A 230,686-nucleotide genomic window follows, 5' to 3' on the forward strand; every position below is an offset into this window, starting at 1 on the left:
GGTGGGGCTCTCGACGATGAAGGTGATGCCCTCCGGGGCCTCGACGACGATGGGGTGGCTGTATCCCAGCGCGAACTCCAGCGAGGAGCCCTTCGCCGCGACACGGTAACCGACACCGCTGATCTCAAGCTTCTTGCTGTATCCCTGGGTCACACCGGTGATCATGTTCGCCACCAGCGTCCGGGACAGCCCGTGCAGGGCCTTCGAGAGGCGCTCGTCGTTGGGGCGGGTCACCGCGAGGGTGCCGTCCTCCAGAGCGATCTCGATCGGAGCGGCGAGGTTGTGCGACAGGGTGCCCTTGGGGCCCTTCACGACGACCTCGCGGCCATTGATGGTGACGTCCACGCCGGTGGGAACCGGGATGGGCAGCCGTCCGATTCGCGACATTGCCTATCCTCCTTTCCCGTTACCAGACGAAGGCGAGGACTTCCCCGCCCACGCCCTTCTTGGCGGCCTGACGGTCGGTCAGGAGTCCCTGCGACGTCGAGATGATCGCGACGCCGAGCCCTCCCAGCACCTTCGGCAGGTTCGTGGACTTTGCGTACACCCGCAGACCGGGCTTGGACACGCGGCGGATGCCGGCGACCGAGCGCTCGCGGTTCGGGCCGTACTTCAGGTCGATGACGAGGCTCTTGCCGACCTCGGCGTCCTCGACGCGCCAGCCCTGGATGTAACCCTCCTGCTGGAGGATCTCCGCGATGTGCGACTTGATCTTGCTGAACGGCATCACGACGTCGTCGTGGTATGCCGAGTTGGCATTCCGCAGACGCGTGAGCATGTCTGCGATGGGGTCGGTCATGGTCATGACGGCCTCAGGGCCTTTCTCGCCGCGGTTTCCCGAAATGCGATCTGTCCCGGGGACGCCCCTCCCGAAGGAGGGGCGGCACACAGGGCGACTGCGGGACGGGACCTACAGCGTTTGTATCGGACACCCCGCGCGGACGCGGGGTGGTCGCCGGCAGGCGGGGTTCGCCTACCAGCTGCTCTTGGTGACGCCGGGCAGCTCGCCGGCGTGCGCCATAACGCGCAGGCACACACGGCACAGACCGAACTTGCGGTACACCGAGTGCGGGCGACCGCACCGCTGGCAGCGCGTGTAACCGCGCACCGCGAACTTCGGCTTGCGAGCGGCCTTGGCAATCAGGGCCTTCTTCGCCACGTCAGTTCTCCTTGAACGGGAATCCGAGGTGACGCAGCAGCGCGCGGCCCTCGTCGTTGTTCTGGGCGGACGTCACGACGGTGATGTCCATACCGCGAACACGGTCGATCTTGTCCTGGTCGATCTCGTGGAACATCGACTGCTCGGTCAGACCGAAGGTGTAGTTGCCCTTGCCGTCGAACTGCTTCGGCGAGAGTCCGCGGAAGTCGCGGATACGCGGCAGCGCGATGGAGACCAGGCGGTCCAGGAACTCCCACATGCGGTCGCCGCGCAGCGTGACGTGCGCGCCGATCGGCTGGCCCTCGCGCAGCTTGAACTGCGCGATGGACTTGCGGGCCTTGGTGACCTGCGGCTTCTGGCCGGTGATGGCCATCAGGTCCTTGATCGCACCGTCGATGAGCTTGGAGTCGCGGGCGGCGTCGCCCACACCCATGTTCACGACGACCTTGACGACGCCGGGGATCTGCATGACGTTCTCGAAGGAGAACTCCTCACGCAGCTTGCCCTGGATCTCTTCGCGGTAGCGCTGCTTGAGACGCGGCAGCGTCTTCACAGCGGTCTCTTCAGCGGTGACAGTCATCAGATGTCCTCACCGGTCCGCTTGGCGATCCGGATCTTGTTGCCCTCGTCGTCGAAACGGTAGCCGACGCGCGTGGGAACCTTCTTGCCGTCCTGCTCCACGACCAGCATCACGTTGCTGATGTGCACAGGGGCTTCCTGCGTGATGATGCCGCCGGTCTTGGCACCCTTGGCGGACTGGCCGACCTTGGTGTGCTTCTTGATCCGGTTGACACCCTCGACGAGGACGCGCTCGAGCGCGGGGTAGGCCGCAATGACCTTGCCCTGCTTTCCGCGGTCCTTACCGGTGATGACCTGAACCAGGTCACCCTTCTTGATCTTCATGCTCTTCGCCATGGCTTACAGCACCTCCGGCGCGAGCGAGATGATCTTCATGAACTTCTTCTCGCGCAGCTCACGGCCGACCGGGCCGAAAATGCGGGTGCCACGGGGCTCACCGTCGTTCTTGAGGATGACGGCGGCGTTCTCGTCGAAACGGATGTAGGAACCGTCGACACGACGGCGCTCCTTGACAGTCCGCACGACGACAGCCTTGACCACGTCGCCCTTCTTCACGTTGCCACCAGGGATCGCGTCCTTGACGGTGGCCACAATGACGTCCCCGATGCCCGCGTAGCGCCGGCCGGACCCGCCGAGCACACGGATGCAAAGGATCTCCTTGGCACCCGTGTTGTCGGCGACTCGCAGTCGCGACTCCTGCTGGATCACGTCTAACTCCTGATCGTCACGTCGCGGCGCAGGCCCACCTCACAGTGGGCCTGCCCGGCGCTCGCTACTTGGCCTTCTCGAGGATCTCGACGATGCGCCACCGCTTGCTGGCGGACAGCGGCCGGGTCTCCATGAGGAGGACGCGGTCGCCGACGCCGCAGGCGTTCTGCTCGTCGTGAGCCTTCAGCTTGCTCGTGCGGCGGATGACCTTGCCGTAGAGCGGGTGCTTCACGCGGTCCTCGACGGCGACGACGACGGTCTTGTCCATCTTGTCGCTGACGACGAGGCCCTCACGGGTCTTGCGGAATCCCCGGGTCGTCTCAGTCATCTCAGTCTTCTCGCTCACGCCGCGCCTCCGGTCTCCTCCACGCTGACGATCCCGAGCTCGCGCTCGCGCATCAGCGTGTAGATGCGGGCGATGTCCTTGCGGACCGCCTTGAGCCGCCCGTGGTTTTCGAGCTGCCCGGTCGCCGCCTGGAAACGGAGGTTGAACAGCTCCTCCTTGGCCTCACGCAGCTTGGCGACGAGTTCCTCGTCGGCCAGGTCGCGCAGCTCGGACGCCTTGGTCCCGGCCGCCATCACGCCTCACCTGCCTCGCGCCGGACAATCCGGCACTTCATCGGCAGCTTGTGCGTGGCGCGCAGAAGCGCCTCGCGAGCCACCTTCTCGTTCGGGTACGACAGCTCGAACATCACCCGACCGGGCTTGACGTTCGCGACCCACCACTCGGGCGAGCCCTTGCCGGAACCCATGCGGGTCTCGGCCGGCTTCTTGGTCAGCGGACGGTCCGGGTAGATGTTGATCCACACCTTGCCACCACGGCGGATGTGCCGGGTGATGGCGATACGGGCGGACTCGATCTGCCGGTTGGTCACGTACGCCTGGCCGAGGGCCTGGATGCCGTACTCGCCGAACGCGAGTTCCGTACCGCCCTTGGCGCGGCCACCGCGCTTGGGGTGGTGCTGCTTGCGGTGCTTGACCCTGCGGGGGATCAGCATCGGGGTCAGGCCTCCGTTCCGGTCTCGGGCGCCGGGGTCGAGACCTCGGCAGCCGGCGCGGCGGAGTCGGTCGACTCGGTCGCCGGCGCCTCGTTCTGCGGACGTCCGCCGCGGCCTCCGCCACGACGCTCGCCACCGCGGCCACCGCCACGCGGACGGTCGCTGCCGCCCGGGCCACGCGACGGGCGGTTGCCCGCACGCGCGGCGGCGTTGTCGGCGCGGACCTCGGCGATGTTCTTGACGTCGCCCTTGTAGATCCACACCTTGACGCCGATGCGGCCGAAGGTCGTGCGGGCCTCGAAGAAGCCGTACTCGACGTTCGCGCGCAGCGTGTGCAGCGGGACGCGGCCCTCGCGGTAGAACTCGGAGCGGGACATCTCGGCGCCGCCGAGGCGGCCGCCGCACTGGATCTTGATGCCCTTCGCGCCGGCCTTCATCGCGGTCTGCATCGCCTTGCGCATGGCACGGCGGAACGAGACACGCGACGAGAGCTGCTCGGCCACGCCCTGCGCGACGAGCTGGGCGTCGATCTCCGGGTTCTTGACCTCGAGGATGTTCAGCTGGACCTGCTTGCCGGTCAGCTTCTCGAGGTCGCCGCGGATTCGGTCGGCCTCCGCGCCGCGGCGGCCGATGACGATGCCCGGCCGGGCGGTGTGGATGTCGACGCGGACGCGGTCACGGGTGCGCTCGATCTCCACCTTGGAGATGCCGGCCCGCTCCATGCCCTGCGTCATCATCCGGCGGATGGCGACGTCTTCCTTGACGTAGTCCTTGTACAGCTTGTCGGCGTACCAGCGCGACTTGAAGTCCGTGGTGATACCGAGGCGGAACCCGTGCGGGTTAACCTTCTGGCCCACTAGCGGGTCCTCTCCTTCTCGGCGACAACCACGGTGATGTGGCTGGTGCGCTTGCGGATGCGGTACGCCCGGCCCTGGGCACGCGGACGGAACCGCTTCAGGGTCGGCCCCTCGTCCACGTACGCCTCGGACACGTACAGGTTGTTCGTGTCCAGGTTGTGGTTGTGCCCGGCGTTGGCGATGGCGCTGTCGAGCACCTTGCCGACCGGCTCGCTCGCGGCCTGCTGCGCGAAGCGCAGGATCGCCTGCGCCTCGGCGGCGTCGACGCCGCGGATCAGGTCGACAACCCGGCGAGCCTTCATGGGCGTGACGCGGATGTACCGCGCCTGGGCCCTGGCTTCCATTGGAGTCTCCGTGTTCATCTCAGTTCGGTTTCCTTAGGCCGTCGGTCAGCGACGACGCGACTTGCGGTCGTCCTTCTCGTGGCCACGGAAGGTCCGGGTCGGGGCGAACTCGCCGAGCTTGTGGCCGACCATCGCCTCGGTGACGAACACCGGGACGTGCTTGCGGCCGTCGTGCACCGCGATGGTGTGGCCCAGCATCGCCGGGACGATCATCGAGCGGCGGGACCAGGTCTTGATGACGTTCTTGGTTCCCTTTTCGTTCTGAACGTCCACCTTCTTGATGAGGTGGCCGTCGACGAAGGGTCCCTTCTTCAGACTGCGCGGCATCGAGACTGCTCCTAGCGCTTCTTGTTCGTCTTGCGGCGGCGGATGATCAGCTTGTCGCTGGCCTTCTTCGGCCGGCGGGTGCGACCTTCCTTCTGGCCCCACGGCGACACCGGGTGGCGTCCACCGGAGGTCTTGCCTTCACCACCACCGTGCGGGTGGTCGATCGGGTTCATCGCCACACCGCGGACGGTCGGGCGCTTGCCCTTCCAGCGCATGCGGCCGGCCTTGCCCCAGTTGATGTTCGACTGCTCGGCGTTGCCGACCTCGCCGATGGTGGCGCGGCAGCGGACGTCGACCATGCGAATCTCACCCGACGGCATACGGAGGGTCGCGAACGCGCCTTCCTTCGCCAGCAGCTGGACGCTCGCACCCGCCGAGCGGGCCATCTTGGCGCCGCCGCCCGGACGCAGCTCGATCGCGTGCACGACCGTACCGACCGGGATGTTGCGGAGCGCGAGGTTGTTGCCCGGCTTGATGTCGGCGCCCGGACCGTTCTCGATCCGGTCGCCCTGACGCAGCTTGTTCGGGCACAGGATGTAGCGCTTCTCGCCGTCTGCGTAGTGCAGGAGCGCGATGCGCGCGGTGCGGTTGGGGTCGTACTCGATGTGAGCGACCTTGGCCGGCACGCCGTCCTTGTCGTTGCGACGGAAGTCGATGACACGGTACGCGCGCTTGTGACCGCCACCCTGGTGGCGGGTCGTCACACGACCGTGGTTGTTACGACCACCCTTGCTGTGCAGCGGGCGGACCAGCGACTTCTCCGGCGTGGACCGCGTGATCTCGACGAAGTCGGCGACGCTGGCGCCACGACGGCCCGGAGTCGTCGGCTTGTACTTGCGGATGCCCATGGCTTCTCTTAGTCCTCGTCCGTATCAGCGGCCGTCAGCCGACGGGTCCACCGAAGATGTCGATCCGCTCGCCCTCAGCCAGGGTGACGATCGCTCGCTTCGTGTCCTTGCGCTTGCCGAAACCGGTCTTGGAACGCTTGCGCTTTCCCTGCCGGTTGATCGTGTTCACGTTCGCGACCTTGACCCCGAAGATCGCGGCGACAGCCTGCTTGATCTGGGTCTTGTTCGCGTCCGGCGCCACGATGAACGTGTACTTGTTCTCGTCGAGCAGCCCGTAGGACTTCTCCGAGATCACCGGCTTCAGCAGCACATCGCGCGGGTCGGTGAAGGTCTTGCTGGTGACCTGCGTGCTCTCGCTCACGCGTCGCTCCCTTCGAGCTCGCTCGAAGTGGCAACGGCGGTCGCGGACTTGCCCTGCGGCGAGCCTGCGATGAACCGTTCCAGAGCGGCCTTGGTGAAGACCACGTCGTCGGAGACGAGCACGTCGTAGGTGTTCAGCTGCCCGGGGTCGAGCACGTGCACCTGCGGGAGGTTGCGGGCGCTCAGCCAGGCGGCGGTGTCGTCCTTCTCGGCGACCAGGAGCACGTGCTTGCGCTCGGAGATCTTGCCGATCAGGGTACGGACGGCCTTCGTCGACGGCGCGTCGCCCTCGATCACGGCGGTCACGCAGTGGATGCGCGAGTGGACGGCCCGGTCGGTGAGGGCACCGCGGAGCGCGGCGGCCTTCATCTTCTTGGGGGTCCGCTGCGCGTAGTCACGCGGCTGGGGTCCGTGGACCACGCCGCCGCCGGCGAACTGCGGCGCACGGGTCGAGCCCTGGCGCGCGCGGCCGGTGCCCTTCTGGCGGTACGGCTTGCGGCCACCGCCGCGCACCTCGCCACGGGTCTTGGTCTTGTGCGTGCCCTGGCGGGCCGCGGCCAGCTGGGCCACGACGACCTGGTGGATCGTCGGGATGCTGACCTGGACGCCGAAGATCTCCGCGGGGAGTTCGACGGTCCCGGTCTTCTCGCCGGCCGGCGAGAGAACGTCGATGCTGGTCATGTGGTTCACGCCCCCTTGGCCGCGGTGCGGACCAGGACGAGGCCGCCGTTCGGACCCGGGATCGCACCCTTCACGAGGATGAGACCCTTCTCGGCGTCGACGGCGTGGACGGTCAGGTTCTGGGTGGAGACGCGCACGTTGCCCATGCGGCCCGCCATGCGCACGCCCTTGAACACGCGGCCCGGGGTGGCACAGCCACCGATGGAGCCGGGCGAGCGGTGCTTGCGCTGCGTACCGTGCGAGGCGCCGAGGCCCTTGAAGCCGTGGCGCTTCATGACACCGGCGGTGCCCTTGCCCTTGCTGGTGCCCGCGACGTCGACCTTCTGGCCGGCCTCGAAGACGTCCGCGGTGATGGTGTCGCCGAGGGTGTACTCGGCGGCGTCCGAGGTGCGGAGCTCGACCAGGTGGCGGCGCGGCGTGACGCCGGCCTTCTCGAAGTGCCCGGCCAGGGGCTTGTTGACCTTGCGCGGGTCGATCTGGCCGAACGCGATCTGGACGGCGCTGTAGCCGTCGGTCTCGGCGCTGCGGACCTGGGTCACGACACACGGGCCGGCCTGGACAACGGTCACCGGAACGACGCGGTTGTTCTCGTCCCAGACCTGGGTCATGCCGAGCTTGGTGCCCAGAATGCCCTTCATCTGCTTCGTCATCGTCGGTGCGTCCCTCAGAGCTTGATCTCGATGTCGACGCCGGCCGGCAGGTCGAGACGCATGAGCGAGTCAACCGTCTTCGGGGTCGGGTCGAGGATGTCGATGAGCCGCTTGTGAGTGCGCATCTCGAAGTGCTCGCGCGAGTCCTTGTACTTGTGCGGCGAGCGGATGACGCAGTACACGTTCTTCTCGGTCGGCAGCGGCACCGGGCCTGCAACCTGCGCACCGGTACGGGTCACCGTCTCGACGATCTTGCGCGCCGAGGAGTCGATGACCTCGTGGTCGTAGGCCTTGAGCCGGATGCGGATCTTCTGTCCCGCCATGGCTGCTTGGATTTCCTTCTCTCGTACCGCTGCGGATCACCCCCGCTGGCGCGGGAGGAAGTCTTGCGTCCGACCCCCGCGGTCGGGCGTGTCGCCTTGCCACTCAGACGACACCCTTGAAAACCCCTTGCGGGGCCGGGGTGCCGAGTAGCGGGTCGCACTGTCCTTGCTGCTGCGGCAAGCAGCCGGACATCGATGCGGCCACCAGACGTCCACACACACAAACTGCGGTGGGCGGCGGGGAGGCAAATCCTCATGTCACCCGAGCCTTGCGGATCCGGCACCGTGATAGGCGCACAAAAATCCCTTGGCCGAACGGGCAACTTGACCAGTATGCAGTACGGGGTACCGGCTTGGCCAATCGAGGTTTATTCCCCGCCTTACGGGGGTGCGATCTTCCTGGGAACAAGGCCCCGCCCGCCGATCCGGGGGATCGGCGGGCGGGACATTGATCACTTGAGGATCTTGACGACCTGGCCGGCGCCGACGGTGCGGCCGCCCTCGCGGATGGCGAAGCGCAGGCCCTCCTCCATGGCGATCGGCTGGATCAGGGCGACGGTCATGCCGGTGTTGTCACCGGGCATCACCATCTCGGTGCCCTCGGGAAGGGTAACCACGCCGGTCACGTCCGTGGTACGGAAGTAGAACTGCGGGCGGTAGTTGTTGAAGAACGGCGTGTGACGGCCGCCCTCGTCCTTCGAGAGGATGTAGACCTGGGCCTCGAAGTCGGTGTGCGGCGTGACCGAACCCGGCTTGATGATGACCTGGCCGCGCTCGACGTCCTCGCGCTTGATGCCACGGAGGAGCAGACCGACGTTCTCGCCCGCCTGGCCCTCGTCGAGCAGCTTGCGGAACATCTCGATGCCGGTGACCGTGGTGGTGGTCTTCTCGGTCTTGATGCCCACGATGTCGACGGTCTCGTTGACCTTGACGATGCCGCGCTCGATGCGGCCGGTGACGACGGTGCCACGACCGGTGATCGTGAACACGTCCTCGACGGGCATGAGGAACGGCTTGTCGACGTCGCGCTCGGGGGTCGGGATCGACTCGTCGACCGCGGCCATGAGCTCGAGGAGCTTGGCGCCCCACTCGGCGTCGCCCTCGAGGGCCTTGAGCGCCGACACGCGCACGACCGGCAGGTCGTCGCCCGGGAACTCGTACTCCGAGAGCAGCTCACGGACCTCGAGCTCGACGAGCTCCAGGATCTCCTCGTCGTCCACCATGTCGGCCTTGTTCAGCGCGACGACGATGTACGGAACGCCGACCTGGCGGGCCAGGAGCACGTGCTCCTTGGTCTGCGGCATCGGGCCGTCGGTGGCGGCGACCACGAGGATGGCGCCGTCCATCTGGGCGGCACCCGTGATCATGTTCTTGATGTAGTCAGCGTGACCCGGGCAGTCAACGTGGGCGTAGTGACGGTTCTCCGTCTGGTACTCCACGTGCGCGATCGAGATCGTGATGCCGCGCTGACGCTCCTCCGGCGCCTTGTCGATCTGGTCGAACGGCGTGAAGGGGTTCAGGTCCGGGTACGCGTCGTGCAGCACACGGGTGATCGCCGCGGTAAGGGTCGTCTTACCGTGGTCGATGTGACCGATGGTGCCGATGTTGACGTGCGGCTTAGTCCGCTCGAACTTCGCCTTCGCCACTGGGGTCCTCCTGTGGACTGGTTCTTATACGCCGTACGACGTCGGGTTGGTCAGATGGGGCGGGCCGACGGCCCGGGATCCTGACGAATCCCGGGCCCCCAGGTTCCCGGTGAGCGTGTTACTCGCCGCGAACCTTGGCAATGATCTCGTCCGCGACGTTCCGGGGAACCTCGGCGTACGAGTCGAACTGCATGCTGTAGCTGGCCCGACCCGAGGTCTTGCTCCGGAGGTCGCCGACGTAGCCGAACATCTCCGACAGCGGGACCAGCGCCTTGACGACACGGGCGCCACTGCGCTCTTCCATGGCCTGGATCTGGCCACGGCGCGAGTTGAGGTCGCCGATGACATCGCCCATGTAGTCCTCGGGCGTGGTGACCTCGACGGCCATCATCGGCTCAAGAATCGCCGGGCTCGCCTTGCGGGCCGCCTCCTTGAACGCCATGGATCCGGCGATCTTGAAGGCGAGTTCCGAGGAGTCGACGTCGTGCGCGGCACCGTCGAGCAGGTAGACGCGCACGCCCACCAGCGGGTAGCCGGCGAGCACGCCGAACTCCATGGCCTCCTGGCAGCCGGCGTCCACCGAGGGGATGTACTCCCGGGGGATGCGGCCACCGGTGACCTTGTTCACGAACTCGTAGTTGTCGTCGCCACCGGCGTCGAGCGGCTCGATGCCGATCTGCACCTTGGCGAACTGACCCGAGCCACCGGTCTGCTTCTTGTGCGTGTAGTCCACGCGCTCGACAGCCTGGCGGATCGTCTCGCGGTAGGCCACCTGCGGCTTACCGACGTTGGCCTCGACCTTGAACTCGCGCTTCATGCGGTCGACCAGCACCTCGAGGTGCAGTTCGCCCATGCCGCCGATGATGGTCTGGCCGGTCTCCTCGTCGGTGTGCACCTGGAACGAGGGGTCCTCTTCGGCGAGCCGCTGGATCGCGACGCCGAGCTTCTCCTGGTCGCCCTTCGACTTGGGCTCGATGGCGACCTGGATGACCGGGGCCGGGAAGGTCATCGACTCGAGGATGACCGGGTTCGAGGAGTCCGACAGGGTCTCACCGGTGGTGGTGTCCTTCAGACCCATGACGGCGACGATGTCGCCGGCACCGGTGCTGGGGATCTCCTCACGCTTGTTGGCGTGCATCCGGTAGATCTTGCCGATGCGCTCCTTCTTGCCCTTCACGGAGTTGAGCACCGCGGAGCCCGACTCCAGGCGACCGGAGTAGATCCGGACGAAGGTGAGCTTGCCCAGGTGCGGGTCGCTCATGATCTTGAACGCCAGGGCGGCCAGCGGCTCGCTGTCCGAGGGCTTGCGCTGGACGGAGACGGACTCGTCGCCGACCTTGTGGCCCTCGATGACCTCGCGGTCCAGCGGCGACGGCAGGTAGCGCACGACCGCGTCGAGCAGGGGCTGCACGCCCTTGTTCTTGAACGCGGTGCCGCAGAACACCGGCGTGAAGGTGCCTTCGCTGGCCTTCTCCGGGCTGGTGGAGGCGATGGTGGCGCGGCGGATGGCCGCGTACAGCTGCTCCTCGGTGGGCTCGACGCCCTCCAGGAACAGCTCCATCATCTCCTCGTCGTGCTCGGAGATGGTCTCGACCAGCTTCTCGCGCCAGGTCTGGGCGATCTCGGTGTGCGTGGCCGGGATGTCGACGACGTCGTACATCTCGCCCTTCGCCGCCTCGGCGGACCAGACCAGGGCCTTCATGCGGACCAGGTCCACGACGCCCTGGAAGTCCATCTCGGCACCGATCGGCACCTGCATGACCAGCGGGGTCGCGCCCAGGCGGTCGACGATCATGTCGACACAGCGGAAGAACTCCGCGCCGGTGCGGTCCAGCTTGTTCACGAAGCAGATGCGCGGGACGCCGTAACGGTCGGCCTGACGCCACACCGTCTCGGACTGCGGCTCGACACCCGCGACACCGTCGAACACGGTGACCGCACCGTCGAGGACGCGGAGCGAACGCTCCACCTCGACCGTGAAGTCCACGTGGCCCGGGGTGTCGATGATGTTGATGGTGTTCTCTACACCTTCGAGGGACCAGTGGCAGGTCGTCGCAGCGGACGTGATCGTGATGCCACGCTCCTGCTCCTGCTCCATCCAGTCCATCGTGGCGGCGCCCTCGTGGACCTCGCCGATCTTGTAGTTCACACCGGTGTAGAACAGGATCCGCTCAGTCGTCGTGGTCTTGCCCGCGTCGATGTGAGCCATGATCCCGATGTTGCGGACCTTGGCCAGGTCAAGAGCAGTGGTAGCCATGTGGCTTTCTCTCTCGTATCTCGTTCGACGGGGTGACGACTACCAGCGGTAGTGCGCGAAGGCCTTGTTGGACTCGGCCATCTTGTGCGTGTCCTCGCGCTTCTTGACGGAAGCGCCCAGGCCGTTGCTGGCGTCCAGCAGCTCGTTCATCAGACGCTCGGTCATCGTCTTCTCGCGACGGGCGCGGGAGTAGCCGACGAGCCAGCGGAGGGCGAGCGTGGTGGAGCGGCCGGGGCGGACCTCGACCGGGACCTGGTAGGTCGCGCCGCCGACGCGGCGGCTGCGGACCTCGAGGGTCGGCTTCACGTTCTCGAGCGCGCGCTTGAGGGTGATGACCGGGTCGGTGCCGGTCTTCTCACGGCAGCCTTCGAGGGCGCCGTACACGATCCGCTCGGCGGTGGAGCGCTTGCCGTTCAGCAGGACCTTGTTCACCAGCGAGGTGACAAGCGGCGAGTTGTAGACCGGGTCGATGATGACCGGTCGCTTGGGGGCCGGGCCCTTGCGAGGCATTAGCTCTTCTCCTTCTTCGCGCCGTAGCGGCTGCGCGCCTGCTTGCGGTTCTTGACGCCCTGGGTGTCGAGCGAACCGCGGATGATCTTGTAGCGAACACCCGGGAGGTCCTTCACACGACCGCCGCGAACGAGCACGATCGAGTGCTCCTGCAGGTTGTGGCCCTCACCCGGGATGTACGCCGTGACCTCAATGCCACTCGTCAGGCGAACACGCGCCACCTTGCGAAGCGCGGAGTTCGGCTTCTTGGGAGTCGTCGTGTAAACACGGGTGCACACGCCGCGTCGCTGCGGGCTCCCCTTGAGCGCCGGAGTCTTGGCCTTGTCGACCTTGTCCTGGCGGCCCTTTCGGACCAGCTGCTGGATCGTGGGCACCGCGTCTCCGTCTTCTTCGTGCCAAGCGGTCTGATTACGACTGCATCTTCAATGTGCTGCTGGATGGCCTGTCATCCCTGGGTGTAATGGCCATCGCCTACCTCGCTATCCGACCCCCGCGGTCGGGCGTGTCGCCCAGTCTTCAGCGCGGAACGGAATCGGGAGGTATGTGTTTCGGTCTCCTGCACCCTCTCATGGACGCATCCGAATCGGATTGCGGTGAGCGCAGGCACAAGAACCCGGGGACACCCCAGGCACAAGGAAAGAGAGTACCTACCACACGACCGGAGGTCAAAGCGAAAGCCGCGGCCCCCGTCGCCACCTTGGATTCGCGCCCCGATACGCGCCTCGACCACCGGAATCCTCGGCTGCGACCCTCTTCGACCCCAGCGAGCCCGGTCCCGCCGCGATCTCGGTCCCGCCTCGGCTCAGTTCCTGCCCAGCTCCACCAGCAGGGCCAGGGCCAGCTGGATCCAGCCGAGTGTGAGCCCGGCGACGGCGATGCCGCTCCCCCCGTTGTACGGGTACGGGCGCGTCCGCGACTGGTGCAGCCCGACGTGGCCGGTGACCACCGCGACGCCGGCGAAGACGAACGGGTACGGGTTCACCGCGTACCCGATGGTCAGCAGCGCGGTCGCCGGCCACACCGCGACCAGCGTGACGATGCCGAGCACGAGCGCGGTGACCGCGAGCCCGTTGGTCTGCGGCGGCATCGGGCGCGGAGTCATCGGCGGCAGGTACGCGTGCGGGGCGACGAACGTGTACGGGTGCACCGGCGCCGCCGCGACGGGCCGCGCCGCGGACGGCACCGGCCCCACCGGCAGGTCGTGGACGAGCACCGTGAGCTGGCCGTACGTCTCCGCGGACAGCGCCAGCCCCAGGCGGTGCCGGTACTCGTCGTCCTTGAGTCTGCCCTCGGCCCACGCCGCCTTGAGCACGTCGGCGCAACGGTCCCGGTCCGCCTGCGCGCACCGCATGGTGTCCTGTTGGCCGCCCCAACCGCCGTCCATGTGTCCCCCTCGCGTCGCTTGCTCCCCTTATGGTGCACGGCGGGCCGCGTCGGCGCTGCCCGTCCTCGTACTCAGATGCGGAGGGTGAAGGACCCCAGGAATGCGGCAAGCATCTGGCCGTCCCAGTCGTCGGCGAACGCCGCGGCGAACACGATCACGAAGACGAGCAGCGCGATCCAGACGTATCCGAGCACCAAGCCCGCGATGGCCATGCCGCGCCCGGCCTGGCCGGTCAGGTTGATCTGGGCGAGCGCGATGTGTCCGAAGACGACGGCGAGCACCGAGGTGATCCAGTAGACCCAGACGATGCCGAGCACGAGCGAGGCGATCGCGAGGCCGTTCGTGCCGGGCGACACGTACCCGTACGGCACCGGCTGCTGGTGCGGGAACGGGGGCGGGTACGGCCCCGGGTGGTGCGGCGGGTAGTGCCCGGCGTGCGTCCCCGGGTCGGGGTAGGGGCCGGGATAGAGCCCGGGGTACGGGCCCGGGTACGCGTCGTGGCCCGCTGCGCCCGGCGGAGGCCCCTGGTGGTCGTCCGGGCCGCCGTGCGGGCCCTGCGGGGCGTCGCCCCATCCGTCGCTCATCGTCGTCCCCCTGGTCCCCCTGGAACGGCGGCGGGGCCGCCACCATGTACCCATGGTGGCGGCCCCGCCGGCCTGCCGAGCGACTTCCGGTGCACAGGCCCCCGGATCAGCCCTGGTAACCGCCGAAGTCGTACTCCTCCAGCGGGACGGCCTGGCCGGAGCCGGTGCCGAACGCCGAGTAGTCCGCCTCGTCGTACCCGGACATCGAGTACATCGCGGCCTTCGCCTCCTCGGTGGGCTCCACCCGGATGTTGCGGTAGCGGGGCATGCCCGTACCGGCCGGGATCAGCTTGCCGATGATGACGTTCTCCTTCAGGCCCAGCAGCGGGTCCGACTTGGCGTGGATCGCCGCGTCGGTGAGCACCCGGGTGGTCTCCTGGAAGGAGGCCGCCGACAGCCACGACTCGGTGGCCAGCGACGCCTTGGTGATGCCCATGAGCTGCGGACGGCCGGAGGCCGGCGAACCGCCCTCGGACACCACGCGCCGGTTCTCGCTCTCGAACCGGCCGCGCTCGACCAGCTCACCCGGCAGCAGCTCGGCGTCGCCCGACTCGATGATCGTCACGCGGCGCAGCATCTGCCGGATGATGATCTCGATGTGCTTGTCGTGGATCGACACGCCCTGCGAGTTGTAGACCTTCTGGACCTCGGCGACCAGGTGGACCTGGACCGCGCGCTGCCCGAGGATGCGCAGGACGTCGTGCGGGTTGACGGCGCCCAGCGTCAGCTTCTGGCCGACCGCGACGCGGTCGCCTTCCTCGACGGTGAGCTTGACGCGCTTGGAGACCGCGTACGCCAGCTCCTCCGAGCCGTCGTCCGGGACCACGACGACCTTGCGGGTCTTGTCGGTGTCCTCGATGCGGACCCGGCCGGCCGCCTCGCTGATCGGGGCCACACCCTTGGGGGTACGGGCCTCGAAGAGCTCGACGACACGCGGCAGACCCTGCGTGATGTCGTCACCCGCCACACCACCGGTGTGGAAGGTACGCATCGTCAGCTGGGTGCCGGGCTCACCGATCGACTGGGCGGCGATGATGCCGACCGCCTCGCCGATGTCGACGAGCTTGCCGGTGGCCAGCGAACGGCCGTAGCACATCGCGCAGGTGCCGACCTTGGACTCGCAGGTCAGGACCGAGCGGGTCTTCACCTGCTCGACGCCGGCGGCGACGAGCTGGTTGATGATGACGTCGCCCAGGTCGACGCCCGCGGGGGCGACGACCTTGCCGTCGACCGTGACGTCCTCGGCGAGGCTGCGCGCGTACACGCTGGTCTCGACGTCGTTGGTCTTGCGCAGCGAGCCGTCGGCCGCGCGGACCGCGATGTCCAGCGTGAGGCCGCGGTCGGTGCCGCAGTCCTCCTCGCGGATGATCACGTCCTGCGACACGTCCACCAGACGACGGGTCAGGTAACCCGAGTCGGCGGTACGCAGCGCGGTGTCCGCGAGACCCTTGCGGGCGCCGTGCGTGGAGATGAAGTACTCCAGCACGGAGAGACCCTCACGGAACGACGCCTTGATGGGCCGCGGGATGGTCTCGTTCTTCGCGTTGGACACCAGGCCACGCATACCGGCGATCTGACGCATCTGCATCATGTTTCCGCGAGCACCCGAGTCGACCATCATGAAGATGGGGTTCGTCTTCGGGAAGTTCGCGTTCATCGCCTCGGCGACCTCGTTGGTCGCCTTGGTCCAGATCTGGATCTGCTCCTGCGCGCGCTCGGTCTTGGTGATCAGACCGCGCTCGTACTGCTTCTGGATCTTGTCGGCCTGCGCCTCGTAACCCTCGAGGATCTGGGCCTTGTTCGGCGGCACGACGACGTCGGAGATCGACACCGTGACACCCGAGCGGGTGGCCCAGTGGAAGCCCGCGGCCTTGAGGTTGTCCAGCGTCGCGGCGACCTCGACCTTGGGGTAGCGCTCCGCGAGGTCGTTGACGATCGCGGAGAGCTGCTTCTTGCCCACCTCGGTGTCGATGAACGGGTAGTCCGAGGGCAGCAGCTCGTTGAAGAGCGCGCGGCCCAGGGTGGTGTTCAGCCGCAGCGGCTGACCCGGCTCCCAGTTCACGCCCTCCGGGCCGTTGTCCGGCGCGACCCAGCCGCGCGGCGGGACGGTGCCCGCCGGCAGGCGCAGGTCGATCTTCGCCTGGAGGTCCAGCTCGCGGGCGTCGAACGCCATGATCGCCTCGGCGACCGAGGAGAACTGCCGGCCCACGCCCTTCATGTCCTCGCGGTCCGAGGTCAGGAAGAACAGGCCCAGCACCATGTCCTGGGTGGGCATGGTGACCGGGCGGCCGTCCGCCGGCTTGAGGATGTTGTTCGAGGACAGCATCAGGATGCGGGCCTCGGCCTGCGCCTCCGCGGACAGCGGGAGGTGCACGGCCATCTGGTCGCCGTCGAAGTCCGCGTTGAACGCGGTGCAGACGAGCGGGTGGATCTGGATGGCCTTGCCCTCGACGAGCTGCGGCTCGAAGGCCTGGATGCCGAGGCGGTGCAGCGTCGGCGCACGGTTCAGCAGAACCGGGTGCTCGGCGATGACCTCTTCCAGCACGTCCCACACGACCGGGCGGGCACGCTCGACCATGCGCTTGGCCGACTTGATGTTCTGCGCGTGGTTCAGGTCGACCAGGCGCTTCATCACGAACGGCTTGAAGAGCTCCAGCGCCATCTGCTTGGGCAGACCGCACTGGTGCAGCTTGAGCTGCGGGCCGACGACGATGACCGAACGGCCCGAGTAGTCGACGCGCTTGCCGAGCAGGTTCTGACGGAACCGGCCCTGCTTGCCCTTGAGCATGTCGGACAGCGACTTGAGCGGACGGTTGCCCGGCCCGGTGACCGGACGGCCGCGGCGGCCGTTGTCGAACAGCGCGTCGACGGCCTCCTGGAGCATGCGCTTCTCGTTGTTCACGATGATCTCGGGGGCACCGAGGTCGAGAAGGCGCTTCAGGCGGTTGTTGCGGTTGATGACGCGGCGGTACAGGTCGTTCAGGTCGGAGGTCGCGAAGCGGCCGCCGTCCAGCTGCACCATCGGACGCAGGTCCGGCGGGATGACCGGCACGCAGTCCAGCACCATGCCGGTGGGGCTGTTGCGGGTCTGCAGGAACGCCGAGACGACCTTGAGGCGCTTGAGCGCACGGGTCTTCTTCTGGCCCTTGCCGGTGCGGATGATCTCGCGGAGCTTCTCGGCCTCGGCCTCGAGGTCGAACGACTCCAGGCGCTTCTGCAGCGCCTGCGCGCCCATGCTTCCGAGGAAGTAGGTGCCGAACCGGTCCCGCATCTCGCGGAACAGGATCTCGTCACCCTCCAGGTCCTGGACCTTGAGGTTCTTGAACCGGGTCCAGACCTCCTCCAGGCGGTCCAGCTCGCGCTGGTTGCGGTCGCGCAGCTGCTTCATCTCGCGCTCGGCGCCCTCGCGCACCTTGCGGCGCACATCGGACTTGGCGCCCTCGGCCTCCAGCTCGGCGAGGTCGGCCTCGAGCTTCTTCTGGCGCTCCTCGACCATCGAGTCGCGGCGCTGCTCGATCTGCTGGCGCTCGACCGAGATCTTGGCCTCGAGCGAGGGCAGGTCGCGCTGGCGGCGCTCGTCGTCGACGTACGTGATCATGTACGCCGCGAAGTAGATGACCTTCTCCAGGTCCTTCGGGGCGAGGTCGAGCAGGTAGCCGAGGCGGCTCGGCACGCCCTTGAAGTACCAGATGTGGGTGACGGGAGCGGCCAGTTCGATGTGGCCCATCCGCTCACGCCGCACCTTGGCGCGAGTGACCTCGACGCCGCAGCGCTCGCAGATGATGCCCTTGAAGCGGACACGCTTGTACTTGCCGCAGTAGCACTCCCAGTCCCGGGTCGGACCGAAGATCTTCTCGCAGAAGAGCCCGTCCTTTTCCGGCTTCAGGGTGCGGTAGTTGATGGTCTCGGGCTTCTTGACCTCGCCATGGGACCAGGTGCGGATGTCGTCGGCGGTGGCGAGGCCGATACGCAGCTCGTCGAAGAAGTTGACGTCGAGCACTGTTTCGTCAATCCCTCTTTCGGGGTTTGGTCCCGGCGGTGGCGGCTGGGGTAGGCCGCCGTGCCGGGGGTGTCTTCATCAGGTCTGTGGTCCGGGGTCCCCGGCACCTGGCCGCCGTCTTCTCGCGGCGACCAGGTGCCGGGCCGGACATCAGACCTCTTCGACGCTGCTCGGCTCGCGCCGGGACAGGTCGATACCGAGCTCCTCCGCCGCGCGGAAGACGTCCTCGTCGGTGTCGCGCATCTCGATCGACATACCGTCGCTCGAGAGGACCTCCACGTTGAGGCAGAGCGACTGCATCTCCTTGATGAGCACCTTGAAGGACTCGGGGATGCCGGGCTCCGGGATGTTCTCGCCCTTGACGATGGCCTCGTACACCTTCACGCGGCCGAGGACGTCGTCGGACTTGATCGTCAGGAGCTCCTGGAGGGCGTAGGCGGCGCCGTACGCCTCGAGCGCCCACACCTCCATCTCACCGAAGCGCTGGCCACCGAACTGCGCCTTACCACCCAGCGGCTGCTGCGTGATCATCGAGTACGGACCGGTCGAACGGGCGTGCAGCTTGTCGTCGACCAGGTGGTGCAGCTTCAGGATGTACATGTAGCCGACCGAGATCGGGTGCGGGAACGGCTCGCCGGAGCGACCGTCGAACAGCCGCGCCTTGCCGGACCCGTCGATCATGCGGACGCCGTCGCGGTTCGGGATCGTCGAGTCCAGCAGACCCGTGATCTCCTCCTCGCGCGCACCGTCGAAGACCGGGGTGGCGACGTTGGTGCCGGCCTCGGCCGCGTCGGCGCCGATGGCGCGCAGACGGCCCTTCCAGTCCTCGTCGTCGCCCTCGACCTGCCAGCCGCGGCTGGCGACCCACCCGAGGTGGGTCTCCAGGACCTGGCCCGGGTTCATGCGGGACGGGACGCCCAGCGGGTTGAGGATGATGTCGACCGCGGTGCCGTCCTCCAGGAACGGCATGTCCTCGACCGGCAGGATCTTCGCGATGACGCCCTTGTTGCCGTGTCGGCCCGCGAGCTTGTCACCGTCGGTGATCTTGCGCTTCTGCGCGACGTACACGCGCACCAGCTGGTTGACGCCGGGCGGCAGCTCGTCGCCGGCCTCGCGGTCGAAGACGCGCACGCCGATGACCTTGCCCTGCTCGCCGTGCGGCACCTTCAGCGAGGTGTCGCGCACCTCGCGCGCCTTCTCACCGAAGATCGCACGGAGCAGGCGCTCCTCCGGGGTCAGCTCGGTCTCGCCCTTGGGCGTGACCTTGCCGACCAGGATGTCGCCGGGCACGACGTCGGCGCCGATGCGGATGATGCCGCGCTCGTCGAGGTCGGCCAGCACCTCTTCGGAGACGTTCGGGATGTCCCGGGTGATCTCCTCGGGGCCCAGCTTGGTGTCCCGGGCGTCGACCTCGTGCTCCTCGATGTGGATCGAGGAGAGGACGTCGTCCTGCACGAGGCGCTGCGACAGGATGATCGCGTCCTCGTAGTTGTGGCCCTCCCACGGCATGAACGCCACCAGGAGGTTCTTGCCGAGGGCCATCTCGCCCTCTTCGGTGCACGGGCCGTCCGCGAGGACCTGCCCGGCCTCGACGCGCGAGCCCTCGTCGACGATGACCTTCTGGTTGAAGCTCGTGCCCTGGTTGGAGCGCATGAACTTCTGCACGCGGTACGTGGTGTACGTGCCGTCGTCGTTCATGACCGTGACGTAGTCCGCCGACACGTCGGTGACGACGCCGTCCTTCTCGGCCGAGATGACGTCCGCCGCGTCGACCGCCGCGCGGTACTCCATGCCGGTGCCGACGAGCGGCGACTCGGCCTTCAGGAGCGGCACGGCCTGGCGCATCATGTTCGAGCCCATGAGCGCGCGGTTGGCGTCGTCGTGCTCGAGGAACGGGATCATCGCCGTCGCGACCGACACCATCTGGCGCGGCGAGACGTCCATGTAGTCGATCTCGTCGCCCGGCAGGTAGTCGATCTCGCCGCCGCGGCGGCGGACGAGCGCGCGCGCCTCGGCGAACGTGTTGTCGTCGTTGAGCGGCGCGTTCGCCTGCGCGATGACGAAGCGGTCCTCTTCGTCGGCGGTCAGGTAGTCGACCTCGTCGGTGACGATGCCGTTGGTGACCCGGCGGTACGGCGTCTCGACGAAGCCGAACGCGTTGACCCGGCCGTACGACGCCAGCGAGCCGATCAGACCGATGTTCGGGCCTTCCGGGGTCTCGATGGGGCACATACGGCCGTAGTGCGACGGGTGCACGTCGCGGACCTCGAAGCCGGCCCGCTCACGGGACAGACCGCCGGGGCCCAGCGCGGACAGCCGGCGCTTGTGGGTCAGGCCCGACAGCGGGTTCGTCTGGTCCATGAACTGCGACAGCTGGCTGGTGCCGAAGAACTCCTTGATGGAGGCGACGACCGGCCGGATGTTGATCAGCGTCTGCGGCGTGATCGCCTCGACGTCCTGCGTGGTCATGCGCTCGCGGACGACCCGCTCCATACGCGCCAGACCGGTGCGGACCTGGTTCTGGATCAGCTCGCCGACGTTTCGCAGACGGCGGTTGCCGAAGTGGTCGATGTCGTCGGCCTCGACGACGAGCTCCTGGCCGCCCAGGCCGGTCATCTCGGCCTCGCCGGCGTGCAGCTTGACCAGGTACTTGATCGTCGCGATGACGTCCTCGACCGTGAGGGTCCCGGCGTCCAGCGGGCGCTCGACGCCCAGCTTCTTGTTGATCTTGTACCGGCCGACCTTCGCCAGGTCGTACCGCTTCGGGTTGAAGTAGAGGTTCTCGAGCAGCGTCTGCGCGGCCTCACGGGTCGGCGGCTCGCCCGGACGCAGCTTGCGGTAGATGTCGAGCAGCGCGTCGTCCTGGCCCTGGGTGTGGTCCTTCTCCAGGGTCTGGCGCATGGACTCGTACTCGCCGAACTCCTCGAGGATCTGCGAGTCGGTCCAGCCGAGCGCCTTCAGCAGCACCGTGACGGACTGCTTGCGCTTGCGGTCGATACGGACACCGACGGTGTCGCGCTTGTCGATCTCCAGCTCCAGCCAGGCACCGCGGGACGGGATGACCTTGGCGCTGAAGATGTCCTTGTCGGACGTCTTGTCGATCTGCTTGTCGAAGTAGACGCCGGGCGAGCGCACGAGCTGCGACACCACGACACGCTCGGTGCCGTTGATGATGAACGTGCCCTTGTTGGTCATGAGCGGGAAGTCGCCCATGAAGACCGTCTGGCTCTTGATCTCGCCGGTCTCGTTGTTCGTGAACTCCGCGGTGACGAAGAGCGGCGCGGAGTACGTGAAGTCGCGCTCCTTGCACTCCTCGATCGAGTTCTTGGGGGGCTCGAAACGGTGGTCGCGGAACGTGAGCGACATCGACCCGGAGAAGTCCTCGATCGGGGAGATCTCCTCGAAGATCTCTTCGAGGCCGGACTTGGTGGGGACGTCTGCTCCCGACGCGAGCGCGTCCTCGACCCGAGCCTTCCAAACGCTGTTGCCGAGCAGCCAGTCGAAGCTCTCGGTTTGCAGCGCGAGAAGGTTCGGTACCTCGAGAGGCTCGCGGATCTTTGCGAAGGAGATGCGGAGCGGGGCGGTACTGGCGGCGCCGGGGTTTGTAGCGTTCGTGGCGTTGCGCGAGGCGGCCAAGAGGGGTCCTTCCGAGGGCTCGGACTCACTATGCGCATGCCGGACGGCCTGGGTGGCAAATACCGCGGACGGGTCAACAGGCAGCGCAAAGGGTCAGTGTAGCCACACGGCACACCGCTGTCCAGCGCCTGGAACGGGCGCTCGCCATCTCGGGGGCTTCTGCCACCCGGCAAGTGCTCTTCGGGACGCGTCCGAAGAATTGCGCGCCGCGTTCGGTTCGTCAAGAGGCAGGCAGCCCGACGAGGCATGGGCATCACTCTTGCACAGCCGACCGACGGTGACGCGCATCGCGGGCGGCGCGTTGCGGATCTTCCCGGATCCGTTACGCAGCAGCAGGTCAGAGCGTTCGCGGGCGGCCGACACGCGGTCCACGGGGGTGGCTGGAACCGCCAGAACAGGCGGTTGCCGGACACTCGGCCGGGTGCCGCCGCACGGGTGTGCGGGAGGCGCCGGGAGAGGGCGTACGTCACCGCGCGTGATGCTGCGGAGTGTCGCCAGAATCACTCTCACGGGCGAAGCCGAACAGGTGAAACCGGAGTGTCGCGCGCTGCCGCGGGGTCCGTACGCGCGCCCGGAGTGCGCCCGGTGAGCCCTCCGGAAAAGCCGTCAGGCGGCCGCCCCGGAGGGCAGCCGCCTGACGCGGTGAAGCGGTGGAGCAAGGTGCAGGTAAGTCGGGGACTTACTTGACCGAGACGGTGGCGCCGGCACCCTCGAGGGCGGCCTTCGCCTTGTCCGCGGCCTCCTGGTTGACACCCTCGAGCAGCGGCTTCGGGGCGCCGTCGACCAGGTCCTTGGCTTCCTTCAGGCCCAGGTTCGTGAGCGCCCGAACCTCCTTGATGACCTGGATCTTCTTGTCGCCCGCGGCCTCGAGGATCACGTCGAACGTGTCCTTGACCTCGGCCTCGGGGGCGTCGCCGCCGCTGGACGGGCCCGCGACGATCTGGGCGGCCGGGGCGGCAGCCTTGACGTCGAAGGTCTCCTCGAAGAGCTTCACGAAGTCCGAGAGCTCGATGAGGGTCATTTCCTTGAACGACTCGAGCAGCTCTTCGGTGCTGAGCTTCGCCATGAGAGGCGGTCCTTCCTAATCGGTTCGGCAGGTGCCGGGTGGTGTGAGTGGCGGGGGCAGGGCCCCCGGCGACCGGGTCGCGAGTACGCGGGCCGAATTACTCGGCGGGAGCGTCCTCGGCGGCCTCGGCGGCGGGAGCCGGCTCGCCGGCACCGCCCTGCTCGACCTTCGCGCGCAGCGCTTCCGCGGTGCGGACGAACTGCGTGAGCGGGGCCTGGAACGTCGCGGCAGCCTTCGCCATCGACGCCTGCATGGCACCCGCCAGCTTGGCGAGCAGCACCTCGCGGGACTCGAGGTCCGCGAGCTTCTTGATCTCGTCAGCGCTGAGGGCCTTGCCCTCGAGGACACCGCCCTTGATGACGAGAAGGGGGTTCGCCTTGGCGAAGTCACGCAGGCTCTTGGCGGCCTCGACCGGGTCGCCCGAGACGAACGCGATGGCGGACGGACCCTCGAGAAGGTCGTCCAGCTCGCTGATGCCCGCCTCGTTGGCCGCAATCTTGGTCAGCGTGTTCTTCACCACGGCGTATTCCGCGTTCTCACCGAGAGAACGGCGCAGCTCCTTGAGCTTCGCCACGGTGAGTCCGCGGTACTCGGTCAGCACGGCGGCGTTCGAGCCGCGGAACTGGTCCGCGAGCTCGGCAACCGCGGCTGCCTTGTCGGGCCTCGCCATAGGACAGGGCCTCCTTCCGCGATGCGATCAGTCGGCCGGTCGTGGGACCGACCGGATGCCGGGAGACCGCCGACGGACAAAGGGGCCCGGACAAACAGAAACGCCCCGGCGCAAGCGCACGGGGCGTACACAGTCACTCCGGGGACCGGAAGGACGGGGAACGTCTCACAGGCACCTGCGCAGGTCGTCCGCTGACGCGGAGCCTTCGGTCACGGGACCCTTCGGAGAAGGGCACGCCAGTGACGACCGGCGGTCTTTGGCTTCGGTCCAAGGTACGGGAGAGCCCGTACGAAAGGCAAATCGCCTGCCACGAGAAACGGGTCGTGGCCCGTACGCCCCTTTGAAGGGGCGTACGGGCCACGGGAGTTCGCGCCTGGCGGGCGGTCGATCCGGGACGGATCAGACGGCCGCCGGGTCCTCCTCGGTGAGGAGGTTGCGGGTGCGGTTCGGGTCGACCGGGATGCCCGGGCCCATCGTGGTGGTGATGGCGACCTTCTTGACGTACCGGCCCTTGGCGGCGGACGGCTTGACACGCAGGACCTCGTCCAGCGCGGCACCGTAGTTCTCGATCAGCTGCTCGTCGGTGAACGAGGTCTTGCCGATGATGAAGTGCAGGTTCGAGTGCTTGTCGACGCGGAACTCGATCTTGCCGCCCTTGATCTCGTTCACGGCCTTGGCCACGTCCGGGGTCACGGTGCCGGTCTTCGGGTTCGGCATCAGGCCACGCGGACCGAGCACGCGGCCGAGGCGGCCGACCTTGCCCATGAGGTCCGGGGTGGCGACGACCGAGTCGATCTCGTTGAGCAGGTTGCCCTTGAGGATCTCGTCGATCAGTTCGTCGGAGCCGACGATGTCGGCGCCCGCAGCCTTCGCTGCCTCGGCACGGTCACCGGTCGCGAAGACCAGGACCCGGGCGGTCTTGCCGGTGCCGTGCGGGAGGATGACGGTGCTGCGGACCATCTGGTCGGCCTTGCGCGGGTCGACGCCCAGGCGCAGGGCGACCTCGACGGTCGCGTCGAACTTGGTCTTGCTGGTGGCCTTCGCCAGGCGGACGGCCTCGAGCGGGGCGTACAGCCGCTCGCGGTCCACCTGGGCGGCGCCTTCGCGGTAGGTCTTGCTGCGCTGCGTCACTTCAGCTCCTGAGTTACGGAAGGAGTCGTGGTGTGCTCGGGCCGACGCACGGCCCTGCCACGGGATTGCGGGGCGGTCCGGACGGAGTTCGCCGCGGACCGGGTGAGCGGGCTCAGCCCTCGACCGTGATGCCCATCGAGCGGGCGGTGCCGGCGATGATCTTCTCGGCGGCGTCCAGGTCGTTCGCGTTCAGGTCCTGCATCTTCGTCTCGGCGATGCCGCGGACCTGGTCGCGCGTGATCTTGGCGACCTTGGTCTTGTGGGGCTCGCCCGAGCCCTTCTCGACACCGGCGGCCTTGAGGATCAGGCGCGCGGCCGGCGGGGTCTTCGTCACGAAGGTGAAGGAGCGGTCCTCGTAGACCGAGATCTCCACCGGGACGATGTCGCCGCGCTGCGACTCGGTCGCCGCGTTGTACGCCTTGCAGAACTCCATGATGTTGACGCCGTGCTGGCCCAACGCCGGACCGACCGGCGGGGCCGGAGTCGCGGCACCGGCCTTGATCTGCAGCTTGATGACGGCTGCAAGCTTCTTCTTGGGAGGCATGTTTCCGGGTCCTTCGACGATGTGTTTCCCTGTCGCCGCACGGTACGCATGGCTCCGCCAAGGAGGCCATTCGTGCGACGTGCGCCACGCTGGGCCGCTCCCTCGGGGAACGGCGGACGCGGCGTGGCGCCCCCACAACGATAACCACCGTTGCGGAGGCGCCCTAATCCGCGGTCCGGGAGGGCTTGCGCCGCCCCGGACTCCGGAAGCTCTGCGGTGCCGTCAGTCCGACCTGATCAGTTCTTCTGGATCTGGTTGAACGACAGCTCGACCGGGGTCTCGCGGCCGAAGATCTCGACCAGGCCCTTGACCTTCTGCGAGTCCGGGTTGATCTCGTTGATCGTGGCCTGGAGGGTCGCGAAGGGGCCGTCGATGACGGTGACCGAGTCGCCGACCTCGAAGTCGAGGACCTTGACCTCGGCGGGGGCCTTCGTCGACGTGCCGCCGCCGGCCGCGGCCTGCTCCTCCTCGGGGGCGAGGATCTTGGCGACCTCGTCGAGGGTGAGCGGGAAGGGCTCGTGGGCGTTGCCGACGAAGCCGGTGACGCCCGGGGTGTTGCGGACGGCGCCCCACGACTCGTTCGTGAGGTCCATGCGGACCAGCACGTAGCCGGGGAACTTGTTGCGCTTGACGGTCTTGCGCTGACCGTTCTTGATCTCGACGACCTCTTCCATCGGCACCTCGACCTGGAAGATGTACTCCTCCATGTTGAGGGAGGTCGTGCGGGACTCGAGGTTGGCCTTCACGCGGTTCTCGTAGCCGGCGTACGAGTGGATGACGTACCACTCACCGGGCGCCCGGCGCAGCGCGTCGCGGAACTCCTCGAGGGCGTCCACCTGCGGCTCGGCATCGACGGATGCCGCCTCCGCGTCGTCCTCGGCAGCGACCTCGTCCGCTTCGTCGTCGTCCTCGGCGGCTTCCTCGGCGTCGACCTCGTCGGTCTCGGCCTCGGTGTCGCCTTCGAAGGCGGACTCGGCGACGTCAACGCCGGTGGAGGCGTCCTCCGCCTGCTCCGACAGGGACCCCGTCTCCTCGACGGTCTCGTCGGGGAACAGGTTCGGGTCTGACACGGTGGCTGCTTCTTCCTGGGTGGGGATCAATCGGTGGGGCCCGGCGGTCCGCTGGGAGGCCGCGACCCGGCTGGGCCCAGGGCATGGAGCCCTGGACACCACAGTAACCGGCGGGACGGCCGGATCAGCCGAAGATTTCGAGCGCCGCCCGGGCGAACCCGAGGTCGAGCGAGTACACGATGCCGATGATGATCAGGCAGAACACGATCACAACGGTCGTGTACGTGATGAGCTCGTTGCGGGTGGGCCAGACGACCTTGCGCAGCTCGGCGACGATCTGCCGGTAGAAGAGTGCGAGGCGCGCGAAAAGACCCTGCTTCTTGGGCTCGGGCTTTTCGGCGTCGGCACGGCGTCCCCTGCGGTTCCTACCGCCGGGGGGAGTCTCGTCCACGCCGAGTTCGTCCGAGCTCTCGTCCTCGGGCGTGGCAGTGGAGCCGCGGGCCTCCGTCACTCGTCCTCACCTGGATCCGGTCTGACTGGATCACCGACGGTGTCGTCGGCGCTGATTGACTGGCGCTGACTGCATGCGCATCCCGGGAAAATGTGTCGGGATGGCACATCGCAGGGCACGAGGGACTTGAACCCCCAACCCCCGGTTTTGGAGACCGGTGCTCTGCCAATTGAGCTAGTGCCCTTCGGTGGTCCCAACCTAGCCGAGAGTCGTGCCTGATAACCACGGGTTTCCGGGCGCGACGGCAGCAGGTTCGATCCGCCAGTGGATGAGTGTACGGGTTGCGGTCGCCCAGGTCGAACCCGTCACCCGGTCGTCGCTCCGGCGGGGCCGCAGGTCGTGCCCCGAATCGGTGCGGTATCGGCAGCGGACGGGCAGAGGTCGGCTCCTTCCGACCGCGGTCCCGGGCGCCCGGCCCCACTCTTCCGCGTTCATATCGCGAAACCTGCGTGCCCGGCCCCGAGCGGCAGTGGGACGATTGGCCCCATGACCGCAGCTTCCTCCAGCCCCCAGTCCAGCTCGCCCACCGAACGCCGGGTGTCCGCACGTATCGGCGCGATCGCCGAGTCCGCGACTCTCGCGGTCGACGCCAAGGCCAAGGCGCTCAAGGCCGCCGGCCGGCCGGTGATCGGCTTCGGCGCCGGCGAGCCCGACTTCCCGACGCCGGACTACATCGTGGACGCCGCCGTGGCCGCGTGCCGCGCGCCCAAGTTCCACCGCTACACGCCGGCCGGGGGGCTGCCGGAGCTGAAGCAGGCCATCGCCGACAAGACGCTGCGCGACTCCGGCCTGACCGTCGACCCCGCGCAGGTGCTGATCACCAACGGCGGCAAGCAGGCGATCTACGAGGCGTTCGCGGCGATCCTCGACCCGGGCGACGAGGTCATCGTCCCGGCGCCGTACTGGACGACGTACCCCGAGTCGATCAAGCTCGCGGGCGGCGTGCCGGTGGAGGTGGTGGCCGACGAGACCACCGGTTACCTGGTGTCGGTGGAGCAGCTGGAGGCGGCGCGCACGGCCAACACGAAGGTGCTGCTCTTCGTGTCGCCGTCGAACCCGACGGGTGCGGTCTACTCGCGCGCCCAGGTTGAGGAGATCGGCCGCTGGGCCGCGTCCCACGGGCTGTGGGTGCTGACCGACGAGATCTACGAGCACCTCGTGTACGACGACGCCGAGTTCGTGTCGATGCCGACCGTGGTGCCGGAACTGCTGGACCGCACGATCATCGTCAACGGTGTCGCGAAGACGTACGCGATGACCGGCTGGCGCGTCGGGTGGGTCATCGGGCCGAAGGACGTCGTCAAGGCGGCCACGAACCTCCAGTCGCACGCGACCTCCAACGTCTGCAACGTGGCCCAGGCCGCCGCGCTGGCGGCGGTGTCCGGCGACCTCACCGCGGTCGACGAGATGAAGGTGGCGTTCGACCGCCGCCGCCGCACGATCGTGCGCATGCTCAACGAGATCCCGGGCGTCGAGTGCCCCGAGCCGAAGGGCGCGTTCTACGTGTACCCGTCGGTCAAGGGCGTCATCGGCAAGGAGATCCGGGGCAAGGTGCCGAAGGACTCGGCGGAGCTGGCCGGGCTGATCCTGGACGAGGTCGAGGTCGCGGTGGTGCCGGGCGAGGCCTTCGGTACGCCGGGCTACCTGCGGCTGTCGTACGCGCTCGGCGACGAGGACCTGGCCGAGGGCGTGTCGCGGATCGCGAAGCTGCTGGGCGAGGCCAAGTAGTCGGCCACGCGTTCTGACGCTCGTCGGCGGGTGCCGCCTACCGGACCGGTAGGCGGCACCCGCCCACGTTTGGGCTGCCTCGGGTGTGCCAGCAGCACGGTATGGGGTCGCCGAGTTGTCATCCGGTCGGGGCAACCTGCGCGGTCTGGGCCCGCGCGGGCCCGCGGTCGGCCATGATCGGGGAGATGGATCACCCAGTCCGCGATGTGCGCGCGCTCCCGAAGGCCCATCTGCATCTGCACTTCACCGGTTCGATGCGGACCCAGACCCTGCTGGAACTCGCCGACCGGTACCGCGTGCACCTGCCGTCCGCCCTGACCTCCGGCACTCCGCCGCGCCTGCGCGCGACCGACGAGCGGGGCTGGTTCCGCTTCCAGCGGCTGTACGACATCGCCCGCTCGTGTGTGCGCGACGCCGACGACGTGCGCCGCTTGGTCCGCGAGGCGGCCGAGGACGATCTCGCGGAGGGGTCGGGGTGGCTGGAGATCCAGGTGGACCCGACGTCGTACGCCCCCCGGCTCGGCGGCCTGACGCCCGCGGTCGAGGTGATCCTCGAGGCCGTGGAGGAGGCCGAGCGGTCGACGGGCGTCGGCATCGCGGTGGTGATCGCGGCGAACCGGACCAAGCACCAGTTGGAGGCGCGCACTCTGGCCCGCCTCGCGGCCCGGTACGCGGACCGGGGGCGGGTCGTCGGCTTCGGCCTGTCCAACGACGAACGCCGGGGCCGCGCCCTGGAGTTCGAGCGCGCCTTCGACATCGCACGGCGCTCCGGGCTGTTCGCGAACCCGCACGGCGGCGAGCTGGACGGGCCGCGCAGCGTGCGCGAGTGCGTGGACGTGCTCGGCGCGCGGCGGCTGGGGCACGGCGTACGCGCGGCGGAGGACCCGCGGCTGATGGCCGAGCTGGCCCGCCGCGGGGTGGTGTGCGAGGTGTGCCCGGCGTCGAACGTCGCGCTGGGGGTCTACGACGATCCGGCGGATGTACCGCTGCGGCGGCTGTTCGAGGCGGGGGTGCCCATCGCGCTGGGTGCCGACGATCCGCTGCTGTTCGGTTCGCGGCTGGCGGCGCAGTACGAGATCGCGCGTACGTCGCAGGGCTTCACCGACGAGGAACTGGCGGAGCTGGCCCGGCAGTCGATCCGCGGCTCCGTCGCGCCGGAGGGGGTACAGGACAAGTTGCTCGCGGGCGTGGACGCTTGGCTGGCCGCCTGACGGACGGACGGCTGTGGCTCTGGGTGTCGGTGGCCCGGTGGTCACGGGCGGGGGGCGGACACGGCTGGCGCCCGGTTGTGGCCGGGTCGCGGCCGGATTGCAGCGGGGGCGGTGGCCGGGGTTACGGCCCGGGCCGGCGCTGATTCATATGGCTGTTTGTCCTGAATCCTTCATGTTTGCCCGCGTGGCGGGTCGGGGAGGCTCTGCCGCACGCTCCCGACCGCGCAAGGCAGGCGGAAGGCAAGGACATGACGACTCGGCCCCCGGCGACCGGATGTTCCGACGACGGCGAATTGGCGCGAGTGGCGCGTTCCTTTGCGGCCTCGTCGTCCTCCGGGTTGCTGGTCCTGGACACCGACCTGCGCTACGTCCACGTCAACGAGGCGCTGGCGCGGATGAACGGGGTGTCCGCCGAGGACCACCGCGGGCGGCCGGCGCGCGACGTCATGCCGCTCTCCGAGCACGCCGAGCCGGTGCTGCGCGCGGTGCTCTCCGACGGCCGTACGCGCGAGGTGGTGTCATCGCGCAAGACGCAGGACGCGCACATGTCGGCGCGGCGGTACTGGCTCGGCGTGTACGACCGCTGGGAGGTCGACGGCGAGGTCCGTGGCCTGGTGGGCGTCGTGGTGGAGGTCTCCGAGGCGTACCGCGGCTGGTTGGACGGCGGGCGGGAGGAGCATCACCTCGGGCTGTTCGACGCGGCTCGGCAGCGCATCGGCACGACCCTGGACCGCGACACCACGTGTGGGGAACTGGCGGCCTTCGCGGTGCCGCTGCTGGCCGACGGGGCGACGGTTGACCTGCTGCCCGAGTTCACCACGCCGGGCGGCGGCCACCGTGATCGGCCGGCGGCTGCGGACCCGGGCGGGCGCGGTCCGGTGTCGCTGCGCCGTGAGGCGCTGGCCGGGGTGCCGCAGCTGCGCAGGGTCACCGAGGAGATGGGCGGCGTCGGGGAGCTGGTGGACTACGAGGCGGATTCGGCGGTCGCGCGGGTGCTCAGAGAGGGGCGGCCGGCGCGCGAGGACTTCGGCGCCGCGACGTGGCGGGGGCCCGCGGCCGCGCGGGTGGCCGCATACCGGGCCGCCGGGGCTCATTCGGGGATGGCGGTCCCGCTGGTCTCGCGCGGCCGGCCGCTCGGTGTGCTGACGATGATGCGTGCGGGTGCGTCCCCGGCCTTCACCGAGCAGGACGAGTTCACCGCCCGCGAGATCGCCACCCGGGCCGCCGTCAGCCTGGACCATGCGCTGCACTACGAACACGAGCACGCGGTGGCCAGGGAGCTGCAGGAGTCGCTGCTCGGCGAGCCGCGCGATCCGCGCCCGGACATCGACATCGCCACCCGGTACCTGCCCTCGGGCAGTGAGGCCCTGGTCGGCGGCGACTGGTTCGACGTGGTCGCGCTGAGCGGCGGCCGGACGCTCAAGGTCATGGGCGACGTCATGGGCCACGGCCTCAACGCGGCGGTGGCCATGAGTCACTACCGCATGCTGGTGCGGGCCTTGGCCGCGACGGACGCGGCACCGCACGAGATGCTGGCGCGGATGGACGACATGGTCGCGGCGGCGGGATTCGACCGGGTCGCCACGTGCCTGCTGGAGGTGGTGGACCCGGGGGCGGGGACCGCCCAGATCGCCAGCGCGGGCCATCTGCCGCCGGCGCTCGTGGACCGGAGCGGCATCCGGCTGCTGGACGTACCGACGGGTCCGCCGCTGGGCACCGGGGCGGGCGGCTACACGTCGACGGCGTTCCCGCGTACGCCCGGACCGGTGATGCTGCTCTACACGGACGGGCTGGTGGAGCGGCGTGGCGAGGACATCGATGTGTCCCTGCGCCGACTGACCGACCTGCGCCCGCCGCCGGTGGGTGCCGATCTGGGGGACCTGGTCGACTACGTGGTGGACCAGCTCGGGCCGGATGCCGAGGACGACATCGCGGTGATGGCGTCGCGGTTGCGGCCGCGCGGCTGAGGTACGCCGGTCGAAGCGGTTGAGGTACGGCCGGTCGAAGCCCCGGCCGGAAACGCCGCGACGCCCGGTGGGCGTGGCCTCGGGGTTGAGGTCACGCCCACCGGGCGTCGCGCTGTGCGGACGATTCTCGGGCACGGTGCGGGGTGTGCGTACGCCCCGGGCAGGTACGGGTCGGGCGGTCAGGCGGCGACGGGGACCTTGCGGTTGTCCACGTCGGTGCCGGCGCCGGGCTCGCCGGAAGACGTCCGGATCCGGTCCGCGCTGCGCCGCGGGATCAGCGCGGCGGTCAGCGAGCCGACGCCGGCGAGCGCAACGCCCACCCACAGGGCGGGGACGAGGCCGTCGACGAAGGCCTGCGGCGAGACGAACCCGCCCTGCGACGAGAACACCGAGGCGAGGACCGCGACACCGAGGACGCCGCCGAGTTCGCGCATCGCGTTGTTGGCACCGGACGCGACGCCCTGCTGCTCGGTGCGGACCGAGGCCATCAGCAGGCTGGCGGTGGGGATGAAGTACAGCGACATGCCCACGCCGGAGAGGATCAGGGCCGGGATCTGCTCGGCGTACGTCACGTCGGGCGACGCGGTGACGGCGAACCAGGCGAGTCCGGCCGCGCTCAGCGCGAGTCCGAGGATGACCAGCGGGCGTCCGCCGATGCGGCCCGCGAGCGGTCCGGCCAGCGGCGCGATCAGGACGGGCATCGCGGTCCAGGGCAGGATGCGCAGGCCGGCGCCGAGCGCGGAGTAGCCCTGGACACCCTGGAAGTACTGGGTCAGCAGGAAGATCGAGCCGAACACGCCCGCGAACATGAGCAGCCCGGACACGGTCAAGGCGGCGAAGGCGCGGTTGCGGAACATCGTCATCGGCAGCATCGGCTGCGGGGTGCGGCGCTCGTGGGCGATGAAGGCGGCGAGGAACAGGACGCCGGCCGCGATCGGGCCGAGCACGGTCGCGCTGGTCCAGCCGTGGCCCTCGCCGCGGACCAGGCCGAAGACGACGCCGAGCATGCCGAGGCTGACGAGGACGGTGCCGATCAGGTCGAGGCGTCCGCCCGGGCCGTGGCTCTCCTCGACCTTGCGGAAGATGAGCGGGATGAGCACGAGGCCGATCGGCACGTTGATCCAGAAGATCCACTGCCACGAGCCGCCTTCGACGATGGCGCCGCCGACCAGCGGGCCGAGGGCGACCGCGAGGCCGTTGATGCCGCCCCAGAGGCCGAGGGCCATCGGGCGCTTCTCGGGGGCCACGGCCCGGGTCAGGATGGTGAGGCTCAGCGGGAGGATCGCGGCGGCTCCGGCGCCCTGGATGGCGCGGGCGGCGATCAGCATGTCGGTGTTCGGTGCCAGCGCGGCAAGGGCGGAGGCGAAGGTGAAGACGCCGATGCCGGCGGCGAAGACGCGGCGGCGGCCGAAGCGGTCGCCCAGTGCGGCGCCGAGCATGAGCAGGACGGCGAAGCTGAGGGTGTAGCCGTTCACCGTCCATTCGAGTTCGGAGATCCCGGCGTCCAGGTCGTCGCGGATCGACGGTATTGCGGTGGTGACCACGAGGTTGTCCAGGCTGGCCATGAACAGGGCGAAGCTGGAGGCCAGGAAGGTCCACACCACGGTGCGGGACTTGGCGGCGGGCGGCGCCTGCGTCGAACTCATGTCGTCCCCCTGAAGGGTTGTCGGCCGGGGACGGCCGGAATTGATAGTTATTAATTACTAACTTTTGACGCGAAGCTGAGTTATTGATGACTAACTTTGCTGGGCATGGCGCTGCCCCGCGGGGGCGAGGAGAGGGGGGCGGGCGCGACTCAGTCGGTCGCACCCGGGGCAACCGGGTCTTCTGGTGCGGCGGTCGAGCCCGCGACGGTCCCGCCTGGGCCGATCTGGCGGGCCGCCTCGCAGATCTCGCATTCCACCAGGCGGCCGTCCTCGGAGAGGAAGTCGCCGAAGTAGCGCTCACGGGGCAGGTCGATGGCGGCGATCACGTTGCAGAGCATGCCGCGCGCGAAGAAGGTGGTCATCACCTCGGGGTCGGAGCCCGTGATGCCGCGGACGAGCGAGTCGAGGCTGTCCCAGAACTTCCGGATGTGCGGCTTCAGTTCCGGGTCGTGCGCGGCGACGTACGCCTGAAGCTGGATCCGCAGCAGGTCGGAGTCCTCGTCCAGCAGGTCCTGGTACGCGTGGGCCATCGCGTGGATGGCCTCGTGCCCCTGGAGCCCCTTCGTGACGGTCGAGAAGGTCTGCTCGACGCGCTGGAAGCCGTACTCCACGGTCGCGAGGAAGAGGGCCTTCTTGTCGTCGAAGAGGCGGAACAGGTACGGCTGCGAGACGCCGACCAGGCCGGCGATCGTGGCCGTCGAAGTGCCGTTGAAGCCCCCTTTGGCGAACTCCGCGACCGCCGCGCGGATGACCGCGGTGCGGCGCTCGTCGGCGCTCATCCGGACGGTGCCGGCTCGGGTGCTGGTGGGGGCTGCCATGTGAAGTAAGTTATTACTCAATAACTAGGGTTGTCAACCGTCGGCGCGGGACGGTTTCTCCCCGCCTCGCGCCGCCCGCGGTCGGCGGGACGGCGCACCGGGCCCCTACCCCGAGGGGCAAGGGCCCGTGACGGCCGACCACTACAGGACCGCGCCGACGAAGATCGGTTCGTTGACCAGTTCGACACCGAAGAACTCGCGTACGCCGTCCCGCACTTCGCGGGCCAGTGACAGCAGGTCCTCGGTCTTGGCCCCGCCGCGGTTCGTCAGCGCGAGCGTGTGCTTGGTCGAGATGCGCGCCGGCCCGGTCCCGTAGCCCTTGGGGAACCCCGCGCGCTCGATGAGCCACGCGGCCGACGTCTTCGCCAGCCCCTCCCCCGCCGGATAGCGCGGCGGCTCGGCCTCGGCGCCCAGGCGCTCGGCGGCGCGGCGGACCAGGTCGGCGAACTGCGCCTCGGTCAGGATCGGGTTGGTGAAGAACGACCCGGCGCTCCACGTGTCGTGGTCCGCCTCGTCCAGCACCATGCCCTTGGCCCGCCGCAGGCCCAGCACCGTGTCACGGGCGGTGGCGAGCGGCACGCACGCGCCCTGCTCGACGCCGAGGGCGCGGGCCACCTCGGCATACTTCACCGGGGCGGACGCGCCGCCCTCGGCACGGAGCTGGAAGTGCACGCGCAGCACGACGTACCGGTCGGCGTTCTCCGGCGCCTTGAAGACGCTGTCGCGGTACGCGAAGCCGCACTCGGACGGGTCGAGCAGTTCCATGCGCCCGGACCGTCGGTCGTACACCTCGACCATGGCGACGGTCTCGGCGACCTCCTGGCCGTACGCCCCGACGTTCTGGATCGGTGTGGCCCCGGCGCTGCCGGGGATGCCGGACAGGAACTCCACACCCGCCCAGCCCGCGTCGACCGCGGTCTCGACCAGGTGGTCCCAGCGGACGCCGGCGTCCGCGCTGAGCAGGCCGTTGGCGCCCAGCGAATGGCCCTTGGTGGCGATCCGCACGACGATGCCGTCGAATCCCTGGTCGCCGACGACCAGGTTGCTGCCGCCGCCGATCAGCAGCAGCGGTGTGCCGTGGTCGTCGGCATCCTTGACGACGGCGACCAGTTCGGCGGTCGTGGTCGCCTCGTACAGGCGACGGGCCGGTCCGCCGAGGCGGAGCGTGGTCAACGGGGCGAGGGGGGAATCGGCGAGATGCTGCACCCGAACAGCGTACGGTCAGGCGAGCTGCACGACGGCGCGCGGGACACCGAGGACCTTGCCCGCGTCGCCGCACGTGACGTGCAGGTCGACCCGTACGCGGCGGTCGTCGAGCTTCTGGGCGACCTTGCCGGTCACCTCGACCACCGCGCCCTCGGGGTCGGGGACGACCACCGGACGGGTGAACTTCACGGAGTACTCGACCACCGCGCCGGGGTCGCCCACCCAGTCGGTGACGACGCGCACCGCCTCGGCCATGGTGAACATGCCGTGCGCGATGACGTCGGGCAGGCCGACCTCGACCGCGAAGCGCGGGTTCCAGTGGATGGGGTTGAAGTCGCCCGAGGCGCCCGCGTACCGGACCAGGTCGCCGCGCCCGACGGGGAACGACTGCGGCGGGAGTTCGGTGCCGACCTCGACGTCGTCGTAGCTGATGCCCGCGGCCACGTCAGTTCTCCCCGGTCTTGGTGTCGGTGCCGGCGTTGGCGCCGGTCTTGCTGTCGGCCTTGGTGTCGGCCTTGGTGTCGGCGGCGGCGTGGGTGTCGGCGGCGGCGTGGGTGTCGGCGGCGGACTTGGTGTCGGTGTCGCCGGTGCCGCGCGCGGCGAGGGTGGAGCGGGCGGTCACCACGTGCTCGCCGTCCACCGTCGCGATGTCCGCGCGGGTGGTGATGATGTCGTTCCCCGCCATCGTCTTGATGTTCTCGACCGTGACCACGGCCACGAGGCGGTCGCCGGCGCGCACCGGGCGTGCGTACGAGAAGCGCTGGTCGGCGTGCACGACGCGCGAGTAGTCGAGCCCCAGTTCGGGGTCCATCACGATCTGCTCGGCGGCCCCCAGCGAGATCACGATGGGGAAGGTCACCGGCGCGATGACGTCCGGGTGGCCGTACTTGGCGGCGGCCTCCGGGTCGCGGTACACGGGATTCGCGTCGCCGATCGCGTCGGCGAACTCGCGGATCTTCTCGCGGCCCACCTCGTACGGGGCGGTGGGCGGGTACGTGCGCCCGATGAACTTGGGATCCAGCGCCATCCGAGGGTCGCCTCCAACGCAGCCGATGTGTGTGCCGATATGAGTGCGGTCGAGTGCCGGCGTGGGTGGCAGATGCCGCCGGAGCAGTATCCCGGATCGCGCTGGGCGCACGCTGGAACGACGAACGAGGCCACCCCGGTGCGGGGTGGCCTCGTCGAAACGCCTTGGTGCGCGGTGCCGCGTGAGCGGACCGGCGTCAGCGGGTCTCGCGGTGCGCGGTGTGGGAGTTGCAGCGCGGGCAGTGCTTCTTCATCTCGAGACGGTCCGGGTCGTTACGCCGGTTCTTCTTCGTGATGTAGTTCCGCTCCTTGCACTCCACGCAGGCAAGCGTGATCTTCGGGCGGACATCTGTGGCAGCCACGGGAGCGCCTTCCTGACAGTCGTGGATGTGATTTCAGCAGAAGCAGCCGACCTGGGGTATCCCCCACATCGGCTCCTTGGGTAGCGGCGACCGGACTTGAACCGGTGACACAGCGATTATGAGCCGCTTGCTCTACCGACTGAGCTACGCCGCCTCGACGAAGGCCCCCGCCCATTGCCTGGACGGGGTCTTCCTCGTCAGAGCCCCAATACGGAATCGAACCGTAGACCTTCTCCTTACCATGGAGACGCTCTGCCGACTGAGCTATTGGGGCGAGCAGGTGAAACCATACACGGCCTGTGCCCCGCATCGGAAATCGGTTACCCGGGCGCCCCGGCCCGGTTGTTCGGGCGCAGGTCAGAGCTCCCCTGGCGGACCCCAGGCGTGTGCGGTGAGTGCCGCATCCACCGCGCGCGCGTAGGCAGCGGTCGCGAGCCACGCGCGCGCGAGCCGTTCGGTGTCGGCGGGCAGGAGCCGTCCGAACACGTCGCGGCCCCGGTCCGCTGCCGAGGCGGCGAGGTGTTCCAGCAGGTCGGCGCCGGTGGTGAGGCCGTCGCGGCGCAGTCGCGCGGTGTCGCGCGCGAGGGTCCCGGCGAGTGCGACCGCGGGACGGCCGCCGGCGACCGCCCGTTCCACTTGGCGGTGTACGAGGTACGCGGGTGCCTCGTCGACGTGCGGCGGCGCGACGGTGGCGGCCGGTGGCGCGACGGGGCGTACGCCGGAGTGATCGCCGGGGCCGGCGTGCTCCGTCCGGGCGGGAGCCGGGTCGGCGGAGATGTCTCCGGAGCCGTCGGCGGACCCGGAATCGGCCCTGGCCGCGGCTGCGGCTGTGGTGACTGCGGCGGGACGGGCGGTCGTGAAGTCGGCCCGTTGGAGGCGGTCGAGCCCCAGGTTGACGCGGCCCTTGAGTGCGGGGGCCAAGGTGAGGACGGGCACCGGATGCCCTTCGGGTGCGGGGGTCCCTTCGCGCGTGAGGACGGCTGCGGGCCCGTGGGTCGTGGGGGCGGGAGCGACGGCGAAGGCGCGTACGGCCGGCTCCGTCCCCGATTCGAGGCGGCCGACCAGCCGAAGGGCCAAGCCGCGGTGGCTCGCGATCAGCCGCAGGTTGTCGCGGAACGCCAGCGCGGGGTGGTCGTCGGCCACCAGGAGCTGGACCGGCGTCCCCGTACGCAGGCATCGCGCGGCCACCCGGTCCCCGCGCCCCGATGCGAGCGACGCGGCGACGGGGCCGAGGATCTCGACGTCCAGGAAGAGGAGTTCCGCCCCGGCGCGCCGGGCGTCGGCCGGCAGCTCGCGGGCGCGGAGCACCCGGGCGACCTGTGCGGACGGCGGTTCGGCCCACAGGGCGGCGAGCGGGTCGGCGTCCCAGGCGGCGCCGGATGCGCTGACGGCGCGTACCGACGCCCCCGCGCCCAGACGGCCGGTCGGCGACTCCGTCGCCCCGGAGACCATCAGGCCCGCGCGCGTCAGGGCGTGGTGGTCGAGCGCGGTGTCGCCCATGCGTACGGCGCGTGCCGCGGCGCCCGCGATGCGCTCGGGGGTACCGGGCATGACGTCGGAGACGGTACGGAGGGCCCCGTCCGGACCGACGGTGTACGTGACGACGCCCGCGTGCCCGGAGGCGGTGCGCAGGGGCTCGCTGAACAGCCCGTACAGGCGCAGTGATCCGGAGTGGGTGTACGCCTGCCGCGCGGTGCCCAGGAGTTCGGCGGCAGCCGAGGGCGAAGCCAACTGGTCTGCGGTGTCGAGGAGTTCGCGGAGGGCTTCGGCGAGGTCCGGGAGCCGGTGGGCGGGGTCGTCGGCGCGGGCGGCGCGCAGGGCTGTGGTGACGGACACGGCCGCGGCGGCGCCGCGATGGAGGCCGGCGAGCTTCGCGGAGTGGGCGGCGCGGAGGAGTTCGGCCTGTTGGACGGCGCCCGCGCCGGGGATGCCGGCGTCGAGGACGAGGGCGGCGGCCTTCCACAGGGTGTGGGCGGCGGCGTGTTGGGCGGGGGTGATCTCGGTGGCGGTGCCGTTGCCGGTGGCGGTGCCGGTGCCGGTACCAACGCGGGTGCCGGTGTCGGTGCCCGGGGCGGAGGCCGTGGCGACGGCGGTTGCGGTGGGCATGCCCGGAGCGGCGCGGGCGCCGGTGTGATCATCCGACTTTGCGCGCGGCCCCCCACGACGGGGGTTTAGTGGAGAGGGCTCGTCGCGTGCGTCCGGCCGTCCACCGGCCGTGTGCGATTGTCGGACTTCCCCGGACTCGGCGGAGCCGTCGCCTTCATCCGGTGACGCGCCGTCGGGCTCGGCCGCGCCGCCCGCGGACGCCGCCCCGGCATTCGCCGCGGCAACGGTGTCCTCGTCAGCCTCGAGATTGAGATCGTCGTCCAGCTCCACCGTAAGCGCCGACACCGCGGCGGCGCGGTGCAGGCAGCTGGGAGCCAACAGGCAGGCGCAAACGACGTCTTCGGCGGTCCGCACCACCCCGCCCGGGGCGTTCAGCGTGAGATCGGCGTCGTCGTCGACGGCGATCCGGACCGTGTCCCCGTCGCGGGTGACCGGCCGCGCCAGGAGCTTTTCCACAGCCCCGTCCAGCCGCTTGCGCAGCCGGGGCGGGAGCGCCTCGACGATGTCGGCCACGGCGCCGGGGCGTACCGCGACCGACGTGAGCGCCGCGTCTGGTGTGCTCATCGGACCTTCTCTCCTACCCAGCGGGCCAGTTCGGTCGGGCTGAGGGCCGCGACGGGCATCCCGGCCGCGACCAGCTGCGATGCGACGGCGGTCGAGTAGCGCGGCTTGCCCCGGTCGTCGAGGCTCGCGCAGCCGAGGACGTGGCAGCCGGAGCCGACCAGCGTGCGGACCTCGCCCAGCAGCCCGCCGAGCGGCCAGCCCTCTTCGAAGTCGCTGACCACGGCGATGAGCGTGCGGGACGGAACGGTGACCAGGTCGCGGGCGTACCGCAGGCCGGCCGCTATGTGCGTGCCGCCGCCGACCCGCACGTCGAGGAGCAGGCCGAGCGGGTCGTGCACCCGGTCGGTGAAGTCGACGACCTCCGTCGAGAACGCCACGAAGTGCGTGGTGAGGGCGGGGACTCCGGCGAGGATCGACGCGGTGAGCGCGGACCAGATGGTCGACGCCTCCATCGAGCCGGATACGTCGACGACCAGGATCAGCCGCCAGTCGGCGCTGCGCCGGGCCTTCGTGCGGAAGACGGGCTTTTCCGGGACCACCGTGACGCGGCCGTCGGGGCCGGGATCGCGGCGCGCGGTCGCGAGGTTGGCGCGGAGCGTACGCGGCAGGTCGAGGCCCCCGCCGGGGCGGAGGCTCGGTCGCGGGATGGTCAGCCCGGCGAGGGCCGGGCGCATACGGGTCGCGAGTTCCCGCGTCAGCTCCGCCACGATCCGGTTCACCAGCGGGCGCAGTGCCGCGATACGGGACTCCGGAAGGCCGCCCGCGTGTTCGAGTACGGCACGGAGCAGGTCGACGGAGGGCCGTGCGGCGGCGGGGTCGAGTTCGGTGATGGCGTCGCGGCGTCCGGCCGCGACGGCGGCCGCGAGGACCTCCTCGCGTACGGAAGGGCCGAACAGCGCGGCGAGGTCCTCGGACCAGTCGCGCGCGGACGGGTAGGCGGCTTGGCGGCCGCCGCCGTTCGCGGGCAGGCCCAGGTCGCCGCGGGAGCCTTCGCCGCGGCCGGTGCCGTAGAGCTCGTCGAGCGCGGCCCCGATCCGGCCGGCGCGGGAGTCGCGGGGGTCGGCGCGGCGGCCGAGCACGAGCCGCCAACGTGCTTGCGGCGTAAGGGTCGTGGCGTCGCCCGCGGCCGTCTCGCCGTCGGCCGGTTCGGCGGTGTGATCATCCGACTTTGCCTGCGGGCCCCCACCTTGGGGGTTTAGCAGGGTGATGTCTTGCGATGCGTCGGCTTGTCCCCAGGCAGGGTCCGATTGTCCGACTACCTTGGCGTGTTCGCCCACGGCGGCTTGCTCGGGTACCTCGGCTGGCCTGGATACCTCCGCTTGCCTGGACACCTCGGCAGGCTTTGATACCTCGGCAGGCTTTGATACCTCGGTCGGCTTCGATACCTCGGCCGGCCTGGATACCTCGGCTTGCCGGGATGCCCCGGCGTGTACGACCGCCTCCGGCTGCCCGACCGCCTCCAGTTTCCCGAGCGCCTCGGCTCGTCCGACCACGTCGGCCTGCTCGGTTGCCTCAGCCCGGCCCGGCGGGAGGCCCGTCTCGGCCTGCGGCCACAGGCCCCGGCCCGCCAGCGCTTCCCGCGCCGCCAGGTCCGCCGACGCCCACGCGGCCAACGACTCCGGCGCCACCGCGGTCTCGGTCTCGATCCGGTCGTCGAGGCGCTCCTCGACCACCGCCAGCACCCGCCCCCGGGCGGCCGGCGAGAGCGCGTCGAACCCGCCCCGCAGCGCCGGGAGTCGCGCCAGGAAGTCCCGGTCCGGCAGTTGGACCACCCGTGCCAGCAACGGGTCCAGCGCCGCGCCGCCCGCCTCCAGCAGCGGCCCCGCCGCGGTCAGCACGCCGGTGAGGCGCCGCACCAGGTCGGTCCGCCGCTCGCCCGTCGTCGCGTCGTCCAGCCACGAGGCCACGCGCACCCCGAAGCCGGCGGCCTCTTCCTGCCCCAGCAGCACGCGTACCGCACCCGCCGCCGCGGCCATCAACGGCGCCCCGTCGGCGGCCAGCCGGGCCAGCGCGTCCGCCAGGCGTACGCCTCCGAACGCGTCGGCGCGCCCGGCGAGTTCGACCAGCGCCCGGGCGTCGTCGACCTCCTCCGATCCGGTCAGGCCGTCGATCTGCCGGACCGCCGCCGCGGTGAGGTCCGCGGCGATCGCCGGGACCTCCTCCGGCACCCGCGCGAGCCCCGGTATGTGTCCGGCCCGCAACCGGTCCAATAGCGCCAGTCCGGCCAGCAGTTCGGGCAGCGCCGCGCACGCGGGAAGCACCGAGCCCATCTCGCGCACGCGTTCGGCGGCGAGTGCGTCGAGCCCGCACTCGGCGGCCTGTTCGAGCCCGGCCAGCACCTGCGCGGCCGTCGGCCCTTCCTCCTCCACCTCGCGGCGGTGCCGGTCCCGCAGCACCCCTTCGGCGGCCTGCGCCGGGGTCACGCCGCGAATTCCGGCGACGTCGAGCATCGCGGCCGTGGACGGCGACCAGCGGATCCGCCACCGGGTCGTCAACGCGTCCGCCCCGCCCGCGCCGACCACCTCGTCGGCTTCTGCGTACGGGATCCGGCACACCGCAAGCTGCTTGAGCAGCAGTTCGCGGCGGCGGTCGAGGGGGGTGCGCAGCGGGTCGAGGCGCATGTCCCGCTCCTCCCCCGGGTTCGCCGCATGCGGGCCGGGCAGCCCGAGTTCGGCAAGCGCCGCCTCGACCGCGGGGCCGAGGCCGCTCCGCGGCGTGCCGGGGGCACGGCGCCCGGCGCGGGTGCCGACGAGCACGCGTTCGAGGGCACGGGCCACCGCCTTCCCCCGGCCGAGTGATTCGCCGTGTGTGAGGACCGTCTGCGCCGCCTCGACGAGTTCGCCGCGCCCGGCCGCGGGCAGGCCGCGCAGGCGGGCGAGGTCCCCCGCGACCCGTACGACCTCGCGGGCGTCCGCCGGGCCGGACGGGTGGCCCTGGGTGCGCAGTTCGACGCTGAGCCGGGTCGCGGCGCGGGTCAGCACGCCGTACAGCTCGTCGAGGTCCCCGGCCGCCTCGTACACCTCGTGCTGCCATTCGGGGTCGCGGATCCCGGCGGGGTAGCCGGAGCGTTCGTCGAGCAGCGCGTACGTGTACGGCACGAACGACGTCACCACCTCCGCGCCGTCCGCCTCGCCGGGGAACACGACGCCGTCGTCGGCCCCTTCGTCGAGGAGCCCCGGTGTGTGGAACGCGCCCACCACCGCGACCGCCCGCTTCCCGTCGGCCGTCGCCTCGCGCAGAGCCCGCCGCATCCAGGCTTCGCGGCGCAGGTCGAGGAGGTCCACGCCGCGCGTCTCCACGGCGTCCTGGCGCAGCGCCCAGCCCACCGCGAGCGCCGCACGGCGTACGGCTTCCGCCGACGAACCGGGCGCGGCGGCCTCGACGAGCCGGTCCCACAGGTCGTCACCGGGACGACCGGTGAGGTTCCGGGTGAGCGCCTGGTGGAGGCCCGGACCGGCCGCCGGGGCGGGGGCCGCGGCCCCCGACCCGGCGGTCTCCGATCCGCCAGGCCGCGAGCCAGTGGGCTCCGACCCGGCAGGCCGCGAGCCAGTGGGCTCCGACCCGGTCACCTCACCCGGAGCCGGTCCGCCCGCATCCGCCCATGCCCGGTGCGCCAGCGGCAAGTCGCATGCCACCACCGGGATGTCGTGCCGTGCCGCCCACCGCACGGCGGCCAGCTCGGGCGAGAACTCCGCGAACGGGTAGAAGCCCAGCCCGTGCGGCCCCGCCCCCGCGAGGGCGACCGGGGCCCGGGTCTCCGGGTGGGCGAGCCACGGCATCCATTCCTGGAGGTCGGCCGGGAGTTCGACCAGCACGACGTTCGGGCGCGCGGCGTCGAGCAGGGCGGGCACGGCGGCGGCCAGCGACGGCGCGTGGTGCCGTACGCCGATCAGGACCGGCCGGTCCGCGTCCGCGAGCCACTCCACCGCGTCTCCGGGCGCCATCCGCTCACTCATGCTCCGTGCCCCGCCTTCCCCGACTCGACCGTCCGCGACGTGCTTGTGCGCGTGTGTGCATCAGCCTTCGAGCACATGCCGCAGGTCCCAGAGGGTGCGCCAGGTCGCGGCGCCCTGTTCGGCCCGGCGCCGCACCGCCGCGTCCCAGTAGCCGAGCAGCCGGGCCGCGTCCGTCGGGTCGTCCTTGCGGACCACGCCGAGGAGATGGCCGGGCAGCAGGCTGAGAACGTCGCGGTCGCCGGGGAAGTACGCGGAGGCCAGCCCGAGCGCGCCGGCCACCGACACGGCCTCCGCGGTGCTCATGACCGTCGAAGGCCGCTCGACCTCCCAGCCCTCCGCGCTCCGCCCGGTGCGCAGGTCGCGGAACGCGGTGACGAGTGCCTCGAGCACCGCGTCGTCGACCGCGAAGGCCGCCCCGGCGCGTTCGACCGCGCCGCGGGCCTGGCGGCGGACGAGGGCGGTCTCGGCGTCGAGGTCCGTGATCGGGCCGACCGTCTCGAAGTTGAAGCGGCGCTTGAGCGCCGCGGACATCTCGGATACGCCCCGGTCGCGGAGGTTCGCGGTGGCGATCAGGGTGAAGCCGGGCGCGGAGTGCAGTTGTCCGTCCGGGGTCCCGGCGAGTTCGGGCACCGCGATGCGGCGTTCCGACAGCAGGGAGACGAGCGCGTCCTGCACCTCCGGCAGGCAGCGCGTCACCTCCTCGACGCGGGCCACGGCGCCCCGGGTCATCGCGGTCAGGACCGGCGACGGTACGAGCGCGTCCCGGCTCGGCCCCGAAGCCAGCAGCATCGCGTAGTTCCAGCCGTACTTGAGCTGGTCCTCGGTGGTGCCCGCGGTGCCCTGCACGGTGAGGCCGCTGGTGCCGCAGACGGCCGCCGCGAGGAGTTCGGACAGCATCGATTTGGCGGTGCCCGGCTCGCCGACGAGGAGAAGCCCTCGTTCACCGGCGAGCGTGACCACGCAGCGCTCCACGAGCGCGCGTTCTCCCACGAATTTCTGACTGATCGTCAGCGAGCGGGAGCCGTCGGCGAGTTTGAGCGCTTCGCCGTTGCTGCCCACGACGAACGTGACGACGGCGCGCGGCGTGAGGCGCCACGCCGGCGGGCGCGGCCCGGTGTCGTACGCGGCCAGGAACTCCAGTTCGTCGGCGAAGGCGTCCTCGGGCGGCTGCACCTGCCGCCCCGCCGGGTCCGCGGTCACCTCTTCAGGACCTTGGTTCTCGCGGGTGTTCGTGCGCGTGTTCGTGCTCATCGGTGGCGCCCCCTCCGGGCCTTGCGGGTCTCCAGTTGCTCGAAGCCGGGCGCGTCGCCCTCGCGGACACGCTGCCATGCGGCCTCGAACAGCTCGGTCACGGGGCTGTCCGGGATGAGCGCCCCCCTGTCGTGCACCGGGTAGAGGCGGTCCTTCCAGGTCTCCAGCGGCAGCGAGCGGCGCAGTTCGTGCCAGCCGCCCGGCAGGAACAGGCTCCGCGACGCGCGCGTGCGCTTGGCGGTGACCACCAGGTCGGTGGCGGCCAACGCGGCCCGGGCCGCCTTCAGTCGCGCGGGCTTCCAGCCGGTCCAGCGCGCCACGTTGCGGTCGGTCGGGTCGGGCAGCGCGAGGAGTTGGAGGTAGAGCGTCGCCACGTCCGCGTCGATGCCGTGCGTCTTGGCGACCTCCTCGACGAGGTCCGGCAGCGACCAGGAGGGGTCCTGCGCGAATCCGACGGCGGGTTCCGCGCCGTCGTCCGCGGCCCTGCCCGCGAGGCCGACGTTCGCGAGGCGCTCCAGCGCGTCGCCGAGGATGACGGCGATTGCCCCGGCGCCCTGTCGGTCGGCGTCACCGCGGAGCGCGAACAACCGCAGCAGGTCCGGGTCTTCGGGGCCGTCCAGGGCACCGACCCGGACCCAGACGTGCTCGCCCGACGCATACCACGGGGTCAGCACGATCTTTTCGCCGACCCGCACCAGGCCGTCCGCGTCGGCGCCGCCCTCCTCGGGCATGCCCTCGGCCAGGCGCAGCGCCTTCGAGGTGAACTCGCCGCGCTCGGTCCACGAGACGCCGAGGTCGAGCAGGAGCCCGGGGTCGGCGAGGCGGTTGCGCAGCGCGGCGAGCGCGCGGGGCAGCGCGGCACGCAGCGGGTGGCCGTACGGCAGCCGGTACGCGAGCCACGAGATCGCCCGCACGCTGCCGGTCAGCAGGTGCGTGCCCGGCAGCGCGGCCGGGTCGTCGGCGACGAGGTTCCGGTCCTTGTCGAGGCGCTGGGTCGTCGTGCGGGTCAGCGCCGCGTACGACTCCGGGTTGAGGACGATCTCCAGGGAGGATTCGTCGAGCTTCGCGGCGACGGCCTCGACGGCGATGTCCTCGGGCAGGCGTACGGCGTCGCCGAACTGGCGCCGCCACTGCGCCGCGGCGGCTTCCGTGTCGAACCCGGTGCTCCACACCGCGGCGGGGTCGGTCGGGATGAGGGCGGCGAGCAGCCGCAGGCGCTCCTGGGTGTCCAGGATGCGCAGCCGATCGCGCGCAACACCGATCTCGGTGGACTTCAGGCCCAGGATCTGGCGCTGGGCGGGTTCGAGTCCCACCCGTCCGTACCCGTTGATGGCCGGAAGGCCGGCGAGGAGCAGGACGGCTTCGGCGCGGCGGGCGCCGGTGGCGTCGGCGATCGCGTCGGCCGACTCGGGGCGCCACTGCGGTGCGCCCGACTCGCGGAGCAGGCGCAGGAACTCGTCGGTGCGCGCGGGGTCGTCTACGGGCTCGACGACCTGCTCGTCGTGCGTGGTGACGTCGGCGATCGCGCCGAAGCGGCCGGACGGGTCGTAGTCGAGCGCCGTCCAGTGCTGCCGCCGGTCCGCGCCCCAGCCGGACGCACTGGTGACCATGACGACGCGGTCGCCGTGCCGCAGGACGGCGCCGACGTTGAACGCCCCGCGCTCCTCGGCGCAGATGGTGACGCGGCGCAGGCACCCGGGCCGTCGGAACACCTCCGCGGACAGTTCCTCGGTGAGGAGGAGCAGTCCTTCGCGGTGCTCGGCCGAGGTGAGCGGCGACGCGGCGCGCACCAGCAGCGGGCCGACGCGGCCGAGGGCGCTCGTCCAGTCGAAGGCGCCCGACGGGATCTTCAGGTAGCCGACCGTCCAGCCGTCCGCGCGGGGGGCGGGGACGGTCGCGGAGGCCGCGGTTCCGGCGGCGTCCCCCGTGGCAGGCGCGTCGTCGGTGTCGGTGTCGGTGCCGCTGTCGGAATCCGCGCTGTCGTCGGGGTTTCCGGCCTCGAGGAGTGCGGCCACGGCCCGGATCTGGTTGAGCACGGCCCAGGAGGACGCCGAGCTGCCGTAGTGGTAGCCGCGGCGTTCCACGAGGCCGGCCGAAGCCTCGTTCAGGATCTCGTCGTTGCCGTGGTCCGGGCGGTACTCCTCGGGTTCGGCCGCCGCTTCCGCCGGAGGTTCGCCGAAGCGTGCGAGGCGCCGTGCCAGGTCGCCGGCGGACCGGGTGATGCCCGCGACGCCCGCCGCCATGTGCGGATGCGCGACGCCCGGGAGCACGGTGCCGACGGTGGCGAGCGGCACCGGTTCCCGGGCGACCGCCACCTGGTCGGGGCCGGCCTCGGCGAGGGCGGCCCGGAAGGCCTCGTGCTCGGCCGTGGCACCCGCGATGAGCGCTTCCGCGTCGGTGTCGGTGAGACCGCGCAGGACCGCCGACGCGGCCTCGTCCCGCGGGCGCAGGGCGTGCCAGAAGGCCAGGCCGGGGGCGTAGACCGTACCCGCCGCGTGCGAGCCGCCGCGTGCCCACGTGGGGACCTGGCCGAGTCGGATGCCGTCCGCCATCAGGTCGATGCCGTCGTTGGCGGCCACGACGGTCGGTCGGGCGCCGCCAGGCAGGCGCAGTGCGCCCAGGGGCGTGACCTTCGGGTGGCCGTTCCAGCCCCGTTCGGTGACGGGCAGGGTGACCGTGTGGCCGTCCGGGGACCCGGTGGTGACGGCGTGCCGGTCGATGCGGATCCACCGGCCGAGGAGCTTGCCGTCGGTGCCGAAGGGGGTGCCTTCGAGTCCGGGCAGCAGCGGCAGCAGTTCGCACTGGTTGGCGGCGAGTGTGCCGGCCTCACCGGTGCCGTCGCCCTCGACGGCGGCGGCGAAGAGCGCGGGCAGCGAGGCGCGGCCGCGGGTGCCGGTGGCGGGGTCGTACTCGAACCAGCGGGCGGGGTGCTGCTCCCAGTTGAGTACCCAGTGGCCGACACCGTCGGTGAGGACCGGGCGGCGTACGGGCAGTTCGGTGTCGCCGGCGTGCAGGACGCGGCCGCCGGTGACACGCCCGCCGTCCGGGTGCGGCAGCGAGACGACCGCGGACTCGTTGCCCCAGCGTCCGGGCACCTCGCCGGTCGGCTCGAAGACCTCGCCCGGGCGCGACGACCAGTAGGCCTTCGAGCCGTCCTCGTGCCACCAGACGACCAGCAGATCGCCGTCCACGTAGCGGTACTTCGGCTTGTTCCAGTCGTCGAGCTTTTCCGGTATGCGCAGGTCGTGGTCGAGCAGGATGCCCTCCGGACCGACCACGACGGCCTTGGTGGCGGTGGACAGCACCAGTGCGGGCCATGCCTCGGAGACCTCGAAGGCCACCGGCTGGTTGCCGCTGCCGTTGTCCGGGGCGGTCAGGCCCGGGGTGGGGCCCTCCGGCACCGCGCCGATCAGGGCGAGTGCCTCTTCCAGTGCGGGCCAGGCGAGTTCGTCGAAGATGCCGCTGCGGAGCGTACGGGCCAGCATGGGCGCGACGCGGAAGTCCCGCACCCGCGCGACGACGCCCGGGTTGACGTCGAGCGCCACGCGGTGGAACACCGTGAGCCGGCCGAGCGCCGTGGCGGCGCCGGGGAGTCCGGACTCCTTCTCCAGTTCGTCGGCGCGGGCGTCGAGCCACTGGTGCAGCAGCACACGCAGCACGGGGTGCGCGGCCGCGGCGGTCTGGTGGCGCCCGCCGTCCTCGGTGCCGAGGTTGCCGACCGCGTTGCGCAGGACGGCGGCGTAGCGCTCGTCGTTTACGGCGGCCACCAGGTCGCGGCGGCCGGGCGCGGTGTCCGCGAACCACGAGCCGAGGCTGATGGAGTTCCCCTGCTCCGGGTCGGTCAGGGGAACGCCGTTGGCGAGGCAGATGTCGACGAGGTCCGGCGACGCCTCGCCCCGCCAGGAGCCGGCGAACAGGTTGACCGCGACGCCTTCCGCGGCCAGGACCGGCGCCATGCGCTCGGCGAGGGCGAGCGTGGCGGCGTCGCGCGAACGACCGCGCCAGCTGCGGGCGATGTGCTTGGCCCACCGGGTGAGCCACGCGGCGGCCCTGCCGTGTTCGAGGGCGCCGGGCGTGGTCAGGAGCGTGTCGCAGCCGGCGGACAGGAGCAGCGAGAGCCAGTACGCGTCGACGTCGGCGGCTTCGCCGGACCCCGGGGTCGGGAAGATCTCCAGGAGCCGTTCCCGGACGTCATCGCGCTCCTCGGCCAGCGCGGTCAGGGACTTCGCGAACGTCTTCCAGAACGACAGCGGCGCGCGCACGATCGCGGGGCTCGGCAGCAGGTCGGCGAGCAGTGCGCGCTCGGCGGCGCCCTGTGCGTCGGCACCGCCGCCGATGGCCTTGATCATCGCGCGGGCGTCCTCGGCGAGGCCGGCGTACGGCGGCATGCCGGCGGCGCAGCGCTCGACGCAGAGCTGGCGGAACTCCGCCCAGGCGGCCGCGGGTTCGAGACGCCTGGAGAGGTCCTTGGCGTACTCCTTGAGGGCCTTGGCGGTGAGTGCCCCGGCGAAGGCGAACTCCAGGAAGACGGCACGCAGGCGGGCTTCTTCGACGGCGAGGTTGTGCACGCGCTCGGCCTCGCGGGCCTTGCCGAAGAAGGTCGCGGCGTAGGTGTTGTTCTCGTGGCTCAGGAAGATGCGTGCGGCCTGCTCGTAGAACGTGGGCAGGAAGTGCGGTACGGCGCGGCCCAGCGTGGTGCCGAGCTGGTCGAAGCCCTCCTTGGCGGCGCCGGGCTTGTTGCGGGCCTGGCGGTCGAGCCGTTCGATGTCGCGGACGAGCGCGAGCGCGTGGTGGCCGTTGGCGGGGTCGTTGACCAGGGCCCATGCGGGGAAGCCGAGCGTCTCGCGGCGCACCTGGCCGACCTCGGGGGCGTCGCCGTCGCGGGCGAGGCCGAGGAAGTCGAGGGCGAGGTCCTCGGCCGGGCCGAGCGTGCCGGGCACCAGCCGCACGATGGCGCGGTCGCCGAGCGCGGGGTGGAGGTAGGTGCGGGCGGTGAGCGTGTCGACGTCGTCGCCGGAGGCGGTGCCGGTGGAGAGCACGGCCCCGGCGTCCAGGAGTGCGGCGGCACGGGCGGCGTCCGCGGCGGTCGTACCGGTCGTGCCGGTCGCGGCGGCGCCTTCGGGGGTGCCGGCCGTCTGGGGTGCGGTGGTCACGCGGCCTCCTCCTGCTTCTCGGTCGAGCGTCCTGCGTACAGTGCGGCGGCCATGCGCATGCCCTCGGACCACGCGACGGGGCCGACCTCGCCGGCGCGCAGCGTGCTCCCGGAGGCGTCGGTCCAGCTCAGCGGGCCGGTCTCGGTGCTCTCGTAGGGGTCGAAATCGCCGAGCCAGACGCGGGCCTCGACGGCGCGGGCGTCCTCCAGGACGGGGCACACCGCCTGTCCGCCGCGTACCTGGTAGCCGAGCGAGGTCGTACGACCGAACAGGAAGCGGAGTTGGTCGAAGCGGCCTCCCGCGTAGTCGTCGACCGAGGTGCGCTCGGCGTCCAGGTCGTCGGGCTTGTGCCACACCTCGCGGTAGAGCTGGCCTATCTGCTGTTCGACGCCGAGTTCGGCGGCGAACTCGCGCAGGTCGTCGAGGTCGTCGAGGAGGACCGGGTGCGGGAAGCGCACTTCGTGGGCGGCGACGCGCACGGTGTCGCCGTCGAGGTCGACCATGCCGATGCCGCGCTCGGGGTCGGCGTCGCGTAGGAACCCGGTCCCGCCGCCGTCCGTCTCTACGACGAGGTCGCGCAGGACGCGCTGCCACGCGGGGTCCGGCCACACGCGGGCGACGAGGGGCGCGGGGACGGCGAGCGACCGGACCATCCAGCGCTCGACGTCGGCGACGCACTCGCGCTCGTGGCGTTCCAGCCATTCCACGAGTTGGCGCAGTCCGACGACCGCCGGGTCGTCGGAGAGCTTCGGCGGTACGGATTTCAGCCGCCTGCCCGCCGCGTTGCGGCACACGACGGTGCCTTCCTCGAGAGCGACTTCGTAGTCGCCGGCCTGGACCCAACTCATGAATGAACCACCCGCCGAGTGTGTTGTTCGCGATGTGACCCGTGTTGGCGACCGCCGGTGGTCTCGACCGAGCCGACCGGTCCCGGGTGATCGCGTGTGATCCGGTGTGATCCGGCGTGATCCCGTTGATCGCCATGCCTGTCCGGGGTCCTGATCGCGGCCGTTCGCGGCCGGAACCGCCGGGGGCAAGGGGATGGTGGCACCGGTGCGGCGGCGACCGCGATCAGGATGGCGGGAACGTTAGCGGTATCCGGCGACAACGACCGGCGAACCCCCGGGGAACGAGCCGCGTCCCTCGGTGTGGGGCGTAGACGCGGCGGACCCGCCGCGCCACGCTTGATTCGTGGTGCCGACGCCAGTCGGCACCGCCCGAGGGTTCGGGGGTGAGGATCGCGATGCGGGTCCTGGGCGCGTTGATCGGCGCGGCGGTCGTGGTCGGGCTGCTCGTGCTCGCCGCCTGGCGGTTGCGCGGCAAACTCCGGCGCGACGAGGACCTGTTCGACGGTTCGCCGCGGGTCGTCGTCCCCGAGCACGGTGGCGACGTACGCGTCGACATGCTGGTCCGACTGGCCGTCAGCAAGGGCTATTCGCTGGCCGCGAAGCAGGCGTCGGACGACCCGCCGGGCACCGAACTGGTGTTCGTACTCGACGAGTCCTGAGGCGGCGCGAAGGCGTCCGGGCCGTCGGCGACCTCGTTTTCGGAGCGTCGGCGGGTCGGCGCAAGCCGTTGGGACACGTGCCCCTTTCGGCCTACCGGACAACCCATTTGCCTCATTAATCCCACAAGAAATTGCGTGCGGCTGTGCGTCGGGTGACGTTTTGCTCATGTATGTCGGCCCGATGGAGGAAACCCTCGTGCGTAGCAAGAAGCTTGTGGCGGTCTTGATGGGGACCGCTCTTTTGGGAGCCACCAGCCTGGGCGGCGTAGCCGCCGCGAACGCGGCGGACGGGGCCGACGCGGCGAAGCCCGCGGTGCCGCCGGCCGCGACCGGAACCGGGGCCGAGGCAGGGGCCGATGCCGGAAAGAACTCCGGAACCAAGGCAGCGCCCGATACGGCCGGGGCGGACGCACGGGCGGCCCGGGCGCTGGGCGAAATGCGGACCCTGATCCGGAACGGCGTGCCCGGTGCCGACCCGCGGCTGGACGCCCGCCTCAAGCAGGCCATGGTCACCGCGGAAAAGGCGGTGGCCTCCGTCCGAGCCCACTCCACCGCGCAGAAGTACACACAGTCCTGGACGCTCGCGGTGCGGCCCGCGTTCCCGTGGAACACGAAGAGCGATGCCGCGCCCGAGGCCCGGGCGGACGTACCGCCGCTGCCCGACCTCGGCTTGGACGCCCTCCTGGAGGCCGTCAAGAGCCTCGATCTCGGCAAGGTGCTGGAGTCGCTGACCACGCTGCTGGACGGCGCGCTGTCGTCGCTGACGAGTAGCGTCTCCGGCATCACGGGCTCGCTGTCGGGCATCACCGCTGGTGCGGGGACGCTGCCGGACATGCCCGAGGTGCAGGTGCCGGACGTGCGGATCCCGGACATCCAGCTCCCGCCGATGCCGGAGTTCACGATGCCGGAGTTCACGTTCCCGGACATCACGATGCCGACGTTCCAGACGCCGACCTTCCAGATGCCGAGCATGCCGAAGAAGTCGGCGATCAAGCGGCAGCACGCGTTCCGCGGACTGCCGGGGTTCACCGGCGCCCGGTGACCCCCGGCCGGGTCACTCGGCCGGAACCGCGCAGCCGGTACGCACCTTGGACGTCGCCGAGGCACACCGCCGGCCGTCGACCGCGACGCAGATGCCGTAGACACGCGCCGCCGCGGTCCAGCCGTTCACCCGGCCGCGGTTGTTGCTGATCTGCACGCGCCCGCGCGCTCGGTCGAGCGCCGAGACCAGGTGCAGGTACGTGGTGCCGGCGACCCGCGCCAGCACGATGTCGCCGATCTCCAGCTTCGCCGGATCGACCGGTGCGACGGAGACGAGCTGGCGACTGTGGATGAGCGGTGCCATCGACGTGCCGCTCGGACGGAACTCGACGGTTGCCCCACCCGCGACGCGCGTGGCCATGGAATCCAGCAAGCCCATGCTCCGCAGACTGCCGCATGGAATTCGGCGGCTGCCACTGGTTTTTCGGAACCCCGCCCGGGCGCCACGGGTCGCCCTTCCGGGCACGGGCCGGACGCCGGGCACGACCTGGGCCCGGCTCCGCCGCCCACCCCGGGTGTTGTCACCCCGGCGTTGTCACCCGTACGTCGTAGTCCCCGGCATCCGCCGCCGCGAACGCCAGCAGGTCGCGGCCCTCCCGCTCCACCTCGCCGCGGTCCTCGGCGGACAGCGGGACGAACGGATCCACGCGCAGCACCGCCGTGCCGCCCTCGCGCACGATCTTCCAGACGCCCTGGAAGAACCCGTCCACGAGCACCGTGCCCGCCGACCCGCCGTGTCCGGGCGGCAGCGGCACCGTGCGGCGCCCGACGATCACCCGGGAGCGGTCGGCGTGCGACAGCAGGAGGTTGTCGTACTCGGGCAGGAAGCGGACCGGCGCGGGGGTGTCGGGGCCGGGGCGCGGGGCGTCCGGCAGGTCGTACAGCTCCTTGCCCTCCGGATCGCGGAAGACGGCCAGGCGCGGGCGCAGGCGGTCGAAGACCTCACGCAGGCGCGTCAGGCCGGACCACGTCTGGGCGTCCTTGACCGACGCGGGGCCGAACGCGCCGAGGAACCGCAGCACGAGGTCGTCGACCGAGGTGCCGCCGGCGTCGCACTCGCGACCGAGCCACGTCTCGACCGGTGTCCAGGTGGGCGGACCGACCTCGTCCCACAGCCCGCGCGGCGGGATCTGCACGCAGCGCACGAGGTCCGTCGCGAGGTAGCCCAGCGCCTGCGGGTCCCGGCCGGGCCACCGCTCGCCCAGGCGTTCGGCGATCTCCTTGCGGGTCATCGGCTCGGCCGCCAGCAGCTCCCTCGCGCGGGCCGCGATCTCCGCGAGGTCGTCGCCGTCCAGCGCCTTCGCGAACGTCGAGTAGGAGAAAGCGCGTTCCAGCATCGGGCGGAACAGCGGGGTGAGGGCCGCCGCGTCGCGGGCGGTGAGCAGGTGCACGGTGCCGCGCATCAACACCGTGCGAACGGCGGCCCGTTCCGCGACGAGGCCGGCCAGCTCGGCCGGGTCGAAGGCGGCCAGGCGCGACCACAGGCCGACGTACGCCGCCCGCGGCGCCTGCGCCTGCATGCCGACCAGGTGTTCGACCGTGTCCGCCGAGGTCCGCGCCTCGCGGCGCAGCAGCAGCTGCCGGTCGAGGGTGGCCCGGTTGAGGTCGCGTATCCCGAGTTGCGCGGCCGGGGCCACGGTCACTCCCCCGCCCCGGCGGCGAAGCGGTCGGTCGCGGTGACGAGCGCGTCGAGGATGCCGGGTTCGTCGTACGCGTGCCCGGCGTCGTCGACGATCACGAACTCCGCCTCGGGCCAGGCCCGGTGCAGGTCCCACGCGGTGCGGGCGGGCGTGCACACGTCGTAGCGCCCCTGCACGATCACCCCGGGAATGCCGCGCAGCTTGCCGGCGTCGGCGATGAGCCGGCCCTCGTCCATGAAGCCCTTGTGCACGAAGTAGTGGTTCTCGATGCGCGCGAACGCGAGCGCGTACTCCCGCCCGCCGTGCACCGCGATCACCTCGGGCCGCGGGCGCAGCGAGATGGTCGAGCCCTCCCACACGCTCCACGCGACGGCCGCCTCGGCGCGCACCTCGGGGTCCTCGTGGTTGAGACGGCGGTGGTACGCCGCCATGAGGTCGCCGCGCTCGGCCTCCGGAATCGGCGCGAGGAACGCCTCCCACAGGTCCGGGAACAGCTGCGATGCGCCCTCCTGGTAGAACCAGTGCAGTTCGCTCGCGCGCAGCGTGAAGATGCCGCGCACGACCAGTTCGGTGACGCGGTCGGGGTGCATCTCCGCGTACGCCAGCGCAAGCGTGCTCCCCCACGAGCCGCCGAAGACCATCCACCGCTCCACGCCTACGAGTTCGCGCAGGCGCTCGATGTCGGCGACGAGGTTCCAGGTGGTGTTCGGGGCGAGGTCGGTGTCCTGGCCGCTGACGTGCGGCGTGCTGCGGCCGCAGCCGCGCTGGTCGAAGAGCAGGACGCGGTACTTGGCGGGGTCGAACAGCCGCCGGTGGTTCGCCGCGCACCCGCCGCCGGGCCCGCCGTGCAGGAAGACCGCGGGCTTGCCGTCGGGGTTGCCGCACAACTCCCAGTAGATGCTCTGGCCGTCGCCGACGTCGAGCATGCCGTGCTCGTAGGGCTCGATCTCCGGATAGAACGACCTCACAGGACCACCTTCCCGACATCCGACCGGCCCCGTCGACCCTACCCAGCGCGTGGGCCGCCGCCCGCCCGACGCGCGTCGTGGCGGGCGGTTCGGCTACCGGTCGACGTCCCGGGCGGACTTTCGGGCCTCGTGTCGGGCGTGGACCGCGGCCCACAGCTCGTGGCGCTGTTCGTCGCCGATGTCGAAGAGGGTGAGGCCGAACACGTCGGCCACGGCGGTGTACCAGTCGTGCTCGGTCTCCAGTTCGACGACGACCTCACCGGAGGCGTCGACGCGCTTGAGGACGCAGCCGACGAGGGAGTCCACGCCCTTGGCGTCGCGGCGCAGGAGGACGCACGTGCGGACGAAGGACGACTCGGGCGACGTCGACAGCCACTCGTGCTTCTCGGCGAAGACGTCGAGGGCCACCGGTTCGCGGGCGAAGTCCATGCGCGGGAAGGAGCCGCGCGGGTCGTGGGTGAAGCGCCAGCCGCCCGGGACGACGTCCGAGGGGGTGAGGGCGTACGAGAACGGCCCCTGGTCGTAGACGCCCGCCCGCAGCGGCAGCGGCTCGTGGAAGCCGTCGCCGAGGCCCACGTCGACGAGCCAGTCGCGGTTCTCCGAACGTACGGTCAGCGCGCAGTGGTTGCCGAGCACGCCGGGCGGGTCCTCGAAACGCACCTGCACGCCGGCCAGGTGCCGGGCGACCGCGAAGCCGAGGCGTTCCAGCAGCGCCGCGAAAGCGCCGTTGAGGTGGTAGCAGTAGCCGCCCCGGCCGCCCGCGATGCGGGCCGCCGACTCGGCGGGGTCGAGTCCCGTGGTCTGGCCAAGCTGCGCGTGCAGGCCCTCGTAGGCCACCCGCTCGACGTGTGCGCGGTGCAGCGCGAACAGCAGCTCGGTCGACGGCGGCCCGGATATGTCCTCCAGTCCGAGCCGGGTCAGGTAGCCGCGCACGTCCATGGTCGTCATGATCCGGACTTTATGCGAAGCGGGTGACGGGAGCCGACGATTTCGGGAGCGATGCGACGTCCCAGGGCGTGGCGCGCGGGCGGTCAGGCGCGGACGACCTGGGCCCGGAACTCCTTGGGGCTCATGCCGCGCACCCGCTTGAACGCGGTGCTGAGGGCGAACGGGCTGCCGTACCCGACCTGTTGGGCGACCGAGCCGATCGTGGCCTCGGGCTCGCGCAGCAGGTCGGCGGCGAGCGAGAGCCGCCAGGTGGTGAGATACGTCATCGGCGGCTCGCCCAGCAAGTCCGCGAACCGGCGGGCGAGGGCGGCGCGCGAGACCCCGACCGCGCGGGCCAGGTTGGCGACCGTCCACTGGTGTGCCGGGTCGCCGTGCAGCATGCGCAGGGCGCGGCCCACCACCGGGTCGCTGTTGGCGCGGTACCAGGCCGGCGCCTCCGCCTCGGGCCGCGCGAACCAGGCCCGCAGCACGGCGATGAGCAGCAGGTCGAGCAGCCGGTCCAGGACCGCTTCCTGGCCCGGCTCGTCCTTGACGATCTCGTCGGCGAGCAGCGGGACGATCGGGCTGTTCCACTCGGTGGCGCGGACCACCACGAGCATCGGGAGCGCGGCGAGCAGGCGCCCGCTGATCTCGCCCTCCATGTTGTACGTGCCGGTCAGCAGGATCGTGCCGCCGTCCGGGTCGTTGCCGAACGTCCGCACGCCCAGGTGCATGAGCTCGGCGACGTCGACGCCCTCCGGCGTCGTGCAGCGCTGCCCGGGGTGGATGACGATCTGCGGCGGGGTGTCCGGGCGGTCGGCGACCAGGTACGAGTCCGGTCCGCGCACGATGGCGACGTCCCCCGGCTCCAGTTCGACCGGCCGGCCGCCGTCCGGCACGATGTACGCGCCGCCGCGCACCATCGACACCAGGGTCAGTGGCGCCTCGTCCTGGATCCGCATCGACCACGGCGGGGCCAGGAGCGAGCGGAGCAGGAAGGCGCCCTGCGCGCGAGGGCCGTCGAGCAGTCCGGCGAGTGCATCCATGCCGCGGATTCTAGACGCGCGAATATGAATAAGTTCAGAGAATTCATAGGCGGTCTCAGCCCGCGCACGGTCCCGATGCAACGTCTCAGTGGAGACGTCAGTGCAGGGTCTCGACGCGGATCTCGGCGCAGGCTCTCGGGCTCACTCCTCGTCGGGCACCGCGACGGTGATGCTGCACCAGCCGTACTCCGGGTTGTCGCTGTTGCGGACCACGTCGCGGGCCTCGACCAGGACCTCCATCGCACGGAGCCGCGCGACGATGTGCGCCATTGCGGAGGCCGGACCCACCAGGTCGACGTCAATATGCTGCATGCCGCCTCCAACGATCCGGTAGCGACAACGCAACGGCTTCCGGCCGAAGGAACACCCGGCCCCCTGATCAGCGCAGGACCACGAACCCAGGCCCGCGGGCCACGGGTTCGGCGGCCGGCTCCTCGGTCACCGCGACAGCGTCGACGCGCGCCTCGGGCGGCCCGTGGCGCATCCACGCGACCATCTGCGCCACCGCGGCGGGACGCCCCTCGAAGACGGCCTCGACCCGGCCGTCCGCCCTGTTGCGCACCCAGCCGGACACGCCGGCGTCGTCCGCCTCGGTGGCGCAGGTCGCCCGGAAGAAGACCCCTTGCACCCGCCCCGAGACGACGACGCGGACCCGCCGCGTGCCGTCGTCGCGGATGGGCCCGTCCTGGTGAAGTGCCGCGTCGTCCACCCCGTGCGACTCCCCTTTTCCCTGTCCTGCCACGCACGATCACCCACGATCGCGTGATCACGTACCGCCGCGCCCGACGCGGCGGCGAACACCGGGTGCCGTGCGACGCGAAGCACCCCCACCCGCCGACACGGGTGAGGGGTGCACGGGCCGCACCGCGGGCGTCCGTCATGCCACCGCGGTGATCGCGGGGGTGCGGATCGTGCGGCGCGCGGCCGCATACCCGGTGGCGACGGTCAGCACCGCGGCGACCGCGACGATCGCCAGGTAGATCCCGGCCCCGGTGCCCGGTACGACGTCACCGGTACGGGCGTAGCTGTACGGAAGGATCGTCGGCAGTGCGGCGGCCGTGCCGAGCGCCACGCCGACCGCGGTGAGGATCGCGCCTTCGAGGGCGACCACCTTCAGCACCTGGCGGGGCGTCGCCCCGGCGAGCCGGATCTGCGCGAACTCCCGGCGCCGCGCGGCCGTGGCGGCGACCAGGGTGTTGATCAGCATGATGGCGGCGAAGGCCACGATCATGCCGATGACCACGAAGTTGAGGGTCTCGATGTTCTTCTGCTCGTTGCTCTTGAGCAGTCCCGAGGCGGCCATCGCGTCGTTCTCGACCGCCTGCATGACCAGCGTGCCGGCGCCGATCGCGGTGAAGAGCACCACCGGCATCACGACGGACGCGAGGCGACCGGTGTGGCGGCGCAGGTTCTGCGCGGTCAGGTAGCCGGTCAGACCGCGGCGCTCCAGCGGGCCGGCGACAACCGCCGCGACCTTGCGGATGATCGCCGGGGCGAGGACCGCGAGTCCGATGGCGGCCCAGATCGAGGTCTGGCCCGCGGTCTGCATGGCGTCCGAGCCTTTGCCCTTCATCACGGTCGCGGTGACGACCGCCAGGTCGAGCGCGAGCAACAGGAACACGACGCCGACGGCGATGCGCTTCTTCGACAGCCGGCTGTCGTCGGCGACCGCCGCGGCGCCGAGGGCTTCCGCGGCGCTGGTACGCGCAGCCCGGCGTGCGGTGATCAGAGCCGCGAGCGTGGCCGCCGCAAAGGTGATCGTGATGCCCATGCCGAGCGCGATCGGACCGAAGACGTACGCGACGTCGGCGTCGACCTGCCCGGTCGAGCCGAGCAGGTCCAGCAGCAGACGCCCGCCGAGCACGGCCGGGGCGATCGCGAGGACGGCGGCCGCGGCGGCGAGCACCGCGCTCTCGCCGACGATCATGCGGGTCACCTGGCGGGGTGTCGCGCCGATGCTGCGCAGCAGAGCCATCTCGGCGGAGCGCTGGCGCACCGAGAGGGTCAGCGTCGACGAGACCGCGAACACGACCAGGAGCAGACCCCAGCCGCCGACCACGGTGCCCATGGTGGTCAGGGTCTCCTTGCTGGTGGCGTCGACGCCCGTGCCGCCGGCGGTGTCGAGCATGGCGGCGAAGGACATGAGGATCGTCGCGCCGAGGAACATCGCGAGGAAGCTCGCCGCGAATCCGGCGATGCGGTGCCGCAGGGAGCGGAGGGCCAGAGCGAACACGGTCTTACTCCTTCGGGTGGGTGGAGCCGAGCACGGGGCAACGAGGCAGGGCGGCAGGCAGGGCGAGCGGTCGTACGCGTGGACGTGCACACAGCGCGGACGTGGCGCGGGCGTACGCGGTCGGTCGGGACCGCGGCCGGCTCACAACCCGGCGGCCACCGGCCGGCCGCCGTCGGCCAGGTCCCCGAGGTGCGTCATGCGCTCGGCGACCGCGTCCGGGGTGGGGGCGGGCAAATCGCCGACGATGCGGCCGTCGGCGAGGAAGACCACGGAGTCCGCGTACGCCGCGGCGACCGGGTCGTGCGTGACCATCACGACGGTCTGCCCGTGCAGCCGCACGGCCTCGGCTAGCAGGCCCAGCACCTCGCGGGCGCTGCGGCTGTCGAGCGCGCCGGTCGGCTCGTCCGCGAACACGACCTTGGGCTCCGCGACCAGGGCCCGGGCGATCGCGACGCGCTGCTGCTGGCCGCCGGACAACTCCGAGGGGAGGTGACCGAGTCGGTCGCCGAGGCCCATGCGCTCCAGGACGGCGGCGGCACGCGCGTCGTCGGGCCGGCGGCCGGCGAGGCGTTGCGGAAGCGTGGTGTTCTGCAAGACCGTCAGCGTCGGCATCAGGTTGAACTGCTGGAAGACGAACCCGATCCGGTCGCGGCGGAACACGGTCAGCGCGGTCTCGTCGGCGCCGTCGATCGGGCTGCCGTCCACGAACACCCGTCCGTTGGTGGGCCGGTCGAGGCCGGCCGCGCACTGGAGCAGCGTGCTCTTGCCGGAGCCGGACGGGCCCATGATCGCGGTGAAGGTGCCCGGGCGCAGCGTCAGGGATACGTCGTCCAGGGCCACGACGCGGTTGCCCTCGGTGCCGTGGACCTTGCCGACGCGGTCGAGGCGCAGCGCCTCACCCGGGCCTTCGGCGGTCGCCGGTACGCGGGCATCGGTGACGGGCGCGGTGCGGCGGCGGTTGCTGGTGCGAGTCCACATGGCGGTCTCCTCGACTCGGCCCGGGGCTGCGTCCCGCGGGCGTTCCCCGGGCTTTCCCGGGGTGTTCCGACGAGGAGAGGTTCGCCCGGCCCGCTGACCGTCCGCGCACCAAACGCCGACCGCCCGGTCCAGGCGACGGTCAGCGGGTCGGTCGGCGGCCGCCGACGGCCATCGGGGCAGATACTAGCCATGTATTTAATAGCCATGTACATTATCTCGCGAGGGCCATGCGGCACCGGCGCCGCACCGACACCGGAGGACACCGTGACCACGATCGACCCGACCGCCGTCAACCCGACCGCCGTCAACCCGACCAAAACCGACCCGACTGTGACCGACCCGACCGCCATCGAGCCGTTCCGCATCGACATCCCGCAGGCCGACCTCGACTACCTGCACGCGCGCCTCGACCACGCCCGGTGGCCGCACGAACTGCCGGACGCCGGCTGGGACTACGGACTACCCCTGGAGCGCGTGCGGCAGCTCGCGCGCTACTGGCGGCACGGCTACGACTGGCGCAAGCACGAGGCCGAGTTCAACAGCCACCCGCAGTTCACCACCGAAATCGACGGCCAGCGTGTGCACTTCCTGCACGTACGCGCCGCGAAGCCGGACGCCCTCCCGCTGCTCCTCACGCACGGATGGCCCGGCTCGGTCGTCGAGTTCCTGGACGTCATCGAGCCCCTCTCGCAGGACTTCCACCTCGTCATACCGTCCATCCCCGGCTGGGGCTTCTCCGGCCCGACCAACGAACGCGGCTGGGACGTCGACCGCGTGGCCCGCGCATGGGCGGAGCTGATGCGCCGGCTCGGCTACGACCGGTACGGCGCGCAGGGCGGCGACTTCGGCGCCGCGATCTCCCGGGCGCTCTCCGACCACGACGCCGAACACGTCGTCGCCGTCCACCTCAACTACCTCCCCACGCCCCCGCCGCCCGGCGAGGCCTTCGAGCTGTCCGAGTCCGACCAGGAGCGCCTCGACCAGCTCAAGCGCTACATGGCCAACCAGCCCGGCGCGCGCGTGCTCAACTCGACCAAGCCGCAGACGATCGCGTACGCGCTGACCGACTCGCCGATCGGCCAACTCGCCTGGATCGTCGACATGATGACCGAGTGGGCGGGCGACGACTTCGCGATCAGCGACGACCGCGTGCTGACCAACGTGATGCTCTACTGGCTCACCGGCACAGCCGGCTCGGCGCCGCGGCTGCACCACGACAGCGTCGCCCCGCCGCGCTGGCGGACCACGCAGCCGGTCGCCATCGCGTCGTTCCCGCAGGACATCACGCGGCCGATCCGGCAGTTCGCCGAGAAGACGTTCCACATCGCGCAGTGGTCGGAGTTCGAGCGCGGCGGCCACTTCCCCGGCCTGGAGGCCCCGGACCTGCTCGCCGCCGACATCAGGAAGTTCTTCCTGTCGGTCGGGTGACGCCGCCGCCGGAGCGCTGGTCTCACAGCTCCTTGGCGGGCCATTCCAACAGTCGGGCGCCGATGACGGCGGTCTGGAGCGTGTAGCGGTCGAGCGGTTCGCCGGGGTCGGCCCCGGTGAACCGCGCGATGCGCTCCAGCCGGTACGTGAGCGCCCGTACGCTCAGCCCCAGCCGCCGCGCCGCCTCGGCGGACACACACCCCGCGTCGAAGTACGCCTCCAGCGTGCGCAGCAGCGGTTCGGCGCCGCCCCGGGCGGAATCCAGCGGGCCGAGCACGGACCGCACCAGGTCGGCCAGCGCTCCCCGGTCCCGCGCGAGAACCGGGAAGACGAGCAGGTCCGCGGCGTCGACGACGGGGCTGTCGAGTCCCATCCGGCTGACTATGTTGTGGCCGCTGAGCGCCTCTTCGTACGACAGCACGACGCCGCCCGGCCCCGGGTGCGAGCGGCCGAGCACCACCCGGCCGCCGGTCGCCGCGTGCGCCTGCTTGGCGAAGTAGCGTGCCGGGCCCGCTCCCCCGCCGTCCTCGCCGTCGCTCGGCGCGATGCAGACCAGGCGGCCGTCCTTGGTGGTGATCAGGATCCGCCGGTGCCCGAACCGTCCGATCAGCGCGCTCTCCACGCGGCGGGTGACGGGGTGGGTCTCGTCGTACGGCTCGTCGCCGACCGCCACCGCGACCGTGTGCGAACGGGCCAGCCGCAGGCCGAACCGCTGCGCCCGTTCGGACAGACTGCCGAGGTCGCTGCGGCCGTAGAGCAGGTCGTCGACGAACTCGCGGCGGGCGGCCTCCTCGCGGCGTACGGCGAGGCGCTGCGCGTGGTCGTACCCTTCGGTGAACGCGTCGACCGCCTGCTCGGTCGCGCCCAGCACCGCGAGTGCCGCGGCGCTCAGGTCACGTTGGCCGACGGCCCCCTTGATCCCGGAGAGGTCGGGCCACGCGGCGCGGGTGGCGGCGAGGTGCCCCACCACCATGTCGCGGAGTCGGCGGCCGGCCACGGCCGCGCGTTCGCCTTCCTGGCGACGTACGACGATCTCGTCCCGGGTCAGCCGACGCCCGGTGCGCGAGACCTCGTCCAGGAGCACCGCGTAGCCGGCGAGGTAGTCCTCGGCGTCCTGTGAGTCCCGCACCCCGCCCACTCCCCATCTGTCGTGCCGCGCGGCACGAGCGGCCCGGCGGGCGGCCGGCGGCGCCCGGCAGCGCCCGGCATCAAGAACGCGTCAAGACTGCCGGAGTCCGGCAATGCACGCGAGCGGGATATGCCTCACGATGCGCCCGGGGGATGCGGATCGGCCGCGCCGTCGGAGCCTTCTCACTCCGCACCCGGCGGCGCGGCCGCGTCCCCGGGCGGCGCGGTCCGCCGCCCGGGGACGCCCCCTCGCCGAACGACACCGGCCCTGAACCGGCGCCCGGCACAACAGGTTTCGTGGCGTCGCGGGCCGACGGCCTACGTCCCCGCGCCGGCCGCTCCCGACGCCGGCGCGGGCACCGGTGCGGAAGGGGTCGTTCCCGCCGGAGGTGTGGCCAATTTCTCGGCCGAGTGCTCCGCGCGGCCCGGTCCGCCGCCCTGGCCCGAGCGCATCAGGCCCCACGCCCCGGCCGCCGCAAGCACCGCGGCCAGCGCCGCGGCGCCGAACGCCACGGCGTTGCCGTGTGCCAGCGCCGCCGCGCCCGCCTCGCCGCCCGGCGTCCCCGGGTGGTCCTCGGCGTAGCCGGACGCCGCCGAGGCCGTGAGGGTCGTCAGCACGGCCAGCCCCACCGCGCCGCTGAGTTGGCGCGTGGTGTTGAGCAGTCCGGAGGCCATGCCGGCGAGCTGCGGGGCGACCCCGCTGGTGGCCGCGACGGTGATGGGCGTGAAGGACGCGCCGATGCCGAGCCCGAACAGCACTCCCGGCAGGCCGATGGACGCGAGGTAACCGGCGTCCGCGTCCAGGGCGAGCGCCAGCCACCCGAATCCGGCCGCGCCCACGAGAGTTCCGCACCCCGCGACGGTGCGCGGGCCGAAGCGCGGGATCAGGCGACCGGCGGCGAGGCCGCCGGTCATCAGGGCCACGCTGACCGGCAGGAACGCGAGTCCCGCGCGGAGCGGCGACCAGTCGCGCGCGCCCTGGAGGTAGAGGGACAGCAGGACGGGGCTGGCGAAGAACCCCAGGCCCATGAGGAACATGACCAGGTTGGCACTGGCCACCGGGCGGGCGCGGACCACCGCCAAGGGCACGAGCGGCTGCGCGGCGATGCGTGTCTGATGGATGCCGAAGAGGGCGAGCAGGAGGACTCCGGCCACCAGCGGTGCCCACACGCGGGCGGCTGACCAGCCGTACGCGGACGACTCCATGAGCCCGTAGAGCAGTCCGGCGATCCCGGTTGTGGCGAGGACCGCGCCGGGGACGTCGAGCCGGGCCCGGTCCGCGCCGGAACGCGCCGCCGGGTGGTCGCGCAGGTGGCGGGCGGCGACCGCGAAGGCGAGCACCCCGACCGGCAGGTTGATGAGGAACACCCAGCGCCAGCTGAACCATTCGGTCAGGACACCGCCGAGCACGGTGCCCGCCGAAGCGCCCATCGCGCCGACCGCGCTCCACAGGGCGAGCGCCCGGGCACGGCGTGGGCCCTCCGGGTAGGTGTGGGTGATCACCGCGAGCGTCGTCGGGGTGAGCAGCGCGCCGCCGAGGCCCTGGGCCGCCCGTGCGACCAGCAGGGCGGCGGGTCCGTTCGCGGCGCCGCACGCGGCGCTGGCGGCGGTGAACAGGGCCAGCCCGGCGAAGAACGTACGGCGGCGGCCGTAGAGGTCGCAGCAGCGTCCGCCGATCAGCAGGAACCCGGCGAACGCCAACGTGTACGCGTTGACGACCCACGGCAGCGACGTGGCACCCATGTCCAGTCCGTCGCGGATGCCCGGGAGGGCCACGGACACGATCGTGGCGTCCAGGATCACGACGAAGACGACGAGGCACGCAAGTGCGAGCAGGACACCGGAGTTCGGGGGCGGCTGTCCGGCCGCGGCCGAAGGCGCGCGGGAGCCGGCGGCGGGGGTGACGCCAGGGGTGATGGCGGCGGGGGCGGCGGTTTTGCGGCGTGCGGGCATGGAGGCACCTTCCGACGAGACGGATTCCGGGCACGCCAGAGCTTAGGTGGACCTAATTAATTTGTGAAGGCCATTCACTAACGGACGCGCGGAACGCGCGCGGAACGGCTGACGTACATCGTTAAGCTGCCACCATGCCCCCGGCCGACCCCCCGCGCCCTCGCGCCCGCACCCCGCGCGTGGGCCGCCCGCCGACCTTGGACCTCGACCGGATCATCGCCGCCGTCCTCGCCCAGGACCTCGACACACTGACCATGCAGGGCGTCGCGCGCAGCCTGGGCGTCGCGCCGTCCGCGCTCTACCGCTGGGTGCGCAACCGCGACGAGCTTCTCGACCTGGCCAGCGCCGAAATGGGCCGCCGCATCGTGCCCGACGAGCCGCCGACCTCGCGGACGTGGCAGCCTTGGCTCGCCGACCTGGCGCACGGCATCCGGCGCGAGTTCCGCGCCGTACCGGGATTCGCCGCACGCATGCTGTCGACCGGCGTCCACCGCGAGGCCGGGCACGGACCCGTCGAGCGGGCCGTGGTGGAGGCGTTCGTGATGGGCGGCCACCCGCACGCGTACGCACGGCAGTGCTGGTACGCCTTCGCGTCCGCCGTCATGGGCTGGATCGCCGTCGAGCAGTCCGACTTCCCGGCCGACCCGCCGATGGACTTCGAGGCGTTGATCGCGATTCTGCTGCGCGGCACCGAACCGGGCTGACACCCCCGGCCGACGTCCGACGCCGCGTCAGTTCCCGTTGCGCAGAAACCGTTTCGGCCGTTCGCCCAGCGCTTCCTTGCGCACCTGGGCGGTCAGCGCCAGATCCGCCTTGTCGGCGGCGGCGCCCGCCTCCAGGACCGAGTCCCACAGGGCGTCCGCGCCCTTGTGCGGCGGGGAGTCCGGAAGCGAGCTGTAGGTGTCGTGGTACGAGCGCCAGGCCATCAGCGCCATGAGCCACTTCTGGAGCGACGCGAAAGCCGCCTCCTGCGCGCGGCGCAACTCCGGACCGCCGTACAAGTTGGCCTGCGCCGCGAGTCGCGCCCCGTCCTCGGAGTCCGGGTTGGCGAGTCTCGCCAGGCGCAAATCCCCGGTACTCGTGGCCTCTTTGCGCTCACCGCGCAGCCTGGCCATCGATATCAGAATGTCCTCGTAGGCCGCCGCCCGGCGTTCCCAGGTGCGATGCCCCCGTTCCCGTCGTGCGCTCAGCGCCTGGGAGACCCACACTCCCAAGATCGTGGCAACCGAACCGATCCCGGCCCCGGACAACGCGGCGATTCCTGGAGTCAGCCTCATCATGGGCGGTGATTGTGTCAGTCCCCGCGCGCGACGGCACCGGTCGGGGCGAGCGATGCCTTCCGGTCACCGGGGAGCCGCCCCGCGGTGGCGCGTACACCGGCCCGGCGGCACGCCGCGCGGTCAGCCGACCAACTCGCCGGTACGCACCAGCAGGCCTTCGGCGCGTGGCAGCACGCCCCGGTGGACCACCGTGCCGCCCGCGTCGAGGAAGACGTACGTGCCGGGCTCGGTCACCCCGAAGCGCCGCCACAGGTCGCCGCTCGTGTCGGCGAGATGCGGGAAGGCGCCGACTCCCGTCGAGGTGACGAACTCGCGGAGCGCGGCGGGATCGGCGGCCGCCGCGACCCCGACCACCGTGGCGCGGTCGCCGTGCAGCACCGCCGCCTTGTCGGTCTCCGCGGCCTGCGCCCGGCATTCGGCACTGGCCGCCGACCAGAACCACAGCACCGCGGGCCTGCCCAGCAGCGTGACGCCGGCGAACGGCTTCCGGTCGATGGTGACGGTCGTGAAGACCAGCAGGTCGGGCGTGCTCGTCGGGGAGGCCGCGGCAGGGGCGGGAGCGACGGCCCCGGCGGGGGACGTACCCCCGCCGGGGTCCGCGGACTTGGCCGCGGAGCCGCACCCGGACACCGCGCTCAGGGCGAGGAGGGCGAGCACCGAGAGGATCAGCCGTACACGCATCGCAGACTCCCAGGACGGAGGAGCAGGGCGCGAACGACAACGATCCTAGAGCGACCACCCGTCGCCGAGTGGGGAGTTCGCGATTCCGGTAGCGCCGCGGCGGCGCGTCCTGGCGCCTCGCGCCCCCTGGCGCGTCAGGCGGCGACAGCCACCGCGGCGCGGTCGAAGGCGGCCGCCGGGACCACCGGGGCGGGCAGGGCGGTGACCGTCGCGGTGCGGGCGGCGGCTGCCTTCGGGCGGGCGAACACGAACAGGCGCAGCACGAGGAACCGGCCGATCCCGGCCAGGCCGGACGCCGAGAGGTAGACCGCCTGCTCGGTGAGCGCACCGGGGTTCGTGGCGACCGTGTCGAGGACCAGCATCGCGGCCGTCGTGAGCAGGTAGCAGACCACCGCGGTCCCGGTGGACTCCACGTGCACGCGCCAACTCGCCCGGCCGTTGCGGAAGGTGATCCGGCTGTGCAGCTCGTTGGCCAGCAGCGTGGACACCACCGTGATGATCGCGTTGGCGACGGCGACGGACATGCTGCCGGACAGGTACACCAGCGCGGCGCTGGAGGCGAGTCCGGTGCCTCCGCCGCAGACCACGAACCGCACGAACGAGGCGACGGGGCCGGGCTGTCGGCTGCTCACTGTTGTTCCCCTCATCCGCTCGGCGGAGCCTCGTCGTCCGCGTACCTCCAACCTAGGAACCGGAGGCTCGCCAACCCATGGGGCCGACATCCCAACCGGGGTGGGGACAGCCCCACCATTCGACGTGGGGTTGCTCGCTTCCGGCGGACCGTTCCTCGGCATGACCCAACCCTCGTGCCTGGTCAGGGGGTGGGGCATCCGCCCACGGCGGGCATCTTCGCTACGCCGACAGTTGTCGCCCGGACGCCGGGCGTGCTCCCGCCGACGTATGCCGATCGGCAGATACCGGCCCGCGGGCGTACGCCGCCGGGCGCAGGGGGTCAGGGGTTCGCTAGCGGCTGTCCGCGTACAGCCGCCGCATCGCCGCCGCGGCCTCCGCCATGCGGTCGCGCAGCTCCCGCGGTTCCAGCACTTCGATCTCGGGCCCAAGGGTGAGGAGTACGTCGTAGGCGACCGCGAGGGACTCGACGGGCAGCCGGGTCGTCACCCAGCCGTGCTCGTCGGGCTCACCTGCGGCGGCATCGGCGGTCTCCAAGGCGGGTGGTTCCGCGACGCGGACAAGAGCGGTACGCCCCGCCGGACTGATCCGCACCACCACCTCGTCCGCGAGCAGCGACCTCGCGAACCGTGCGGCGTTCTGCGCCCAGAAGCCCGCGAGGTCGAAGCCTTCCTCACGCTCGAAGGAGCGGCCCGTGTCGGACACACCCACCATGCGGTCGACGCGGTACGTCCGATAGTCGTCACCGACGCGGCCGACCAGGTACCAGACGGCCGCCTTCAGGACGACGCCGTAGGGGTCCAGCTCACGCGTGACCTCTTCGACGACCCGCCACCCCCGCCGATACCGCACCTCCAGGCGCCGGTCCTGCCAGATCGCCGAGGCAAGTTCGGCGAGCAGCGGCGGCGGCTCGGCATTGTGGAACCAGCCGGGCACATCCAGATGGAACCGCTGTCCGGTACGCGCCGTCGCCGCGCGCAACGACGGGGGCAGCGCGGCCAGCACCTTGAGCCTCGCGTTGGCGACCGCGTCCCCGAGCCCCAGGTCCTCGGCGGGCCCGGGCAGTCCGGCCAGGAACAGCGCCTCGGCCTCGGCCTGGCTCAACCCGGTCAGCCGGGTGCGGTACCCGCCGACGAGGCGGTAGCCGCCGTGTCGGCCCTGGTCCGCGTACACCGGCACGCCCGCCTCGGAGAGCGCAACCACGTCGCGGTAGACCGTGCGCTCCGACACGCCCAGTTCCCCGGCCAGTTCGGCCGCGGTCATGGTGTCGCGGGATTGCAGCAGCAGCACGAGGGAGATCAACCGGGCGGCGCGCACCCGCCCATACTCCCGCAGCACACCCCGGTAGCCCGCCGACACTCCCGTCCGGTGCGGCGCGGGTGGCGTACGGCGAGGACCGAGACCGGGCCGGCCTGGGCGGAGCCGTCCTGCGCGACGCCGGGCGAGACTGTGCCGACCGAGCCGACGGCCGGAACTTCACCGGCGGCCCGCGCCGTCCAGAACCGTCAGGCCTCGCCGAACAGTTCGTCGCGTCGGGCGCGCCAGCGGTCCAGCATCAGCGGCAGTTCCTCGCCGACGAACTCGAAGAACGCCAGCGTCTCGGCCATCCGGCGCCCCGCCGGGGTGTCCGGGCCGAGGCTGCGCACGCCGTCGCGCAGCGACTCCTGCCAGCGCTTTATGACCACGTCGCGGCTGGCCAGCGCCTCGTACCACTGGTCGTTGCGTACGCGGTAGCGGTCCCGCCGGGTGCCCGGCTCACGCTCCACCGACAGCATGTGCTGCTGGCTGAGGTAGCGCACCGCGCCCGACACGGCCGCCGGGCTGACCTGCAGCCGTTCGCCCAGTTCGGCGGACGTCATCGTGCCCGAGTCGGCGGCGAGCAGGGCCGCGAAGACCCGGGCGGGCATGCGCTGCACCCCGGCCTCCACGAACACACCCGCGAACGACTCGACGAAACGGGAGACCGCCTCGTCGTCCCGGCCCCGATCCTCGGCCACGGCGGCCCCGGTGCCCCCGATGTCCCGTGCGGCGCCCCCGGTATCACCTCGCGCACCGGCATCGCCTCGTACGCCGGCCGCACCGCGCGCACCGGCTTCATTGCGCGCAGATGTCTCGCGCACAGTCTCGCGCGAAGCGCCCCCGCGTCCGCTGCCTGACGTCATCGCCGTCTTGTCTCCCCTGCTCAGAGCCTCGCTCAAGTTTATACGCTTCTTTTATTTCACAACTTCCTGAATCTCGCGTATGTTCAGAATCATGACCACGGCCATCAGCGTCGCCGGACTGCACAAGTCGTTCGGCCGGACACACGCACTCGACGGGCTCGACCTGGAGGTCAGGACCGGGGAGGTACACGGCTTCCTCGGCCCCAACGGCTCCGGCAAGTCCACCACCATCCGCGTCCTGCTCGGACTGCTGCGCGCCGACTCGGGCACCGCCCGGCTGCTCGGCGGCGACCCGTGGCACGACGCGGTGGCGCTGCACCGGCGGCTCGCGTACGTCCCCGGCGACGTGACCCTGTGGCGCAACCTCAGCGGCGGCGAAGTCATCGACCTGTACGGGCGCCTGCGCGGCGGACTCGACAAGGACCGGCGGGCGGAACTGCTGCGGCGCTTCGAACTCGACCCGACCAAGAAGGGGCGCACGTACTCCAAGGGGAACCGGCAAAAGGTCGCGCTCGTCGCGGCGTTCGCGTCGGATGTCGACCTGCTGATCCTGGACGAGCCGACCTCCGGGCTCGACCCGCTGATGGAGGAGGTCTTCCAGCAGTGCGTCGCCGAGGAGCGCGAGCGGGGGCGGACGGTCCTGCTCTCCAGCCACATCCTCAGCGAGGTCGAGGCCCTGTGCGACCGGGTGAGCATCATCCGGCGCGGACGCACCGTCGAGACCGGGACGCTCGCCGAGCTACGCCACCTCACGCGGACCAGCGTGAGCGCCGAACTCGCCGGCCAGGCAAACGGATTGGCGCAGCTGCCCGGGGTGCACGACCTGGCGGTCCAGGGGCAACGGGTGCGGCTCCAGGTCGACTCGGACAAGCTCGACGCGGTGTTGCGGTCGCTGGCGGACTCGGGCGTACGGTCGCTGACGAGTACGCCGCCGACCTTGGAAGAGCTGTTCCTGCGGCACTACCAGGATGATGCCGAAGGCGCCGGTGCCGACGGAGACGCCGACGCGGGGACGCCGGGTGCCGCAGAGACGCCGGTTGGCGCAGGGACGCCGGCCGACGCGAGGGCGCAGGCCGACGCGGATGGGCAGGAGGCGGTGCAGCGATGACCGCCGCGGCCGACACGACCACCACCACGGGCTTCGCAGCCCGCGTCGGAGGGTCCCGGCAACTGGCCGGCACCGGAGGCCTGTTGCGACTGGCCCTGCGCCGGGACCGGGTCATGGTCCCGCTGTGGGTGCTGCTGGTGGGCGGCACCACCGCCGGCGCCGCGGGCAGTCTCGGCGGCATGTACGGCACACCGGCCGAACGCGCCGACGTCGTCGACTCGATGGCCGCCAACAGTTCGCTGCGGTCGCTCTACGGACCGGTGTTCGACGACTCCCTCGGCGCCATCGTGGCCTGGCGGTACGTCGCCTTCATGGCCGCGTTCGCCGCCGTCATGAGCCTGCTCATCGTGGTCCGCCACACCCGTGAGGAAGAGGAGACGGGCCGTCAGGAGATGCTGTCCGCCGCGATGGTCGGCCGCCGCGCACCGCTGACCGCCGCACTGATGACCGCCCTGATCGCGAACGCCGGCGTCGCACTGATCGTCGCCGTCGGCCTCTCCGGCGAGGGACGGGCGGGCGCGCTCGCGCTCGGCCTCGGGATCGGCGGCGTGGGCATGCTGTTCGCCACGACGGCCGCGATTGCGGCACAACTCACCGAGACCGCAAGGCTCGCCAAGGGCCTCACGGCGGCGGTGCTCGGGCTGGCGTGGGCGCTGAAGGCCGCCGGCGACGCCGCCGCGGACGACGGGTCGAACATCCTGACCTGGCTGTCGCCCATCGGCTGGGCGGAGAACCTCCGGTCCTTCGCGGACGAACGCTGGTGGGTACTCCTGCTGTTCGCGGCGGCGACCACCGTACAGGCGCTGATCGCCTACACCTTGGCCGGACGCCGCGACATCGGCATGAGCTTCCTCCCGGCCCGCCCGGGCCCGGCGACGGGCGCGCTCGGCACGGCCGAGGGCCTCGCCTGGCGGCTGCAGCGCGGCAGCCTTTTCGGCTGGGCCGGCGGATTCCTCGTGGCGGGCGTGATGTTCGGGGCGATGACCGACGGCGCCGCCGACCTGATCGGGGACAACCAGCAGGCCAAGGACATGATCGCGCGCCTCGGCGGGCAGTCCGGCGTCACCGACGCGTTCCTGGCCGGCATGATCGCCATGTTCGGCATGGTCGCCGCGGTCTACATCGTGCAGTCCGTGCTGCGGCTGGACGGCGAGGAGACCGCGCAGCGTGCCGAGCCCGTCCTCGCGAACGCGGTCGGACGCCTTCGCTGGGCCGCAGGGCACCTCGCCGTGGCCTTCGGAGGCGCGGCGCTCCTCATGGTCGTCGCGGGCCTCGGCCTCGCGGCCGGCTACCGGCAGGACGTCGCGGCGGTCCTCGGCGGCAGCCTCGTCCAGGTCCCGGCGGTCTGGGCGGTGGGTGCGGTGGCGGCGCTGGCGTACGGTGCGTACCCGCGTGCGGCGGTGCTGGGGTGGGTGTACGCCGGGCTCTGCCTCGGGCTCGGCTGGATCGGCGCCGCGTTCGACCTCCCGCAATGGGCGCTGAAGATCTCGCCGTTCGCGCACCTGCCCAAGATGCCCGGCAACGCCATGGACTGGCCGGCGGTCGGGGTGCTCGTCGGGCTGACGGTGCTGCTCGTCGGCGGAGGGCTCGCGGCCCTGCGCCGCCGCGACCTGCAGACCGGCTGAAGCGGGCGGCGGAGGCAGGCGGCGCAGGGCAGGCGGCGGAAGCAGCGGCTTCGGCGGGCCGTGTTGCCGTGTTATCCCTCGTCCTCCGGCGCCTTCGTCCACTCGGTGCTGCCGATCGGCTGCTGGAAGATCGGCCGTCCGATGTTTCCGCTCGTCCGGAACGGCTTCCCGTGGTCGTCGATCCGCACCGACCCGCGGCGGTCCCCGCTGGACCACTCCAACTCCAGGTACCAGCTCACGTCGTGGGCCTGGCTGTGCGCGGACACGTAGAAGACCTCGGGATCGGACTCGCTGACCTTGTACGGGAAGTCCCGCTGCCCGGACTTCGGCACCGTGTCCGGGCGCCCCGCGTCCAGGTCGACGTCGAAGGACTTCGTACTGACTTCGCCGCCGCAGCCGACCCCCATCACGTAGTCGTTCCAGCCGAGCGGCGCCTGCTTCCCGATGACCCGCACGTGCAGGGCTGTGACGACGACCGTCTGCTCCCCGGTCCCCTGCACGGTCAGCGCGAGCATCTGGTCCCCGCTCGCGACGCCGCCCAGCGCGCTCACCCAACCCCGGGCGTCCTGCTCGGTGGGCGGCGGAGGCACCTCCGCGGGCTTGCGGTTCACCAAGTAGTGCTGGCTACAGGGGGTTTCCCATTTGTACGGGTTCGCCGCTACCGTCGGGGCCGAGCCGTCGCGTACCGTCTCCGCCGCGCCCGGCCGCGGCGACGTCCCGTTGCCCCGCGGGGGCGTCGAGCCGGACGCCGATGCGGATGCCGATCCCGACGGTGCGGACGGGGTCCCCGGGGCGCCCGTACGCGTGCCGCCGTCGTCACCCGGCACCGGGCCCGGCGCCGCGGGGAGTTCTCCCGCGAACGGGGAAGTCGCGGCGGGCGGTCCGCCGGGGGGTGGCGTGGCCCCCACGGACTGCCGGGTGTCACCGTCGTCTCCGCCCGGCAGGAGGTTCACCATGAGCGCGACGGACACGGCGGCCGCGGCCGTTCCCACGCCGGCGAGGGCGACCGTACGTCGACGCCGCCGACGGCCGGCCGCGGGTTCCGTCGAGGGGCTGTTCGGTTCGGACCGCTCGGACGGCGTGGGCAACGCGGCGAGGGACGCGGACGCCTGCTCGGCGGACCGGCCCTCGGACGTCGAGGTCTCGGACGTCGGAGTCTTGGAAGCCGGGGTCTCGGAAGCCGGACCTTCGGAAGCCGGGGTCTCGGAAGTCGGGGTCCCCGAAGCCGTATCGGCCGGAATCGGCGCGGCAGGCGCCGGGTCCGGCTGGGGCGTCACGGCGCCTTTGCGCTGCCGCAGCACATCCGCCCGCACCCACCGCCGGTGCAGTTCGACCAGTTCCTCGGGGGTGGCGCCGCATATTCGTGCGAACCGCTCGACGGGCGCGTAGTCCAACGGAACGGCGTCCCCGTTGACGTACCGGTGAAGGGTCGACCCGCTGAGGTGCAGCCGCTTGCCCAGCACCCCGTAACTCAGCCCAGACCGGTCCTTGAGCTCCCGCAGCAGTGCCGCGAACTCCTCGTCCGCCACCGTTCCTCCTTCTCCCGTGTACCGGAAAGCGTTCCAGGGAACCGGTGTTCCCGCAGGTCAGGCCCGTTCGGGCGTTCCAGCATCCCAAACTCCCCGGCAACGGTGGCGGGCGGGACGGGTCCGCGCCCAGGATCGGGGCATCGAAGCACGCCGCGTCGACCGAAGTCCGGGGCGTGCACCGGCAGAGTGTCGGAACCCGCCCACACCCACAGGGGATCAGCCATGTCCGCACGTACCTCCCGCATCCGCCTCTTCGCCGCCACGACCGCCGCGCTCGCCGCCTTCGGGCTGACCGCGTGCAGCAGCAGTGACGACGAAGCCCGCGCCGGGGCCTCCTCTCCCGCACCGAGCGCCCCTGCCCAGACGGGTGGTTCCGGTACGGGCGGCGCGACGGCCTCGCCGACGCAGTCCGGAGCCGGCACGAGCGGCTCGGGCACGGGCAGCGCGGGTACGGGGGCAGGGACAGGCTCTTCCGCAACGCAGGGCGCCAAGTCGTCCGGCACCACAGGCGGCTCCGGCGGATCCAACGGCACCGGTGGTTCCGGTGGTTCCGGCAGTTCCAACGGCACCGGCGGCGCCAACGCCTCGGGCGGGTCGAACGGCGGCAACGCGTCCGGCGGCTCGGACTCCGTCCCGAAGCTCCAGCCCTGCGGCGGGACCAACACCAGGATGACCGCCACCGTCGTCGCCCGCCCGCTGAACCACCTTCTCCTCACCGTCACCAACACCGGATCGAAGAACTGCGACCTGGTCGGCTACCCGGCCGCGCGCTTCGGTGAGGCGCAGTCCGTACCGCCGGTCGACGACACCACCAAGCCGCAGGCCGTCATCAGCCTCGCGCCCGGCGAGTCCGGCTACGCGGGCGTACGCCTGTCCGCCGGCGACGGCAGCGGCGACAACGGGTACACGACCTCGACGCTCGAGATCCCGTTCGAGGACGGCTCGGTCGCGAACCCGTCGCTCCCGGCCGCGGGCGTGTACGTCGACACCACGCTGCAGGTGACCTACTGGCAGCAGACCCTGGACATGGCCCTCAACTGACCCGCCCCGCCCCGCCGCGGACGACGGCAACGCCGATGCCCGGGTGCCCGACCCGTACCCAGGTCGGGCACCCGGGCGATTCCGAACCACGGCGGCGTGCGGAGACGGACTTTCGGGCGCGGCGACCTACCCGCGGGGCGACCTACCCGCGGACCGGAGTTCGGATGGCGACGACGTGTTCCATGAGCGTGACCATGGCGTGCTTGCCCGAATCGCGGGACCGCGCGTCACACATGACGACGGGGACGTGCGGGTCCAGGTCGAGGGCGTCGGTGACCTCCTCGATGCCGAACTCGCTGACGCCGTCGAAGCAGTTGACGGCGACCACGAACGGCAGGCCGCGTACCTCGAAGTAGTCGATCGCGGGGAACGAGTCGGCGAGGCGGCGCGGGTCGGCCAGGATGATGGCGCCGATGGCGCCGACGGCCAGTTCGTCCCACATGAACCAGAAGCGGTCCTGGCCCGGCGTACCGAAGAGGTAGAGCACGAGGCCGCGGCCGAGCGTGATGCGGCCGAAGTCGAGAGCGACCGTGGTCGTCGTCTTGGCCTCGACGCCGGTCAGGTCGTCGATGCCCTGGCTCTCCTGCGTGATGACCTCTTCGGTGCGCAGCGGCGGCACCTCGCTGACCGCGCCGACCATGGTGGTCTTGCCGACACCGAAGCCGCCGGAGATGAGGATCTTGACCGCCGCGGGCAGTCGCTCCGGGCCGGGACCGGTGCCTGGACCTGGGCCGGATCCGGAGGTCGGCGTCGGTGTCGGCGTCGGCGTCGGCGTCGGCTCAGATCCTGCGTATGCCATCGAGAACCGCCTGGAGTACGTGGATGTCGGGGGCTTCCGCCAGCGCGATAGGCGCGCGCGTGTGGATCGCCCCCATGTCGAGTAGGTCGCCCAGCAGGACCTTCACCACGGTGGGCGGGAGATTCAGCTTGGCGGAGATCTCGGCGACGGACAGCGGGGTGTCGGTGCACAGCCGCAGGATGCCGAGATGCTCCGGCTCCAGAGCGGGCAGCGCGGCCTCGTGGCCGGCGTTCACGATCAGGGTGATGAGGTTGAACTCGTCGCGGCTGGGGCGGGTGCGGCCGCCGGTCCGGGCAAACGAGCGCACGACGGGACCGGCGTCCTCGTCCCACCACGTGCCGTCGGCTGCGGGCGACATGGGGTCGTGTCCTCGCCGCGTCAGAACGTCGGCCGCAGGTCCACCGCGGCCTGGCGCGGCGCCGCGGCGAGGAAGTCCCCGACCCGCTTGACGATCAGGTTCATCTCGTACGCCACCAGGCCGACGTCGATATCCGCCTCGCCCAGCACCGCCAGGCACGCGCCGCGGCCCGCTCCGGTGACGAACAGGAAGACCTTCTCCAGTTCCACGATGGTCTGCCGCACCCGGCCGCCGTCGAAGTGCCGTCCCGCACCGCGGGCCAGGCTCTGGAACGCGGAGGCGACGGCGGACATGTGCTCGGCGTCGTCCCGGTCCAGGCCCCGCGAGTTGCCGATCAGCAGGCCGTCGGCGGACAGGACGATCGCGTGCCGGGTCCGCGGGACGCGCTTGACCAGGTCGTCCAGCAGCCAGTTCAGCTCGGTGTTGTCGTGCGTCACGGAGCTCATCGCGGTCACCACTGTCCTTGTCCGTTCGGATACTCGGGCGCGCTGTGCGGGTACGGCGGGGACCCGCCGTCGTCCTGAAGCCGCCCGGCTTCGGTGCGGCCCTTGAACGAGCCGCGCTGGAAGGCCGCCATGACCTGACGGGCCTCCTCGGCGGAGCGGTGTTCCACCTCGGCGTCCGGATGCGGCGCCTCGGTGTCGGTGCGGCGCAGCAGCTGCGGCTGCAGGCTCGCCCGGCGTACCCGGCGGGGCAGGCGCCGCTCGCCGGACGGGCCGCCTGCGGCTTGCGGGGTGGAGGCGGGAGCAGTGGTTGCCGGGGCAGTCGGTGTGACGGCTCGGGGTGGAGGCAGTTGCGGTGGTGCGGGGAGGACCGCGACGCGGCCCTGGTCGGCGCCCGTCGGGACCGGCTCGATGTGCGGCGGGGTGGGCTGTGGGGCGGGTTGCGGGCCGCTGACGTAACCGGGGACGGCGACCGGCCGTGCGTTGCCTGCGATTCCCGCACCGGCCGTGCCGGCGCGCGGGTCGGTCGGGTCGCCCGCAGCGCCCACATGACTCGAATCACCCGGATCGCCGGCAGCGCCCAGCAGCGACAGGGGCAGCAGTACGACGGCCGACGTCCCGCCGTACGGCGACGACCGCAGGCTCACCGAGATCCCGTGCCGGTGCGCGAGCCGGGCGACCACGAACAGCCCGAGCCGCGTATCGGTGGTGAAGCCCATGACGTTGAACTCCGGTGCCGTGTCCAGGAGTTTGTTGGCCTCCTCGCGCGCTTCGGCGGCCATCCCCAGTCCGCGGTCCTCGATCTCGATGCCGAGGCCGTTGGGCACCAGTTCGGCACTGATCCGCACTTTGGTGTGCGGAGGCGAGAACGTCGCGGCGTTCTCGACGAGTTCGGACAGCAGGTGCATCACGTCGCCGGCGACCGGACCGGCGAGACCGGCCTCGGGGACCATGGTCAGCTTGACGCGCGAGTAGTCCTCGGTCTGCGAGGCCGCGCCGCGCAGGATCTCGGCGAGCATCACCGGGCGCCGCCAGCGGCGCGCCGGCATCGTGCCGCCGAGCACGGACAGGTTCTCCGCGTTGCGCCGCATGCGGGTGGCCAGGTGGTCCACCCGGAAGAGTTCGGCGAGCAGGTCCGGGTCCTCGTGCTCGCGCTCCATCTCGTCCAGCAGCGCGAGCTGCCGGTGCACGAGGCCCTGGCTGCGGTGCGCGATGTTGAGGAACACTCGGCTCACGCCCTGCCGGGTCTCGGCCTGCTCGATGGCGGCCCGTATGGCGGTGCGCTGCGCTTCGTCGAACGCGCGCGCCACCTCGCCGATTTCGTCCCGGCCCTGATCGAAGTCGGAGCCGACCTCGGCCGGGTCGACTTTCTCGCCACGCTGCAACCTGCCGACCACATTGGGCAGTTGCTCGTTGGCCAGCCGTCGGGTCGAGTCGCGCAGTCCGCGCAGCCGCAGCAGCAGAGCGCGCGAGACCAGCACGGAGATCAGCACGGCCAGCAGGATGGACGCGAGTGTCAGGGCACCGACCAGGATGACGGACGTGGTCAGGTCGTCGATCCGCTCCCGCCCGTACCCTCGGGCGAACTCGACCTGGTCGAGGGTTAGTTGCTGGAGTTGCTGGGCGGTCGAGAGCATCGCCTGGTGCAGGGCCGCCGCATCGACGGCCACTCTGCCGGTTCGCCCGGAGGCGCTGTTCTCGGCCTCCTTCAGCAGCGCCCAATCGCGACCGGCGAGGATCTGCTCGTACCGGGCGGCCTGCGCTCCGCGCAACTGCGGTCGCACGAACGCGTACTGCGCGCGTTGCGCGCCCACCAACTGGTCGAACTGCGCGCGCTGCGGCACGCTCAGGCCGGTCGGCGAGGCGACCCCCGCGGAGAGCACCGCGTTCTGCCGGGCGAGGTACTCCAGGGCGCGGAACAGCGCGGCGGCCGTACCGGCCTCGGTGGCGGTCTTGGTGTCGTTCGTGGACCTGACCTGGGCCTCGAAGTAGCCCATCGCGCCTTCGAGGGCACCGGAGTAGAACTGGAACGCCGCGTCGGGCCCGACCTGACGTGCGTCCACCTGCTGCCGGAACGCCGGCAGCCCGCCCAGCCCCGCGGTGATCTGCTCGAACGTCCGCTTCAGCTCCGGCGGATGGCGCTCTACCACCGGGCCCGCGGCCTGGTTCATGACGCCGAGGGCCTGGTCGGTGGCCTGGCGCTGCCCGTCGAGCCGCGCGCGGTCCACGGCGTTCCCGGCCAGAAACTCCATGCTGAGACGGCGTTCCTCCTGCATCGACACCATCGCCAGCTCGCCCTTGACGGCGACGCGCTGCACGTCGTCAAGGGTCTGGCGCAGGTCCGCGGCCTGGTCGTAGCGGCCGTAGGTGTACGTACCCCACACGGCCATCAGCGCGATGCTCGGCACCAGCACCAGGACGACGATCCGGGCCCGGATGGAGCGCGGGCCCGGAATGCGCAGGCGACCTCGGCGGGAGCGAGAGGAATCGGGCAGCAAGTCGAAAGTTCCCGGTGCTCGGTGGGACGACGACCGGGCGCGGGGGGGCGTGCCCGGTGATGCACTCGGGTGACCCTGGCAGCCCCGGACACGGGCAATGCGACCGATTGCGCACATCTCATCGACGATTCGCGAACGGCCGGGGCCGTGCCCCGCGCGTCAGTCGGGCATGACGCCGGCGAACTGCCGGTACTCGCGGGGCGTGGCCTCGTACCGCGCGCGGAAGATGCGAGCGAAGACGCTGGCGTTCTCGATGCCCACCGACCGTCCGATGGCGGCGATCGACCGGTGCCGCTGCCTGGGATCGGCGAGCATCCGCCGCGCCTCGGCGAGCCGGGCCTCGCGGATGAAGCGCGACGGCGACACGCCGCTTTCCCGGAAGACCAGTTCGACGTACCGCACCGACACGTCGAACGCGGCGGCGAGCAGCTTCGGCGACAGGTCCGGGTCCGCCAGTTGCCGCATGGCGAAGTCCTTCATGCGCAGCAGCTGTGCGCCGCGCGACATCCGCGTATCGGCGTAGTGCCGATGGCCCGCCTCCGCCAGACGCAGCGTCGAGACCAGCAACTCGCTGGCTGTATGGCCGAGTTCATGAATCATCTCGGAGGTCAGCTCCGGCGCCCCGCGGCCCAGTTCGCCCAGCAGCGACATCAGCACGCGCAGGCTCGGGTTCTGTGCCGACACGTGTTGACCGAGCATGTCCCGGTCCACGCGAAGGTCGCGCCGCAGCGCCGCGCGCGGCACGTTGACGATCAGGTAGTGGGCGAAGCTGTCGGCCCTCACGGAGAACGGCTCGGAGCTGTCGACGAGGATGGCGTCGCCCGCCGCCAGCCGACTCTGCCGACCATGCTGCTCGGCCAGGCTGGGACGCCGGGATATGGACAAGTGGTAGAAGTCCACCGGGTTGTGGTTGATCAGGCGCGGAGTCCGCGCGACGTGCACCGGATCCGACGCGACGTCGGTCACGCTGATCGGACCGAGGTCGAGCATGTAGACCCAGCCGGTGTAGTCGGAACTCCCGGGCCGGTCGAGGGGTGTGGCGTCCATCTCGACGATGGCGTCGCGGAGCGAGGCCCGCCACGAGTCGACGTCCGGCACGTACCCGTCGCCGCTCGCCGCCGGTCCCGGCCGGACCAGGGGCCGTCTGAGCCCGTCGCGTCGGACGGTGTGGCGCCGCGCGGAAACCCGGTGTCCCGCATCACGGTTCCAAGACGGTCGACGGCTCACCGGCTTCGCCTTTCTGTCGCGCGAACGGGACTTCGGAAGCAACCGGTCATGGTACGCGCCATAAATGTCGCGATCGTCGCCGCCCGTCAGAAACGCACAGAAGGCGTTCGTGTTCCAGCTAGTTCACGAACGTCCCGTTGGTGATCCTGGGCAGCGCAGATCCCGCGGGAGAGGACCTTGATGCGTACAGTCGCCGTGCTCGGAGCCGGAATCGCCGGCCTGCTCGCCGCCCGGGTTCTGGCCGAGCACGCCGACGAGGTGGTGATCGTCGAACGCGACGAGCTGGCCCCCGCGGACGGCACGGAGAGTCCGCGGCGCGGCGTACCGCAGGGCGCCCAGATGCACGCGCTCCTGGAGGCGGGCCGACGCGGCATCGAACGTTGGCTGCCGGGCTTCACGGACGAGATCGTGGCGGCGGGCGCCGTACGCGCGAACACCGGGACCGACGTGTACGGCTACCTGGACGGCAGGCGCAAAGTCCTGGTCGGCGACCTGCCGATGGTGAGTGCGACACGGCCGTTCCTGGAGGCGCACATCCGGCGCCGGGTCCTCGCGTACCCCGGTGTGCGGGTGCTCACGGGCAACGTCCGCGGCCTGTCCTTCCGCGGCGAGCGCGTCGAAGGTGTACGTCTCGCCGTCGGAGGTAGTGACGTTCCGGACACCCTGCCCACAGACCTGGTGGTCGACGCCACCGGCCGGGGCACCCGCATAGCCGCGTGGCTCGCCGAGGGCGGCTGGCCGGAGCCGCCCCTTGAGCGCATCACCGTCGATCTCGGGTACGCAACCGCCATCTTCCGCGGCTCCGGGGCCGGGTCCGGGCCAGGCATCGGGTCGGGGTCGGGCACCGGGCCCGGGTCCGAGTCGGGCTCCGATCCGAGCGCGGTCGCGGACGGCGCGACACTTGCCCAGTCCCTCAGCACCCGGCCGGACGGTCGGGTGCGCGTGGCCACATTGGGTCGCATCGAGGGCGACCGCTGGATCGCCCTGACAGCGGGCTACGCCGACGACAAGCCCACCCGTACCGCGGAGGACTTCCTCACGCGCTGCCGCGAAGACCCCGCGGAGGCCTTCGGCAAACTCGCCGCAAACGCGCGCCTGGAAGGCGAAGTCGCCGTCTACCGCCATCCCGACAACCGCCGGCGCGACTTCCACCGCCTGACCAGGTTCCCCGCCGGGCTCGTGAGTGTCGGCGACGCGGTCGCGTCCTTCAACCCCGTCTACGGCCAGGGCATGTCCTCGGCCGCCGCCCACGCATCGTGCCTGGCCGACGTGCTGGAGTCCGGACGCCTCCCCGGCGAACCCGCGGTCCACTACTTCTCGGCGGTCCGCCGCGTCACCGACGACGCCTGGCAGACCTCCGTCCTCAACGACCTCCGTCTGCCGCACGTCACCGCAAAGCGCCCCCCGGGTTTCGCCCTCGCGACCCGCCTGGGCGACCTTGTCCATCGGGCAGCCGTCACCGACCCGGTCGTCGGTCTCCGGTTCCTCCACGTCCTCCACATGATCGCCCCGCCCCGCACCCTGATGACCCCGGGCACCCTGCTCCGCGCAATCCGCGCCCCCCGCAACTAAACGCCCACTTGTTGGCGACGTCCGAGAGGATCTCCCGCACCACGACAGACCACGAGGTTCCGGTACGCGGCGGTCACCGGCGGGTGGGCATGGCGGCTCGGCCGGCCAGGGCGGTGGCGGCGAAGACGAGGAGGAAGGTGAAGGCGACGATCCCGGCGTAGGTGACGGGGTCGATTGCGGGCAGGACGCGGTCGCCGTTGCTCAGGGCGTACGTCATGGCGAACAGGCCGGGCAGCGCGAACGCCGTCCCGACCAGGCAGGCGGTGACGCCCAGGAAGGCGGCTTCCCAGCGCAGGGTCGAGCGTCGTTGGCGCGGCGTGGCGCCCACGGCCGCCAGGAGCGCGAACTCCGATCGACGGGAAAGTGTCGCGGTGACGAGGGAGTTGGTGACCGCGATGGCGATGTAGCCGAAGAGGACCATCAGGATCAGCAGCCCGAACTTGTCCTCGCCGCCTGGGGCGTCGCCGGCGCCGGTGGCGAAGGCGGAGTCGGAGCGGGTGACTTCGGCTCCGGGTACGTCCGCCAGGAGGCTGCGGATGCGGCGTTCGACCTGCGCGGCCGATTCGGATGCGGCGAGGGTGACAGCCAGGCCGGATGCGAGTCCCGAACCGGTCGCCGACTGCAGGTCGGCGAATGGGAGGAGGACCTCGCCGAAGCCGAGGCCGCGTTCGTACAGGGCGCTCACGTGCCGCGTGATGGCCTGTCCGTCGGCCGGCACAATGGTGACCTCGTCCCCGACGTGGACTCCCACCTGGGCGGCGCCGAGGACACCGAGCGCCACGTCGCCCTGCCGGAGCCGGATCGGGTTGTTGTCCTTCGGCCCGAGGTCGGCGTACCGCTCCACTTGGTCGTCGGCGATGCCGAGGGCGTTCAGGGTCTGCGGGCCGTTGCCGCTGCCGGCGGGGGGCCGCACGATGACGCCGGTGGTCACGAACGGGGTCGCGGAGCCGACGCCGGGCACGTCCCGTACGAGTTCGGTCGTCCGGTCCCCGACTCCGGCGCCGGGCACGGTGACCGTGAGGTCGGTACGCGTGCCCGCGCTCGCCTGCGCCGCCGACACGGCGCCAACCGTCGCCGCACCGGAGAGCTGGACCGCTCCCAGCGCGACGCCGAGGACGATCGGGGTCAACGCGCCGCCGACCCGGGCGGCCCGGTGGCGGATGCTGTTGAGCGCCGCGTACGCCGCGGCGGTCCGTGCCGCCGGGCGGCGCACGATTGCGGTCGCCGCGCGTACCACCAGCGGGCTCAGCGGACCGATCGACAGAGCCATGACGAGTCCGGAGATCCCGGGGAGTCCGCTGGCCGCATCGACGTTGGACGTGTAGGTCGGCGCGAGCGCCATCACGATGCCCACCGCGAGGAGCACCACTCCGACGACGATGCGGCGGGTCGTCCGCGGGGATCCGGACGTACTTGTGTCCCCGTCTTCGAGTTGCGCGAGCGGGCTGCTGCGTACGACGCGGCGCACCGCGACCCGCGTGGCAAGCTCCGCGGCGACGAGACCGGTCAGCATCGCCACGACGAACGGGAGCGGGCCGAAGACCGGTTGAAGGGTCCGGGGCAGTACCCCCCAGGATCGGATGGCGCCGACCATGAGCGCTCCCACGAGTGGTCCCGCGAGGCCGCCTAGGCCTCCTGCCAGTGCGGCGACCACGCGGATCTCCGCGCGCAGCAGCCGCTTCACCTGTCGCGGCGTGGCGCCGACGATGCGGAGCATGGCCAACTCGCGTGACCGCTCGCGGATCTGGAGCGACGTGAGGGCGATGACGGTGAACACCGCGACGATGAACGCGACGGCGCCGAGCGCGCCGGCGGCGGAGACGAGGGCCGCCGTCGCCCGCCCTTGAGACACCGCCTCGACGGGTCCCCGGTCACCGCGATCCCACAACCGGGCGTTGGCCTGCGGTGCCAGGCCGGCGAGCAGTTGTGCGTCGGACGCCGCCTGCGGCCAGACCCCGATGACCGCCACGCTGCGAACGGGGTTGCCCCGTGATCCGATCTGCCCGTCGCTGAGATAGACGTCCGGGACGTCGACCCCCGTGTCGTCGGCTGTGGTGGTGCCGACGAGTGTGTACTCGACGGACTGGTCGCCGAAGCCCAGCAGGACCTTTCCACCGGCCTCCACGCGGAGGGAGCGCGCGACGTGGCCGGGGAGCACGATTTCGTTTGGCCCGACCGGCTCGCGTCCCGAGGCCAGTTCGCGGTTCCCGAGCGCGAACGCCGACCAGGGGTGCGCGTCCACCGGCTCGACGGGCACGGGCTCGACCGCGTCGGCCCGGACGCCGAGGACCGCGGGCACGATGCGGTCGGCGACGACGCGGGACGTCGGCAGCGCCGCGGCGACCTCGTCGACCAGCGAGGCGGGCAGCAGCGCCCGGCCCGGAACCGTCATGTCGACGTCGCCGCCGACCGGCACCGACTGCCGGGATGCGACCAGCAGCGGCGCATCGTCGTACTCGCCGGTGGAGACCTCGCCGCGGACGCCGGTCTCCAGCAGCACGCCGAACGCTCCGACAAGAACGGCCGAGAAGAACAAGGTCACGGCCAGCGCGACGACTTGGCCCCGGCGCGCTCGCAGCATCAATCGGGCGAGCTTGTTCACGGCTGCCGCCCGAGACCGGTCAGGGTGGCCGCGATCTGCCCTTCGGTGGCCCCGCGGAGTTCGCCGTACCAGCGCCCGTCGCGCAGGAACAGCACACGGTCCGCGACCGCCGCGGCGCGCGGGTCGTGCGTCACCAGCAGCGCCCGCTGCCCGAGGTCGGTGACGATCGAACGGAGCAGGCCGAGTACGACATCGCTCGACGCGGTGTCCAGCGCGCCGGTCGGCTCGTCGGCGACGATCAACTCCGGGTCCGTGACGAGCGCACGGGCGAACGCGACCCGCTGCTGCTGCCCCCCGGACAACTGGGCCGGTCGACGCTCGAGGGTGGCACCGACACCGACGGTCTCCGCCAGGTCCCTTACGCGGCCGCGGTCGATGCGCCGGCCGGCCAGTCGCAGCGGCAACGAGATGTTGTCGGCGACGGTGAGGGACGGGACCAGGTTGTAGGACTGGAACACCACCCCCACTTGCGAACGTCGCATCTCGGCGAGTTGGGCCTCCCCGAGGCCGGTGATGTCCGTGCCGCCGATGCGGATCGAGCCGGCGTCCGGCTTTTCCAGGCCCAACAGGCAGTTCAACAACGTGGTCTTGCCGGAGCCCGACGGTCCCATGATCGCGGTGAAACTTCGCGGCGCGACGGAGAGGTCGATGTTCGTCAGCGCCCAGAACCGGGTGGCCTCGGCACCGAAGCTCTTGCTCAAACCGCTGACCGTCACGGCGTGGTCGTCATGGCTTCCGGGGCGTTCCCCCTGGTTTTTCGTCACGTTTTCGACCGTAGGTTCGCGGCGTGCGCGGCACAGTCCCCCGCGTACCCGACCTGCGGTGGTACCCGCGCCCACCCCGATGGTGGTGCTGGCTATACCCCGCCTCGCGCAGCTCGCAGCACGCTCGCGCAGACCGGGATCTGGGCAGCCGGTGGAAGTAGGCTCCACCAAGTGAGCGCCAAGGCAAGGTCCGGTACCGGCGAGAGACTGCGAGATGCAGTGTCGGTCCGGCGGCCGGCTGCCTCGCTCCGCTATCTGGTGGGCAGCGCCCTCTCCGGGCTGTACGGCCTGCTGGTCCTCGCGGTCGTCGTGGCGGTGGCCGTGCTGTCGGTGGTCGGTGTCGGGCTCCTGCTCGCCGGTGCCGCGTCCGGGCTGCTGCGGCGCTGGTGCGACCGGGAACGCGGCAGGGTCGGACGGACGCTCGGACGGCGCATCCCGTCGCCGTACCTGCACCCCGCTGCCGCCACCACCGCCACCGCCGGGCCGGACGTCGCCCGCCACCACATCGCCGACGGCACACTGCCCCGCGACCTGGCCGCCGTCCTCCAGCGCGTCATCGTGGGGATCCCGCTCGGTGCCGTCGCCATGCTGCTGCCGTTGCTGTCGCTGCAGTCACTGGCGCTACCGACGTACTGGTGGGCGATGCCGGACGGCAGAACTGCCGAGCAGTTCTTCGAGATCACGTCGTGGTGGCTCGCCCTGGCCTCGGGCCTGATCGGGCTCGCCGGACTGGCGGTGTGGTCGATCGCCCTGCCCGCCGTACGTTCCGCCGACGCCAAGCTCCTCGAACGCCTGCTCGCCCCGACCCGCGACCAGGAACTCCGGCTCCGCGCCCAGATGGAGGAGCAGCGCCGGCGTACGGCCGTCGACGTGCACAGCGCCGAACTGCGCAGGATCGAACGGGACCTGCACGACGCGGCGCAGAACCGGCTGGTGGCCGTCTCCATGTTCATCGGCACCGCGCAACGCCAGTTGAGCACCGGAACCGGCGACGTCGCGACGGCCCTGGCCAAAGCCCAGGACGCCAGCCGCGAGGCACTGGCCGAGATGCGCCGCATCATCCAGGGCGTCTACCCGCCGGCACTCGCCGAAGAAGGCCTGGTGCCGGCCCTGGGACTGCTGGTCGACCGGATGCAGATCCCCGCACGGCTGCGGGTCGACGCCCCGGCGCCGACACCCGCATCCGTCGACACCGCCCTGTACTTCTCGGTCGCCGAAGCGCTGACCAACGTGGCCAAGCACAGCAACGCGACCGAATGCGACGTTCACCTGAGTTGGAAGGAGGACAACGGCGAGATGCGCGTAATCACCACGGTGACCGACGACGGACACGGCGGCGCCGAGCCGGCGAAAGGCAGCGGCCTGGCCGGGATCGGGAGCCGGATCGAGGCGCTCGGCGGCACCGTCACCGTCACCAGCCCGCCCGGCGGGCCCACTTCGGTACGGATGGAGCTGCCGTGCGAGTCGTGATCGCCGAGGACGACACCCTGCTGCGCGAAGGTCTCGCGGCGCTGTTGTCCGCCGAGGGCATCGAAGTGGTCGCCGCACGTCCGGACGCCGACCGGCTCTACGAAACCATCGAGGAGTTCGACGCGGGACTGGCCATCGTCGACGTGCGCATGCCGCCGACGTACACCGACGAGGGACTGCGCGCAGCGATGCGGGTCCGCGCCCTGCGCCCCGGCTTCCCGATGCTCGTGCTCTCGGCCCACGTGGAGACCAAGTACGCCGGCGACCTGCTGGCCGACGGCGCCGGCGCGGTCGGCTACCTGCTCAAGGAACGGGTGGGCGCCGTCGAGGACTTCCTGCGCACCATGGACCGCGTCGCCCGGGGCGAGACCGTCCTCGACCCCGAGGTCGTCACCACCCTCATGCGCCGCGGCCGCGGCCACAGCCCGCTCTCCACCCTCACCGCACGCGAACGCGACGTCCTGCAACTCATGGCCCAAGGCCACCGCAACGGCGACATCGCAACCGAACTGCACGTCACCGAAGCCGCGATCCACAAACACATCCGCAGCATCTTCAACAAACTGGGCCTACTAGCCGACGAAGCAGGACACCGAAGAGTCCTGGCCGTCCTCACCTACCTCCGCGACCAATAACCCCCCACCCCGCCCCCAGCCAACGAAAACAGCCCCCAACCAGACACGCTGGTCAGAGGCTGTTTTGCAAAGGGTGGCGGGTGCAGGGTTCGAACCTGCGTAGGCATCAGCCGACAGATTTACAGTCTGCTCCCTTTGGCCGCTCGGGCAACCCGCCGGGATGTCGTCTTGTGGGGCGACGGGGATAACAATAGCGGACGCTGTGGGGTGGTCCGCCACTCGGTTGATTCGGGTTGGGGGGACGTGGGGCGGCGTGGGGGCGGGGCGGCGGTGGGCTGGATACGCTGGGGAGTCGTGTGTCCGCCGGCTGCGGGGCCGTAGGGGTCCGGTGACGGGTGCGGGCGGGACTCTGATCTCACAGAAAGCGATGCTGACCCTTGGCTGACTCCTCTTTCGACATCGTGTCCAAGGTCGACCGCCAGGAGGTCGACAACGCGCTCAACCAGGCCGCGAAGGAGATCTCGCAGCGGTTCGACTTCAAGAACGTCGGGGCGCACATCGGCTGGTCGGGTGAGCAGATCGAGATGCGCGCCAACACCGAGGAGCGCGTCAACGCGATCCTCGATGTGTTCCAGTCGAAGCTGATCAAGCGGGGGATCTCGCTGAAGGCGTTCGAGGCGGGCGAGCCGAAGCTCTCCGGCAAGGAGTACAAGATCTCCGGGGGGATGCAGGAAGGCATCTCCCAGGAGAACGCGAAGAAGGTGTCCAAGATCATCCGGGACGAGGGGCCGAAGAGCATCAAGGCCCAGATTCAGGGTGACGAGCTCCGGGTCAGCTCGAAGAGCCGGGACGACCTGCAAGAGGTCATCGCGCTGCTCAAGGGCAAGGACCTGGACTTCGCGGTGCAGTTTGTTAACTACCGGTAGGTCCGGTGGGTACGCGTGAGCACGTGTGAGCACGCCACGGTGGTGAGGGTGGTTGTGCGAGCGCGGTAGTAGTAGTGGTTGGTGATGGTTCGGTTCTTGCGGCGGGGCTCCGGGCGGTGGTCCGGGGCCCCGCGGCATGTTCGGGGCCGGCACGGTACGGGGCCGGGTCAGGGGTGCGGGGTGGCCGGCTCTCGGGTGGGCAGGGGGTCGCGGAGGTCTTCGCCGGAGAGGACGGCGGCGGTGCGGGCGGGGACGAGGGCTTCGTCCAGGCGTCCGGTGAAGCCGTCGTAGAGGACCCGTAGCGCGCCCTCGTAGGCGAAGGGGACCAGGCGCTGGCCGGTGGCGAGCAGGGTCTGGGCGATCTGGAAGGTCTCCAGGAAGAGGGCGCGGAAGCGGGCCACCCGGCTGCCCGGGGTGACGGGCCAGCGGGCGATGACGGTGCGGTACGCGTCCTCGTACCGGCCGAGCTCGTCGAGGTGCGCGCAGGTGCGCCCGGTCACCGCGACGTCGCCCGTCGCGCGGTGGAAGACGACGCCGGGCTGCGGGCAGCGCTCGAAGCACCAGCCGCGGTCGTGGATCAGCCGCAGCCACAGCGACCAGTCGACCAGCACCGGGAGTTCCGGGTCGAAGCGGAACCACGAGGCCGGGCCGTGCACGGCCGGGTTGCGGCACACCACGGCCGAGGTGGGGATGAAGTTGGCGACGGCGAGGATGCCCGGGTCGTACGCGAAGTCGTACCGGTACGGCGACACCTCCGGCATCTCCCCCGGCACGCACCGGGCGTCGGTGAGCACGCAGTCCGCGTACATCACGTCGGCGCCCGACGCCTCCAGCGCGGCCAGGGCGCGGGCGAGGTGCCCCGGTAGGTAGAGGTCGTCGTCGTCGAGGAAGGCCACGAAGCGGCCCGAGGCGACCTCCAGGCCGGCGTTGCGGGCGGCCGCCTGGCCGCGCGGGCGGGGGTGCGAGATGAGGCGTACGGTCACCCCCGGCACGCCGAGCGGCAGCGCGCTCGCGATGTCCCCGCCGCCGTCGTTGACGACGACGATCTCGATGCCGTCGACCCCGTCGCCGTGCTGCAGCGCGATGCTGCGCAGCGCGTCGGCGAGGGAGCCCGGACGGTCTCGGGTGGGGACGATGACGCTCACCGTTGCCGGCACGGCACACCTCCGCGGAGTCGGCTTCCCCGTGGCTGGGCGGCCCCGTCGGCCGCGGTAGCGCTCGTGTCCCGGTCCGGCGGCCCGGTCGCCGGGCGCGCTGCGGCGCTTCGGCGCATCGGGTCGTCGGACCGCGCAAGAGCGGGTTGTGCCGAATATCGGCACGTTGGCGGTACGGATTCAGCCCGGGCCCTCGGGTTCACTCGGAAGACACGCGTACTGCACTCCCAGGGGTTACCGCGGAAGTGGCGCGGCGCGGTCGCCGCGGTCACGCGTACGGCGTCGGGCGCGGCGACCCGGTGGCGCTCCAGCTGTAGAAGCTCCGGTCGTCGGTCGAGACGATGTCGCGGCCGAGCGGCGTGAGCGAGACGGGGATCAGCTTGAAGCTCGCGATGCCGAGCGGGATGCCGATGATCGTGACGCACATGAGCAGCCCGAACACGAGATGCCCGAGGGCGAGCCACCAGCCGAACAGCACGATCCACACGATGTTGCCGAGCATCGAGCCGATGCCGGCGGACGGCTTCCACACGATGGTCCGGCCGAAGGGCCAGAGCGTGTACGCCGCCATCCGGAACGCCGCGATGCCGAACGGGATGGTGATGACCAGGAAGAACAGCAGGAAGCAGGCGATGCCGGCGACGGCGTAGCCGATCGCCATCCACAGCCCGCACAGCACGAGCCAGATGATGTTGAGCACGGTCTTCATGCGGCAACAATCCCCCAAATGCTGAGGAACTACCCTGCTTGGTGGCGTTTGCCGTGGAACTGTCGCACGGGCGTTCCGCGGGACGGCACGGGCCGGGCCCGCGGGGTCAGCGGCCGGCCATGGCTTCGAGGCGGCGGATGCGCTCAGCCATCGGGGGGTGCGTCGAGAACATCTTCGACATGCCCTGCCCGGGGCGGAACGGGTTGGCGATCATCAGCGAGCTGGTCGCCTCGAGACGCGGCTCGGCGGGCAGCGGCTTTTGCTGCGTGCCCATCTCCAGCTTGCGCAGCGCGCTGGCGAGCGCGAGCGGGTCGCCGGTCAGCTGCGCGCCCGAGGCGTCCGCCTGGTACTCGCGGCTGCGGCTGATGGCGAGCTGGATCAGCGAGGCCGCGACCGGGCCGAGGATCATCATGAACAGCATGCCGAACAGGCCCGGACCGTCGTCGTCGTTGCGACCGATCGGGATCAGCCACGCGAAGTTGGCCAGGAACATGATCACGCTGGCCAGAGCACCCGCGACCGACGAGATCAGGATGTCGCGGTTGTAGACGTGTGCGAGCTCGTGCCCGAGTACGCCGCGCAGCTCCCGCTCGTCGAGGATGCGCAGGATCCCCGTGGTGCAGCAGACCGCCGCGTTGCGCGGGTTGCGGCCGGTGGCGAAAGCATTCGGCGCCTCGGTGGGCGAGATGTAGAGCCGCGGCATCGGCTGCCGTGCGGCCGTCGAGAGCTCCCGCACGATGCGGTACAGCTCGGGGTTCTCCGCCTCGCTGACCGGCCGGGCGCGCATCGAGCGCAGGGCGATCTTGTCGCTGTTGAAGTACGCGTACCCGTTGGTCAGCAGCGCCACCACCAGGCCGATGATGAGGCCGGTCCTGCCGAAGAAGCTGCCGATGAGCAGGATGAGCGCGGACATGCCGCCGAGCAGGACGGCGGTCTTCAGTCCGTTGTGCTGGCGGTGCACGGCAGGTCCTCTCGGTACGAGGGGAAGCGGGGGCGGTTTGTCCCGGATCAACGAAGGAACAAATCGCATGGTTCCCCCACAGAGCCGACGTCACGCCTCTCCGTACGGGATCCGGCCGGGACGTCAGCCCAGCAGCCCCGGCACCGTCAGCACCCGCAGCACGATCTGCGGAGCGACCGACAGTGCCACCCCCAGCCCGAACGCGAGTGCGACTGCCAGTGCGAACGGTGCCGGAACGCGCAACGAGCCGGACTCCCCCAGGGTTCCCGTCGCCCCCGGCAGCGCGCCCGGCAGCGCCCCCGGCGGCGTCCCGGGCAGCGGCGGCGCGAACAGCAGCGCCGTCCACACCAGGTAGTAGTACAGGCCGATCACGACGTTGACCGCCATCACGACGGCCAGCCAGCCCGCGCCCCCCGCGACCACCGCCTGAAAGACCGTCACCTTCGCGAACAGCCCCATCAGCCCCGGCGGCAGCCCGGCCAGGCACAGCAGGAAGAACGCCATCGCGAACGCCAGCGCCGGCCGGGCCCGCAGCAGCGCCCGGTAGTCCGACACCAGCCCCGTCGGCCGGTCCCGGCCGACCGCGGTCACCACGGCGAACGCCCCGAGGTTCATGACGGCGTACACCGCGAGGTACGCCACCGACGCCGGCAGCCGCTCCGCGAGGTCCGCCCCGTCCCCGGCGGCCGTACCGAACGGCACCAGCACGTAGCCCGACTGCGCGATCGACGACCAGGCCAGCAGCCGTACCGCGTCACCGGAGCCGGTCGCGACGCGCACCGCCACCACGTTGCCGACGGTCATGGTCAGCGCCGCCAGCACCGCCAGCGCCGGGCCCCACACGTGCGCGTACGGCCGCAGCGCGATCCCCGCCACCAGCAGCAGCCCCGCGAACCCGGCCGTCTTCGACACGACCGACAGGAACGCGGCCACCGGCACCGGCGCGCCGCGGTACGTGTCCGGCACCCAGAAGTGGAACGGCACCGCCGCCACCTTGAACGCGAACCCGGCCAGCGTCAGCGCCGCGCCCGTCGCCGCGACCGTCTTCACCTGCGGATCCAACGCCTCCAGGCCCGCCGCGACGCGGTCCAGGTGCACCGCGCCGGTGGCGCCGTAGAGCAGGCTGATCCCGAACAGCAAAACCGCGGTCGAGGCGACCGACAGCAGGAAGTACTTGAGCGCGGCCTCCCCGCCGCGCCCGTCCCGCCGCAGCCCGACCATCGCGAACGCCGGCAGCGACATGGTCTCCAGCGCCACCACCAGCGTGACCAGGTCGCGCGCGGCGGCCAGCGTCACGGCGCCGGCCACCGAGGCCAGCAGCAGGAAGTGGTACTCGCCGCCGGGTACGCCGGAGTCCTCGTGGCGGTCGTCGGCCCACGGCCGCGGCGCGGTCATCGGCATCGACAGCAGTACGACCACGGCCGCCGAGCCGATCAGGACGAGTTGCAGGACGAGGGTGAAGTCGGAGGCGACGTACGAACAGGCCTGCGCCTCCCCCGTCGTCGGATTCCCCGGCACGCAGAACGTCGACCGCGCGCCGCCGTCCCGCAGCGGGATGAGCGGCAGCAGCGACACGGCCAGGCCCGCGAGCGAGATCCACGCGAGCCACACCTTCCGCGGCCCGGTCAGGAACAGATCGGCGAGCAGCACGGCGAGTGCGGCCACCGCGAGGGCGAGCGGCGGGGCGATCGCGAGCCAGTCGATGTCCTGGACGAGCGACGCCGCACCGTGCGTGGACGCGAGTTCGACGGAGGCGGTCACGCCCCACCTCCGAGAAGTGCGCGGACGGCCGGATCCGTCACCGCGAGGACCGAGGCGGGCCACAGCCCCGCCACCACCGTCAGGACCACCAGCGGGCCCCACGCGGCGACTTCGACGCGGCCGACGTCGGCCAGCGGCTCCACCCGGACCACCGCTTCAGGCCTGGTGCCCGGGCGGCCGGCCTGCGCATGGCCGGCCTCCGCATGCCCGGTCTCGGCGTGCGCGGCCTCCGGCTGCCCGGCCTCCGAACGTGCGACCTCCGAACGCCCGTTCCCCGGCGGCGCCGACACCGCCTCCACACCGGCGTCCGATCCCGGCACCAGGCTCGCGCCGAGTCCCGGCCCCATGCAGACCGTCCGCACGACGCCGAGCATGTACGCCGCCGTCAGCACCGTCCCCGCCCCCGCCGCCGCCAGCAGCACGAGGTAGAGCGGCCGGCTGAGTCCCGAAGCCGGGTGGTACGCCCCGTACATCGCCAGCAACTCGCCCCAGAACCCGGCCAGTCCCGGCAGCCCGAGCCCCGCGACCGCCGCGAAGGCCAGCAGCCCGCCGAGCCGCGGCGCCCGTGCGTACAGGCTGCCGCCGATGCGCCCGAGCAGCGCGGTCCCGCTGCGCTCCTTGACCGCGCCGGCCAGGAAGAACAACAGCCCGGTGATGAGGCCGTGGCCGATGTTGACGAAGAGCGCGCCGTTGACGCCCTGCGGCGTGAGCGTCGCGATGCCCAGCAGCGCGAAGCCCATGTGGCCGACCGACGAGTACGCGATGATCCGCTTCAGGTCCCCGTCCGGGTCGCGCAGCAACGCGAGGCAGACCAGCGATCCGTACACGATCCCGACCGTCCCGAAGGCCGCCAGGTAGGGCGCGAACACCTCGGCGCCCTCCGGCAGTACCGGCACCGCGATGCGGACCAGCCCGTACGTGCCCATCTTCAGCAGCACCCCCGCCAGCAGCACCGAGCCGCCCGTGGGCGCCGCCGTGTGCGCGTCCGGGAGCCAGGTGTGCAGCGGCCACATCGGGACCTTGACCGCCAGGCCCGCCGCGATCGCGAGGAACGCGGTGATCTGCACGCCGCGCGACATGCCGTCGCCGGCGCCCACCGTCAGCTGCGTGATGTCGAACGTCCCGGTGTGCGCCTGCACGAGCAGGAAGCCGAGCAGCATCACCGCCGAGCCGAGCAGCGTGTAGAGGATGAACTTGAAGGCGGCGGGACCGCGTTCGCCCGGGGTCCCCCATCGCGCGATGAGGAAGTACATCGGGATCAGCACGACCTCGAAGAACAGGAAGAACAGGATCAGGTCGAGGGCCGCGAAGGTGCCGAGCACACCGCATTCGAGGACCAGCACGAGCGCCGTGTACGCACGCGCGCTCCCACCCGGCGGAATTGTCCCCAGGCTGTGGACGGCCACCAGGAAGGTCAGTAGCGCCGTCAGTACCAGCAGCGGCAGCGAGATGCCGTCGATGCCGAGATGGAAGTGCAGTCCCAGCGAAGAGGCCCAGACACGGTCGGTCGTGAACTGCATCGTCCGCGCGTCGTCCCGGTCGAACGTGATCGCCAGGACCACGGCCAGCACCAGCACCGCGCCGCTGACCCCGACGCCGAGCAGGCGCGCGGAGCGTTCGTCCACAGGCCGCGCCACCAGCACCGCCGCGCCCAGCAGCGGCAGTCCGATCAGCACAAGAAGCACGATGTTCACGCGTTCACCGCCACAGCCACCGCGAGGACCACGAAGCCTGCCAGGAGCCCGGCCAAGTACACCTGCACGTTTCCGTTCTGACTGCGCCTCAGGCCCCCGCCGGCGAGCCAGGTGCCCCGGGCCGCGCCGCGCACGTAGCCGTCGACGACGGTGTCGTCCACGAACCGCGTCAGGCGCGCGAGGACGCGGACGGGGCGGACCACGACCCCGTCGTACAGCCGGTCGACGTCGAAGCCGCGTTCCGCCGGACCGCGCAACGGGCCCAGTACGCGCGCCGGGTCCGCGGCCGGGTCCCGCCGCCACAGCGCGTAGACGGCGCCCGCGCCGAGTGCGAGCAGCGCCACGGCGATCAGCGACGTGCCGAGCCGCGGCGCGAGGTCGTAGTACGCGTGGTTCTGCACAAGGCGCCCCGCGTCCGCCGCGGCCGTGTCGTACGCCCGCCCGTCCGCGTCGCCCAGCCACGACGTCAGCCACGACGTCGGCAGCCCCACGAAGCCGAGCAGCAAAGTCGGCACCGCGAGCACCACGAGCGGCCAGGTCATGGCACGCGGCACCGGGCCGTGGTCGTCGGCGTGCGCCCCCGATGCCGCGACCGACCGCTCCGCTCCGAAGAACACCCGCAGCCACACACGCGTCGCGTACGCCGCCGTCAGTCCCGCCGTCACCAGCGCCGCGGCCAGCACCAGCCACCCCGCGGCCGCCGGAGGTCCGCCGTGCCCGGCGTCCAGAGCGGTGTGCTCGGCGGCCGACAGGACCGCCTCCTTGCTGAAGAAGCCCGACAGCGGCGGCACTCCGACCAGTGCGGCGAGCCCGGCCGTCATCGTCCAGAACACCAGCGGCGCGCGGTGCCGCAGCCCGCCCATGTCGCCGATGCGCCCGCTCGCCGCCACATGGATGACCACCCCCGCGGCCAGGAACAGCAGCGCCTTGAACGCTCCGTGCGTGAGCAGGTGGAACACCGCGGCGTCCCGGCCGCCCACCGCAAGACCGCCGGTCATGTACGCAAGCTGGCTCACCGTCGACCACGCCAGCACCCGCTTCAGGTCGTCCTGCGCGAACGCCGCGAGCGCCGACACGACCATCGTGACCGCCGCGATCACCGCCAACACCAGCAGCGTCGTCTCCGAGGCGAGGAAGACCGGGTACAGCCGGGCCACCAGGTACGCACCGGCCGCGACCATCGTGGCGGCGTGGATCAGCGCGCTGACCGGCGTGGGACCGGCCATGGCGTCCGGAAGCCAGGTCTGGAGCGGTACCTGCGCCGACTTGCCCGCGACGCCGCCCAGCATCAGCAGCGTGCCCGCGGTGACCCAGCCGGCTCCCGACGGCGGCACGTTGTCGACGATCTCGCCGATCCGGAACGATCCGCTGCCCGCGCCGATCACCAGGATCCCGATCAGGAACGGCACGTCGCCCAGCTTGGTGACGAGGAACGCCTTGAGCGACGCCGCCCGCGCGACCTCGGTCTCCCAGTAGTGGCCGATCAGGAAGTACGAGCAGACGCCCATGACTTCCCAGCCGACGAGCAGCACGATCAGGTCGCCCGTGTAGACGACCAGCAGCATGGCGGCACTGAAGAGCGACACGAGTGCGGCGTACGACGAATAGCGGGGGTCCTTGCGCAGGTACGCCGCCGAGTACACCTGCACGAGCGTCGCCACGACCGCGACCATGACGGCGACCAGCGAGGACAGGCCGTCGATCCGCATCGACAGCCCGATGTCCAGCGCGCCCGTCGGGGTCAGCTCGACGCCGTTCTCGGTCACGCCCCCCGAACCGTGCCGCACCGCGACCCAGAGCGCGAGGACCGCGGCGACCGCGAGGGGGACGACGGCCAACAGGCGCGCGGCGGCCGGGCTCCTGCGACCGACGGCCAGGCCGAGGAGTGCGGCGCAGAACGGGAGGGCGGCGGCCAGGCCCGCGGCCGTGGTCATGCCGGCTCGCTTCCGCCGTCGCGTACCGGCTGCGCGCCGGAGGCGGACGGGCTTGGTGAGGGGATAACCCCGGGCTCGCCGAGGTCGCGCAGTTCCGACACGTCCGATGTGGCGCGGCTGCGGAACACCATCAGCACGATGGCGAGTCCGAGGCCGATCTCCGCGGCGGCGATGGTGATCACGAACAACGTGAGCGCCTGCCCGGCGTGCAGGGTGTCGCGCAGCCACATGTCGAACGCGACGAGGTTGATGTTGACCGCGTTGAGCATGAGCTCGACGGACATGAGCACGAGGATCGCGTTGCGGCGCGCGAGGACGCCGTACAGGCCGATGCAGAAGAGCAGGACGGCGAGGACCAGCGGATAGACGAGGTGCACCGGGTCACCGCACCTTTCCCGTGCCGGGCGGCGTGCCGGTGCCCCGCGAACTGCCGCTGCCCGACGGCTTGCCGCCGCCCGGTGCCTTGCCGGCTCCCGGTGCCCTGCCGCCGTTCTCGCGGCTCCGGGACAGGATGATCGCCCCGATCAGCGCCGCCAGCAGGAGCACCGACAGCACCTCGAACGGCAGCACCCACACCCGGAACAGGCTCTCGCCGGTCACCCGGGCCGAGCCGTCGTCGGTCTTCCCGAGGTCGAGGTACGCCGCGTGGAACGCGTCCACCACCACCGTCAGCAGCGTCGCCGCCGCACCGACCGCGACGACCACCGCGGGCCACCGCGACGCGGAGTCCAGCTCCGTCGAACGCCCGATCGGAGCGCGCGTCAGCATCAGCCCGAAGAGCAGCAGCACGACCACCGCGCCGATGTAGATCAGGACTTGCACCCAGGCGATGAACTCCGCGGTGAGCAGCAGGTACTCCGCCGCGAGGCCGCCCAGCGTGACGACGAGCCACAGCGCCGCGTGCACGATCTGCCGCGTCGTCACGACCAGCAGCGCCGAACCCAGCACCACCAGCCCGATCAGCACGAACGCGACCTCGGCGCCGGTCGGCGACAGGAAACCGGGTCCGCCGTCCCCCGACAGGGCACCCGCGGCCGACACCACCGAGGCCACCGGACGAGGCGATGCCGCGGCCATCGCGCTCACTCGGCGTCCCCTCCCCTCGGCGGGCGCGCGGGCTTCTGCGCCCCTCCGGCGAGCTTGTCCGCCGCGCGGCGGGCCATCGTGAACTCCTTGGGCTCCTCGGCCCGCTCGTCGAGGGCGGGCGGCGCCGGCACGGTCCACATCCACGCGCGCAGCGTGTCCTTCTCGTGGGTGAGCGCCTGGATGTCCTCGGTCGCGTACTCGAACTCCGGGGACCAGAACAACGCGTCGAACGGGCACACCTCGACGCAGATGCCGCAGTACATGCACAGCGCGAAGTCGATCGCGAACCGGTCGAGCACGTTGCGCGTACGGTCGCGCGCGCCGGGCTCGCGGGCCGGCACGACCTCCTTGTGCGAGTCGATGTAGATGCACCAGTCGGGGCACTCACGCGCGCACAACATGCAGACCGTGCAGTTCTCCTCGAACAACGCGATCACCCCGCGCGAACGCGGCGGCAGGTCGGGCATCACCTCGGGATAGCCCTGGGTGACCGCGCGCTTCGTCATCGTCTTGAGCGTCACGGCCAGGCCCTTGGCGAGCCCGGCGCCGGGGATCCTGCTCCTGCCGCTGCCCTTGCCGGCGCTCCCGCCCGTGTTCTTCTCCTTGCTCATGCGGTGGCCACCCTCACGACGCCGGTCAGCACGAGTTGGGCGAGGGCCAGCGGGATCAGCCCCGTCCAGGCGAGCTTCTGCAACTGGTCCTCACGCAGGCGGGGATAGCTGACGCGCACCCAGATGACGACGAACGCGAGCAGTCCGGTCTTGAGCAGCGTCCACAGCCAGCCGACGTCGTCGGACCAGGGCCCGTGCCAGCCGCCGAGGAACAGCACCGTCGTCAGCGCGCACAGGACCAGGATCCCGGCGTACTCGGCGAGCAGGAACAGCGCGAACCGCAGGCCGGTGTACTCGGTGTACGCCCCGAAGATGATCTCCGAGTCGGCCACCGGCATGTCGAACGGAGGCCGCTGCAACTCGGCGAGACCCGCGGTGAAGAACACGACGGCCCCCACCGCCTGCCACGGCAGCCACCACCACTCCCACTCGCCGAGGATGCCGGTGAGCGAGAGCGTGCCGGCGGCCATCGCGACGGAGGCGGCGGCCAGCAGCATGGGCAGCTCGTACGCCATCAACTGCGCGGCGGTCCGCAGCGATCCGAGGAGCGAGAACTTGTTCGCCGACGCCCACCCGGCCATCAGCGCGCCGAGCACCCCCACGCCCATGACCGCGAGCACGAAGAACACCCCGGCGTCGATGCTGCGTCCGACCAGGTCGCCGGGGCCCAACGGGATCGCGATCAGCACCACGAGGTACGGGACCAGCGCGATCGCCGGGGCGAGCCGGAACACCCGGCGGTCGGCACCGGCCGGGACGATGTCCTCCTTCTGCGCGAACTTCACCCCGTCCGCGACGAGTTGCGCCCAGCCGTGGAACGCGCCCGCGTAGATGGGCCCGACGCGCGCCTGCATGTGGCCCATGACCTTGTGCTCGGTCTGGCCGATGAGGAGCGGGAGGACGAGGAAGCAGACGAGGACGAGGAGAAGGCGGATGACGACCTCGAAGAGGGTCACGCGTCCTCCTGGGGAGAGGGGTCGGCGGGGGGTGGCGGATCACCGTCGGCCGAAGGGCCCTGCTGGGTCGGCGGGGTGGTGGGCTCGGCCGGCGGCGTGGTCGGCGGCGTGACCGGCTCGGCCGGCGAGGCGTCCTGTTGGCTGGCCGAGCCCTGCGACACGCTCCGAGTGCGCCGCGGGCGGTCCGGGCGCGCCGGACGGTCGCCGGGGGTGCGGCCCGCTCGGCCCGCGCGCGTTTCGCCGCGGGGCGCGGCGGCGGCCTCGACGTCCGGCGTCGGCGCCTGGCCCGCGTTCGGCCCCCACTCGTTGGGGTCGGGAACGCCCGGCGGCAGTATCCGCCGCCGACCCGGCGCACGGGCGGCGCCCTCGTGGGTGTCCGACTCGCCCGGCTCCTTGGCACCGGGCCACGGCTTGGCCACGCGGGAGGCCAGCACGAAGTCCTTGCGTAGCGGATGGCCCTCGAACCCGTCCGGCAGCAGCAGCGGTACGGGGTGCGGATGGTCGTCGAAGACGAGGCCGAACATCTCGGCGGTCTCGCGCTCGTGCCACCCGGCCCCCGCGTACACCCCTGTGGCGGTCGGCAGATGGGCGGCGTCGCGCGGCACGCGCGTCCGCAGCAGCAGCCTGGGACCCGGTGCCGCGCAGACGTGCGCGACGACCGAGAAACCCTCGTCGCTCTCGTCGACCGCGCTGAGCCAGTCGAAGTACGTCAGCCCGAGCACATCGCGCGCGGCCGTCAGCGCGTCCGTCCACCGCTCGGCCGGGACGTCGGCGGTGGCGAGCCCGTACGCGTCGGACACCGCGACGTCGCCCAGCGCGTCGCGGATCTCGTCGGGTGTCACACCGCACCGCCGGGAGCCGCGGGGGCCGCTCCGGGTGCGGGCCCCGGCGGCGCCACCGGGGGTCGGCGCAGCGCACCGGCCGGCAGGGCCGGCGGCGGGTCGCCAGGGGTGTCGGCAGGAGCCGACAGCACCGCCCCGCTGTCCCGCTTCGCGCGGGCCACCGACTTGGCGCGGTCGGCCCGCGACGAGGACGGCTGCGCGGCGGGGCCGGAGCCCTTCGGCGTGTCGGACCCGCTGCCGTAGCGGTCGGCCAGCGACTCGCCGCCGATCTTCTCCTGGAGCTTGAGGATGCCCTGCAGCAGCGCCTCGGGCCGCGGCGGACAGCCCGGCACGTACACGTCGACGGGGATGATCTGGTCCACGCCCTTGGTGACGCTGTACGAATCCCAGTAGGGCCCGCCGCAGTTGGCGCACGATCCGAAGGAAATGACGTACTTCGGCTCCGGCATCTGCTCGTACAACCGCTTGATCGCGGGCGCCATCTTGTCCGTGACGGTCCCCGACACGATCATCAGGTCGGCCTGCCGCGGCCCGGGGGCGAACGGGATGACGCCCAACCGGATGAAGTCGTGCTTGGCCATCGAGGTCGCGATGAACTCGATCGCGCAGCACGCGAGTCCGAAGTTGAAGACCCAGAGGGAGTAGCGGCGGCCCCAGTTGAGCAGGAGCCGGACCGGATCGGGCGCCAGCCGCGAGAGCGGGCCGAGCGTGGGGGCCGGAAGGCTCACCGGGCCGGCGCCGGAGGTGCGGCGCGTCAGGTCCACGTCAGAACGCCCTTCCGCCACGCGTACAGGAGCCCGACGGCCAGGAAGCCGACGAACACGAACATCTCGACGAGCGTGGTCGCGCCGAAGCCCGGGTCGGCGAACACCGTGGCCCACGGGAAGAGGTAGATGGCGTCGACCGCGAAGATCACATAGAGGTACGCGTAGATGTAGTAGCGCACGTGCGTCTGGGCCCAGCCCTCGCCGACCGGGTCGACACCGCACTCGTAGGTGGTCAGCTTCTCGACGGAGGGGGCGTCCGGTCGCAGCAGCCGGTTGGCGGTGAACGCGGCGGCGACGAAGCCCGCGCCGACCAGCAGCACCAGCCCGACGAGCGCGTACGTACTGAAGTAGCCGTGTTCGGTCACCCTGGTACGTCCTCTCGCTGCCCTTCTGTTGCCCCTGTGGCACGGGAGTCTAGGGGGATTGGCCCCGTACTGTCCGCACCGTCCATGCCAGTACTCTGCCGCGCCGCACCCGGTCAGGGGTAGGGACAGCCCTACTACGAAGACACCGACGCGCGCCATGGGACCGGCGCGTGCCGCGGGCGACAGTGGTACTGCAAGGATCGAGCCCAGACCCCCCGAGCGAGGACCGCCCCGATGTCGACTGCAGGAATTACCGTGCCCGGCGCGGAGCCCCGCGTGCCGGTGTCCCGTCCGAGCTTCTGGCGTGCGCCGATCAGTGCGCGCACGTGGGGCGAGACCATGCACCTCACGCTGAACTTCTTCGTGGGCCTGCTCGGGTTCATCTACGTCACCGTCTTCATCGTGCTCGGCATCGGCCTCACCCCGCTCTTCCTGATGGGCCTGCCGCTGATCGCCGGGATCGTCGTCTCGTGCCGCGGCTGGGGTTCGATGGAACGCGCCCGGGCCCGCCTGCTGATGGACGAGGTCGTCCGCAAGCCCGCGAAGTTCCGGCAGAAGACGCCGGGGTTCACCGGATGGGTGAAGAGCGGTTGCGCGGACGGGACGGGCTGGCGCGGTGCGCTGTACCTGTTCCTGATGCTGCCGTGGGGCATCTTCACGTTCACGATGGCGATCACGCTGTGGTCCGCGACGCTGGTGACGCTCACGTACCCGTTCACCCAGCCGCTGTTCCGGCTGGCCGACCAGCCGGGCGCGCAACTGTCCGGCGACGGCCCGAAGGCGCCGGGCGACGACTTCTACCTGACCGGCCCGCTGTGGGTGACCGCGACCGTCCTCGTCGGCGTCGTGCTGCTGTTCCTGACCCCGCAGCTCATCCGCGGCCTCGCGGCGGTGGACCGGGCGATGGTGCGCGGCCTGCTCGGCCCGGCGTTCCTGTCCAAGCAGGTCGAGGAACTCACCGTCAGCCGGGCCGCGTCCGTCGACACGGCGGCCTCGGACATGCGGCGCATCGAGCGCGACCTGCACGACGGCGCGCAGGCCCGGCTGGTGTCGCTGGCGATGGACCTGGGCCTGGCGAAGGAGAAGATGGACTCCGACCCGGAGTCCGCGCAACGCATGGTGGTCGACGCGCACAACGAGGTGAAGCTCGCGCTGCGCGAGCTGCGGGACCTGGCCCGCGGCATCCACCCGGCGGTACTGACCGACCGCGGCCTGGACGCGGCCCTGTCCGCGGTCGCCGCGAAGTGCACGGTGCCGGTCGCGGTCACGGTCGACCTGCCGCGGCGCCCGAGCGCGCCGGTCGAGCAGGTGGCGTACTACACGGTGAGCGAGTTGCTCACCAACGTCTCCAAGCACAGCGGCGCCGACTCGGCGTCGGTGACGGTACGCGCGGACGGCGACCGCATCGTCGCCGTGGTCGCCGACAACGGCCGCGGCGGCGCGAACCCCGCCCACGGCACCGGCATCGCGGGCCTGATGGAGCGCGTGCGCGGCGTCGACGGGACGCTCAAGGTCGACAGCCCCGCGGGCCGCGGTACGACGGTGACGCTCACGCTCCCCTACTGAGCCTGCCCTCACTGCATCCGACCGGACCCGCCGGGCACCCCGCAGCGACCCCGCACCGCCCCGTACCGGCCCCTGCCGACCGCTCCCCCCGCCGCCCGGGCCCTGCCCGGGCGGCGTCGCGGAATCCGGCTACTCGACCCGGGGTTGTGCTCCGCACGGTCGTCCATCCGGGAGACTGTCCCTGTCGGGGCACCACGCCCCGGCTGCCGTGATGGAGGCTGGGGAGCGCCGTGCGCGTCGTGATCGCTGAGGATTCCGTACTGCTGAGGGACGGTCTGAACCGGCTTCTGGTGGACCGGGGCCACGAGGTCGTGGCCGCGGTCGACGACGCCGAGCAGTTGCTCGCGGTCGCCGCCGAACTGCGGCCCGACGTGTGCGTGGTCGACGTGCGCATGCCGCCGACGTTCACCGACGAGGGCATCCGGGCGGCGGTGCGGATGCGCCAGCAGCTTCCCGAGATCGGCGTGCTGATCCTGTCCCAGGCCGTCGAGGAGCAGTACGCGACGGAACTGCTGGCCGGCAGCACCAGCGGCGTGGGCTACCTCCTGAAGGACCGGGTAGCGGATGTGGGTGACTTCGTGGACGCCGTGGTGCGGGTCGCCAAGGGCGGAACCGCGCTGGACCCCGAGGTCGTCTCCCAGTTGTTGGGTCGTAGCCGCAAACAAAACGTTCTGGTCACCCTGACGCCGAGGGAGCGGGAGGTGCTGGGCTACATGGCCGAAGGGCGCACCAACACCGCCATCGCGCAGGCGATGGTCGTCTCCGACGGAGCGGTCGAAAAACACGTCAGCAACATCTTCGGAAAGCTCGGGCTGGCACCCAGTGAGACCGATCACAGAAGGGTCCTGGCGGTACTCGCCTATCTCGGATCCTGACACTCTGGTGAACGGATTACCGGACCCATGCCATCATCCCCGCGATCGGAGGCTGGGCCGTCGTGGGCCTGGTTCCACTCTGGAAAACGGACAAAATCCGACATACAGGGTGATATTCCGCATCGAATCGCTCCCGTGCACCACCCGGGGTCCGCTCAGGCCCCTTCTTGTACAGCCGTACGATGAAACTGCGACATCCGCGCGGTGCGCGGACGACTCTGCCGCAGCGCCGAGGAGGTCCTAAAAAGTGACCAAACAGGTCAAGCAGATCGACCGGGTAGTCATCCGGTTCGCGGGCGATTCCGGTGACGGAATGCAGTTGACCGGAGACCGTTTCACCTCCGAAACGGCCAGCTTCGGCAACGACCTGTCGACTCTGCCCAATTTCCCCGCCGAGATCCGGGCCCCTGCCGGAACCCTGCCGGGTGTCTCCAGCTTCCAACTCCATTTCGCCGACCACGACATCCTGACGCCGGGCGACGCCCCGACGGTCCTCGTCGCGATGAACCCCGCCGCCCTCAAGGCGAACATCCGCGACCTGCCGCGCGGCGCGGAGATCATCGTCAACACCGACGAGTTCTCCAAGCGCGCGATGGCCAAGGTCGGGTACGCGACGAACCCGCTCGAAGACGGTTCGCTGGACGCGTACAACATCCACGCCGTGCCGCTCACGACGCTCACGGTCGACTCGCTCGCCGACTTCGACATCTCGAAGAAGGACGCGGAGCGCGCCAAGAACATGTTCGCGCTCGGCCTGCTCTCGTGGCTGTACCACCGGCCGACCGAGTCGACCGTCGCGTTCCTCAAGAAGAAGTTCGCCAAGCTGCCGGTCATCGCCGAGGCCAACGTCGCGGCGTTCAAGGCCGGGTGGAACTTCGGCGAGACCACCGAGGGCTTCGCGGTCTCGTACGAGATCGCCCCCGCCAAACTGCCGTCCGGCACATACCGCAACATCACCGGCAACCTGGCCCTGTCGTACGGCCTGGTCGCCGCCGGACAGCGCGCCGAGCTGCCGATCTACCTGGGCTCGTACCCGATCACCCCGGCCTCGGACATCCTGCACGAGCTGGCCAAGCACAAGAACTTCAACGTGCGCACCTTCCAGGCCGAGGACGAGATCGCCGGCATCGGCGCCGCCCTCGGCGCGTCGTTCGGCGGCGCGCTCGGCGTCACCACGACGTCCGGCCCGGGTGTCGCCCTCAAGTCCGAGGCGATCGGCCTCGCGGTGTCGCTCGAACTGCCGCTGCTCATCGTGGACGTGCAGCGCGGCGGCCCCTCGACCGGCCTGCCCACCAAGACCGAGCAGTCCGATCTGCTCCAGGCGATGTTCGGCCGCAACGGCGAGGCCCCCGTGCCGATCGTCGCGCCGCGCACCGCCGGGGACTGCTTCGACGCCGCGATCGAGGCGGCCCGGATCGCGCTGAAGTACCGCACGCCGGTCTTCCTGCTGTCCGACGGCTACCTCGCGAACGGCTCCGAGCCGTGGCGCATCCCGGCCGTGGACGACCTGCCGGACCTGCGCGTCGAGTTCGCCACCGAGCCGAACCACGAGCTGGAGGACGGCAGCAAGGTCTTCTGGCCGTACAAGCGCGACCCCGAGACGCTGGCGCGTCCGTGGGCCGTGCCCGGCACCGCCGGCCTCGAGCACCGCATCGGCGGCATCGAGAAGGCCGACGGCAGCGGCACCATCAACTACGAGCCGGCCAACCACGACTTCATGGTCCGCATCCGGCAGGCCAAGGTCGACGGCATCGCGAAGGACATCGAGCCGCTGTGGCTCGACGACCCGACCGACGACGCGAAGGTGCTGGTCGTCGGCTGGGGCTCCACCTACGGCCCCATCGCGGCCGGTGTGCGGCGCGTGCGCGGCCAGGGCGGCAAGGTCGCCCAGGCGCACTTCCGCCACCTCAACCCCTTCCCGGCGAACACCGCCGAGGTGCTGGGGAAGTACGACAAGGTGATCGTCCCCGAGATGAACCTGGGGCAGCTCGCTCTGCTGCTGCGCGGGAAGTACCTCGTCGACGCCATCGCGTACAACCAGGTCCGCGGCCTCCCGTTCAAGGCCGAGGAGCTGGCCCACGTGATCCAGGAGGTCATCGAAAGTGTCTGAGGCAACGCACGGGGGCGCAGCGGCCAACGGCTCGCACGGTCACGGGAGCGGCCTCCCGTCGCTGACCCTGGTCCCCAAGACCGACACCAAGCAGTCCATGAAGGACTTCAAGTCCGACCAGGAAGTGCGCTGGTGCCCCGGTTGCGGTGACTACGCGATCCTCGCGGCGGTGCAGGGCTTCCTGCCCGAGCTGCAGCTCCGCAAGGAGAACATCGTGTGGATCTCGGGCATCGGTTGCTCCAGCCGGTTCCCGTACTACATGAACACGTTCGGCATGCACTCGATCCACGGGCGCGCCCCGGCCATCGCGACCGGCCTGGCGACGTCGCGGCAGGACCTGAGCGTCTGGGTGGTCACCGGCGACGGCGACGCGCTGTCGATCGGCGGCAACCACCTGATCCACGCGCTGCGCCGCAACGTCAACCTCAAGATCCTGCTGTTCAACAACCGGATCTACGGTCTGACCAAGGGCCAGTACTCGCCGACCTCCGAGTCCGGCAAGATCACCAAGTCCACCCCGCTCGGTTCGCTGGACCACCCGTTCAACCCGATCAGCGTCGCGATCGGCGCGGAGGCGACCTTCGTCGCGCGCACGATCGACTCCGACCGCAAGCACCTCACCTCGGTGCTGCGCGAGGCGGCGGCGCACCCGGGCACCGCGCTGGTGGAGATCTACCAGAACTGCAACATCTTCAACGACGGCGCGTTCGAACAGCTCAAGGACCCGGACCTGCGTGACGACGTCACCATCCGGTTGGAGCACGGGCAGCCCATCAAGTTCGGCAAGGACCTGCAGTTCGGGGTCGTGCGCGGCGCGGCCGGCTCGCTGGACGTCGCCGAGGTCGCGAAGGTCGGCGAGGACGCGCTCGTGGTGCACGACGCGCACGCCGACAACCCCGAACTCGCGTTCGCGCTCTCCCGGCTGGGCGACCTGACCAGCAACCACCACACCCCGATCGGCGTGTTCCGCAACGTCGACCGCCCGGTGTACGACACCCTGATGGCCGAGCAGGTGGCCGCCGACACCGCGACCCGCGGCAACGGCGACCTCGCCTCGCTCATCGCGGGCAACGACACCTGGACCATTCTCTGACGGTCCGTCATAGTGCGGTACGAGGCCCCGGCATCCTTCGCCGGGGCCTCGTCCCTTTCCGGCACGGAGGGGCGTGCGGCACAGGTCGATTGACGCAAGCCGCCCCGTGCGGCGCCACCGTACGCCTACCGTGGTGAGGGTGACCACGATTCACGAATCGGACGCCCTCGTCCGCGCCGACGCGATCCGCCGGTGGGAGATCCGCGACATCCCACCCGACTGCTACCACGAGATCGCGGCGCTGGCCGCACGGCTGTTCGCGGTGCCGTTCAGCGTGGTCACGGTCATCGACGAGAACGACATCTGGTTCCACGGACGCTACGGACTCGACCTGCCCGGCGTCCCGATCGGGCCAGGCCTGTGCCACGTCGTGGTCGAGACCGGCAAGCCGCACGGCCTCGCCGACGCGTCGCGCGACCCCCTCGCGTGTTCGAACCCGCTGGTGGCCGGGGAGTTCGGGCTGCGCTTCTACCTCGGCGTACCGCTGCACACGGCGGACGGCCACAACGTCGGCTCGCTCGCCGTCTTCGACCAGGTTCCGCGCCCCGTGCCGCACGACCGCGTCGACGTCCTCGAAGGTCTCGCGGGGCTGGTGGTACGCGAGTTCGAACTCCGCCTCGCGGCCCGCGCCGCCGTCGCCCAGGAACGCGAGGAACGCCTCGCCGCCGTGGACCGGACGGCCGACCTGGAGAACGCCCTCGGCACGCACGGCACCATCGGGCAGGCGATGGGCATCCTGATGGCGCAGCGCCGCATCGACTCCCACGAGGCCTTCGCCGCCCTGCGCCGGGTGTCGCAGAACCACAACGTCAAACTCGCGGACGTGGCCCGCAAGTTGGTGGCCGACGTCGAACGCCAGGTACGCGGGTGAACGTGCCCCGGCGTACGTGCCCGGGCGAACGCGGCCGACCGAGGGTCCCCGGGAGTGTCAGACGACGCCGCGCACGCGTCTGCGCACCACCGTCGCGACCCACTCGCTGAGCAGCTCGTCCAGGTCCGACGCCGGGGACAGCGGGCCCGGCACCGTGGAGTAGACGACCACGGCGAGGCTGAAGCGCGGGCGGCACAGCGCCGCCGCGGCACACGAGCGCACGCCGCGCACCCGCAGTTCGCGGGCGGCCTCAGGCCACCGTGCCTCGCGTTCCAGGTCCGGCAGTTGCACCATGCCGCCACTGCGCAGCACGTCGGCGACCGGCCCCGGCCGGTCGTCGTGCGCGCCCACCACCTCGCTGAGCCCGATGTCGGTGGACACCTCGGCCAACAGCGCGTCCTCGCGCCAGAAGGCCAGCGTCACGTCGCACGCCCCGGCAACCCTCCGCAGGGCCAACTCCCCGACGGCCGCCAGGAGGTCGGCGGCGTCCAAGGTCCGCGGGCGCGTGTCGCGCACGGGGTAGGCGATCACCGCGTCGCGCCCGAGGTCGAACGGGCGGGTGCAGAACGCGTCGTTACCGGACGGGCCGGTGCGGAACGGGTCGGATGTCATGACCCCACCTAGGGAGAGTGGGCAACGCCGTGGGCCGGAGCACCATCACGCCTGCGGGCCGTGACGATGGCGCCGGTTGCGGCTGACTGTCCAACCGGTTCAAGCCTACGACTTCAGGGCCCACCGGGCGTAGTTTGCGGCAGAGTTCGGTCGAACAGTGCGCGGGGAGCCGACTGGCGGGCACCGTCAGCAGGTGACATCGCGGTCCGCCATCCGTGCCCAGGCGGCGGCTCCGAAGACCAGGGTGTACGCCGCCTGCAGTTCCAGGTTGCGCACCACGCCGTCCGTCACGATCGGGTCGCGCAGCAGGTCGCCGTACGACATCCACTGGTCCGTGAACAGCCACGGGTGCAGCGCGTGGAACTGCGGGATCGCGGACAGGATCGACGCGACGATCACCAGGCCCACGGTCGTCGCCATCGCGGCCACCGGCACGCTCGTCAGCGTCGACACGAACAGCCCGATCGCCGCGATGCCGAGCAGCGACACCGCGACCGCGACCGCGATGAGCAGCGCACGGACCAGTGCCTCGGTCATCGGGATGCTGTCGCCGTTGAGCAGCGGTACGTCGCCCATCGGGAACAGCACCGCCCCGACCGCGAGTGCGGAGAGCGCGACGGTGAAGGTCGCGGCGAGGCAAAAAGCCACCAGGCCCGCGTACTTCACCAGCAGCAGACGGATGCGCCCGGCCGGGGCGACCAGCAGATAGCGCAGCGTGCCGGCGCTCGCCTCGCCCGCGACCGCGTCGCCCGCCACGACGCCGACGGTCATCGGCAGGAAGAACGGCAGCGTGGCGGCGAGCGACGCGAACACCAGGAACAGACCGTTGTTGGTGACCTGCGAGACGAACTCCAGCCCCTCGTCGCCCCCGCCGCCCGCACCGTCGGTGAAGTAGCGCAGCGCGACGCCCAGCAGGACCGGCACGGCGGCCAGGAAGGCGAGCATCGCGTACGTGCGCGGGCGCCGGAACACCAGGCGCATTTCGCTCGCCAGCAGACCGCGGCCGCGCGGCAGGGGTACGGAGAACGCCGCGCGCTCCTGCGCGGCCTGGGCCTGCGGCGTACCGGCGCCCGGCAGGGTGACCGCCTCAGTCCTCGACATCGAAGCCCTCCCCGGTGAGTGCCACGAACGCGTCCTCCAGGGACCCGCCCGTGGTCATGAACGACCGCACCCGCACGTCCGCCCGGACGAGTGCGGCACAGGCCACGTCCGGTGCCACGTCGCCGAGTTCGGCCTCGACGCCGGTGGCCGTGGTGGCCACCGAGCCGGCCTTGAGCTCGGCCAGGACCACGGCGGCGCGGCCCGCGTCGGGGGTCTCGACGACCAGGCGCCCGCGGGCCGCCGAGCGCAGGTCGTCGACGGTCCCCTGGGTGACCAGGCGGCCGCGGGCCATGACCGCGGCGTGTGTGCAGACCTGCTCGATCTCGTCGAGGAGGTGTGAGGACAGGAAGACGGTGGTGCCGTCCGCCGCGAGTGTGCGGATCAGCGCGCGGATCTCGCGCATGCCCTGCGGGTCGAGGCCGTTGGTCGGCTCGTCCAGGACCAGCAGGTCGCGGGGGCGCAGCAGCGCCGAGGCGATGCCGAGCCGTTGCTTCATGCCCAGCGAGTACGCGCGTGCCTTGCGGTCGCCGACCGCCGCCAGGCCGACCCGGGCCAGCGCCTCTTCGATGCGCTCGCGGCGGGTCGCCGGGTCGGCGGTGCGGTCGGCGGCGTCCAGGCGTGCGAGGTTCTCACGGCCCGTCATGAAGCCGTAGTGCGCGGGACCTTCGATGAGGGCGCCGACCCGCGGCAGGATCGCCCCCGCGGCCTTGGGCATCGTGCCGCCGAGGACGGTGGCGGTGCCGGCGGTCGGTGAGATGAGCCCCATCAGCATGCGGATGGTGGTGGTCTTGCCGGAGCCGTTGGGGCCCAGGAAGCCGAACACGGATCCGGCGGGGACCACCAGGTCGAGGCCGTCCACGGCGAGCCGGTCCCGGCCGTACGCCTTCGACAGCCCCCGGGTGACGACGACGGGCTCGCGCTCCCCGTCCCAACTCGGTGCGGCGTGTGCAGCACGTGCGGCGTGTGCGCTGCTCGCGCCCCGGTCGGGTGTCCGGACCGCCGTGGACGCGTTCATCGGGCCGCCGTGCTCTCCGCCGCGGCCTTCTGCAGGGTCGGGCCGTCGACGGCGCCCACGAACACCCGGCCGTCGTCGGTGACCAGGGCGTTCACCACGCGGGTGCCGAAGAGCGTGCCGCCGTCGACCTTGGTGCCGAGCTTGTCGAGGAGTTGGGCGGCGAGGTCCCTGCCCTTGTCGCCGTTCTTGTCCTTCCCTTCCTTGCCGTCCTTGCCGTTTTGGCCGCTTTGGTCGCTTTGGCCGTTCTCGGTGCTGCCGTCCTTGGACGTGTCGCTCTTGGGGAGGGTGAGGCCCTCCGGGAGCCGCATCTCGATGACGGTGCTCCAGCCCTCGCCGTGCACCTTCGGGTCCGTGCCGGTGAATCCGCCGGTCAGCTTGCCCAGGTCGAGGCCGAACGCGCCCGCGGAGTTCTTGGCGTCCCCCTGCCCGTCCGGCGCGCCCTTCTTGTTGGTCTCCTCGACCTTCGCCCCGGACGGCGGCTTGAAGTCGAAGGTGTCGGCGGACGGCTTCGCGAACGACACGTCGGTGAACCCGACGTCGATCACGGGCTTGCCGCCCTTCGCGGTGTCGACCACGACGCGCAGCGGTACGCCCGTCTCGGCGTCCACCGACACGGTCGCCCCGCCGATCAGGCTGCCGGGCTGAGAGGGGGCGATGCGGAGCTGGTAGGCGTCGCGGCCGGCGACCTTGTCGGTGCCGGTGACGGTGACCGACGTACCGGGTCCGACCGCGGCGAGGAGCTGCTTGGCGGCCTCCTGCGGGGTCATGGCGAGGCCGGTGGGCGGGGCGGCGTCCTTCTTGTCCTCCCCCGGCGCGCGTTCGGGCAGCGTGGTGTGGGTGGCCTTGTTGCCGCGGCTGTCGTACGTCCACAGGTCGCGGCCGTTGTGGACGACGTTGTATTCGGCGAGCTCGGCCTGGATGCCGATGCGCTGGCGGTCGGGGCCGTCGACGGCGACGCGCAGCGTGTGGGTGCCGGACAGGAGCGCCGACGGGTCGGCGGAGCGGTTGCCGCCGGGGAGGGCGGGGATGCCGAGGTCGGTGGTGATGCGTACCGAGCCGGAGAGGGCTTCGGGATTGGCACCCGCGATCTTGGCGACCACCTCCTCCGCGGTCAGGTTCGGGAGGCTGGGATCGGAGTCGTCGGCGAAGGCGCTCGGACCGTACGCGATGGCGCCTGCGGCGAGCGCGGCGATTCCGAGCGGGAGCGCGACCTTGCCTGCGGTGCGCAGGGCAGCGGGCATTGTGGTGCCTTTCGATGGCTGGCTGGGCCGCGACCGGGGTGGCCGGACGGCCGGTGCATCCAGGGGAACACCGGCGGAGGGGTCCGGGCATCGGCCGGTGGCCGCACCGGGGCGTACGCCTCGGGGAGCAGTTCCGGCCCGGCCGGACTACCTGACGACTACTCAACCCTCGTCCCGTGCAAGGGACATCGATCGCCCTGCCCGGTCCGCCAGGGTCCGGCGAGGGGCACCGACAGCCGCACCCCGCAAATGATTTACTGCGGGATCATCCCGTTGCGGATACTCCCGCGCTAGAATCAGCCCATGGCTACCGAGATCCAGGCCGGGGCGAAGACCGGCAGACAGTCCGAGAAGCGGGCGGCCGTCGAGCGGCGCGCGCCCGACCTGACGTTCCTGCTCTCGCACGCCGGGCACGTCCTCGCCACCGAGCTGACCGCGCGCCTCGCGGAGATCGAGCTGACGCCGCGGGGCCAGTGCGTCCTGGTGCACGCGCTCGACGGCGAGATGACGCAGATCCAGCTCGCCGAGGCCAGCGCGCTCGACAAGACGACGATGGTACTCACCGTCGACGACCTGGAGAAGAAGGGCCTTGCGGAGCGGCAGCCATCGCCGACCGACCGGCGGGCACGCATCATCGCGGTCACCGACGACGGGCACGCCAAGGCGATCCAGGGGCGGGAGGTCGTGGACGCCGTGCACAACGACGTCCTCGCGGCGATCCCGGCCGGCGAGCGGGAGGCGTTCGTACGGAACCTGGAGCTGCTGGTGGCGGACCGGCTGTCGACCCCGGTCGAGGCGGGGCGCCCGGTGCGGCGCGGGGGGCACACGGGCAGCCAGAACTGACTTGTGCGGAGGCGTGGTCGACCACGCCTCCGCGTGACCGTGCGGCAGCGCCGCCGGGGCCGGAACCACGGCCCCGGCGGCGTTGTCATGACCTCGGCTGCCATCCCGCCAAAAGATCCCTCAAAAAACCGACCCGATAAATATCGTCCCTAACAAAACTATCTGCTAGCGTCTCTCTCGTTGGCGGACGGCGACGTCCGCGGCCGGCGGTCCACCGGGACGCACCCCGGTACTCCCCGGCGAGCCCCGGCCTTCCCCCGCCGGTACATGGCGGTACTCGCGGCACCCACGCGGTACCCACCGCGGCATTCACTGCCGTACCCACTGCGGCACTCACGAGGAGACCCTGATGGCGAAGCCCGACCGGCCCGGTTCCGCGTCCCGCACCTATCCGCGCTCGCTCGCCCTGATCCTGCTGAACCTGGGCATGCTGATGGTGATCCTCGACGGGACGATCGTGACCGTCGCGCTGCCCGCGATCGGCGAGGACCTCGGCTTCTCGTCGGCCGACCTCGCGTGGGTCATGAACATCTACATGATCGCCTTCGGCGGCCTGCTCCTCCTGGCCGGCCGACTCGGCGACATCTTCGGCCGCAAGCGCATGTTCCTCGCCGGACTGGCCGTCTTCACCGTCGCCTCGGTGGTTGCCGGCCTCGCCACGAGCCCCGAATTGCTGCTGATCGCCCGCTTCGTGCAGGGCGCGGGCGGCGCGATGTCCTCCGCCGTCAGCCTCGGCATGATCGTCACGCTGTACCCGGAGCCGGCCGAACAGGGCAAGGCCATCGGCGCGTTCAGCTTCATCGGCGCGGCCGGCGCCTCGCTCGGCCTGGTGCTGGGCGGCGTACTCACCGAACTGGCGAACTGGCACTGGATCTTCCTGGTCAACCTGCCTATCGGTGCGGTGACCCTGCTGCTCGCCTCCCGCGTCCTGGCCGCCGACACGCCGACCGGTCCGCGCGGCAAGGCGGACGTCGTCGGGGCCGCCCTGGTCACCGCCGGACTGATGCTGCTCGTCTACGCGGTCGTCGAGGCCGAGAAGTACGGCTGGTCCTCCGGCCGCACGTGGGGCCTCGTCGCCGTCTCCTTCGCCCTCATCGCACTCTTCGCCGTACGCCAGGCCAAGGCCGACACGCCCCTGATCCCGCTGCGCACCTTCCGCTCCCGCAACGTCACCGGCGCCAACTTCATCCAGGTCCTCACCATCGCCGCGATGTTCGGCTTCCAAGTGCTGGTCGTCCTCTACATGCAGCATGTCCTCGGCTACGGTGCCGCGAAGACCGGCTGGGCCATGCTGCCCACCGCGGTCGCGATCGGGGCGGTCTCCCTCGGCGTGTCGGCCCGCCTCATCGCCCGCTTCGGCGCCCGCAACGTCCTGCTCACCGGGCTCCTGGTGCTGACTGCCGGAATGCTGTACCTGGTCCGCGTCCCCGTCCAGGGCTCGTACGCCGTCGACCTGCTCCCCGTGTTCGCGCTGCTCGGCGGCGGCGGCCTGGTCCTCCCGGCCCTCGCCACCCTGGGCATGTCCGACGCCCGGCCCGAGGACGCGGGCGTCGTCTCCGGCCTGTTCAACACCACGCAGCAGATCGGCGCCGCACTCGGTGTCGCCCTCCTCAACACCCTGTCCACCTCCCGCAGCGAGGACCTGCTCGCCGAGGGCAAGGACACCGCGACCGCCCTCACCGGCGGCTACCACCTGGCCTTCGCCGTCGGCACCGGCCTCCTGGCGGCCTCCGCGATCCTCACCCTCATCGTCCTGCGCACCCCGCGCGGCACCTCGACCGAGGTCGCCGCTTCCGCGGACGCCACCCCCGCACCCCAGACCGCCCTGCACGTCTGATCGTTCCTCCCGGCACAGAGGGCCGGTCGCCCGGGACCCCCGGCCGACCGGCCCTCACTCTTGTTCGCGGACGTGGCCGCGGACGCGGCCCGGCTCGGGCGTCGGACTACCGCGGCGCCGCCGCGCACAAGGCGCGATCGATCGCCACGGCGGTGGCGGCGTTGAGTTTCGCCGTGTCCGGGCGGGCCCCGGTGCTGGTGATCGCGAGGGAGACGGCGCGCTTGCCGTCGGCGGTGACCCCCAGGCGGCTCACCACGCCGAGGCCGTCCCCCATGTGGGTGTAGTACGTTCCCCCGCACGACAGCGTCACGGTCTGCACACCGAGGCCGTGGCCGTTGGCCCCCGGAGGCGTCGCGCGCATCTGCTCCCACTGCTCCGCGGGCAGCAGGCGGCCGGACGCCAGTGCGCGGAAGAACGTGTTCACGTCGGCCGGCGTGGAGACGACTCCGGAGTCCGCCGTGTGCTGGATGGAGTGCTCGGTGAGGTCGTGCAGTTCGCCGTCCGGCAGCGTCATGGTGACCGGTATGTGCGGCTCGGGCAGGAACGGGTTCATGCCCGGTACGGAAGTGTCGCGCAGGCCGATGGGCGCGATGACGCGCGCCTCCACCAGCTCACGCCACGTCGCGCCGGACGCGCGCTCGGCGATCATCGCGGCCAGCAGGTAGCCGGTGTTCGAGTAGCCCCATTTCACTCCGCTGCCGTCGTCGGCCTGCCCCGGGGTGAACGCGGGCGGGTGCGCCATGGCGATCGCGACCAACTCCGCCGGAGGCGTGGTGTCGTGGCGGTTGGCCTCGAAGTCCACGGTGAGGCGCGTACGGACGGCCGGGTCGCGCATGTAGTCGAACAGCCCGCTGGTGTGCCCGAGAAGGTGCCGCACGGTGATGCGGGACCCATCGTTCCCGTTGCCGACCACCACGCCCGGCAGCCACCGCTCGACCTTGTCGTCGAGCGAGAGCCGCCCCTCCGCCGCCAGCTGCATCACGACGACCGCGAGGTACGTCTTGGTCGTGCTGGCGATGCGGAAGTACGGATTGTCGGCCCGTGGTCCTCCGGTCCCGGGCCCGACGGCGGCGCGTACCGTTCCCTTCGGTCCGTCGACGCGCGCCACGATGTTGACGTCGCCGCCGACGGCCTGCCGCACCGCCTGGAGTTCGCGGCGCAGATCGGCGTGCCCCGGCGGCCGCGCCGACGCCCCGCGCCCGCCGCCGTCCGCGGCGGCGAGGGGGGCGGCAGTGGTCAGGACGATGCCCAGCGCGGCCAGGATGAGGGTGCTGCGGCGCGCGTTGGTGCGGGTGTGCGTCTTCACGAGGTTCCCCGAACTGTGCGGTGACTGCGTCGGATACGAGTCAACGCTGTTCGGAGAGACGCGAACATGGGACTGTCATCAGCCTGTTGGTGGGGTTGTCCACCTCAGGGATCACCCCGGGGATCACCCTGACACGCCGCCCGCGCCGGGCCTCGGCGTCACAGGGAGGGCCAGGGCACGTCCGTTTCGGTGGGTGCGGTGTAGTCGACGCCGGGGACGTCGAAGCCGTACAGGCGGCGTACTTCGGCGGTGAACCAGTCGAGGTCGGCCAGGTCCCGCACGGTCGTGTCGGTGGCGTCGTGCCAGCGGGCGGCGACGGCGTCCTGAACGGACGTGTCGAGTTCCCAGCGGTCGAGGCGGACGCGCCCCTCGTCGTCGGCCACCAGGTCGGTGGTGCCGGTCAACTGGTCCCACAGGTCCACCAGTTGGGCGGTCGGCGAGAGCATGGCGTCGCCGAGGACGCCGCGCAGCAGGCCGATGTACAGGGCGATGCCGGGGATGGCGGTGGAGGACTGGGTGACCGCGGCGGCGTTGACGGACGTCACGGCCCGGCCGCCACGGCGTTGCGCGAGACGGGAGTTCAGCTCCCTGGCGGTGGCCTCCAGGTCGGCCTTCGCGGCACCGATGGTGCCGTTGCGGTAGATACCCGCGGTCAGCGGCGACCCGATGTAGGTCAGCGCCGCGGTGCTGACACCCTCGGCGAGAAGGTCGGCCTCGTCGAGGTGGTCGATCCAGCGGCGCCAGTCGGCGCCGCCCATGACCGCGACGGTGTGCGCGGTGTCGGCGACGCTCGCCGGGTCGGTGGTGACCGTCCTGACCTCGGCCTGGTCGCCGTCGAAGACGAGTGTCTTGGTCGAGTACCGCGCGCCGAGCGGCTTGAGGACGGAAGTGTGCGTGACGCCGGTCTCCGGATCGGTACGACGCGGCGCGGCGACCGAGTAGACCAGGTAGTCGACCTTGCCGTAGCGCTCCGCGAGCAGGTCCGCGACCCGGCCTTTGACATCGTCGGAGAAGGCGTCGCCGTTCACGAACGCGAAGTCGTTGCCGGCGGCCCGCGCGAGGTCGGCGGTCGCGGCGGTCCGGTACCACCCGGCGGTCCCCGTACGCCGCGCGGGCGCCTTCTCCAGGCAGACCCCCACGCCCCGCACGCCGTACCGCGCCAGCCCGGCGACGGTGGCCGCGAGCCCGTACCCCGCCGACGAACCGACGACCAGCGCGGTCGGGCGCCGCTCCCCCGGGGCCTCGGCGGCGGGAGCCTCGGGCACCGAGGCCCACATCTGTTCGACGGTCGTCCGGCACCCCGCGGGGTGCGCGTCCAGGAAGAGGAAGCCGCGGTTGACCGGGGTGATGACGCGCTCGCTCATCAGAAAGGGTCCTTCACTTCGTGCTGCCGACGTGGACCGGGCGACTCCCGGGCGGTTCCGGATCACCCTGTTCACATCGTCGGCACCGCGCGGCCGTTCATTGATCGTGTGCGGCACAACGATCGAGACTCGACTTTGGCGCATCTCCACCAAACAGCTGCCCGCGTGCCGGGGGCGTGGCGCAGAACCGTTTCGGGGCGGGGATCAGCAGCTGCGCTCGACGACGAGCTCGCAGAGGGAGGAGAGCGCGGTCTTGGCGGCCGTGTCGGGGAGGGGGGTGAGGACCTCGCGGGCCTCGTCGGCGTACCGGCGGGTGTCCGCACGGGCCTTCTCCAGCGCCGGGTGGGCGCGCAAGAGGGTCAGGGCCTCGGCGTGCCGGTCGTCGTCGACGAGAGGGGCGGAGAGCAGGTCGAGGAGGTACGCGTCCTCGGGCTGGGCCGCGGCCCGCAGGTGCAGGACCGGGAGGGTCGGTACGCCCTCGCGCAGGTCCGTGCCGGGGGTCTTGCCGGACTCGGTGGAGTCGCTGGCGATGTCGAGCACGTCGTCGGCGAGCTGGAAGGCGACGCCGATGCGCTCGCCGTAGCGGGTCAGGATCTCGACGACCTGTTCGTCGGCGCCGGCGAACATCGCGCCGAACTGGCCGGAGGTGGCGATCAGCGAGCCGGTCTTGTCGGCGATGACGGACAGGTAGTGCTGCACCGGGTCGTCGCCGGGATTGGGGCCGACGGTCTCGCGGATCTGGCCGGTGACCAGGCGGGCGAACGCGCGGGCCTGGATGCGGACCGCCTCGTCGCCGAGGTCGGCGACGATCTCGGACGCCTTGGCGAACAGGAAGTCGCCGGTGAGGATCGCGACCGAGTTGTCCCAGCGGGCGTTGGCGCTCGGCGCGCCGCGCCGCAGGGCCGCCTCGTCCATGACGTCGTCGTGGTAGAGCGTCGCCAGGTGGGTCAGCTCGCAGACGACGGCGGCCGGCACGACGCCCGGGGCCTGCGGGTCGCCGAACTGTGCGGCCAAAAGGGTGAGGAGCGGGCGGAAGCGCTTCCCGCCCGCCTCGACCAGGTGCCGCGACGTCTGGGTGAGGTACGGGAACTCGCTCTTGGTGGCGGCGAGGAGCTCCTGCTCCACCGCCGCCATCCCGGCGCGGATCTCCGCATCGAGCTCACCGTCATGGACGCTCAGCCCGAAGGGCCCCACGATCGTCATGCCGGTGCTCTCCTCATGGTCGCGCAGTGTGTCTGCGCTGCTGTTAATGGACGAACAGGGCGGCCTTGTCCGCGAGGTCCAGGACCGGCTGCGGCAGGATGCCCAGGACCACCGTAACCGCTACCCCCAACGCGATGGCAGCGGTGGTCAGGACACTCGGCACCACCACGGTCGGTCCGTCCGCGCGCGGCTCCGAGAAGAACATCAGCACGATGACCCGGACATAGAAGAACGCGGCGATGGCAGAACACAGCACGCCCACGATCACAAGCGATCCGGCTCCGCCATCGGCAGCCGCCTGAAAGACCGCGAACTTCCCGGTGAAACCGCTGGTCAACGGGATGCCCGCGAAGGCCAGCAGGAAGACCGCGAAGACCCCGGCGACCAGCGGGGAACGCCGGCCGAGGCCTGCCCACCGCGACAAATGGGTCGCCTCGCCCCCCGCGTCACGGACCAGGGTCACCACGGCGAATGCACCCAGGGTGACGAAACCGTACGCCACGAGGTAGAACAGCGTCGACGACGCGCCGGCCTCGTTCGCCGCGATCATGCCGGTCAGGATGAACCCGGCGTGCGCGATCGACGAGTACGCGAGCATGCGCTTGACGTCCGTCTGGGTGATCGCGATGACCGCGCCCGCCACCATCGTGACGATCGCGACGCCGATCATCACCGGCCGCCAGTCCCACTTCATGCCCGGCAGCGCCACGTAGAAGAACCGCAGCAGCGCGCCGAAGGCGGCCACCTTGGTCGCGGACGCCATGAAGCCGGTGATCGGGGTCGGCGCGCCCTGGTAGACGTCCGGGGTCCAGGAGTGGAACGGCACCGCGCCGACCTTGAACAGCAGCCCGACCGCGATCATCGCCATGCCGATCAGCAGCAGCGCGTCGTTGTCCATCGCGCCGCCGGTCGCCACCGCGATCTGGTCCAGGCGCAGGCTGCCCGAGTAGCCGTACAGCAGCGCCACGCCGAAGAGGAAGAACGCCGACGAGAAGGCGCCGAGCAGGAAGTACTTGAGCGCCGCCTCCTGCGACAGCATGCGGCGCCGCCGGGCGAGGCCGCACAGCAGGTACAGCGGCAGCGACATGACCTCCAGCGCGATGAACATCGTCAGCAGGTCGTTGGACGCCGGGAACAGCAGCATGCCGCCGAGCGCGAACATCGTCAGCGGGAAGACCTCGGTCTGGTGCAGACCGGCCTCCGTCGCCTCCTTCTCCTGCGCGCTGCCCGGCGCCGCCGCGGCCTGCGGGGCGAACGCGTCGCCGCCGCCCGGCTCCAGGCGGCGTTCCGCGATCAGCATCACCGACACGATGCCGAGCAGCAGCAGCGTGCCCTGGAGGAAGAGGGACGGGCCGTCGACGGCGACGGCGCCGACGGCGGCCACCTCCTGCTCGCCGGCGAGCGCGACGACGCAGGCGAAGGCCGCCGCCATGCCGCCGAGCGAGAGGACCAGGTGGGTGGCGTACCGCGCCTTGCGGGGCACGAACGCCTCGACGAGCACCCCGACGACCGCGACGCCGAACACGATGAGCATCGGCGAGAGTTCGCCGTACTCGATCGTGGGCGCGTCGACGGTCGCGGCGAGTTGCAGACCCGCGCTCACTTGTTGCCTCCGTGGGTGTCGGCCGCCAGTTGCTGCTCCGCCGGCACGATCGGGTCGGTCGGCTTCGGATCGTTCTGCTCGACCCGGGTGATGGTGTCCTCGACCGCGGGGTTGACCACGTCCAGGATCGGCTTCGGGTACACGCCGAGCACCAGCAGCAGGGCGATCAGCGGCGCGACCACGACCATCTCGCGGACGTTCAGGTCCTTGATCTTCTCCACGCCCGCCTTGACCGGCCCGGTCATCGTGCGCTGGTAGAGCACGAGGACGTACAGCGCGGCCAGGATGATGCCGACCGTCGCGAAGACGCCGGCCACCTCGTAGCGCGAGAACGTGCCGATCAGCACCAGGAACTCGCTGACGAACGGGGCCAGCCCCGGCAGCGACAGCGTCGCCAGGCCCGCCACCAGGAACGTGCCGGCCAGCACCGGCGCGACCTTCTGCACACCGCCGAAGTCGGCGATCGTCTTGCTGCCGCGCCGGGTGATCAGGAAGCCCGCGATCAGCAGCAGCGCCGCCGTCGAGAACCCGTGGTTGATCATGTAGAGGGTGGCACCCGAGTGGCCCTGCGTGGTCATCGCGAAGATGCCCATGATGATGAAGCCGAAGTGCGAGATCGACGTGTACGCGATGAGCCGCTTGATGTCGGTCTGCCCGACCGCGAGCAGCGCGCCGTAGATGATCCCGATGACCGCCAGCGTCACGACCAGCGGCGCGAACGTCTTGGAGGCGTTCGGGAACAGCTCCAGGCAGAACCGCAGCATCGCGAACGTGCCGACCTTGTCGACCATCGCGGTCACCAGCACCGCGACACCCGGCGTGGCCTCGGTCATGGTGTCCGGCAGCCAGGTGTGGAACGGCCACAGCGGCGCCTTGATCGCGAAGGCGAACAAGAAGCCGAGGAACATCGCCTTCTCGGCCGCCGGGTTGATGTCCAGCTCACCCGACGCGACCGCCTGCGACACGCGGATCAGGTCGAACGTGCCCTGCCCCGCGCCGCCGATGTCCTGGTTGGCGGTCACCACGTACAGCGCGACGACCGCGGCCAGCATGACCAGGCCGCCGAGCAGGTTGTAGAGCAGGAACTTGACCGCCGCGTACGAGCGTTGCGCGCCCCCGAAGCCGCCGATGAGGAAGTACATCGGGATGAGCATGGCCTCGAAGAAGATGTAGAAGACGAAGATGTCGGTGGCCGCGAAGGACACCACCACCATCGCCTCGACCATCAGCATGAGCGCGAAGAACGCGTGCGTCGAACGCGGCGCCGCCTTGTCGCCCGCGGTCCCGTCCATGCGCACCTGCGGCGTGTCCGCGTCGTGCCACGACGCGAGCACCAGGATCGGCATCAGCACCGCGGTCAGCAGGATCAGCACCACGCCGATGCCGTCGACGCCCAGCGCCCAGTGCACGCCGAACGACTTGATCCACGAGTAGCTCTCGGTCATCTGGTACCGGTCGCCGTCCGGCGAGAACTTCACCGTGACGATGACCGCGAGCACCAGCTCGGCGAGGGTGACCGCCAGGGCGACGTTCTTGGCGAGCAGGCGCTTGCCCGCCGGCAGGGCCGCGACCAGCAGCCCGCCGGCGAACGGCAGCGCGGCCATGACCGTCAGCCAGGGGAAGTGGCCGTTCATCGCAAGCCCTCCGCCGTGTCGAGATTGGTGACAGCGCGTGTGGTGTCAGGAAGCCGACGGGCCGTACGCCGCACGGCCCCGCGCGTCAGGGCCATCACGCCATCCTCGCCATCAGGGTCGCCGCCACGACGACGGCCGTGCCGCCGAACATCGACAGCGCGTACGAACGCGCGAACCCGGTCTGCACCTTGCGCACCCGTGCCGAGGTCCCGCCGATGAACGCCGCCAGGCCGCCGACGAATCCGTCGATGCCCTTGCCGTCCACCCAGACCAGCAGCCGGGTGAGGTACTGCCCGGGCCGCATGACCAGGCCCTCGTTGATGGAGTCCTGGTAGAGGTCCTTGCGGGCGGCCACCGTGACCAGCGAGCCGTGCGGCGCGACGGCCGGGACCTCGCGGCGGGCGTACTGCACGTACGCCACCAGCACACCCAGCGCCACCATCGCGGTGGCCATGCCGGTCACCACCCAGACGCTGAAGGGCAGTTCGCCGTGGTCGAAGCCGGTCACCGGGGTCAGCCAGTTCACGAACGCGTCGTTCAGGACGAACAGCCCGCCCGCGAACACCGATCCGAACGCCAGCACGATCATCGGCACCGTCATCGACGCCGGCGACTCGTGCGGGTGCGGCTCGTGCCACTCGGCGGGCGCACCGACCGGCGCCTCCTTCCACCGCTCGCGGCCGAAGAAGGTCATGAGCATCACGCGCGTCATGTAGTACGCGGTCAGCGCCGCCGCGACCAGCGTCACCGAGCCCAGGATGTACCCGCTCGTGCCGCCCTTCGCGAAGGCCGCCTCGATGATCTTGTCCTTGGTGAAGAACCCGGACAGCAGCGGGAATCCGATGATCGCCAGGTAGCCGAGGCCGAACGTCACGAAGGTCACCGGCATGTACTTGCGCAGGCCGCCGTACCTCCGCATGTCGACCTCGTCGTTCATGCCGTGCATGACCGAGCCGGCCCCGAGGAACAGCCCGGCCTTGAAGAAGCCGTGCGTCACCAGGTGCATGATCGCGAACGCGTAGCCGATCGGGCCCAGGCCCGCCGCCAGGATCATGTAGCCGATCTGCGACATCGTGGACGCCGCGAGCGCCTTCTTGATGTCGTCCTTCGCACAGCCGACGATCGCACCGAACAGCACCGTGATGGCACCGACGATGGTCACCACCAGCTGCGCGTCCGGCGAGGCGTTGAAGATCTCCGCCGACCTGGTGATCAGGTACACGCCCGCGGTGACCATGGTCGCCGCGTGGATGAGCGCCGACACCGGGGTCGGGCCCTCCATCGCGTCGCCGAGCCACGCCTGCAGCGGGAACTGCGCCGACTTGCCGCACGCCGCGAGCAGCAGCATCAGGCCGATCGCGGTCATCGTGCCGTCGGACGCCTCGGCCGAGCCGCCGAGCACGTCGTCGAAGGCGAAGGTGCCGAAGGTGGTGAACATCAGGAAGATCGCGACGGCCAGACCGAAGTCGCCGACGCGGTTCATGATGAACGCCTTCTTCGCCGCGGTCGCCGCCGACGGCTTGTGCTGCCAGAACCCGATCAGCAGGTACGACGCGAGGCCGACGCCCTCCCACCCGACGTACAGCAGCAGGTAGTTGTTCGCCAGCACCAGCAGCAGCATCGACGCCAGGAACAGGTTCAGGTACGCGAAGAACCGCCGCCGGTCCGGGTCCTCCGCCATGTAGCCGATCGAGTAGATGTGGATCAGCGAGCCCACACCGGTGATCAGCAACACGAACACCATCGACAGCTGGTCGAGGTGCAGGCCGACCTCGGCCTGGAAGTCCGCCACCGGCACCCAGTTCCACAGGTGCTGGTCGATCGACCGCTCGGCGTCGTCCTTGCCCAGCATCGCCGCGAACAGCGCCACGCCGACCGCGAACGAGCCGAGCGCGAGCAGGGTGCCGATCCAGTGCCCGAGCTTGTTGCCCCGCTTGCCGCACAGCAGCAGCACCGCGGCGCCGAGTAGCGGCAGCCCGATCACCAGCCACGTCGCCGAGAACACCCCGCTCGCCGCGACCGAGTGCATGCCGCCGCCTCCCTCGGAGGCCAACAGCGTCGAGGAAACCGAGTTTTGCGTCACCAGTCCCCTACCACTTCATCAGGTTGGCGTCGTCGACCGAGGCCGTACGGCGGGCGCGGAAGATGGCGATGATGATCGAAAGTCCGACCACGACCTCGGCAGCCGCGACGACCATCGTGAAGAACGCGATGATCTGGCCGTCGTAGTTGCCGTGCATCCGCGCGAACGTCACGAACGCCAGGTTCGTGGCGTTGAGCATCAGCTCGACGCACATGAACACCACGATCGCGTTGCGGCGCAGCAGCACACCGGCAGCGCCGATGGTGAACAGCAGCGCCGACAGGTACAGGTAGTTCGCCGGGTTCATGAGCGCGACTCCTTCGATCCTGCGCCGGCCGCGACCGAGTCGCCGTGGGTGGTCCCGGCCGCGTCAGGGTCCTCGGGCGCCGCTTCGGGCCCGCCGTCGCCGGGCCCCGTACCGGGGTCGGCGGCGCCGGACGTGCCCTCCTCGTCCTCGTGGCGGGCCGGCGGCACCTCGCCGCGCTGCTCCATCCACACTTCGGCGCTCTCCTCCAACTCCGCCACCCGGTGCACCGGTTCGCGGCTCACGTCGCGCACCTGGCCGCGGGCCCGCAGCGTCGCGTTGACGGACAGCTCCGAGATGCTGCCGTCCGGCAGCAGCGCCGGGATGTCCACCGCGTTGTGCCGCGCGTACACGCCGGGGGCCGGCATCGGCGCGAGGTTGACGTTGTCGCGTACGCGCGCCTCCGCCAGTTCCCGCTGCGTCTTGCGCGGCTTGAGGCGCTCGCGGTGCGCCAGCACCATCGCGCCGAGCGCGGCGGTGATGAGCAGCGCGCTGGTGATCTCGAACGCCCAGACGTACTTGGTGAAGATCAGGTGCGCGAGGCCGTTGACGTTGCTCTGGTCCATCGCCGTCCGGGTCGCCTCGTCCGGGGCCGCGGCCCCGGACGGCGAGGTCCCGCCGCCGTAGCCCGCGAAGTTCCCGAGCGAGGCGTTGGCGATTCCCGCGACCAGCAGGATGCCGAAGCCGAGGCCCGCGAGCACCGCCGCGACGCGCTGGCCGCGCAGCGTCTCCTTGAGCGAATCGGCGGACGAGACGCCCACCAGCATCAGCACGAAGAGGAACAGCATCATGATCGCGCCGGTGTAGACGACGATCTGCACGACGCCGAGGAACACCGCGCCCTGCGCCATGTAGAACAGCGCCAGGCACAACATCGTCGAGGCCAGCATGAGCGCGCTGTGCACGGCCTTCTTCATGAAGACCGTGCCGAGCGCGCCGATCAGGGCGATCGCCCCGAGGATCCAGAACTGCACCGCCTCGCCGGTCGACGTGCGGGTCAGTTGTTCCGCGAGGACCACGCCCCCGGACATCCCGTCAGTGGCCATGCTCATCGCACACCCGCTTCGTGCCCGTCGGAGGCTTCGTCCGCGGCGCCGTCGGCGTCCGCGTCGTCGGCGCCCTGCGTGACCGTGCCGGGCGCGGCCTCGGTGACCTTGCCCAGGTAGTAGTCGCGCTCCTCCATGCCCGGGTACATCTCGTGCGGCGGGGCGACCATGCCCTCGTGCAGCGGCGCGAGGAGCTGCTCCTTGGTGAAGATCAGGCTCGCGCGGGTCGTGTCCGCCAACTCGTACTCGTTCGTCATCGTGAGCGCCCGCGTGGGGCACGCCTCGATGCACAGGCCGCAGAAGATGCAGCGCAGGTAGTTGATCTGGTAGACGCGGCCGTAGCGTTCGCCCGGCGAGAAGCGTCCTTCCTCGGTGTTGTCGGCGCCCTCGACGTAGATCGCGTCCGCCGGACACGCCCACGCGCACAGCTCGCAGCCGACGCACTTCTCGAGGCCGTCCGGGTGCCGGTTGAGCTGGTGCCGCCCGTGGTAGCGCGGCGCCGTCGGCTTCTTCTCGAACGGGTAGAACTCGGTGTTCGCCTTCTTGAACATCGTCGCGAAGGTGACGCCGAAGCCCGCCACGGGTCCCAGGAAGTTGCCCACGGTCACACCTCCCTGTCCGTCGTGTCGGTCGGGTCAGCCGGGTTCTCGGGCGAGGACGAGCCCGCCCCGACGGCCGCTCCCACCGGTTCCGTACGCCGGACGTTGCGGCGCGGTACGGGCGGCAACTCCTGCCCCGGCAAAGGCGGCACGGGGAATCCGCCCGCCATCGGGTCGAAGGGCTCCTTCGCCCCGGGCGTGCCCGGCAGCGGCTCTTCTCCCCCGTCGTCGTCCTCGGCGCCGCGCATCATGTCCCACACCACCGAGAGCACGAGGACCACGATGATCGCCCCGGCGATGCCGAGCACGATGTTGCGGTAGTCGTAGCCCTCGTTCTTCAGCGCGCGCACCGTGGCGACCAGCAGCAGCCAGGCCAGCGAGGTCGGGATGAGGACCTTCCAGCCGAGCTTCATGAACTGGTCGTAGCGCAGGCGTGGCAGCGTGCCGCGCAGCCAGATGAACAGGAACAGGAAGGCCTGCACCTTGAGGAAGTACCAGAGAAGCGTCCACCAGCCGGAGTTCGCGCCGTCCCAGACGGCGGAGATCGGCCAGGGCGCCCGGTAGCCGCCGAGGAACAGCGTGGTGGCGAGCGACGAGACGACCACCATGTTGACGTACTCGGCCAGGAAGAACAGTGCGAACTTCAGCGACGAGTACTCGGTGTGGAAGCCGCCGACCAGCTCGCCCTCGGCCTCCGGGAGGTCGAACGGCGCGCGGTTGGTCTCGCCGACCATGGCGATGACGTAGATGATGAACGACACCGGCAGGAGCACCGCGTACCAGGTGTCGGTCTGCTGCGCGACGATCTCGGACGTCGACATCGAGCCCGCGTAGAGGAACACGCCCGCGAAGGACAGGCCCATCGCGACCTCGTACGAGATCATCTGCGCGGTACTGCGCAGCGAGCCCAGCAGCGGGTACGTCGACCCGGACGACCAGCCCGCCAGCACGATCCCGTAGATGCCGACCGACGCCGTGGCCAGGATGTAGAGCACGCCGACCGGCAGATCGGTCATCTGCAGGTGCGTCTGGTGCCCGAACATCGACACCTGGCCGCCCATGGGGATCACCGCGAACGCCATGAACGCGGGGACCATCGCGACGACCGGCGCCAGGATGTAGACGGGCCGGTCGGCGGCCTTGACGATGATGTCTTCCTTGAAGGCCAGCTTGACGCCGTCCGCGAGGGACTGCAGCAGACCCTGCGGGCCGACGTGCTTGGGCCCGATGCGCATCTGCATCCACGCCACGACCTTGCGCTCCCACCAGATGGCGAAGAGCGTCATGACGACGCAGAACGCGAAGACCAGCACGGCCTTGAACAGGATCAGCCACCACGGGTCGGACGCGAACCCGACCGGGTCGGCCGCGAGCTGCACGCCCGCCGCGGTGGCCGGTCCGTCCAGGGTCGTCAGCCCGGCGCTCGATTGCGGGCCCATCAGCTCTCCTCACCCTCACCGGGAAGCTCGTCCGGCCGCGCCCCGGCGGGCCGGGCCCGGAGACCGTTGACGCCGGTGCCGTTGGCCGGCCCCTCGACGCCGCGGCCCTCCGGCCCGGACGCGACCTCGGCGGCGGCGCCGTCGGACGCCCGCTGCTGCGGCAGCACCGCGGCCTTGAGCCGGACCACTTCGCCCGGGTTGACCGACAGCGTGCGGCGTACCTCGGAGCCCGGCGAGTTCGCCGGGAGCCACGCGACGCGGTCGGCCATCTCGGTCACCGCGAGCGGCAGCGTGACCTCGCCGCCGTGGCCGGTCGACACCGTCACCTCGCCGCCGTCCGCCGCGCCGATCTCGGCCGCGGTGGCGGGGCTGAGCCGGACGACCGGGCGGCGGCGCGTGCCGGCGAGCGCCGACTCGCCGTCCTGGCCGCGGCCTTCGTCGAGCAGCAGGCGCCAGGACGCGAGGACCGCCTCGCCGGCGCCCGGGGTGGCGGCGGCGCGGCGCTCGCGGGGCTCGGGACCCGCGGCGCGTTCACCGGCCCAGCCGCCCAGGCCGCGCAGTTCGCGCCGGGCCGAGCTGACGTCGGGCAGGCCGAGCGGGCGGTCCATCTCGTCGGCGATCGCGTGCAGCACCCGCAGGTCCGGCATGACCGTCCCGGAGACGCCGGTGACCTGGTCGTGCTTGAGGACCGAGGCGAAGGGCCGCTCGCGGCCTTCCCAGTCGAGGAAGGTGCCGGGCTTCTCGGCCGCCGCGGCGACCGGGAACACGACGTTCGCGCGCTCGGTGACCTCGCTGTGCCGCAGTTCGAGGCTCACCACGAACTGCGCGGCCTCCAGTGCGGCCAGCGCGCCCGCCGGGTCCGGCAGGTCGGCGGGCTCGACGCCCCCGACCACCAGTGCGGCGAGCTTGCCGTCGCGGGCCGCGCGCAGGATCGCCGCGGTGTCCAGGCCGTAGCCGCCGGGCAGTTCGGACACCCGCCACGCGGCGGCCACCTCGGCCCGCGCCTCCGGGTCGCTGACCGGACGCCCGCCCGGCAGCAGGCTGTAGAGCGCGCCGGCCTCCAGCGCGCCGCGCTCGCCGGCCCGCCGCGGCACCCATGCCAGGCGCGCCCCGGCGGCCTCGGCGAGCGCCCGAGCCGCGGTGAGCGCCCCCGGGATGCCCGCCAGCCGCTCGCCGACCAGGATGACCGCGCCGTTCTCGCGCAGCAGGTCGGCCGCGTCGCCGCCCAGGGTGTCGAGGCCGGACCGGGTCGCCAGGGCGTCGAGCCAGTCCGTCTCGGTGCCCGGAGTCGCGCGCAGCAGCGCGCCGTTCATGCGGATCAGGCCCGCGGTCGCGAACGGCGCGATCGAGAAGACCTTGAGGGTGCCCTTGCGGGCCGCCTTGCGCAGCCGCAGGAAGACGATCGGCGACTCGTCCTCGGGTTCGAACCCGGCCAGCAGGACCGCGGGGGCCCGCTCCAGGTCGGCGTAGGTGACTCCTATCCCGGTCCCGGCGACCTCGGAGGCCAGGAACTCGGCCTCCTCGGTGGAGTGTTCGCGGGCCCGGAAGTCGATGTCGTTGGTGCCGAGGGCGACGCGCGCGAACTTGGCGTACGCGTAGGCGTCCTCGACGGTGGCCCGCCCGCCGACCAGCACGCCGGTGCGCTCGCGGGCCGCGTTCAGCCCCTCGGCGGCCGCGGCCAGCGCCTCCGGCCAGGACGCGGGCCGCAGTTCGCCGGTCTCGGCGTCACGCAGCAGTGGCGACGTGATGCGGTCGCCGAGCGACGCGTACCGGAACGCGAAGCGGCCCTTGTCGCAGTTCCACTCCTCGTTGACCTCGGGGTCGTCGCCCGCGAGGCGCCGCATCACGCGGCCGCGCCGGTGGTCGGCGCGCAGCGAGCACCCGGACGCGCAGTGCTCGCAGGCGGTCGGCGTCGACACCAGGTCGAACGGCCGGGACCGGAACCGGTACGCCGCCGACGTCAGGGCGCCGACCGGGCAGATCTGGATCGTGTTGCCGGAGAAGTACGACTCGAACGGCTGCTTCTCGTAGATGCCGACCTGCTGCAGCGCACCGCGTTCGATCAGCGCGATGAACGGGTCGCCCGCGATCTGCTCGGAGAAGCGCGTGCAGCGCGCGCACAGCACGCACCGCTCGCGGTCCAGCAGCACCTCGCTGGAGATGGGCAGCGGCTTGGGGTACGTGCGCTTGACCTCGCCGAAGCGGGAGGTCGAACGCCCGGACGTCATCGCCTGGTTCTGCAGCGGGCACTCGCCGCCCTTGTCGCACACCGGGCAGTCGAGGGGGTGGTTGATGAGCAGCAGCTCCATCACCCCGTCCTGCGACTTCTTGGCGACCGGCGAACTGATCTGCGTGCGGACCACCATGCCGTCGGTCACGGTCGTCGTGCACGAGGCGAGCGGCTTGCGCTGGCCCTCGACCTCGACCAGGCACTGGCGGCAGGCGCCGACCGGGTCGAGCAGCGGGTGGTCGCAGAACCTGGGGATCTGGATGCCGAGCAGCTCCGCGGCCCGGATGACCAGCGTGCCCTTGGGCACGCTGACCTCGATCCCGTCCACCGTGATGGTGACCAGGTCCTGCGGCTTGGGCGCGGGCGCGCCGCCCGCCGGTGCGTTGGTGGTAACGGTCATCAGGCTTGCGCTCCCGCCATGGTGGAGGCCCAGACCGTCGAGGCCGCCGGGTCGAAGGGACAGCCGCGCTGGGCGAGGTGGGCGACGTACTCGTCGCGGAAGTACTTGAGCGACGAGAAGATCGGGCTCGCGGCGCCGTCGCCGAGGGCGCAGAACGACTTGCCGTTGATGTTGTCGGCGACGTCGAGCAGCGTCTCCAGGTCGGCTTCGGTCCCCTCGCCCTTCTCCAGGCGTTCGAGGATCTGCACGAGCCAGTACGTGCCCTCGCGGCACGGCGTGCACTTGCCGCACGACTCGTGGGCGTAGAACTCGGTCCAGCGCAGCACCGCGCGGACCACGCACACCGTGTCGTCGAAGATCTGCAGGGCCTTGGTGCCGAGCATCGAGCCCGCGGCGCCGACGCCCTCGTAGTCCAGCGGTACGTCGAGGTGTTCGTCGGTGAACATCGGCGTCGACGAGCCGCCCGGGGTCCAGAACTTGATGCGGTGCCCCTCGCGCACGCCGCCCGCGAGGTCGAGCAGTTGGCGCAGCGTGACGCCGAGCGGGGCCTCGTACTGGCCGGGGCGCTTGACGTGCCCGGAGAGCGAGTAGAGCGTGAAGCCGGGGGACTTCTCCGAGCCGAAGCCGCGGAACCAGTCGACGCCCTTGTGCATGATCGCGGGCACCGAGGCGATCGACTCGACGTTGTTGACGCAGGTCGGCGACGCGTACAGGCCGGCGACCGCGGGGAACGGCGGGCGCAGGCGCGGCTGGCCGCGGCGCCCTTCGAGCGAGTCGAGGAGCGCGGTCTCCTCACCGCAGATGTACGCGCCGGCGCCGGCGTGCACGGTCAGCTCCAGGTCGAAGCCGGAGCCGAGGATGTTCCTGCCGAGGTAGCCCGCCTCGTACGCCTCCTTGACCGCCTCCTGGAGGCGGCGGAGGACCGGCACGACCTCGCCGCGCAGGTAGATGAAGGCGTGGTTGGAGCGGATCGCGTACGCCGCGATGACGATGCCCTCGACGAGCACGTGCGGGTTGGCGTACATGAGCGGGATGTCCTTGCAGGTCCCCGGCTCCGACTCGTCGGCGTTGACCACGAGGTAGTGCGGGTTGCCGTCGCCCTGCGGGATGAAGCCCCACTTCATGCCGGTCGGGAAGCCCGCGCCGCCGCGGCCGCGCAGACCCGCGTCCTTGACGGTCTGGATGACCTCGTCCTGGTGCTTGGCGAGAGCCTTGCCCAGGCCCCGGTATCCGTCGTGCCGCAGGTAGGTCGCGAGCCGCCAGGGCTGCTCGTCGTCCCACGGCGCGGACAGCACCGGAGTCAGGATCGAGGGGTCGGCGCCTTCCGTCGTCGCGCTCATGTCGGTCACGCCCCCTTCCCGGTGGTCGTCGTGGTGGCGGGTCCTTCGGGGTCCTGGCCCTTGGCGATGCGCAGCCCGACAAGGCTGGGCACGCCGCCCGCGCCGCCCTGGTCGACGGCGTCGGTGCGCGGGTCGGGGAATCCGGCGAGGATGCGGGAGGTCTCGCGGAAGGTGCACAGCGGGGCGCCGCGGGTCGGGGTGACCTGCTTGCCGGCGCGCAGTTCGTCGACCAGGTCCTTGGCGGACGCGGGGGTGACGTTGTCGAAGAACTCCCAGTTGACCATCATCACCGGCGCGTAGTCGCACGCGGCGTTGCACTCGATGTGCTCCAGGGTCACCGAACCGTCCGGCGTGGTGCCCTTGTTGCCGACACCGAGGTGGTCCTTGAGCGTCGCGAAGATCTCGTCGCCGCCCATGACCGCGCACAGGGTGTTCGTGCAGACGCCGACCTGGAAGTCGCCGCCGTTCTCGCGGCGGTACATCGTGTAGAAGGTCGCGACGCCGGTGACGTCGGCGGTGGTGAGGCCCAGCATCTCGGCGCAGAACTCGATGCCGGAGTGGCTGACGTACCCCTCCTCCGCCTGCACGAGGTGGAGCAGCGGGAGCAGGGCCGAACGCGACTGCGGGTAGCGGCCGATGATCTCCCGCGCGTCGGTCTCCAGCCGGGCGCGTACGTCGGCGGGATAGCCCGGCGCGGGCAGGCGGGGCATGCCCAGGTCGGTCATCGGTCGACACCTCCCATGACGGGGTCGAGGCTCGCGACGGCGACGATCACATCCGCGACCTGGCCGCCTTCGCACATGGCGGCCATGGCCTGGAGGTTCGTGAACGAGGGGTCGCGGTAGTGGACGCGGTAGGGGCGGGTGCCGCCGTCGCTGACCATGTGCACGCCGAGTTCGCCCTTGGGGGACTCGATGGCCGCGTACACCTGGCCGGCCGGCACCCGGAAGCCCTCGGTCACCAGCTTGAAGTGGTGGATGAGGGACTCCATCGAGGTGCCCATGATGGTGCGGATGTGGTCGAGCGAGTTGCCCAGGCCGTCCGGGCCGAGGGCGAGCTGCGCGGGCCACGCGATCTTCTTGTCCTCGACCATGACCGGGCCCGGCTTGAGCCGTTCCAGGCACTGTTCGACGATCTTGAGCGATTCCTTCATCTCCGCGATGCGGACCAGGTAACGGCCGTACGCGTCGCAGGTGTTCTCGGTCGGGACCTCGAACTCGTAGTTCTGGTAGCCGAAGTACGGCTGCGTCTTGCGCAGGTCGTGGGGCAGGCCCGCGGAGCGCAGGCACGGCCCGGTGACGCCGAGGGCCATGCAGCCGGTGAGGTCGAGGTAGCCGATGCCCTCGGTGCGGCCCTTGAAGATGTGGTTGTCGTTGAGCAGCAGTTCGTACTCGTGGATGCGGCCCGGGAGTACGTCGACCAGCTCGCGGATCTTGTCGACCGCGCCGGGCGGCAGGTCCTGCGCGAGGCCGCCGGGCCTGATGTACGCGTGGTTCATGCGCAGGCCGGTGATCATCTCGAACACGTCGAGGATCAGCTCGCGGTCGCGGAACCCGAACGTCATCACGGTCAGCGCGCCGATCTCCATGCCGCCGGTCGCGAGGCAGACCATGTGCGACGAGATGCGGTTGAGCTCCATGAGGAGCACGCGGATGACGTTGGCGCGGTCCGGGATCTGGTCGGTGATGCCGAGCAGCTTCTCGACACCGAGGCAGTAGGCCGCCTCGTTGTACAGCGGCGTCAGGTAGTCCATGCGCGTCACGAACGTGACGCCCTGGGTCCAGGTCCGGTATTCGAGGTTCTTCTCGATGCCGGTGTGCAGGTAACCGATGCCGCAGCGGGCCTCGGTGACGGTCTCGCCGTCGATCTCCAGGATCAGCCGCAGCACGCCGTGCGTGGACGGGTGCTGCGGGCCCATGTTGACGACGATGCGCTCGTCGGCGTCGGCGGCGGCCTGGACGACCTCGTCCCAGTCGGAGCCGGTGACCGTGTAGACCCGGCCCTCGGTGGTCTCCCGGGCCTTGGCCTCCGCGGCCTGCTGCTGCGTCTGCGTGTTCTCGGCCATTAGGTGTACGACCTCCGCTGGTCGGGCGGCGGGATCTGGGCGCCCTTGTACTCGACGGGCACACCGCCGAGCGGGTAGTCCTTCCGCTGCGGGTGGCCGGGCCAGTCGTCCGGCATGAGGATGCGGGTGAGCGCCGGGTGCCCGTCGAAGACGATGCCGAAGAAGTCGTACGTCTCGCGCTCGTGCCAGTCGAGCGTCGGGTACACCTTCACGAGCGACGGGACGTGCGGGTCCACGTCGGGGGCGGCGACCTCCAGGCGCACCTGGCGATTGTGGGTGATCGAGCGCAGGTGGTAGACGGCGTGCAGCTCGCGGCCCTCGTCGGTCGGGTAGTGCGCGCCGCTCACGCCGCTGCACAGTTCGTACCGCAGGGCCGGGTCGTCGCGCAGCGTCAGCGCCACCTTGACGAGGCCCTCACGGCGTACGTGCAGGGTCAGTTCGCCGCGGTCGACGACGACGCGCTCGACGACGTCGTCGAACTCGACGCCCGCCTCGGCCAGCGCGCCGGTCAGTTCGTCGGCGACGACGTCGAACTCTCCCTCCCGTCGCCCCCCGCCGCCCATGTTCGAGAGCGCTGCGCGCTCCTCCTCTTGATCGCCGCCGTGCGGACCGCCGTACGGGCGGGTCGCGGCGGCGGGGAGGGCGATGGTGCGGACCAGCTTGCCGTAGCCCGACGTGTCGCCCGTGCCCTTCGGGCCGAACATGCCGTGCCGGACTTCCAGCACCTCGGCGGCCGATCCGCGGGGAACCGGAACGCCGTTGCCCGCGTTGTTGCCGGTGTCGGCGTTGCCGTTGCCTGCGTTGTTCCCGGCGTCGTTCCCGGAGTTGCCGTTGCCCGAGTTGTTGTTGCCGGCGCTGTTGTTGCCGGAGTTGCCGGCGTTGGACGCGTCGCTCACCGCAGCAGCCCCTTCATCTCGATCGTGGGCACCGCCGTCAGCGCGGCCTGCTCGGCGGCGCGCGCGGCCTGCTCGCGGTTCACGCCGAGGGGCATGTGCTGCACCTGCTCGTGGAGCTTGAGGATCGCGTCCATCAGCATCTCGGGGCGCGGCGGGCAGCCGGGCAGGTAGATGTCGACCGGCACGATGTGGTCGACGCCCTGGACGATCGCGTAGTTGTTGAACATGCCGCCGGAGGACGCGCACACGCCCATCGACAGCACCCACTTCGGCGCGGCCATCTGGTCGTAGATCTGGCGGAGCACCGGGGCCATCTTCTGGCTCACCCGGCCCGCGACGATCATCAGGTCGGCCTGGCGCGGGGACGCGCGGAAGACCTCCATGCCGAACCGCGCGAGGTCGTAGCGTCCGGCGCCGGTCGCCATCATCTCGATCGCGCAGCACGCGAGACCGAAGGTGGCGGGCCAGAACGAACTCTTGCGGAAGTAGCCGGCGAGATCTTCGACCGTGCTGAGCAGGAAGCCGCTGGGCAGCTTCTCCTCAATACCCATCGGATGGCCTCTCCTGGATCACCTGGAACACCTGGATCCCTGCGTCAGTTGCCTACGGCGGTACGGGTCAGTCCCACTCGAGGCCGCCGCGACGCCACAGGTAGGCGTAGGCGACGAACACGGTGAGGATGAAGAGCGCCATCTCGATGAGACCGAAGATGCCCAGGGCGTCGAAGTACACCGCCCACGGGTAGAGGAAGACGATCTCGATGTCGAAGATGATGAAGAGCATCGCCGTCAGGTAGTACTTCACCGGGAAGCGCCCGCCGCCGATGGGCTGCGGTGTCGGCTCGATACCGCACTCGTACGCCTCCAACTTGGCCCGGTTGTACCGCTTGGGCCCGGTCAGCGCGCCGGCGACGAGGGAGACGATGCCGAACGCCGCCGCGATGCCGCCGAGCACGAGGATCGGCGCGTACAGGTTCATGGCCGCACTGCTCCCTTCCGTCCATCTGGCCCGGTCACAACCACCCGCTTGTGAGCATGTGACCAGGTTCACAAGCACCCGGAACGGCGCCGATCCTACGCCTCTTCCGATGTGATCTGCGACACGGGTGCAGTTCGATCATGATGTGATCTTCAACACCTGATGATCGATCAGAAACGATTGCTCACGGGCTTGATTCGACGTACCGCACAGATTCGGACACGCTGCGCTAGGGATGCGACGGCGAAGCAACGCGCTAGATGGCGATCTTGAACGCGTCCTATATCAGGCGATTTTGCAGATCATCAAATTTGATCGAAAAACGGCACCGTGTTAGGGGACCCTCAGTTCTCCCGAAGTGTGCTCCGGTGCTGGTCGGGAGGGTGATCGGGGCGGGCCAGGCGGGAGTTCCGCAGCCCGTCGCCCCGCCGTGCGGGGACGCGCGTACGCCCCCGGTCGGCTGCGCGACGCACGCATCGCGTGGAGCTTGATGCGGGCGATTCGGCAGCGGGCCGAGGGCGTACGTGGGTCTGGTGAGGTCGGGCGAGGTGGCTCAGGTGAGGTGGTTGTGGACGGCCGTCGCCGAGGTGCCGGCGGGCCACACGGGCCCCGACGAACCCGACTGCGCGGAAGCAGGGCGATCAGGGCGATCACCTCGTATGTCGACGCGGGTCGGCCGTGCGGCGCCGGTCAGCTGAGCGCGTACGCCTCAAGTTCCGCGAGATACGCGTCCTTCAACTGCCGCGGCAGCCAGGTGATCTCGAAAGCGTTGCGTTGGAGCTGCACCAACTCGTCCCGTGTCAGGTCGAGTTCGCGTTGAGTGACCTCGATGTTCTCCTGGACGTAGCCGTCGAAGTAGGCGGGGTCGTCGGAGTTGAGGGTGACGCGCATGCCCTTGTCGAGCATTTCGCGGATCGCCTCGCCCTTGATGCCGTCGACGACGAAGCCGTTCGAGATCGGACAGACCGTGAGGCCGATGCCGCGGCGCAGGATCTCCTCGACAAGGACCGGGTCTTCGAGCGAGTTCACGCCGTGGTCGATGCGGTCGACCCCGATGTCGAACAGCGCCTGGCGGATGTGCTCGGCGGAGTTCTCCTGGTCGACGTCGCAGTGCATGGTCAGGCGGTAGCCCTCGGCTCGGGCGCGGGCGTACACCGCGGCGAACTTGCTCGGCGGGTTGCCCTTTTCGTCGGAGTCGAGGCCGACGCCGACGATCCACTCGCGGTACGGGAGGGACTGGACGAGCGTGGCCATCGCGTACTCGGCCTGGAAGTCGCGCAGGAAACACATGATGAGCTGGGCGCGGATGCCGAGGCGGGCGTGGGCATCGTCGATCGCGCGGCTGAGCCCGCGTACGACGACGTCGAACGGCACGCCGCGCGAGGTGTGCGCCTGGGGGTCGAAGAACATCTCGACGTACCGCACGTTCTGGCCCGCGGCCTTGGTGAGGTAGGCCATCGCGAGGTCGTAGAAGTCCGGCTCGTGGAGCAGGACGTTCATGCCCTCGTAGTAGATGGTGAGGAATGACGACAGGCTGTCGAACCGGTAAGCGGCGCGCATCTCGTCGACGTTCGCGTACGGCAGTTCCATGCCGTTGCGCTCGGCCAGCGCGAACTTCAGCTCGGGTTCGAGAGTGCCTTCGATGTGCAGGTGCAGCTCGCACTTGGGGAGCCCCGCGATGAACTCGTTCATGGGGCCAGCGAAGCAGGTTGTTTGGGCCCGCACAATCGGCCCCCTGGGGTGTGGGGCGGCGGCTTCGGGCGGGGCGTGCCGGCGTACGACGGTCCCGGACCGGACGGGACGGGACCAAGGTCCTTGGTTCCTGTGCCTCCAGACAGGCCCAGCGGCCCTGCCGACGGGCGGCCCCGGTGCGTAACTTTTGAGGCAGAACGTCCTGGGACCGGCCGGAGCGCCCTTGGCGGGCTCCGGGCCCCCGTCAGGTGTGTTCAGGCCTACCTGCCCTATGTAGGAGAACCATGTGTGCCCCCCGCTGGATGTGCCTTACGCGCGCTGAACGGCAGAACGTCGCCCTTGTACTGGCCATCTCGCTGACCGACGCCGCGCTCGGCCCCCACGTGGGGCTGCTCGCGCTGTTCGCGGTCGGGCCCGCGTTCGCCGCGGCCCGCGGGTCGGTGCGGCATGTGTACGGGATCGGGATCCTCTCGGTGGCGCTGACCAGCCTGTCGGCGTACATCACGTCCTCGGTCGGCACCCAGCGGACCGTGGTCGCCCTGGCTGCCGTCGTGGCCGTGACCTTCGCGTCCGCCGCGTCGGCACGCGTCCGGATCCGCCAGGAGCGTCGCCTCGCGGACGTACGCCAAGTGGCCGCGGTGGCGCAGAGCGTGATCCTTTCGCCGCCGCCCGAGGACACCGGGTCCGCGGAGATCGCCGTCTCGTACGTCTCCGCGGCGGACGACGCCGAGATCGGCGGGGACTTCTACGAGGCGGTGCCGGTCGCCGGCGGGCTCCGCGTCATCGTGGGCGACGTGCAGGGCAAGGGGCTCGACGCGGTGCGGACCGCCTCGGCCGCGCTGTCCGCCTTCCGCGAGAGCGCGCCGGACGCCTCCGAACTGCGCGGCGTCACCGCCAAGATCGCCTGCGCCCTGCAACGGCGCCCGAAGGACGAGCAGTTCGTCACCGCGGTGGTCGCCGAACTGGATGACGACGGCAGGCTCACGCTGCTGAACTTCGGCCACCCCGACCCGGTGATCGTCCGCGCGTCGGGGGAGGAGATGCTGGCCGAACCCCGCGATCCCGGGCTGCCGTTGGGGCTGGAGTGGCTCGGCGGCGGAGGTCCGGGCGAACACCGGACCCGGCTCGCTCGCGGTGATCGTGTCCTCTTCTATACGGATGGCCTCGCCGAAGCCCGCGACTCCGACGGGCAGTTCTACCCGCTGGTCGCGCGCACCGGGCTGTTGCGCGAGGAGAGCCTGGACGCGTCACTGGCCGAACTGCGGTGTGATGCGCAGAAGTACGCCGGACACCGAATACCGCGGGTCGACCGCGGGGTCGCACGACACACCTCCGCAACCCCGCGGTGGTCGGCCGCTCCAGTACACGCCGACCTGCGACGTGTGCGTAACGGCGAAGTGCCCTATGACTTCCCGTAATTAGGCGCCCGAGAACGGCTGGTCGGCTTCAGCCCTCGTCCGACTTCGCGAGCTCCGCCTCGAAGACGCCGAACGCCTCCGCACCGAAGAGCACGAAGCGCGCTTCCTCGACCTGCGTGTCGGCCGCCCGTACCGTCCCGATCGCGATCCGCGCGGCATCGTCCATCGGCCAGCCGTAGATCCCCGCCGAGACGGCGGGGAAGGCGACGGTACGCGCGCCCAACTCGTCGGCCACGCGCAGCGATTCGCGGTAGCAGGAGATCAGGAGCTCGGACCGGTCCGCACTGCTCGACCACACCGGGCCGACCGTGTGGATGACCCACCGGGCGTCCAGCCGGCCGGCCGGAGTCGCCACGGCCTGGCCGGTGGGCAGGCCGCGGCCGTACTTCGCGGCCCGTAGGTCCCGGCAGGCGTCCAGGATCTCCGGGCCGCCCTTGCGGTGAATCGCCCCGTCGACCCCGCCGCCGCCCAGCAGCGACGAATTCGCCGCGTTCACGATCGCGTCGACCGACTCATCGGTGATGTCACCTTGCACCAGCGTGATCCGCGCAGTCATGAGGTCACCGTACGTCCGGGCCCTCCTCGGGCGCCTCCGCAATCTCCTTGATCACCGAGAGCCGTCGGTCCCACTCCGCCGCCCGCAGGCTCATCCACCGCGCGGCGGCGGCCAGCGGCTCGGGCTCGACCCGGTACCGCACCTCGCGCCCGACGGCTTCCGCCTTGACCAGTCCGGCACGATCCAGCACCGCGAGATGCTTCACCACCGCCTGCCGGGTCACCGGCAGCTCGGTGGCGAGCGAAGTGGCCGTGCCGACCCCCTTCTGGGCCAGCAACTCCAGGATGCGCCGCCGCGTGGGGTCCGCGAGGCCCGTGAACACGTCCTCGACCCGTGCGTCCTCGACCTGCGCTTCCTCGACCTGCGCTTCCTCGACCCTCGGGCCCTTGAGCCGCGCGTCCTCGACCCGCCTGTCCGCACCCATCCCGCCACCTCCCCTCGGCGCCCACCGATGCCCCGAGCATCATCCAGCACCGCCCGGTATCGCCTGGGAGGGCCCTCACCCGGCGGCCGAAAGCACCTCTTCGACGCGCTTGCGCAGGTCCTCGGTGACGATCGTCCAGCCCTCGGTGTTGTCCTTGAACCGGGCTTCGAGCTCGGCGTCGTCGGCCCGCACCGCGGTGATCCCGCTCTCCACCACCCGCAGCCGGGTCCCGCCCCCTTCCTCCGTGAGGGTGAACGTCACCAGCGTCCGGTTCCCGTCCGTCGGCCGCGTCCCCTTGCCGGCGCCGACGAGCGCCCACCAGTACGAGAACCGCCGCGGCGCCTCGATCTCCTCGATGAGCACCGGGATCTCCCCGAACTCCTCGTGGTCGAAGACGACCCATCCGCCGGGCCGGAAGTCCGCCGAGGTCGGCTCCGGCATCCCGAACCAGGTGCCCATGTGCCGGGTCTGCGTGATGACGTCCCAGACCCGCCGCGGCGAAGCCGCGATCAGTACGTCCCGCTCGATCGTGTCCACAACCTGTGCAGCCATGACAGCTCTCCTTGCGCTAGTGACGCCGATGGACCTGCTACCTCCAGGTTGCACGTGCCGGGCGGTTAGCGCAACCCTGGGGTTGCACGAATGCGTCCACGCCACTCCGGTGTCTGGTGCCCGCGGCCTCGGCCCCGGCCTCGGTCGCTGCCCCGGCCTTGGTCGCTGCCGCTGTCGCGCCAGGTGCTCTCTACTCCCCCAATGCGAAGGGCGGGCTCTCCGGTCCCATCGCGAAGACGGCCAGTTGGGTCTCGCCGTTGGCGAAATCGTCGTCGCACGGTTGCAGGGCGGCGACCAGTCGGCGCCCGTCCGGCGACCAGGCGAGAGCGCCGACGTACGTCTCCATCTGTCGGCCCAGGATGATCCGGCGGTCGGCCATCCGCCAGATGCACAGTTCGTGCGGGCGTGTGTCGCCGAACGACCCCCGGTAGGCGAGCCTGCGGCTGAACGAGGCGGCAGCCAGGTACGCCCCGTCCGGGCTCGCCGCGAGCTCGAACAACCGCTCGGAGGCGTCCATGACCTTGTCGACCACCTGGGCAGTCACCGGGTCGACCACGTAGAGGTTCTGCTGCGCACCGAGGAACAGCCGTGAACCGTCCGCCGAGAAGGCCTTGCACTGGATCGGATCCCACTTGCCCGCGTGCGAGATGGTCCGCTGCGGCAGTTCGTCGGTCGCGTGCAGGTCGTAGCCGCCTTCCCCGCCGCCGTTCGGGGTGACCCGGTGGATGCCGTCGTGCGACCGCAGATGTCCCAACTGATAGGCCGCCGTCGTCTCTTGTCGGGTGCGGACGTCGAAGCTCCACTGCGCTTCGGGGCGCGGATCGGTCAGCTTGCTGTACGACTTGATCGTCAGCACGTGCTCGCCCGGCACCCACATCGGCATCGGCACGATCCAGTCCCCGGCACTGGTGTGGGCGACCTCGGACCAGTCGGTGGTGTCGTAGATCCACACCAGGCCGCCCCAGCTGGTCGCAGCCAGGTACTTGCCGTCGTCGGAGAAATCCAGGCTCCGTACTTGGTGGCCCTTCGCATCGACCTTCTTCCCCGCGAACGGGCTGATGCGGCGGACCGGCTCCGCGAGGTCGGGGATGTGCGGGGCGTCCTCCGCGGTCCATGTGTCGGCGTTCATCGGGACGATCGTCGTGCCCCATGCGTCGCCGGGCGCGAGCGTTTCGATGTACCGCTCGTCCGTCACCCACACGTCGAAGTCGAACTGCACCAGCAGGTCTTCGTCTTTCCAGCCGCCGTCGCGCTCGTAGTAGAAGTCGTGCAGCTGTTCCCACTGCTCGGGCGTGGGCGGGTGGTTGCGGGTGGCGACCCGTTCGATGCGCGAGACGAACCGGCGGGCGTTGTCCTCGACCCACCCGAAGTCGAGCATGGTGTCGACGTCCAACATCCTTGCCAGCGGGCCGGGTTGGTCCGAGGAGGCGGAAGCGTGCCAGCGTGCGGCCTCCCACAGCACGAAGAAGAAGAACCCGGGGTCGTCCGGCACCGGCGGGCACATCTGGCTTCCGGTGTCGTAGTAGACCGCGAACACCCTGAAGCGGACGCGGAGTTCCTTCGGGTCGACATCCAGCGCGCGGACACCGTAGATATCGGTCGACATTGCCGTCTCTCGTCGGGGGCTTTCCGGGGACGACGCCCGATCGTGGCACAGCGCTCCGACGCCGCGGCCGGCGTGATCCATCGGACGCGCCGAGCGCCGCGTACGGCGGACGTCCGGTGCTCGAGGGTCGGCCGAGACGGACTTGCCGGACTTACCGGGACCGCTCTATCGGGGGCGGCTGTACTGGGGCGGCTCAAATAGGGCGGCTCTACGGGGGCAGCCCTACCGGGACAGCCCCAACTCGCCTGCACGCAAACCGGCTTGGAAGCGGGAGTCGGCCTCCAGTTCGGCCATCAACTCGGCCACGCGGCGCCGGTACGTACGTACCGAGACGCCGAGCCCCTTCGCCGCCGCTTCGTCGGTCTGGCCTGAGCCGAGCGCCTTGAGGATTGTGCGGCCGTCGGCGTCGAGGTGTGGGAAGTCGCCGCGCAGGTAGGTCTCGAGGTCGTCGGAGGTGTCCCAGAGCGCCTGGAACAGCGAGCGAACGCCGTCGACCAAAACCTGCGACGTCGTCACGGTGTATTCGCGGCCGCCAGGGCCTTCCGGGCCGGCGAGGATCATGACGCGTCGGTCGATGAGGATGGTCTCGTGCGGCAGCGGCGAGCGGCTGATCCGTACGAGGGCGCCCTGACCGCGTACCAGGCGCAGGTGCGCGCGGGCCTCTTCGTCGGTGAGGGCCACCGGGCTGAGCAGCTTTTGAGGAGTGAAGGCCGTGGGGGCTGCAGCGCGCATGCGATTTCGTACGGCGGCTCTGGCTCCCGGGTGCGACCAGGTCCTGAGGTCCCGGGCAGCGCACAGGAACTCGGTGCGTACGGACTCGAAGAGATGGCCTGCGCGCGCGATCAGCTCGCCGTCGCCTCGCACGGACAAAACCTCTTCGTTCCGCATCCGCATTCCGCCAGTTTGGCAGCAAGCTGCCACGAGGGCCGCAGGCGTCGTATCGGCGGGCAGCATGGGCCTCATGACGGTCAAGACCTTCTCCCTCGGTGGAGATCTGGAGATCAACCGGCTCGGCTTCGGTGCGATGCGCCTGGCGGCGGGCACGCGTACCGGTCCTGTACGCGATGCTCAGACCGGCATCGCCGTGCTGCGGCGGGCGGTGGAACTCGGCGTGAACCACATCGACACGGCGGCCTTCTACGGCAGGGGCGGGGTGTGGGCGAACGAGCTGATCCGCAAGGCGTTGACGCCGTACCGCGATGATCTGGTGATCGCGACGAAGGTGGGGCCGTTGCCCGGGCCGGACGGCGTACCGAGCGGGCAGGCGACGGCCGACCAGTTGCGCGGCCTGGTCGAAACGGATCTGCGCGCTCTGGGGCTGGAGCGGCTCGACCTGGTCTATCTGCGGGTCGGCGGAGTCACCGGGGCGGGTGGCGAGTCGATCGCCGAGCGGTTCGCGGTGCTGGCCGGCCTCCGCGCGGAGGGGCTGATCCGGCACCTGGGCGTCAGCAACGTGGACGCCGCCCAACTGGCGGAGGCGCGGGCGATTGCACCGGTCGCGGCGGTGCAGAACCGGCACTCCGATGACCTGGGGCTGCTGGCGGAGACGAAGGACGCGGGCATCGCGTACGTGCCGTACTTCCCGCTCGGCGGAGGAATCGGCGGCAGTCCGATCGACGCCGAACAGGTCGGCGCGGTCGCGGCCCGCCTGGGCGCGACGGCGGCGCAGGTCATGATCGCGTCGCTGCTGGCGATGTCGTCGACGGCCTTGGCGATTCCGGGCACAGGGTTGATCCACCACTTGGAGGAGAACGTCGCGGCGGGGGATCTCGGGCTCAGTGAGGAGGACCTGTCCGAACTGCGGCCCTGAGGAACCAGTTCGCGCGCTGGACGGTGGCCCACCGGCCCGGACGGGCCTTGCGGCCACCGGCTCCGCCGCTCGCTGACGTCCGCGTTGCGCGCAACTGGTTCGCCCTCATTCCCGTGCTGATCACGTGGCGCTGTCCCGCTCGAAGCGCGCGCAGATCGCCTTGGAGTGGCCGCTGACGACGACTTCGAGACCGTCCGAGATCTCCTTCGCCAGGAGCAGGCCGCGGCCGTTGGTGGCCGCGTCGCTCGGCCGTCGTACCTCGTCCAAGGCCGGCACGTCCGCGGTTGCGGGATCCGCGACTTCGACCAGCAACACGGAGGGGTTGACGTACATGGTCAACACGACCGGCACGCCGAATCGTTCGGCGAACGGCAGGGCGTTGGTGACCAGTTCGGACGCGACGAGCACCGGGCCGAACGAGTCGATGCCGTGCTCGTCGCAGACTGCATCGACTTCGCGGCGGGCGTGTCGTACGCACTCGGGCGTCGGTTCGTAGGCGAAGCGGTACGTCGTTTCGGCGGACGCGGGCAGTTCGGGCGCGGCACGCTTGTGATCGCCCCGCGCGTACGGCGTGCCGCAGGGGCCTGGCGCCGCAGCGGCCGGAGCGTACGAACCGGGCTGGACAACCGCGGCAGTGCCACTGGCTGGATTCCGACCTCGACTCGTGTCAGCGACGGGTGCTGCCAACGCGCGGACATGGGCGCGCTGTTCGTCGGACACGGTGCACACCTCCTCGGATGAGTGATTTCCGGTAACCAGGCAACCAGCCACCGGATACGTTGGACATGGTGTTCCGCGGCGCATCTGAATCGTCGAAAGCAACGCGCCGTGCCCGCGTAGCCGACGCGATCACGACGTGTGGACCATGGGGAGGCTTCTGTGGCAGCGCGCAAGCAGTACTCGTCGCCGGGGGAAAGCGTTGCCCTGTTGGCGCACCTCGCCGCAGAGATCCGGTTCCGCCGCGAGGCGGCCGGGCTGTCACGTGAGCAGTTCGCGAAGCTGGCCTCCATCGCCCCTACGACCGCCGCCTCGTACGAAAGCGGGCACCGGCCACTGAACGCTCACTTCGTGCTGCGATCCGACGAAATCCTCGACGCCGACGGAGCCTTAACGCGCATCTGGGAACGCCACGTCGCCGGCGAAAGGGCAGATGACGGCTACTCGTGGTTCATCGAACTGGAGCGCCAGGCCACGGCGATCCGGTCCTTTGAGACAGTACTCATCCCCGGTCTGCTTCAGACCGAGGAGTACGCCCGTCGTTCGTTGAGGGCCTTCCGCCCGGCGCTGACCTCCGCGCAGGTGGAGCGCAAGGTCCAACAGCGGATGAAGCGGGGGGAGATCTTCCACAAGGACCCTGAGGTGTCACTGGGCTTCGTCGTGGACGAAGCCGCCATCCGACGAGTTCCCAAGGACGACGGTCTGGCCGATGAACAGCTCACTCGTCTTTTGGCGGTGGCGCGGATGCCGAACGTGTCCCTTGGCGTAATCGCCTCCAGCGAGGGCTTCTATGCATGCATGCACGGGACGTTCACGCTCCTCTCCTTTGAGGACGCCAGCGAGAGCTGCTATCTGGTGGCCGCTGACGCATCTCGCATCAGCACCGACCATCACAAGATCGCGACGTTTCGTGATGTATACGATGGGCTCCAGTCCGCAGCGCTGTCGCAACGGCAGTCCGAAGAGCTGATCCGAGAGGTCTTGGAGTCCCCGTGAAGACGAGCACCACAACGGTCATGCCCGACGCTGCTTGGTCCAAGTCGTCGTACTCCGCCCCCACGGACGACAATTGCGTCGAGACGGCCAGGTTGCATCACGACGTAGTCGGTGTACGGGACAGCAAGGACCTGGCGAAGGGACACTTCACGGTTCCGACGCACGCATGGGGACGCTTCATCGGCAGCGTAGTTGGCTAGTCGCCACAACATCTCTCACGCAAGCCCTGGCGACCAACTCTTCTCAGCGCCAGAGTCCTTGGCACCCACCGATGAACGTTTTGCACGACAGTGAGCAAGCGACCACGTTCGATCAAGCCTGCCCACGCGATCACCTGACGAACAGCATCCGTGCACGCACGCCACGCCCGCAAAGTTGACCCATTTACCAGAATTGACCGTTTCAACGAAGCTGGTAAATACACCCCCGAACCCACCACCAACCCACAGGCCAACAAGCTGCTCCCCAGACGCGCTGGGATGTTCCCATGCTCCAGTCGCGGATGACGCTCGCGTCGAACTGCTCCCCGCACACTCGGGGGTTCTGATAGATGAGGACGTCATCGTTGGTCGTGCTGCTTGCCCAAGGGGGATCGTGTACGAGATCACCGCTGTAATAGCCGAAGCAGGCTTGCTACATGAGAAAACCGCCAGCCTGGAAGGCGCTGCCGTCGCCGCGCTCCGCCAAGGCATTGCCCTGTTGCCCATGCCGGACGCCCTGTTCACGGAGATGACCGGTGTTCCGCCGGAGATCTTCCGAGGACGAATCTCGGCGGAGGACCCCTTCTATCGCACGATGCACCCAGCGTTGGAAACCCTCCTGGCGGGGTGGTCGAGCGAGCGTCCTATTGCGTACGTGGAGGCCGACTTCTTCGGGGGAGACGGGTACCAGTCGGCTGTCGTGTGGTCCGGTGGCAGACGGCGCTGGGGGCCAGCGGTCGACGACAAGTTCGACGGCCCTCGGGACGATTGGCCGATCAACGGAGCGCTAGCGCGCTTGGGCGTACAAGGGCATGAGGGCGCGTCCGACCTGTTCGATTCCGTGGGCCTTGGCCGTGAACGCAGCACGCACGACTGGCTCCCCCAAGCGCGCACGGGGTAGGCACCGGCCCCGGCATGCCCAAAGTTTGCTCATCACCTGACGTGCAACCTCCGGGCCTGACGAGGCATCAGAGGAAGCTCAAGAGCGACAACCCCATGCCGTTCAAGACGTTCGACCTGACCGCATTGGAGCGAGCGCCCTCGCCGGCCGCCCACCACACGCGCAAGGCGGTGGCCCTATGTCAAAAATGCCCGTTTCAAAGAAGTTGGTCAATTCAACCCCTCGTCCACAACAAACACGCAGGTCAGCAAGACTGCTCCCCGCGCACGCGGGGATGTTCCCGACTCCACCATCCGCGTCCGGCCGTTGTCGCACTGCTCCCCGCGCACGCGGGGATGTTCCCAGATCGCCGCGTGGGTCGCGACCCGGGCTGCGCTGCTCCCCGCGCACGCGGGGATGTTCCGTGTCCTTCGTGCCGTGCACGATCAGCGTCGGCTGCTCCCCGCGCACGCGGGGATGTTCCCGCCCCTTCCGACGCCCACTTGGCGTCCTCGCCCTGCTCCCCGCGCACGCGGGGATGTTCCCATTGTGATCCGCTTCGTCGCAGCGGAGAGCCTCTGCTCCCCGCGCACGCGGGGATGTTCCCGACGGGTCGTCGCGGACGAACCGCACGGGCCGCTGCTCCCCGCGCACGCGGGGATGTTCCCTGACACCGCTCGAACTGGAGATCCGCGGCCTCCTGCTCCCCGCGCACGCGGGGATGTTCCCCCCAGTCGCCGAACCCGCCGCCCCGGCCGCCGCTGCTCCCCGCGCACGCGGGGATGTTCCCGCGGCCGGCAACGCATTCTCGTGCATCGAGATCTGCTCCCCGCGCACGCGGGGATGTTCCCACCGTCTGCGGGTGGGTGCTGTGACCGACACGCTGCTCCCCGCGCACGCGGGGATGTTCCCGTACGTGGCCCGGCTCACGGATGAGGGCCGTGCTGCTCCCCGCGCACGCGGGGATGTTCCAAGTGATCACGGGCGCAGTCGACTCCGTACCGGCTGCTCCCCGCGCACGCGGGGATGTTCCCACGGCGACGGCCAGGCCCCCGGCCACGGCCAGCTGCTCCCCGCGCACGCGGGGTGTTCCCCGGCACCGGTCGCGGTCGTCGAGCGTCTCGGACTGCTCCCCGCGCACGCGGGGATGTTCCCAAGATCAGCCGCGCGTACGGCGTCATCGGCCCGCTGCTCCCCGCGTACGCGGGGATGTTCCCGTTCAGGCGCTCCAGCGGCGGCTGGGGTGGACCTGCTCCCCGCGAACGCGGGGATGTTCCCGCGAAGACGACGCAGGGTTCGAACATCTGCTCACTGCTCCCCGCGTACGCGGGGATGTTCCCAGCCGCGTTCCGTCGCCCACTGGTGCGTGGCGCTGCTCCCCGCGCACGCGGGGATGGTCCCTTCGCGGTCACTTCCTCGGTCGCACCCGGGACCTGCTCCCCGCGCACGCGGGGATGGTCCCTTCGTGCGGACGTATCCGGTGCGGTCCTCCTGCTGCTCCCCGCGTACGCGGGGGGCTCGCCGTCCGGCGCGCTCCGCCAGGGACGCCTTGCCCCTTCCGCAGCGCCGAGTCCCGCGTGGGAGTCGGGCCGGCGGACTTGCCGTGGGCTGCGACGACCGAGCATCAGCAGTGCGTCGTTGGACAGCGTCGGGGCCATGGTCGGCGCGTCGCGCCCAACTCGTGGTGAGCCAGGCCCGATCAGGTCAGGCCGACGTTGCCGCGAGGCGCTTCGCGGCGTACTCGGCGCCGGCCTGCGGGTCGCCCAGGACGTATCCGGCGATGTCGGCAAGGCGGTTGATGCGGCCTGCTCCGCCCCACGTGCCGTCCGGCATCTCTGTGGCGAACACCCAAACGCGCGAGGCGGCTCGCGGGTCGGTCGTACCCTCGGCCGCCAACACGGCGGCGGTTACCTCGGCGACGAGCTTGGCGCGGCGGCCGTCGTCGAACTGCCCTTGCGGGACGGTCGCAACGAACCGGTAGCGCGGTTCGTCCGCAGGGGCGCCCGCCACGTACACCGTCTCGGGGCGGTGGAGGAACACCCAGGCGATCGAACGTGCCGCGGCGTCAGTGGGATTCGCGCCTTCGTTCCGCAGCAGGATGTCGGTCAACTCGGCAAGCAGTTCGCGTTCGACCTCGGCGGGGAGCGCGTTGCTGGGGATGTACGCGTCGAGCATCGGCATATCGGCCTCCGGGCCTCGATGTCATGTTGAGTTTAATTATTAAACTCAGCGGGACATCCGCGACCCTAGACGTGCTGCGTTGCATAAGTCAACCCAGCCTGCCTACAGTGGCCCTGTGCTCGAACGTTCCCGATACGCCAGCGACAACTGCCCCGCCGCGCGAACGCTCGCCGTCGTCGGCGAGCGGTGGACCCTGCTCATCCTGCGCGAAGCGTTTTACGGGCAACGCAGGTTCGAGGACATCCAGCGCACGCTCGGCGTCGCTCGCAATCTCCTCGCCACCCGGCTCGCAACGCTGGTCGAGCACGGACTGCTGGAGCGCCACCCGTACCGGGAGGCCGGCAGCAGGGAGCGCTTCGAGTACCGGCTGACCGAACGCGGCATCGACCTGTTCCCGATCCTGCTGGCCCTGATGGAGTGGGGCGACCGCCACCTCGGGGACGACGACGGCCCGCCGGTCATCGTCGAACACCGCGACTGCGGCGCACAGATCCAACTCGACATCACCTGCGAGGCTGGCCACACGGGACTGACCGCGCGTGACACCGTCCCCCACCCTGGCCCCGGTGCACGCCTCGCAGACCCGGCCTGACTCCCATCGTACGGTCAGTTAGGGCGCCAACTGGGGGCAGAGGCCGGGCCCTTCCGTGCAGGGACCGGCCCGCAACAGAGGTGGCGGCCCTCCCACGTCTACTACTACTCCACAAGCCTCACAGCCGACACCACACTCGCGTTTGCGGATACGTAGCCGCATCGAAGCGGGCAAGGCAACACAGAGAAGCCACGCCAATCACCAACAACGGCCGACAAGCAGCGAGAATGCCAGCCGACGCTACGCTCGCCCCTATAGACACTTCCGCACTGCCGACAAGGTCAATTCGCGCCCGCCCTAACGTGATTGGCCCCAACGAACCGATCGTGTACGTGCACGTCGCCAGCCCCGCGCCGCCCCGCAAGATTGACCTCATGTGCGATATGTCCGGTTCAACAAAGTTGGCAAATTTAGCCCTAGAGCCGAGACAAACCCGCAGGCCAGCAAGCCTGCTCCCCGCGCACGCGGGGGTGTTCCCGGCGCGGGCGACGGCGAGCTCTTCGGGCTGGCCTGCTCCCCGCGCACGCGGGGGTGTTCCCGGCAGGACTGGCGGGCGACCACTGTCCGAGCACTGCTCCCCGCGCACGCGGGGGTGTTCCCCACGCCTCCGACGATCCGACGGCCTGCTGCCGCTGCTCCCCGCGCACGCGGGGGTGTTCCCACGCCCATGTCGGCGTTGCCGTAGTCGATCAGCTGCTCCCCGCGCACGCGGGGGTGTTCCCTCCAACGGGATCACCGTGCCGAACAACAGCCTCTGCTCCCCGCGCACGCGGGGGTGTTCCCGTGCCGGGCCGTGTGGTCCGGCTTGCCTGCCTCTGCTCCCCGCGCACGCGGGGGTGTTCCACATGCGCCGCCGCTTCAAGATGGTCGACCTGGCCTGCTCCCCGCGCACGCGGGGGTGTTCCCCTCGGGATTCAGCTCGACCCGCTGACGTCCGGCTGCTCCCCGCGCACGCGGGGGTGTTCCCCCCGAAAGGAACACCGACCGATGAGCACCGCCCTGCTCCCCGCGCACGCGGGGGTGTTCCCTCCAGAGGCGAGACGTGCACGTGCATGCGATTCCGCTCCCCGCGCACGCGGGGGTGTTCCCTCGGGGTCGACGTTGATCCCGACGGTGCCGGCCTGCTCCCCGCGCACGCGGGGGTGTTCCCCCTGGTCAGGGCTCTTTGAAAACTCTGCTGCTGCTCCCCGCGCACGCGGGGGTGTTCCCTGTTCGGCACGGCGAACAAGAGTGACTAAGCGTGGGTGAACGAGTTAGCTGGCGATGGTCTGGTGGGCGTGGGCTCGACCTCGGCGGGCTCGCCGGTGGGGCAGCCATCACGGCACACGTACAGCGCCCAGATGGCGCCGGACGGGGCGCGGGTGTCGATGCCCCGAATCCGGTGCACAGCGCGCGTCTGACGGCGGCAGAGGTGACATGTCCGGAGCGGCGGGCGCCTCATGCGAACACCCCCGCCGCGCGACCGCTCACCCTGTAGTCGACAACCGGACCCGAGGACACTACCTGTTCGAGTTCGTCGCGCCGCTTCTGTTGTTTTGCCAGTTCGCGTTGCTCCCACGCCCGGACGAGGTAGGGGCGCACCATGGCGACGGCGAAGCCGTTCAGCGGCGTGAGGTCCGCCGGGGGCACAGTGGGTTCGTGTTGTCCGGCGGGAGTTGGGGCGTGGTGCTTCGGAGGACGCGGGGCACCCAGGGGCGGGGCGGCTGCAGGCTGGTCTGCCCACCGGGTCGCGCGTGCTTCCGCGTCGACTTCTGCGGGGCTATGAGGTCGAGCATCCATACGAAGAGTCGGGCAATACGATTGCTCACGTCGTCAGCTCCCAAAAGCTGATGGCCACACCCCGGGACCGTTCCAGCGGTCGCCGGGGCCTTTCGCTTCCGACGGAAGCCAACCTATATAGGTCTATCTATGTCTGATCAGTCTTGTATAGGTACGTATAGGTACAAACGGGATGGCTTGACGTCTAGAGTTCTGGCATGGCGCGCGAGATTGACCACCGTTCACCGTCACCGCCGTATCGCCAGATCGCGGCGTACCTGGTCGCGGACATCACTGCGGGCCTGTTTGCCGTCGGCGCTCCGATCCCCTCGGAAAAGGAGCTGTGCGAGGCGTACGGGGTCGCGCGGAACACCGTGCGCAATGCGGTGCGCTGGCTGCGCGACGCCGGATACGTCGAAACGGTCGTTGGGCGTGGCAGCTACGTTCTTGACCGTGCGAGCACCACGGACGAAGCGGTCGCGAACGAGTCCGCCTGACGCCGACGTCGGCGCCTAGCCGGCTCCCTCAATCCGGTAGCGCGCCCAATTCAGTGCCACGTCGGCAAGCTGCCGCGCCATCGGACCCGCTTTCGGCGTGCGGGTCACGAACTCCCACATGCCCGACAGCCGCGCGGCGAACTGTGTCAGGTCGTCATCGGACGCAGCGGCGAACGCGGGGATGGTGCGCGCCCACGCTTCCGCCTCTTTGGGCGGGTGACCGTGTGCGATGAGCCTTGTCACCAGGTACGCCGGATCGAGCCACACGGGACCGCGGGAAGCCCACGCCCAATCGACCGCGAGTGCGTGCGTGCCGTTCACCAACACATTCCCGGGGTTCAAGTCGACGTGCGCCAACGTGTTGCCGGCGAGCGAGAGACGACGTTCGAGCGCGGCCAGCGTGTCGACGTTCTCGTACGCCCATGGGTCAAGGTCGCCGGGCGGATTGACGTAGAGAACCGACCAACTCGGCGCATTCGCCCATCGCTCGGTCAGGTCACGTGCGGCGGTCGGACAGGGGGTGAGTTCCTGCGCCATCGTGACGACCAGGTCGCGCACGGCAGCGAGATCGGGGGACCCCGGGGCCAGGCTCGCCGACTGCCCCTCGGCTACTTCAAAGCCGAGCAGCAGCCACCCGTCACGCTCGATCGTCCACAACATCAGCGGGGCAACTGCCGCTGGCAGGAAGCCTGCCAGCGCGGCTTCGTTACGGTGCCCTGACGCGTACGGCCGATAGGTTCGGACGCCCTTGCAGAACACCGGCCCGTGCTCGGTCTCAAGTCGGGCGGAGAACTCGGACAATCGACCGTGCTCGGGGGCGATCGCGGATCGGACGGGTCCGGTGTGGCGCTCGACCGCGCGGCGCACGCCTTCCGGCAGGGCTTCCCACGGCTCACGGCGGGGCATGCTTCGCACTCTTTCGATAGGCGAAAGCGCTCGGCGCCCCGGTCGCATGGTGTGTCAGGCGGGGCGCCGAGACAGGATCACGGGCTGTCGCTGCACCCCGCGTGACACTGCGAGCAGTCCGCGCCGGCGACCGCCCACAATTCCGCATCGACCGGATATCCGGCCGACTTGATCAGATCTGCCGTGCGGATGACGTCCGCACGGCCTTCCGTCGTCGGGCGCGCTTCGTCGGTGGGTACGTGGTGGATGAACCGCCCGAGCGTGTCGCAGAACTCGGCGTAGTCGCGGGTGTGCAGCACCCACGCGTGCCAACCCACGTCGATCAGCGCGGACGGCGTCATGCGCTGCAAGGGGTCGGATGCGCTGACCGCCAGGAACACCGCGGTACCGGACACGATGCGGTCGGCGAGTGCGGCGCCGATCTCCGGGTGGTCGGACTGGATGCGCGCGGACAGCCGCGCACGTTGAGCCGCGGATACGTGGACTGCCGGTCGGGCGTCCAGCATGAGATTGGTCATGGGTCGGGCCACCTTTCACTAGAAGTGCTGCGAGTGGAGCCCCGTCCGTTCGCACTTCCCCAACGCCCGGACGGGGCGACAGTGGGTTAGCTGGGCGCCGGGACTCGGCGGACCTCGGATGCGAACGCGACGTACGGCACGCCGTTGCCGCCTACGCGGATCTTCAGCACGGACTCGCCGCGCAGCTCGGCATAGGCGTAGATCTCGTCAACGAGCCCCGCCGGGACGTCAGGTCCCTTCCCAGGCAGAGGAACAACCCATTGGCCTACGAGGATTGGGCCTGTCGCGGCTGGCTCCGGCTGCACGGGGCGCGGCAGGGCGCGCGGGGCTTCGTCGGAGACGCCATCGGGGCCGGCTACGAAACGAGCAGTCATGGCGCATCCCGATGCGCATGCGAGCTGCACGCATCTCGCCGCCGATGCCGAGCGCGGACAGCGCGAATCACCAGCACTCGGCGCGCACGCGTCCCGATCGGGATTCGTGTGGCTGCCGGGTCGATCACGATGCGCCCCTCCCCGATCGGGACCTGGTCATTGGAATGACCGTAGGGAGGGGTCGAGTCACTGCTCTACGAACTTGCATGTGTTTGCACGCCAATTGGGATGGCTGGTAGCACTGTTGACGTCATCTGTGCTGTTCAGCAAGGCTCATGCAAGTCTGAGCAAGTGCCTAGATGGGGGAGCCGGCGATGGCCGTAGAGTTCGTAGGAATCGACCCCAACACTGACCGGGACCACTGCCCCACCGTGTGGGCAGACACGGAAGCTCAAGAGATCTTGTTCCAAGGGTGGAAGCCCAGCCCCGAGACTCAGGCGGAGTGCGAGGCGACCAGCCCCGCGAATGGTCCCGTGCCTGATGACGAGGCGATCATCAGGCTTCCGGCTCGGATGATCCCGAAGATCAGGGAGGCGTGTGATGCCGTCGAGCGTGCCCAGCTTCGCTGAGTTGCTTGGCCGGTGTGAACGCAGCGCTGTCCATCTGGAGTTGCGCGACTCGTACGCCCCTACGGATCGGTTCGAAGCATGGAAGCGCGGCGATCGGATCGATTGGCAGAACCGGGCATCGTGGTGGCACCCGTATGACCAGACGATCGCGGACGCCGTGACGCGGGGGGTGGTCATTCGCAGGGCGCGCGTGGTCTCCGAGCCCGTGTCGGAGTATGTCCGCTGGGAGCACTACGTGACTCACGCCAACATCACCGCGGGTGAGGACGTCCGATGGCTGCCGCGTCGGCAGGCTACGAGTATTGCTCTCCCGGGCAACGACTTTTGGCTGTTTGATGGGGCGCTGCTTCGGGTGCATCACTTCTCGGGTGACGGCGCAGTGGTCGAAGATGAGATCACGGAAGATCCGGAAACGGTGAAGCTGTGTGCCGCTGCGTTTGAATCGGTCTGGGAGCGCGCAATTCCGCACCACTTGTACGAGATCTGACGGGCTCGGTCGATGCCCCTGCATCCGTCTTCACGCGTCCAAAAGGCTCGCGAAGATCTTGCCGGACGTCTGCGCGAGATCCGGAAGGACGCAGGGATCACCGGGAGAGAGCTGGCCATCCGATGCCGATGGTCGGAGTCGAAGTCATCGCGGATCGAGAACGCGAAAACCCCGCCGTCCGACGCGGACATCAAGGCGTGGTGCCGAGCCTGTGGGGCTGACGATCAGGTCCCCGACTTGATAGCAGCAAACCGACAATCCGCGGATGCTCATGTCCAGTGGAGGCAACTCCAGCGCACGGGCCTGCGCCGTCTGCAAGAGTCCGCCGGGGATTTCTATCAGCAAACCGGCGTGTTCAGAGTCTACGTATCCGATGTGATCCCCGGTTTCCTCCAGACGCCCGGCTACGCCACGGCACTGTTATCGACTATCGCGAACTTCCGGGGAACCCCGGATGATGTGCGCGACGCCGTGGCAGCCCGAATGAGGCGTAACACAGTGCTGAACAACGGCGCGCGACGATTCTCGTTCGTCCTTGAAGAGTCGGTGTTGCGCTACCGGCTGTGCAGCGTAGAGACCATGGCCGCGCAACTCGGCCACCTGCTGGCCGTGATGGACCTTCAAAACGTCGCCGTGGGCATCATCCCGTTCTCAGCGCAGCGCAACGTGTGGCCGATGCCGACCTTCACCATCTTTGATGACGCAAGGGTGCACGCGGACACCTTGGATGCCGCTTCCACTCTCACCCAGCCAACCCAGGTTGAGCTGTACGCCCGGGCGTTTGATCGGCAGTCCAAGAGCGCGATGCGCGGGGCTGCGGCACGATCGCTGATCGCGACGGCGTTGGCCTCTCTCGACTGATCCAGCCAAAGACGACGAAAAGCCCCGCTCGGAACGACGTGGTTCCGCGCGGGGCGGTGGTGATGCGCTGTGCTCGCTGGTATGGCATGCATGTGACGTCCGCAGGAACGGCTCAATGAGCCATGCGGAGAATTCCCCTCCTTGTCGCCTGATCTCCGGGGCGGGAGGGGGTCACTGCCTGGCCGAGCCGTGCCGAGGTCAGTCCGGAGCGGGCGGAACGGGCTCGGCGTCGCGCGCCTTCACGGCGGCGGAGTAGCACGGCACACAGAACGAGTGCCGATAAACGGCGAGGTCGGACGAGACGCGCCCGCGCGTGCGGGGGTTTCCCTGTGTGTACCCGGCGGGCCTTCCCGTGGCGGCGGGCTGTCGGTTGACCTGGCGACGGGCCGTCGCCAGCGGCGGACCGATGCTGACAATTTCGGGCGTCGCGGGATCAGATTTGATGGAGCTGGTCGCTTCCGGGCATCCGAGTCTGACCGATGCGGGAGCGCCACCGAAACGCCAGGGGTGAATCCTCGAAGACGGCCGCGTTGGCGGACAGTTGGGTGTCCAATGTCCGCATGACTGGGGGGCGAGCCGGGTGGCTTGATCTGGGTGGGTTGAGTGCTGCCGCCAAGACGGTGTGGGCTAAGTACGATCGCAAGTCCGGTGCGTGGCTGCCGCTTTGGCGGCACTTGGCCGACGCGGGTGGCGTGGCTGGGCTGCTGTGGGACGAGTGGCTGCCGCCCTCAGTGAAGAGCCTTGTTGCGGACGAGATGCCCGCCGGTCAAGCCGACGCTCGCAAGCTTGCGGTGTGGCTGGCCGGAACACACGACATCGGCAAGGCCACGCCGACCTTCGCCTGCCAGGTCGATGACCTGGCCGATCCCATGCAATCAGCAGGACTTGCCATGCCCGGTCGCCGGCAACTTGGCAGCGACCGCCGAATAGCGCCGCATGGGCTCGCGGGCCAAGTCCTGCTACAGGAGTGGCTGTCCCGCGAGCACGGCTGGTCGCCGCCGGCGAGTCTCGCGTACGCCATCGTCACCGGTGGGCACCACGGAGTTCCACCCGGCGACAGCCAGATCCACGACCTCGACGTACGGCCTGAACTCCTCCGCACACCCGGCCCGAGCGAGGCCACCTGGCTACACATGCAGACCGAACTACTGGACGCCTGTGCGAACACTTTCGGCGTCAGCGACCGACTGCCGGACTGGCGGCACGTACGGCTCTCGCAACCTGCGCAAGTCCTGCTGACCGCAATCGTCATCGTGAGCGACTGGATCGCCAGCAACGCGAACCTCTTCCCGCTCGTACCGGACGAGCGCGTCAACCGTCCGGACCGACTCGAGTCCGCGTGGCGGGGGATCAACCTTCCTCGACCGTGGGCACCGGAAGTCCCGCAGGAAGCGACTGTCGAGCGGCTGTTTGCGGAACGCTTCGACCTGCCAACAGGCGCTCGCGTAAGGTCGGTTCAGGCCGAGGCCGTACACATGGCCCGTGAAATGCCCGCTCCCGGCATGCTCATCGTGGAAGCGCCGATGGGCGAGGGCAAAACGGAGGCCGCGATGGCCGCCGCCGAGATCCTCGCGGCGCGGAGAGGAGCCGGAGGGTGCTTCGTCGCGCTGCCAACTCGCGCCACGGGGAACGCGATGTTCAGCCGACTGGCGCACTGGTGGAAACGGCTGGGCCTCGAAGGTGACCAATCGGTGTTCCTGGCACACGCGAAAGCCGCTCTGAACGAGAACTACCTGTCGCTCATGGACGCGGCCGGGTCGCAGACCCTCTGCGCGGTCGAGCTCGACGGCGAGGACGACGAGTGGCGACCGCAGCAGGACAAGCGGTCCGGATCCGCCGAGTTCATCGCCCACCAGTGGCTGCGCGGCCGCAAGACCGGCATGCTCGCGACGTTCACGGTCGGCACGATCGACCAGTTGCTGTTCGCAGGGCTCAAGAGCCGCCACCTGGCGCTGCGCCATCTCGCGCTCGCCGGCAAGGTCGTCGTGATCGACGAAGTCCATGCGTACGACACGTACATGAGCGTCTACCTCGAACGCGTCCTCGAATGGCTCGGGGCCTACCGAGTCCCCGTCGTGATGCTGTCCGCGACGCTCCCGGCCGCGCGGCGGGCGGCGCTGGCCGCCGCATACAGCGGACGCCCGGCCGTCGCCGACGAACTGCCCGACGACCCGCGGTACCCACTCTTGACCGCAGTCACCCGACAAACGCCCCCGTGGACGACGTACCCTCCGGCCGCCGCGGAGCGCACGACCGACGTACGCGTCGAACGGATCGACGACCACCTCGACCGGCTCGCCGACCTACTGCAAAGTGAACTCGCAGACGGTGGGACCGTGTTGGTCGTCCGGAACACCGTCGATCGCGTGCTGCGTACGGCCGCTCACTTGCGTACCAGATTCGGCAACGAGGCCGTCACCGTCGCCCATTCACGCTTCGTCGATCTCGACCGGGCGGCCCGGGACGCCCAACTCCTGCAGTGGTTCGGCCCCGAGGGGAAGCCACCAACCAATCCGCACATCGTCGTCGCCAGCCAAGTCGCCGAGCAGTCGCTCGACATCGACTTCGATCTCCTGGTCACCGACCTCGCGCCGATCGACCTCATGCTCCAGCGCATGGGACGCCTCCACCGCCACCCGCGCGGCGACAGCCGCCAGAGCGGCCGTCCGCCCCGGCTACGCGATGCGCGCTGTGTCGTGACCGGAGTTGACTGGCGGACCGAGCCGCCCACGCCCGTGCCCGGGTCGGAGGCGGTCTACCGCCTACATCCGCTGCTGCGGTCGCTCGCCGCCCTGTTGCCGTACGGCGCCGACCAACTCCTCACACTCCCCGCTCACATCAGCCCGCTAGTGCAGGAGGCGTACGGAGACCAGCCCTCGGGGCCAGGCACATGGGCGGAAGCCATGGCCAAGGCCGAGGAAGCGGACGCCGAGCACCGCAACGACCAGCGCTGGAACGCGGGTACGTTCTGCTTGGGCGAAGTCCGCCGCCCCGGGCAGGCGCTCGTCGGCTGGGTGGACGCGGGCGTGGGCGACGCCGACGAGACGCGTGGCGGTAGCGCCCAGGTCCGGGACACCAACGACAACCTGGAAGTCCTTGTCGTACAGCGGCGCGAGGACGGAACCCTCGGCACGTTGCCCTGGCTGGACCGGGGTTTCGGCGGGCTGGAACTTCCCGAGTACGCCGCCCCACCGCAGCGGGCCGCCCGCGCGGTCGCGGCCAGCGCCCTGCGGCTCCCGGACCGACTCTCGACGATGGCGATCATCGAGGAGCTGGAAGCGAGCACCCCGCAGGCCTGGCAAAGCAAGGAATGTCATTGGCTGGCCGGTGAGTTGATCCTCGTTCTCGACGCAACGTGTCGGACCCGCCTGGGAGGGTTCGAGCTTCGCTACGACCAACTGGACGGGCTGACAGTGACGTCGGCCCGGGAGCGGACATGACTCGGATGGTCTCGACGCCTTCGTTCGATCTGGTCGATCGACCGTGGCTACCCGTGCTACGGCTGGACGGGACGTCGGCCGAGCTGTCGCTGCGCGAGGTCTTCAGCCAGGCGGACGACATCCGACGTCTCGTCGGCGACGTACCGACCCAGGAATTCGCGCTCATGCGCCTGCTGTTGGCCGTAGCGCACGACGTGTTGGACGGGCCGGCCGATCTGGAGGCGCTGCGCGACACGTGGGAGCGGCCGTTCGTGGATGTTCCCGACTACCTGGATCGGAATCGGGAACGCTTCGACCTCCTCCACCCGACCGAGCCCTTCTTCCAGGTGCCCGGCCTGCGTACGGCGCATGACGAAGTCGCTTCTCTCAACCGGATCGTGGCGGACGTACCGAACGGCGAGCCGTTCTTCACCATGCGCTTGCCGGACGTCGCACGGCTTGGCTTCGCCGAGGCGGCGCGATGGGTGGTCCACGCCCAGGCGTTCGACACCTCGGGCATCAAGTCCGGTGCGGTCGACGACAGTCGCGTCAAAAGCGGAAAGGGGTATCCGCTCGGCGTCGCGTGGGCCGGCAATCTGGGCGGGGTCTTCGCCGAGGGCCGCAACCTGCGCGAGACCCTGCTCCTCAACCTCGTTGCGTCCGACGCCCCGTCAATGCGCATCGCACGCGACGACAAGCCCGCGTGGCGTCGACCGCACTGCGGCCCCGGTGCCACCCGCGCAGCCGAGATGAGCGGACGGCCGTCCGGCCCGCGCGACCTCTACACCTGGCAGTCGCGCCGCCTGCTCCTGCACCACGATGGCACCGCCGTGACCGGGGTGGTGCTCGCGTACGGCGACCCGCTCGCGCCGGGCAACGGTATGCAGGGCAGCGAGCCGATGACCGGATGGCGCCGCAGCAAGGCCCAGGAAAAGAAGCTGGGTCGCCCCCTGGTCTACATGCCGCGCGAGCACGACCCGACGCGGGCGGCGTGGCGCGGCCTGGCCGCGCTGCTGTTCTCCGGCGGCCGGGAGGACGCGGCCGCGCAGCGGGCCGACGCCGCGGACAGTTTGCGGCCACGCGTACTGGACTGGATCGCGCGGCTTGCGAACAACGGGCTCATCCCCAACGACAGCCTGATCCGCGCGCGGACTATCGGCGCGGTGTACGGCACGCAGCAGTCCGTGATCGACGAGACCGTCGACGACAGTGTCACCATGTGCGTCGTCCTGCTGCACGAGGGCGATCCGCGGTACGGCCAAGTCGCCGTCGACGCGGTCGCGGACGCGCACGCCGCGGTCGTGGCTCTCGGGGGCCTGGCCGCGGATCTCGCGCAGGCCGCGGGGGCAGATGCGATCCCGCGGCGCGACGCCGCCATGGACATCGGGTACGCATCCCTCGACGGGCCGTTCCGTAGCTGGTTGCGCGAACTGGGCTCGGCGGCGGACCCGTTCGAGGCCCGGCGGACCTGGCAGCGGCGTGCCCACGGGATCGTCGGTCTGGAGGGCGACCTGCTGTTGGCCTCGGCGGGCCAGGCCGCCCGGGAGGGGCGTCTCATCGCCGGAAAGCAGGCTCCGATCTGGCTCGACGACACGGCGGCCGAGCTGTGGTTCCGGGGGCGCCTCAAGCGGGCCCTGCACGAGCCGTTCGGCGAGACCCGTACCGAATCCACAGAGGTGTCCCAGTGACCGTGACGTCCGTGAACCCCGATCCCGCGGGGCCGAAGCATCCTTCGGGGCCGACGTCTCCTCCGGGTCCGCCGCCCGAAGGTGGGTCCCCACCTGGGCCCGGCACCGGACCTGGGCCCGAACGCGCCGGCTGGCGCCTCGGTCCGGTCGGCGAGTCGGTTGTCGCGCAGATCGCCAAACTTCAGGTCGGGTACATCAAGGACCGCCCGGACGCCGTTGCCGCACTCGCGCGGATTCGACGCGGTGCGGGTCACTCTTTCGGCGAACTTCCTGATCTCTGGGGACTGTTCGCGATGGACCGGGTCTACGACGAAGTACGCGGCGAAACGGACACGATCCGCGCCGAGAACGCAGTGCACCTGGCGATCACTCTGTGGGCGCGACATCAGCAATCCCATCGCACCAAGGGCATGCACCGGCCCGGGGGTTCGGAGCTGGGCGCCGCAGTACGCCTGCTCATGCCGGGCACCGACATCGACGAGCCTGTCCGCCAGCGCTTCGTACGGGCCGGATCGGCCACCTCGTTCGAGATCCTGGCCCAACGGCTGGGCGAACTGGTCCTGCTCCTACGCCGCCACGAAATCGCCCTCGATTACGGCCTGTTGGCCGCCCAGCTGTACGCCTGGCAGCGACCTGGCGGTGACGACAGGGTCCGGCGTTCCTGGGGACGAAGCTTCCACATCCGACCGAAGGCGCGGCCCGAGCAGGGGCCGGACGGTTCGAGGAGCTCTGACTCCCCGACGGAAAATCCGTCCGACGGCCCGACCGGCATGCCGAGTACCCCCTCGACCACCACCCCGGCGACCGACAAGGAATCCGAGTGAGCCGCACGATCGTGGATGTGCACATCCTCCAGACCGTTCCGCCGAGCAACCTGAATCGGGACGACACGGGTTCCCCGAAGACGGCCGTCTACGGCGGCGTACGCCGGGCCCGCGTATCCAGCCAGGCCTGGAAGCGCGCCACCCGGACCGCGTTCGGCGATCTGCTCGCCGCCGATGAACTCGGCGTACGGACGAGGAGGGTGGCCGAGGCCTTGGCCGACCACATCCTCGAACGTGATCCGTCGCTGAAGGACACCGACCTGCTGGTGCCCGCGGCCGAGGTGATCCAGGTGGCCACCGGCTCGAAGGTCGAGATCCCCAAGCGCGGCAAGTCGAAGGACGGCGAGTCGGAGGCGGCACCGCAGTCGCTCTACCTGATGTTCCTGAGCGGGCGTCAGCTGGGTGGGCTCGCCGAGTTGGCCATCGAGGGCCTGAAGAGCGTCGACGGGATCACGGAGTTCCTGAAGAACAAGGGCACCAAATCGCGTGCACGGGCGCTGGCCAACTCGCGGCATTCCGTGGACATCGCGCTCTTCGGCCGGATGGTCGCCGACACGTCGGACATCAACGTGGGGGCGGCGGCGCAGGTTGCGCACGCGATCGGCGTACACGCGTCGGACACGGAGTCGGACTACTACACGGCCGTCGACGACCGGAACACCGACGCCGAGACCGGCGCGGGCATGATCGGCACCGTCGACTTCAACTCGGCGACGCTCTACCGGTACGCCGCGCTCGACGTCGACCTGCTGCACAAAAACCTCGGGGCCGGCCTGCGCGACGACGAGGCGCCGACCGTACCCGTGCGGCGCGCGGTGGAGGCCTTCGTGGAAGGGTTCGTCGCCTCCATGCCCACCGGCAAGATCAACACCTTCGGGAACCACACGCTGCCCGACGTGGTGGTGGTGAAAGTACGTGGCGCACGCCCGGTGAGCTACGCAGGAGCCTTCGAACGCCCCGTCCAGAAAGACGAGTTCGGCGGCTACGTGGCCAACGCGTGTACGGCGCTTGCCGCGCATGTCGAGGGGATCGAAAAGGCTTACGGCGTACGCGAGGGCGATGCGGCATGGGTGCTCCGCGTCGGCCCGGGCACCGAATCGGTTGCCGGGTTGGGCACCGAGGTCTCGCTAGCCGAACTCGTGCAGGCCGTCGGCTCGGCGGTCGCCGACCGGCTGGAGCCGCGTGAATGAGCGTGCTCCTCATGCAGTTGGCGGGACCGCTCCAGTCGTGGGGTGCCTCGGCCCGGTTCGCCCGGCGTACGACGGAATCGGCTCCGACGAAGAGCGGCGTGATCGGGCTGCTTGCGGCGGCACAGGGCCGGGCGTACGACGCCGACATCTCGGACCTTGCGGCGTTGCGCTTCGGCGTACGGATTGATCAGCCCGGCAGGCGAGTTCGCGACTACCAGACGGCGCACCACCAGGACACCGAAAAGTCGATGCCCGTCTCGGAGCGCTACTACCTCGCGGACGCGGTCTTCGTCGCCGGGGTGGAAGGCGACGACGGACTGATCGACGCACTGGACGCGGCGGTACGCGAGCCGGTGTATCTGCCGTACCTGGGACGGCGATCGTGTCCGCCTGCCCGGCCGATCGATCTCGGGGTGCGCCGCGGCACCGACCTCATCGGGGCGCTGGCGGCAGAGGAATGGCGAGCGTCCGATTGGTACCAGGAACAGCAACGTGGGCGTCGAGGCCGGCCCGACTCTCTGGCCCTGCTGATCGAGGCAGCCGCCGGCGACGGCCTCGGGGACACCATTCGCGACCAGCCGCTCAGCTTCGATCCACAGCATCGCCGGTACGCGCTGCGGACGGTGATCTCGGACGAGGTACAGGTACCTGAGGGCGTCGGCGTACCGGATCACGACCCCACCGCGGTGCTGGACGTATCGCCGAACCCTGCGCAGCAGCCGAACCATCCGCAGCAGCCGGACTCCTTGGGCGGTGCCTGATGTTCCTGACGCGCTTCCGCATCAACACCGCGCGGGTCGGGGCACGTCGCCTGCTGTCGTCGCCGCACCGTCTGCACGGCGCTGTCGCGGCGTCGTTCGCCGATCCGGCTGATGATCCGGTCGCCGGTTCGCTTGCCGATGCGCTCGCCGATCGAGTTGCTGTGGAGCCGCGGGAATCGTCGGGCGATGGTGGGCCCCGGGTGTTGTGGCGCCTCGACGAGAACGCCTTGGGGAACGTGTTCCTCTACATCGTCAGCCCAGCACGCCCTGACCTTACGCACCTTGTGGAGCAGGTGGGTTGGCCAACCACCGGCGGATGGGACACGTACGAGTACGCGCCGTTCCTGGAGAAGCTGACGACTGGCGACACTTGGGACTTCCGGCTGACTGCCAACCCCGTGCACAGCGTGCGGAATCGGGACGGCGTACCGACCAAGCGGACGGCCCACCTGACAGCGCGTCACCAGATGAACTGGCTCGTGGGGAAGCAGCAAAGCGCCGGGTTCGAGGTGGTCGAGAAGCCGGTCGATCGGCAACGCCTGCCTGAGGGCGACGAGTTGCAGTTGGTCGTGCACAACGAGCGGAAGTGGTCGTTCGGAAAGGGAGGCGGTCCCGCGCGGGGCGGTGGCGGGGGGCCGGTGACTCTGACGACGGTGACGTACGACGGACGCCTGCGGATCACGGACGCCGATGCAATGCGGCACACGCTCACGGCGGGGCTGGGCAAGGCGAAGGCGTACGGGTGCGGCCTGATGACGCTCGCGCCCGCACGGTGAGCGATGACGACGCCCGGCAAGCGCAACCTGTCGACTCCGCGTGAACTCACCAGGGTCAAGGACCGGGTGTCGTTCGTGTACTTGGAGCGGTGCAGCGTGCATCGCGACGCGAACGCGATCACGGCGGAGGACGCCGAGGGCACCACGCACATCCCGTCGGCCACCATCGGAACGCTGCTGCTGGGGCCGGGTACGCGGATCAGCCACCAGGCGATGGCGGTTCTCGGCGAGTGCGGTGCGGGTGTGGTGTGGGTGGGCGAGAGCGGCGTACGGTTCTACGCCGGTGGCCGTGCGCTCACCCGATCGGCCGGGCTGGTCCAGGCGCAGGCGACCGCTTGGACGGGACAGCGGTCGCGCCTTGACGTCGCGCGAGAGATGTATCGTCTCCGGTTTCCGGACGAGGATCCGTCCGGCCTGACGCGGCGTGAGCTGCTGGGGCGCGAGGGCCAGCGGGTCAAGTCGTGTTACCAGCGAGAGTCGGCACGTACCCAAGTGGTTTGGCACGGCCGCCAGTTCGTGCCCGGCGACTTTGCGTCGAGTGATGCACTCAACCAGGCGCTGACGGCATCCGCCCAATGCCTGTACGGAGTCGCGCACGCGGTCGTCGCGGCGCTGGGTTGCTCATCGGGCCTGGGGTTCATCCACTCGGGGCACGAACTGTCGTTTGTGCTCGATATCGCGGACCTCTACAAGACGGAGGTCGGAATCCCCGTCGCCTTCGATGCGACTGTCGAAGGCGAGGAGGACATCGCATCGCGTACGCGCCGCGCGCTCCGTGACAGGATCCACGCGACGAAGCTGCTCGACCGGTGCGTGGCCGACATTCAGCACCTGCTGGGACCGTACCGAAGCGAGGCATCGGCGGATGAGGATGCGGACGAGGTCTCGCTGCTGATCGACGGCGGGGCGGCCGTCGAATCGGGGCGCAATTACGACTCAACTCGTCCACCCGAAGCGGGATATGGCCCGTGACGGTCATCGTCCTGACAACGTGTCCCGCTGGCCTGCGCGGGCTGCTCACGCGCTGGCTCTTGGAGATCTCGCCGGGAGTGTTCATCGGCAACCCCTCGGCGCGCATTCGAGAGCTGCTGTGGGAAGAGGTCAAGCAGTACGCCGGACAGGGCCGTGCGCTGCTCACCTACAGCGCCGACACCGAGCAGGGCTTCGCCTTCGAGACACACGACCACCGGTGGCTCCCGGTGGACCACGAAGGCCTGACCCTCATCCGCCGCCCGAGCAGCGGCGTGGGACCACAACGGCCATCGCCAACCGGCTGGAGCAAGGCATCAAAGCGACGCCGCTTCGGGAAGTAGGCGCCATGCGGTCAGCTCGCGCTCCATTTGTCCAATTCCACGAAGTTGGTAAATTCAGCCCTCGGTCAGGACTAACACACAGCTCAACAAGACTGCTCCCCGCGCACGCGGGGGTGTTCCCAAGGCTGCAGGCACAGCGGAATCCGCCAAGGACTGCTCCCCGCGCACGCGGGGGTGTTCCCCCCCGGCCCTCCCCGGCATCATCACGCCCCCCCTGCTCCCCGCGCACGCGGGGGTGTTCCCCGCATCGTCGTCCGCAACGAAGGCCCCGGCACCTGCTCCCCGCGCACGCGGGGGTGTTCCCAACCTGGATGCGTACTGCGACTTGCTGCTGACCTGCTCCCCGCGCACGCGGGGGTGTTCCCCGGCCTCGCCTGCTCCTTGTCGCCGCCGCCGCCTGCTCCCCGCGCACGCGGGGGTGTTCCCCGTGCGGGGTCTGTGGTGATCCAGATCGAGGCCTGCTCCCCGCGCACGCGGGGGTGTTCCCGCCGAGATGACGGCTTCGACTTGCTGGCGGCGCTGCTCCCCGCGCACGCGGGGGTGTTCCCGATTTCGGTCATGCTGACGCCTCCGAAGCGTCCTGCTCCCCGCGCACGCGGGGGTGTTCCCTCGGACCAGGCGTCCAGCTTCACCGCGTGGCGCTGCTCCCCGCGCACGCGGGGGTGTTCCCCCGCCGTACCCAGGCCGGCACGATGACATGGGCCTGCTCCCCGCGCACGCGGGGGTGTTCCCTCGTGGAGCGCGGTGCCGGGCTCGGGTGCCCACTGCTCCCCGCGCACGCGGGGGTGTTCCCCTCGTCCACATCGTCGCGTGCACCGCCATCACCTGCTCCCCGCGCACGCGGGGATGTTCCCGCGGCAAGGTCGCGGATCGCCTACGCGGGGGTGTTCCCGGGGCGAGTCTGTGGCCCGCCATGGCCTCGGCCTGCTCCCTGCGCACGCGGGGATGGTCCCGAGATCATGTTCCGTGACGGCATGGACCTCCTCTGCTCCCCGCGCATGTGGGGCTTCCTATCTATCCCCGGTGGTGGCGAAGGCGGCTCGGTAGGCGGTGGGGGTTACGCCGACTTTCCTGACCAAGTGTTGGCGGAGGGAGTCGGCGGTGCCCAGGCCGCTTTGGTGGGCTACCTGGTCGACCGGCAGGTCCGTCGTTTCGAGGATCTGGCGGGCGCGGTCGAGGCGTTGGTGGAGGAGCCACCTGGCGGGGCTCAGGCCGGTCTCGGCGTGGAAGCGGCGGGTCAGCGTACGGATGCTCGTGCCGGCGTGGGTGGCGAGGTCGGCGAGAGACAAAGGGCGGTGGAGGTGTTCGAGGGCCCAGGTGCGGGTTGCGGCGAGGGTGGTGGTGCCCTCGGGTGGGAGCGGGGTTTCGATGAGCTGCGTTTGGTCGCCTGCGCGGATGGGGGCGGCGACCACCAAGCGGGCGGTGTTCGCCGCCACGGCGGCGCCGTAGTCGTTGCGGACCATGTGGAGGCACAGGTCGATGCCCGCGCTCAGGCCCGCCGAGGTGAGGATCTGCCCCTCGTCGACGAACAATACGTCCGGCCGTAGTTCGACCTCGGGGAAGCGGCGGGCGAACTCGCCGGACATAGCCCAGTACGTCGTCGCGCCGCGGCCGTCGAGCAGGCCGGCCTGGGCCAGGACGAAGGCGCCGGTGCAGATGGATGCGATGCGTTTGCCCGCGGCGGCGGCCGTACGGAGGGCGGCCAGGACACGCGGGTCCGTCTCGTGGCGGTCGCCGGTGCCCGTCACGATGACGGTGTCGGCGTCCGCGATGACGTCCAGGGCGTCGCGTACGACGACGTCCGCGCCGATGTAGCCGGAGATGATGCCGGGCTCGGCGGTGCACAGGCGTACGTCGTAGCCAGGCCCGCCGTCGACGATCGTCGCACCGAAGACCGTGCCGGGGATCGACAGGTCGAACGCGATCACCGGTGGCACGGCCACAACAGCTATCCGGTGCATGGCCAGAACCTCCGGTTGCTTGGCATTTCCGCCACTCCCCCGCGCATCAACGCGCGGCGAAGGTGGACACACATCCGGAAACCCGGGCATCGCTCCGGATCTTCCGTGGCCGCCGAGGCGACCGACCCGCGCACACCATGTGCCACACCGTAGCTGCCATCCCGTACAGGAGATTTCGCCATGCCTCTGCACGTCATCACCGGAGCCGGCGCCACCGGTGTCGCCACCGCTCAGCTGCTCGCCGAGTCCGGGGAACGCGTCCGCATCGTCAGTCGCAGTGGACGCGGCCCCGAGCACCCGCTCGTCGAACGCGTCGCCGCCGACGTCACCGACGCCGACCGGCTCACCGAACTGCTCAGCGGTGCCCGGACGCTCTACAACTGCGCGGCACCCGCGTACGACCGCTGGCGCGAGGAGTTCCCGCCGCTCGCTGATGCGCTCCTCACGGCCGCCGAACGCGCCGGAACCGACTACGTCATGCTCGGCAACATCTACGGCTACGGCCCGTTCGAGGGGCCGCTGCGGCCGGAGCAGCCGATGGCTCCGACGACCGGCAAAGGCCGCGTACGCGCGGACATGTGGCACCGAGCGCTCGCCGCGCACGAGGCGGGGCGCGTACGCGTCACCGAGATCCGCGCCAGCGACTACCTCGGCCCGCACGCCTTCTCGCTGTACAACCTGATGGTCACGCCGTATCTGCTGGCGGGCGAAGAGGCGCTGTACCCGGCCGATCTGGATGTGGCGCACAGTTGGACGTACACGGGAGACGTGGCCCGTACGCTCGTCGCTGCGGCGGCAGGGCCCGACGAGGTCTGGGGCCGGGCGTGGTTCGTGCCGTCGGTGTCCGACGCCTCCGCGCGCGAGCTGACGGCGCGTCTCGCCGAGGTGGCGAACACGCCCGCACCGCGGCTGGAGCGCATGGGCTCGGACGCGCTTGCGCAGCTTGCGGCCCAGGACTCGGTGATGGCCGAGATCGAGGAGATGCAGTACCTGGATGACCGGGACTGCGTGTTGGACGCGTCTGAGACGGAGGCCGTTCTCGGCGTCAAGCCCGCGGCGCTGGACGACGTCCTCCGCGAAATGGCGGACGCGGCCCGGCAGAGCGTCGGCGGCTGAAGCGTGCTCGCCGGGTGCGTACGTCTCGTGGCGCGCCTCTCGCCGCACACGTCTCGCTCGCCCACGGCTCGCCCCCGCACGTCTCGCCCATAGACATCTCGCCCATAGACATCTCGCCGTACGCATCTCCTCGTGCGCGTCCTGCCGCCGCCCGACCGACCACGCGGGCGGCGGCGGACGGCGGACGGCGGACGGGCGCGCAACCTACGTGACGTGGGCACGGTCGCCGTATGAGGATGGGCAAATGTCTGACAACAGCCTCCCCACGCCCCGTCAGGTTGCCGACGCGTACGTCGACGAGCTCATCGCTCTCGACCCCGTCACCGGGACCATGCTCGGTGTCCCCGAAAGCGCCGGAAAGCTGCCCGATCTCTCCCCAGCGGGCCAGGAGGCGCGCGCGGAGCTGGCGCGGGCTACGCTGGCCAAGCTCGCCGAGGCCGAGCGGCAGCCCGGCGCCGACAGCGATGCCGAGCGGCGCTGCGCGCGTCTGCTGCGCGAGCGGCTGACGGCCGAGCTGGCGGTCCATGATGCCGACGAGGGACTTCGTACTGTCGGCAACCTGGGTACGCCGCTGCACACCGTGCGCGAGGTGTTCACCGTGACGCCCACGCAGACGGACGAGGACTGGGCGGCGGTCGTGGAGCGTCTGCGGGCCGTACCGGGCGCGCTGGCCGGCTATCAGGAGTCGCTCGCGCTCGGCCTTGAGCGGAAGTTGTACGCGAGCCCCCGCCCCACGACCACCTGCATCGCCCAACTCGGCGAGTGGGCCGGCAGCGGCAACGGCCATGACGACAACGAAAGCAACGGGCGCGGCTGGTTCGAGGACTTCGCCGCCGCGGGCCCGGACTCCCTGCGTACCGAACTCGACGAGGCCGGGCGCGCCGCCACCGCCGCCGTCGTGGCGCTGCGCGACTGGATGCGGGACGTGTACGCCCCGGCCATCGCCGACGCCCCGAACACCGTCGGCCGCGAGCGGTACGCCCGCTGGTCGCGCTACTTCAACGGCACCGACCTCGACCTGGACGAGGCGTACGCCTACGGCTGGTCGGAATACCGGCGTCTCCTCGGCGAGATGCGCGCGGAAGCCGAGAAGGTGCTGCCCGGGGCAGGGACGCCCTGGGAGGCGCTGGCCCACCTCGACGAGCACGGCACGCGCATCGAGGGCGTCGACGAAGTCCAGGCGTGGCTGCAAGGCCTCATGGACCGGGCGATCGACGGCCTCGACGGCACGCACTTCGAACTCGCCGAGCCGGTACGCAGGGTCGAGTCCCGCATCGCCCCGCCCGGCAGCGCGGCCGCGCCGTACTACACACCGCCGTCGGAGGACTTCACCCGCCCCGGCCAGACGTGGCTGCCGACCATGGGACGCACCAGCTTCCCGGTCTACGACCTGGTGTCGACCTGGTACCACGAGGGCGTTCCGGGCCATCACCTCCAGCTCGCGCAGTGGGCGTACATCGCCGACAGCCTGTCGCGCTACCAGGCCACCATCGGCATGGTCAGCGCCAACGCCGAGGGCTGGGCACTGTACGCCGAACGCCTCATGGACGAACTCGGCTTCCTCACCGACGCCGAGCAGCGCCTCGGCTACCTCGACGCGCAGATGATGCGCGCGACCCGCGTCATCGTCGACATCGGCATGCACCTGGAGCTGGAGATCCCCGCCGACAGCCCGTTCCACCCCGGCGAGCGCTGGACGCCGGACCTGGCGCAGGAGTTCTTCGGCGCGCACAGCAGCCGGTCCGCCGAGTTCATCGAGAGTGAGCTGACCCGATACCTGACCATCCCGGGCCAGGCCATCGGCTACAAGCTCGGCGAACGCGCGTGGTTGCTGGGCCGCGAGAACGCCCGTCGCGCACACGGGGACGCGTTCGATCTCAAGGCCTGGCACATGGCCGCGCTGTCGCAGGGCTCGCTGGGCTTGGACGACCTGGTGGACGAACTCTCGGCACTCTAACTGCGGTTGCCGCAAAGCTACTTGTGGTCTCCGTACGCCTGCCCGACGGCCGTCGGGGCGGCGCTTCGGGCGCGAACGCCTCTGCCAGGCAAGCCGTTTCGGCTACCTGGCAGAGGCGGTCACGCCCGGCGTGCGTACGCGTCGCTCCGATGCGCGGCTGCGTTCCGTCTTCTCACTCGCGAGCTGCCTTGCGCACGAACTGCGCTGTACGCGAGCCGCGTTGTACACGAGTTGCGTTGTGCACGAGCTGCGTTACGCGGCAATCACCCGGCGGTACGGCTGCACGCAGCGGCCCGGGCGCCCAGCTTCCGGTGGTACCCCAGGAGATTGACGTCCCAGTAAAGCCGGTCGTAACCGACGCCCCACGCCACGACATCGCGGCTCATCAGCGCCTTGTAGAACCCGTTTTCCGGGGTGGGGTCCGTGGCCATGTCGGCGAAGTGGCCGTCGTGGTTGTAGCCGGAGAACATGAACTCCTGGACCAGGTTCGAGTAGATGCCCGCGTCGTTGAGCCGGTCGCGCAGGCCCCGGCCGTCACTTCCGACGGAAGTGAGCCGCTTCATGCCGGCCATGTCCCGGGCGTGGCCGCGCCCGACCTCGCTCGCGCGGTCGGAGACCAGGAGCGGACTCAGCCCTTGCACAGTCCGTTCCTTGTTGATCTCGCAAGTGATGTAGTCGACGTCCGGGTAGTACTCGCGGGCCTGACGTACGTCCGCCGGAACAACCTGCGCCGCCGTCGGGCGGGCGGCGACCTCCGCAGTCGAGGCCGGGGCCGGTGCCGAACCCAGCAGGGACACGGCCGCCACAGCCGCGGCGACGACCGCCACACAGCGCCTACGCTTCACGATGCTCCTCCTGGACGCCCGAACCGGCTCGCTGCCGACACCGCAGACCGTGCCAGCCGACCGGCGCCCCTTCGAGCAACCACGCCGTTGGTTCACTCGCCCGGCGCACCCCGGCCGGCCGCGAGCGCGGGTGGCCTCAGCCAGGCCCGTGGTTGTGGAAGGACTGCGTACGCCGCCGCGAGCGCGAACCCCGGGACGACTACGAGCGGGAACCGACGCTCGCCACCGTACGATTCGGCAGAAGTCCGAACGACAAGCCGAGGGCCCCGCCATGGTCAAGAAGAGTGCCGGAATCATGCTCTACCGCGTCCTCGACAGCGGCGGTGAAGGCGATGCCAACGGCAACAGCATCGTCGAGGTGCTGATCGTGCACCCGGGCGGCCCGTTCTGGGCGCGGAAGGACGCGGGGGCCTGGTCGATCCCGAAGGGCGAGTACCTGGACGACGAGCAGCCGCAAGCGGCCGCCGTACGGGAGTTCGAGGAGGAAACGGGCGCGGTCGTGGACCCGGGCAAGGCCGTCGACCTCGGCTCGGTGACGCAGCGGAACGGCAAGATCGTCACCGCTTGGGCGGTCGAGGACGACTTCGACGTCACCACCCTGGTCAGCAACCACTTCGAGATGGTGTGGCCCCCCGGGTCGGGCACCGTCAGCAGCTTCCCCGAGATCGACCGCGCGCTGTGGTGCACCCCCGAAGTCGCGCGGGAAAAGCTCAACCCGGCCCAAGTAGCTTTCGTGGAAAGGCTGTTGGAGCACCTCGCGGACGACCGCCGGGACGCGGACGACGACGTGCGCTAAGCCGCGGGTCGATGAGCCCGGCAGCGGGGAACACCGTCCCGGACGTGCCGATGGCGATCCACACGTCGGCACGCCGGGCAGCGTCGACCGAGGCACGCATCCTCGCGGCCGAGAGCTGTTCCCCGAACAGGACGACGTCAGGGCGAGCGACGCGTCCGCAGTGCGGGCAGACGGGGACCACTTCGTGGACACTCTCGTCGAACCAGGCACCGTTGCGGGCATGGCATGCCCGCCCCGAGCAACGCGTACGGGACACGCTGCCATGGAGCTCGGTGGCGTTCGTCGATCCCGCCCTGGCGTGGAGCCCGTCGACGTTCTGAGTGGCGATGTGCACGTCGAAGTCGGCTTCGGCGGCAACCAACGCCTGGCGTGCCGGGTTCGGTCGAGCGCGGGATGCGGCGCGACGCAGTTCGTTCCAGTGGCCCCAGGCCTGTTGGGCCTTGCCGCGCCAGCGCGATGCGGTCGTGAGCTTCGCGATGTCCGGGTCGCTGTCCCACATGCCACCGCCGCCCCGGTACACGGGCAGCCCTGAGGGGGCGGACATGCCGGCCCCGGTGAGGACCGCAAGCCGCGGCCTGCGGTCAGCAGCTATCGCATCACTCATACCGATCATTGTCGGACCTGGCGCAGCGCCCTGACACCGGGTTCTCCCCGGCGACGCCGGGCGGCAAGTGGCGGGCAGCGGCCGACGGGTGCCCGGCCTCAAGGGATGCCGCGTGCACCGTCATGGCGAGTCGCCGGCGGCCGCCCCTTAACATCTGGCGAACATGACATGACTCTTGAAGGGGACGCTTCCGAGCCATGGCGGGCGAAGTCCCCGAGCCCCCTCAGCCCCGCTACACCGTCGACGCAGGCGGGTCACAGGTCCTCAGCCGCGGGGCCGACGCGGTCGTGTACGCGGCGACCGACAACGTGACCGACAGCCCTGTCGCCATGAAGGTGCTGCACAACGACGACCCCAGGCCGTTGCGGGCTTCCGCCAGGAGGCGGACATGCTCATGCGCGTCCAAAGCCCCCATGTCGTAGCGGGCCTTGCGCAAGGCGAATTCGACAATGGCGCTCCGTACGTCGTCATGGAGCGGTTGAGCGGGACCGACCTGAAGACCCACCTCTCCACGGCAGGGGGACCGCTCAGCCTCGACGAGACGCTGCGCATCGGCGCGGGCATCGCCGCGGGGCTGAGCGCGACGCACGACGCGGGGATCGTGCACCGCGACGTGGAGCCGGAGAACGTGATGCTCGGCACGGACGGCAGCGTCAAACTCGTCGACCTGGGAATCGCGGCCTATCAGGATCCCGCGGTGCCCGACCTGAACCCGAACGCCGGATCCATCGGATACCTCGCGCCGGAGCGGATCCCGACGTCGGAGCAGCCTCCACCGCGGGGCGAACCGGCCACCGACTTGTACGGACTGGGCTCCGTGATCTACGAGATGGCTTCCGGGGGCAAGGCCTTCCCCGGCAGCGATGTCGTCGCTGTCCTGACCGCGCAAGTACACGGCGATGTGCAGCCACTCGACCAAGTCGCGGACGTACCCAAGGATGTCGCGGACCTGGTGACCGGCCTCATGCAGCCGTCCCCTGACGCGCGGCCGCAGCAAGCAGCGGACGTACAGCAGCAGTTGGTCGCATTCGCCGCACGGGAGACTACGGCCGACACGGCTCAGGACGTGACGCAGATTGCCGCCCTGGGTATGGACGGGGCCCATACGGCGCTGTCGGCCGGACGAGACGCGGGCAGTGACGTCGGGCGCGACCAGCAGGGGCAGGGCCCTGGCCCCGGACGGGAGTCCGCCGCAATGCAACCAGGCGACGCAGCCGCCACCACGCCGGCGCCGGGTCCGCAGGACCAGACGTCCGGGAACCAGCCGGATCTCGGCCCGGACCCACCGTCGGCAGAGCTCTCGAAGGAGATGTGAGCACAGCGCGGTGAGCACAGCGCGCGCAGGTGATCGCTGTCCCCCGGCGGGTCAGGGTCGACACCTACGCCGTCCCCTTCACCGTGCTTCCCGCACAGCGGCCCGAGCTGCCGAATCGTCAGGTTCGTACGTATATAGAACGCGGCCGCCAAGTCCCGGTCTTCGAACGACAGTGCCTACGGCCGACCCGATCGGGTCGGATCCGACGCATGGGCATGAAGGGCCCTCCCCGTGACCCGGCCGTGCCGGTGGCTATCATTCCCGGCGTATTCGAGGGGAGACGTCGGGTGCCCGCCAACGAGGGCCGCCAGTCAGCCAACGGGGACGCCGGACGCCGCGGCAACCGGGGCGGCAGCGGCCGTCACTTCCGGCGCCAGTGTGTCCCGTCGGAGACGGAACGCTCCACGCAACCGTGCGGCCCGATATGGGCGGTGATGCCATGACGTGTCCGGAGACGCCGACGCATCGGCGGTCAGGCGGCGATCTCGCGCGACCCCTCCCGCCCGGTTCTTCAGGCCGTCACAGGCTCGGCCCGGATGGTCGCAGGCGACCGGCGTCGGTGCCGGCTCCCGTGCCCTGCTATCCGGGTACGGGCGCGGCGCCCGACGTCGACGTGTGGCGGGAGATCCTGCGGGACTCGATCGTCGAACTGGACGCCACTCCGCTCGGACCGCCGGATCGTCACGCCTATACGGGATGGGTGCACGTCCTGGACCTCGGGGCGGTCAGCATCAGCGACGTCGCGTCGGACCCGGTGCGTGTCGCCCGCACTCCCCGCCTGATCAGTCGCAACCCCGTGGACTTCTACCACCTCCTTCTCGCCCGGCGTCCCAGCCGAGCGGCCGCCGGTACCTACCACGGACTGCTTCGGCCGGGCGACGCCGTGCTGGTCGACTCGACCCAGCCGTACTCGCTCACCGCCGACAGGTTCGCGCACTACCTGTCGATCAACGTGCCTCGGTCCGCTTTGCGGCGGGACCTCGCCGCCGCGCCGGTTCCCGGCGGCGTCATCCCGACCCGCGACCCGATGCTTCGGGTGCTGGCCGCGGTCGTCACAGAACTCGGTCGCAACGTGAATGACCTGACGACCGAGACGATGGCCGAAGTCGGGCACACCACCTACGAATTGCTGATGTCCACGCTTCGCGCGTCGATGGGTGCCGGCGCCCGCCCCGGCGACGTACACCTGTCGCGCACCGCACAGTTGGCACGCATGCGGGTGTTCATCCGCCGGCACTTGGCCGACCCCGCCCTGTCGCCGCGCATGCTCGCGGACGCTTTCGGGGTCTCGATCCGCTACGTCGAACTCGTCTTCCGCGAGTCCGGCTCCTCCCCCGCGCGGTCCATCCGCGACACGCGGCTGGACGAGGCGCGGCGGATGCTTGCGGACCCTCGGCAAAGACACCGGTCGATCGCCGCGGTCGCCCACTCCGTCGGAATCGGTGATCCCGACGTCCTGGCCCGGGCCTTCCGCGGCCGGTACGGAACCACCCCGCGCGAGTACCGACACGACCGCGCCTCCGGCATCCGCTGATCCACCACCCTGCTTTGCGCTCGTCGATCGTGGCCGCAATCGCGCGAGGACCTCGGGTTCCCCGGACGTCACCGAGCCCACCGGTACGTCGCCTCCGCGCTGTTCGTGAATCGCCGGGCGGCGGTACGCGGATCACCGGCTGCATCGACTCGGGATTGACATCGTGGACGCGTTCACCACGAGGCAAGATCCACTGCCGAGACGTCAGACTCGGCACGTGATGTTGTGGGGGGATAACGATCGACACAAGATCGCAGCCGAATCCTTCGCGATCCCACCGCAAGTCGACGCACCCGAGCTGCGGTACCCACGACCGGTGTTGTCGCCGGACCGACTGCCGTGGCGGGTTGCGCAATCGCGGTAGCGGTACGGCCGCTCGGGGACGTCGCGGGGCCCTTCACTGCCTGCGTTCACCCGCGCGGACCTGTGCCGCCGCCCAGTCCGCCCACTCGCGTTGGGCGGCACTGATGCGCCGGCCGTACTCGAGCGCGATCTTGCCGTAGACCGACAGTGGATCCTGGCCCCAGTCGATCGAGTCGGACAGTTCCTCGAAGCCGGCGAGGCGCGCCGCGGCGGCCTCGCCCTGCCGGGCCAGATAGTCGGCGACCTCGACGGCGATCCAGGTGCTCGGCTTTGTGCTGCCCGCGTTGTTCACCGCGCGCTACCCGGAGTACGCCCGCCGCCGCGCCACCGCCTGACACCAACGGCAGTTCCCAGGCCGCGTGTTGAACCCCGGCCCGCGACGCCCGCCGGCCGTCGGGCTGTCCGACGGGGACGTGAACACACGGCCTATCTCCAGGCGGTGTACGGGCATTCGTAGGTCCGGTCGTAGAACGCCTGCAACAACGGCGTCCCGACCTCAGGCAGGCGGGCGAGGTGGTCGAAGAAGAGCCGCTCGTCCGGTCGGAACGGTACGGCGGATGGTGGCGGCGGCGCGTAGTCGTCCCGCAGGACGTCGTCCGGCATACGGCCGGTGGCCGGTATCGGCGCCTGGCGCTCTGGGAAGGCCAGATGGCGCCACACGTCGAACGACAGCGGCACCACGGCGGGCTCGGACGCGCTCCCGGGCAACTGCCATGTCCGGCCGGTCTGCGGATGAACCGGCACGAGGACAAGGTCGGCGTCAGGCGTCGGCAGTCCCGGCCCGGCGAGGGCCAGCGTCAGTTCCGGCGGGCCCTGCGGTAGGACCGCGCGCAGCGGTCGCCGGAACGTGTGTGCGACCAGGCCGTCGGGCACCGCCACCGAAACACCGCCGCACGCCGCGAGCAGGTGCGCCAGCGCGACACCGACGGCGGCTGCCCACTCAGGCTCCCACCAGCCGTACCCGTCGCGCGGCGGCGTGCCGGGCCGGTTGCGGAGCAGCGCCTCCCAGGTGTCCGGCGGCGGCGAGGGAGCGACGTCGGAAATGCGGCGGACCGCCGTCGGGTCCAGCCACACCGCCCGCCACAGCGCGTGATCGTCGAGCAGCGTCGCCACCGCCTCGCCGCAGTGCTCGCACGCGAGGTTGGGGCCGTCGCGACCGTCAAGTCCACAGCAGTAGCCGTCCCGGCGCTCGGGGATGACCACGGTGCCACGTACGTCACCGGGGGCGACGACCACCGCTCCTGCGGGCCCGAAGGACACCACGGGCACCGGCGCGAAGAGCCCGCGCGGCGACGTCGTCCGCGGCGACCTCCGACCATCGCCGCCACGGCGGTCCGAACGGCTCCGGATCGACGGCGTACGTACCCGACTCCATCAGCACCGGCATGAGCTCGCAGCTGTAGTGCTGCCGTGCATGCACCGGCAGGGCCACCCGCCGGACAGGCACGGTGAGTTCCGCCCCGCACGCCGCACACTCGAATGCATCCAACGGTGCCCCCCATCACGGCAAACACAGCGATGATCCCAACCCCGCCCCGAGCTCCCAACCGAATTTCCGGCAGCGCACTCGGCATCGGACGGACGAGCAGCCGGAATTGCCGACCGGGCTGTGCGGAGACCTCCGGTCGAACGCCAGCGGCATGTGGTGGAGTACGTGTCTGTTGTCGAAGGCGCACTGTGTGGAGGTCGTGCTGATGGCCGACGACGAGTCGATCCTCGCGAAGCCGACGCCGGAGCCGGACGGCGAACTACGGTACGGGCCGGAGGACGAGCACGTCGCGGACCTGTGGCTGCCCGCCAAGGCCGCCGCCGTCGGCACCGGCACACCGCTCGTGCTGCTGGTGCACGGCGGGTTCTGGCGGCCGGCCTACGACCGCGTGCACACCCGGCACATGGCGGCCGCATTGCGTGACGCGGGCTGGCCGGTGGCGGCGCTTGAGTACCGGCGCGTCCCGGGCACGCCGGAGGCGACGACGGACGACGTACGGCTGGCTCTGCGCGAGGTGCCGTCGCAACCCGCGCTGGGCGCCGGGCATTTGCCGACCGTCCTGATGGGGCACTCGGCGGGTGGTCAGCTCGTCCTCTGGGCCGCGTCGGTGTGCCCGCCGGGGCGTCTGCTGGGCACCGTCGCGTTGTCACCGGTGACCGACCTCGCGGCCGCCGACGCCGCGGGCCTGGGCGGCGGAGCGGTCCGGGCCTTCCTCGGTACGTCCCCCGCTGCCCGCCCGGACCTCGACCCGCTGCGCCTGGACACGCCCGACACCCCGGTGACCCTGGTTCACGGGGCCGAGGACGCCACAGTCCCGCTCGCCCTGAGCCACACGTACGCGGCGGCACACCCCTCCACACGACTCGTCGCCGTCCCGAAGGCGGGCCACTACGACGTGATCGACCCCTCCTCGGAGGCATGGCAGCACGTGACAGCGGAACTCACCTCGGTGTCCAAGCGACGCCCCTTGTAGCGCTTTGCCGAACACTGTCGGGTCGGATCCGCGGAGTCCGTTACGCCTACGAGGACTTCGGCGTCGGCGGACTTTGGGGCGGAGTGAAGCCGACGAGCATTTTGTGGGTCGTGCCGCCGCCGTCGTGGCCGACTACTGCCATGCCGTCGGTGTCCATCACGTGTTCCCAGTCGCGCAGCAGCGTCTCCGTGGTCATGTTGCGATCGACCAGGCCCTCAGTGGTGGACCACACCACTCGACTGACGTACCCGGCGCCCGCCGCAAAGCACTCGCCGGTGACCGGGCATTCCTCGTGTGCGAGCAGGTTGACCAGGGGCGTGAGGAACTCCGGGCGCATCCAGGCGTTGAGTTCGTCCGACGGGGGGATCGGGCCGAAGCCGGTGCCGGGGCGGGTCTTCGCGTATGGCGCGATGACGTTGACCTTGATGCCGAGCCCGGCACCCTCGGTCGCCATCTGGCGGGTGAGGCCGATGACGCCCGCCTTCGCACCGCCGTACGCGGACAGGCCCGGCACGCCCGCGAACGCCGATCCTGAACTCACGTTCACAATGCGGCCGTAGCCCTGCGCGGCCATCAGACGCCAAGCCGGGCGCGTGACATGGAAGACGCTCGCGATCTGCGTGGCCAGCACCGGGTCCACCAACTCCGGGGAGAGGTCGGCGAACGGGGCGGTACGCACGACTCCCGCATTGTTGACGACGATGTCGACGCGTCCGAACGCCTCGACGGCCGTGTCGACGATCGCGGCGCCGCCCTCCTCCGTCGCCACCGAGTCGGTGCTCACGACCGCCTCGCCGCCCAGCGCCTCGATCTCGCGGACGACGGCGACCGCCGGGTTCTCGGCCGGCCCGACACCGGAGCCGTCGGTGTCGCTGATCGCCACACCCAGGTCGTTGACGACGACGCGGGCGCCGCGTTCGGCGAGGGCCAGGGCGTACACCCGGCCGAGATTGCGGCCCGCGCCGGTGACGACGGCGACGCGGTTGTCGAAGCGGAGTGGGTCCATGGCTGTGTGCACCTCGGCTGTACGTCTGGACGTCGGGCCCTCCGGCCCGCTGCGGCGCCGCAGATCGGATCGGAGCGATCGGAGCGGATCGGAACCGACAAGATACTAGACTCCATCAAGTAAAAGGAGTCCGCCAAGACGTAGGGCCGGATCGACCACCCAGCGCCGTGCCCGACTACTTCGGCAGTTTGCCCCAGAAGTCGGCGGCCACCTCCTTGGCGGCGGCGCACACCTTCTCCTCGTTGGGCTCGCTGGGCGCGAGGACGACGACCTCGGCTATCTCCGCCGACTTCGTGTCCGCGAGTGCGGCGCCCGTCGTCGCGACGGAGCAGCGGCCGGGCAGGCGGTACGCGGGCGCGGCCTCTTCGTACTCGACCGTCGACGCGCGTCCGGCGATCTGGACCTGCTTGGCCGGGTCGCCGGCGAGCGCGGAGGTCCTGAGGCCGACTCGGACCAGGACGACCGTGGCATTCGCATCGTTGCCGGCCGGGCCGACCGAGCAGTTGAAGCCGGTCGCGTTCGGGACCTTGTTGATGGCCAGACCCGGCACCTTTGCGAGGGCGCTGTCCGAGACCTCGTCGCACGGACGCAGCTTCACGAAGGACTTCGGCGCGTAGGTGCGCACCGCCAGGCCGCCGTCGGCGACGAGCTTGCTCCCGGCCTCGACGACGGCGTCCGCGATCGCGCAGACGTCGGCGCGGGCTGCGGCGGCGTTGCCACGTACGTCGACCTTGGTCGCCTTCATGTCCTTGTCCACGAGAGCGCGTTGGCAGGACGTTGTGCCGTCACCCTCGTGAGTGAACGAGACGATGCGGAGGCCGTTCGCCTCGCGGACGGTGGCTCCCTTGGCGGGTTCCGCGAGGGCCTTCTCCTCGACCGCGATGTCGGCGAGATCGACGGCGACGTCGACCGAGCCGCCCACGGCGGCGAGCATGTTCACGGTGCAACTGTTGTACGTGACACCGGGGTTGGACGTGATCGGATCCTTGGCTGGGAGCGGGGACGCGCCGGGTCGAGTGGCGGGTGGGGACTTCGCCGCGGCGTAGGAGGTGAGGGCTTCGTGGGCGACGAAGGAGCAGGGATCGACCGTGCGTACGTCGATCTTTCCCTTGCCAGAGGTGGTGTCCCCCTTGCCCGGGGCCGACGAGGACGGCTTGCCGACACCCGACGAGACGCCTCCGGCGGCGCCGGGTTGCTCGGTGGACCCGAACGGCAGCTTGCCGGAACCGGCGTCGTCCCCGCCGCTGCCGCAGGCGCTGACGAGCAGCCCGGCGAACGCGACGGCGGTGGTGGTGCGGAGGAGTTGGGCACGAGAGGTTCGTACGCGTGGCGCGGTGGTCCTGAGCAAGGCGGTTCCTCAAATCCCGAACGCCGCGCGAGGGTGCGAGCGGCGGCATCCGTCGAGTGGGGGCAGGGCGGGACGGCGCTGCTGGGGGGACGCCCCGGAGCCGGGGTCGCGTCGGTCGGCGTCCCGGCGTGATCCACTCTGCGGGCACGCGGGATCGGGAACATGGCCCAGATGGCGTATTTGCGCCGGGAAGCGTATGCCGGGCGCCGAACGAGTCGTGCCGCTGCGAGAACGACCGAGCGACCGGGTCAGTCCCCTGCGCGGGCCGCGCGCGAGACCCAGACCCTCACAAGACGCGACACCTCAAAGCCCGAATACCCGCCGCGCGAATTGCTCAGCGGCGTCTTCGCGACCGCCGCCGCCCGCACGGGGCTGTCGACCCCGCTGACGCTGGGCGCTGTCGAATGTGAAGTCCGACGCGTTGACGACTGCTAGAAGTCGGGCGTGACCCGTAGCGTGCTCAGCGCCTCGGGCTGGGTCTTGTCGGTCAGCGACCAGCCCGGCAAGCCGCCCCAGGCGATGGACAGCCGCAGGTAGTCGACGAGGGTGTCGACACCGCAGCGTATTCGGTGGGCGGGGCTGCCGAGGGATGCCGCTACAGGCGGTGCTGGGCGGAGAGGGCCTTGAGGACGGACATGGCCGCGTCGGCTTCGTCGTGTGGAACGAAGATGTGGTCGTGGTAGAAGCCGGCCACGACGTTGCAGCTCAGGCCGAAGTCGGCGAGGTGGGTGGCCACCGCGGCGGTGAGGCCGACGGCGTCGAGGGCGGAGTGCACGCGCAGGATGATCCAGGCGGCGCGGAAGTCGTACGAGAAGCCCGCGGCGTCGGCCTGCTCCTGCGGGAGGACGAGCGTGGTGCCTTCGGCCTCGGCGACGGTGACGGCGATGTCGAAGCCCTCGGGGGCGGGGCCTTTCACCGAAGTGAAGACCCATACGCCCGCCCGGAGTTCAGGCTCCATCGTGCCGAGAAGTCGCCGGAGGTCGCGCTCACCTGTCATGAAGTGATTTTGATGGTGTTTGTTGTGATCTTTTGGGTACGACGCGCCGAAGGATCATGCGAGCTTGAGAGCGAACCACACGCGCTTGCCGGTGGGCGACGGGGCCACGCCGGACTCCTCCGCCAGGAGGGAGACGAGCGGCAGCCCCCGCCCGGACTCGGCGGCGTGGCACGGCGACGGCGACGACGTCGGGGGGAAGGCGGGGAGCGTGCGGTCGCCGTCCTCGACAGTGACGAGGAGGAGGCGGCATGCCTCGTCGCGGAGTACTTCGAGGTGCAGCGGACTGCCGGGCGCAACGTGGCGGACGGCGTTGGAGACGAGCTCGCTGGTGAGGAGCCGCGCGGTGTCGGCGGTATCGGCGGACGCGTCGAGGCCCAGGGTGCAGTCGCGCACGAAGTTGCGGAGGTGTCGCACGAGTTCGGGAGCGACGGGACAGGTGACGGCGGCCAACGGAGTCAGGAAGTGGTGGCCAGGGCCGACGGATGGAGCGTGGACGTGCGTGGCCGCGGGCATGCGACCTCCCTGTTACGTGATGATCCGGACACCGACTGTTACTGCATATCGGCAGCGTGTCATGCATGCATAATGCACGGCAGCTGATTGGCGAAATTCGCTCGATCGGGTCCGGATACGGCGAACGCCCGGCACGATTCCGCGAGTTGGTGGATCATGCCGGGCGAGTAGGAGGACGACCATGACAGGAGTGCCCAGCTACGCACGCCGTCGCCTCGGCGCGGAACTCCGGCGCCTTCGTGGGGACGCCGGGTTGTCCGGCGACGACGCTGCGGAGGCATGCGGATGGGATCAGTCGAAGATCAGCCGCATCGAGACCGCCAAGGTGGCGCTGTCGCGGCACGACCTGCACCGCCTGTTCGGGCTCTACGGGGTGCAGCCCGAGGACACGGAGCGACTGGAGGCCCTTCTTGCGGACACGCGGGGCAGACGGTGGTGGGCGGAGTTCGCGGACGTGCTCAACACGGCATATGAGGAACTGATCTCACTTGAGGCTTACGCCTCGGAGATCGGATCGGCGAACGGCAGCCTGGTGGTCGGCCTGCTGCAAACGCGCGAGTACGCCGCGGCGGTGGTGAACTCCGGGCCCATGGTGCCTGACCCCGATCGCGCGGACGCGCTTGTCGAGATCCGCTTGCGGCGTCAGCGCGTGCTCACCGACCCGAACCCGGCGGCGCTCACCGCGGTCCTGTCGGAGGGTGTGCTGCAATGCGAAATCGGCGGACGACAAGTTCTCGCCGGACAGTTGCGGCACCTACTGGAGCTGAGCGAGCTCCCCCATGTGACGATCCGCGTGTTGCCTTCGAGTTCGACCGCAAATGCACACATCGGCGGTATCACCTTGTTCGACTTTGCCGAGTTGCACGACCCCAGCGTGCTGTTCATCGAGTACCAAGGGGGCATGCTGGTGAAGGAGAGTGATCGCGACATCCGACGCTATCGACGCCACTTGGAGTACCTGTCGACGAGTGCGCTCTCCGCTGAGGAGTCACGGAAGCACATCGCGACGAAGCTGAGGGCGCTTTGAGCACTGATCACGTTTGGCGCAGGTCGAGTTACTCGGGTCACGAGGGCGAGTGCGTCGAGGTAGCTGCGCCCGCACACGACGTCGGCGTTCGAGACAGCAAGCTCCCCGGTCGGGGGCACATCACCGTCCCGTGCACCACCTGGGCGGCCTTCGTCAGGGTGCTCAAGCAACAGGGCTGAAGAGGGGTCGGGCGGCCGGGCTCGGGGAGAGCCGGCCGCCCGGGTGTACCACTCTCGCTCAGGCCGCTGGGGCGATCTTGGCCATGCCGTTGATGATGCGGTCCATGGCGTCCCCGCCGCGCGGGTCCGTCAGATTCGCGAGCATCTTCAGCACGAACCGCATCATCATCGGGTGCGGGAGGCCGTGCTTCGTCGCGAAGTTCATCACCTTCGGCTCGCCGATGAGCTTCACGAACAACCGGCCCAGCGTGTAGTAACCGCCGTACGTCTGCTTCAGGATGCGCGGGTAGTCGTGCAGCGCGCGCTCCCGGCCCTCCGGCGTGTTGCGCGCGAGGGCCTGCGCGATGACCTGGGCGGCGATCTCGCCCGACTCCATCGCATACGCGATGCCCTCGCCGTTGAACGGGTTCACCATCCCGCCCGCGTCGCCGACGAGGAGCAACCCCTTCGTGTAGTGCGGCTGGCGGTTGAAGCCCATGGGCAGCGCCGCACCTCGAATGGGGCCCTCCTGGTTCTCCTCGGTGTAGCCCCACTCCTCCGGCATGCCCGCGACCCACGCCTTCAACAGGTCGCGGTAGTCGATGTCCTTGAAGGAGTCCGAGGTGTTGAGCAGGCCCAGACCCACGTTGGACGTACCGTCGCCCATGCCGAAGATCCAGCCGTAGCCCGGCAGCAGGTCGTTCTTGCCGTCACGCTTGTCCCACAGCTCCAGCCACGACTCCAGGTAGTCGTCCTCGTGGCGCGGGGACTTGAAGTACGTCCGCACCGCGACACCCATCGGCCGGTCCTCGCGGCGGTGCAGGCCCATCGCGAGGGACAGCCGCGTCGAGTTGCCGTCCGCCGCGACGACGACCGGCGCGCGGAAGATCTTCTCCTCCTTCGAGGCGCCGACCTTGGCCCGGACACCGACGATCCGGCCGGTGCGCTCGTCGAGCACCGGGCCGGTCACATTCGTACGCTCGTGCACCTTCGCCCCCGCGGACGCGGCCTGGCGCGCGAGGATCTCGTCGAAGTCGGTGCGCTTGCGCACCAGGCCGTAGTTCGGGAACGAGGCGAGGTCGGGCCAGTCGAGCTGGAGCGTCATGCCGCCGCCGAGGATGCGCAGCCCCTTGTTGGGCAGCCAACCCGCCTCCGGCGAGATGTCGATGCCCATCGACACCAACTGCTTGACCGCGCGCGGCGTCAGCCCGTCGCCGCAAACCTTCTCGCGCGGGAATGCCGTCTTCTCCAGAAGCAGCACGCTGCGCCCGGCCTTTGCCAGGTGGTACGCCGTCGTCGATCCCGCCGGGCCGGCGCCGACCACGATGACATCGGCCTCGTGCGCGGAGTCCGCGGCACCCGAGCCGGTGCGGGAGGCGGCAAGGGACGCGGTGGACTCGTCAGACTTGGTCTCGGTCAACGCGGCTCTCCTGGGGTGCGCCGATGGGTTCGGGTGCCGAGAGGTTCGGCGTACTGCGGTTGGTGCTGCGACTCGCTACAGCAAGTCGGTCGTGCAAGTCGGTAGTGCCACACGGTGTTGCAACTCAGGGTTGCAACTCAGGGTTGCAACCGGCTCAAGTCTAGGGCGGCGCGCGGTGCGTTCCGGCCCCGGCATCGCTTGCCCCCAACCATGCAGTCGGGATCAGTCCGCGTCGCGCAGGCGATCCGGTACGGCATCCGGACCGGAAGCCAGGTCCACGTCGACCGCCATACCCGTGCGCCTGCGCGCCTTGTTGCGCGTCTCCTCCGGGAGTTCCTCGATGTCGACCAGCTTCGGCAGCAGCTCCGGCTCCCTGGTGAGCGCACGGAAGACCGTGCCGATGTCGACGCCGTGCGCGGGCCTGCGCACGATCTCGACGGTGTCGCCCACCCGCACCTCACCCGGTTCGATCACCCGCAGGTACGCCCCCGGACGTGCGTCCTCGGTGAACCGCTTGATCCAGCCGCGCTCCCCCAGGAACCCGGCGAAGGTACGGCACGGTATGCGCGGCACGGACACTTCGAGCAGCGCACCGCCGACCCGCCAGCGCTCGCCGATCACCGCTCCCGTGACGTCTATGCCGACCGTGGTCAGGTTCTCGCCGAAGACGCCCGGGCGGACCTCAACCGCGATGCGGTCGGACCAACTGCTCAGGTCCTCCCACGCGAACGCGTACACCGCCTGGTCGGGGCCGCCGTGGTTGCGCAGGTCGCAGACGTCGTCCCCCGCGACGCCGCTGCCTTCGACCGGGACGTCGAGGCGCACCGGCCCCTCGACCGGGCGCTTGTCGATCCCGGTGACCGCGACCTCGGAGTGCTCCGTCGCGGTGGCCTTGCCGACGTTGACTGACATGAGTGCTGACATGCCCTCACCGTACCTAGCCGGATCCCGGGACGATCGACGTCGGCCGCGAGCTGTGGACAACGTGGATTCCGGTCCACGAGTGCCTGTGGATCACGGCCCGGCGACCTCGGCGAAGTTGGCGCGGGCCGGGTACGTCTCTCCGGCGGGACCGGCGGCGAACGCGCGCAGGACGTTCTCCGTCACCTGGGTCGCGAAGCGCCGGCCGGCCTCGTCGAGGTACTGCCCGCAGGCCGTGCCGAGTGCGCAGACCCAGCGCATCGTGCCCGTGGAGAAGACGCCCGCCCCCGAAGGCACGGTGTAGTAGGAGGCGTTGGCGAAGTCCGCCTTGCCCCCGCAGGTCACCGGCGAGTGGCTGAGGACCTGGATGGGCTGGGGCGGCGCGGGGTCGCGGACGACGCGGTCGTACTCCACACCGACGAGACCCTTGTACGCGGTGCCGCGCCGGGCGCCCGTACCGGCGAACACCCACGCGTCGGCGTCCCAGACGACGAACGGCGCGTTCCCCGGGAAGCACTGGTAGTACGTGCCGGTCAGCACGTTCTCCGGCCGCGAGTGCGGTGGCAGGCGCCAGTCCTGCGTCGTCTCGGTCGGGTCGTCGGCGGCCATCGGGTCCTCGGCGGCGGACTTGTAGCAGATCACGAGGCGGCGGTCGCCGAGCGCGGTCCTGCCGAACCGGATGTGCCGGTTCACGGCGTTGGCGCCCAGAAAGGCGAGGTTGGTGCCGGAGTCGCGGGCCTCGGTGGCGTGCTCGCGCATCGCGGTCGACCAGTACTCGTCATGTCCGAGTGTGATGACGGCGGTTGCGCCGGCGAACATCTTCGGCTCGGCGTCGAGGTCCACGTCGGTCGCGTACGCGACAGGCAGGCCCATGCGCTCGGCGACCGCGATCAGTGGCAGCTCCATGTTGAGGAACCCGGCGGCGCCGGTGCTGTCGTACGGCCGGTCGAAGCTCACGATGCGCGCCCGGTCGCTGTAGTCCCTCGGACCGTTGTAGAGGTTGTAGCCGCCCCACTCGTTGTACGCCTGCCAGGTCGTGACCGCGTTGAGCAGGACCGTGCGCCCGCGCGTCTGGCCGCTGCGCACGGTGACCGGCACGTATGTGCTGAAGCCCGCGTCGGAGGTCAGGAGCAGGAGGTAGGAGCCCTCGGGCCAGTCGGTTGTGGGCACGGTGAGCGACGGATCCCAGTCCGCGTGGACCGTGTTGACGCCCGGGTCGATGACGGGCTCGGCCTGCTTGCGGCCGGGCGTGTGCGCGGACTTCCACACCTCACGGCCCTTGTTGCCGCCGTACCAGCCCATTCGGTAGGCCTTGGCGGTGAACCCCGGCGCGGTGGTCGAGACGAAGAGGCGGAAGGTTTCGCCCGGACGGACCGCGATGCGGTCGGCGTACGCCTCGATCGACTTCGTCGGGTCGGTGCGCAGGCCGGTCTTCCAGTCCTCGGTGCCCGGCTTGGCGTTCTCGGCGGCGACGTCGAGGGCCGCGGTATTGGGCTGCGGACCACCGGGGCGCGGAGCTTCGGCGCCATTTGAACCATTTACACCGTTTGGAGCGCTTGATCCGTGCGCGCCGTTCGGCTCACCCGGGCGTTTCGACGCCGCGACAGGGGCTCCGGCGTCCCCGGACGAGCAGCCCGCCGCGGCGGTGAGGACAGCGGCGACCATGAGGGCGGCCCAGCGCATCGATCAGCTCCTCGGCGCCGCTCCGCCGCCGGTGCCGCGGGGAGGACGCGCGTGTGCGGGGCAAGGCTCCGACGGACTCCCCGGACATCGCGCGGGTGCGCCTGCGGTTCCTCGCCTGACGATCTGTTGCGTTTCTTCGCTTGCGCCTTGCTTAACGAGCCGACGGCTTGAAGGCACGGTGCAGCGCGACGATCCCGCCGGACAGGTCACGCCATGCGACGCGCTCCCAGCCGCACTCGCGCACGAGCGCGGCCAGGTGGGCCTGGTCGGGCCAGGCGCGGATCGACTCGGCGAGGTAGACGTACGCGTCCGGGTTGCTGCTGACCTTGGTTGCGACCGGGGGCAGGGCGCGCATGAGGTATTCGACGTACGCGGTGCGGAACGGCTTCCAGGTGGGATGGCTGAACTCGCACACGACCAGTCGGCCGCCGGGGCGCGTCACGCGCAGCATCTCGGCGAGGCCGGCCTTGGGGTCGCTGACGTTGCGAAGCCCGAACGAGATGGTCACCGCGTCGAACACGCCGTCCGCGAACGGCAGCCGCATGGCGTCGCCCGCGGTGAAGGGCAGTTCGGGGTGGCGGCGCTTGCCTTCGCGCAGCATGCCGATGGAGAAGTCGCACGGTACGACCGTGGCGCCGGCGTCGCGGAACGGCAGCGAGCTGGTGCCCGTACCGGCCGCGAGGTCGAGCACGCGCTCTCCGGGGCGTGCGTCGACGGCTTGCGCGACGGCCTTGCGCCACAGGCGGTCCTGGCCCAGGGAGAGGACCGTGTTCGTGGTGTCGTACTTCTCGGCCACGTCGTCGAACATCGCGGCGACGTCGCGCGGCTTCTTGTCCAGGGATGCTCGGGTCACGGGTACATCTTCGCCTGTCGGCGTACGCGCACCGCGCACGCGGGGTCCGGGCGAGCCCCGTCGGCACAACGGCGCGGGCCCCACCGCTCTCGCGATGGGGCCCGAACTCACGGACATTGTCGGATCTTTTGCCTTGCGCGGGCGCGGGCGCGCGGATCAGCCGCCCTGGCCGGCGCTGCCGATCGGGCCGACCTGCACCGGCGTACCGGAACCGTCGGTGACGGGCAGCGAGCCGCCGCCCGGCCACTTGAGGGTGATCGACTTCGTCTCACCGGGAGGGGTGACCAGCAGGTCCGTGATGCGGACGCCGGAGCCGCCCGAGTCGTTGATCGGGTAGTCGATACCGAAGGACACCGACTTGCCGCTCTGCAGGACCATCGGCTCGGCCGGCTGGCCGATGCGCTGCGCGGACACCGACCCCGCGGCGGTCTTCAGGTCGACACCCGCGTAACCCGACATCGTGCAGTTGTGGCCTATGTTCTCGAACGTCACCGCGACGGTGCCGTTGGGGTCGCCCGTGATGGTGGCGTCCATCGCGGTGATCTTCAGGTCGTCGGTACGGCACTTGCCGATGCTGCCGTCGGCGCCACCGCTGGTCCCGGCTCCCGCCCCTGCGCTGGTCCCGGCGCCGGCCCCGGCCCCGCTTCCGGCTGCCGTCCCCTGTGCGCCGGACGGTTTCCCGGCGGGAGCGGGGGCCTGCCCGTTGCCGTTTGTGCCGGAATCACTCGCGCCGGCGCCTTGACCGTTGCCCGGGGCGGGGGCGTTGGAGGGGGGAACCGCCGCGCCGGGCTGTGCGGCAGAGGAAGAACCCTGCGCGGCGCCCGAGTCCGAGCCGTTGCACGCGGTGAGCAGCATGGCGCTGCTGACGAGGGCTGCGGAGACGAGCAAAGCCTTGCGACGGTGGCCGAACATGGAGAACCCCTTGATAGCCAGTCAGTGATCGAAGCCGAAGCGGTTTCGGCTCCTCGGTGCTTGTGTGATCACTATGTGGCGGGTGTGAACCGAGGGGAAATAGGCGTCGTCGATCCACGACTACGCTGTCACCAACCAGTGACATGGTCACACAAACGGGCACCGGACGGCCTCGTACGCCGCATTCCTCGTTGCGGGGACTGGGCTCCGCCCGTGTAACAGCCTGCGGTTTCGAGGGGCGTGCCGGATCACGGGCAGATTGCTCCGAGCACGGCACCCGGAGCCGGCGCAGGCGCGCTGTTCGGCCCGAAAGCACGGGCTCCGCACAGGAGTTGGGTGTGTCAGCGGCGGTGCACGAGGCGTCCCGCGAGGACCGTTCCGATGCAGCTACCGCCGCCTTCGATGACCAGCGCGGTGTGCGGGTCCGTTTCGTCGGTGGGGACGTCGAAGACGGCGAAGTCGGCGGGGATTTCGGGGCGCAGGGTGCCGGCGCCGGTCTCGCCGAGGCCGAGAGCCGCGGCACCGCCGACGGTGGCGGCTTCGACGAGACGGCGGTCGAGGTCGGCGGCGGTGTAGCCCTGGCGCAGCGCCAACTCACGTACTGCAGCCGCCTCCTCCCACAGATCCAGGGACGGGGAGGAGGCCAGGGAGTCGGTGCCGAGGGCGAGTGGGGAACCTTCGGACAGGTAGTCGGCGACAGGGGGTTCGCCGGCCTGGAGGATGCGGTTGGAGCGTACGCACAGCGCCACGGGGGTTCCGCGCTCGCGCAGCACCGCGCGGTCGGCCGCGTCCAGGTGCACGCCGTGGGCGACGTGCACGTCCGGGCCGAGGACGTCGATCGAGGCGAGGTAGGCCGCGGGGGTCAACCCACTGCCGCCGTCCAGGAGTTCGAGGGTGAAGCCGACGGCGTGGTTGACGAGGGCGAAGGGGCCGGTGCCGTCGCGTACGAACTCGATCTCGTGGGCGGACTCCGCGAGGTGCGGGTGGATGCGCAAGCCGCGTTCGCGGGCGATGGCGACGCATTCGCGGAAGACGTCGGTGCCGACGGTGTACGGCGTGTGCGGCGAGACGCCGAGCGTCCGGTCCGCGGGCGAGGTCAGGACGTCCAGGAGGCGTGCGCGGCGCTTGGCGTCCCAGCGGGCGGAGTCGGCGATGACCTCGATGTACGAGATACCGCGGATGCCGGACCGCGCCACCGGGATCAAGGCAGGCCGGTTTGAGACGATGTCGGCGACGGCCGTGGTGCCGGACTTGAGCATCAGGTGTACGCCGCGCCGCGCGCTCTCCTGCCAGCGCGCCTCGGTGTAGTCGGCGCGGTCCCGGTTGAGCGCCGCCAGCCACTCCGGGAACGGCAGCCCGGACGACGCCAGGTGCCCGAAGTCGGTGTACTGCAAGTGGGCATGCGCGTTGACGAGGCCCGGCGTGAGCACGCCGCGCCAGCGGCGCACACGCGCGTCCGGGAAGCGGTCGACCGCCTCGGAGGCGGGCGCGACCGCCGCGATGCGGTCGCCGTCCACGACGACGGCGCCGTCACGGAGGGGAGGTTCGCCCGTCATGGTGAGCACGACGGGCGCGGCGTGGATGGTCAGCGGCATCGGGCCATCCTCCCGGAGAGGGTACGTCGGCCGCCATCCCGCGTGTGGACGGCGGCCGACGTACCCGTGCGCGGCAGAGGCCACGGACGCGTCGACGGAAGCGACGGGCCGGCCCGGTCAGGGCGCTGAGGGCGGTGAGAGCGGCGAGAGCGGTCAGCGGGTTTCGACGATCGTCAGCGCCGGGTGCGCCGTACCGCCCTCGATGGCCGTCGACGAAAGGTGCGACACCACGCGGTCGTCCACCGGGTCCGCCGCCGGGTCGTCGTGGATCACCAGGTGGTTGTACGTCGTGTCGCGCTGCGCCGGGACGCGCCCCGCGGCGCGGATCAGGTGGATCAGCTCCATGCGGTTCGACCGGTGCTTCGCGCCCGCCGACGAGACGACGTTCTCCTCCAGCATCACCGAGCCGAGGTCGTCGGCGCCGTAGTGCAGCGACAGCTGCCCGGCCTCCTTGCCGACCGTCAGCCACGAGCCCTGGAGGTGGTTCACGTTGTCGAAGAAGAGCCGCCCGACGGCGATGATGCGGAGGTACTCCAGCAGGGTCGCCTGCGTGCGGCCCTTCAGGTGGTTGTTCTCCGGCTGGTAGGTGTACGGGATGAACGCCCGGAAGCCGCCCGTGCGGTCCTGCACGTCGCGGATCATGCGCATGTGCTCGATGCGCTCGGCGTTCGTCTCACCGGTGCCCATGAGCATCGTGGACGTCGACTCCAGGCCCAGGCCGTGTGCCGTCTCCATGATCTCCAGCCACCGTTCGCCCGACTCCTTGAGCGGCGCGATGACCTGGCGCGGACGGGCCGGCAGCAACTCGGCGCCGGCGCCCGCGAACGAGTCCAGGCCGGCCGCCTTGATGCGGGTGATGGCCTCCTCGATCGGCACGCCCGACACCTTGGACATGTGCTCGACCTCGGACGCGCCGAGCGAGTGGATCACCAGCTCGGGGAAGTCCGCCTTGATCGCGGAGAACGCGCGCTCGTAGTACTCGACGCCGTAGTCCGGGTGGTGGCCGCCCTGGAACATGATCTGGGTGCCGCCCAGCTCCACGGTCTCCGCACACCGGCGCAGGATCTCGTCGAGCTCGCGCGACCAGCCCTTCTCGCTCTTGGGCGGGGCGTAGAACGCGCAGAACTTGCACGCCGTGACGCACACGTTCGTGTAGTTGATGTTGCGCTCGATGATGTACGTCGCGATGTGCTCGGTCCCGGCGTACCGGCGGCGGCGCGCCTCGTCGGCGGCGCGGCCCAGTGCGTGCAGCGGGGCGTGGGCGTACAGCTCCAGGGCTTCCTCGGGCGTGATGCGGCCGCCCGCGGCGGCCCGGTCCAGGACCGGTTGCAGCTCGTACCGAACACCCTCGGACTCGGCGGCAACAGCACTCACGGGACCTCCACGGCAACTTGGAACCACCACGAAGCCTAACCGGCGGCCGAGGCCCCCTGTGCCGCGGGCAGGGCCGGAAGGCCGTCGATGCTCGTGCGGTTCTTCTTCTCCATGTACGCCTCGACTTCGTCCTCCGTCTTGCCGTCCCAGGATTCACGCAGCACCGGGCGCTCGCCCACGTAGTCCATGAACGGTATGGAGTAGCCGCAGCTGTCCGACACGCGCGCGACGTGGACCAGGACGATCGCTCGGATACCGGGCTCGTCGGCGTCCTTGAAGTGCGCGGCGAGTTCGGGCCAGCGCGCGTCGTCGCGGCGTACCGTCTCGCCCCGGCCGTGCAGGCGCACGATGATCGGCGGGCCGGTGAAGGCCGTCCACATGAGGGTGATGCGGCCGTTCTCCAGAATGTGGGCGTGCGTCTCGGCGCCGCTGCCCGTCCAGTCGAGGTACGCGACCGTCCAGTCGTCGAGGACCGCGAACGACCCCGCGTGGCCCTTGGGCGACACGTTGACGTGGCCGTCCGGATCCAGCGGTGCGGTCGCGACGAAATAGACCGGCTGGTCGAGAATGAACGACTTCAGGTCGCCCGTGACGCCTTCTGCATAAACCTTGCCCATGGAAGCCCACCCTTGATCAAGGCGATCTTCAGGGCAAGGTCTGGCGGCGATGAGGTGCTGTGGCAGTTGTCTCAGATCCCGGATGGTCCGGGTTCTCGGGTGGTCGCGGTCGGTCTCACGAGTCGAGCAGCGACACGCGTACGTCCGACGGGTACCCCGTGTCGTGCGCGGTGCGCCGGGCGAACTCCGCGATGCCCGCGAGCTGCCGCTCGCCGAGCGAGAAGTCGAGCGCCTCCGCGAAGTACCGCTCCAGCGTCGCGGCGTCGAACGCCTCCCAGCGCGCGGCCTGTGCGGCGACCTTGTCCACCCGGGCCATCGACATGTCGCGCGACTCCAGGAAGGCGCGGTGCACGTCGCGTACCCGGTCCGGGTGCCGCGCCAGGAAGTCGCGCCGGGCCGCCCACACGGCGAAGACGAAGGGCAGGCCCGTCCACTCCTTCCACTCCTGGCCGAGGTCGTGGACGTGCAGGCCGAGCCGCGGCGCGTCGTGCAGCGAGGCACGCAGCGCGGCGTCGCCGATGAGCACGCCGGCGTCCGCCTCCTGCATCATCAGCGCGAGGTCCGGCGGACAGGTGTAGTAGCGGGGATGTACGCCGTCGCGCTCTTCGAGGAGCAGGCGGGCCAGGCGTACCGAAGTCCGCGACGTGGAGCCCAGCGCGACCGTGGCGCCGTCGAGTTGGTCGAGCGGCACCTGACTGACCAGCACGACCGACATGACCGGGCCGTCGCTGCCGACCGCGATGTCGGGCAGCACGACCAGGTCGTCGGCGTGGCGCAGGAACTCCACCAGGCTGATCGGCGCGATGTCGAGGTCGCCGCGCACGAGCATGTCGTTGAGGTGGTCGGGCGTGTCCTTGGTCAGCTCCATGTCGAGCAGCGCGCCGCTGTGCGCCATGCCCCAGTACAGCGGCAGGCAGTTGAGGAACTGGATGTGGCCGACGCGCGGCCGGGTGGGGTGTTCCCCTTCGGCGGCGCCAGAGATCGTCGACGGAGCGGGCTGTCCGGCGTCGCCCGGGTCGCGGGGCGCCGTGTCCATGATGTCCACCCCCAGAGGCTATGCCCGGGCGGCGGGCCGCCGTGCGAGGGGGAGGTCCGAGGAGTGTCACCGCCCTGCCACAACAAGGCCCTGGTCGCCCGGACAGGCGCGCCGACTGGCATTCTCGTCATTCAGGGGGGCCGGCAACAGGCATGCCCGCGCGCGGTCCGAGGCCGGTGAAAGGCTCGCGGCCGGTCGCGGCGAACGCCTGTCGCAACCACTTGTCCCCGGAACCAGTCTCTACTAGCAGCATTGCCGGCCACATCTACCAGGGGACGAGTCCCAGATCACCCACGGAGGCCCTATGTACCCCGCGTCCCGCCCGGGCGACAGCGGAACGCCCCCGGGCCCTCCGGGCTACGGGCAGGCGGCCCCGCCGCCGCGCCCCCCGACACCGCCTGGTGCCGCTCCCGCCCCGTCCGGCGTCGCCGACGCACCGACACAGTACGGCGGGTACGGCGCGCAGGCCGCCCCCTCGTACACTCCGGCCGACTCGGGCTACCCGCCGCAACCGCAGTTCGGCGACGCGCCGCGCGGCCCGGGATCGCCCGGCGGCGGCTTCGGCGGTCCTGGTGGTCCTGGTGGTCCTGGCGGCCCCGGGGGGCGCCCGCGCGGCGCGCCGCGGTCGAGCCGTCCGGCGTACTCCGGCCTGCGCGGCACCGCCGCGTTCCTGTGCCTGCTGCTGACCGTGCTGCTGACGATCCCCGCGATATCGGCGTCGTGGCTCAAGGGCGAGCTGATCTCGGACTCGGGCTTCGCCGACAACGCGGCCGAGCTGATCGAGAAGCCGGCGATCCGCGACGAGATCCAGAGCCGGATCGCCAGCGAGGTCATGGACCAGGCCGCCATCCCGCAGAGCGCGCGCTCGATGGTGATCTCGTCGGTGGGCGCGGTCATGGCGACCGACGAGTTCAAGCGCGTGTGGAAGGAAGGCGCGGCGACCGCGCACAACGTCGTGGTGTCGACGCTGCTCGGCAAGGACTCCGCGATGACCGAGGTCAACGGCGACAGCCTGACCATCAAGGTGCAGACGCCGTTGGACCCGCTGTTCACCGAGCTGAGCAAGGCGGGCGTACGGGTCGACCGGACCCAACTGCCCACCGAGATCCCGGTGTCGCTCGCCGACATCCCGGAATCGGGTCCCGCGCAGGACGCGCTCAAGGGCGTCGACGACGCGGGGTGGATGCTGCCGGCGCTGGCGATCGGCCTGCTCATCGCCGGGGTCGCGGTGGCCGTCCACCGCCTGCGGGCGCTCGCGCTGGCCGCGATGGGCATGCTCGTCGCGAGCGGCGTGCTGCTGGTGGCCACCAACCTCGCGCGGTCGCCGGTCGTGGACGAGGCGACGAAGAGCTCCACGCTCAGCAGCGAGGCGACGGGTGCGGTGTACGACGTCTTCACCGACTCGCTCATCACGTCGTCGTGGATCGTCGTCGTGATCAGCCTCGTTGCCCTCGCGGGCACGGCGGTCGCGGGGGCTGTGCTGCGCAGTCGGCGGGAGTCGGCTGCCTGAGACGGCCGAGGTGCCTGGGTGCGTACGCCTCGGGTCGGGTGCCTGGGGCGCGCGGGTTCGTCACCGGCGTGACCGCCGGTGGACGGCCCGGACACGGCAGACATGAGGGCCGCCGCGGGATGCGATCCCGCGGCGGCCCTCGCGCGTCCGGTCCGGGGCCGGCCGCGGCGTGCGGGCTGCCCTCCGGGAGGGGGCCGGTGAACTGCCGGGCGTACGCGGTCCGGTGCGTTAATCCGGGGTGGCATCGTGCAGTTCCGCCGCAGAAGCCCGCACCGCGCGGTTCCGCGCGATGCGGGCCCCGGAGGGCGATGCCCCGGAGTGTGCGGGGTCAGGTGGGCGCGCTTGCCTGCAAGACGCGGGCCCGCTCAAGACGCAGGCAGCCTAGGAGGCGCAGGCGCCTTCCACCGGCGTCCCGGCCTTGCGGGCTTCGATCCACGCGACCACGTCGGGCGCGGGCGTGGAGACTTCAGCCGCATCGTGCGCGAGATCCGGGTACGGCTTGTACACGACGCTGCCCCCGGCCTGGCACATCGACTGCGCGAGCGCCTGGTTCTGCGCACTGAGCGGGTCCTTGCCGCCCTGCGGCATGAGGACCGGGACCGGCGTCCTCACCAGGTCCGGAGAGTTCGAGACCAGGCGCTGGGTCAGCGGCGACAGGTCGGCGCCGGCCTTGAACAGCTCAGCTGAAGAAGGAGGTTGCTGTCCCTGGGCACCCTGCGCCCCCACGCACGTGGTCCACGCCTTCTCCGCCGCTGCGGCGCCGGCCTCACTCAGCAGGTCCTCCGGCTTGATCGCCGGGTCGGCCGCTCCGGCGCCGTTGACCAGCAGCAGCACGATCCCGATGTACTCACCGGCCGCCGGGTCGCCCTGCGCGGCGAGGAACGGCACGAAGTGGAACCCGTTGGCGGGCGCGATGGCGACTACCCCCTTCAGCTCCAACTCGGGGGCGTACTCGGGCGCATAGTGCGCACTCCACAGCGCGGCATGGCCGCCCTGCGAGTGGCCCGCGACGAACACCGTCTTTCCGACTCCGGTGTCCAACTCGCGGGCCGCGCGCACGAGGTCGAGCGTCGCGTACGCGGCGGACTTCCCGTCCAGGTAGGGGTGCTTGACCCCGTTGACGCCCATGCCGATGTAGTCGGGCTGCACGACGGCGTACCCGCGCTTCACGAACTCGGCGAGCATCTCCGCCGAGCCCTGCTCGCTCGGCCCGGAGCCTTCGCGGGTGGGCGCACACGTCGCACCGATGCCGGTCGTGCCGTGGTCCCACGCGACGACCGGCCAACCGCCTTCCGGCGCGGGGCCGGCGGGCAGCGCGACGGTGCCGGTAGCGGCGACCGGCTTTCCGTCGGGTCCGGTCGTGCGGTACATGACCAACTGTTCCTTGGCCGCCCCGGCGACGGCCTTGTCCGACGCGGCGGGGCGCTCGCGTACGAGGCCTCCCGGCTTGTCCCCCGGCAGTTGTTCGGGCGCGTCGAAGAACCCTTCAGCCTCCGGTTCCGTTCCGATCGACCCGGCGCCGGCCCCCGTCCCGTTGCCGGACTCCGAGGGAGCCGCCGACGTCGGCGGCGTCGCCTGCGTCGCGGAGGGCGGGGCGGGCGCGGCGGCGGGCCGGAAGCGGCCCCCCTCCGGGACCCGGTCGACCCCGCTCCGACCGCACCCGGCCGCCGCGAGCACGCCGACCACGGCGAGCGCGGCGGCATGCCGCAGTGTCCGCCTGCCCACGACGCCCGTACGTGCCTTGCCTGTCGAACGCATCGCCCGGCCCCCACCCGCATTTATGGATAGAACACGTTCTACGTTGCCGGAGCAGTATTGCTGCGACACCCGACGTGAACAAGACACATTGGGAGGTCAGAGCCCGGTAAATCTCACCGACTTCACCACGACTCCCCCGCAATATCGGCGAACAAATTTGTCCACATCCCCCGGCATCCCGGCCGATCGGCGCGCATCCCCTCGCACGCGGCGTCGCCCGTCAACAGCCGCACTCGTAGCCCATGGACGGCCGTTCGCCGGTCTCGTCGTCTTAGCGGCGGTGCCGGGCGAGCACGGAAGTCTCGCGAGCGTATCCACGGCCACGCGAAACGGCCCCACTCCCCCACGAAACGGGGGCAGAGATCTGGACCGGGACGACCGCCTGACCGGCCACATTGCCGGGCGGACCAAGTCGGCACCCGCAGTCGCGGCCGAAGGTCTCAGCAGCTCGAACGTGAACTCCCAGGCACGGCGGCGCGGAACGACATGGCGGGAGTAGTGGGCGAGCGGGGTCGTGCTGGTTCGGGTGGGTACCCGGGCTTTGGGTTGCAGTTGCCGCTGCGGCAGCTCCTACCGTCGTGACCAGGCCGGAGCGACCGGCCCGGTGACATATCGCGCGGGAGCGGGGATGGACTGGCCGATTGCCGAGGTGGCCCGGATGGCGGGCGTGACCGCCCGGACACTGCGCCACTACGACGAGACCGGTCTGCTGGTGCCATCCCGGATCGGCGCCAACGGACACCGCTACTACGAGGAGGAGCAGCTCCTGCGTCTGCAGCAAATCCTCGTGTTGCGCGCCTTGGGCCTCGGCCTTCCGGAGATCGGGCGTGTTCTTTCCGAACAGGTCGACGAGGTGGTGGCCCTGCAGCGTCATCACCGGCGCCTGCTCGCGGAACGCGACCGGCTCGACGCCCTGGCCGGCACAGTCTCCCGCACGATCGCCGAACTGGAGCAGTCCAGAAAGGACGGCAAGCCGATGACCATCAACCGACCAGAGAACCTCTTCGAGGGTGTGCGGCCTTCCCACTACGAAGAGAACATGCGCGACTTCCCCGGCATCGCCGAAGCGGTCGGAAGGCGAGCCGCCACGATGAGCCAGGCCAATGCCGACGCCGCGCACCGCGCACGCACAGCCCAGATGATCCGGCTGGCCGAACTCATGGCTGGGGGCCACCCGGCCGATTCCGAGCCGGTGCAAGACGAGATCGACGTCCAGTACCGGGCTCTGGTCCAACTGCGCGCGGTCTCCGCCGCGGAGTACCGCGCCATCGGAAACGCCTGCGTGGACAACGAGACCTGGCACACCGCGTACGAGGCCGTCGCCCCAGGCCTGTCCACGTTCCAGCGCGACGCCATCCACGCCTACACGACCAACCGGCTGACCTGAACCGCAGCAACCAATTGGCGTCCCCTGCTCGTGAAGCGGCCCCGCTCCCCCACGACATGGAGGGGACCGGGGCCGCTTGGTGTGTGCTCGTCAGACTGAGACCGGCTCCCGACGGTCGGTCTGGGCGGGCACGTTCTTGGTGGTGTCGACGGGGCCGGACTCGTCGTCGTCCGGGGCGTCGATGTCACGCGGGTTGTTGTACTTCTCCAGGTCGAGCGTCTTCTCGCGGGCGGAGACCAGGACCGGGACGACCGCCTGACCGGCCACGTTCGTGGCGGACGCGCCAATGCCGGGGCACCCGTCCCGTGTGGAGCAGCCGTTGCCCAGCGCCGCGCCTGCCCGCCGCACCACAGCCGGGCTGACATCCGAGGCTGTGGCGCGTCCTGGCCTCATCTTCCATGGCCAGGACGCGCTCGAATCACACAATAACGGCTAGATGATCGAATTTGACTGATACACACCCGGGATCGACGTGTCGGCCGGATCGCCGAAAAACAAAGTCCGCCCCCGAGTCGCGGCTCATGTGACCGCGACTCGGGGGCGGACGTCGGAGGGGCTGTTACCCGGCCGTTTGGGACATCTGCCTAGCCTTGTTCGTGGCGACCTCCGGCTTCGATTGCGGGGGTGCGGGCCTTGCGGGTGCAGACGATGCCCAGGACACCCAAGGCGAGCATTGCCACACCGGCACCGACCAGCCAGCCGGTGAGGTCACTGAAGCCGGTATTGGCCAATCTGTCGGGTGATACCGCATGCGAGGCGCTGCCGCGGCCGTCGCCGCCCTGATGCACAGCAGCAGCCGAGGCCTGCCGGCTGCTGGCACAACAGGTTTGCGACGCAATCGGCTTGGGTCCCCCGTGATGCGGGGCGGCAGCGGTCGTCTGCACACCGTCGGCAGGACGGGTATGCGACGTGCTAGGCCGGTTCGACCCGTGATCGCCGGGTTTACCGGGCCTATTGGGCGTGGCTGGCGTGCCGCTCGGCTTGGGAGAGCCCGAGGGTCGAGCTGTCGGACTGCTGGACCCAGTTGCTCCCGGGGTGCCAGCGGGTCCAGCGGGGCCAGCCGGTCCAGCGGGGCCAGCCGGTCCAGCCGGTCCAGCGGGGCCAGCCGGTCCAGCGGGTCCGACCGGTCCGGGCGAACCGGGCGCTCCCGGTGCTCCGGGCGCCCCCGGCGAACCAGGGGCTCCGGGGACTCCGGGGGAGCCCGGTGCTCCAGGCGCTCCAGGGGCTCCGGGCGCTCCAGGCAAGCCTGGTGATCCGGGCGCTCCAGGTGCGCCCGGCGAACCCGGTGCGCCCGGCGAACCCGGTGCGCCCGGCGAACCAGGCGCACCCGGCGAACCAGGCGCACCGGTCGGTCCCGCCGGTCCGGTCGGTCCCGCCGGTCCGGTGGGCCCCGGAGAGCCGGTTGGTCCCGCTGGTCCGGTCGGCCCAGGCGAGCCGCTCGGTCCAGGCGGTCCGATGATGCAGAAGGGCCTGGTGATGACATTGTTGTCAAGGGTGACCTCGCCGTTGCGGGCGAGGGCCCGGCCTTCGATGGTGGCGCTGGTGGTCACCGCGATGGAGGTCAGCGCCATAATGGTGCCCTTGAACGACGTGTTCGTCCCCAGGGTGGCCGAACTGCCGACCTGCCAAAAGACGTTGCACGCCTGGGCGCCGTTGATGAGCGCGACGGTGCTGGAGGAGCCGGTGATCAGGGTGTCCGCGATCTGGAAGATGAAGACCGCGTTGGGGTCGCCCTGAGCATCGAGCGTGACGGTGCCGGTGAGCCCGAGTGGGCCGGTGGACTTGTAGACGCCGGAGACCAGGGTCTGGCCGACGAGGTCGCCCGCCACACTCGCGGTAGGTGCACGGCCGGCCGCGTTGTCGTAGGCGATGGTCAGGTCCGACTGCGCCTGCAATGCGGCCGCGTCGGCCGCATGCGTCGTGCCGTTGACAATTCCCGGGGGGAAACCGGTGATCGCTGTTCCCGGGCTGACGCCCAGGTCGCCGTGGAGAACGGTCGGGTTGGTGTTGGTCACGGTCTGCCCGCCCAACACGGCATAGCTGCCGACGGTTCCCAAGTCGACTGTGGCGGTCGCCGCCCCGGCGATCGGAGCCAGCGACACGAGGGCCGCCGAGACCAATAGGGTCAGCCCGAGAAACACCGCCATTGGTCCGGCGAATCGTTGCAGCCGGGGTTCTCGGAAGCCCGTTGAACAGGCGTCGTCGATTGCCATGGATGGCCTTTCACAAAGTCGATGCCGCCACGAGACAGCCGACAGGCCGACGTATCCCCATCTGCGTGGGGCCCGTCGAATGACGCGGGGACGACACAAGGGCGAACGGGCGCGACGCCAAGGGAGCCATGGGAAGCATCCGTTCTTTGGACAATAAGCGCGAATCATGACAATCCGCCGCTTACTATCTGCAATCAGACCATCCTTTTATCGTAATTTCCGGGAGTCAAACGGGTGATTCTGCGCGATCGGCGGGCAGCCGGTACAGGCCGGGCGCGACGCCAAAGGACGACGGCACGACACCCTTGACGTTGCGTCAAGGCTCCAGACATGCAGCGGCCCCTCTCCCCCACGACATGGAGGGGACCGGGGCCGCTTGCTGTGTGCTCGTCAGACTGAGACCGGCTCGCGACGGTCGGTCTGGGCGGGCACGTTCTTGGTGGTGTCGACGCCCAAGTCGGTGTCGTCCGGGGCGTCGATCAACCTCCCGGCGTACGCGGCCAGCGGTCCTCCGGCGGCATGGGTTGCCGCTCCGCCTCTTCGAAGAGGTAGGCGTAGAGCGCCCGCAGGTATGCGTGCAAGCTCTGCCGGTCTGGAAACTCGATGTTGGTCAGGCGCTCGTACTCGGCCGGGCCGAACGAGCAGTCTCTCGCCACCTGTATGAAGCCTTCGCGCACCGCTTCGACGTAGGCATCGCTGAAGGACATCAGGGTGGGACGGAGGTAACCGCTGGTGTCGTACCCCTGCTCGAGATCGAGGTACGTACGCAGGAAACCTCGAAAGTGCTCGTTCACTCGGTTGCTCCCTCAGCGATGGCGTCGCGACTCCGGCATACTGCCGCTCCTGGAACGCGCAAGAACCCGCCAAGACGCCGGACGGCTGCCGCCCCGCGCGTAGTGGCCGACCGCAAAGCGGCCCCGGTCCCCTAAGACATGGAGGGGACCGGGGCCGCTTGGTGTGTGCTCGTCAGACTGAGACCGGCTCCCGACGGTCGGTCTGGGCGGGCACGTTCTTGGTGGTGTCGACGGGGCCGGACTCGTCGTCGTCCGGGGCGTCGATGTCACGCGGGTTGTTGTACTTCTCCAGGTCGAGCGTCTTCTCGCGGGCGGAGACCAGGACCGGGACGACCGCCTGACCGGCCACGTTCGTGGCGGTGCGCATCATGTCGAGGATCGGGTCGATGGCGAGGAGCAGGCCGACGCCGGCGAGGGGCAGGCTCAGGGTGTCGAGGGTGAGGGTGAGCATGACGATCGCGCCGGTGAGGCCCGCGGTCGCGGCGGAGCCGATGACGGAGACCAGGACGATGAGGAAGTAGTCCTGGAGGTCGAGGCTGATGCCGAAGTACTGGGCGACGAAGATCGCGGCGAGCGACGGGTAGATCGCGGCGCAGCCGTCCATCTTCGTGGTGGCGCCGAACGGGACGGCGAAGGAGGCGTAGTCCTTGGGGACGCCGAGGCGTTCGACGGAGCGCTGGGTGACCGGCATGGTGCCGACCGAGGAGCGGGAGACGAACGCGAGCTGGATCGCGGGCCACGCGCCCTGGAAGAAGCGCAGCGGGTTGACCCGGCCGACGGTCGCGATCAGCAGCGGGTAGACGAGGAAGAGCACGATGGCGCAGCCGATGTAGACGTCGGCGGCGAAGGTGCCGAGCGGCTTGAGGGAGTCCCAGCCGTACGTCGCGACCGCGGTGCCGATGAGGCCGGCGGTGCCGATCGGCGACAGGCGGATGACCCACCACAGGGCCTTCTGCACGATTTCGAGGACGATCTCGGCGGCGTTGATGACCGGGTCGGCCTTCTTGCCGACGGACAGAATCGCCGCGCCGAGCACGACCGCGAGGAACACGATCTGCAGGACCTGCGGCTTGGGGCCGAAGGCGCCCACGATGTTGGTCGGCACGATGCCGGTGAGGAAGTCGAGCCAGTCGCCGTTCGAGATGCCCTCGGGGGCCTGCTCCGGCTTCGGCAGGTCGACGCCCTGGCCCGGGTCGGTGAGCAGGCCGAGCGTGATGCCGATGCTCACCGCGATGAGCGACGTGACGAAGAACCAGAAGAGCGTGCGCAGTGCGAGGCCCGCGGCGTTGTTGACGTTCCGCAGGTTGACGACCGACACCAGGACGGCGGTGAAGACCAGCGGCGGGACCGCGAGCTTGAGGAGGCGGGTGAAGATGTCGCCGGTCTGCTCAAGGGTGGTGGTCAGCCAGTCGACGCCGCCGTTCTTGGCGATGAAGCCGAGGCCGATGCCGATGGCGAGGCCGATGAACGTCTGGGCCCAGAAAGGGACCTTGGGCAGGGATCGCTTGCGCACGCCATTGGGCGCGACGGTGTTCTGAGACAAGGGGAGCTCCTGAAGCGGCCGGCTCGGGCCGTCTGGGCCCGGTGCGCCGGGCACCGTGCAGAACGGGACGGGGTGACGACCGCTTCAGGCCTGACGTGGCATGTGGGGAACGGGGACTGTGTTCGTCCACCGGTCAGGTGCGGGGGTGGGACCCGGGGGTCCGGCCGCGCCGCGAAGCGGTCGGGCGGCGTGCGTGTGCGGTACGCGGATTCGTGCGTGTTTCGCGTACCGGTCAGCTGACGCCGGCGCCGCTACACAGTGCGGTGGCGCATCGGCCGAGGTCGACGTGCAGACGCGCCACGAGCGGGAAACCCACCGCCGTGCGCGTCGCATACGTGTCGCCTGCACCGAACATGAGGAGGAGTCTAAGCAGTCCATCAGTAAAACGACAAAACCATTACCGGACGAACCTGTCCGCTCACGTGGCGTCGGTGGTCCGCGGAGCGGTACGCGGTGCCGGGCGCGGCGCGGGCCGCGGGGCCGGTGCGGCGTCCGCGACGAGGTGGTCCTCGGCCGCCGCGCCCTCCTCGATCCGGGCCTTCGCGCGCTCCACGCGCTCGACCAGCGCCGCGGACATCGCGTCGCGCTGGCTGTTCAGCAGGAAGTAGCTGACCAGCCCGGACACCGCGACGGCCAGGCCGGCCACCAGGATGGGCGCGCCCTTGCCGCCGATGTCGAGGACGTAGAAGACCGTCCAGATCACCGCGAAGGCCACCGCGAACACCCCGATGCGGTACAGCGTGTAGCGCAGTGCCGGGTGGCTGTTCGACCGCACGCCCGGGCTCGACCGCACGCCGGGGCGCTTCGCGGACTGGACGTCGCCGGGTACGTCGGGCTGGGACTCGGGCGTGCTGTGCGGTGTGGACACGTTCGGTTCCTTCGGCCGGCGCGGCCCCCGAGGGGCCGCGCAGCGGACACTGCTCCGGAGGGTGCGGCGGAGAGGCCGTACCTTCCGGACATCCAGTACAGCATCCGCGGAAGTCGGACCGGCACGGGGTCGGCCCGGGTCGGACCCGGGTCAGAAGCGCATGGGCTGCGGGACGTCCCGGCGGCCCTGCTCGGGGCCGTCGTACTCGCGCACGATCTCGTACCGCGTGTTGCGCTCGACCGGGCGGAAGCCCGCGTCCCGGATCAGTTCGAGCAGGTCGTCGCGCGTCATCTTGTTCGGCGTGCCGAAGCCGTCGGCGTCGTGCGTGATCTTGTACTCGACCACCGAGCCGTCGAGGTCGTCCGCACCGTGGTTGAGGGCCAGTTGCGCGGTCGACAGGCCGTGCATGACCCAGAAGCACTTCACGTGCGGCACGTTGTCGAACAGCAGGCGCGAGACCGCGAACACCTTCAGCGCCTCGGCGCCGGTCGCCATCGAGGTACGCGCCTGGAGCCGGTTGCGCACGATGCCGTCCCGGCTGTCGTGGAAGTCGTGCTGGTAGCGCAGCGGGATGAAGACCTGGAACCCGCCCGTCTCGTCCTGGAGTTCGCGCAGCCGGAGCACGTGGTCGACGCGGTGCCGGGGCTCCTCGATATGGCCGTAGAGCATCGTCGACGGTGTCTTGAGGCCCTTCTCGTGGGCGAGCCGGTGGATGCGCGACCAGTCCTCCCAGTGGGTGGCGTGGTCGACGATGTGCTGCCGGACCTCCCAGTCGAAGATCTCCGCGCCGCCGCCGGTGAGCGATTCGAGGCCGGCGTCCATCAGCTCGTCGAGGATCTCCGACGCGCTTAGGCCGGAGATGGTCTCGAAGTGCTGGATCTCGGTGGCGGTGAACGCCTTGAGCGAGACGTTCGGCAGCACCTTCTTCAGCTCGCGCAGCGACCGGGGGTAGTAGCGCCACGGCAGCGTCGGGTGCAGGCCGTTGACGATGTGCAGCTCGGTGATGCCGTCCGGCTCCATCTCCTTGGCCAGCCGCACGGCGTCCTCGATGCGCATCGTGTACGCGTCCTTCTCGCCCGGCTTGCGCTGGAACGAGCAGTACGCGCACGACGCCTGGCACACGTTGGTCATGTTCAGGTGCCGGTTGACGTTGAAGTGGACGACGTCGCCGTTCTTCTTCGTCCGCACGTGGTGCGCCAGGCCGCCGAGCCAGGCGAGGTCGTCGCTCGCGTACAGCGCGATGCCGTCCTCGCGGCTGAGGCGTTCACCGGAGAGGACCTTGTCCTCGATCTCCTTGCGCAGACCGGAGTCCATCGCTCACTACTCCTTGTACGTACCAGGCGAACCAGTCGAAGCTGCCGACGAGCCTACGCCTCCGGCTCGCCCGGCAGATCGGCGGCGCGGTACTCCCACTTCGTCGACAACACGACGGTGGTGCGCGTACGGGCGACACCGCGCGTACCCGACAGCCGCCGGATCACGTGCTCCAGCCCCGCGACGTCCGGCACCCGGACCTTGAGCATGAAGGAGTCGTCGCCGGAGATGAACCAGCAGTCCTCGATCTCCTCGACGTCGCGCAGCCGGCGGCTGACGTCCTCGTGGTCCGCCGCGTCGGAGAGCTGGAGGCCGATCAGCGCGGTGACGCCGAGGCCGAGCGTGACCGGGTCGACCGTGGCCCGGTAGCCGGTGATGACGCCGGCCTGTTCGAGGCGGTTGATGCGGTCGGTCACGCTCGGCCCGGACAGGCCGACCAGGCGGCCCAGTTCCGCGTAGGAGGCGCGGCCGTTGACCCGCAGCGCCTGAATGAGCTTGCGGTCCACCGCATCCATGTCATTCTCCTCGATCGTCCTGCATTTCATTGGACAGATTTCGATCTGTCCCTTAGAATCTAAGGCATCAGAGGGCGCATGACCTGCCAAACCTCTGAAGTGGCAACCACACTCGGCCCGACCGGCCGACTTAGGGGAGTGAAACCCATGTACACCCTCGAGATGGCGCGAGCGCACATCCAGGAGCTGCACGAGATGGCCGAGCGGTCCCGCCCGGTCGGCCCCCGCCCGACGCTGACCCGCGTCAAGAAGTTCGTCGCCCGCGCCACCGGCCGCTGACCCGGCCGCCCCGGCCCCCCGGGGCGCGTGGCACCAGGCACACCATCACAGGCTCCCGCCTCCGCGGGGGCCTTTGCTGGTTGCGGACGCGACCGGTCCGGGGTCCTCACGGCGGTACGGTCCCCACCGGACCGACCGGACCCGCCGGATCCGGACGCGCCGCCTCCGCCGCCTCCGCCCGGCGGGCCGCCCCCAAGTCGCCCTCCCAGCGCCGGAAGAGCGTGTGCGGCACGCCGAGCACGTCCAGCACCTTGCCGGCCACGAAATCCACCAGCCGCTGCACGTCGGACGCCCCCGCGTAGAAGGCCGGGCTCGCGGGCAGCACCACCGCACCGGCGTCGTCGAGGCGTACCAGGTGCCGCAGCGTCGTACCGGTGAACGGCGTCTCGCGCGGCACGACCACCAGCGGCCTGCGCTCCTTCACCGTGACGTCCGCGGTGCGCTGCAACAGGTCCTTCGACAGGCCCAGCGCGATGCCTGCCACCGCCGCGGTGCTGGCCGGGACCACGGCCATGCCTTTCGCCGGGTACGACCCGCTCGACGGCCCCGCCGCGAGATCCCCGGCCGCCCAGTACTCCACCCGGTCCAACCCGGCCTCCGCGCCCGGGTCCCGGCCCGCCGCCAGGCCCAGCCACGTTGCCAGGTCGCCGCGCCAGTGCGCGTCGCGGAACGCGATGCCGGTCTCGTCCAGGATCGTCAGCCGCGCGGCCCGGCTCACCACCAGGTCCACGTGCTCGCCGGCATCGAGCAGTCCCCGGATCACGGCCGCCGCGTACGGGGTGCCCGAGGCGCCGGACACCCCGACGATCCACGGTCGGCGCTGTGCATGCATGGCGTCATTCTCCCAACCCCCACACCGGCGCGCCCGCCACCCCTGGCGCACGCCCGCGCAAACCACGTGAAACACCGCAGCCGGCACCCGGGAGCCCACCCGGGTGCCGGTCGACTGTTGACCGGAAACCGTCCGGCCCGCTGGACTGGTGCCGGACGCGGCCGGCGGGGGAAGGCCGCGTACCGCCCCTGCGATCCGGCCGCTCGCCCCCGGCACCACGGAGGACCCACTTGCCCGCGCGCCGCCGCTCCGCCGCAGTACTGATACCGCTCGCCATGTTCGCCACCGCATGCGGCGGAATCGACCAGGACTGGGCCAATCGGGCCAAGGAGGCCGCCGATTCGCCGGTCGGCAACACCGGCGAGCCGAATGTGGGCATCACCGCCGAGCAGTTGCTCGAACGCGTCTCGGAGGCCGACCACGCGGCCCGGTCGGTGCGCACCGACTTCACCGGACACTTCTACGGGGTGCCCGTGCACGGCGACACGTCGGTCACCGAGAACGGCGACATCGAGTCGCACCTGACCGTCAAGGACCGCGAGATCCACGTCCTGGTCGTCGGCGACACCGAGTACACGCGCATGGAAGAGGGGACCAACAAGGTTCTCATCGACATGATCGCCAAGGCCCCCGGCTACGACCCGGAGCTGGAGGAGCCCAGCGAGTCCTTCGTGGAGTTCGGCAAGCTCCTGGAAGGCAAGTACCTCAAGGACGAGGCCGTCTCGCGCGGCACCGGGCTCCCGTCCTTCGACGCCATCCTCGGGGGCGGCCCGTTCACCAACGGCGACGACTCCGCGGGCGAGAACCCCGACGGCGACTTCGGCGAGGACGAGTACGGAGGCGGGTACGGGGACGACGTCGAGCACCAGCTCGGCGACGCGCTCCACATCGACGGGATCGAGGTGATCCCTCTCGTCCTCACCAACAGGACCCGCGACCTCACGTCCGTCCTCACCATGTACGTGCCCACGCACGGCACCCCCCTGCCCGTGCGCATGACGTCCGACGACGACAACGACGGCAAGGTGGACGCCTCCGTCGACACGCACTACCGGGCGGTCGCGCCGGACAGGACCGTCACCGCGCCGGACGGGGACCGGACCGTCGACATGGACACGATCATGGAGGACTTCTTCGGGAGTCCGGGCGACGGTGACGGCCCCGACGGCCCGGAGGACTACGGGACGGACGAGGACGACGAGGACGACGGCGGCCCGGTCCGCGCCTGACGCCGTCCGCGGGGACGCAGGGGCTCGGGCACAGACTGGCTCGAGGGCTCAGAGGCTCAAGGGCTCAGGGACGCAGCCCGCGCACCACCAGGTCGAGCAGCGCGCACACGAACAGCGCTATGCCGATGAAGCCGTTGGTGGTGAAGAACGCCCGGTTCAGCTTGGACAGGTCGTCCGGCTTGACCAGCGAGTGCTCGTAGACGAACGCCGCCGCCACGATCAGCAGGCCCAGCCACCAGAAGAACCCGGCCCCGGTCAGCGCGCCGAACCAGATGAAGAGCAGCGTCGTGATCACGTGCGTGACGCGCGACGCGTACAGGGCGTTCGCGATACCCCAGCGCGCCGGCACGCTTTTGACGCCGTGCGCACGGTCGGCGGCGACGTCCTGGCAGCCGAAGATCAGGTCGAACCCGCCGATCCAGGTGCCGACCGCGAGGCCGAGCACGACGGCGTCCCACGACCATTCGCCGGTCACCGCGATCCAGGCGCCGATCGGGCCGATCGCCTGGGCGAAGCCGAGGATCGCGTGCGGCACGTTCGTGAAGCGCTTGCCGTACGGATAGACCACCATCGGCACGACCGCGAGCGGTGCGAGCGCGAAGCACAGCGGGTTCAGCAGCGCCGCCGCGACCAGGTAGAAGAACAGCGCGACCAGCGCCCCGGTCCACGCCGTGCGCACCGAGACCTTGCCGGTCACCAGCTCGCGCGTCGCGGTACGCGGGTTCCGCGCGTCGATCTCGCGGTCGATGATGCGGTTGCACGCCATCGCGAACGTCCGCAGGCCGACCATGGCGACCGTCACCAGCAGCAGTTCCCAATAGTGCAGGTGCTCGTTCACCTCGAACATCGCGGTGAGCGCCGCGATGTAGGCGAACGGCAGGGCGAAGACCGAGTGCTCGATCATCACCAGGCGCAGGAAGGCCCTTATCGACGAGTCCCCGCCGACCGGAACGGCCGCGGAACTCATCGAACCGTCCCTGTACGTGCGCAGCCGCGCTCGCCCGGCCTACCTGTCGAAACCATGGACACTCCGATCACAGCCCGTACTGCTTCCAACGACGAGTCACCCGCGCGGCGGTCGCCGGGTCGGACGCCACCATCTCCGGCCAGCCGCCGTCGCGCGTGTAGCCCTCCTCGGGCAGCTTGCGCGTCGCGTCGATGCCCGCCTTGCCGCCCCAGAACTGCTGGTACGACGAGTGGTCGAGGTGGTCCACCGGACCCTCGACCACCGACAGGTCGCGCGCGTAGTCGACGTTGCCGAAGGCCCGCCACGCGACCTCCTGGTAGTCGTGGACGTCGCAGTCCGCGTCGACCACCACGATGAGCTTGGTCAGCGACATCATGTGTGCCCCCCAAATGGCGTGCATCACCTTCTGCGCGTGCTTGGGATACTTCTTGTCGATCGAAACGATCGCGCAGTTGTGGAAACCGCCCGCCTCGGGCAGGTCGTAGTCCACGATGTCCGGCACGATGATCTTGAGCAGCGGCAGGAAGAACCGCTCGGTGGCCTTGCCCAGCGGCCCGTCCTCGGTCGGCGGCCGGCCGACCACGATCGACTGCAGCATCGGCTTCGCGCGCATGGTGACGCAGTCGATGGTCAGCGCCGGGAACGGCTCCATCGGGGTGTAGAAGCCGGTGTGGTCGCCGAACGGGCCCTCGTCACGCATCACGCCCGGTTCCAGCCAGCCTTCGAGCACCACCTCGGCCTCGGCCGGCACCTGGAGCGGGACCGTCTGGCAGTCGACCATCTCCACGCGCTTACCCTGCACGAAGCCGGCGAAGAGGTACTCGTCGATGTCGCCGGGCAGCGGCGCGGTCGAGGCGTACGTCACGGCGGGCGGGCACCCGAACGCAATCGCCACCGGCAGCCGCTCGCCGCGCCGCGCGGCCACCTGGTAGTGGTTGCGCGAGTCCTTGTGGATCTGCCAGTGCATGCCGATGGTGCGCTTGTCGTGCCGCTGGAGCCGGTACAGGCCCAGGTTGCGTACCCCGGTCTCCGGGTCCTTGGTGTGCGTCAGCCCCAGGTTGAAGAACGCCCCGCCGTCCTGCGGCCAGGTGTGCAGGGCCGGGATCGTGTCGAGGTCGACCTCGTCGCCCTTGAGTACGACCTCCTGGCACGGCGCGTCCGACACCTTCTTGGGCGGGATGTGCGCCACCGACCCGAGCTTGCCGAACGCCTCGCGCAGACCGGAGAAGCCCTGCGGCAGCTCGGGCTTGAGCAGCCCGCCGATCTTGTCGCCGATCTCCTGGTACGACTTCAGGCCGAGCGCCTTGAGCATCCGGCGGTCGGTGCCGAACACGTTCATCGCCAGCGGCATCGAGCTGCCGCGCACGTTCTCGAACAGCAGCGCGGGGCCGCCCGCCTTGTTCACCCGGTCGGTGATCTCGCCGATCTCCAGGTACGGGTCCACCTCGACCCGGATGCGCCGGAGGTCGCCCTCCTTCTCGAGGGCTTTGAGGAAAGCGCGCAAGGTCCCGTATGCCATGCGCACCAGTATCTGCCACGCCCATCGGACCGACCGCACGGGCATGGGGCCGGATGGTTGGCGGCGGCGTTGCGGTACGCCGGCCCCGTCCGGCGCACACCCGTCCGCGTCCCGTGCCCGTCGCCCCCCGCCCGACTCTCGGCCGGCTCGGCAGGAACCGAACACGGCGCCCGCGACTCCTCTACGTTGGATGCCATTGCCACACCTCGGGGAGGACGTACATGGCTGTCGCGGTCGAGCCCGACGTGCCCGCACCGGCACCCGCTCAGGCCCTCGGCTCCGCACTCGAATCGGTCGTCGTGTACGCCCAGGGCGCGGTCTGCACCCGCCGCACCCGGTTCACGCTCCCGGAAGGGCACCGCGGGGAGTTCCGGATCCACGTCGGCGATGTGCCGCTGAGCGCGTACCCGCAGTCGCTGCGCGGCACGGTCACCGTGGGCCCCGACGGCCTGCGGGTCGCGGACGTGCGGCCCCGGATCGAAGCGGTCGTGGTCCAACCGCGGGACGTACCCGAGCTGCGGCGCGCCTGCGACGCGGCCGACGAGCACCTGACGCGCCTCAACGCGCGGCGCGCGCGGCTGCACACCGAGATCGAGGCCACCGCGGGACTGCGCGCGGCACAGGCCCGGCAGCGCCGGGACGACCCGTACCCGCGCCCGGCGGCGGTCGAATCGGTGCTCGCCCTGGCCGACTTCGTGACCGACCGGCTCGACACGCTCCAGACCCGCATGCGCGCGCTGGAGGAGGAATGCCGACAGGCCGAGCACGAGGCACGGGTCGCGCGGCACCGGCTCGACGAGGCGTCCGGGTCGCTGCGCGTCGAGGAGGCCCGCACCACCGGGTCGGCCGTCCTCACCCTCGACCTCGCGGGCGACGCGCCCGCACCCGCCGCCCCCGTCGAGGTGGTCGTGGACCTGGAGTACCAGGTCCCCGGGGCCCGCTGGGTTCCGCAATACCAACTGCGCCTCGACACCGCGATGACCGGCGGAACGCTCGTGATGCGCGCGGCGGTCGCGCAGCGCACGGGCGAGGACTGGACGGGCGTACGGCTCGGCCTGTCGACGGCCGACCTCGACCGCCGCACCGACCTCCCCGAGCTGCGCTCGCTGCGCATCGGGCGCCGCCAGGCGGCGCCGGCCCCCTCCGGATGGCGGGAACCCCCGGCCGGGCTCGACGAGTTGTTCGCCGGATACGACGCGGGGACGGCCAAGCGGCGCGAACTCGCCGCGGCGGACGGCCGCTACCTCCCACCTGACGCCATTGCGTCCAAAACCCTGACCGGCGGTGCCGTGCCGGGTGGTTACGGCATGGCCGAACTCCGGGCGGACCAGGGCTCGTGGATGGACGAGGAGCAGGCGCGCGGCGGCTACCCGCAGGCCGCCCCGATGCCCCCGCCGATGGCGATGCCTTCGGCGCCGATCGCCCCCGGTTCCGCACCCGCCCCACCGCCGCCGCCCGCGTCGCGCATGCGCAGGTCACGCCCCGGCGGAGCGCCGCGCGCGGAGGCCGCGGGGGCACCGCCGCCCGCCCAGGCGTTCGCGGGTGCGGCCTACGGAGGCGGCGGAGCGGAACGCGAACTGAGCGACAACTACATGGAGCGGCTCGACCCCGACGGGCCGGGCGGGGACGCCGCGTCCGCACTTCCCGGTGCCGATCTCCTCGACTATGCGGGCCTCGTGCTCACCGGACCGGACGACGTGGCGGCGCGCGGCCGACTGCGGCCGGGCGGCTCGTACGACGCCGCGGCGGTGGAGTACCGCCGTCGCGCCGAGGCGGTCGCCTCGCTGGCGCTGCCCGCGCACGCGGCACGGGTCCGCGAGTCGGCCGGTTCGTACGACTACCGCTTCGACGTCGCCGCGGCGGCCGACGTGGAGTCGGACGGCGGCTGGCACACCGTCCCCGTGTGCACCGTGGAAGTGGGCCTGGAACCGGAGTTCGTCACCGTCCCGTCCGTGGACGAGTCGGTGTACGGCACCGTCCACGTCACCAACGCCTCCGCACACGCGCTGCTCGCGGGTCCGGCGGACGTCAGCGTCGGCGGCGAGTTCCTGATGACCGTCCCGCTGCCGACCCTCGCCCCCGGCGAACGGCAGCGCGTCGGCGTGGGCGTCGTGGAGAGCGTGCAGGTCGCGCGGCGCACGCACATGCGCGAGTCGACGGCCGGGCTGCGCAACCAGACGACCGTGCTGGACCACCGCATCGAGATCGACGTCGCGAACCACCTCGCGCGCGACATCACCGTCGAGGTGCTGGAGCGCGTACCGGTCAGCGACGACAAGGACGTGAAGATCGAGGAGCACGCCGCCGATCCGCAGTGGGAGCGCGACGCCGAGCCGCGCGACGGGCAGTTGGTGCGCGGTGCGCGCGTGTGGCGGCTGCGGCTGCCCGCGAACTCGACGCGCACGTTGGTGGGCCGCTACGAAATCCGCATCCCCGGCGGCAAGTCCGTCGTCGGCGGGAACCGGAGGGCATGAGCCGTGACTGAGTTGACGCACCGTCAGGACAGCCCGAACGGCACCGACATCCCAAACGGGTCTGACAACCCGGACAGCGCGGAGATCCCGGGCGGGCCGACCGGCCCGGGAGGCGCGGAAGACACTCCGCGCGCCCTCCCCATCACCGCCGTGACGTGCCTGGAGGACCGCGCGCAGGTCGAACGGTCCGGCGTCGTCGAGGTCGCGGCCGGTGTGCAGCGCCTGCGCATCGGCCCGGTCACGGCCCTGGCCGTGGACCGGTCGCTGCGTGCCGAGGCGATCGACGTCTCCGGTGTCGGCGACCTCGGTGTGACCGTCGTCGACGCCCGCATCGTGCGCGCCGCCGTGGCGCCGCCGCCGAGGCCCGCCGAGGACGCGTCCAAGATGCGCGCGCTCGTCTTCGACCTGGAGGAGGAGACCCGCGATCTGGCCCGGCAGACCCGGCGCCTGGAGTCGTCGGTCGCCGTCGTACGCCAGGCCCGCGAGGAACTGCACCGCGCACTCGCCGAGTTCGCGGGTGTCGAGCCGGACTCGTCGGGCGTGCGGTTCGACACCGTCGACTGGGCCGCGCGCCTGGAGGCCGTCGACGCCGCCGAAGAGCAGCGGCACGAGGAGATGTTCGACGTCGCCCGCGCGCAGGAGCGCACCGCACGCCGCCTGGCGGAGGCCCGGGCCGCGCTGTCCGCGAGCGAGGAGGACCCCGCCGAACTGTCGGCCGTCGTCGAGGTGGTCGTCGAGGCCGAGCGGGCCGGTCCGGTCGAACTGCGCGTCGTGCACCTGGTGCCGTGCGCGTTGTGGCGGCCGGCGTACCGGGCGACGCTCGCCGCCGACGGTGCCTCGCTGACGCTCGATTCGGACGCCGTGGTGTGGCAGCGCACCGGCGAGGACTGGCCGGGGGTCCGGCTGTCGCTGTCGACCGCCCGGCCGACGCTCGCCGCCCGCCCGCCGACGCTGGTGGACGACGAACTGCACCTGCGGGACAAGAGCGTCGAGGAGAAGCGCACCGTCGAGGTCGACCTGCGCGAGGAGGACATCGCGAAGGTGGGCGCGGTCGCGGCGTCGGCCGCCGAACTGCCCGGCGTCGACGACGGCGGCGAGGTACGCGTCCTTGCGGCGCCGGCCCCCGTGACCGTGCCGTCCGACGGGCGGCCGCACCGTGTGCACCTGACGTCGTTCACCGCCCCCGCGCGCACCGAACAGGCCGCGACGCCGGAGTTGTCCCCGCTGGTGACGCGGGTCGCGTACGTCGCCAACGAGGCCGGCCACGTCCTGCTCGCCGGCCCGGTCGACCTGGTGCGGGCCGGCGGGTTCATGGGACGCGGACGGCTCAAGTTCTCGGGGCAGGGCGAGGAAGTACGCCTGCCGTTCGGCAGCGAGGACACGTTCCGCGTGGTGCGGCACGTCTCCGAGCAGAAGTCGACCAAGGCCGTCACAGGCCGTAGCACGACCACACGCACCGTGCGGGTGTTCGTCTCCCACCTGGCCGGCACCGGCGACCCGGTCCCGGTGGTGCTGCGCGAGCGCATCCCGGTCTCGGAGGTCTCCGCGGTCGAGGTCGCCCTGCGGCCCGAGGCGTGCGATCCGGCGCCCGCGGACGTCGACGACGAGGGGATCGTGCGCTACGACGTGACTCTTGCGCCGGGTGAGCGGCGTGCGATCACTTTGGTCTACGAGTTGTCGGCATCAGGCAAGGTCCAGGGGATTTGAGGTCCGTCCGGGCCCGTGGGCGACGCATTACGCTGGGGGTGCACTTCACATAACCCCAGGGAGTCGATTCCATGTTGCGGGTTGCACCCTTGCTGCTGTCCTTCGCGGTGCTCGTATATGCGTTCATCGACTGCCTGACCACCGATGAGCAGAAGGTGCGCAACCTGCCGAAGCTCGTCTGGGTGTTCGTCGTGCTGCTCGTGCCGCTGATCGGCGCGATCGGCTGGTTCGTGGCGGGCCGCCCGCGCCGGGACCGCACGGCCGAGCGCCGCGCCCGGTTCGTGGCGCCCGACGACGACCCCGAGTTCCTGGCGTCGCTCGGCAAGAGCAACAAGGAGCACGAGGACATGCTGAAGCGCTGGGAAGAGGACCTCAAGCAGCACGAGACGGAGCTGCACGACGAAGGCCCGGACGGCCCCGAGGGCGACGGCGGCAAGGGCGACGGGCGGAAGGGCGACGGGCGCGCCAAGGACTGACGGCAGAGACCTGCGGTGAGGTGGCCATACGCCCGCCTCCCGGCTGACGAGGCGGGCGTACGCGCCCCCACCGGCACCCGTCAGCCCTCGCAGGGCGACGCGGTCCCTCCCGCGGTGACGCCCTCGGTCACGTCCGCGGTCACATGCGCGGTCACGTCTGCGGTCACGTTGCCCGCAGCGCCTCCAGCGGCTCCAGCCTGGCCGCACGCCACGCCGGGTACGCCCCGGCCAGCAGCCCGACCAGCACCCCCGCGCCCGGGGCCGCGACGACGAGCGTGAGGTCGAGGACCGGCGTCCAGTCCCTGGCCACGCAGACCCCGACGACGGTCACCACCCCGACGGCGGCGCCGATCGCCCCGCCGATGAGGCCCAGCACGGCCGACTCGACCAGGAACTGCTGGGCGATGTGGCGGCGCGACGCACCCAGCGCACGGCGCAGCCCGATCTCGCCGATGCGCTGCATCACACCCACGAGCGTCACGTTGGCGATGCCGACCGCTCCGACGACCAGGCACAGCAGGCCCAGCACCAGGAACATGCCGTTGACGTCGTCCTCCACCGCGCCTCGGGCGCGCTGCAGGTCGGGCGGCGCGATCACCCGCATCTCGGTGGTCCGCCCCGGGTTCAGCGCGGTCGGCGCCTGCGCGGCGACGAGCCCCGCGGCACCGAGTTCGGTGTCGACGACGACCCGTCCCACCTCGGTCAGGCCGAGCCGGTCGGCGGCCGTGGTCGGCGGCACGATCACCGCCGCGGCGAGCGCCTGCTCGCGGCGGAAGTCGCCGACGATCCCGATCACCGTGAACGCCTCGTCGCCGAGGAAGACCGCCGGGGAGTCCTCCAGGCGCACGATGCCCAGCATGCGCGCCGCCTCCTCGCCGAGCACGGCGACGCGGTCGTGCCGGGCGACGTTGCCGGCGTCGAAGAACCGCCCCGCGACGACGCGGCCGTGGGCGGCGGCCGGGAGGTCGACGGTGGCCGCCACGACGCCGAGGGTGCGGGCCGAGACGGTCGAGGGGTCCTTGATGTCGTTGGCGCGTACCGAGGGCGCGGTGCCGGGCGCGGCCTCGGCGAGGGCCACCGCGGCGACGGTCCCGTTGAGGCGGGCCAACCGTTCCGCGGCGTCCCACCCGATGAGCGGCCCTTCGCCGGGGGCCTGCGGTGCGCCGGTGCCGGCCGCGACGACCGTCACCGCGGTCGCGGTGAGCTGGTCGAAGCGTCCGACGATGCGGTTCCCGGCGGTCGCCGCGATGCCGATGGTGACGACGAGCGTGGCGATGCCCAGCACGGTGCCGAGGGTTGTGAGGGCGGCCCGCCAGGGGCGGGCGAGTACGGCGGCGAGGGATTCGTCGAGCAGGTCGGCGCGGCCGATGCGGGTGCCGCCGCGGCGCGGCAGCCGGAGCGTACGGCCCTCCGGCGTCATACGCCCGCCTCGGCCAGGACCCGCCCGTCCGCGATGCGGATGCGGCGGACGGCCCGGGACGCCACCGCCTCGTCGTGCGTGATGACCAGCAACGTCAGCCCCTGCCCGTGCAGTTCGTCGAGCAGGTCGAGGACGACGGCGGTGTTCTCGCCGTCCAGGTTGCCGGTCGGCTCGTCGCACAGCAGCAGCGCCGGATCGCCGAGCAGCGCACGGGCGATCGCGACGCGCTGGCGTTCGCCGCCGGAGAGCCGGTCGGGCCGGAATCCCCTGCGATGGCCGAGGCCGACGCGTTCGAGGGCCTCCTCGGCCCGGGCCCGCCGGGTCCGCCGGGGCGGGGCCGTGCCGCCCTTGGGCCGGTAGACCTCGGCGAGCATCACGTTCTCCTCGATGGTGCGGTACGGCAGCAGGTGGAACGCCTGGAACACGAAGCCGAACGAACCCGCGCGCAGCGCTGCCCGGTCACGCTCGGCGAGACGGGTCGTCGCGACGCCGCCGAAGCGGTACTCCCCCGACGTCGGACGGTCCAGCAGCCCGAGCAGGCCCAGCAGCGTCGACTTGCCCGAGCCGGACGGCCCGGTCACCGCGACGTGTTCGCCCCGGTGGATGCGCAAGTCCACGTCCACGAGGGCGTGGACGGGCGGATCGGAGTCGAATGTCCGTCCCACGGACTCGAATTCGACGAGCGGGCGCGGGGAGGTGCTGTCCGCGGGCCCCTCGTCCCGCGGTGTCATCGCTCCCCCACGACGACGCGGTCGCCCGCGGCGAGCGGTTGCCCGTCCGGGGCCGTCACCGCGACGAAGCCGGTGGCGGCGAGGCCGAGGGTCACCGCGACCGGGGCCACGGTCCCGTCGGCGCGCTCGACCTTGACGCGTGCCTGGCCGTCCGCGCCCGTGAAGACCGCCGCGACGGGCACCGCGAGCACGGGCGTCCCGGTCGAGCCGACCTCGACGGTGACCTTGACCGACTGCCCGGCCCGGGCCGTGAGCGCGGCGGGGTCGTCGGGCACGATGCGCACGGCGGAAGGCATGCCGGGTGAAGCCGGGGTGGCCTGCGCGCCGCCGGCCGGGGCGGACGCGCCGCCCTTGTCACCGCTGCCCGTGCCTTGGCCGTCCCCTTGACCTACTCCTTGGCCTTCGCCTGGACCGGCGCCGTCACCGCCGCCCGTGCCCTGGCTTCCCTGGCTGCCCTCGGACACCGGTTCGGCGTCTCGGCCCACCGCGTCGACCTTTCCGGGGAACTTCTCGCCGGAGTCGAGTTCGAGCTGCACGGGCATTCCGGGACGCAGGAGTTGCGCGTCGACGCCGGGCACGGTCGTCTGGACGCGTACGCCGGTGCCGGTCACCTTGGCGACCTGCCCGGACGGTGTGTCGCCGGGGCGGACCGCCACCCGGTCGACGCGCACCGGCAGTGCGGACAGGAAGACGAGTTCGCCGGCCGGGAGGGAAACGCCGTACGTGGCCTGGAAGTCGGCGAGGTTCTGCCGGGCGTAGCCGAGCGCCTTGTCGGCGTTGGTCACCCTGCCCTGCAACGAGGCGATGTCGGATGCGGGCGCGTTGCCGCCGGGCTTTCCGGGCGAAGGGTCCGGCGATTTGGCGGGGCCTGGTGAACCGGACGGGTCGGACGAGCCAGAGGAGTCCCCCGAAGTCGCCGCTCCTGACGGGGACTTGGCGGCTTGAAGCTCGGCCTTGGCGGTCGCCAGTGCCTCGTTCGCGGTCTGCACGGCCGTTTCCAGTGCGGCGAGTTGCTGCCGTTCCGCGGTGCCCGGCTCCTTGGCCTCGTATCCGCGGGCGCGGTACCAGCGTTTGAGCGCCGACGCGGTTCCGGAGGTGAACGCGTCCGTCGTGGTGCCGGGGTCGAACCCGATGCGCTTCAGGGCCTCGTTGAGCTGCTTGACGTCCGCCCCCTTCGTTCCGGGACCCAGCGTGCGGTACATCGGTACGACGCCGCGCAGCACGAACACCGGCCGCCCGGACACCTCCATGAACACCGAGCCCTCGGCGACCGACGCGCCGGCCACCGGCGTCCGCGTCACTTTCTGCACGCCACCGCCCGTCTCGGCGGAGCCGCCGCTCGGCGCCGTCGCGACCGCCCCCGACAAGCTGACCGGCACCGGCGACTCGAACTCGACCGTCCCGTGCGCCACGACGCCGTTGGTCAGGATGCGGGACTCCACCGGCACGGTGATGAGCGACGCCGACGGCGGCTTGCGCGCCGCGGCGGCCTCGGCCGGGGACTGGACCTGCTGCCCGGCGTACCAGCCCCCGGCGCCCGCCAGCGCGACGATGCCGAGCACGGTCGCGAGTGCGCGTCTGGCGCGGTTCACCCGAGTCCCTCGGCGCCGGGCGACTTGTCGAGCTTGGGGAAGTACGCGGCGCGGAAGTCCTTGCCGCAGTCGATGTCGGCGAGCGCGGCCTGGATCTCCTTCGTCAGTTGGGGGCGGGCGACCGCCGGATCCAGCCTGGCTTCGGACGACTCCGGGCGTCCTTCGGGCGGCTGCGGCGTCAGGCCGGCGGCCTTGCCGAACCACTCGAAGCGCAGTGCGTTGCGGATCTCGGTGACCGAGGTCGTGGCGACCGGATAGCCCTTGCCGCGCAGGCAGGTCGCGTACGCCTGGGCGAGGCGCACGAGTTCGGCGTCGCCGTTGAGGTTCTGCCGTGCGATGCGCGCCTGTTCCGAGGCGGCGTCGGCTTTGGCCTTGATCTCGTCCTGCGTGCCGTACACCTTCTTCCGCGCCTCGCCGGAGCAGCCGCCGAGTTGCCCACCGGGCATCTTGCTGCGCTCGGCGTTGCCGAACAGCGCGATGTTGTACGCCGGTTTGCGGTCGGCGGGCAGCGCGTCGAACGCCGCGGTGTTGGGATCCTCGGACGTGGCCGGCACGCTCACGTTGGGGTCGCCCGGGAACGCGGCGGGTGAGAACGCTCCGAACCCGTACTTCTCGCGGAACGCGCGTGCGGCATCGTAGTTGCGCTCGAACCCGTCCTGGAATTGCGGCGGCCCCGCCGGGGCGATGTACGCGACGTACGTGAAGCCGGCCTTCTTCATGCACTCGGCCACGGCGTTGGCGAGCGCGTACTCCTGCTTCTCCGATTCGGAGGCGCCCGGCGGCGCGGCGAGCGGGGCGTCGCCGTCCTGCGGCTTGCCGGGCGGGTCGGCCGCGGCACCGCCGGACGACGCCGAGTCTTGCGAACCCCCTTGCGGGCCACCGGAGTCGGACGACTTGCCGGAGTCGGACGCGCAGCCGGTGGCCAGGACGGCTCCGGCGAGCACCGCCAGGGCGATCCGGGCGAAGGGGCGTACCGGAGGAACGGGACGAATCATCATCAACCTTGCTGTCGATGGCATGGGGGTACCGCGCCCGGTGCCGCGGTCGGCAATCGGGCGGGGCCGTGCGTGCGGGTCAGATCAGGTCAGGCGGGGTCACGTGAGATCGGGGGGGGATCCGCGGGCCCGGCCGGGTCGGTCAGTCGGTCAAATCGGGAGTCGAACCCGAGGTCGAACCAGAGGTCGCACCCGAAGTCGAGCGCGAGGCCGACCCGGTCGTCGAGCCCGAGGTGGGGCCCGGGGACGAGTCCGACGTCGCGCCCCGCGGCGGGGCGGACGTGGCCACGTCGTCGACGGACCACGGCGACGGCGGGGTGACCGCGCTCCCCGGCGTCGGCAGGGGGACCTGCTCCAGGGCCTGCGCGACAGCGGGATCCGCCACGATCTCGGCGAGCACGGTGTCCTTCAGCACGAGGGTCCCGGACTCGGCGGCCCCGGACGGCGGTTCCCACATCCAGGCACGGAAGACCTCGTCGCCGGGTCCGAGCCGCACCGCGCCACTCCGACCGGACTTGCCCGCCGCCTCGTCGCGCTGGACGTAGACGGACCAGGTCTGCGAACCGTCGGCGCGGGCGGCCCACTTCGTGCACGTGGGGTTGTCCTCGATCTCGAATCCGGCCTCCGTGTCGCCGCGCAGCACCGAGGAGCAGGTCGCGTCATTGCCCTTCGTCGGCATGACGCCGCTCATCGGACCGCCGGAGAGGACGATCGCGCCGGCCCGTCCCGCGCGGTCGCGCAGGGTGATGCTGACCAGGAAGGTGGCGCCGCTCGGCGGATCGCGGCGTACGTTCCACGGCTTGGCGTCGATCACCACGCCGCGCGGACGCAGGTACGGCTCCAGTGCCGTGGCGAGCGCTTCGACCGGCGTCAGCTGCCGACCGGACGCGGACTCCTCCGGCCCGCTCGGCACGCCCGCCGGGCCCGCGGCGGTGTCGCCGCCGAGGTAGGCGACGCCGCCGACCACCCCGCCGAGGACCAGCGCGGCGGACGCCGACAACGCGACGAGCAGGTTCGTACGCCGCTTGCGCCGCAGGCGGGTTCCCTCCGCCATCGCCGGTCCGAGCAGGTCGGGCATGCCGGGCTCGGAGAACCGGATGTCCGCCATGGCCCGGGCCAGCACGGGCCGGAGTTCCGCATCGGCGTACTGGTGTTCGGGTCGTTCCGGCCCGTGGTGCGTCGGGCGGTTCACCGGCCTCCCTCCGTTCGCGTGCCCGCCGCGCTGCCCACACCCAGGAGGGCGGAGAACCCGGCGTCGTCGTCCAGTGTCAGGCGGCGCCGCAACGAGGCCAGTCCGCGCGACGTCTGGCTCTTGACGGTGCCGGTCGTGCAGCCGAGCGCCGCCGCGGTCTCCTCGACGCTCAGGTCCTCCCAGAAGCGCAGCACGATGACCGCACGGCTGCGCGGCGGCAGCAGGGCCACCGCGTCCAGGAGCGTCATGCGCAGTGCGCTGTCGACGCCTGGTGCGGCCGTCTCGGGGAGTTCGTCGCCGGGATATTCGCGGCGGTAGCCGCGGCGGGTCTCGTCGACGAACGTGCGGTACAGGACGCGCCGGGCGTACGCGTCGCGCGTGTCGCCGTCGTGGACGCGGTGCCAGGCGGCGTACATCTTGGCCAGGGTGGTCTGGGTCAGGTCCTCGGCCAGATGCCAGTCACGGCACAGCAGGTACGCCGACCTGCGCAGGTGCGCCTGCCGGGCCAGCGCCCAGTCGCGGAAGTCCGCGTCGAGCTCGGCCTGCCGTGTTCGTCTCCAGTGCCGCACGTTGAGTAGTACGGTCCGGGCCGGGCGTCCGGTTGTCAGCAAGTCCGGTGTGAACCACGTCACATGAGGTCAGTCGGCAAGCTGGGCGGCCACGTCGGCGGCCACCGCGGCAAGCCTGCCGCCGATGTCGGCGACGCCGCGGCCGTCCGTACGGGCCCCGAAGCCGTGCAGCGCGATCACCAGCGCCACTTCGCCGGACGGGTCCAGAACGCCCGCGCCGATGCGGCCGACCCGGTACTCGCGGTCGGGGTCGATCTCGTGGATCGGGTCCTGGTCGGGGTCGGCGAGTTCGGCGGCGATCTCCTCCAGCAGGGTGCGCAGGCGGGCCGCGGAGGGGTCGCGCGCCTCGGTCGCGCCGGCGGTGGCCGCGAGACGGCCGCCGAGGTGTTCGCCGAAGTGTTGGCCGAGCTGTTGGCCGAGGTGTTCGTCGAGGCGGGCGAGGGCCTGGCCGAGTTCGGTCTCGATGCGGGTGACCAACTCGACCGCGTACCCGCGCTCGCGCGCGGCCTTGACGGCCTGCTCGTGCCGGGCGCGCTTGTCCGGGTCGGTGGTGACGCCGTCCAGCCAGCGGCGCAGCGTCTGCTCGTCGGCCCAGCTGACGTACCCGACGCCGAGCGGCGGGGCGATGGGGATCTGGTCGCCGACGCGCACGTGCGGGCCGTGCTCCGAGGGGCCGCGCACCACTTCGGCGACGGTCACGTGGAACTCGCCCGGGGTCAGCGCGATGCAGGTCAGGCCGAGTTCGTCGCGTAGGCGCTGCATGCCGGGGCGGGCCAGGTCGACGACGCCGAGGCCGCGGGCGGCGGCCCGGCCGACGGCGATCAGCGCGGGGCCGAGCCGGTACGTGCGGCGCACCGGATGCCGTACCAGCCACCCCAGTTCGGCCAGACTGACCAGCATCGGATGACAGGTCGCGGGGGTCACCGCGAGGTGCCGGGCGATCTCGGACAGGGTCAGGCCCTCGTCGGGCCGGGCGGCGATGGCGTCGACCAGGGAGACGAGGCGTTCGGTCTGCGGGGAGGGGCGTGCCACGGGGCGACGGTACCTCGCGACGATCTTTTTGCATAGTGCGAATATTGACTCGCAATGTGCGCAGACGTACGGTCCCCGCAGCGAGCACGGTTCTGACACGTGCTCAGATCCCGGGCGCGGGAAGGGGCTTCCGCATGGCTGACAGGCACGACACCTACGACCTCAAGATCGTCGGCGCCACCGTCGTCGACGGCACCGGTGCCGACCGGTTCCGCGGCGACATCGGCGTCAAGGACGGCCTGATCGTGGCCGTGCACCGCCGCGACAACGGCGAGCCCGCCCTCGACGGCGACGCCGCCGAGGTGATCGACGCGGACGGGCAGATCGTCACCCCCGGCTTCGTCGACATCCACACCCACTTCGACGGGCAGGCCACCTGGGACGAGGTGCTCGACCCGAGCACGTCGCACGGCGTCACCACCGTCGTCTCCGGCAACTGCGGCGTCGGCTTCGCCCCGGTGCGGCCCGGCAGCGAGGACTGGCTGATCGGCCTCATGGAAGGCGTCGAGGACATCCCCGGCACCGCACTCATCGAGGGCATGACCTGGGGATGGGAGACCTTCCCCGAGTACCTCGACGTGCTCGAGCGGCGCCGCTTCGCCGCCGACATCGGCGTGCAGGTCGCACACGGCGCGGTGCGGGCGTACGCGATGGGCGACCGCGGCGCGCGCAATGAGCCCGCGACCGCCGAGGACATCGCCGCGATGGCCGCGATCGTCAAGGAGGCGGTCCAGGCCGGCGCGCTGGGCTTCTCGACCTCGCGTACCGTCGCGCACCGCGCGATGGGCGGCGAACCGGTGCCCGGCACCTTCGCCTCCGAAGAGGAACTGTTCGGCCTGGGCCGCGCGATGGCCGAGGGCGGCCGGGCCGTCTTCGAACTCGCCCCGACCGGCTCCTCGGGCGAGGACATCGTCGCCCCGCACGCCGAGGTCGCGTGGATGAAGCGGCTGGCCGAGGAGATCGGCATGCCGGTCTCCTTCGCGCTCCTCCAGGTGATGGCCGCACCCGAGCTGTGGCGCGACCTGATGAGCGAGTCGATGAAGGCGCTCGACGCCGGCATCCCCCTCTACCCGCAGGTCGCGGGCCGCCCGTTCGGCATGCTCACCGGGTTCACCACCCGCAACGCGTTCAGCAAGCGCCCGACCTTCCAGGCCGTCGCCGCGCGGCGGGCCGCGGGCGAGCTGACCGACGCCGAGTTCGCCGCCGCACTCGCCGACCCGGCGACGCGGGCCGCGATCCTGGCCGAGGACGACCTGCCGTCCGACCCGACGATCCCCGGCGACCAGGTCAACCTGGCCCTCCAGCGCCTCGTCGGCATGATGTACCCGATGGCCGCGGTCCCCGACTACGAGCCGACCCCCGACCGAACCGTCACCGCGATCGCCGAGGCGCGCGGCGAGGACGTCCTCGCGGTCATGTACGACCTGATGCTCGAGGACGACGCGCAGGCCATGCTCACCGTCCCGCTCTTCAACTACGCGGGCGGCGACCACGAGGCGATCCGCGAGATGCTCACCCACCCGGCGAGCGTCTTCGGCCTCGCGGACGGCGGCGCGCACTGCGCGATGATCTGCGACGCGTCGCAGCCGACGTACCTGCTCACCCACTGGGCCCGCGACCGCGCCCGCGGCGAGCAGCTGCCGCTCGAATTCGTCGTCAAGAAGCAGACCGCCGACACGGCCGCGCTCTACGGCCTCGGCGACCGCGGCGTCATCGAGCCGGGCAAGCGCGCCGACCTCAACGTCATCGACCTGGACAACCTCACCCTCCACCGGCCGCGCATGGTCCACGACCTCCCGGCCGGCGGGGGCCGCATGCTCCAGGACGCCTCCGGCTACACGGCCACGATCGTGGCCGGCCAGGTCACCCGCCGGAACGGCGAGGACACCGGCGCCCGGCCCGGCCGCCTCATCCGCGGGGCACGCTGAGCCGTATCGCTGCGGTGCCGCCGTTCCCGGGTCGGGGGCGGCGGCACCGAGCCGTCGCGGCGGTTTCGGCGTGCGCCGGCAGCTGGGGCTTGGGGCTCTCCTGGTCGACGGGGGATTCGGCGCTGCCGGTGGGGCGGGCTCGGCGCTCCTGGGCGGCGCTGCCGGTCGGTGGAGGCGTCAGCGGTGGTCGCGCTGAGGCCGCGGCGGTGCTCAGCCGGACGCCGCCGTCACGCGCCCGCGACGCACCGCGTCGAGCAGCGCCTCGTGGTCGCGCTCGTTCTGGTCCGCGTAGCTCTCCGCGAACCTGATCAGCGCCCGGTCGAAGACGTTGCTCTTGCCCAGGTAGGCGGCGATGGCGATGCGGTCGCCCGACCGGGCGTGGGCGCGCGCCAGGGTGGCGCCGCACAGCTCACCGAACAGGGCCATGCCCCGCGGCACCATCGCCGACGGGTCGACGATGCCCTTCCAGTCGCGCAACTGGCGTACGTAGAAGTCACGTTCGACGCCGTCGGGGGCCTGGACCCGCTCCCAGCCGAGGAAGATGTCGCTCGCCGCCTGCATCAGCCGCTGCCCGGCGACGACGCGCTGCCCCTCGGTCTCGTACGTGCCGGCGCCGACGTGCGCGGCGAGCACCGACTCGCCCGCCTCCTTGGCCTGGAGGAACAGCGGGTCCTCGCCGTCCCGGCCGAGCATGAGGACGATCCAGCAGCGGGTACCGACGCTGCCGACACCCACCACCTTCCGGGCCATGTCCGCCATGGTGAACTGCTTGAGCAGATGCTGCCGATCCGTCTGGAGGCTCTCGGCGTACCGGTCGATCAGGTCGCGGATCGTCTCCTCCAACTGGTCGCGCTCCAGCTCCGGCAACAGGTCGTCGACCCGGGTGATCATGGGCGGGGACGCGGCGATCCGCCGCTCGCCGCCGACCACCTCGGTCAGTTTCTCGAACGCCTGCAGGTTGGTGCGGGTCCGCGCCTTCGACAGGGTGCGGGCGAGTTGCTCGCGGCCGCGCCCGGGCAGCCGGTCCGCCATCACCGTGCGGAGCTGGTCGGCGTCGGCTTTGGCGTACCAGACGTCGAGGTTGCCCATTCCGGCGAAGGCGCGCATCCGCTCCCGGTAGGACCGCACCGTGGCCCCGACGATCTCCGCGCGCTCCGCCTCGGTGAAGCCGTTCTCGCGGGCCGCCGTCACCATGCTGGCGACAAGGCGCTTGACGTCCCACTCCCAGGGGCCCGGCAGGGTTTCGTCGAAGTCGTTGATGTCGAACAGCAGATGGCGTTCCGGTGAGGCGAGCAGGCGGAAGTTCAACATGTGCGCGTCGCCGCAGAGCTGGGCGTACAAGCCGGTCACGGGGGTGGCCGCCAGATCCTCGGCCATGACGGCGGCGGCTCCGCGGTAGAAGCGGAACGGCGACTCCGACATCCGGCCGTAGCGGATCGGCACCAGCTCCGCCACCCGGGCGGCGGACTGCCTCTCGACGATCTCGACCGGGTCGAGCCGCTTCGCGGGCGGCTCGAAGTCGCCGTGCGCGGAGCGTGGCACGCGGGCCCGCGCCGCCCGGCCGTATTCGGCCCGTTCCCGGGGGGACATTGTCAGCCGGGGGGACATTGTTGGCGGCGCAGCGTGACCGGGCGTGACCGGAGCGGCATCCATCGCGGCGTCTCCTGTTCCGTGTCCGCGAATCGCGATCTACTCTCCACTCTCCTCCCACGAGGCCGCCCTCGCCCGGCGAGACGGTCACGCCGTCCGCCGTACGCGACCGATCCCGAGGGGTGGTCAGCGACCCATGGGGAGGTTCGCGCCGCCGGTGACGTCGAGCACGACGCCGCTGACGAACCCGTTGGCGGCCAGTGCGTACACGGCCTCCCCGATCTCGGCGGCCTGCCCGACGCGTCCCACGGGCGTGGTGGCGGCGAGGCCCTCGAAGAACGCGGTGCGCTGGGCCTCCGGGACCCGGCTCCACCACGGTGTGTCGACCCCTCCCGGCGAGACTGCGTTGACGCGCAGAGGAGCCAGTTCGGCCGCGAGCGGGGGCACCATCGCCTCCAACGCGCCGTTGATCGCGGCCAGTCCGGCTGTGCCGGGGAACGCCGCGCGGGCCGAAGCCGCGGTGATGAAGGTGACCGATCCGTCCTTGCGGAGCGTGGGCAGCGCCGCTTGGAGTATCCGTACATACGGCCAGAACTTGCCGTCGAATCCGGCCGCGAGCTCGGCCAGGTCGAGGTCCGCGAACGGGCGGCCCCGGACGAGCTGCTCAGTGCCAGGACCAGGTGGTCGACGGCACCGGCACTCGCGAAGAAGTCCGCGACCTGCGCCGGCATTGTCGAGACTGGCAGTCTTGTCAACGAGTACAACGTTGGGCATGACACCGTCTTCCGGTCAGAACGCCCAGGCAGATCGCCCGCACACGGGCCGCCGCCGCAACGAGCGGGTGCGCGAGGCGATCCTCGCCGCCGCGATGGACCTGCTCGCCCGCTCCGACGGCACCCAGGTCACCGTCGACACGATCGCCGGCGCCGCGGGGGTCGGCAAGCAGACCATCTACCGCTGGTGGCCGTCCAAGGGCGCGGTGTTCCTCGACGCGCTCGGCGAACGGGCCGCCACCGTGGCCCCCAAGGTCGACACCGGCGCCCTCGCGGGCGACCTGGAGGCGTTCGTCACCGCGACCTTCACCGGAGCGGCGGCACCCGAGACCGCCCCCGTCCTACGGTCACTCGCCCGTGAGGCCGCCCACGACCGACACCTCGCCGGCATGATGAGCGAATTCACCGCCGCCCGCCGCGCCGAACTCCGCGACATCCTCGAACGGGCGGGCAGGCGAGGCGAGTTGGCAGACGACGCGGACCTGGACCTGATGGTCGATCAGGTCTACGGAGTGCTCTGGTACCGCCTCATCCTCGACCACGCGCCGCTCACCGCCGACGTGGCGGCACGGCTGGCACGTACCCTCGTGGCCGCCTCCGCCGCCAGGTGACTCGGGCGGCTCCCCTGGGCACCTTTCGCATGAGCGCTCGAAGTCCCGTCCATGTCCGGCCCGTCTCGACCGCAGCGCGACGGGTGCACCAGGCGATCGACGCGCTCGTCATCGCCGCCGGCCACATCTGGGCCCGCACGACGATCCGAAGGAAACGGCCTAACAGGCGGGGACCAGGCGCGTGACGTCGGCACTGGTCAGCACCCAACCGTCCGAGACATAGCCGGTACGCCCGTCCGGGATCACCACCTTGTTCCAGGTCTGCGTGGTGCGGCCCGTGAAGGACACGACGCTCGGCCCGGTGGTGTGGCAGACCAGGGTGACCGGCGTGTTGTTGGGGAGCGAGGCCACCAGATCGGCGCGCTGCGTCGGGGCGCTGCGGACCAGGAGGGTGTACTGCTTCGCGTACGCGGTCCGCGCATTCGCCGGCGCGGGCTCGGTCGGGGCCGGCGGGGGCTCCGGCCGCGGCGCCGGCGGGGCGGTGGTCGGGGCCGGGCTCGGGGTGGGACTCGAAGGAGACGGCGCGGGAGGCGACGGCTCCGGAGCCTGCTCGGTCGGCGGCGCGGCCGGTGTCGGCGTGGTCTGGATCTCCGCCGAAGGCCCGGCGGCGGCAACGAGACCCGGCTCGTTGGGAGGCGCCGGAGGCACGGCACCCCCGTTCGCCGAAGGGGACTGGGAACGGCCGGGCGACCTGGCCCCCTCGCCCACCATCACATCCGCGGCGATCCAGGCGACGATCGCGAGAACGACGAAGGTCAACGCCGCCCCGGTCCGCGACCCCGTCGCGCGCAGTATTCGGGCCGCGGCACGCCGACGCCACGCACGCAGCCGGTCGGGGTCGCCGCCGCGGGCCCGGTGGCGCCCCTGCCTGAGGATGTCCACGGCCACCTCCCCGAGACCTGGTCCGTTCCATACTCCCCCAGCCTGTTGCTCGTTCCAACGGCGCAGAAGGGGCGCATGCGAACATCGCACCCCCGAATCCGAAACACGCAGTCGTCCCGGTACCAAAGTGGCCAACGTGCCCCAAGCGACACCACGAAGACCCGCTGGACGCGCTCAGGATGGCAGTCCGTCGCGCCCCCCGACCGAACGCGTCCGCCACGCACGGCCGTTCCAACCTCCGCACACCCACACCCCGTGGGCGCGGAACGTACACACACGGGGCAGCCGACGAGGCGTCGTCGGCGTACGGCTAGCTGTACGCGTGAACCGCGCGGCCGTTCCGGCACCCGCGCGTCACGCGCCGAGTGCGGCCGCTCAAACTGCGTACACCCCGCGGCGCGCATGTAGTTGGCTATGGCCCCGGGGCACACGTGAGGTGCAACGGCTCCAATCCGCCACATCTGACACTTGCCGCGCCGCGCAGCCGCGTCATGCGGGCGCGCGGAACGTACGGCTACGCGTGGCGGCGCGGCGCAGCCCAAAAAGCCGTACCAAACGGCGAAAGAACCCCAGTGCTCACGACGCGCCGCCGTGCCGCGTGGGCATGTACCGAGTCGAGCGATCACGTACGGGGTGCATCGGCGCGGTCAGACGCCGGCGTAGGAGTGGAGGCCGTTGATGAACATGTTCACGCCGTAGTAGTTGAAGAGGAAGCAGGCGAACGCCAACAGGGAGAGCCAGGCGGCGTTGCGGCCCTTCCAGCCGCCGGTGGCGCGGGCGTGGAGGTAGGCGGCGTACGCGACCCAGGTGATGAAGGACCAGGTCTCCTTCGGGTCCCAACCCCAGTAGCGGCCCCAGGCGTTCTCCGCCCAGATGGCGCCGGCGACGACGGCGAAGGTCCACAGCGGGAAGATCAGCGCGTTGACGCGGTAGGCCGTCTTGTCGAGGGAGTTGGGGGACGGGATGCGCTCCATGATGGTGTCCCACGGGCGCGTCGCGGGGGCCGGGGCGGCCATGCGCTTGTTGTAGCTGTCCTTCATCAGGTAGAGGATCGACGCGAGCGCCCCGATGTGCAGCGCGCCGAACGACACGATCGCCGTCGACACGTGGATCCACAGCCAGTACGAGTGCAGCGCCGGAACGAGTTGCTGGGTGTCGGTGTAGAGGACCGTGATCGCCACGCCGAGCGTGGTGATGACCGGCAGCAGCACGAACAGTCCGAGCCAGCGCACCGGGCGGCGGGTCAGCAGGATGAGGAACGCGGCGACGACCATGAGGGCGACCGAGGTGGAGAACTCGTACATGTTGCCCCACGGCGCCCGCTTCACCGCGAAGCCGCGGGCCAGCAGCGTGCCCGCGTGCAGCAGGAACGCCAGCACCGTGAACGCCACGGCGGTGCGGCCGAAGCGGTCCGAGCGGTCGCTGCCGCGGGTGACGTCGCCCCCGTCGTCCGCGCCGTCGCCGTCGTGCCCGGCGTCGCGCACCACGACGACGGGACGCTCGGCGATCGCCACCGCGGACGCGGCCTCGCCGGTGGCGGAACCGCCGTACGCGGCGGCGATCGCGGCGGCCGGGGCCACCGGCCTCGCGGGCGCGGCCTGGGCCGGCACGCGCTCGGCCGACGCCTCCGCGAGCGCCGCGGACTGCTGCGCGACGCGGCTGCGGCTGCCGAACACCCACTCCGCGCAGAAGGCGAAGAAGGCCAAGGTGTAGACGGCGATTGCCGAATACATGCACCAGTTGCTCAACTGGGCCAGGTTCTCGTTGACGGCGTTGACCGTCTCGTCAGCGCTGAGAAGCACGCCTAGTCCTCGTCCTTCTTCTCTCGGTCGGCCGTCTGCGCGTCGGCCCCATCCGGCTCGGTCCCGTCCGGCCCGGCCGCGGACGGCGCGGCCGCATCCGGCCCGGCCTTCCCCGGCTCCGCCTCGTCCGGCGCCACGGCCCCGTCACCGGCACCGTCCGCCGCCTTGTCCGGGCCGACGTCCGCAGCGTCGTTCGCAGCAGCGTCCGCGGCGGTGCCTCCCGTCGAAACGACAGGTGCCGCCGCCCGCAGATCGTCCACGAGAGCCCGCACCTCCTGTCCCAGACCGCCGCCTTCGGTACGCGTCAGTCCGGCGACCTCCACGACGGTACGCCCGTCGGGTCCCGCCACCGCACGCACCCACATGCGGCGGCGGCGTACGAACAGCGACAGCACCAGGCCGACGATCGCGGCGATCACGCTGTAGAGCGCGACCTCCTTGCCCGGCTCCTTCGAGATCTGGAAGTTGGCCCACGGCTTGACGCCGTTGAAGGTGATCGTCGAACCGTCGGGCAGCGTCTTCGTGTCGCCGGGCACCAGCCCCTCGGCCCACGGCGAGCCGTCCGCCTTCTTGTACTGCTCCATGGCCTTGGTGTTGAGCCGGAACACCGACTGCGGCACGCCGGCGTCGACGCCGAGGCTGCCGTGGTACGCGGTGACGATCAGCGCCGGGTTGTCCAGCGACGGGAACGTCGAATACCAGCCCTTGCTGGGGTCCACCATCGCGGTCGGCGTGAAGATGCCGTCGAAGCCGATCTGCTGGAGGCCCTGGCTGACGTCCGGCACCTTGATGACGCCGGTCGACGTGCGGTTGCTGTCCTGCGGCAGGAAGACCACGGGCCCGCTGAGGACGATCTGGCCGCTGGAGTCGCGGACCGTGACGTCGGGCGCGTACCCGGTGCCGAGCAGGAAGACCTTGGTGTTCCCTATCGTCAGCGGCTCGTTGACCTTGATCTTGCCGGACCTCGGCTCGCCCTCGGCGCCCTCCCAGTACTCGACGGTCGCCTCGAAGTCGCGCGGCGCGCCCTTCTGGGTGCCGAGCCGCTCGAAGGTCTGGTCGAGCTTGGTGAGCCGGAAGCCGAACGACTCCATGTTCTTCTCGTCGAAGAGCGCGCCGGACTGGAAGTCGTCGTACTGCGTGAAGGAGTTGGCGAAGCCCTCGGGCGAGCCCTCGACCAGGATCTTGCCGCCCTGCCCGGTGTAGAGCTTGCCGAGCAGGAACGCGAGCAGCACGCCGATCAGCGCGATGTGGAAGAGGATGTTGCCGGTCTCCCGGGCGTAGCCCTTCTCCCCCGCGACCGAACCGGCCGACGGGTTCAGGCGGAAGCGGCGCTTCTTGAGCTGCGTGCGCGCCGCGGCGAGCACGGTCTCCGGGTCGGCCTCGGTACGCCAGGTCGCGTACGCCGGCAGCCGCTCCATCCGCCTGGGCGCCTCCGGCGGCCTGCTGCGCAGCACCTTCGCGTGCGCCCACGCCCGCGGCACGATGCACCCCGCGAGCGAGACGAACAGCAGGATGTAGACGGAGGCGAACCACCACGACGAGAAGACGTCGAACAGCTGGAGCCTGTCCATCCATTCGGCACGGCCGGGGTGGTCGCGGAAGTACTGCGAGACCTTGAGCGGGCTCACCGTGCGCTGCGGGATCACCGAGCTGGGGATGGCCGCGAGGGACAGCAGCAGGAGCAGGATCAGCGCGACCCGCATCGAGGTGAGCTGCCGCCACATCCAGCGCAGCCAGCCGCCGGGTCCGAGTCTGGGCTGCTGGATGTCGTACCGGTCCGGCTGGGGCGCCGTGGA

207 protein-coding genes, 4 tRNA genes, 2 pseudogenes and 3 CRISPR repeat arrays (2 of these 216 only partly in view) are annotated in these 230,686 nt (G+C 70.8%); of the genes and pseudogenes, 57 read left to right on the forward strand and 156 right to left on the reverse strand.

The window, feature by feature from the left end:
- The 32 genes from rplF to ACWD12_RS02660 all read right to left on the reverse strand — a co-directional run.
- A protein-coding gene (gene rplF / locus ACWD12_RS02505; protein ID WP_358360806.1) for a 50S ribosomal protein L6 crosses the window boundary here: on the reverse strand, positions 1-387 show its 5' portion. Its footprint begins 150 nt before the window's first position; 387 of the gene's 537 nt are visible here — the first part of the coding sequence; the start codon lies at positions 385-387; the stop codon falls past the left edge of the window.
- A gap of 19 nt (positions 388-406) precedes the next feature.
- Positions 407-805 (reverse strand): 30S ribosomal protein S8, encoded by a 399-nt coding sequence (gene rpsH / locus ACWD12_RS02510; protein ID WP_358360809.1) that lies wholly within the window; start codon positions 803-805, stop codon positions 407-409.
- A gap of 168 nt (positions 806-973) precedes the next feature.
- On the reverse strand, positions 974-1,159 hold the full coding sequence (locus ACWD12_RS02515; protein ID WP_179814568.1) for a type Z 30S ribosomal protein S14: 186 nt from the start codon (positions 1,157-1,159) through the stop codon (positions 974-976).
- A gap of 1 nt (position 1,160) precedes the next feature.
- A complete protein-coding gene (gene rplE, locus ACWD12_RS02520) occupies positions 1,161-1,739 on the reverse strand; it encodes a 50S ribosomal protein L5 (protein WP_358360812.1) in 579 nt (192 codons plus the stop codon).
- Entirely contained in the window at positions 1,739-2,062 is a 324-nt protein-coding gene (gene rplX / locus ACWD12_RS02525) for a 50S ribosomal protein L24 (protein WP_358360837.1), read from the reverse strand. The genes rplE and rplX overlap by 1 nt, the downstream gene beginning before the upstream one ends.
- Positions 2,063-2,077: 15 nt before the next feature.
- Positions 2,078-2,446: a 50S ribosomal protein L14 gene (rplN, locus tag ACWD12_RS02530; protein ID WP_235054803.1), complete on the reverse strand. Its 369-nt coding sequence runs from the start codon at positions 2,444-2,446 to the stop codon at positions 2,078-2,080.
- 64 nt (positions 2,447-2,510) lie between these two features.
- Positions 2,511-2,792, reverse strand: a complete 282-nt coding sequence (gene rpsQ / locus ACWD12_RS02535) for a 30S ribosomal protein S17 (protein WP_269453204.1) — start codon at positions 2,790-2,792, stop codon at positions 2,511-2,513.
- Positions 2,789-3,025: a 50S ribosomal protein L29 gene (gene rpmC, locus ACWD12_RS02540; RefSeq protein WP_281469068.1), complete on the reverse strand. Its 237-nt coding sequence runs from the start codon at positions 3,023-3,025 to the stop codon at positions 2,789-2,791. Before rpmC ends, rpsQ begins: the two co-directional genes overlap by 4 nt.
- A complete protein-coding gene (rplP, locus tag ACWD12_RS02545) occupies positions 3,025-3,444 on the reverse strand; it encodes a 50S ribosomal protein L16 (RefSeq protein WP_235054805.1) in 420 nt (139 codons plus the stop codon). Before rplP ends, rpmC begins: the two co-directional genes overlap by 1 nt.
- Positions 3,445-3,449: 5 nt before the next feature.
- Positions 3,450-4,301 carry a 30S ribosomal protein S3 gene (gene rpsC, locus ACWD12_RS02550; protein ID WP_358360816.1) on the reverse strand — a complete coding sequence of 284 codons (852 nt, stop codon included), beginning with the start codon at positions 4,299-4,301 and terminating at the stop codon, positions 3,450-3,452.
- Complete coding sequence (gene rplV, locus ACWD12_RS02555) at positions 4,301-4,645, reverse strand: 50S ribosomal protein L22 (protein WP_231778761.1); 345 nt, start codon at positions 4,643-4,645, stop codon at positions 4,301-4,303. The genes rpsC and rplV overlap by 1 nt, the downstream gene beginning before the upstream one ends.
- A gap of 45 nt (positions 4,646-4,690) precedes the next feature.
- The gene (rpsS, locus tag ACWD12_RS02560) at positions 4,691-4,972 is read right to left on the reverse strand and encodes a 30S ribosomal protein S19 (protein ID WP_235054808.1); all 282 of its coding nucleotides are present in this window, start codon (positions 4,970-4,972) and stop codon (positions 4,691-4,693) included.
- A gap of 11 nt (positions 4,973-4,983) precedes the next feature.
- Positions 4,984-5,820 (reverse strand): 50S ribosomal protein L2, encoded by an 837-nt coding sequence (gene rplB / locus ACWD12_RS02565; RefSeq protein ID WP_358360819.1) that lies wholly within the window; start codon positions 5,818-5,820, stop codon positions 4,984-4,986.
- A gap of 34 nt (positions 5,821-5,854) precedes the next feature.
- On the reverse strand, positions 5,855-6,181 hold the full coding sequence (gene rplW / locus ACWD12_RS02570; protein ID WP_358360821.1) for a 50S ribosomal protein L23: 327 nt from the start codon (positions 6,179-6,181) through the stop codon (positions 5,855-5,857).
- On the reverse strand, positions 6,178-6,861 hold the full coding sequence (gene rplD, locus ACWD12_RS02575; protein ID WP_358360823.1) for a 50S ribosomal protein L4: 684 nt from the start codon (positions 6,859-6,861) through the stop codon (positions 6,178-6,180). The genes rplW and rplD overlap by 4 nt, the downstream gene beginning before the upstream one ends.
- Positions 6,862-6,866: 5 nt before the next feature.
- Positions 6,867-7,511, reverse strand: coding sequence for a 50S ribosomal protein L3 (gene rplC / locus ACWD12_RS02580; protein WP_358360825.1), 645 nt, complete (start codon positions 7,509-7,511; stop codon positions 6,867-6,869).
- A gap of 14 nt (positions 7,512-7,525) precedes the next feature.
- Positions 7,526-7,834 carry a 30S ribosomal protein S10 gene (gene rpsJ, locus ACWD12_RS02585; RefSeq protein ID WP_066889903.1) on the reverse strand — a complete coding sequence of 103 codons (309 nt, stop codon included), beginning with the start codon at positions 7,832-7,834 and terminating at the stop codon, positions 7,526-7,528.
- A 452-nt stretch (positions 7,835-8,286) separates the two neighbouring features.
- The gene (gene tuf, locus ACWD12_RS02590) at positions 8,287-9,480 is read right to left on the reverse strand and encodes an elongation factor Tu (protein WP_358363029.1); all 1,194 of its coding nucleotides are present in this window, start codon (positions 9,478-9,480) and stop codon (positions 8,287-8,289) included.
- Between the two features lie 118 nt (positions 9,481-9,598).
- Positions 9,599-11,737, reverse strand: a complete 2,139-nt coding sequence (gene fusA / locus ACWD12_RS02595) for an elongation factor G (protein ID WP_358363027.1) — start codon at positions 11,735-11,737, stop codon at positions 9,599-9,601.
- A gap of 39 nt (positions 11,738-11,776) precedes the next feature.
- A complete protein-coding gene (gene rpsG, locus ACWD12_RS02600; RefSeq protein WP_231778769.1) occupies positions 11,777-12,247 on the reverse strand; it encodes a 30S ribosomal protein S7 in 471 nt (156 codons plus the stop codon).
- Complete coding sequence (rpsL, locus tag ACWD12_RS02605) at positions 12,247-12,621, reverse strand: 30S ribosomal protein S12 (protein WP_020549242.1); 375 nt, start codon at positions 12,619-12,621, stop codon at positions 12,247-12,249. Before rpsL ends, rpsG begins: the two co-directional genes overlap by 1 nt.
- A 428-nt stretch (positions 12,622-13,049) precedes the next feature.
- Positions 13,050-13,631, reverse strand: a complete 582-nt coding sequence (locus ACWD12_RS02610; RefSeq protein ID WP_358363025.1) for a DUF1707 and DUF4190 domain-containing protein — start codon at positions 13,629-13,631, stop codon at positions 13,050-13,052.
- A 71-nt stretch (positions 13,632-13,702) separates the two neighbouring features.
- Positions 13,703-14,215 carry a DUF4190 domain-containing protein gene (locus ACWD12_RS02615; protein WP_450097984.1) on the reverse strand — a complete coding sequence of 171 codons (513 nt, stop codon included), beginning with the start codon at positions 14,213-14,215 and terminating at the stop codon, positions 13,703-13,705.
- A 106-nt stretch (positions 14,216-14,321) separates the two neighbouring features.
- Positions 14,322-18,215: a DNA-directed RNA polymerase subunit beta' gene (locus tag ACWD12_RS02620; RefSeq protein ID WP_358363022.1), complete on the reverse strand. Its 3,894-nt coding sequence runs from the start codon at positions 18,213-18,215 to the stop codon at positions 14,322-14,324.
- A gap of 150 nt (positions 18,216-18,365) precedes the next feature.
- A complete protein-coding gene (gene rpoB / locus ACWD12_RS02625) occupies positions 18,366-21,851 on the reverse strand; it encodes a DNA-directed RNA polymerase subunit beta (RefSeq protein WP_358363021.1) in 3,486 nt (1,161 codons plus the stop codon).
- 679 nt (positions 21,852-22,530) lie between these two features.
- Positions 22,531-22,917: a 50S ribosomal protein L7/L12 gene (rplL, locus tag ACWD12_RS02630; protein ID WP_450097985.1), complete on the reverse strand. Its 387-nt coding sequence runs from the start codon at positions 22,915-22,917 to the stop codon at positions 22,531-22,533.
- A gap of 97 nt (positions 22,918-23,014) precedes the next feature.
- Entirely contained in the window at positions 23,015-23,587 is a 573-nt protein-coding gene (rplJ, locus tag ACWD12_RS02635; protein ID WP_450097986.1) for a 50S ribosomal protein L10, read from the reverse strand.
- A 399-nt stretch (positions 23,588-23,986) separates the two neighbouring features.
- Positions 23,987-24,718: a 50S ribosomal protein L1 gene (gene rplA / locus ACWD12_RS02640; RefSeq protein WP_358363017.1), complete on the reverse strand. Its 732-nt coding sequence runs from the start codon at positions 24,716-24,718 to the stop codon at positions 23,987-23,989.
- Positions 24,719-24,830: 112 nt separating this feature from the next.
- Positions 24,831-25,262 (reverse strand): 50S ribosomal protein L11, encoded by a 432-nt coding sequence (gene rplK, locus ACWD12_RS02645; protein WP_358363015.1) that lies wholly within the window; start codon positions 25,260-25,262, stop codon positions 24,831-24,833.
- A gap of 236 nt (positions 25,263-25,498) precedes the next feature.
- Positions 25,499-26,332: a transcription termination/antitermination protein NusG gene (gene nusG / locus ACWD12_RS02650; RefSeq protein WP_450097987.1), complete on the reverse strand. Its 834-nt coding sequence runs from the start codon at positions 26,330-26,332 to the stop codon at positions 25,499-25,501.
- Positions 26,333-26,456: 124 nt separating this feature from the next.
- On the reverse strand, positions 26,457-26,783 hold the full coding sequence (gene secE / locus ACWD12_RS02655) for a preprotein translocase subunit SecE (protein ID WP_358363013.1): 327 nt from the start codon (positions 26,781-26,783) through the stop codon (positions 26,457-26,459).
- A 111-nt stretch (positions 26,784-26,894) separates the two neighbouring features.
- Positions 26,895-26,967 (reverse strand) — tRNA-Trp (locus tag ACWD12_RS02660).
- Between the two features lie 302 nt (positions 26,968-27,269).
- Between ACWD12_RS02660 and ACWD12_RS02665 the strand changes: the two genes are divergently transcribed.
- The 3 genes from ACWD12_RS02665 to ACWD12_RS02675 all read left to right on the forward strand — a co-directional run bounded on the left by ACWD12_RS02665 (position 27,270) and on the right by ACWD12_RS02675 (position 31,689).
- Entirely contained in the window at positions 27,270-28,511 is a 1,242-nt protein-coding gene (locus ACWD12_RS02665) for a pyridoxal phosphate-dependent aminotransferase (RefSeq protein ID WP_450097988.1), read from the forward strand.
- 185 nt (positions 28,512-28,696) lie between these two features.
- On the forward strand, positions 28,697-29,722 hold the full coding sequence (locus ACWD12_RS02670; RefSeq protein WP_358352717.1) for an adenosine deaminase: 1,026 nt from the start codon (positions 28,697-28,699) through the stop codon (positions 29,720-29,722).
- Positions 29,723-29,970: 248 nt separating this feature from the next.
- On the forward strand, positions 29,971-31,689 hold the full coding sequence (locus ACWD12_RS02675; RefSeq protein ID WP_450097989.1) for a SpoIIE family protein phosphatase: 1,719 nt from the start codon (positions 29,971-29,973) through the stop codon (positions 31,687-31,689).
- Positions 31,690-31,868: 179 nt separating this feature from the next.
- On the opposite strand, the gene ACWD12_RS02680 is transcribed toward ACWD12_RS02675, so the two are convergent.
- The 13 genes and pseudogenes from ACWD12_RS02680 to ACWD12_RS02740 form a co-directional block, all read right to left on the reverse strand.
- Positions 31,869-33,335: a DHA2 family efflux MFS transporter permease subunit gene (locus tag ACWD12_RS02680; protein ID WP_450097990.1), complete on the reverse strand. Its 1,467-nt coding sequence runs from the start codon at positions 33,333-33,335 to the stop codon at positions 31,869-31,871.
- A 149-nt stretch (positions 33,336-33,484) separates the two neighbouring features.
- Positions 33,485-34,153, reverse strand: coding sequence for a TetR/AcrR family transcriptional regulator (locus ACWD12_RS02685; RefSeq protein WP_450097991.1), 669 nt, complete (start codon positions 34,151-34,153; stop codon positions 33,485-33,487).
- 141 nt (positions 34,154-34,294) lie between these two features.
- Positions 34,295-35,359: a UDP-N-acetylmuramate dehydrogenase gene (locus ACWD12_RS02690; RefSeq protein ID WP_450097992.1), complete on the reverse strand. Its 1,065-nt coding sequence runs from the start codon at positions 35,357-35,359 to the stop codon at positions 34,295-34,297.
- Positions 35,360-35,374: 15 nt separating this feature from the next.
- Positions 35,375-35,803, reverse strand: coding sequence for a MaoC family dehydratase (locus ACWD12_RS02695; RefSeq protein WP_358352727.1), 429 nt, complete (start codon positions 35,801-35,803; stop codon positions 35,375-35,377).
- Positions 35,804-35,939: 136 nt separating this feature from the next.
- Positions 35,940-36,386: pseudogene (locus ACWD12_RS02700) on the reverse strand (FAS1-like dehydratase domain-containing protein); the annotation flags it as partial.
- A 196-nt stretch (positions 36,387-36,582) separates the two neighbouring features.
- The gene (gene rpmG / locus ACWD12_RS02705) at positions 36,583-36,747 is read right to left on the reverse strand and encodes a 50S ribosomal protein L33 (protein WP_006604855.1); all 165 of its coding nucleotides are present in this window, start codon (positions 36,745-36,747) and stop codon (positions 36,583-36,585) included.
- Positions 36,748-36,828: 81 nt separating this feature from the next.
- Positions 36,829-36,901 (reverse strand) — tRNA-Met (locus ACWD12_RS02710).
- A 47-nt stretch (positions 36,902-36,948) separates the two neighbouring features.
- A tRNA-Thr gene (locus tag ACWD12_RS02715) sits at positions 36,949-37,021 on the reverse strand.
- 83 nt (positions 37,022-37,104) lie between these two features.
- A complete protein-coding gene (locus ACWD12_RS02720; protein WP_450097993.1) occupies positions 37,105-39,417 on the reverse strand; it encodes a hypothetical protein in 2,313 nt (770 codons plus the stop codon).
- On the reverse strand, positions 39,414-43,373 hold the full coding sequence (locus tag ACWD12_RS02725) for a DUF5682 family protein (protein WP_450097994.1): 3,960 nt from the start codon (positions 43,371-43,373) through the stop codon (positions 39,414-39,416). Before ACWD12_RS02725 ends, ACWD12_RS02720 begins: the two co-directional genes overlap by 4 nt.
- Before the next feature lie 60 nt (positions 43,374-43,433).
- On the reverse strand, positions 43,434-44,624 hold the full coding sequence (locus ACWD12_RS02730; RefSeq protein WP_450097995.1) for an ATP-binding protein: 1,191 nt from the start codon (positions 44,622-44,624) through the stop codon (positions 43,434-43,436).
- Complete coding sequence (locus ACWD12_RS02735; protein ID WP_450097996.1) at positions 44,621-49,777, reverse strand: hypothetical protein; 5,157 nt, start codon at positions 49,775-49,777, stop codon at positions 44,621-44,623. The genes ACWD12_RS02730 and ACWD12_RS02735 overlap by 4 nt, the downstream gene beginning before the upstream one ends.
- Positions 49,774-50,625: a DUF4132 domain-containing protein gene (locus ACWD12_RS02740; RefSeq protein ID WP_450097997.1), complete on the reverse strand. Its 852-nt coding sequence runs from the start codon at positions 50,623-50,625 to the stop codon at positions 49,774-49,776. Before ACWD12_RS02740 ends, ACWD12_RS02735 begins: the two co-directional genes overlap by 4 nt.
- A 383-nt stretch (positions 50,626-51,008) precedes the next feature.
- Here ACWD12_RS02740 and ACWD12_RS02745 point away from each other — a divergent pair, with 383 nt between their 5' ends.
- Positions 51,009-51,284 carry a hypothetical protein gene (locus ACWD12_RS02745; RefSeq protein WP_450097998.1) on the forward strand — a complete coding sequence of 92 codons (276 nt, stop codon included), beginning with the start codon at positions 51,009-51,011 and terminating at the stop codon, positions 51,282-51,284.
- A gap of 196 nt (positions 51,285-51,480) precedes the next feature.
- Entirely contained in the window at positions 51,481-52,326 is an 846-nt protein-coding gene (locus ACWD12_RS02750) for a hypothetical protein (RefSeq protein WP_450097999.1), read from the forward strand.
- A gap of 12 nt (positions 52,327-52,338) precedes the next feature.
- Here ACWD12_RS02750 and ACWD12_RS02755 read toward each other — a convergent pair whose 3' ends face one another.
- From ACWD12_RS02755 to ACWD12_RS02795, 9 genes are all read right to left on the reverse strand, one after another.
- Positions 52,339-52,704 (reverse strand): S24/S26 family peptidase, encoded by a 366-nt coding sequence (locus ACWD12_RS02755; RefSeq protein WP_358352745.1) that lies wholly within the window; start codon positions 52,702-52,704, stop codon positions 52,339-52,341.
- A gap of 142 nt (positions 52,705-52,846) precedes the next feature.
- On the reverse strand, positions 52,847-53,962 hold the full coding sequence (locus tag ACWD12_RS02760) for a winged helix DNA-binding domain-containing protein (protein WP_450098000.1): 1,116 nt from the start codon (positions 53,960-53,962) through the stop codon (positions 52,847-52,849).
- 2 nt (positions 53,963-53,964) lie between these two features.
- On the reverse strand, positions 53,965-54,933 hold the full coding sequence (gene pip, locus ACWD12_RS02765; protein WP_450098001.1) for a prolyl aminopeptidase: 969 nt from the start codon (positions 54,931-54,933) through the stop codon (positions 53,965-53,967).
- 93 nt (positions 54,934-55,026) lie between these two features.
- On the reverse strand, positions 55,027-55,881 hold the full coding sequence (locus ACWD12_RS02770; protein ID WP_450098002.1) for an arylamine N-acetyltransferase family protein: 855 nt from the start codon (positions 55,879-55,881) through the stop codon (positions 55,027-55,029).
- Positions 55,882-55,964: 83 nt separating this feature from the next.
- Positions 55,965-56,906, reverse strand: a complete 942-nt coding sequence (locus ACWD12_RS02775; protein WP_450098003.1) for an AraC family transcriptional regulator — start codon at positions 56,904-56,906, stop codon at positions 55,965-55,967.
- Positions 56,907-57,047: 141 nt separating this feature from the next.
- Positions 57,048-57,218 carry a hypothetical protein gene (locus ACWD12_RS02780; RefSeq protein WP_358352755.1) on the reverse strand — a complete coding sequence of 57 codons (171 nt, stop codon included), beginning with the start codon at positions 57,216-57,218 and terminating at the stop codon, positions 57,048-57,050.
- A 67-nt stretch (positions 57,219-57,285) separates the two neighbouring features.
- Positions 57,286-57,648 (reverse strand): acylphosphatase, encoded by a 363-nt coding sequence (locus ACWD12_RS02785; protein ID WP_450098004.1) that lies wholly within the window; start codon positions 57,646-57,648, stop codon positions 57,286-57,288.
- A gap of 135 nt (positions 57,649-57,783) precedes the next feature.
- Entirely contained in the window at positions 57,784-59,139 is a 1,356-nt protein-coding gene (locus ACWD12_RS02790) for an FtsX-like permease family protein (RefSeq protein ID WP_450098005.1), read from the reverse strand.
- A gap of 141 nt (positions 59,140-59,280) precedes the next feature.
- The gene (locus ACWD12_RS02795; protein ID WP_450098006.1) at positions 59,281-60,117 is read right to left on the reverse strand and encodes an ABC transporter ATP-binding protein; all 837 of its coding nucleotides are present in this window, start codon (positions 60,115-60,117) and stop codon (positions 59,281-59,283) included.
- 330 nt (positions 60,118-60,447) lie between these two features.
- Between ACWD12_RS02795 and ACWD12_RS02800 the strand changes: the two genes are divergently transcribed.
- Complete coding sequence (locus ACWD12_RS02800; RefSeq protein ID WP_450098199.1) at positions 60,448-61,545, forward strand: epoxide hydrolase family protein; 1,098 nt, start codon at positions 60,448-60,450, stop codon at positions 61,543-61,545.
- 22 nt (positions 61,546-61,567) lie between these two features.
- On the opposite strand, the gene ACWD12_RS02805 is transcribed toward ACWD12_RS02800, so the two are convergent.
- Both ACWD12_RS02805 and ACWD12_RS02810 read right to left on the reverse strand, forming a co-directional pair.
- The gene (locus ACWD12_RS02805; RefSeq protein WP_450098007.1) at positions 61,568-62,674 is read right to left on the reverse strand and encodes a PucR family transcriptional regulator; all 1,107 of its coding nucleotides are present in this window, start codon (positions 62,672-62,674) and stop codon (positions 61,568-61,570) included.
- Positions 62,675-62,991: 317 nt separating this feature from the next.
- Positions 62,992-64,626: an MFS transporter gene (locus tag ACWD12_RS02810; RefSeq protein ID WP_450098008.1), complete on the reverse strand. Its 1,635-nt coding sequence runs from the start codon at positions 64,624-64,626 to the stop codon at positions 62,992-62,994.
- A 134-nt stretch (positions 64,627-64,760) separates the two neighbouring features.
- On the opposite strand from ACWD12_RS02810, the gene ACWD12_RS02815 reads away from it, so the two are divergent.
- Positions 64,761-65,330, forward strand: a complete 570-nt coding sequence (locus ACWD12_RS02815) for a TetR/AcrR family transcriptional regulator (RefSeq protein ID WP_450098009.1) — start codon at positions 64,761-64,763, stop codon at positions 65,328-65,330.
- Positions 65,331-65,357: 27 nt separating this feature from the next.
- Here ACWD12_RS02815 and ACWD12_RS02820 read toward each other — a convergent pair whose 3' ends face one another.
- The 5 genes from ACWD12_RS02820 to ACWD12_RS02840 all read right to left on the reverse strand — a co-directional run bounded on the left by ACWD12_RS02820 (position 65,358) and on the right by ACWD12_RS02840 (position 69,214).
- Positions 65,358-65,906: a hypothetical protein gene (locus ACWD12_RS02820; protein ID WP_450098010.1), complete on the reverse strand. Its 549-nt coding sequence runs from the start codon at positions 65,904-65,906 to the stop codon at positions 65,358-65,360.
- A 120-nt stretch (positions 65,907-66,026) separates the two neighbouring features.
- Entirely contained in the window at positions 66,027-66,587 is a 561-nt protein-coding gene (locus tag ACWD12_RS02825) for a redoxin family protein (RefSeq protein ID WP_450098011.1), read from the reverse strand.
- A gap of 134 nt (positions 66,588-66,721) precedes the next feature.
- Positions 66,722-67,234 (reverse strand): hypothetical protein, encoded by a 513-nt coding sequence (locus ACWD12_RS02830; RefSeq protein ID WP_450098012.1) that lies wholly within the window; start codon positions 67,232-67,234, stop codon positions 66,722-66,724.
- A 316-nt stretch (positions 67,235-67,550) separates the two neighbouring features.
- Positions 67,551-68,534, reverse strand: a complete 984-nt coding sequence (locus ACWD12_RS02835; protein ID WP_450098013.1) for a helix-turn-helix transcriptional regulator — start codon at positions 68,532-68,534, stop codon at positions 67,551-67,553.
- A gap of 188 nt (positions 68,535-68,722) precedes the next feature.
- Positions 68,723-69,214, reverse strand: coding sequence for a GbsR/MarR family transcriptional regulator (locus ACWD12_RS02840; protein WP_450098014.1), 492 nt, complete (start codon positions 69,212-69,214; stop codon positions 68,723-68,725).
- Positions 69,215-69,470: 256 nt separating this feature from the next.
- Here ACWD12_RS02840 and ACWD12_RS02845 point away from each other — a divergent pair, with 256 nt between their 5' ends.
- Positions 69,471-70,487 carry an ABC transporter ATP-binding protein gene (locus ACWD12_RS02845; protein ID WP_450098015.1) on the forward strand — a complete coding sequence of 339 codons (1,017 nt, stop codon included), beginning with the start codon at positions 69,471-69,473 and terminating at the stop codon, positions 70,485-70,487.
- The gene (locus ACWD12_RS02850; protein WP_450098016.1) at positions 70,484-72,112 is read left to right on the forward strand and encodes an ABC transporter permease; all 1,629 of its coding nucleotides are present in this window, start codon (positions 70,484-70,486) and stop codon (positions 72,110-72,112) included. Before ACWD12_RS02845 ends, ACWD12_RS02850 begins: the two co-directional genes overlap by 4 nt.
- 71 nt (positions 72,113-72,183) lie before the next feature.
- Here the strand turns inward: ACWD12_RS02850 and ACWD12_RS02855 are convergent, their stop codons facing one another.
- Entirely contained in the window at positions 72,184-73,641 is a 1,458-nt protein-coding gene (locus ACWD12_RS02855) for a helix-turn-helix domain-containing protein (RefSeq protein WP_450098017.1), read from the reverse strand.
- Positions 73,642-73,863: 222 nt separating this feature from the next.
- On the opposite strand from ACWD12_RS02855, the gene ACWD12_RS02860 reads away from it, so the two are divergent.
- Positions 73,864-74,682 (forward strand): DUF4232 domain-containing protein, encoded by an 819-nt coding sequence (locus ACWD12_RS02860; protein WP_450098018.1) that lies wholly within the window; start codon positions 73,864-73,866, stop codon positions 74,680-74,682.
- 142 nt (positions 74,683-74,824) lie between these two features.
- Here ACWD12_RS02860 and ACWD12_RS02865 read toward each other — a convergent pair whose 3' ends face one another.
- The 5 genes from ACWD12_RS02865 to ACWD12_RS02885 form a co-directional block, all read right to left on the reverse strand.
- Positions 74,825-75,481 carry a GTP-binding protein gene (locus tag ACWD12_RS02865; protein ID WP_450098019.1) on the reverse strand — a complete coding sequence of 219 codons (657 nt, stop codon included), beginning with the start codon at positions 75,479-75,481 and terminating at the stop codon, positions 74,825-74,827.
- Positions 75,462-75,839, reverse strand: a complete 378-nt coding sequence (locus tag ACWD12_RS02870; RefSeq protein ID WP_358352789.1) for a DUF742 domain-containing protein — start codon at positions 75,837-75,839, stop codon at positions 75,462-75,464. Before ACWD12_RS02870 ends, ACWD12_RS02865 begins: the two co-directional genes overlap by 20 nt.
- 20 nt (positions 75,840-75,859) lie before the next feature.
- Positions 75,860-76,285 (reverse strand): roadblock/LC7 domain-containing protein, encoded by a 426-nt coding sequence (locus tag ACWD12_RS02875; protein WP_358352791.1) that lies wholly within the window; start codon positions 76,283-76,285, stop codon positions 75,860-75,862.
- Between the two features lie 5 nt (positions 76,286-76,290).
- Positions 76,291-78,696, reverse strand: a complete 2,406-nt coding sequence (locus ACWD12_RS02880) for a sensor histidine kinase (RefSeq protein WP_450098020.1) — start codon at positions 78,694-78,696, stop codon at positions 76,291-76,293.
- Between the two features lie 243 nt (positions 78,697-78,939).
- Positions 78,940-79,878 carry an AraC-like ligand-binding domain-containing protein gene (locus tag ACWD12_RS02885; RefSeq protein WP_450098021.1) on the reverse strand — a complete coding sequence of 313 codons (939 nt, stop codon included), beginning with the start codon at positions 79,876-79,878 and terminating at the stop codon, positions 78,940-78,942.
- A gap of 309 nt (positions 79,879-80,187) precedes the next feature.
- Here ACWD12_RS02885 and ACWD12_RS02890 point away from each other — a divergent pair, with 309 nt between their 5' ends.
- Positions 80,188-81,579: an FAD-dependent oxidoreductase gene (locus tag ACWD12_RS02890; RefSeq protein ID WP_450098022.1), complete on the forward strand. Its 1,392-nt coding sequence runs from the start codon at positions 80,188-80,190 to the stop codon at positions 81,577-81,579.
- A 73-nt stretch (positions 81,580-81,652) separates the two neighbouring features.
- Here the strand turns inward: ACWD12_RS02890 and ACWD12_RS02895 are convergent, their stop codons facing one another.
- Positions 81,653-84,181, reverse strand: coding sequence for an FtsX-like permease family protein (locus ACWD12_RS02895; RefSeq protein ID WP_450098023.1), 2,529 nt, complete (start codon positions 84,179-84,181; stop codon positions 81,653-81,655).
- Complete coding sequence (locus ACWD12_RS02900; RefSeq protein ID WP_450098024.1) at positions 84,178-84,945, reverse strand: ABC transporter ATP-binding protein; 768 nt, start codon at positions 84,943-84,945, stop codon at positions 84,178-84,180. The genes ACWD12_RS02895 and ACWD12_RS02900 overlap by 4 nt, the downstream gene beginning before the upstream one ends.
- A gap of 171 nt (positions 84,946-85,116) precedes the next feature.
- Here ACWD12_RS02900 and ACWD12_RS02905 point away from each other — a divergent pair, with 171 nt between their 5' ends.
- Positions 85,117-86,415, forward strand: a complete 1,299-nt coding sequence (locus ACWD12_RS02905) for a sensor domain-containing protein (RefSeq protein WP_450098025.1) — start codon at positions 85,117-85,119, stop codon at positions 86,413-86,415.
- Positions 86,403-87,050, forward strand: coding sequence for a response regulator transcription factor (locus ACWD12_RS02910; RefSeq protein WP_358352805.1), 648 nt, complete (start codon positions 86,403-86,405; stop codon positions 87,048-87,050). Before ACWD12_RS02905 ends, ACWD12_RS02910 begins: the two co-directional genes overlap by 13 nt.
- A 74-nt stretch (positions 87,051-87,124) precedes the next feature.
- On the opposite strand, the gene ACWD12_RS02915 is transcribed toward ACWD12_RS02910, so the two are convergent.
- Positions 87,125-87,207 (reverse strand) — tRNA-Tyr (locus ACWD12_RS02915).
- 220 nt (positions 87,208-87,427) lie between these two features.
- Between ACWD12_RS02915 and ACWD12_RS02920 the strand changes: the two genes are divergently transcribed.
- Entirely contained in the window at positions 87,428-87,916 is a 489-nt protein-coding gene (locus ACWD12_RS02920; protein ID WP_358352807.1) for a YajQ family cyclic di-GMP-binding protein, read from the forward strand.
- A 167-nt stretch (positions 87,917-88,083) separates the two neighbouring features.
- Here ACWD12_RS02920 and ACWD12_RS02925 read toward each other — a convergent pair whose 3' ends face one another.
- The 13 genes from ACWD12_RS02925 to ACWD12_RS02985 all read right to left on the reverse strand — a co-directional run bounded on the left by ACWD12_RS02925 (position 88,084) and on the right by ACWD12_RS02985 (position 100,756).
- A complete protein-coding gene (locus ACWD12_RS02925; protein ID WP_358352809.1) occupies positions 88,084-89,073 on the reverse strand; it encodes a glycosyltransferase family 2 protein in 990 nt (329 codons plus the stop codon).
- A gap of 265 nt (positions 89,074-89,338) precedes the next feature.
- Positions 89,339-89,779 (reverse strand): YccF domain-containing protein, encoded by a 441-nt coding sequence (locus ACWD12_RS02930; RefSeq protein WP_358352811.1) that lies wholly within the window; start codon positions 89,777-89,779, stop codon positions 89,339-89,341.
- Between the two features lie 106 nt (positions 89,780-89,885).
- Positions 89,886-90,740, reverse strand: coding sequence for a zinc metalloprotease HtpX (htpX, locus tag ACWD12_RS02935; protein ID WP_358352813.1), 855 nt, complete (start codon positions 90,738-90,740; stop codon positions 89,886-89,888).
- A 123-nt stretch (positions 90,741-90,863) separates the two neighbouring features.
- Positions 90,864-92,501 (reverse strand): NADH-quinone oxidoreductase subunit N, encoded by a 1,638-nt coding sequence (locus ACWD12_RS02940; protein ID WP_450098026.1) that lies wholly within the window; start codon positions 92,499-92,501, stop codon positions 90,864-90,866.
- Entirely contained in the window at positions 92,498-94,195 is a 1,698-nt protein-coding gene (locus ACWD12_RS02945; protein ID WP_450098027.1) for a complex I subunit 4 family protein, read from the reverse strand. The genes ACWD12_RS02940 and ACWD12_RS02945 overlap by 4 nt, the downstream gene beginning before the upstream one ends.
- A complete protein-coding gene (locus tag ACWD12_RS02950; RefSeq protein ID WP_450098028.1) occupies positions 94,192-96,129 on the reverse strand; it encodes an NADH-quinone oxidoreductase subunit 5 family protein in 1,938 nt (645 codons plus the stop codon). Before ACWD12_RS02950 ends, ACWD12_RS02945 begins: the two co-directional genes overlap by 4 nt.
- A complete protein-coding gene (gene nuoK / locus ACWD12_RS02955) occupies positions 96,126-96,506 on the reverse strand; it encodes an NADH-quinone oxidoreductase subunit NuoK (protein ID WP_450098029.1) in 381 nt (126 codons plus the stop codon). The genes ACWD12_RS02950 and nuoK (ACWD12_RS02955) overlap by 4 nt, the downstream gene beginning before the upstream one ends.
- 4 nt (positions 96,507-96,510) lie before the next feature.
- The gene (locus ACWD12_RS02960; protein WP_450098200.1) at positions 96,511-97,206 is read right to left on the reverse strand and encodes an NADH-quinone oxidoreductase subunit J family protein; all 696 of its coding nucleotides are present in this window, start codon (positions 97,204-97,206) and stop codon (positions 96,511-96,513) included.
- A 5-nt stretch (positions 97,207-97,211) separates the two neighbouring features.
- The gene (locus ACWD12_RS02965) at positions 97,212-97,826 is read right to left on the reverse strand and encodes a NuoI/complex I 23 kDa subunit family protein (protein WP_450098030.1); all 615 of its coding nucleotides are present in this window, start codon (positions 97,824-97,826) and stop codon (positions 97,212-97,214) included.
- Entirely contained in the window at positions 97,823-98,782 is a 960-nt protein-coding gene (locus ACWD12_RS02970; protein WP_358352825.1) for a complex I subunit 1/NuoH family protein, read from the reverse strand. The genes ACWD12_RS02965 and ACWD12_RS02970 overlap by 4 nt, the downstream gene beginning before the upstream one ends.
- The gene (locus tag ACWD12_RS02975; protein WP_450098031.1) at positions 98,779-99,624 is read right to left on the reverse strand and encodes an NADH-quinone oxidoreductase subunit C; all 846 of its coding nucleotides are present in this window, start codon (positions 99,622-99,624) and stop codon (positions 98,779-98,781) included. Before ACWD12_RS02975 ends, ACWD12_RS02970 begins: the two co-directional genes overlap by 4 nt.
- Positions 99,621-100,388: an NADH-quinone oxidoreductase subunit B gene (locus ACWD12_RS02980; RefSeq protein WP_450098032.1), complete on the reverse strand. Its 768-nt coding sequence runs from the start codon at positions 100,386-100,388 to the stop codon at positions 99,621-99,623. The genes ACWD12_RS02975 and ACWD12_RS02980 overlap by 4 nt, the downstream gene beginning before the upstream one ends.
- A complete protein-coding gene (locus tag ACWD12_RS02985; protein WP_358352830.1) occupies positions 100,379-100,756 on the reverse strand; it encodes an NADH-quinone oxidoreductase subunit A in 378 nt (125 codons plus the stop codon). The genes ACWD12_RS02980 and ACWD12_RS02985 overlap by 10 nt, the downstream gene beginning before the upstream one ends.
- Positions 100,757-100,990: 234 nt before the next feature.
- Between ACWD12_RS02985 and ACWD12_RS02990 the strand changes: the two genes are divergently transcribed.
- The 5 genes from ACWD12_RS02990 (at position 100,991) to ACWD12_RS03010 (ending at position 107,271) form a co-directional block, all read left to right on the forward strand.
- Positions 100,991-102,322, forward strand: coding sequence for a sensor histidine kinase (locus tag ACWD12_RS02990; RefSeq protein ID WP_358352831.1), 1,332 nt, complete (start codon positions 100,991-100,993; stop codon positions 102,320-102,322).
- Between the two features lie 230 nt (positions 102,323-102,552).
- Positions 102,553-103,197 (forward strand): response regulator transcription factor, encoded by a 645-nt coding sequence (locus ACWD12_RS02995; protein ID WP_358352833.1) that lies wholly within the window; start codon positions 102,553-102,555, stop codon positions 103,195-103,197.
- Positions 103,198-103,444: 247 nt separating this feature from the next.
- Positions 103,445-105,307 (forward strand): 2-oxoacid:acceptor oxidoreductase subunit alpha, encoded by a 1,863-nt coding sequence (locus tag ACWD12_RS03000; protein ID WP_358352834.1) that lies wholly within the window; start codon positions 103,445-103,447, stop codon positions 105,305-105,307.
- A gap of 97 nt (positions 105,308-105,404) precedes the next feature.
- A complete protein-coding gene (locus ACWD12_RS03005) occupies positions 105,405-106,400 on the forward strand; it encodes a 2-oxoacid:ferredoxin oxidoreductase subunit beta (RefSeq protein WP_358352852.1) in 996 nt (331 codons plus the stop codon).
- A 139-nt stretch (positions 106,401-106,539) separates the two neighbouring features.
- The gene (locus ACWD12_RS03010; protein ID WP_450098033.1) at positions 106,540-107,271 is read left to right on the forward strand and encodes a GAF and ANTAR domain-containing protein; all 732 of its coding nucleotides are present in this window, start codon (positions 106,540-106,542) and stop codon (positions 107,269-107,271) included.
- A 57-nt stretch (positions 107,272-107,328) separates the two neighbouring features.
- Here ACWD12_RS03010 and ACWD12_RS03015 read toward each other — a convergent pair whose 3' ends face one another.
- The 4 genes from ACWD12_RS03015 to ACWD12_RS03030 form a co-directional block, all read right to left on the reverse strand.
- The gene (locus ACWD12_RS03015) at positions 107,329-107,883 is read right to left on the reverse strand and encodes a hypothetical protein (RefSeq protein WP_358352838.1); all 555 of its coding nucleotides are present in this window, start codon (positions 107,881-107,883) and stop codon (positions 107,329-107,331) included.
- A gap of 186 nt (positions 107,884-108,069) precedes the next feature.
- On the reverse strand, positions 108,070-108,984 hold the full coding sequence (locus ACWD12_RS03020; RefSeq protein WP_450098034.1) for an ABC transporter permease: 915 nt from the start codon (positions 108,982-108,984) through the stop codon (positions 108,070-108,072).
- Positions 108,971-109,999 carry an ABC transporter ATP-binding protein gene (locus ACWD12_RS03025; protein WP_450098035.1) on the reverse strand — a complete coding sequence of 343 codons (1,029 nt, stop codon included), beginning with the start codon at positions 109,997-109,999 and terminating at the stop codon, positions 108,971-108,973. The genes ACWD12_RS03020 and ACWD12_RS03025 overlap by 14 nt, the downstream gene beginning before the upstream one ends.
- Positions 109,996-111,240: a LolA family protein gene (locus tag ACWD12_RS03030; protein WP_450098036.1), complete on the reverse strand. Its 1,245-nt coding sequence runs from the start codon at positions 111,238-111,240 to the stop codon at positions 109,996-109,998. Before ACWD12_RS03030 ends, ACWD12_RS03025 begins: the two co-directional genes overlap by 4 nt.
- A gap of 303 nt (positions 111,241-111,543) precedes the next feature.
- On the opposite strand from ACWD12_RS03030, the gene ACWD12_RS03035 reads away from it, so the two are divergent.
- Both ACWD12_RS03035 and ACWD12_RS03040 read left to right on the forward strand, forming a co-directional pair.
- On the forward strand, positions 111,544-112,083 hold the full coding sequence (locus ACWD12_RS03035; protein WP_450098037.1) for a MarR family winged helix-turn-helix transcriptional regulator: 540 nt from the start codon (positions 111,544-111,546) through the stop codon (positions 112,081-112,083).
- A gap of 349 nt (positions 112,084-112,432) precedes the next feature.
- Positions 112,433-113,920, forward strand: a complete 1,488-nt coding sequence (locus ACWD12_RS03040; protein ID WP_450098038.1) for an MFS transporter — start codon at positions 112,433-112,435, stop codon at positions 113,918-113,920.
- 106 nt (positions 113,921-114,026) lie between these two features.
- Here ACWD12_RS03040 and ACWD12_RS03045 read toward each other — a convergent pair whose 3' ends face one another.
- The 18 genes from ACWD12_RS03045 to ACWD12_RS03130 form a co-directional block, all read right to left on the reverse strand.
- The gene (locus ACWD12_RS03045) at positions 114,027-115,226 is read right to left on the reverse strand and encodes a serine hydrolase domain-containing protein (RefSeq protein ID WP_450098039.1); all 1,200 of its coding nucleotides are present in this window, start codon (positions 115,224-115,226) and stop codon (positions 114,027-114,029) included.
- Between the two features lie 158 nt (positions 115,227-115,384).
- Positions 115,385-116,590 carry an enoyl-[acyl-carrier-protein] reductase FabV gene (gene fabV / locus ACWD12_RS03050; RefSeq protein ID WP_450098040.1) on the reverse strand — a complete coding sequence of 402 codons (1,206 nt, stop codon included), beginning with the start codon at positions 116,588-116,590 and terminating at the stop codon, positions 115,385-115,387.
- Between the two features lie 204 nt (positions 116,591-116,794).
- Complete coding sequence (locus tag ACWD12_RS03055; RefSeq protein ID WP_450098041.1) at positions 116,795-117,793, reverse strand: polyprenyl synthetase family protein; 999 nt, start codon at positions 117,791-117,793, stop codon at positions 116,795-116,797.
- A 43-nt stretch (positions 117,794-117,836) separates the two neighbouring features.
- Positions 117,837-119,396 carry an NADH-quinone oxidoreductase subunit NuoN gene (gene nuoN / locus ACWD12_RS03060; protein ID WP_358358414.1) on the reverse strand — a complete coding sequence of 520 codons (1,560 nt, stop codon included), beginning with the start codon at positions 119,394-119,396 and terminating at the stop codon, positions 117,837-117,839.
- Positions 119,393-121,030, reverse strand: coding sequence for an NADH-quinone oxidoreductase subunit M (locus ACWD12_RS03065; protein WP_450098042.1), 1,638 nt, complete (start codon positions 121,028-121,030; stop codon positions 119,393-119,395). The genes nuoN and ACWD12_RS03065 overlap by 4 nt, the downstream gene beginning before the upstream one ends.
- Positions 121,031-121,124: 94 nt before the next feature.
- A complete protein-coding gene (gene nuoL / locus ACWD12_RS03070; RefSeq protein WP_358358408.1) occupies positions 121,125-123,059 on the reverse strand; it encodes an NADH-quinone oxidoreductase subunit L in 1,935 nt (644 codons plus the stop codon).
- Positions 123,060-123,120: 61 nt separating this feature from the next.
- Complete coding sequence (gene nuoK, locus ACWD12_RS03075; protein WP_358358405.1) at positions 123,121-123,420, reverse strand: NADH-quinone oxidoreductase subunit NuoK; 300 nt, start codon at positions 123,418-123,420, stop codon at positions 123,121-123,123.
- Positions 123,417-124,448: an NADH-quinone oxidoreductase subunit J gene (locus ACWD12_RS03080; RefSeq protein WP_450098201.1), complete on the reverse strand. Its 1,032-nt coding sequence runs from the start codon at positions 124,446-124,448 to the stop codon at positions 123,417-123,419. The genes nuoK (ACWD12_RS03075) and ACWD12_RS03080 overlap by 4 nt, the downstream gene beginning before the upstream one ends.
- A gap of 17 nt (positions 124,449-124,465) precedes the next feature.
- Positions 124,466-125,065, reverse strand: a complete 600-nt coding sequence (gene nuoI / locus ACWD12_RS03085; protein WP_358358402.1) for an NADH-quinone oxidoreductase subunit NuoI — start codon at positions 125,063-125,065, stop codon at positions 124,466-124,468.
- A 2-nt stretch (positions 125,066-125,067) separates the two neighbouring features.
- Positions 125,068-126,501: an NADH-quinone oxidoreductase subunit NuoH gene (gene nuoH / locus ACWD12_RS03090; protein ID WP_450098043.1), complete on the reverse strand. Its 1,434-nt coding sequence runs from the start codon at positions 126,499-126,501 to the stop codon at positions 125,068-125,070.
- Positions 126,501-129,131 carry an NADH-quinone oxidoreductase subunit G gene (locus tag ACWD12_RS03095; RefSeq protein ID WP_358358396.1) on the reverse strand — a complete coding sequence of 877 codons (2,631 nt, stop codon included), beginning with the start codon at positions 129,129-129,131 and terminating at the stop codon, positions 126,501-126,503. Before ACWD12_RS03095 ends, nuoH begins: the two co-directional genes overlap by 1 nt.
- A complete protein-coding gene (nuoF, locus tag ACWD12_RS03100) occupies positions 129,131-130,471 on the reverse strand; it encodes an NADH-quinone oxidoreductase subunit NuoF (protein ID WP_358358394.1) in 1,341 nt (446 codons plus the stop codon). Before nuoF ends, ACWD12_RS03095 begins: the two co-directional genes overlap by 1 nt.
- A 5-nt stretch (positions 130,472-130,476) precedes the next feature.
- Positions 130,477-131,196 carry an NADH-quinone oxidoreductase subunit NuoE gene (gene nuoE / locus ACWD12_RS03105; protein WP_450098044.1) on the reverse strand — a complete coding sequence of 240 codons (720 nt, stop codon included), beginning with the start codon at positions 131,194-131,196 and terminating at the stop codon, positions 130,477-130,479.
- The gene (gene nuoD, locus ACWD12_RS03110; RefSeq protein ID WP_358358387.1) at positions 131,193-132,536 is read right to left on the reverse strand and encodes an NADH dehydrogenase (quinone) subunit D; all 1,344 of its coding nucleotides are present in this window, start codon (positions 132,534-132,536) and stop codon (positions 131,193-131,195) included. Before nuoD ends, nuoE begins: the two co-directional genes overlap by 4 nt.
- Complete coding sequence (locus ACWD12_RS03115; protein WP_450098045.1) at positions 132,536-133,432, reverse strand: NADH-quinone oxidoreductase subunit C; 897 nt, start codon at positions 133,430-133,432, stop codon at positions 132,536-132,538. The genes nuoD and ACWD12_RS03115 overlap by 1 nt, the downstream gene beginning before the upstream one ends.
- Positions 133,429-133,983 (reverse strand): NuoB/complex I 20 kDa subunit family protein, encoded by a 555-nt coding sequence (locus ACWD12_RS03120; RefSeq protein WP_358358382.1) that lies wholly within the window; start codon positions 133,981-133,983, stop codon positions 133,429-133,431. The genes ACWD12_RS03115 and ACWD12_RS03120 overlap by 4 nt, the downstream gene beginning before the upstream one ends.
- A gap of 67 nt (positions 133,984-134,050) precedes the next feature.
- Entirely contained in the window at positions 134,051-134,410 is a 360-nt protein-coding gene (locus ACWD12_RS03125; protein ID WP_358358379.1) for an NADH-quinone oxidoreductase subunit A, read from the reverse strand.
- A 690-nt stretch (positions 134,411-135,100) separates the two neighbouring features.
- Entirely contained in the window at positions 135,101-136,102 is a 1,002-nt protein-coding gene (locus ACWD12_RS03130; RefSeq protein ID WP_450098046.1) for an adenosine deaminase, read from the reverse strand.
- 284 nt (positions 136,103-136,386) lie between these two features.
- Between ACWD12_RS03130 and ACWD12_RS03135 the strand changes: the two genes are divergently transcribed.
- Positions 136,387-137,520, forward strand: coding sequence for a PP2C family protein-serine/threonine phosphatase (locus ACWD12_RS03135; protein ID WP_450098047.1), 1,134 nt, complete (start codon positions 136,387-136,389; stop codon positions 137,518-137,520).
- Positions 137,521-137,548: 28 nt separating this feature from the next.
- On the opposite strand, the gene ACWD12_RS03140 is transcribed toward ACWD12_RS03135, so the two are convergent.
- The 5 genes from ACWD12_RS03140 to ACWD12_RS03160 all read right to left on the reverse strand — a co-directional run bounded on the left by ACWD12_RS03140 (position 137,549) and on the right by ACWD12_RS03160 (position 141,546).
- On the reverse strand, positions 137,549-138,076 hold the full coding sequence (locus tag ACWD12_RS03140) for an O-acetyl-ADP-ribose deacetylase (RefSeq protein ID WP_358358363.1): 528 nt from the start codon (positions 138,074-138,076) through the stop codon (positions 137,549-137,551).
- A 4-nt stretch (positions 138,077-138,080) separates the two neighbouring features.
- Positions 138,081-138,398, reverse strand: coding sequence for an ArsR/SmtB family transcription factor (locus ACWD12_RS03145; protein WP_450098202.1), 318 nt, complete (start codon positions 138,396-138,398; stop codon positions 138,081-138,083).
- Positions 138,399-138,575: 177 nt separating this feature from the next.
- Positions 138,576-139,052: an SRPBCC domain-containing protein gene (locus tag ACWD12_RS03150; protein WP_450098048.1), complete on the reverse strand. Its 477-nt coding sequence runs from the start codon at positions 139,050-139,052 to the stop codon at positions 138,576-138,578.
- Between the two features lie 190 nt (positions 139,053-139,242).
- Positions 139,243-140,658: a WD40 repeat domain-containing protein gene (locus ACWD12_RS03155; RefSeq protein WP_450098049.1), complete on the reverse strand. Its 1,416-nt coding sequence runs from the start codon at positions 140,656-140,658 to the stop codon at positions 139,243-139,245.
- Between the two features lie 222 nt (positions 140,659-140,880).
- Entirely contained in the window at positions 140,881-141,546 is a 666-nt protein-coding gene (locus ACWD12_RS03160) for a DNA-binding response regulator (protein ID WP_450098203.1), read from the reverse strand.
- A gap of 73 nt (positions 141,547-141,619) precedes the next feature.
- On the opposite strand from ACWD12_RS03160, the gene ACWD12_RS03165 reads away from it, so the two are divergent.
- Positions 141,620-142,468 (forward strand): aldo/keto reductase, encoded by an 849-nt coding sequence (locus ACWD12_RS03165; RefSeq protein WP_450098050.1) that lies wholly within the window; start codon positions 141,620-141,622, stop codon positions 142,466-142,468.
- A gap of 120 nt (positions 142,469-142,588) precedes the next feature.
- Here the strand turns inward: ACWD12_RS03165 and ACWD12_RS03170 are convergent, their stop codons facing one another.
- On the reverse strand, positions 142,589-143,188 hold the full coding sequence (locus ACWD12_RS03170) for an ATP-binding protein (protein ID WP_450098051.1): 600 nt from the start codon (positions 143,186-143,188) through the stop codon (positions 142,589-142,591).
- A 159-nt stretch (positions 143,189-143,347) separates the two neighbouring features.
- Here ACWD12_RS03170 and ACWD12_RS03175 point away from each other — a divergent pair, with 159 nt between their 5' ends.
- From ACWD12_RS03175 to ACWD12_RS03185, 3 genes are all read left to right on the forward strand, one after another.
- Positions 143,348-144,181: a helix-turn-helix domain-containing protein gene (locus tag ACWD12_RS03175; RefSeq protein ID WP_450098052.1), complete on the forward strand. Its 834-nt coding sequence runs from the start codon at positions 143,348-143,350 to the stop codon at positions 144,179-144,181.
- Positions 144,182-144,201: 20 nt separating this feature from the next.
- A complete protein-coding gene (locus tag ACWD12_RS03180; protein WP_450098204.1) occupies positions 144,202-144,381 on the forward strand; it encodes a DUF397 domain-containing protein in 180 nt (59 codons plus the stop codon).
- A gap of 394 nt (positions 144,382-144,775) precedes the next feature.
- Entirely contained in the window at positions 144,776-145,282 is a 507-nt protein-coding gene (locus ACWD12_RS03185) for a hypothetical protein (RefSeq protein ID WP_450098053.1), read from the forward strand.
- A 253-nt stretch (positions 145,283-145,535) separates the two neighbouring features.
- Positions 145,536-146,723: direct repeats of the CRISPR family, unit length 29 nt; unit sequence CTGCTCCCCGCGCACGCGGGGATGTTCCC.
- Positions 146,724-146,965: 242 nt separating this feature from the next.
- Here the strand turns inward: ACWD12_RS03185 and ACWD12_RS03190 are convergent.
- Complete coding sequence (locus ACWD12_RS03190) at positions 146,966-147,442, reverse strand: tautomerase family protein (protein WP_450098054.1); 477 nt, start codon at positions 147,440-147,442, stop codon at positions 146,966-146,968.
- Positions 147,443-147,557: 115 nt separating this feature from the next.
- Here ACWD12_RS03190 and ACWD12_RS03195 point away from each other — a divergent pair, with 115 nt between their 5' ends.
- Complete coding sequence (locus ACWD12_RS03195) at positions 147,558-148,034, forward strand: winged helix-turn-helix transcriptional regulator (RefSeq protein ID WP_450098055.1); 477 nt, start codon at positions 147,558-147,560, stop codon at positions 148,032-148,034.
- A 449-nt stretch (positions 148,035-148,483) separates the two neighbouring features.
- Positions 148,484-149,243: direct repeats of the CRISPR family, unit length 29 nt; unit sequence CTGCTCCCCGCGCACGCGGGGGTGTTCCC.
- Positions 149,244-149,471: 228 nt separating this feature from the next.
- Here the strand turns inward: ACWD12_RS03195 and ACWD12_RS03200 are convergent.
- Complete coding sequence (locus tag ACWD12_RS03200; RefSeq protein WP_450098056.1) at positions 149,472-149,663, reverse strand: hypothetical protein; 192 nt, start codon at positions 149,661-149,663, stop codon at positions 149,472-149,474.
- Positions 149,664-150,010: 347 nt separating this feature from the next.
- Here ACWD12_RS03200 and ACWD12_RS03205 point away from each other — a divergent pair, with 347 nt between their 5' ends.
- On the forward strand, positions 150,011-150,289 hold the full coding sequence (locus tag ACWD12_RS03205) for a GntR family transcriptional regulator (protein ID WP_450098057.1): 279 nt from the start codon (positions 150,011-150,013) through the stop codon (positions 150,287-150,289).
- Between the two features lie 15 nt (positions 150,290-150,304).
- On the opposite strand, the gene ACWD12_RS03210 is transcribed toward ACWD12_RS03205, so the two are convergent.
- Both ACWD12_RS03210 and ACWD12_RS03215 read right to left on the reverse strand, forming a co-directional pair.
- A complete protein-coding gene (locus ACWD12_RS03210; RefSeq protein ID WP_450098058.1) occupies positions 150,305-151,195 on the reverse strand; it encodes a phosphotransferase in 891 nt (296 codons plus the stop codon).
- Positions 151,196-151,272: 77 nt separating this feature from the next.
- Complete coding sequence (locus tag ACWD12_RS03215) at positions 151,273-151,713, reverse strand: glycine-rich domain-containing protein (protein WP_450098059.1); 441 nt, start codon at positions 151,711-151,713, stop codon at positions 151,273-151,275.
- 688 nt (positions 151,714-152,401) lie between these two features.
- Between ACWD12_RS03215 and ACWD12_RS03220 the strand changes: the two genes are divergently transcribed.
- From ACWD12_RS03220 to cas2e, 11 genes are all read left to right on the forward strand, one after another.
- Positions 152,402-152,656 (forward strand): hypothetical protein, encoded by a 255-nt coding sequence (locus tag ACWD12_RS03220; RefSeq protein WP_358346984.1) that lies wholly within the window; start codon positions 152,402-152,404, stop codon positions 152,654-152,656.
- Positions 152,628-153,143 (forward strand): DUF6879 family protein, encoded by a 516-nt coding sequence (locus tag ACWD12_RS03225; protein WP_450098060.1) that lies wholly within the window; start codon positions 152,628-152,630, stop codon positions 153,141-153,143. Before ACWD12_RS03220 ends, ACWD12_RS03225 begins: the two co-directional genes overlap by 29 nt.
- 12 nt (positions 153,144-153,155) lie before the next feature.
- Positions 153,156-154,004 (forward strand): helix-turn-helix domain-containing protein, encoded by an 849-nt coding sequence (locus tag ACWD12_RS03230; protein WP_450098061.1) that lies wholly within the window; start codon positions 153,156-153,158, stop codon positions 154,002-154,004.
- 599 nt (positions 154,005-154,603) lie between these two features.
- Positions 154,604-157,444 (forward strand): CRISPR-associated helicase Cas3', encoded by a 2,841-nt coding sequence (cas3, locus tag ACWD12_RS03235; RefSeq protein ID WP_450098062.1) that lies wholly within the window; start codon positions 154,604-154,606, stop codon positions 157,442-157,444.
- Positions 157,441-159,111, forward strand: coding sequence for a type I-E CRISPR-associated protein Cse1/CasA (gene casA, locus ACWD12_RS03240; protein ID WP_450098063.1), 1,671 nt, complete (start codon positions 157,441-157,443; stop codon positions 159,109-159,111). Before cas3 ends, casA begins: the two co-directional genes overlap by 4 nt.
- An 11-nt stretch (positions 159,112-159,122) precedes the next feature.
- Positions 159,123-159,935: a type I-E CRISPR-associated protein Cse2/CasB gene (gene casB / locus ACWD12_RS03245; RefSeq protein WP_450098205.1), complete on the forward strand. Its 813-nt coding sequence runs from the start codon at positions 159,123-159,125 to the stop codon at positions 159,933-159,935.
- A complete protein-coding gene (cas7e, locus tag ACWD12_RS03250) occupies positions 159,932-161,125 on the forward strand; it encodes a type I-E CRISPR-associated protein Cas7/Cse4/CasC (protein ID WP_450098064.1) in 1,194 nt (397 codons plus the stop codon). Before casB ends, cas7e begins: the two co-directional genes overlap by 4 nt.
- Positions 161,122-161,886 carry a type I-E CRISPR-associated protein Cas5/CasD gene (cas5e, locus tag ACWD12_RS03255; protein ID WP_450098065.1) on the forward strand — a complete coding sequence of 255 codons (765 nt, stop codon included), beginning with the start codon at positions 161,122-161,124 and terminating at the stop codon, positions 161,884-161,886. Before cas7e ends, cas5e begins: the two co-directional genes overlap by 4 nt.
- On the forward strand, positions 161,886-162,662 hold the full coding sequence (gene cas6e / locus ACWD12_RS03260; RefSeq protein ID WP_450098066.1) for a type I-E CRISPR-associated protein Cas6/Cse3/CasE: 777 nt from the start codon (positions 161,886-161,888) through the stop codon (positions 162,660-162,662). Before cas5e ends, cas6e begins: the two co-directional genes overlap by 1 nt.
- A gap of 3 nt (positions 162,663-162,665) precedes the next feature.
- Positions 162,666-163,634, forward strand: coding sequence for a type I-E CRISPR-associated endonuclease Cas1e (gene cas1e, locus ACWD12_RS03265; protein WP_450098067.1), 969 nt, complete (start codon positions 162,666-162,668; stop codon positions 163,632-163,634).
- Positions 163,631-163,975: a type I-E CRISPR-associated endoribonuclease Cas2e gene (gene cas2e, locus ACWD12_RS03270; protein WP_450098068.1), complete on the forward strand. Its 345-nt coding sequence runs from the start codon at positions 163,631-163,633 to the stop codon at positions 163,973-163,975. Before cas1e ends, cas2e begins: the two co-directional genes overlap by 4 nt.
- A 92-nt stretch (positions 163,976-164,067) precedes the next feature.
- Positions 164,068-164,928: direct repeats of the CRISPR family, unit length 29 nt; unit sequence CTGCTCCCCGCGCACGCGGGGGTGTTCCC.
- Positions 164,929-164,985: 57 nt separating this feature from the next.
- Here cas2e and ACWD12_RS03275 read toward each other — a convergent pair.
- A complete protein-coding gene (locus tag ACWD12_RS03275; RefSeq protein WP_450098069.1) occupies positions 164,986-165,936 on the reverse strand; it encodes a GlxA family transcriptional regulator in 951 nt (316 codons plus the stop codon).
- A gap of 180 nt (positions 165,937-166,116) precedes the next feature.
- On the opposite strand from ACWD12_RS03275, the gene ACWD12_RS03280 reads away from it, so the two are divergent.
- Entirely contained in the window at positions 166,117-167,052 is a 936-nt protein-coding gene (locus ACWD12_RS03280; RefSeq protein WP_450098070.1) for an NAD-dependent epimerase/dehydratase family protein, read from the forward strand.
- Between the two features lie 244 nt (positions 167,053-167,296).
- Positions 167,297-169,009 carry a DUF885 domain-containing protein gene (locus ACWD12_RS03285; protein ID WP_450098071.1) on the forward strand — a complete coding sequence of 571 codons (1,713 nt, stop codon included), beginning with the start codon at positions 167,297-167,299 and terminating at the stop codon, positions 169,007-169,009.
- 263 nt (positions 169,010-169,272) lie between these two features.
- Here the strand turns inward: ACWD12_RS03285 and ACWD12_RS03290 are convergent, their stop codons facing one another.
- Entirely contained in the window at positions 169,273-169,854 is a 582-nt protein-coding gene (locus tag ACWD12_RS03290) for a CAP domain-containing protein (protein WP_450098072.1), read from the reverse strand.
- 271 nt (positions 169,855-170,125) lie between these two features.
- Between ACWD12_RS03290 and ACWD12_RS03295 the strand changes: the two genes are divergently transcribed.
- Positions 170,126-170,650, forward strand: coding sequence for an NUDIX domain-containing protein (locus ACWD12_RS03295; protein WP_450098073.1), 525 nt, complete (start codon positions 170,126-170,128; stop codon positions 170,648-170,650).
- Here ACWD12_RS03295 and ACWD12_RS03300 read toward each other — a convergent pair.
- Positions 170,565-171,263, reverse strand: coding sequence for an SIR2 family NAD-dependent protein deacylase (locus tag ACWD12_RS03300; RefSeq protein ID WP_450098074.1), 699 nt, complete (start codon positions 171,261-171,263; stop codon positions 170,565-170,567). The two genes, ACWD12_RS03295 and ACWD12_RS03300, sit on opposite strands and share 86 nt — an antisense overlap.
- Before the next feature lie 166 nt (positions 171,264-171,429).
- On the opposite strand from ACWD12_RS03300, the gene ACWD12_RS03305 reads away from it, so the two are divergent.
- Together ACWD12_RS03305 and ACWD12_RS03310 are read left to right on the forward strand one after the other, a co-directional pair.
- Positions 171,430-172,569, forward strand: coding sequence for a serine/threonine-protein kinase (locus tag ACWD12_RS03305; RefSeq protein ID WP_450098075.1), 1,140 nt, complete (start codon positions 171,430-171,432; stop codon positions 172,567-172,569).
- A 571-nt stretch (positions 172,570-173,140) separates the two neighbouring features.
- On the forward strand, positions 173,141-174,103 hold the full coding sequence (locus ACWD12_RS03310; RefSeq protein ID WP_450098076.1) for an AraC-like ligand-binding domain-containing protein: 963 nt from the start codon (positions 173,141-173,143) through the stop codon (positions 174,101-174,103).
- Positions 174,104-174,500: 397 nt separating this feature from the next.
- Here ACWD12_RS03310 and ACWD12_RS03315 read toward each other — a convergent pair whose 3' ends face one another.
- Together ACWD12_RS03315 and ACWD12_RS03320 are read right to left on the reverse strand one after the other, a co-directional pair.
- Entirely contained in the window at positions 174,501-174,758 is a 258-nt protein-coding gene (locus ACWD12_RS03315; RefSeq protein ID WP_450098077.1) for a hypothetical protein, read from the reverse strand.
- Between the two features lie 134 nt (positions 174,759-174,892).
- Positions 174,893-175,735 (reverse strand): hypothetical protein, encoded by an 843-nt coding sequence (locus ACWD12_RS03320; protein WP_450098078.1) that lies wholly within the window; start codon positions 175,733-175,735, stop codon positions 174,893-174,895.
- Positions 175,736-176,145: 410 nt separating this feature from the next.
- On the opposite strand from ACWD12_RS03320, the gene ACWD12_RS03325 reads away from it, so the two are divergent.
- On the forward strand, positions 176,146-176,928 hold the full coding sequence (locus ACWD12_RS03325) for an alpha/beta hydrolase (RefSeq protein ID WP_450098079.1): 783 nt from the start codon (positions 176,146-176,148) through the stop codon (positions 176,926-176,928).
- Positions 176,929-176,974: 46 nt separating this feature from the next.
- Here ACWD12_RS03325 and ACWD12_RS03330 read toward each other — a convergent pair whose 3' ends face one another.
- The 4 genes from ACWD12_RS03330 to ACWD12_RS03345 form a co-directional block, all read right to left on the reverse strand.
- Entirely contained in the window at positions 176,975-177,934 is a 960-nt protein-coding gene (locus ACWD12_RS03330) for an SDR family NAD(P)-dependent oxidoreductase (protein WP_450098080.1), read from the reverse strand.
- 175 nt (positions 177,935-178,109) lie between these two features.
- Entirely contained in the window at positions 178,110-179,282 is a 1,173-nt protein-coding gene (locus tag ACWD12_RS03335; protein WP_450098081.1) for a hypothetical protein, read from the reverse strand.
- Between the two features lie 595 nt (positions 179,283-179,877).
- Positions 179,878-180,279, reverse strand: a complete 402-nt coding sequence (locus tag ACWD12_RS03340; RefSeq protein ID WP_358358794.1) for an ACT domain-containing protein — start codon at positions 180,277-180,279, stop codon at positions 179,878-179,880.
- 54 nt (positions 180,280-180,333) lie between these two features.
- Positions 180,334-180,792, reverse strand: a complete 459-nt coding sequence (locus ACWD12_RS03345) for an ATP-binding protein (protein ID WP_450098082.1) — start codon at positions 180,790-180,792, stop codon at positions 180,334-180,336.
- A 181-nt stretch (positions 180,793-180,973) separates the two neighbouring features.
- On the opposite strand from ACWD12_RS03345, the gene ACWD12_RS03350 reads away from it, so the two are divergent.
- Together ACWD12_RS03350 and ACWD12_RS03355 are read left to right on the forward strand one after the other, a co-directional pair.
- Positions 180,974-181,819 carry a helix-turn-helix domain-containing protein gene (locus tag ACWD12_RS03350; protein ID WP_450098083.1) on the forward strand — a complete coding sequence of 282 codons (846 nt, stop codon included), beginning with the start codon at positions 180,974-180,976 and terminating at the stop codon, positions 181,817-181,819.
- The gene (locus ACWD12_RS03355) at positions 181,816-181,998 is read left to right on the forward strand and encodes a DUF397 domain-containing protein (RefSeq protein WP_450098084.1); all 183 of its coding nucleotides are present in this window, start codon (positions 181,816-181,818) and stop codon (positions 181,996-181,998) included. Before ACWD12_RS03350 ends, ACWD12_RS03355 begins: the two co-directional genes overlap by 4 nt.
- Positions 181,999-182,056: 58 nt before the next feature.
- On the opposite strand, the gene ACWD12_RS03360 is transcribed toward ACWD12_RS03355, so the two are convergent.
- The 9 genes from ACWD12_RS03360 to ACWD12_RS03400 form a co-directional block, all read right to left on the reverse strand.
- A complete protein-coding gene (locus ACWD12_RS03360) occupies positions 182,057-183,304 on the reverse strand; it encodes a geranylgeranyl reductase family protein (protein ID WP_358358837.1) in 1,248 nt (415 codons plus the stop codon).
- A 315-nt stretch (positions 183,305-183,619) separates the two neighbouring features.
- Positions 183,620-184,321 carry an MOSC domain-containing protein gene (locus ACWD12_RS03365; protein WP_450098085.1) on the reverse strand — a complete coding sequence of 234 codons (702 nt, stop codon included), beginning with the start codon at positions 184,319-184,321 and terminating at the stop codon, positions 183,620-183,622.
- A 90-nt stretch (positions 184,322-184,411) separates the two neighbouring features.
- The gene (locus ACWD12_RS03370) at positions 184,412-186,001 is read right to left on the reverse strand and encodes a N,N-dimethylformamidase beta subunit family domain-containing protein (protein WP_450098086.1); all 1,590 of its coding nucleotides are present in this window, start codon (positions 185,999-186,001) and stop codon (positions 184,412-184,414) included.
- A gap of 151 nt (positions 186,002-186,152) precedes the next feature.
- Entirely contained in the window at positions 186,153-186,854 is a 702-nt protein-coding gene (locus tag ACWD12_RS03375) for a demethylmenaquinone methyltransferase (RefSeq protein WP_450098087.1), read from the reverse strand.
- A 156-nt stretch (positions 186,855-187,010) separates the two neighbouring features.
- Positions 187,011-187,766: a DUF4232 domain-containing protein gene (locus tag ACWD12_RS03380; RefSeq protein WP_450098088.1), complete on the reverse strand. Its 756-nt coding sequence runs from the start codon at positions 187,764-187,766 to the stop codon at positions 187,011-187,013.
- Positions 187,767-188,107: 341 nt separating this feature from the next.
- Positions 188,108-189,361, reverse strand: a complete 1,254-nt coding sequence (locus ACWD12_RS03385; protein WP_450098089.1) for an amidohydrolase family protein — start codon at positions 189,359-189,361, stop codon at positions 188,108-188,110.
- 153 nt (positions 189,362-189,514) lie between these two features.
- Complete coding sequence (gene mqnC / locus ACWD12_RS03390) at positions 189,515-190,735, reverse strand: cyclic dehypoxanthinyl futalosine synthase (RefSeq protein ID WP_358358815.1); 1,221 nt, start codon at positions 190,733-190,735, stop codon at positions 189,515-189,517.
- Between the two features lie 35 nt (positions 190,736-190,770).
- Positions 190,771-191,352: a pyridoxamine 5'-phosphate oxidase family protein gene (locus ACWD12_RS03395; protein WP_450098090.1), complete on the reverse strand. Its 582-nt coding sequence runs from the start codon at positions 191,350-191,352 to the stop codon at positions 190,771-190,773.
- A gap of 115 nt (positions 191,353-191,467) precedes the next feature.
- Complete coding sequence (locus ACWD12_RS03400) at positions 191,468-192,388, reverse strand: menaquinone biosynthetic enzyme MqnA/MqnD family protein (protein WP_450098206.1); 921 nt, start codon at positions 192,386-192,388, stop codon at positions 191,468-191,470.
- Between the two features lie 304 nt (positions 192,389-192,692).
- Here ACWD12_RS03400 and ACWD12_RS03405 point away from each other — a divergent pair, with 304 nt between their 5' ends.
- Positions 192,693-193,898 carry a hypothetical protein gene (locus ACWD12_RS03405; protein WP_450098091.1) on the forward strand — a complete coding sequence of 402 codons (1,206 nt, stop codon included), beginning with the start codon at positions 192,693-192,695 and terminating at the stop codon, positions 193,896-193,898.
- A gap of 381 nt (positions 193,899-194,279) precedes the next feature.
- Here the strand turns inward: ACWD12_RS03405 and ACWD12_RS03410 are convergent, their stop codons facing one another.
- Complete coding sequence (locus ACWD12_RS03410) at positions 194,280-195,656, reverse strand: alpha/beta fold hydrolase (protein ID WP_450098092.1); 1,377 nt, start codon at positions 195,654-195,656, stop codon at positions 194,280-194,282.
- A gap of 628 nt (positions 195,657-196,284) precedes the next feature.
- Between ACWD12_RS03410 and ACWD12_RS03415 the strand changes: the two genes are divergently transcribed.
- On the forward strand, positions 196,285-197,043 hold the full coding sequence (locus ACWD12_RS03415) for a MerR family transcriptional regulator (protein ID WP_450098207.1): 759 nt from the start codon (positions 196,285-196,287) through the stop codon (positions 197,041-197,043).
- Positions 197,044-197,133: 90 nt separating this feature from the next.
- Here ACWD12_RS03415 and ACWD12_RS03420 read toward each other — a convergent pair whose 3' ends face one another.
- Complete coding sequence (locus ACWD12_RS03420; protein ID WP_450098093.1) at positions 197,134-197,310, reverse strand: hypothetical protein; 177 nt, start codon at positions 197,308-197,310, stop codon at positions 197,134-197,136.
- 937 nt (positions 197,311-198,247) lie between these two features.
- On the opposite strand from ACWD12_RS03420, the gene ACWD12_RS03425 reads away from it, so the two are divergent.
- Positions 198,248-198,502: a hypothetical protein gene (locus ACWD12_RS03425; RefSeq protein WP_450098212.1), complete on the forward strand. Its 255-nt coding sequence runs from the start codon at positions 198,248-198,250 to the stop codon at positions 198,500-198,502.
- 73 nt (positions 198,503-198,575) lie between these two features.
- Here the strand turns inward: ACWD12_RS03425 and ACWD12_RS03430 are convergent.
- The 6 genes and pseudogenes from ACWD12_RS03430 to ACWD12_RS03455 form a co-directional block, all read right to left on the reverse strand.
- A pseudogene (locus ACWD12_RS03430) lies at positions 198,576-199,424 on the reverse strand (ice-binding family protein); the annotation flags it as partial.
- A gap of 311 nt (positions 199,425-199,735) precedes the next feature.
- Positions 199,736-200,050, reverse strand: coding sequence for a hypothetical protein (locus ACWD12_RS03435; RefSeq protein ID WP_450098094.1), 315 nt, complete (start codon positions 200,048-200,050; stop codon positions 199,736-199,738).
- A 172-nt stretch (positions 200,051-200,222) separates the two neighbouring features.
- Positions 200,223-201,593, reverse strand: a complete 1,371-nt coding sequence (locus ACWD12_RS03440; protein ID WP_450098095.1) for a dicarboxylate/amino acid:cation symporter — start codon at positions 201,591-201,593, stop codon at positions 200,223-200,225.
- Positions 201,594-202,011: 418 nt separating this feature from the next.
- A complete protein-coding gene (locus ACWD12_RS03445; protein WP_450098096.1) occupies positions 202,012-202,461 on the reverse strand; it encodes a DUF4229 domain-containing protein in 450 nt (149 codons plus the stop codon).
- A gap of 150 nt (positions 202,462-202,611) precedes the next feature.
- On the reverse strand, positions 202,612-203,775 hold the full coding sequence (gene mqnE, locus ACWD12_RS03450) for an aminofutalosine synthase MqnE (RefSeq protein ID WP_450098097.1): 1,164 nt from the start codon (positions 203,773-203,775) through the stop codon (positions 202,612-202,614).
- Between the two features lie 53 nt (positions 203,776-203,828).
- The gene (locus ACWD12_RS03455) at positions 203,829-204,290 is read right to left on the reverse strand and encodes an Lrp/AsnC family transcriptional regulator (protein ID WP_358361947.1); all 462 of its coding nucleotides are present in this window, start codon (positions 204,288-204,290) and stop codon (positions 203,829-203,831) included.
- Positions 204,291-204,437: 147 nt separating this feature from the next.
- On the opposite strand from ACWD12_RS03455, the gene ACWD12_RS03460 reads away from it, so the two are divergent.
- Complete coding sequence (locus ACWD12_RS03460; protein WP_268823073.1) at positions 204,438-204,569, forward strand: hypothetical protein; 132 nt, start codon at positions 204,438-204,440, stop codon at positions 204,567-204,569.
- 106 nt (positions 204,570-204,675) lie between these two features.
- On the opposite strand, the gene ACWD12_RS03465 is transcribed toward ACWD12_RS03460, so the two are convergent.
- Positions 204,676-205,401 (reverse strand): UbiX family flavin prenyltransferase, encoded by a 726-nt coding sequence (locus ACWD12_RS03465; protein WP_450098098.1) that lies wholly within the window; start codon positions 205,399-205,401, stop codon positions 204,676-204,678.
- A 275-nt stretch (positions 205,402-205,676) separates the two neighbouring features.
- On the opposite strand from ACWD12_RS03465, the gene ACWD12_RS03470 reads away from it, so the two are divergent.
- Complete coding sequence (locus tag ACWD12_RS03470; protein ID WP_450098099.1) at positions 205,677-206,630, forward strand: hypothetical protein; 954 nt, start codon at positions 205,677-205,679, stop codon at positions 206,628-206,630.
- A 64-nt stretch (positions 206,631-206,694) separates the two neighbouring features.
- Here the strand turns inward: ACWD12_RS03470 and mqnP are convergent, their stop codons facing one another.
- Both mqnP and ACWD12_RS03480 read right to left on the reverse strand, forming a co-directional pair.
- Complete coding sequence (gene mqnP / locus ACWD12_RS03475) at positions 206,695-207,597, reverse strand: menaquinone biosynthesis prenyltransferase MqnP (RefSeq protein ID WP_358361940.1); 903 nt, start codon at positions 207,595-207,597, stop codon at positions 206,695-206,697.
- Between the two features lie 67 nt (positions 207,598-207,664).
- Entirely contained in the window at positions 207,665-209,116 is a 1,452-nt protein-coding gene (locus ACWD12_RS03480) for a menaquinone biosynthesis decarboxylase (protein ID WP_358361939.1), read from the reverse strand.
- A 221-nt stretch (positions 209,117-209,337) separates the two neighbouring features.
- Between ACWD12_RS03480 and ACWD12_RS03485 the strand changes: the two genes are divergently transcribed.
- The 3 genes from ACWD12_RS03485 (at position 209,338) to ACWD12_RS03495 (ending at position 213,773) form a co-directional block, all read left to right on the forward strand.
- Positions 209,338-211,590, forward strand: a complete 2,253-nt coding sequence (locus tag ACWD12_RS03485; protein WP_450098100.1) for a DUF4139 domain-containing protein — start codon at positions 209,338-209,340, stop codon at positions 211,588-211,590.
- Positions 211,591-211,593: 3 nt separating this feature from the next.
- Positions 211,594-213,297, forward strand: coding sequence for a DUF4139 domain-containing protein (locus ACWD12_RS03490; protein ID WP_450098101.1), 1,704 nt, complete (start codon positions 211,594-211,596; stop codon positions 213,295-213,297).
- Positions 213,298-213,368: 71 nt separating this feature from the next.
- Positions 213,369-213,773 (forward strand): PLDc N-terminal domain-containing protein, encoded by a 405-nt coding sequence (locus tag ACWD12_RS03495; protein WP_358361932.1) that lies wholly within the window; start codon positions 213,369-213,371, stop codon positions 213,771-213,773.
- A 163-nt stretch (positions 213,774-213,936) separates the two neighbouring features.
- On the opposite strand, the gene ACWD12_RS03500 is transcribed toward ACWD12_RS03495, so the two are convergent.
- From ACWD12_RS03500 to ACWD12_RS03530, 7 genes are all read right to left on the reverse strand, one after another.
- Positions 213,937-215,193 carry an ABC transporter permease gene (locus ACWD12_RS03500; RefSeq protein WP_450098102.1) on the reverse strand — a complete coding sequence of 419 codons (1,257 nt, stop codon included), beginning with the start codon at positions 215,191-215,193 and terminating at the stop codon, positions 213,937-213,939.
- A complete protein-coding gene (locus tag ACWD12_RS03505; RefSeq protein WP_450098103.1) occupies positions 215,190-215,924 on the reverse strand; it encodes an ABC transporter ATP-binding protein in 735 nt (244 codons plus the stop codon). Before ACWD12_RS03505 ends, ACWD12_RS03500 begins: the two co-directional genes overlap by 4 nt.
- The gene (locus ACWD12_RS03510) at positions 215,921-217,516 is read right to left on the reverse strand and encodes a peptidoglycan-binding protein (protein ID WP_450098104.1); all 1,596 of its coding nucleotides are present in this window, start codon (positions 217,514-217,516) and stop codon (positions 215,921-215,923) included. The genes ACWD12_RS03505 and ACWD12_RS03510 overlap by 4 nt, the downstream gene beginning before the upstream one ends.
- A complete protein-coding gene (locus tag ACWD12_RS03515) occupies positions 217,513-218,514 on the reverse strand; it encodes a hypothetical protein (RefSeq protein ID WP_450098105.1) in 1,002 nt (333 codons plus the stop codon). Before ACWD12_RS03515 ends, ACWD12_RS03510 begins: the two co-directional genes overlap by 4 nt.
- Before the next feature lie 139 nt (positions 218,515-218,653).
- Complete coding sequence (locus ACWD12_RS03520) at positions 218,654-219,703, reverse strand: hypothetical protein (RefSeq protein WP_450098106.1); 1,050 nt, start codon at positions 219,701-219,703, stop codon at positions 218,654-218,656.
- On the reverse strand, positions 219,700-220,272 hold the full coding sequence (locus ACWD12_RS03525) for a SigE family RNA polymerase sigma factor (protein ID WP_358361914.1): 573 nt from the start codon (positions 220,270-220,272) through the stop codon (positions 219,700-219,702). Before ACWD12_RS03525 ends, ACWD12_RS03520 begins: the two co-directional genes overlap by 4 nt.
- 69 nt (positions 220,273-220,341) lie before the next feature.
- Positions 220,342-221,304: an IclR family transcriptional regulator gene (locus ACWD12_RS03530; RefSeq protein ID WP_450098107.1), complete on the reverse strand. Its 963-nt coding sequence runs from the start codon at positions 221,302-221,304 to the stop codon at positions 220,342-220,344.
- Between the two features lie 134 nt (positions 221,305-221,438).
- On the opposite strand from ACWD12_RS03530, the gene ACWD12_RS03535 reads away from it, so the two are divergent.
- On the forward strand, positions 221,439-223,232 hold the full coding sequence (locus tag ACWD12_RS03535) for an N-acyl-D-amino-acid deacylase family protein (RefSeq protein WP_358361908.1): 1,794 nt from the start codon (positions 221,439-221,441) through the stop codon (positions 223,230-223,232).
- Between the two features lie 210 nt (positions 223,233-223,442).
- Here ACWD12_RS03535 and ACWD12_RS03540 read toward each other — a convergent pair whose 3' ends face one another.
- Together ACWD12_RS03540 and ACWD12_RS03545 are read right to left on the reverse strand one after the other, a co-directional pair.
- The gene (locus ACWD12_RS03540; protein ID WP_450098108.1) at positions 223,443-224,840 is read right to left on the reverse strand and encodes a DUF2252 domain-containing protein; all 1,398 of its coding nucleotides are present in this window, start codon (positions 224,838-224,840) and stop codon (positions 223,443-223,445) included.
- Positions 224,841-225,008: 168 nt separating this feature from the next.
- Positions 225,009-225,596 carry an SDR family oxidoreductase gene (locus tag ACWD12_RS03545; RefSeq protein WP_450098109.1) on the reverse strand — a complete coding sequence of 196 codons (588 nt, stop codon included), beginning with the start codon at positions 225,594-225,596 and terminating at the stop codon, positions 225,009-225,011.
- Between ACWD12_RS03545 and ACWD12_RS03550 the strand changes: the two genes are divergently transcribed.
- Positions 225,595-226,206, forward strand: a complete 612-nt coding sequence (locus tag ACWD12_RS03550) for a TetR/AcrR family transcriptional regulator (RefSeq protein WP_450098110.1) — start codon at positions 225,595-225,597, stop codon at positions 226,204-226,206. The two genes, ACWD12_RS03545 and ACWD12_RS03550, sit on opposite strands and share 2 nt — an antisense overlap.
- Before the next feature lie 159 nt (positions 226,207-226,365).
- On the opposite strand, the gene ACWD12_RS03555 is transcribed toward ACWD12_RS03550, so the two are convergent.
- The 3 genes from ACWD12_RS03555 to resB all read right to left on the reverse strand — a co-directional run.
- Complete coding sequence (locus tag ACWD12_RS03555; RefSeq protein WP_450098111.1) at positions 226,366-227,088, reverse strand: SH3 domain-containing protein; 723 nt, start codon at positions 227,086-227,088, stop codon at positions 226,366-226,368.
- 647 nt (positions 227,089-227,735) lie between these two features.
- Positions 227,736-228,821, reverse strand: coding sequence for a c-type cytochrome biogenesis protein CcsB (ccsB, locus tag ACWD12_RS03560; RefSeq protein ID WP_450098208.1), 1,086 nt, complete (start codon positions 228,819-228,821; stop codon positions 227,736-227,738).
- A gap of 71 nt (positions 228,822-228,892) precedes the next feature.
- Positions 228,893-230,686: the 3' portion of a cytochrome c biogenesis protein ResB gene (gene resB, locus ACWD12_RS03565; RefSeq protein ID WP_450098112.1), read on the reverse strand. Its footprint extends 48 nt past the window's final position; 1,794 of the gene's 1,842 nt are visible here — the last part of the coding sequence; its start codon lies off the right edge, out of view; the stop codon is at positions 228,893-228,895.

It is taken from the genome of Streptodolium elevatio (assembly GCF_053592165.1).

Excerpts from the sequence above, each read along its gene's own strand:
- rpsH (WP_358360809.1), bottom strand. The coding sequence starts at position 805 with ATGACCATGACCGACCCCATCGCAGACATGCTCACGCGTCTGCGGAAT.
- rplE (WP_358360812.1), bottom strand. The coding sequence starts at position 1,739 with ATGACTGTCACCGCTGAAGAGACCGCTGTGAAGACGCTGCCGCGTCTC.
- rplX (WP_358360837.1), bottom strand. The coding sequence starts at position 2,062 with ATGAAGATCAAGAAGGGTGACCTGGTTCAGGTCATCACCGGTAAGGAC.
- rpmC (WP_281469068.1), bottom strand. The coding sequence starts at position 3,025 with ATGGCGGCCGGGACCAAGGCGTCCGAGCTGCGCGACCTGGCCGACGAG.
- rplP (WP_235054805.1), bottom strand. The coding sequence starts at position 3,444 with ATGCTGATCCCCCGCAGGGTCAAGCACCGCAAGCAGCACCACCCCAAG.
- rplV (WP_231778761.1), bottom strand. The coding sequence starts at position 4,645 with ATGGAAGCCAGGGCCCAGGCGCGGTACATCCGCGTCACGCCCATGAAG.
- rpsS (WP_235054808.1), bottom strand. The coding sequence starts at position 4,972 with ATGCCGCGCAGTCTGAAGAAGGGACCCTTCGTCGACGGCCACCTCATC.
- rplB (WP_358360819.1), bottom strand. The coding sequence starts at position 5,820 with ATGGGCATCCGCAAGTACAAGCCGACGACTCCGGGCCGTCGTGGCGCC.
- rplD (WP_358360823.1), bottom strand. The coding sequence starts at position 6,861 with ATGACCAGCATCGACGTTCTCTCGCCGGCCGGCGAGAAGACCGGGACC.
- rplC (WP_358360825.1), bottom strand. The coding sequence starts at position 7,511 with ATGACGAAGCAGATGAAGGGCATTCTGGGCACCAAGCTCGGCATGACC.
- rpsJ (WP_066889903.1), bottom strand. The coding sequence starts at position 7,834 with ATGGCGGGACAGAAGATCCGCATCCGGCTCAAGGCCTACGACCACGAG.
- fusA (WP_358363027.1), bottom strand. The coding sequence starts at position 11,737 with ATGGCTACCACTGCTCTTGACCTGGCCAAGGTCCGCAACATCGGGATC.
- rpsG (WP_231778769.1), bottom strand. The coding sequence starts at position 12,247 with ATGCCTCGCAAGGGCCCGGCCCCCAAGCGACCGGTCATCATCGACCCG.
- ACWD12_RS02610 (WP_358363025.1), bottom strand. The coding sequence starts at position 13,631 with ATGGACGGCGGTTGGGGCGGCCAACAGGACACCATGCGGTGCGCGCAG.
- ACWD12_RS02615 (WP_450097984.1), bottom strand. The coding sequence starts at position 14,215 with ATGAGCGACGGATGGGGCGACGCCCCGCAGGGCCCGCACGGCGGCCCG.
- rplL (WP_450097985.1), bottom strand. The coding sequence starts at position 22,917 with ATGGCGAAGCTCAGCACCGAAGAGCTGCTCGAGTCGTTCAAGGAAATG.
- rplJ (WP_450097986.1), bottom strand. The coding sequence starts at position 23,587 with ATGGCGAGGCCCGACAAGGCAGCCGCGGTTGCCGAGCTCGCGGACCAG.
- rplK (WP_358363015.1), bottom strand. The coding sequence starts at position 25,262 with ATGCCTCCCAAGAAGAAGCTTGCAGCCGTCATCAAGCTGCAGATCAAG.
- ACWD12_RS02665 (WP_450097988.1), top strand. The coding sequence starts at position 27,270 with ATGACCGCAGCTTCCTCCAGCCCCCAGTCCAGCTCGCCCACCGAACGC.
- ACWD12_RS02670 (WP_358352717.1), top strand. The coding sequence starts at position 28,697 with ATGGATCACCCAGTCCGCGATGTGCGCGCGCTCCCGAAGGCCCATCTG.
- ACWD12_RS02675 (WP_450097989.1), top strand. The coding sequence starts at position 29,971 with ATGACGACTCGGCCCCCGGCGACCGGATGTTCCGACGACGGCGAATTG.
- ACWD12_RS02680 (WP_450097990.1), bottom strand. The coding sequence starts at position 33,335 with ATGAGTTCGACGCAGGCGCCGCCCGCCGCCAAGTCCCGCACCGTGGTG.
- ACWD12_RS02685 (WP_450097991.1), bottom strand. The coding sequence starts at position 34,153 with ATGGCAGCCCCCACCAGCACCCGAGCCGGCACCGTCCGGATGAGCGCC.
- ACWD12_RS02720 (WP_450097993.1), bottom strand. The coding sequence starts at position 39,417 with ATGAGCACACCAGACGCGGCGCTCACGTCGGTCGCGGTACGCCCCGGC.
- ACWD12_RS02725 (WP_450097994.1), bottom strand. The coding sequence starts at position 43,373 with ATGAGTGAGCGGATGGCGCCCGGAGACGCGGTGGAGTGGCTCGCGGAC.
- ACWD12_RS02730 (WP_450097995.1), bottom strand. The coding sequence starts at position 44,624 with ATGAGCACGAACACGCGCACGAACACCCGCGAGAACCAAGGTCCTGAA.
- ACWD12_RS02740 (WP_450097997.1), bottom strand. The coding sequence starts at position 50,625 with ATGAGTTGGGTCCAGGCCGGCGACTACGAAGTCGCTCTCGAGGAAGGC.
- ACWD12_RS02755 (WP_358352745.1), bottom strand. The coding sequence starts at position 52,704 with ATGGGCTTGCTGGATTCCATGGCCACGCGCGTCGCGGGTGGGGCAACC.
- ACWD12_RS02770 (WP_450098002.1), bottom strand. The coding sequence starts at position 55,881 with ATGACGACCATGGACGTGCGCGGCTACCTGACCCGGCTCGGACTGGAG.
- ACWD12_RS02775 (WP_450098003.1), bottom strand. The coding sequence starts at position 56,906 with ATGGATGCACTCGCCGGACTGCTCGACGGCCCTCGCGCGCAGGGCGCC.
- ACWD12_RS02780 (WP_358352755.1), bottom strand. The coding sequence starts at position 57,218 with ATGCAGCATATTGACGTCGACCTGGTGGGTCCGGCCTCCGCAATGGCG.
- ACWD12_RS02795 (WP_450098006.1), bottom strand. The coding sequence starts at position 60,117 with ATGTGGACTCGCACCAGCAACCGCCGCCGCACCGCGCCCGTCACCGAT.
- ACWD12_RS02810 (WP_450098008.1), bottom strand. The coding sequence starts at position 64,626 with ATGCCCGCACGCCGCAAAACCGCCGCCCCCGCCGCCATCACCCCTGGC.
- ACWD12_RS02815 (WP_450098009.1), top strand. The coding sequence starts at position 64,761 with ATGCCCCCGGCCGACCCCCCGCGCCCTCGCGCCCGCACCCCGCGCGTG.
- ACWD12_RS02820 (WP_450098010.1), bottom strand. The coding sequence starts at position 65,906 with ATGATGAGGCTGACTCCAGGAATCGCCGCGTTGTCCGGGGCCGGGATC.
- ACWD12_RS02825 (WP_450098011.1), bottom strand. The coding sequence starts at position 66,587 with ATGCGTGTACGGCTGATCCTCTCGGTGCTCGCCCTCCTCGCCCTGAGC.
- ACWD12_RS02830 (WP_450098012.1), bottom strand. The coding sequence starts at position 67,234 with ATGAGGGGAACAACAGTGAGCAGCCGACAGCCCGGCCCCGTCGCCTCG.
- ACWD12_RS02845 (WP_450098015.1), top strand. The coding sequence starts at position 69,471 with ATGACCACGGCCATCAGCGTCGCCGGACTGCACAAGTCGTTCGGCCGG.
- ACWD12_RS02850 (WP_450098016.1), top strand. The coding sequence starts at position 70,484 with ATGACCGCCGCGGCCGACACGACCACCACCACGGGCTTCGCAGCCCGC.
- ACWD12_RS02860 (WP_450098018.1), top strand. The coding sequence starts at position 73,864 with ATGTCCGCACGTACCTCCCGCATCCGCCTCTTCGCCGCCACGACCGCC.
- ACWD12_RS02865 (WP_450098019.1), bottom strand. The coding sequence starts at position 75,481 with ATGGCATACGCAGGATCTGAGCCGACGCCGACGCCGACGCCGACACCG.
- ACWD12_RS02870 (WP_358352789.1), bottom strand. The coding sequence starts at position 75,839 with ATGTCGCCCGCAGCCGACGGCACGTGGTGGGACGAGGACGCCGGTCCC.
- ACWD12_RS02875 (WP_358352791.1), bottom strand. The coding sequence starts at position 76,285 with ATGAGCTCCGTGACGCACGACAACACCGAGCTGAACTGGCTGCTGGAC.
- ACWD12_RS02890 (WP_450098022.1), top strand. The coding sequence starts at position 80,188 with ATGCGTACAGTCGCCGTGCTCGGAGCCGGAATCGCCGGCCTGCTCGCC.
- ACWD12_RS02930 (WP_358352811.1), bottom strand. The coding sequence starts at position 89,779 with ATGAAGACCGTGCTCAACATCATCTGGCTCGTGCTGTGCGGGCTGTGG.
- ACWD12_RS02950 (WP_450098028.1), bottom strand. The coding sequence starts at position 96,129 with ATGACCACGGCCGCGGGCCTGGCCGCCGCCCTCCCGTTCTGCGCCGCA.
- ACWD12_RS02960 (WP_450098200.1), bottom strand. The coding sequence starts at position 97,206 with ATGGCCGCGGCATCGCCTCGTCCGGTGGCCTCGGTGGTGTCGGCCGCG.
- ACWD12_RS02965 (WP_450098030.1), bottom strand. The coding sequence starts at position 97,826 with ATGAGCAAGGAGAAGAACACGGGCGGGAGCGCCGGCAAGGGCAGCGGC.
- ACWD12_RS02990 (WP_358352831.1), top strand. The coding sequence starts at position 100,991 with ATGTCGACTGCAGGAATTACCGTGCCCGGCGCGGAGCCCCGCGTGCCG.
- ACWD12_RS03005 (WP_358352852.1), top strand. The coding sequence starts at position 105,405 with ATGAAGGACTTCAAGTCCGACCAGGAAGTGCGCTGGTGCCCCGGTTGC.
- ACWD12_RS03015 (WP_358352838.1), bottom strand. The coding sequence starts at position 107,883 with ATGACATCCGACCCGTTCCGCACCGGCCCGTCCGGTAACGACGCGTTC.
- ACWD12_RS03020 (WP_450098034.1), bottom strand. The coding sequence starts at position 108,984 with ATGTCGAGGACTGAGGCGGTCACCCTGCCGGGCGCCGGTACGCCGCAG.
- ACWD12_RS03025 (WP_450098035.1), bottom strand. The coding sequence starts at position 109,999 with ATGAACGCGTCCACGGCGGTCCGGACACCCGACCGGGGCGCGAGCAGC.
- ACWD12_RS03030 (WP_450098036.1), bottom strand. The coding sequence starts at position 111,240 with ATGCCCGCTGCCCTGCGCACCGCAGGCAAGGTCGCGCTCCCGCTCGGA.
- ACWD12_RS03035 (WP_450098037.1), top strand. The coding sequence starts at position 111,544 with ATGGCTACCGAGATCCAGGCCGGGGCGAAGACCGGCAGACAGTCCGAG.
- ACWD12_RS03040 (WP_450098038.1), top strand. The coding sequence starts at position 112,433 with ATGGCGAAGCCCGACCGGCCCGGTTCCGCGTCCCGCACCTATCCGCGC.
- fabV (WP_450098040.1), bottom strand. The coding sequence starts at position 116,590 with ATGAGCGAGCGCGTCATCACCCCGGTCAACCGCGGCTTCCTCTTCCTG.
- ACWD12_RS03055 (WP_450098041.1), bottom strand. The coding sequence starts at position 117,793 with ATGACGATCGTGGGGCCCTTCGGGCTGAGCGTCCATGACGGTGAGCTC.
- ACWD12_RS03065 (WP_450098042.1), bottom strand. The coding sequence starts at position 121,030 with ATGAACGGCCACTTCCCCTGGCTGACGGTCATGGCCGCGCTGCCGTTC.
- nuoL (WP_358358408.1), bottom strand. The coding sequence starts at position 123,059 with ATGCACTCGGTCGCGGCGAGCGGGGTGTTCTCGGCGACGTGGCTGGTG.
- nuoK (WP_358358405.1), bottom strand. The coding sequence starts at position 123,420 with ATGAACCCGGCGAACTACCTGTACCTGTCGGCGCTGCTGTTCACCATC.
- ACWD12_RS03080 (WP_450098201.1), bottom strand. The coding sequence starts at position 124,448 with ATGTCCGGGGGCGTGGTCCTCGCGGAACAACTGACCCGCACGTCGACC.
- nuoH (WP_450098043.1), bottom strand. The coding sequence starts at position 126,501 with ATGGGCCCGCAATCGAGCGCCGGGCTGACGACCCTGGACGGACCGGCC.
- ACWD12_RS03095 (WP_358358396.1), bottom strand. The coding sequence starts at position 129,131 with ATGACCGTTACCACCAACGCACCGGCGGGCGGCGCGCCCGCGCCCAAG.
- nuoF (WP_358358394.1), bottom strand. The coding sequence starts at position 130,471 with ATGAGCGCGACGACGGAAGGCGCCGACCCCTCGATCCTGACTCCGGTG.
- nuoE (WP_450098044.1), bottom strand. The coding sequence starts at position 131,196 with ATGACCGACCTGGGCATGCCCCGCCTGCCCGCGCCGGGCTATCCCGCC.
- nuoD (WP_358358387.1), bottom strand. The coding sequence starts at position 132,536 with ATGGCCGAGAACACGCAGACGCAGCAGCAGGCCGCGGAGGCCAAGGCC.
- ACWD12_RS03120 (WP_358358382.1), bottom strand. The coding sequence starts at position 133,983 with ATGGGTATTGAGGAGAAGCTGCCCAGCGGCTTCCTGCTCAGCACGGTC.
- ACWD12_RS03125 (WP_358358379.1), bottom strand. The coding sequence starts at position 134,410 with ATGAACCTGTACGCGCCGATCCTCGTGCTCGGCGGCATCGCGGCGGCG.
- ACWD12_RS03130 (WP_450098046.1), bottom strand. The coding sequence starts at position 136,102 with ATGAACGAGTTCATCGCGGGGCTCCCCAAGTGCGAGCTGCACCTGCAC.
- ACWD12_RS03135 (WP_450098047.1), top strand. The coding sequence starts at position 136,387 with ATGTGTGCCCCCCGCTGGATGTGCCTTACGCGCGCTGAACGGCAGAAC.
- ACWD12_RS03140 (WP_358358363.1), bottom strand. The coding sequence starts at position 138,076 with ATGACTGCGCGGATCACGCTGGTGCAAGGTGACATCACCGATGAGTCG.
- ACWD12_RS03150 (WP_450098048.1), bottom strand. The coding sequence starts at position 139,052 with ATGGCTGCACAGGTTGTGGACACGATCGAGCGGGACGTACTGATCGCG.
- ACWD12_RS03155 (WP_450098049.1), bottom strand. The coding sequence starts at position 140,658 with ATGTCGACCGATATCTACGGTGTCCGCGCGCTGGATGTCGACCCGAAG.
- ACWD12_RS03160 (WP_450098203.1), bottom strand. The coding sequence starts at position 141,546 with ATGCGGAACGAAGAGGTTTTGTCCGTGCGAGGCGACGGCGAGCTGATC.
- ACWD12_RS03165 (WP_450098050.1), top strand. The coding sequence starts at position 141,620 with ATGACGGTCAAGACCTTCTCCCTCGGTGGAGATCTGGAGATCAACCGG.
- ACWD12_RS03180 (WP_450098204.1), top strand. The coding sequence starts at position 144,202 with ATGCCCGACGCTGCTTGGTCCAAGTCGTCGTACTCCGCCCCCACGGAC.
- ACWD12_RS03190 (WP_450098054.1), bottom strand. The coding sequence starts at position 147,442 with ATGCCGATGCTCGACGCGTACATCCCCAGCAACGCGCTCCCCGCCGAG.
- ACWD12_RS03205 (WP_450098057.1), top strand. The coding sequence starts at position 150,011 with ATGGCGCGCGAGATTGACCACCGTTCACCGTCACCGCCGTATCGCCAG.
- ACWD12_RS03210 (WP_450098058.1), bottom strand. The coding sequence starts at position 151,195 with ATGCCCCGCCGTGAGCCGTGGGAAGCCCTGCCGGAAGGCGTGCGCCGC.
- ACWD12_RS03215 (WP_450098059.1), bottom strand. The coding sequence starts at position 151,713 with ATGACCAATCTCATGCTGGACGCCCGACCGGCAGTCCACGTATCCGCG.
- ACWD12_RS03220 (WP_358346984.1), top strand. The coding sequence starts at position 152,402 with ATGGCCGTAGAGTTCGTAGGAATCGACCCCAACACTGACCGGGACCAC.
- ACWD12_RS03225 (WP_450098060.1), top strand. The coding sequence starts at position 152,628 with ATGCCGTCGAGCGTGCCCAGCTTCGCTGAGTTGCTTGGCCGGTGTGAA.
- ACWD12_RS03230 (WP_450098061.1), top strand. The coding sequence starts at position 153,156 with ATGCCCCTGCATCCGTCTTCACGCGTCCAAAAGGCTCGCGAAGATCTT.
- casA (WP_450098063.1), top strand. The coding sequence starts at position 157,441 with ATGACTCGGATGGTCTCGACGCCTTCGTTCGATCTGGTCGATCGACCG.
- cas5e (WP_450098065.1), top strand. The coding sequence starts at position 161,122 with ATGAGCGTGCTCCTCATGCAGTTGGCGGGACCGCTCCAGTCGTGGGGT.
- cas6e (WP_450098066.1), top strand. The coding sequence starts at position 161,886 with ATGTTCCTGACGCGCTTCCGCATCAACACCGCGCGGGTCGGGGCACGT.
- cas1e (WP_450098067.1), top strand. The coding sequence starts at position 162,666 with ATGACGACGCCCGGCAAGCGCAACCTGTCGACTCCGCGTGAACTCACC.
- ACWD12_RS03275 (WP_450098069.1), bottom strand. The coding sequence starts at position 165,936 with ATGCACCGGATAGCTGTTGTGGCCGTGCCACCGGTGATCGCGTTCGAC.
- ACWD12_RS03280 (WP_450098070.1), top strand. The coding sequence starts at position 166,117 with ATGCCTCTGCACGTCATCACCGGAGCCGGCGCCACCGGTGTCGCCACC.
- ACWD12_RS03285 (WP_450098071.1), top strand. The coding sequence starts at position 167,297 with ATGTCTGACAACAGCCTCCCCACGCCCCGTCAGGTTGCCGACGCGTAC.
- ACWD12_RS03295 (WP_450098073.1), top strand. The coding sequence starts at position 170,126 with ATGGTCAAGAAGAGTGCCGGAATCATGCTCTACCGCGTCCTCGACAGC.
- ACWD12_RS03300 (WP_450098074.1), bottom strand. The coding sequence starts at position 171,263 with ATGATCGGTATGAGTGATGCGATAGCTGCTGACCGCAGGCCGCGGCTT.
- ACWD12_RS03330 (WP_450098080.1), bottom strand. The coding sequence starts at position 177,934 with ATGGACCCACTCCGCTTCGACAACCGCGTCGCCGTCGTCACCGGCGCG.
- ACWD12_RS03340 (WP_358358794.1), bottom strand. The coding sequence starts at position 180,279 with ATGACAGGTGAGCGCGACCTCCGGCGACTTCTCGGCACGATGGAGCCT.
- ACWD12_RS03345 (WP_450098082.1), bottom strand. The coding sequence starts at position 180,792 with ATGCCCGCGGCCACGCACGTCCACGCTCCATCCGTCGGCCCTGGCCAC.
- ACWD12_RS03350 (WP_450098083.1), top strand. The coding sequence starts at position 180,974 with ATGACAGGAGTGCCCAGCTACGCACGCCGTCGCCTCGGCGCGGAACTC.
- ACWD12_RS03365 (WP_450098085.1), bottom strand. The coding sequence starts at position 184,321 with ATGTCAGCACTCATGTCAGTCAACGTCGGCAAGGCCACCGCGACGGAG.
- ACWD12_RS03370 (WP_450098086.1), bottom strand. The coding sequence starts at position 186,001 with ATGCGCTGGGCCGCCCTCATGGTCGCCGCTGTCCTCACCGCCGCGGCG.
- ACWD12_RS03380 (WP_450098088.1), bottom strand. The coding sequence starts at position 187,766 with ATGTTCGGCCACCGTCGCAAGGCTTTGCTCGTCTCCGCAGCCCTCGTC.
- ACWD12_RS03385 (WP_450098089.1), bottom strand. The coding sequence starts at position 189,361 with ATGCCGCTGACCATCCACGCCGCGCCCGTCGTGCTCACCATGACGGGC.
- ACWD12_RS03395 (WP_450098090.1), bottom strand. The coding sequence starts at position 191,352 with ATGGGCAAGGTTTATGCAGAAGGCGTCACGGGCGACCTGAAGTCGTTC.
- ACWD12_RS03400 (WP_450098206.1), bottom strand. The coding sequence starts at position 192,388 with ATGGACACGGCGCCCCGCGACCCGGGCGACGCCGGACAGCCCGCTCCG.
- ACWD12_RS03405 (WP_450098091.1), top strand. The coding sequence starts at position 192,693 with ATGTACCCCGCGTCCCGCCCGGGCGACAGCGGAACGCCCCCGGGCCCT.
- ACWD12_RS03410 (WP_450098092.1), bottom strand. The coding sequence starts at position 195,656 with ATGCGTTCGACAGGCAAGGCACGTACGGGCGTCGTGGGCAGGCGGACA.
- ACWD12_RS03415 (WP_450098207.1), top strand. The coding sequence starts at position 196,285 with ATGGACTGGCCGATTGCCGAGGTGGCCCGGATGGCGGGCGTGACCGCC.
- mqnE (WP_450098097.1), bottom strand. The coding sequence starts at position 203,775 with ATGGACTCCGGTCTGCGCAAGGAGATCGAGGACAAGGTCCTCTCCGGT.
- ACWD12_RS03455 (WP_358361947.1), bottom strand. The coding sequence starts at position 204,290 with ATGGATGCGGTGGACCGCAAGCTCATTCAGGCGCTGCGGGTCAACGGC.
- ACWD12_RS03460 (WP_268823073.1), top strand. The coding sequence starts at position 204,438 with ATGTACACCCTCGAGATGGCGCGAGCGCACATCCAGGAGCTGCACGAG.
- ACWD12_RS03465 (WP_450098098.1), bottom strand. The coding sequence starts at position 205,401 with ATGCATGCACAGCGCCGACCGTGGATCGTCGGGGTGTCCGGCGCCTCG.
- ACWD12_RS03470 (WP_450098099.1), top strand. The coding sequence starts at position 205,677 with ATGTTCGCCACCGCATGCGGCGGAATCGACCAGGACTGGGCCAATCGG.
- mqnP (WP_358361940.1), bottom strand. The coding sequence starts at position 207,597 with ATGAGTTCCGCGGCCGTTCCGGTCGGCGGGGACTCGTCGATAAGGGCC.
- ACWD12_RS03480 (WP_358361939.1), bottom strand. The coding sequence starts at position 209,116 with ATGGCATACGGGACCTTGCGCGCTTTCCTCAAAGCCCTCGAGAAGGAG.
- ACWD12_RS03485 (WP_450098100.1), top strand. The coding sequence starts at position 209,338 with ATGGCTGTCGCGGTCGAGCCCGACGTGCCCGCACCGGCACCCGCTCAG.
- ACWD12_RS03495 (WP_358361932.1), top strand. The coding sequence starts at position 213,369 with ATGTTGCGGGTTGCACCCTTGCTGCTGTCCTTCGCGGTGCTCGTATAT.
- ACWD12_RS03500 (WP_450098102.1), bottom strand. The coding sequence starts at position 215,193 with ATGACGCCGGAGGGCCGTACGCTCCGGCTGCCGCGCCGCGGCGGCACC.
- ACWD12_RS03505 (WP_450098103.1), bottom strand. The coding sequence starts at position 215,924 with ATGACACCGCGGGACGAGGGGCCCGCGGACAGCACCTCCCCGCGCCCG.
- ACWD12_RS03515 (WP_450098105.1), bottom strand. The coding sequence starts at position 218,514 with ATGATGATTCGTCCCGTTCCTCCGGTACGCCCCTTCGCCCGGATCGCC.
- ACWD12_RS03535 (WP_358361908.1), top strand. The coding sequence starts at position 221,439 with ATGGCTGACAGGCACGACACCTACGACCTCAAGATCGTCGGCGCCACC.
- ACWD12_RS03540 (WP_450098108.1), bottom strand. The coding sequence starts at position 224,840 with ATGTCCCCCCGGCTGACAATGTCCCCCCGGGAACGGGCCGAATACGGC.
- ACWD12_RS03550 (WP_450098110.1), top strand. The coding sequence starts at position 225,595 with ATGACACCGTCTTCCGGTCAGAACGCCCAGGCAGATCGCCCGCACACG.
- ACWD12_RS03545 (WP_450098109.1), bottom strand. The coding sequence starts at position 225,596 with ATGCCCAACGTTGTACTCGTTGACAAGACTGCCAGTCTCGACAATGCC.
- ccsB (WP_450098208.1), bottom strand. The coding sequence starts at position 228,821 with ATGTATTCGGCAATCGCCGTCTACACCTTGGCCTTCTTCGCCTTCTGC.